The sequence below is a fragment of the Mucilaginibacter gossypii genome, assembly GCF_900100945.1.
Taxonomy (GTDB): Bacteria; Bacteroidota; Bacteroidia; order Sphingobacteriales; family Sphingobacteriaceae; genus Mucilaginibacter; species Mucilaginibacter gossypii.
Genome location: NZ_FNCG01000004.1, coordinates 115,343 through 346,028, shown reverse-complemented (window position 1 = coordinate 346,028; position 230,686 = coordinate 115,343). Strand labels below are relative to the sequence as shown.

The window sequence follows — 230,686 nt, the reverse complement described above, 5'->3', positions numbered from 1 at the left end:
ACGGTTTATACCTGGCCGGTATGCAAATCGATTACCAGGACGGATTAAATGCCCGTGGTTTTACTTTCAACAATCCTAATGCTGCCAGCACCTGCGGCTGTGGTTCTTCTTTCTCGGTTTAAAATTTTCTTTAAAATATTATAAAGCGGTATCACGATCATCCTGATGCCGCTTTTTTTGTAAGACGCATAATTGCGTCTCTACCGCGTGCAATTTACGCAATTGGGCATGCGGCTTGTCTTACGGGAGACACAATTATGCGCCCCCACATTGAAACAATTGCCTCATTTTAATCCCTCGTTAATCGTCTTTCTCATCCAATACGGGGAGTTTACTGCAAATCCTACAGTATGAAAGGTAACTTTTCCCTCCTTATTTAATATAACACTGGTTGGATAAAGGCCTATTTTATACCTGGCGGCTATATTCCGGCCATCATCGATAATATCATACTTAAACTCCGTTTGCTTCAGAAATTTCTTCAGATCGTAGCGATAATCCAGTGCTATTGCCAAAAAAATCACGTTTGAGTTACCCTTATAATCATCAACCAGCTTGTTTAACTCCGGAATCTCCTGCATACAGGCCGGGCAGCCTATAAACCAAAAATTCAAGACAACGACTTTGCCGCGTAAATCTTTTAGTTTGATTTTATTACCGTTAATATCATGTGTACTAAACGGTTCCATTATCTCACCGGTGTTAAAATAGGTCGATTCGTAGGGTTTGGGGAGAGAAGCCATGTACTGCTCTTTGGCTTCTTCGGGCGATAGCTGTTTCGGCATACTCTCTCGTGTTCCTGTCGTTTGCTCAGTTTCAGACTTTATGTACCGCACTTCTTTGGTGCCCTTCTTCTTAACAATAAAGGCAGTTTTAGGATCTTCTATATTCTCGGGCCATAAAACAAACTGCCTGGTACGCACCAGATCGCCCCATTCCTTGTAAGTAAGTTGCTTTCCGGTCGAATCTTTTACTACCGAATGTTCGTCAATATTAAAGGAATGCTTAACAACTTTATGCAACAGGCTGTCCTGAGGCCACGCACCAACACTCAATACAATAAATAAAAACAAGAGGAAAATTTGCTTCATGGCAAGTTTAGTTTATATTTCATAAATATACCTGAAGATATTTAATATATAGGGATTAAAATTGCAACAAACAGGCAATATCATTGACGCCAGGCTATACTATCCATCAAAAAGTTTATTGATCAGCAACTGTAACAAATAGGCGGAGTGCATAGTCATACCAGCAAGTTTTTTATATTTATACCATGCCGGTAAAAACCTCTTACAAAGAAAACATTTCCATTGCATTACAGTCTATAGCCGGCAACAGGCTGCGCACCTCATTAACCGCGCTCATCATAGCTATTGGTATCATGGCGTTGGTGGGTATTTTAACGGCCATTGAAGGCATCAGGCAGTTCACTAATGATGCTTTTGCCGATCTTGGCGCCAACACATTCACCCTGCAAAACCGTGGCGAGGGGTTGAACTTCGGCAACGGCGGGCATCGTAAAGTGTATCCGGCCATTACTTATGACCAAGCTGTACGCTTTAAAAATACTTTTAAATTGCCGGTAGCTATAGCCATTAATTTAGAGGTAAATGGTACCGCAGTAGCCAAATACGGCAATCAAAAAACCAATCCAAACATATCTATCTCCGGCTCAAACGAAAATTACCTGGTTACAGCGGGTAAAAAGCTGGCTTTCGGGCGTAATTTTTCAGCTTCTGAACTGGAACATGGATCGAACGTGGTCATTATTGGCGACGAGATTAAAAAGAAACTGTTTAAAACCGAAGACCCGATAAATAAATCGATATATCTTGGTACCGATAGGTTCAGGATAGTTGGTGTATTTGCATCAAAAGGCTCAAGTTCATTCGGAGGCGATAAATTTTGCGTGATCCCGGTATTGAAAGCCAAACAGATAGACAGTACCAAAAATGCTTCGTTCACAGTAACCATTAAAGTAGCCACTCCCGGTGCCCTTGATGCTACCATAGGTGAAGCCACTTCCTTATTCAGAAACGTAAGAGGGCTTAACGTAATTAACCAGGATAACTTTGAAATAAGCCGAAGCGATTCCATTCAAAAAGAGCTTTCAGGTCAACTTGCAGGTATTACAGCCGCCGGTTTTGCTGTAGGTATTATCACGCTAATCGGTGCCGCCATAGGGCTTATGAATATCATGCTGGTATCAGTAACAGAACGCACCCGCGAAATTGGTGTGCGAAAAGCTATAGGAGCAACCCCGGCAATCATTCGTAAACAATTTTTAATAGAGGCCATAGTGATCTGCCTTATAGGCGGTGCAGCAGGTATGATACTGGGCATGGCTGCCGGAAACCTAATTGCCGTACAAATAAGCGGCGCATTTGTAGTGCCATGGGGATGGCTGTTCTTTGCAGTGGTGTTGTGTACGTTTATTGGTTTGATATCGGGTTACTACCCGGCAAAAAAAGCAGCAAAACTGGATCCGGTTGAAGCTTTGAGGTACGAATAGCAACAATACCGAACTAAAAAACGCAACGATTACATTTACAAAAATTATTACCAGAACCCTACAGAAACAGCAAAGTGCAATTTAAAAGAAAGAGGTCACCCTTAAACTTTTAGATGACCTCCTTATAGAAAACGTATATAATTTAAACGACGGAATAATTTGCCACTCCACTATACCATTCCTGGGCGTGGCCATATGCGGTATAGGTTACGTTTATTGTACAATTCCCGTTTGCATCGATAGAGTAAGTACCACTTGCTGTACCGGCACCTACCGCGTTATCAGGGCTAGTCCCAAAATACTCAACCAAAAATGCGTTAATGTTACCGCTATTCGTTTGCCCGCGCCCGCTTAATGTAACACTATTATTGCCGTTGCTAAAATAAAAATCATATTGCACCAACCTGGCATTTAGCCTGGTAATGTGAACTGATTTTAACTTATAGGCATTTTTTGACTTAGCGGGTGAAAACCCGAATAATACTTGACTGCCAATTGCCAATAAAACAATTAACACCACTTTAAAGAGTTGTCTATTTTTCATAATAATATAGCTTTTGATATAAAGTTATATTTATTATATATAAAATACAAGCAAAAATACCAACTTATTATTTTACAAAAATAAAAAATGTTAATAAAAACAACACCCTACCTTTTCCCCCTAAAGGTTTTGAAATAACTCGTAAACAGGATATTTCCTTCATTCAGCGCGAAGTTACGCTATCGCCAAACTCCAACTATAAACTATATTAATATTTATAAATGAAGAAGGTACATCAAACTTACCTTCTTCGGGATGTTTTTTTTTAACAACATCACTATGTTTTCTATAAATACCTAATAGCATATTCAGAACAGCGAATCTTGTATGGCGTATACATCAGGGTCCTCTGCGAGAGACCCTGATGGGACGTTAGCATTTAAAACAAATAAAAAAATCGTTATTGCTTCGTACCACAACAACGATTTTTTAGGCTATATCATTTTTGCAATACTGCTTTTGCTAAAACAACATCTTATTCTTAAGCGGATAGTCGATAAGCAATTTTTCGATATAGGTTGTTCTTAGTGCATCGCCAAATGCTGCGGCGTGCCTTAAGTGGTGCATATCACTTGAAATAAAATCTATCAAACTATTATCAATCAGGTCTTCGGCCATCTTCTTTATCTCCTTGCCGTAATACCCGGTAAGAGATATGGTGTTAAGCTGAAAGTCGACACCCCAACTGTGCAAATTTTTCAATTTCTCTAAATCAAGGTATTGATAGCGCTCGGGGTGGGCCAAAATAGGTTTATACCCTTTATCATGAAGCTTTTGAATTACACTGTAAGTATTTGGCGGTTGATTTATAAATGAAAATTCAAATAATACGTGATTATCGCCCATGGTCATGATCGGGCCATCCTCTACACGAGCTTCAAACGTTTCATCAAAATAGTGTTCGGCAGCGGCTTCAACCGGTATATCAATTCCCTGCTTAACCAGTTCGGCTTTTAATATAGCAAGCGCGTTTCCTATGGTTTCGGGGGTGTTGCGATAAAAATCTATCATGATGTGTGGCGTAGCGATAACTTTTTTTATCCCCAATTCCATCATCTTTTTTATCAATTCTACCGAGTCTTCAGGCGTTTTAGCGCCATCGTCAATTCCCGGTAACACATGCGAGTGCATATCAACCATGATTCCCTCATAATTGAACTTTGATTCCCTTACTGCCTTCTTCCTCTTAAAAAGCCCGAACATTTTTATCTATCGTTATACTGACTGCTGTAATATTGCTGGTAATGTCCCGACGTTACATCATTAAGCCAATCTTCATTAGCCAGGTACCAATCAACTGTTTTTTCCAAACCTTCTTCAAAAGTTATGCCCGGCACCCAACCCAAATCATTTTTTAATTTGGTTGCATCGATAGCATATCTCAGGTCATGCCCGGCCCTGTCTGTCACAAAAGTGATCAACTTAGCCGATTCTCCCTCAGCTCTGCCTAATTTTTTATCCAATATACTGCAAAGCAATTTGATCAGGTCAATATTTTTCCATTCATTATGCCCGCCTATATTATAGGTTGAGCCCGATTTGGCATTATGAAATATTACATCAATTGCCCGCGCATGGTCTTCAACCCAAAGCCAATCGCGGATATTTTCGCCCTTACCATATACCGGTACAGGTTTACTTTGCTTGATATTATTAATTGCCAGCGGAATAAGTTTTTCCGGAAAATGGAATGATCCATAATTGTTTGAGCAATTTGATATTACGGTATCCATACCATAAGTATCCTGGTAGGCCCGCACAAAATGATCAGAACCCGCCTTTGAAGCCGAATATGGTGAATGTGGATCATAGGCAGTTTCTTCAGTAAACATCCCCTCATCGCCAAGGGTACCGTATACCTCATCGGTAGAAACATGATAAAAACGGGTTTTATCATATTTGCCTTTCCAGTGCTCACGGGCGCTATTCAATAAATTTACGGTGCCTACCACATTGGTCATCACAAAATCAAGGGGGTTAGTGATCGACCGGTCTACGTGCGACTCGGCAGCAAGATGGATCACCGCATCTGGATTTTCAGCCGCAAAAAGTTCATTAATAAAAGCAATATCAACAATATCTCCCTTTACGAACTTATAATTAGGTTCATTTTCAATATCCTTTAAATTGGCCAGGTTACCCGCATAAGTAAGCTTATCTAAATTAACAATGATGTAATCAGGATAATTTTTCACAAACCTGCGCACCACATGCGAACCAATAAAACCAGCGCCCCCTGTTATAATGATCTTTTTCATTCCTTGCTGTTGATATTAATTGAATGGATTTTGAGCAATATATTTTTCCCACTCCCAGGCTGATGACATCATTTCGCCAATACCAAGTTTAGCTGTCCAGCCAAGCTTGGTTGATGATTTGGTAACATCGCCCCAAACCTGCTCCACATCACCTTCACGGCGCGGGCCAATTTCATAGTTCAGTTTTTCGCCAGTAGTGCTTTCAAAAGCATGAATTACTTCCAATACTGATGTGCCATTGCCTGTGCCCAGGTTAAACACATCATAACCTTTAAATTCGTCTTTTTCGGCAAGCCTTAACGCGGCTACATGGGCTTTCGCCAAATCAACTACGTGAATATAATCGCGGATGCAGCTACCATCAGGCGTGTTATAATCATTACCAAAAACGGTTATTTTTTCGCGTTTGCCTATGGCAGTTTGTGTAATAAAAGGCACCAGGTTTTGTGGTACACCTATTGGCAACTCCCCGATCAAAGCAGACTCATGGGCACCTACGGGGTTAAAATAACGCAACGAAATCACTTTATAATCGCTGCCGGAATTTACCATATCAACCAAAATTTCTTCGGCTATTTGCTTGGTATTACCATATGGCGATTGCGCAGGTTGTACCGGAGCATTCTCAGTAACGGGTAATTTTTCGGGCTGTCCGTAAACTGTGCAGCTTGATGAAAATACAAAATTGATAGCCTTACCGTAATAAGCTTCGAGCAGATTGATAAGAGAATAAAAATTATTCCGGTAATATTTCATTGGTTTTTTTACCGATTCGCCCACCGCTTTAAAGGCTGCGAAGTGGATGATACCACCTATTTCGGGTTCGGCAAGTGCAAGTGATCTAACGGCGGCTTCATCGCAAAGATCAAGCTTATGAAATACCGGGGTAAAGCCTAAGATCTTTGTAAGCTGATCTAATATTTTGGGGTCCGAGTTCGACAGGTCGTCAACGATAATGGGGTCATACCCCGCGTTAACCAGCTCAACAACGGTGTGCGAACCAATAAAACCCAAACCGCCTGTTACTAATATTTTCATGGTTTAAATAGAGAGTATGTTTGAATGTTCGGCAAAGTAAGCAGATTGTGACAATTCATCCGCTTTTATATTATAAAAAAGGCCAAAAAAATTAATTTCCGGCCTGGTTACCTTTACTTATTGTAATAGGTAAAGTCTTTATGGTTTATTTCATGTTCGGGCAACGACTTGAAGTATTCTAAGGTGATCTTCAAACCTTCACTCCTGGATACTTTTGGCTCCCAGCCTAATATAGCTTTGGCCTTGGTAATATCCGGGCGGCGTTGCTTCGGATCGTCTGTTGGCAAAGGCAGGCTGATCAGCTCCTGGTTGGTACCCGTCAGCTTAATGATCTCCTCGCCAAATTGTTTTATCGTGATTTCATCAGGGTTGCCGATATTCACCGGCTGGGCGTAATCGCTGTGCAATAATCTGTAGATCCCTTCTATCAGGTCATCTACATAGCAAAACGACCGCGTTTGTGAGCCGTCGCCAAACATGGTCAGCGGTTCGCCCCGCAGTGCCTGCCCTATAAAAGCCGGTAACACCCTTCCATCATTCAGTCGCATCCTTGGGCCATAAGTATTGAAAATCCTAACGATCCTGGTTTCCAACCCGTGGAAGGTATGGTAAGCCATGGTAATAGCTTCCTGGAATCTTTTGGCTTCATCATACACCCCTCTCGGGCCTACCGGGTTTACATTACCCCAATATTCCTCTGGCTGAGGGTTGATGTTCGGGTCGCCGTATACTTCCGATGTGGAGGCGATCAGCATCCGTGCCTTCTTGTTCCGGGCCAGCCCCAGCAGGTTATGGGTTCCCAGTGAACCTACTTTCAATGTCTGGATCGGAATTTTCAGATAATCTATCGGGCTGGCCGGTGAGGCAAAATGCAGGATATAATGCAGTTCGCCCGGTACATAAACAAACTTGGATACGTCATGGTTATAAAACTCAAAGTTCTCCAGTTTGAACAAATGTTCGATATTCCTCAAATCGCCGGTGATCAGGTTATCCATCCCGATCACATGATAATCTTCCTTAATAAACCTGTCGCACAGGTGCGAGCCTAAAAAACCGGCCGCTCCTGTAATCAGGATCCTTTTTCTTTCTGTCATATTGCTACTGTTTTACGGCCTATACTGTTATAATAAAATCCATAATCTTTCATCCTGTCCAGGTCATACAGGTTACGCCCGTCAAAGATCACCGGCGACTTCAGCTTTTCCTTCATAAAGTCAAAGTCTGGCGTACGGAATACCGGCCATTCGGTCACAATCAGCAAAGCATCTGCATCTTCAAGGGCATTGTACCGATTGGTGGCATAGCTTATCTTATCGCCAAGTAGTTTTTTAACGTTTGGCATGCCTTCCGGGTCGTAGGCGGTTACTGTCGCCCCGGCTGCTAATAGCTCATCGATAATGTACAGTGCTGGTGCTTCGCGGATATCGTCGGTTTCCGGTTTAAAAGCCAGTCCCCACAGGGCAAAATGTTTTCCTTTCAGTCCGCCTTCGCCATAATATTCACGCATTTTAACTACCAGCCGTTTCTTCTGATTTTCGTTCACTTCCATCACCGAGTTGAGGATCTTGAAGTCGTATTTATTTTCTTCGGCTGCTTTTGACAGGGCCTGCACATCTTTAGGAAAACAGCTGCCCCCATACCCCACACCTGGGAACAGGAAGCGTTTGCCAATACGGCCATCTGCTCCTACCCCCTTGCGTACCATATCTACATCCGCCCCTACCAGCTCGCACATGTTTGCAATCTCGTTCATGAACGTGATCTTGGTGGCTAAAAATGAGTTGGCTGCATATTTGGTTAGCTCGGATGAGCGTTCGTCCATGTATAATATAGGGTTACCCTGGCGCACGTAAGGTGCATATAAATCGCCCATTACCTGGCGGGCTTTTTCGTCCGTTGTACCGATCACTACCCTATCCGGTTTCATGAAGTCTTCTACGGCTACGCCTTCGCGTAAAAACTCGGGGTTGGATACCACAGCGAAGGGAACATCGGTATTGGCTTTCATCACTGCGGTTACCTTATCTGCCGTACCTACAGGTACCGTTGATTTGGTTACGATCACTTTATATTCGGTGATCAGTTTGGCGATATCTTTTGCCGCGCCAAGCACATAACTCAAATCGGCTGCTCCATCGGCTCCCGGAGGCGTTGGTAACGCCAAAAAGATCACTTTGGCCGGGGCTATTGCTTCGGCAAGATTAGTGGTAAAGGTTAGTCTTTCCTGTTTAATGTTACGCAGAAATAAAATATCAAGACCCGGTTCATAGATCGGCATTTCGCCATTCCGCATCTTGTTTACTTTTTCTTCCACGATATCTACACAGGTTACTTCATTTCCCGTTTCGGCTAAACAAGTTCCCGTTACCAGGCCTACATAGCCCGTACCAATTACTGCAATTTTCATAGTGTTAAATGTGTTTTAAATTTAAGTAAGCAATATTTGTATGATCAATCATATAACCGACTTATTATAGCACCGGGCGGGCCATAAACTAATATTGTAATTATTGTTATTACTTTTATGCCCGGCTAAGATAATCATTCAGCGTTAAAATTGATGTTATTATATAATATAGGTATCAAATTATATTCCCTTTTTATCCGTTTTGCCGCATTGTTTAACAACAAGGCAAAACTTTGGGTTGCAGGGCGTAAAAATCCTGTCTTTGTACGTATAGAAAGCAGTATTTGGTTTCATTTTGCTTCACTTGGCGAATTTGAGCAAGGAAGGCCGATACTGGAAGCAATGAGAAATTTACACCCCAAAAAGAAAATAGTAGTCACTTTTTTTTCCCCTTCGGGATATGAGATCAGGAAAAACACCTCCCTTGCGGACTATGTTTACTACCTGCCTTTGGATACTGCCCGAAACGCCCGCAGGTTTATTGATGCCATTAACCCCGAGATTGTCATTTTTACTAAATACGAGTACTGGTTCCATTTTTTTAATGAAGCAAACAAGCGTAATATCCCCCTGTATATCGTATCAGGCATCTTCAGACCCACACAGGTGTTTTTTAAATGGTATGGCGGTTTTAATCGCAGAATCCTAAGTCTGGTATCGCACTTCTTTTTACAGGATGAGGCATCTACGCAGTTATTGAAAGGTATCGGTATTACTAACACATCAGTTAGCGGCGATACCCGGTTTGATCGCGTTTGGGCAAATGCACAAAACCCTAAAGTGCTGCCTTTGATACAACAATTTAAAAACGGTCACAAGTTATTTATAGCAGGCAGCACCTGGCCACAGGATGAGAATATATTAACCAAATTAGTAAGCCAGTATCCCGACTGGAAATTCATCTTCGCTCCGCATGAAATACCGGAAGAAAAGATTAATAACTTGATAGAGTTGCTTCCGCAGGGAAATGCGATCACTTTTTCTCAGCTAAGAACTGAGGCAGAAGGCTTAAAGTCAGGAGATTTTATTAACCAATCGCTTACATCTAACAATCTTCAATCGCTGGTGATAGATAATATCGGCATGCTTTCATCGCTTTATGCTTATGCCGACGTTGCTTACATAGGTGGCGGCTTTGGTGTGGGTATTCATAATACCCTGGAGGCAGCCGCGTTCGGTCTGCCGGTTATTTTTGGCCCCAATTATCAGAAATTTAACGAAGCCAAGGAACTTATAGCCATTAATGCCGGTTTTAGCATCAGCAATGAAACAGAATTAAAAGATATTGTTGACACACTGGTTAATGACGAGGCGTTTTATAATATTACCCGTAAAAAGGTATTTAATTATGTGAAGGAAAATGTAGGGGCTACGGAAATGATCATGAAGTATATCGATAAATAAAAAATGCCATTAATGATATGAGGAACGAGTGAGAAATTGTACACCCGGTAAGTAAACCATGTATGGTGGATTTGCAGGAAGCAGAAGATTTCTCTTCACACCCAGCTTCGCGCCCTTCGCCGTTCATCGAAATGACAATTTTATAAAAAGACTATTCCATCATTCAAAACAAAACATGGCCGTTTACTGTACAAAAGCCATAAATTCTTAATATTGCCTTAATGGGTTTTTTACATCTGCCCGGCTTGGGCAAAGCACATTTTCACGAGTATGGTACCGGTCAAAAACCGCTGCTGGCCTTTCATGGCTATGGCATGACTGGGAAACAGTTTCATGTACTTGATCAATCCATCCTACCCCAATATCACATCTATGGTTTCGATCACTTTTTTCACGGCGAAAGCAGGCTGGATGGCTGGACAGAACAACAGATCGTGGCCGGGATGCCCAAAACCATGGTAAGCGGCTACATGGAAGAATGGTTTAAGCTTTACGGCCGGCAACGTTTTTCGGTAATGGGCTATTCTATAGGCGCCAACCTGGCCCTGATATTGGTTGAAGAATATGCCGATATGATTGATGACATCATTTTAATGGCCCCTGATGGCCTTGCTGTATTTAAAGGCTTTCATTTTATATTGCATAATACGCTTGGACGCGCAATTTTCCGTACGGCCACAAAAAGCAAATGGCTGGCACCTTTTTTAGTTAAAAGCATGAAAACCGTTGGCGCTATTGACGAAAGCCTTTACCGCATAGCTTATAATGAAATTGATACCGAACAAAAACGGCTTGACACCTATTATACCCTAAATTTGATCAGGCAGTTAAAGCCTGATGTGCAGAAAGTAGCACAACTAATCAATCAGCATAAAATTAAATGTTTGCTGATATTTGGCAGGCATGATAAACTATTCCCTAAATCGGCGGCAATGCCATTTTTAGGAATGCTTCATAATGCCGAAGTGCATGAAATTGAACTTGGGCACTGGTTGGTTACAAAGGCACTTGACGAGTATTTAGTTAAATAAACATGGTACCTTCGCGTAAAAAGAAATTTTGGAGTAAATTATTCATCCGTTGTGTAAAATGGTGGATCGGCCGTAATTTTAAAGAGGTTAATGTACAGCCCTTTGAGCCACGCCCGGGCCATTCAATATTGCTTTTGACCAATCATTTTAGCTGGTGGGATGGTTTCATTGCTAACCGGACAGCTGTTTATGATCTCAAAAAGCAATTTTACATCATGATGCAGCAGGACCAGTTCGATCAGCATAGTTATTTTCGATACATTGGTGCCTACTCCATTCAAAAGGGGTCAAGGGCGATACTCGACTCGCTCAGTTACTCGGCCGGGATATTAAATGATCCTGATAATCTTATCGTGATATTTCCGCAGGGCGAGCTCTATTCAAACCATGAAACATTTATACGTGTTGAAACCGGTGTTTATAAACTGATGCGACAGATAAAAGGCCCCTGCCAGGTGGTTTATCATTGTACCCTGATCGATTACTTTGAAAGCCTGAAGCCCCGCGCCTATGTCCATTTGTTTGATTTAGGTGTTGCCGGCGAACTTAGTTTTGAGCAGTTGAAGGAGAACATTAATAACGCACATCAGCAAGCGTTAAAAAACCAGATCAATATGGAACACTAATTATATCAGCACAAATGTTTCGAATTATATCGAATTGGCACTAATTTCATTTGATAAGCCATCAGCAAATTTCGTGTAATTCGATAAAATTGTCGCCGACATGCAATACATTCGTGTAAAATATGATCCGCAATAAAGAAAACTTTTTCATGACCCGTATTGTCCATTACTATGTTAAATGGATAGTTGGCAAAACGTTTCATGAACTGTTGTTTAACGACATTGTAATTGATAAAAATAAATCGGTGCTGCTGATAGGCAACCACTTTAGTTTTTGGGATGGGTTGATATTATACTGCGTAAACGATAAATTGCTAAAGAAAAAGTTACATGTCATGATCCTGGAAGAGACTGCCCGTAGCGAGCGCTTCCTGAAATTTGCCGGTGCTTTTTCGGTAAAAAAAGATTCAAAAAGTATCATCCAGTCCCTTGACTATGCGGCCGGATTGCTTACCGATCCGGCAAATTTGGTTTTGATATTTCCACAGGGCAAACTGTATGCTAACTTTGTTACCGGCATAAACTTTGAAAAAGGGGTTATGAGGATCATTGAAAAAGCAAATGGGAATTTCCAGCTCGTTTTTGCTTCAACTTTTATTCAGTACTTTAAACATAAAAAGGCAACGGCAACCGTTTATTTAAAAAGCGAACCAGAAAATTACACCGGTAAAAGCATAAGTAAATTACAGGAAGCTTATCAAAGGCATTATGAAGCCTCCAAATTACTGCAAACCGAATTTGATATATAAAAAGTGACCATAGCTATATTAATAACCCTCTTTTTTATCATACTCAGGTTTGCGGTAACGCTATTCAATTATATCTCCAACCCCAAACTGCCCCATATAGGGCGGTATTATTCGGATAAAGTTTCTATCCTGGTCCCTGCACGTAACGAGGCCGAAAACATATTAACCCTGTTAAATTCCATCCATCGGCAGGACTATAACAACTACGAGGTTATTATTTATGACGATGATTCAAGCGATGATACTTACCAGGTTTGTACTGAATTTGCCGCCGGGCACCCTCATTTCAGGGTGTTAAAGGGAGGTAAATTACCAGATGGCTGGATGGGGAAAAATTACGCCTGCCACCAAATGGCTAAACAGGCCGATGGTAAATATCTGCTGTTTTTGGATGCCGACGAACAGGTTAGTAACCGCCTTATCAACAGTGCTGTGCACCGTATGCATTTGCACCAACTGGGTTTATTAAGCCTGTTCAGCAATCAAACCATGCTTACCCTCGGCGAGAACCTGGTAGTGCCTCTCATGCATTTCATATTGCTAAACCTGCTGCCTTTACGCCTGGTATATATATTAAAAAACGCCTCAGTAGCGGCCGCCAGCGGTCAGTTTATGTTGTTTGATGCTGCCATTTATCATAAACACCAATGGCACAAAGCGGTAAAAAACAAGGTGGTGGAAGACGTGGAGATCATGCGCCTCATAAAAGCGGAGCGTTATAATGGCGAGGCCCTGCTGGCCAACGGCATGATCAGCTGCCGTATGTACCGGGGATATGGCGAAGCTATAAATGGGTTCAGTAAAAATTTCCTGGCGGCTTTTAACTACAGCATCATTGGTTTTTTGGTGTACATTACCATCACTATTGCCGGTCCGCTGATTATCATGACAACCCTGAACATGCCGCTGATACTTTTTACCGCAGGCCTTATTTTTCTTACGCGGATCATGATCTCCCTTTCGGCCGGTCAAAAAGCGGAGTATAACATCCTTTTACATCCTGCTCAAATGTTTAGCCTGCTTGTCGTAGCTGTTTTATCCATCCAAAGGTATCTCACCAAAACCACGATGTGGAAAGGGCGAAAAATTTGAAACCCATAGCATCCGATAATGCTGTCCAGAAAAAAAACAGGATCTGTATCATAGTTATTTTCCTGTTTCACCTGGTAGGGTTGATAGGCTTTATTATCCCCTCATTAACCGTATTATTTATAACCCTGGTACCATGGCATTTACTATTGATGCTTGGGATTATCATTTATAGTTATGACAATTTCGACAGCAGGTTTCTGCTGTTTGCATTGACCGCCTTCGGCATCGGCTTCATGGCCGAATACATCGGTGTACATACCGGTTGGCTCTTCGGGCATTATCAATATGGCAGAACACTTGGCATTAAACTATTTGAAATTCCCTTGATGATCGGGGTAAATTGGTTCCTGCTGGTCTATGCCGCGGGCATTACCCTGCAGCGAAGCCGCCTAAAAAGTACATTGGTTAGAATACTTTCAGGAGCTATGATCCTTACCCTGCTCGATGTGCTGATTGAGCCTATTGCCATACATTTTGATTACTGGCATTGGCTGGATGCTGGCGTTCCGTTTAAAAACTATGTTTGCTGGTTTGTGCTGAGTGCATTGTTGCTTTTTATATTTGAGCAGTTTAAATTTAAACGGCAAAGCATTGTTGGCCCAACATTACTGATTGCGCAGTTTTTATTTTTTGCTGTTTTGAATTTGGTTTATTGAGCTAAGGGATCAACTATTTAATGATATAATAATCATCAAAATCAACGCAATCATTACAATCAACGGTTATTTTTGCCGTAAATTTACAGCACCATGGGAGATTATCAGTTAAAAGTTACTATTGACCAGGATTCGGGCTTTTGCTTTGGGGTGGTTTATGCCATTGATATGGCCGAGGAGATTTTAGAAGAAGACGGCTACCTGTACTGCCTTGGCGATATTGTGCATAATGACGAAGAGGTTGAACGCCTGAAAGCAAAAGGCCTTCGCATCATTGAACACGACCAGCTTAAAGATCTCCATAATGAAAAGGTGCTCATCCGTGCCCATGGCGAAGCTCCCGACACCTACCGTACGGCTTTAGAGAATAACATCACCCTTATTGATGCCTCATGCCCGGTAGTGCTTAAACTGCAAAACCGCATCAAAACCTCATACGACTCGAACGAGAAGATCCTGATTTTTGGCAAGCACGGTCATGCAGAAGTGATTGGCCTGCAGGGACAAACTAATGATGAAGCAATAGTTTTCCAGGATATTGCCGAGCTTGACAATGTAGAACTGCCGCACAACATTACGCTGTATAGCCAAACCACCAAGAGTATGGATAAATTCTACTCGGTTAAAGATGAGCTTATTTCACGCGGCTACGACCTTAAGGCTAATGATACTATTTGCCGTCAGGTAAGTAACCGGGATAAAGACCTGCCCAAATTTGCAACGCGCTTTGATAAGATTGTTTTTGTATCGGGCAAAAAATCATCAAACGGTAAGGTATTGTATGAAGTATGCCGCAAGCACAACCCCAATACTTACTTCATATCCTCAACCGACGAACTGGATAAAAACATGTTTGCGCCAAATGATACCATTGGTATTGCCGGTGCAACATCAACACCCATGTGGCTGATGCAGAAAGTAAAAGCCGCTATAGAAAGCTTTTAACAGCACGCTTTTTGCTGTAATAGGTAACATGCAAAAAAGTCCATCAAATATTGGTTTATTTGTGGCCGCGCTGGTAATTGGCTGCTGGGCAACAAGTATTACATTACTGATGCAATGGCATTTCAGCTTCAGCAATCCTCTTGTTTATGTACTGATGCTGGTGCAAATGCACCTTTATACCGGGCTGTTCATCACCGCTCACGATGCTATGCATGGTACAGTTTCGCCCGATAGGGGCTTAAATAACTTTGTGGGTTACCTCAGCACTTTCCTATATGCCTCGTTCTGGTACCCCCAATTGTACACAAAACACCACAAGCACCATAGCCACGTACATACCCATGAAGATCCGGATTATCACCAGGGCAGCTTTTTTGCATGGTATGTACAATTTATCCGCAATTACCTGTCCATATGGCAAATTGTGGTGATGGCTGTTGTATTCAATATCCTGAAGATCTGGATCCCACAGCCAAACCTGATTATGTTTTGGGTTGTACCATCATTGCTGAGCACATTACAGTTATTTTACTTCGGTACATATCAGCCCCATAAAGGCGAACACGATAACCGGCACTTTGCCCGGAGCCAGCGCCGTAATCATTTGGCTGCATTTTTTAGCTGCTATTTTTTTGGTTATCATTATGAGCACCATGAATCGCCGGGTGTACCATGGTGGAGATTGTGGAAAGTTGTTAAATCCAACCCGCGTTAGGGATCGGAGCGGATACCGGCCTGTGACTAACGCCCGTGCAGTATGAGCGTAGAGCCCGGCCGCAGGCAACGCCCTAATCATATAAAAATGCTGATACGCTAAATTCCTTATCAACATATCTCCTTAAAAACAAATAACACAATTCCTAAATTCAATTTCTACTTTCAAACATTCACTTATCTTACACCTCATTTATTTGTAAATTGTGACCACCGTCATAACTTACGGAGCATTTTTTGCTATTTTTGCGCCTACAGTTATGGCTAAAAAAGGAATTTTACTGGTTAACCTGGGCACCCCGGATAGCCCCAGCACAGCAGATGTAAAGCGTTATTTGAATGAGTTTTTGATGGATCCGCGGGTTATTGATATCGGGGCCATTTCACGCACTCTTTTAGTCAAAGGCCTTATTGTTCCGTTCAGGGCACCTAAATCGGCCAAATTGTACCAAGCCATTTGGGACCCTAAAACAGGCTCACCACTGTTACATTACAGTGTTTTACAACAGCAGGCTTTACAACAGCGCCTTGGCGATGACTATATGGTTGAGCTGGCTATGCGTTACCAAAATCCTTCTATCGAGTCGGCTTTGGAGAAGCTGAAAGCAGCCCTTGTTGAAAGTATCCAGGTAATCCCTTTGTTTCCGCAATATGCTTCGGCCAGTACCGGGTCTGTTTATGAAAAGGTGATGGACATTGTTGGCAAATGGCCAACATCGCCAAATATTACGTTCATCAACTCTTTCCACGATAATGAGCTGATGATTGAAACTTTTGCTGATAACGCTCAAAAATATAATCCCGAAACGTACGATCACGTTTTATTTAGCTTTCACGGACTGCCGCAAAGGCAGCTGATTAAAGCAGACCATACGCATAACCACTGCCTTAAATCGGCCGGCTGCTGCGAAACGCTTACTGATGCCAACAGGTTTTGCTATTCGGCACAATCACATCATACGGCGAGACTGATAGCTGAAAAAATGGGCATTCCGAAAGAGAAATATACCATCTGCTTTCAATCGCGCCTGGGCAATGACCCATGGGTGCAGCCTTACACCAGCGAAATTGTAGCCAAACTGGCCGGCGAAGGTAAAAAACGTCTCCTGGTATTTTGCCCCGCCTTTGTAGCTGACTGCCTTGAAACCGTATATGAAGTAACTACCGAATATGGTGACGAGTTTAAAGCTCTCGGCGGTGAGCATGTGCAACTGGTTGAGAGTTTGAATGATGCACCTAAATTTATTGATGCCTTAGTGCAGATGGTAAAGCCTTCTTAGGAAAACTCCCCTGTTGAATATAATTATTGCCTAACGGAGCTGTTTTATAGCATATGTTAGGCTTTTTTTATTGCATAAAAAAAGCATCTGCCCATTGCTGAACAGATGCTGTACGATTTTTATATAATTGATAGTTTAACCTACTTTTACATTTACCGCATTTAAGCCTTTTTTGCCTTGCTCTACATCGTAGGTAACGCTATCGTTTTCACGGATAGTGTCGATCAGGCCTGAGACGTGTACAAAAACTTCGGCACCACCATTAGTTGGTGTAATAAATCCGAAACCTTTGGTTTCATTAAAGAATTTTACTGTTCCTTGCATTATATTTTTATTTAATTACTACAAAGGTAACATTAATTATTAACAATCAATTAAAAATAAGGCCATTACACGTTTATAGTTTTCAGAAGTGTAATTTCCTGTTAAAAACTACCTCTTAAAACAGCATTTGTCAACTCCCGGAAGCCTTAACACTTAGTGTTTTAACCTGGTTATTGCTGTAAAGGAGCACTGCTGTAAACATGATATTCGCCGGGTTGCAGCGTCATGGAATATGGCAATGATGTTACACTTATACTGGTTTTGTTAATGTTATCATACCAGGTTCCGGTAGCCGGGAAGCTGATACTGCCGGTTTGCAGCACCACGTCAAAATTGCCTACCACCTCAACATTCGCGCCGGCATCTTTTAGTTGGATTGTTTTAATGGGACCGGCAAGATCATAAGTATAATTGGTTGAGGCAAATACAGCGTTCTTTTCCTTCATCTTAATCATCTTTGCATAAACACCATATAAATGCCTCCTGTTAGGGTCGGTATTATAGTTCCAGTAGATAGGTTTATTGCTGGTGCGGCCTCCCTGGTTAATACTTACATCATAACCAAGCTCCCCAAACTGCCACAGCATTTTAGGTCCCGGAACCGAAAACAGGAACGCGGCTGCCATTTCTTCGCGCGCCAAACCTGTGTTTTTATCTTTTACATTGTAGCTGCCAACCGCATTGCCATAGCTTTCATTTTTAAACTGCAGGCGTTCCTCATCATGGCTTTCAAAGTAGCCTACCAGGTTATACGGCTGCGTAAACGTATGCTGATCATAAAACAAACCCTGAAAATTGGAGTTGGTTAGCCAGCCCATAGTAGCTTCATTGGCATTATAGTTCAGGTTGTTCCAAAGCATCATGCCTTCGCCGGCCAGTTCTTTTTCTTCCTGGTTAGCCGCAAAATGTTCCAGTATTACGTAGAAGTTATTATTATCGATGCTTTTTATATAGTTGTTATAATCTTTCCAGATGGCTACACGACTGGCATCATATTGGCTCCATGCGTTCACGGCTGCATCAGACGTGCCATAGTTAACCTGGGTAAAACCTTTTGAAAGGTCGAAGCGAAAACCATCTATCTTATACTCCGTCATCCAGAATTTGAGCACGTTTTTTACAAAATATTTAGTGTCGGCGCTTTCATGGTTAAACTGGTAACCTACATTGTAAGGATGCGTTGGGTCCACATTATACCAGGGATTGTTGGCCGCAGGTTTGCCCGCTGTTGTATTAAAATACATTTGTACCATTGGCGATTGGCCAAAGGAGTGATTAAGCACTATATCCTGGATAACCGCTATACCCCGCGAGTGGCACTCATCAATAAAAGCTTTCAAGGCGTTTTTGGTACCGTAGTATTTATCAGGTGCAAAATAAAAAGACGGATTATAGCCCCATGAAAGATTGCCTTCAAACTCATTAAAAGGCATCAGTTCAATAGCATTAACTCCCAGGTTTGAGAGATACTTCAGCGTATCTGTAAGGGTTTGATAGTTATGGGCGTCAATAAAATCACGAACCAATAACTCATAAATAACCAGGTTCTTTTTATCGGGACGGGTAAAGCTGGTGTTTTTCCAGCTGTACGCAGGCTGACTGGCCTGAAAAACGCTTACATTACCGGTAGTTTTCCCGGCTGGATACTTTTTTAAGTTGGGATAGGTATCTGAAGAAATGTATGAATCGTTATCAGGGTCAAGCACCTTTTCGGTATATGGATCAGCTACCTTCAATGATTTATCAATATAAAACTGATAACCATATTCAGCAGCGGGATCGAGGTTATCAATTTGTACCCACCAGCGTTTGCCATCGGGTGTGTTATTCATCACGGCCTTGGTATCATTTACATCCCAACCGTTAAAATCACCTATTACTGATATGGATTTTTTGCCCGGCGCATACAGGTTAAAAATTACCGATTTACCCGAATTGATAAAAGTAACCCCATCTTTTGCACCAGCCGGCAACGCCTTTCCGGTGTTTACCACCGTATCACCGGGAACGTTCCCGGAATTGCCCGGCAAAACTTCTTTCTTTTTGCATGAAGTAAAACCGGCCAATAAAAGTCCGGCAAGTAATAAGTAAACATTTTTAATGATCATATTTTATTATAATTGGTTTTTTGCGGTAAAACAGCTGGTAGCCGGTTGGTTTACAGGCCAAACGTACGCAACGCAATATCAGTAAAATAATTGGTAAAGTTACCTTTCATTAAATTATGTACTTATCAATCGGAATAATTCTCCCTTTGGACTATCATGTAGGGAAAACTTCAAAGCCCTCCCCGGTGGAGAAGGCTTGAGTGGGACTAATTATTTCGCCGGCCTAACTCCTTCGCTGGTCATTACCACCCGCTTAATACTTCCATCTTTATTGTAATACAAATAATCGATGCAAACGGAACGGTGAAAACTGCCCGCATCAGGCACTAACGCTCCGTTATGATATATAAAATACCATTTGCCCTTAAACTCAATAATAGCCTGGTGATTGGTATTGGAGTTTCCAGCAATCTCATTGATAATCCCCTTATATTCCCATGGCCCGTTAATATTCCGGCTCATAGCATACGCTATTTTTTCGGGGAACTCATAGGCATATGAAAGATAATACCAGCCATTACGCTCATGGATCCACGGCGCTTCTGTATAATGCGGCAGGGTAATCGTTTTAATCTCCCCGTCAAGCTCGGTCATGTCGCTTTTAAGTTTAGCATAATAGCAAATGCCGTTTCCCCAAAACAGGTAGGCCTGCCCGCCTTTATCAATAATAACCGTCGGGTCAATATCATCCCATGAATGCTTTACGGCCTTGGTCATATCATTGGTAACCAAAGCACTGCCACGGGCGTCCTTAAACGGCCCTAACGGACTGTCAGATACCGCCACGCCAATAGCTTTGCCATGAATAGTGCCATGTTCAACAGCCACATACCAATAAAACTTGCCATTCCGTTCTATCACCTGCGAAGCCCATGCATCATCCTTAGCCCATTTAAACTCCCTAACATTCATAGGCGAAGGATGCTCTGTCCAGTTCACCATATCGGTTGTAGTGAAGCAGGTCCAGTCGTGCATGGTATAGCCGTTATGACCGGGCGCAGCTTCATCATGCCCGGTGTACAGGTATACCTTATCCTTATAAACCATAGCCGCCGGATCGGCAGTATACTTGTGCCTGATAATGGGGTTACCATCGGCATGGAATGTGGTATCGCGGGTTGTGGCATTGGCATATGTCAGGCTGCCAAGTGCCAGGCCTAATGCGATCAGGTATTGTGATGTTTTCATATTGTAATGTTAATGCAACAGATTTCAGGCGAGGAAGCTTAACCTGCGCTGGGTTCAACAATAACAGCCGCCGCCCGGCTCCAGCCGAATGGCTTTTATTCCCAGGCCTCTGGCCTGCTACTCCTGCGTCGGCGGCCAAAGGCCGCTTGATCGTTACCACCCGGCTGGAGCCGAGCGGTGGCGACTAAGTTATAAGCAATAACTATAAGTAGGTATTCATTTCCTTATCACCGGCCATCCATCAATCCAATCCAGCCTCTCTATCCTCAACTTCGAAATCCCTCTATCGGCTGCATCATAGCCGTGGAAAATAATGTAATCCGCGCCGTCAAAGGTACTTACACCGTTATGTCCAACACCGTACCAATCCTTATCGCCGGCCAGCAGGATACTACCGCCACCTTTGTTCATGGCTATGCCTTCTTTATCCAGGTATGGCCCTTTCAGTTTTTTCGAGCGACCGATAATCATTTTGTAAGTACTCTTCGGTCCTTTGCAGCAATAATCTATCGAGGCAAACAGGTAAAAGTATTGATCGTGTTTAAAAATAAACGGCGCTTCAATGGCATTGCCTCCTGCATCAACAGGATTACCGTCAACAGCTGGGAGGTTTTCCGTTGCTACTTTTCGGCGTGTGGCAATGGTTGGAATGTTATCAATATTTTCCGCAACGCTTAACCTGTCTTTATTCAGTTTTACCAGTTTTAATCCATCCCAAAACGAGCCGAAAACTAAATATGGCGTACCGTCTTTGTCGGTAATCAAATTAGGGTCGATGGCATTCCAGTTGGTTTTGCCTGGGATGGATTGAATTACCTTGCCATGATCAATCCATTTATATGCCGGATCATTGGTATGTAATGTAGTATTGGTTGCTAAACCTGTGGCCGAAGTGTTTTTGCCAAAGGCCGATACTGAATAAAACAAGTAATACAGCCCATTATAAAACGAAATATCCGGCGCCCAAATGTGCCCTTTAAAACCGGGAATAGCATCAACCGCCCATTGCGGGGGTGTTGCAAACACCGGTTTCTCGGCCTTCCAATGTACCCTATCACTTGACGACCACATAGCAATGCCGTTGCCCGTACAAAAGATGTAATACGTACTATCCTGTCGGGTCATTACCGGGTCGTGTACCGATATATCAGTCCTTAGTTCCTGGGCATTGCAGAAAATGCCCGGGAACAATAAGGATATGATCAATAGGATCTTTTTCAAGGCTATTTATTTTTAAGCCTTACTACTTTAAACGAGTAAGGTTCAACTGCCAGCTTCAGGGTATTGCCCGAAATATCAATCTTGCTTTCAACAGGGCTAACTGCCGTTGGTGCGGTCAATGAATTTTCAGCATCCTTGTCGTCGGCTTTTAGTGTAGTAACCGTGGCCTGTTTTTGATAACCTTTTGAGCCTGTAATTTTAAAGCTTACATTTTGAGCCGAAGTGCTGGTATTCACAAACTTGATCACCAGTTCATTGGTATTCTTATCTAAACTGGCAGTAGCATAGCTATCATTTTGGCCGGCTATGGCCTCGTTGTTTAAGGTAAGCGGCACTACATCTGTTCCTTTATTAATGGAAAACAGTTGCTGCACATAATAATTCGGCGTAGCATAACTTTTCAGGTTATCAAACCAGATCAGGTTTGGTGTCCATTGCCAGCCTTCTACATGAGCAAAAAGCGGGGCGTATGAAGCCATGTTCACTACATCTGCATTACGCTCCAAACCGGTCATGAAGGCCGCTTCAGATAATGCGCACTCCCAATTGTTTTTGTTATCGGGGTTTACGGTTGATTTGCTTTGCGCGGCATATTCACCGGCGAAGATCTTAGGGCCTTTACGGTCATAGTTATCATAACGGCGGGCATTATCCCTGAACCATTTTGCAGGCGCATAATAATGCTCATCCAAAATATCGGCACCTAAACCGCGGAAGGTTTTATTTAACAGGTCAAACTCTTTACCATCAGGCGATGGGCCTAAAGCAGACACAATCTTGATATCCGGGTATTTAGTTTTGATAGCTTTGGTAAAGATTTTCCAACGGTCGATATATTGCGGGCCCCATTGTTCATTACCCACACCGATCATTTTTAAATTAAACGGTGCCGGGTGACCGAGATCGGTACGCAGCTTACCCCATTTGGTGCTGGCATCGCCATTAGCAAACTCAATCAGGTCGAGCGCGTCCTGTACGTAAGGATCAAGTTTATCCAAAGGCACCAGTTCGCCGGTGTTGAATTCGCAGGCCATACCGCAATTCAGGATAGGCAGGGGCGAAGCGCCAATATCCTCGGCAGTCATAAAATACTCCATAAAGCCCAGACCGAAAGTTTGGTAATAATCAGGCGTTGGACGGTGTTTAAACTCCGTATTCCAGCGGTTAATGATATTCTCGCGTTTATCAACCGCGCCGATAGTTTTTTTCCACTGATAGCGGTTGCTCAACTCGCGGCCTTCAACAATACATCCACCGGGGAAACGTAAAAAGCCGGGCTTAAGATCAGCCAATCGCTGTACCAGGTCGGCACGCAGGCCACCCGGGCGGTTTTTCCAGGTGTGCTCGGGAAACAGGGAAATCATATCGAGGTCGATTACGCCCTTACCGCTCATCCAAACATACAGCTGTGCTTTCTGCGTTGTAGCACTCGATTTAAACTTCACGCTGTAACGGTTCCATTCTTTATCGGTTGGCGTAAGTTCGGCTTTACCTATAACAGCATCATTATCGCCGTGCAGTTCAATATTCAGCTTTACGTTGGTATCACCTTCCTGTTTGGCTATCACCGAAAAGCTGTATTCCTCGCCTTCCTTAACCCCCATCCCGCGGAAACCCTCGTTCGAGAAACCGTAAAAACCGGCATCAGTTGTGATATAGCTCTTTATAAAGTGCGCATTTTCCGGACGTTCAACAGCACGGTTGATCACTTCAGTGCGGCCGTCACCGCCGTCCTTTTTTTGCTCTTTCCATCCCATCAAAGGCATGTTAAACTCAAACGAACGGTTTTTTACCAACTCGGCATAAACACCGCCATCGGCAGCAAGGTTAATATCCTCAAAAAATATCCCATACATGGTAGGCTGAATGTGTGCCTTCACCTTATCAGCCGCTATAGTATATTGCGTTTGCGCATGCATCGCGGTAAAAGTACCGGCAGCACACAGCATTAAAAAAGCTCTCTTTAGCATTGCTTATTTATTTGGAGAATTTGTAAATGGTGACCGTATGGTAAGTTTGCCCTGGCTTTAACACGGTTGAAGCAAACGCCGGCTGGTTTGGCGCATCAGGAAAATGCTGGGTTTCCAAACAAAACGCCGAACGGTAAGGGTAAGCTTTGCCGTCTTTGCCATCTTTGGTTTCGCCGGTTAAAAAATTGCCTGAGTAAAATTGCAACCCGGGCTCTTCGGTGAATACCTCCATAGTAATGCCGGTAACTGTACTCTTAACAGTAGCAATTGGAGTACTAAGGTCATGCTTGTTCAATACAAAGTTATGATCATAACCTTTACCGTTTTTCAGTTGCTCATCGGCAATGCTAATATCTTTACCAATGGTTTTTGAAGTGGTAAAATCAAACGGGGTACCTTTAACCGGCTGCAGCTTGCCTGTGGGGATCAATGTGGTATCTACCGGCAAAAATGCATCAGCATTTATTTGCAACACATTGTCGGTAATAGTTGGGTTACCTGCACCATTCAGGTTAAAGTATGCGTGGTTAGTTAAATTAACTACGGTAGCTTTGTCGGTAGTTGCTTTATATTCAATCTTAAGCGCGTTGTCATCGCTCAGGGTATAAACCACAGTTGCAGTTAAATTGCCCGGATAACCACCTTCGCCATCTTTTGAAATATAGGTAAATTCCAGTTGTGATGCGCTCAGTTGCTTAGCCGCAAACACCTTTCCATAAAAGCCGTTGAAGCCGCCATGCAGGGTGTTTACACCATCGTTAATATCCAACTGGTAAGCTTTGCCATCAAGAGTAAATTTACCTTTGGCAATGCGGTTACCATAGCGGCCTATAATGGCGCCGAAATACGGCTCCTTTGGTTTTTGATAGCTTTTCAATGAATCGTAACCTAAAATAACATCGGTAGCCTTACCGTCTTTATCAGGTACCAGTAAGCTTACCAGCCTGCCACCATAATTGGTAACGGCCACTGTTGCACCGCTGTTATTTTTCAGGGTAAAGAGTTTCACTTTTTGCCCCTGTACATCGGCCTCAAAATTGGCCGAATCGGGTATTGACTGGGTAGTTACCGAGGTCGAATCTTTCACGGTTGAATCAGTTGCTTTTGGATTACCGTTACAAGCCGCAAAAAGCGCTGCCGAACAGCTTAACATCATTAATAAATTCTTGTTATTCTTCATAATTTGAGGTTGTTAGCTTGCTTTTTAAAAGCATTTGCCGTTTAACTATTATAATTTCCGGAACAAATAAATTGGTTTAACTAATGGTTTGGGAATCAGTGAGACCAATGTATAAAAATTAATTTATAATTGTTAAAAAAACACTTAAAATATTTAATTTAAAAAAGCCCGCCTCGCGCGGGACTTTCTTATTCAAAAATCAAATATTTCAACTAAACACCTGCAGCCTTGGCATGGTCGGCCAGGAACTGCGCAAGTCCGTTATCTGTAAGCGGATGTTTTAGCAAAGCGGTAATAGCACTCAGCGGACCGGTTATCACATCGGCCCCAAGCTTAGCGCAGTTAACAATATGCATAGCATGGCGTACCGAAGCTGCCAGGATCTGTGTTTCATAACCGTAGTTATCATAAATCAGCCTGATATCTTCAATCAGTTGTAAACCATCCGTCGAGATATCATCTAAACGGCCAATAAACGGTGATACGTAAGTAGCACCAGCCTTAGCCGCCAACAGGGCCTGACCCGCTGAAAACACCAGCGTGCAATTGGTTTTAATTCCTTTTTGCTTAAAATATTTTAAAGCTTTTACGCCATCTTTTATCATGGGCAACTTTACCACAATGCGCTCGTGAAGGGCAGCCAGCGCTTCGCCTTCGGCAACCATCTCGTCAAAAGTGGTTGATATAACTTCGGCACTTACATCGCCATCGGTAATTTCGCAAATGGCTTTGTAGTGGTTAATGATATTTTCATGGCCGGTAATACCTTCTTTAGCCATCAATGATGGGTTGGTGGTAACGCCGTCTAATACACCCAGGTCATGGGCTTCTTTAATTTGTGCCAGGTTGGCTGTGTCAATAAAAAACTTCATTTTATAAATTATTGTACTTACCAGAATTTTGCATAAAGCATGGTAAGCAGGATAAGTGTAACTACAATTAATGCCATGGTTGATTTCTCAACCTTGAACATACTACGCGGAATTTCAAATGCTTTAGGATTAACTTTCGGACCGGCCAGGCTAATGGCCACCATCACTATAATGGTAAACATGAACGACAGTCCCATACAAATCAGGAACGGAATTTCAAACCCGCCTTTACCATTAGGGAAAGCTGTATAAAGCAAGGTCTCGTTACCAAACAATTTTGGCGCATAGTTATTGAACAGCACCGACATGCCGAAGCCTGTCAAAATACCTGCAATAGCGGCTGCGCCTGTGGTACGTTTCCAAAAGAAACCTAAAATGAAAATGGCGAAGATTCCCGGGCTGATAAAGCCGGTGTATTTCTGGATAAAGGTAAAGCCGCCTTCGCCGCCTATGCCTAAAAGATCTTTCCAGGTAAGCATGATAGAGAACACTAATGCAGCCAAAATAGTAAGCCTGCCTACATTAACCATACTCTTTTCACTGGCTTCTTTGCTGATATGTTTTTTGTAAATATCAAGCGTAAAGATGGTACTGATACTATTAGCCTTACCTGCCAGCGAAGCCACGATAGCAGCAGTTAAAGCTGCAACCGAAAGACCTTTTAAGCCGGTTGGTAAAAAGCCCAATATAGCCGAGTAAGCATTATCTGAGTTGAAGTGCCCACCCGATGCCATTTCCTGTTGCAAGCCGCCGTTTTTATACAGTACGTAAGCAGCAATACCCGGTAAAACCACAATAACAGGCATAGCCAGTTTCATTAAACCAGCAAAAAGGATCCCTGTACGGGCAGTTTTCAGGTTAGCACCCAAAGCCCTTTGTGTGATGTATTGGTTACAACCCCAGTAGTTCAGGTTCACGATCCACTGACCGGCAAAATACATGGCAATACCAGGCAGCGCAAGGTATTTGTTGATCTCTGCCTGCGGAGCGCCCGGCTTAGGTTTAGCCATCATCATTTTAAAGTGATCAGGCGCATCGCTCATCATTTTATTTAAGCCCGCCATAGCATCTTTGCCCAAGCCAAAATGCTCACTCACCAAAGTAAGCGCTATGTAAGTAGTAGCTAAACCACCTACAACCAGTACCAATACCTGTATAACATCGGTGAAGCCGATAACTTTCATACCACCAAGGGTGATGAACAGCGCGAAAATGGATAATGCGATGATGATCTCATGCAGATATCCGCCGCCCATTAAGTTATTAATGGCCAATGCACCCAGGTAAAGTATAGAGGTTAGGTTAACCAGTACATACAGCAACAGCCAGAAAATGGCCATGATAAAACTTACCGTTTCATTATACCGAGTATGTAAAAACTGCGGCATGGTGAAAATCTTGTTTTTAAGGTATACCGGTATGAACCACACTGCCACAATGATCAGCGCTATGGCAGCAACCCATTCGTAAGCTGCAACGGCCAAACCCACGGCAAAACCCTGTCCGCTGGTGCCTATAAATTGCTCGGCAGATATGTTTGACGCGATTAGCGAAGCACCAATGGCCCACCAGGTAAGCGAACCCTCGGCCAGGAAAAAGTCGTGACTATCAGATACGCCTTTGATCTTTTTACGGCTGTATACCCAGTACCCGTAGCTCGTAACTACAATAAAATAGATTACGAAGATCACGTAATCGATAGTGGAAAATTTGTTCATTATTTGGTTTAAAATTTAGTTTAGCGCCCCTCCCAACCCTCCCCTAAAGGGTGAGGGCTTTTTAAAGCATTGGTTAAGTTTATACTCTTCTCATTTTTTTTGAACCGAAACCTGTGGAATAAAGAAATTAATATCATACTAAATAAATTCCTTAATTCTATGAATTCGAGTTCAGACAATTCCGAAATCCCACATCCGAAATCTCAAATTCACAATGGCGTTACCTGCGGCCGGGCTATCCGCTCATACTGCACAAGGCCTTATTCACTGGCCGGTATCCGCTGCTATCCCTAACGCGTTTTATTACTTATGTCATTGCGAGCGTAGCACGGCAATCTAATAGCCATGCTCTTAGCCCTGTAAGGCGGCTATACATTGCTACGAGATTTCCACGTCGCCCCGTTTGCACAATCCCTTACCGCTCCTCGCAATGACATTTTATTTTTTACGTCATCCTCATCTGCCGCCACTCGGCCGGGGCCGAGCGGCGGCTTTTTATATTTTTTAAAGTCTCCCTTTTCAGGGGGAGATTTAGAGGGGGCTATTTATAAGCCGCGTCATTCCACCTGATCTCGTTTCTGAACTGATCAAGCTTGGTGTCTTTACCAATGCGTAAAAACTCGATACCGGCCATATCAGCAAAATCGTTGATCAGCTCGGCCGAAAGGTTTTGGCTGTATGCGGTATGGTGTGCACCACCGGCATAGATCCATGCTGCGCAACCGGTTTTCATATCGGGCAGTGGTTTCCAAAGTACTCTCGCAACAGGCAGTTTTGGGAGGTCTTCTACCGGCTCAATGGCTTCAACCTCGTTAACAATTAAACGGAAACGGTTGCCCATATCCACAATTGAAGCATTAAGCGCAGCACCGCCGGCTACGTTAAATACCAAACGGGCAGGATCGGCCTTGCCACCAATACCTAAAGCATGTACTTCTAACGCTGCTTTGCCATTAGCTAAGCTGCTATCTACCTCAAGCATGTGTGAGCCTAAAACCAAAGCATTGTTTGGGTCGAAGTGATAGGTATAATCTTCCATAAAAGCGTTACCGCCCGGCAAACCAGCACCCATTACTTTAAATGCACGTACCAGGGCAGCAGTTTTCCAATCGCCTTCACCGGCAAAACCGTAACCATCGGCCATTAAGCGCTGTGAAGCAATGCCCGGTAACTGGATCATGCCGTGCAGGTCTTCAAACGTATCGCTGAAACCTTTGTAGCCGCCGTCCTGTAAAAACTTACGTAAGCCAAGTTCAATTTTGGCAGCGTCATATACCGATTGATACCTTGCACCGCCTTGCTTAAGGTCATCGGCCATAGTGTAAGTAGCTTCGTACTCATCGGTAAGGGCTTTAACTTCAGCATCGCTGATACTGTCAACTACCGCTACTAAATCACCAATACCATAAGTATTTACAGCGAAACCAAATTTCAATTCGGCCTCAACTTTATCGCCATCGGTAACAGCAACAAAACGCATGTTATCACCAAAGCGAACAAATTTGGCACCTTGCCAATCGTACCAGCCTGCTGCTGCACGGCTCCAGCTTTCAATGTCTTTCAACACTTCGCTATCCTGCCAGTGACCAACAACTACTTTACGGTTAATGCGCATGCGTGATACCATGAAGCCGAATTCCCTGTCGCCATGGGCGCTTTGGTTCAGGTTCATGAAGTCCATATCTATTGAGCTCCATGGAATATCGCGGTTATACTGGGTGTGCAGGTGCAGCATCGGTTTTTTAAGGATGCTTAAGCCCCTGATCCACATTTTGGCTGGCGAAAAAGTATGCATCCAGGCAATAACACCGATGCAGTTTTCGGCAACGTTAGCCTGCTGCAAAGTGTTATAAATTTCTTCGGTTGACTTAACAACTGGTTTATATACCACACGCACGGGGATATTGGCAGCGCCATCAATACCTTTAGCAATTTCCTGCGAGTGCTCGGCAACTTTTTTCAGTGTTTCTTCTCCGTATAAATTCTGGCTCCCGGTTATGAACCATATTTCAAATGTTTTCAGATCGATCATTATAATTAATTATTGATTTAGCGAATGAGTGATTTAGTGAATTGGTTTAGTTTTTGGCGACAGCCTGAATAATGCTGCACCGTGTTTATTTATTTTTTGCTGATAACCTGAGCTGTACTGGCCAACATCCTGTTTCTTCCACAGGTCACGTACAGTTACTTTGCCTTTCAGTCCCAGTTCCTTGAAATTGAGGGATACAGATTTGTCATCATCGCCAATATTGAAAAAGGCGGCATAAATATCCTTGCTGCCGGGGATCTGCGAATACCAGATCATGGCGCCATCTTTTTTGTATAACTGCTTAGGATTCGATCCTTTTTGATTTACTGCAATTACTTCATCGTTGGTAAAAAGTTTCAGCTCAAAATCGCGGTTTTCGGGCATGTTGCCACCTATCATCAGCGGCGAACGGAAGATGCTCCAGAAGGTCATGTGGGTATATTCCTCGTCCTCGGTAAAGCGGCTGAAGCGCTCCTGCCCTACCGGGCCGCGTTTACTTAGCTTACCGATCTGGATCATATCACAATCGGGCCAGTGACCGGGGCCACTTACGCCTTCCCAGCTTTTAGCATATTCAAACATATGAAGGATCTCTTTCCAGTTATCCCAAAAGTCATCGGCCATGCGCCACATATTGGCATATTTGGTAGCATGAGCCGCTTGCGCAACCGGGGTTTCACCGGGTGATAAGCTTAATACAACTGGCCTGCCGCATTGCTGAATGGCTTTTTGGTAACCTTCAACCTCGGCACTACTGTACGGGCGCGAAAGGTCATCTACCTTAATAAAGTCAACTCCCCATGAAGCATAAAGCTCCAGCAGCGAATTCAGGTATTCCTGTGCACCGGGCTTTTTCATGTCCAAGCCATACATGTGGTTCATCCATGGGCATTTTGAGTTGGTATCGGCTACCATATCGGCAGTAATGCCATTAGTACCTTTTACCGGCGATTTTGACCAAACCGCTTGCCTCGGGATTCCGCGCATAACGTGGATGCCAAATTTTAAACCTTTGCTGTGGATATAATCGCCCAGCGGTTTAAAACCATTACCGCCAAAAGCCGAAGGGAATTTAGTAGGCTGCGGCGTAAGGCGGCCCCATTTATCCATAGTTAACCATGGCACATATGAGCCATCCTGTAAACGTAACTGGAATGGGTTGCCGATATTACTACCCGGAGGATTATCGTAAGACCATAAAAAGTCGACTACCACATACTCCCAGCCATGTTGTTTCAGATGCTCGGCCATGTAATCGGCATTAGCTTTTACTTCATCTTCATGTACTGCCGAACCAAAACAGTTATAACTGTTCCAGCCCATTGGCGGTGTAGCTGCCACCTGTGCCGATAAACGAGTACAGGCAAAAAAACAAAGCAGCAGGAAAAAAGTAACAAAGCGGAGCCTGTGCGATTCCCCTCTCGAGAGGGGAGCCAAAAACGTTTTTATCTTTCCCATACTTATTGTCCGTAATATGAATCAGGTCCGTGTTTGCGTTCGTAATGCTTTTTGATCAGCGCATCTTTTAAACGGGGGGCGCTTCTGTCAATTTGCTCGGTAAGGTAGGCCATTTGAGCTACGGCTTCCAGCACAGCACTGTTGTAAACCGCCTTTTCGGCAGTTTTACCCCAGGTAAATGGTGCGTGGTTACCAACCAACACCATTTCAACCTCTTTATAATCCAAGCCTTTTTCCTCAAAACATTCCATGATTTGGAAACCGGTTTGGTATTCGTAGTTGCCTTTAATCATTTCATCATTCATAGGCGGTGCACAAGGGATATCAACCGTTAAATGATCGGCATGGGTAGTACCGAAGATCGGGATATCTCGTTGCGATTGTGCCCAGGCAGTGCCGTAGGTAGAGTGCGTATGCACAATACCGTTGATGCCTTCCCAGTGTTTATAAAGTACGGCGTGTGTTTTGGTGTCACTTGACGGGCGAAGGTCACCTTCAACGGTATTACCATCAAAGTCAACGATCACCATTTTCTCCGGCGACAAATCCTCGTAAGGTACACCGCTTGGTTTAATGGCGAATACACCTAATTCCCTGTCGGCGGCGCTTACGTTACCAAAAGTGAACAGCACGAGGCCCAGTTTGGGCAGCTGCATATTGGCATTATAGGCACTAAGCCTTATATGATCATATTTACTCATGTCTTTATTAAGCGTTTTGCAGTTCAGGATTATTTTTCAAAGCAACTTCGGCAGCTACAAACTTGCCCAATATGCTGTATTGGTTATAGCGTTGCTGATAAACTTCTTTTAGCGCGATGTTTGGCTCATAAACCACGTCAAAGCCGCGGCCCATGGCTGTCATAGCTTCTTCAATAGTTGGGTAGATACCGGCAACCACTGCGGCAAACATCGCAGCGCCCAAAGCACAGGTATGTTTAAACTGGTGAATGCGGATAGGCATTCCCAAAACATCGGCCATCATTTGCATCACGAAAGGTGATTTTTTTGCTACCCCGCCGATACCGATGATCCCTTTAACCGGGATACCCTCGCTGATAAAACGATCAACAATGCTCTTGGCACCAAAGCAGGTAGCCTCGGCCAGCGCACGGAATACCCGTGGTGCATCGCTGCCCAAACCTAAACCGGTTATAGCGCCCTTCAATTCCTGGTTAGCATCCGGTGTACGTCGTCCATTAAACCAATCAATAGCCAGCTCATTGCTTTCTTCGATGGGTAACAATGCTGCCTGCCTGCTCAATTCAGGGATGATCATTTCTGAAATCTCCTCTTTCAACGCTTCAGCAGTAGCCGCGTCAATTACCTGCGATTGCGAAAGCAGGTTATTCAATGGCCAGGCCAGGATATTTTTAAACCAGGCATAAGTATCGCCAAAAGCCGATTGGCCAGCCTCTAAACCTGCCATTCCCGGAATAACCGAGCCATTTACCTGTCCACAGATACCGCGTACCAGCTTGCCTTCCATCTCTGATGTTGGGGCAACCAGGATATCGCAGGTTGATGTGCCCATTACCTTGCTCAGGTGATAAGGCTCAATCTGGCCGCCAACAGCGCCCATGTGTGCGTCAAAAGCGCCGGTACCTACAATCACATCGGTTGAGAGTCCCAATATCTCCGCCCACTCCGCGCTGAGGTTTCCGGCTGCTTCATCGGCCGTGTATGTACCTTCATATAATTTATCCCTGAAACCAGCCAGTATCGGATCAAGGGAAACAAAAAATTCTTCAGGAGGCAGGCCATTAAATTCTTCGGCCCAAAGGGCTTTATGCCCCGCAGAACAACGGCCGCGTTTGATAGCCTTAACATCGGTACCACCGGTTAACAGAAACGGTACCCAGTCGCAATGCTCAACCCATGAGGCGGCAGCATCACGTACACTTTTATCAACTCTTAGCACATGCAGCAACTTAGCCCAAAACCATTCTGACGAGTAAATGCCGCCAACATATTTCAAGTAATTGGTATCAAATTTTGTAGCATGTTCATTGATCTGTGCAGCCTCTTTAACCGAAGTATGGTCTTTCCACAATACAAACATGGCATTTGGGTTAGTTTCAAAACCCGGGGTTAGGGCAAGCGGAGTACCTGTAGCATCAACCGCTACAGGGGTTGAGCCCGTGGTGTCAACAGAAATGCCTTTTATATTTTTTGCAATGGCTTCACCGCCGGCCTGTGCAATACAATCTTTAATGGTGGCTTTAAGTCCGTCGATATAATCCTGCGGATGCTGGCGGAACTGGTTTTCGGCAGGTACACAATACTTGCCATCGCGCCAGCGGGGATAATTAAATACTGATGATGCTATTTCTTCTCCGTTGGCCGCGTTTACTATCACGGAGCGCACGGAGTCAGACCCGTAATCAACCCCGATCACTAATTGGTTATTGCTCATATAAAGATTTATAATTATTGTCGAAATAACACTTAATTTTTGACAAAGAAAAATTTTATTTAAAATTTTATTCGGATAAAATGCATTATTTAATTAAAGGAACCTTTTGGCCTGTAAAAAAGTCATTACATAGTTCAAGCGCCTGTTAAAAAAATTGCCGTTACGTCTATTCAGACAAGCAATAATTAGTGTTATTTTAACAATATAAAATAAGGTTTGCACAACGGATTGGCTGTTTTGAGATGGTAAAACGTTTAATTTACTCATAAAGTATATAGCATTGCCGTTACTAAAAATGAATCCGGCGCACTGGGAAAATCAAATAACATCTTTGCCCTGTGACAACACTTTTCCGGCAAACCAATAAAAAAGCGGAACAGTCAATCATGACCAATTCCGCTTAAAACTGTAACAAAAACTATCTGATTATTTAACGCCATTTGCCGCGTCGATGATGACTTTGGCAACGGCCTCGGGCTGCGAAATGAAAATCACGTGGCTGCCTTTTACCTCTGTTACTTTTGCACCGGCACGTTTGTACATCGTGCGCTCAACGTCGGGCACAATGCTTTTATCTTCGGTGGCCACTATAGCATAGCTTGGTTTGGTTTTCCATGCAGCTTCGGCAACAGGCGTAACAAAACACTGAACAGAAGTTGGCCCCTGCGATGCAAACATAAAGTCAGCTTCGGCTTTACTTAAGTCGCCGGCAAAGCCGCCATGAAATTTGGCTTTATCATAGTAAACAAAACCTTTATCATCCGGCGGCAAAATACCGTTTTCGGGAGCCGGAGGAGCCGACTGTACCCATTTTATCGTATTTTCCCCTTTATCGGGCATAAAAGCGGCTATATAAACCAATGCTACCACTTTTGAATTATTCCCTGCTTCGGTAATTACCGTACCGCCATAAGAGTGGCCTACCAATACTGTCGGGCCATCCTGTTTATCCAGGATCCGGTTGGCGGCGTCAACGTCGTCCTTTAAAGAAGTAAGCGGATTTTGCACTACTGTAACATTATAACCTTTTTTAGTAAGGATATTGTACACGGCCTTAAAGCCCGAGCCATCGGCAAAAGCCCCGTGCACTAATACAATGTTTTTAACGGGCTGTGCCTGGGCAGCGGCCTTAAAAGTAAAGGCAAACAAGCTGCCTAATAAAATAGTCGCCGCTATTAAATGTGCTTTTAAGCGGCTTTTCATGAATTTTGTGTTCATTTTTTGCTGGAGTTTAAGTTTCATAAATAATACTGTTAACAGTACCATTTCAAAGCTTGCTCCAAAAACACAAAATACTATTAATCAATACATTAATCAAAATACAACTACCCAACATTTACGATATATCGGGTTTTACACGATGGCCTCCTCCATATATCATTACCCGCTATTAGCTATTCGCCATGGCAACAATATCTTTTCCATCTAATATCCAGCGACCAGCACCGCGGTTTACCGTATTGATCATGGCTTTGCCAACTTCCTCCAGCGTAATAAAACCCTTTGGGTAAATAAGGCGGCCTATGGGGTACATCCAACTGATGTATTTATAAAACGGCAATGTATTTTTTGCCCCATTAAAGCTTTTCATAAATCCCGGCCTGAAGTTGAATACCTGTTTGAAGGGCAGCTTCATCAAATCATTTTCGGTTTTGCCTTTTACCCGGGCCCACATACTGCGGCCTTTTTCTGTACTGTCAGTACCGGCACCAGATACATAACAAAAGGTCATATCCGGATTTATGCGGCTCAAAATTTCGGCCACGTGCATAGTGAGCAGGTAAGTTACTTTATAATAAGCTTCTTCGCTCATCCCTACCGATGAAACGCCTAAACAAAAAAAGCAGGCATTGTAACCTTCTAACTGATCCTGAATGGGTTTGAGGTTAAAAAAATCAGCATGTATAATTTCCTTTAGTTTAGGATGTGTTACACCGCAGGGTTTACGGTTAATAACTAATACTGCTTCAACCTTATCGCTCAATAAGCATTGGTGCAATACACCCTCGCCTACCATGCCGGTAGCACCTGTGACAATTACTTTTATTTTATTAGTTGTTTCCATGATACTGATGTAGCCGATTATACCTTTAAAATATTGTATCTTATTGCAGATTTATTTACCTATTCCTATACCGTGTGTTAATTATATGTTACAATACAAACAATTATATAACCATAACGCTTTAACAATAAATTAGTTGAAGATGCCGAAATGGTTAAAGATAACCTTAAAGATCGCCGGAGCGCTTGTTGGTTTAATTATAATTATGTTTATTGCCCTTACTGTTTATGTTAATAATAATAAACACAAGGTGATTGCTATGATCACCTCCGAGCTTAATAAAAACCTGAACGGCACGCTAACTATCGGCACTATTGATCCAACATTATTTAAAGGTTTTCCGGGGGTGTCTGTCGAGCTGAAAGATGTAGTACTGAAAGATAACCGCTGGGCGCAACATCATTATACATTGCTTACCGCCAAAGACCTTGAAGTATCCGTAAATGCCTCGGCCCTTCTAAAGGGCGAAGTGGTAATCAATAAAATCGATATCAGCAATGCCGATATTGACCTGTTTACCGATAGCACCGGTTATAGCAATACTTCGATATTTAAAGCAAAACCTAAGGTTGAAAAAGATCCGAAAAAGCAACAAACCAGTTCTTCCACACAAATTGGGAGGTTTTCGTTAAACAAGGTAAACTTTGTTGTTGACGACCGTCATGCTTACAAACTGTTTAAATTTGCAGTTAACGATATTCAGGGTAGAATGGAGTATCCTGCTAAAGGGTGGAACGCCGATATCGACTTAAATACCATGGCAAATAGCTTTTCCTTCAATACAAAAAAGGGAAGCTTTATGAAAAACAGGCTTTTAAAAGGCCATTTTGATATCAGTTATGATTATGCATCGCAGGTCATTAACCTAGCTCCCAATACATTAAACATTGGCGATAACCCATTTACTGTAGGTGCACAGTTTAATCTTAAATCGCCCGAAACCGATTTCACCATCAACCTCAAAGTGGATGAAATTTTGTGGAACGATGCTGCAAACCTACTGGCTGCCAACATTACCAAAAGCCTCAAAATGTTCGATCTTACAAAGCCAATTGATGTTACCTGCGACCTGAAGGGAAGCTTTGGCGGCGGCGGCGATCCATCCATTTATGTTACGGCTAAAGTAAAAGATAACATATTGAAAACCCGTGGAGGTACTATTGAAAATTGTAGTTTTAATGGCGTATTCAGTAATAACTATATCAATGGCAAAGGTTTAAATGACGATAACTCGGTTATAAAGCTTTATCATTTTAACGGCAGCTATAAGAATATTCCATTTACTATTGATACCGCATTTATCAACAACCTGAATACACCGGTGGCCACCGGGATTTTCAGATCGCGCTTTCCCGTTACCAAACTTAACCCGGTTATTGGCGATGAAAGCCTGAAATTTACCAAAGGCATTGTTGATTTAAAACTGGCCTATAAAGCCGATATTGTAAATTTCAAATTCACTAAACCCTTCGTTACCGGTAATGTAGATATAAAAAATGCAGATGTAAATTACCTCCCCCGTGGACTCGTATTCAAAAACAACTCCATTGCCTTAAAATTTACCGATAAAGATCTTTACATAAATAATATCCGCCTGCAAAATGGCAGTAGCGTAGTGTATATGCAGGGTAAGGTGAGCAATTTCCTCAACCTGTATTATACCGATCCACAAAAGATTTTGATTGTATGGCAGATCACCAGTCCGCAGATACATCTTGGCGAGTTTTTAGGCTTCCTGAACAACCGCGGATACGAAAGCAGTAAAAGCAGCGGCGGAACGGGCAAAAGGATGTCCAATGCCAAAATTACCAATCAACTTAATACCGCCTTTGATAAAGGGCAGGCCGAACTTCACCTGCGCTTAGCCAAAGTATATTATAAAAAGTTTTTGGCGACAGACGTTAACGCCGATATTTTACTGGCCGACAATACCATGAAAATGCGCAATGTAAGCCTTAAAAGTTCGGGAGGATCATTGAGTTTAAGCGGCCTGGTACTGCAGGGGCCAACCAATAATTTTGCAATTAGCACAACTATTAACCACGTAAATACTAATACTTTCTTTGCATCGTTTAACAATTTCGGTCTCAAGGATTTTACCAGCGATAACTTGCGGGGTTTTCTTTCGGCAAGGGTTGATATTAAAGGCGGGATCAAAAACACCGGCGACCTGGTACCGAAATCAATAAAAGGATTTGCACAGGTTAATTTAACCGATGGTGCATTGGTGAACTTTGCGCCCATAAAAAGCGTAGGCAAATTTGCCTTCCCTTTTCGCGATCTCGATAACATAACATTTGGCGATTTAAAAGCCCGGTTTGATCTTGATGGCGATAAAATTAAAATTGCGCCGATGCAAATTAACTCCAGCGTGCTCAATATGGACGTTGAGGGCACTTATTCGCTATCGCGGGGTACTAACATTGCACTTGATGTACCGCTACGAAACCCGAAGAATGATAGCAAAATAGCAGATGAAACCGAACGTAATAAAAAACGTATGAAAGGCATTGTTTTACACATCCTCGCCACCGATGGCGATGAAGGTAAAATAAAAATTAAGTGGAACAAAAACCATAAAAAAACAAAAACAGATGATGATGAGCAGAAGACAGATGACACCCAACAAGCGCCCGAACCTAAACAAGATTAGTTTAAGTTCAAAAATCTTCACATTAACCTTATTTTCATGGTGTTTAAATGACACTATAATAGCAAATAAATGCTTACCTTTGTGCTGTTCATTATAGGGTAATATGTTGATTAAACATTTAATTGGTTAGCACATTATTTAAAAAACTTTTAAACCGCTCGCTCCTTACAGCAATAATATCAGTAGCAAACCCTCGTTTTAAATAAATACTATCCCGGGTTCACAAATAAAGAAGGAAGCAAAGTTTAATGTAATCTGTTTTACCTCCGGTTGTTTAACCCGGCACATGTATCTTATTGAACCGTTTTTAGCTTAATAATCTGTATTAAAAAATGAGACAACTTAAAATATCCCAATCAATCACTAACCGCGAATCGGCATCGCTCGAAAAATACCTGCATGATATTGGCAAGGTAGATTTGATCACAGCTGAGGAGGAAGTGATCCTGGCGCAAAAGATCCGTGAGGGCGACCAGGTAGCGTTAGAACGTTTGACAAAAACAAACCTTCGCTTTGTGGTATCGGTTGCTAAGCAGTACCAAAACCAGGGCCTTACCCTGGGCGACTTAATAAACGAAGGAAACCTTGGTTTAATTAAAGCGGCAAAACGCTTTGACGAAACCAAAGGCTTTAAATTTATTTCATATGCCGTATGGTGGATCCGTCAGTCAATCCTGTCGGCCATTGCCGAGCAATCGCGTATTGTGCGTTTACCATTGAACCAGATTGGTTCATTGAGCAAGATACACAAAGCAGCTTCAAAACTGGAGCAAGAATATGAAAGGCAGCCAACTCCCGAAGAACTTGCAGATAACCTGGAAATTTCGGTTGATAAAATTGCCGATTCGATGAATAATGCTGGTCGCCAGATTTCAATGGACGCGCCTTTTATTCAGGGTGAAGAAAACACCTTGCTTGACGTATTGGCCAGCTCTGATGCTGCAACCGATACTGAAGTAATGGCTGATTCATTATCACAGGAAATTAAACGCTCGTTAGGTATCCTTGCCGAACGTGACCGTGAAGTACTGATGTTATTCTTTGGCCTTGGTGGTCATGCACCTCACTCATTAGAGGAAATAGGTGAAAAATTTGATTTAACCCGTGAGCGTGTTCGCCAGTTGAAAGACAAGGCTTTGATGCGTTTACGTCACAATTCAAAATCAAACCTGTTGCAATCATACTTAAACTAATCCAGGATATATCCGCCTGAGTTTTTATAATAAAAACGCGAATGATTTTCTCATTCGCGTTTTTTTGTGGGCTTGATTTTACATAAAAACGATGTCATTGCGAGGAGTCGCATGGGTAAAGCGCCGGGAGCGACGTGGCAATCGCATGCTATACAGAGCGGCTAAGCTTCCGTGCGATTGCCGCGCTACGCTCGCAATGACATCTTTTTTGAATACAATGCATCTCAATTACTTACCTCCCAACAAACTCCTTCCCCTTACGATATTGCGGCAGCTCATACCATGCCTTAGCCGGTCGGTTTGCCGGGAAACCATGTTTCGCCCGGTAAGCTTTTCGCTCTGCAGTAAAATTCCACCAGCTTTTTCCGGTGTCACCATGCTTAATATAGTGTGATAATAATCGGTATGAATCCTCCACACATGGATCGGCCCAGGCGCCTACGTGCCGCTCAAACGCATTAAACAGTTCAACAGGGTCTTTGCCTTTTAATTGTTCTAAAGAATAATAGCCTTGCTGTATCAGCTCAGTCGCAAAATTGATCCCTAATGATGGGATACTTTGAAATTCAATCAATGCATTTATCTCCCTGGCGCGTTCGGCATCTGCATTTAATATCATTGCAACTTCATCCGGGGCGAAGGTAAGGAGATCGGCAATCTTGGTTTTTTGAGCCCGGAGAATAGCTTTTTCTTCTGCTGTAAGGAGCAGATTAATGGATTTCTTCATAATTCAGGCGGATATAACAACTAATTTAGAAAGGAATTATGAAAAATAAAAAAGCCTTCCAAACTAAATTGAAAGGCTTTCGGGCATCTGCGCAGTTAAAATCTGTACAGGTACAATCAAAATTTATTTCATCAGCTTGATAAAGTCATCAAACAAATACCTTGAATCATGCGGGCCAGGTGACGATTCCGGGTGATATTGTACCGAGAAAGCTTTTTTGCCTTTTACACGAATACCTTCGATAGAATGATCGTTCAAGTTAACGTGGGTGATCTCTACCTTATCCGAAGCGCGTACAGCTTCCGGCACTACACCAAAACCGTGGTTTTGTGAAGTAACCTCGCAATGGTTAATGATGATATTCTTTACCGGGTGGTTTAAGCCACGGTGACCGTTAAACATTTTTTGAGTTGGGATATCGTTAGCCAAAGCCAATAACTGGTGACCTAAGCAAATCCCGAACATTGGCTTATCGGCAGCTAAAATTTCCTTTACAGTTTCAACTGCGTAAGGCATAGCAGCGGGGTCGCCGGGGCCATTTGAGATGAAGTAACCTGTTGGAGCAAAATCTTTTTCCATTTCGGCGTAGGTTGTTTTTGCCGGGAACACTTTGGCGTAAACATCGCGCGAATCAAAATTGCGAAGGATGTTTTTCTTTACACCAAGATCAAGTACCGCTACACGGTAAGGAGCATCCTCGCTGCCAAAAGTATAAGTTTCGGTAGTTGTTACCTGTGATGAAAGCTCAAGGCCATCCATTGAAGGTACCAGGTCAAGCTTTGCTTTCAACTCATCCAGATCCAATATTTCCGAAGAGATGATTGCGTTCATAGCGCCTTTATCACGAATGTGACGAACAAGCTGACGGGTATCGATATCAGAAATACCTACAATATTTTGCTCCTGGAAATAATCCTGTATCGATTCATCGGCCTGTTTACGGCTGTAGGCAATGTTATAATTTTTACAAACAAGACCTGCAATCTGGATCCTACCCGATTCCACCTCTTCATTAGCAATACCGTAGTTACCAATGTGCGCATTGGTGGTTACCATAATTTGCCCAAAGTATGAAGGGTCGGTAAAAATTTCCTGGTAGCCGGTCATGCCGGTATTAAAACAAATCTCGCCGGTGGTAGTACCCATTTTGCCCGCAGCTTTACCGTAAAAAACAGTGCCGTCGGCAAGCAGCAATATAGCCGGTAATTTGGTGAAATAATTCATCGCTTAAAAAAATTGAAAGGGTTAAATGATCGGATTGCCTGGTTCAAAGCCCCGTGAAAACTGATAGAAATAATGAAGTAAGGAACTTCCGGATTCACGGCGCAAAAGTAGAAAATAATTTCGGATTTCGAATGTGAGATTTCGGATTTATTTTGATTTCGGATTTCGAATGTGGGATTTCGGATTTATTAGTAATGAATACGCTCCCCGCCAATCAAAATAACAAATCAAAAAATAGAAAAATCCGAAATCGAAATTCCGAAATCCAAAATCAAAAAATCTCACATCCGAAATCGAAATTCCAAAATCCGAAATCATGCTTACCTTTGCATTGCGATAACACATTTATCAATGTCTGTAAATAAAGAAATAAAGCGTATCACCACCAACACCATCCAGGAGATGAAGGTTCGTGGCGAAAAGATCTCTATGCTTACTGCATATGACTATTCGATGGCTACCATAGTTGACGATGCCGGGACTGATATCATCCTTGTTGGTGATTCGGCCTCCAATGTGATGGCCGGTCACGAAACTACGCTGCCTATAACGCTCGACCAGATGATCTATCATGCATCATCTGTGGTACGTGCGGCCAAACGTGCATTGGTGGTTGTCGATCTGCCTTTTGGATCATACCAAGGCAACTCAAAGGAAGCGCTGAACTCAGCTATCCGCATTATGAAGGAAGCCGGGGCGCATGCCGTCAAAATTGAAGGAGGTGTTGAAATTGCCGAATCCGTTAGCAGGATCTTAACCGCCGGCATCCCGGTAATGGGGCACCTTGGCCTTACACCGCAATCCATATATAAATTCGGAACGTACACCGTACGCGCCAAACATGAAGCCGAGGCACAAAAACTGCGTGATGATGCCCTTAAACTCCAGGAACTTGGCTGCTTTGGTATTGTATTGGAAAAGATCCCGGCCAAACTGGCCCAGGAGGTATCCGATAGCCTGCAGATCCCAACAATAGGTATTGGCGCAGGTCAGCATTGCGACGGCCAGGTATTGGTAATTCATGATATGCTGGGGATTAATAAAGGCTTTAAACCTCGGTTTTTACGCCAGTACTCCAACCTGTATGATATCATGCACGACGCAATCAAAAATTACAACTCCGACGTAAAAAGCAACAGTTTCCCTAACGAGAAGGAACAGTATTAGAAAAGTCCATAGTCCATGGTCGAGAGTCCATAGCAAAAAAATTGCTAAACAGCCATGGACCATGGACTATCGACCATTAACCAAACACAATGGCCCGTCCTGAATTTAATTACAGCAGCAATGATATTACCGATAAAGATGTTCTTTATGAGGACAACCATCTTATTGCCATAAATAAACGCGCAGGAGACATTGTACAGGTTGATGAAACCGGCGATGAGCCCTTGGACGAAAAAGTAAAAAAATACATCGCCCAAAAATACAGCAAGCCCAACGGTGCGTTTTTAGGCGTAGTGCACCGGCTGGACAGACCGGTAAGCGGCGTGATCCTGTTTGCCAAAACCAGTAAAGCACTCGACCGGATCAACAAAATGTTTAAAGCCCGCGAAATGCATAAAACCTATTATGCAGTAGTGCGCAAAAAACCATTTCCCGAAGAAGGCACCCTGGTACATTGGCTGGTAAAAAACTCGCAAAAAAATGTAACCAAAGCCCATGACCGAGAAGTTCAGGGTAGCTTACGATCTGAACTGAGCTATAAATTAGTTGGCGAACTAAACGGGTATTATTTAATTGAAGTAGACCCGATAACCGGCCGCCCGCACCAGATCAGGGTACAGCTTTCAACTTTGGGTTGTCCTATTGTGGGCGATAATAAATATGGCTATCCCCGCGGCAGCCTGCGTAAAAGCATTTGCCTGCATGCACGCAAGTTAACTTTTGTACATCCGGTAAAAAACGAACCAGTTGCTATTATCGCTCCTGTACCACGGGATGGCTTTTGGGAAAAATTTGAAGGAATGATGGTAGGGTAATTTATCAGTAGTCAATCCATCGGTTCACATCGCCAATACCCTCTTCCAAATCTCCTCATCAACCGGAATACCTTCCAATAAATTTCGTTCTCTGGTTTTCAGCATATTTTCGCCAGGGTATGAAACCTGTTCACCATCAACAGGATTGCTGCTTTTGGTGTAGCCCAGGATTTCATTTATTAAACGCTCATTTTGCTCAGTGCCTGTTTTCAGGCAGATAAACACTTGCGATACGCCCCACTCCTTTTCGTGTTCGCTGATTTTTGAGGTAGATTTTCCGCGGCTTAATAAGGTCGCCAGCAGATCAAGCATCAGCGATAAACCCGACCCTTTCCAAAAGCCAATGGGCAGCATCCGCTTTGACTGCAAAATGGCATCGGCATCAGTACTTAAATTCCCTTCTTGATCATAGCCGCCGGGCAATGGCAAACGTTTATTTTGCGATTTGCTTTCCATTAGCTTACCTACCGAGTATTGTGAAATAGCCATGTCCAGCAGGATATGCCCACCCTTACGCGGCACCGCTATAACCAACGGATTATTACCAAGCCGCGGGTCGAGCCCACCCCAGGGCGGCAGATTGGCAATGGTGTTTGTAAAACAGATGCCTATAAATCCGGCATCAGCCGCCTGTAATCCATAAGTGCCACCACGCATCCAGTGGTTGGTATTTTTGATAGCTACACAGCCGATGCCGTACTCCCCGGCCAGTTCAATAGCCCGTCTCATGCACCTGTTTGCGTTTAACATGCCCAGACCAAAATTGCCGTTCCATTGCTCAATTGCGCCCAGATTGTTTACCATTACAGCTTCCGCATCCGGTTTAAACAAGCCTTCCTTTACAGTTTGTACAAAAGCAGGAAACCGGTTAAGGCCATGACTGTAAACACCATCCCTGCTGTTGGCGGCAAAAATGGCGGCGCATTGCCGGGCTTTTTCAAGCGGCAAATCAATACTTAATAGTACCCTTTCAAATTCGGCTTTAAGTTTTTGGTATGGAACGCGCATAGGTTTTGAAATAAATTTAATTTATAGCGTTTATTACAGTATGCTGATGCAAGGTAATCAACCATATTTTATAATTTTGCCTTTAATAAATGAAAAGAACTCCGCTGTTGTTTTTCCTGTTTTTAATAAGCATTGCACTGATTGTTAATTCATGCAAGAAAGATAACTTAAGCCATATACCCGGATTATTAGCAGGTAACTGGCAATTGGCCTCTATAACCGTTACTAATTATGTTGGTGATGCCCAGGTGTCTTTAGATACCTTAAACCAAACTTGCGAGGATACCCAGCTTTTTACCTTCAATGCCGACAATTCCTGCAGCTACACTAATTTTCAATGCAGATCAGATACTGCGAAGGGCCGCTGGTCGCTTACTGCAAATAAATTATTTTTAACTTCAGATTTGGTTTGTAAAGATACCACCAAAGCATCGGGCGGTACCTCAAAGCCATTTGAAAACACTAAAATAGTTACCCTGGGTAATTATTCGCTGGTATTAGAAACAGGAGATGTTGAACCAAACTATTCGGCAACAAAAAAACGACGCATTATGCGCTACGGGTTTATCAGGCAAAAAGTAACTGCCACCCAATAGTTTCAATATTTTTAATTGTAAAAATGGTTTTATTATAATAGTTTCAATGCCAAGTAAACAATCAGCCCGATGAAACTATTGTAGCTTCATCTTCGTTGAAAGAGATATTATCGATGAAAAAAAGAATTGCCATTTTCGCTTCAGGTTCCGGCTCGAACGCCCAAAAGTTAATGGAGCATTTTAAACGCAATGCCGATGCCGAAGTTGTGCTGATACTTACCAATAACCCGCAAGCTTACGTTTTGCAGCGTGCTGATAACTTTGAAGTACCCTCGCATATTTTTAGTCGCCATGAGTTTTATGAAACCGACGGTGTTATCCGTCTGCTAAAAAACTTACAGGTCGATCTGATTGTACTTGCCGGCTTTTTATGGCTTGTGCCACAATCATTATTAAAAGCATTCCCCAATAAGATCATTAACCTGCATCCTGCCCTGTTACCCAAATATGGAGGCAAAGGCATGTACGGCGATAACGTACACCGCAAAATATTGGAAGACAGAGAAGAGGAAAGCGGCATCACCATTCACTTCGTTAACGAAAACTTTGACGAAGGCGAGATCATCCACCAGTCGAAATTTAAAATTGAACCTGGCGATACGCTTGAAATCGTAAAATTTAAAGGCCAGCAACTCGAGCATAACCATTTCCCGAAAGTTGTTGAAGCGCTTTTAAAGAAAATGAAGAGTTGAGTTGCTTAGTGATTAGGGGGGTATCTAAGTTCTTTTATGGGTTATTAAAACAACAATGACCCGTGTATAATTTCGTAAACAGTCAATTCACCATCAACAATTTTAAAGGCTATAACCCAGTCATTGAAATGACTGCAAGAATATTTGAAAGCAGCTAAAACCTGATGGTTACAAATAGAATGCTGTACTCCGGGTACAGCTAATCTTTTGATAGCTGTCTTGAATTTCAAAGCAAATCTTGCACCGCTTCCCGGCGTATTTTTCGATTCTACAAAATCAACAATCGCATCAATAACCTTTAATGCCTTAGGCTTAATAGTAACGTTCAAAATACAGGATGGGCTTATTGGGTATATTTAGAAAAAGCTTTATCTAACGGGATAGCTTCTTCATCAAGATCTTTATTTAAATAATTAATCAGCTCTTCGTTTGTTGCTTTTCTTCCAATCCCCCTCGCGACGTCAATTGTATCCAAATCCTTAACTTCTTGTGTTTGCGCAGAAAGACCAAGCTCTTCAGCCAACTGCATCAACAAGCGGGTCTTTTTTTCCGAATTTGATTGAATGATCACCGTAGTCATATACTAAGTTACCAATTATTTATGAATACCTCAACAATTAGCCTATCGAACGCACGGTAATACACATTAAATATCGCTTGCTATAAAATTTTGATGTGGATAAATACCGATCCTATGCTAATAACTAATCTCTAATTAACCAACCTCCAATTAACTAAATATCACTACCTTTGCGGCTCAAAAAACAGTGTGTACATGAGCCAGTCAGTTCAAATAAAAAATGCTTTAATTTCTGTTTATTACAAAGATAACTTAGAGCCCATCATTCATGAGTTAAACCGCCTTGGTGTAAATATCTATTCAACCGGAGGTACCGAAACTTTTATCCGCAATTTAGGGGTAAATGTGATCCCGGTTGAGGACCTTACCTCTTACCCTTCAATCCTTGGTGGCCGTGTTAAAACCCTGCACCCTAAGGTTTTCGGTGGTATTTTGGCCCGCAGGAGTTTTGATGGAGATAAACAGCAATTAGAGCAATATGAAATTCCTGAAATTGATTTGGTAATTGTTGACCTGTACCCCTTTGAAGAAACTGTACAATCAGGCGCTGGTGCCGAAGATGTGATCGAAAAGATCGATATCGGTGGGATCTCTTTGATCCGCGCAGCTGCAAAAAACTTTAAAGATGTAGTGATCGTAGCTTCAAAAGATGACTACGCCGGCCTGGAAAATATCCTGAAAACGCAGGATGGTGCTACCACAATTGATCAGCGCCGTTCATTCGCTCAAAAAGCATTCAACATATCGTCAAACTACGATACACATATTTTCAACTACTTTAACGAGGCAGAACCACTCCCGGTATTTAAACAAAGCATCCAAACCAGCCAGGTTTTACGTTACGGCGAAAACCCTCACCAAAAAGGAACTTTTTATGGTAACCTTGATGCCATGTTCAACAAACTGAACGGCAAAGAGCTTTCATACAACAACCTGGTTGATGTTGATGCTGCCGTTGCTATTATTGATGAGTTTACCGAGCCTACTATCGCTATCCTTAAGCATACCAATGCCTGCGGTGTAGCTTCGCGTTCATTTATCAAAGAAGCATGGATCGATGCTTTGGCTTGCGACCCGGTATCTGCCTTTGGCGGTGTAATTATTGCCAATGCCGAAATCGACGCTGAAACAGCTACTGAGATCGACAAGATATTTTATGAAGTATTGATCGCGCCTGCTTTCACTGATGAAGCCGTAAAGATTCTATCAGGCAAAAAGAACCGCATCCTGTTGGTTCGCCAGCCGGTTGAACTGCCTGTTAAGCATTTCAAAACTTTATTGAATGGCGTAATTGAGCAGGATAAGGACGCGGTAATTGAAGGCCCGGCCCAAATGACAACCGTTACCGAAAAAGCACCTACCGAGGCCGAATTGAAAGACCTGTTCTTCGCTAATAAAATTGTGAAGCATACCAAATCAAACACCATTGTGTTTGCTAAAAATAACCAGCTAATGGCGAGTGGCGTTGGTCAAACATCAAGGGTTGATGCACTTAAGCAAGCCATTATTAAAGCTCAAAGCTTTGGTTTCGATCTGAACGGTGCGGTAATGGCGTCCGACGCTTTCTTCCCCTTCCCTGATTGTGCCGAACTGGCTGCCGAAGCCGGGATCACCGCCATATTACAACCGGGCGGATCGATTAATGACAAGCTTTCGGTTGCCATGTGCAATGAAAAAGGCCTGGCTATGGTTACTACCGGCGTACGTCACTTTAAACACTAACATTTAAGGTTGACCGGGTTGATTTGGTGAGTAGTTTATTAGGTTAAAAACGTTTGATTGAAGAGTAGAGATTGATTTGGTGAAAAGGAAAAATGTTTTTAACCTGTTTTAACTTAATTTACCTGTAAATCCGGTCAACCATCTAATAAATAAGCTCTATCAACCCAACCCCAACACAATAAATGTGATTTTTTAACGCTTAAGTTTGCAAAATGCTAAACTATTTAAGCGTATTTTTATAAACTTTGCATAACATACTGAAAGAAATACCAGATGGGTTTATTTAACTTTTTTACACAAGAAATTGCTATCGATTTAGGTACAGCAAATACCCTCATTATACATAACGACAAAGTTGTTGTTGACGAACCCTCGATCGTGGCGTTCGACAGAACAACCAATAAAGTGATTGCCATTGGCAGGCAGGCCATGCAAATGGAAGGTAAAACGCACGATAATATCCGTACCGTGCGCCCGCTTAAAGACGGTGTAATTGCCGACTTTAACGCCGCCGAGCACATGATCCGCGGGATGATCAAAATGATTAACCAGGGTAAGGGATGGTTCTTTCCATCACTGCGTATGGTGATCTGTATCCCATCGGGTATTACCGAGGTAGAGAAACGTGCCGTGCGCGACTCGGCCGAGATTGCCGGCGCAAAAGAGGTTTACCTCATCCACGAACCAATGGCTGCAGCTGTAGGTATTGGTATAGACGTTGAGGAGCCGATGGGCAACATGATCATTGATATTGGTGGTGGTACAACCGAAATTGCCGTTATCGCTTTATCAGGTATTGTTTGCGACCAGTCAATCCGTGTTGCAGGAGACAACTTTGATTCGGACATTGTGCAATATATCCGTCGCCAGCATAACATCATGATTGGCGACCGTACTGCCGAAAAAATTAAAATTGAGGTTGGCGCCGCGCTTCCTGAACTAAGCGAGCCGCCGGGCGACTTTGCAGTACAAGGCCGTGACCTTATGACCGGTGTACCAAAACAAATCATGGTATCATACACCGAAATTGCACATTGCCTTGATAAATCAATTTCAAAAATTGAAGAAGCGATATTGAAAGCGTTGGAAATTACCCCTCCCGAGCTTTCGGCCGATATTTATCAAACCGGCATCTACTTAACTGGTGGGGGTGCTTTATTGCGCGGTTTGGATAAGCGTGTGGCTGCCAAAACCAAACTACCCGTTCACGTTGCCGAAGACCCTCTTCGCGCCGTAGTACGCGGAACCGGCACCGCCCTTAAAAACATTGGCAATTTTAAATTTTTAATGCAGTAACTGAGTTAGTAATTAGAGGTTAGGGATTGGAGATTAGTTATTATTAAAATACTTATCTCCGATTCCTAATTTCTAATTTTGCTATAGACAACTAATCTCTGATCTCCAATTAACTAATCTCCAACAATGCGTAACCTTTGGATATTTATTACTAAGTATAACGCGTTTTTTTTATTCCTGATTTTTGAGATTAATTCGCTGCTTATATATATCAAATACAACTCGTTTCAAAAAGCGTCTTTTATTAACTCAACCAATAAAGTAACCGGTACCTTGTACAGCCAGGTTGATGCTTTTAAAGAATACCTGTCATTAAAAGAAACCAACGATAGCCTTGCCCGCGAAAATGCCAAACTTCGCGGCCAGCTCAAAGCTTCTATGTATGTTGATACTGTTGAAAAACACAAGGTTAATGATACCGTTTACAAACAACAATATACTTATATTGTAGCCAAGGTAATCAATAATTCATTCAATAAACGCAGCAACTACATTACTATTAACCGGGGCAGCAGGGATGGGATCCAAAAAGATATGGGTGTAATAACAGGTACAGGCGTTGTGGGGCAGGTTATTGCCGTAACCGAGCATTTAGCTATTATCCAATCGGTTTTGCATAAAAACACGCGGTTTAGCGCCATGCTTGCAGGTACTAAAGATATAGGCTCGTTTGTATGGGGTAACGATCTTGATCCGCACAGGGGGGTATTGATAGATATCCAGAATAATGCTCAGCCCAAAATTGGCGATACGGTGGTTACCTCGGGCTACTCGCTTTTCCCAACCGGTATACCGTTTGGCAAAGTTACCAACCTGCATGCCAAAGGCGGCGGTTTACTCATCAACGTTGAGGTAGCCTTAGCTGTTGATTTTACAAAGCTTCAATACGTTTACGTGGTAAATAACAAATTTGCCGGTGAACAAACGGTACTGGAGGCCGTACAAAACAAAAATGAGTAGGACTATCCTTGTTAACCTTGTTAGGTTTATAGTTTTGGTTTTTATGCAGGTTTTCCTGTTAAAAAACATCACGTTTTATAATCTTGCCACCCCTTATTTCTATATCCTTTTCATTTTGTTGCTTCCCTTTGAAGTACCTAATCTGCTGCTGTTTGTACTCTCGTTCCTGACAGGCCTCACTATTGATGCATTTTATGATACCCCGGGGCTTCATGCTGCGGCCTGCGTTGTGCTGGCATTGGTACGCGTACTTTTCATCAGCATCACGGTACAAAAGGATGGCTTTGATAACGAGCCCGAACCTACTTTGAGTATCATGGGTTTCAGGTGGTTTTTTACTTATGTATTGATACTTACTTTATTCCACCACTTTTTCCTGCTTAATTTAGAGGTTTTTAGTTTTTCTGAAATACAATACACACTAAGCCGTGTTGTTTTGAGTTCATTGTTTACCGTATTTTTAATACTAATTTCGGGCCTGCTATTTTTCAGAAGGAAAGAACGTAAATGAATAAGTTTTTTGAGCGCCGCTACGTTGTTACCGGTATTTTTATAGCTATCATATTAGCCCTGCTGGGAAGGCTTTACTATATCCAGATAGTTGATGACAAGTACGAGATCTATGCCAACAGTAACGTAAGACGCACAACCATACTTTACCCTGCCCGCGGGCCTATACTCGATCGTAACGGCAAAATCCTTGTACAAAACGAACCCATTTATGATGTTACCGTTAACCCCAAGGAAGTAAAACCTTTTGATACCATGTTATTTTGCAAAATGATAGGTATCGACAAAGAGGGTTTCGACAAACGCTTTACCAAGGCTAAAAAGCAATCGCCTAATACAGCATCCGTATTTGAAAAACAACTTTCTGTTCAGTTGTATGCTTCATTGCAGGAAAAGTTGTTTGAGTTTCCGGGCTTCGCTATAGTGCCACGCACCATACGCACCTACCCCGACTCGGTAGCGGCACAGTTTTTAGGTTTTATTGGCGAGGTTACCGACAGGGACATCAAACGCTCAAACGGTTATTACCGCCTTGGCGATTATATCGGCGTTACCGGCGTCGAGAAGGCCTACGAAAATGTATTGCGCGGTCAACGCGGTGTACAGGTACAAATGGTAGACTCGCATGGTGTGCCCAAAGGTTCATTTGCCAACGGCGCGCTTGATACCGTGCCCCGTTCGGGCGAACGTCTGACCTCGTCGTTAGACGTTGACCTGCAAAGGCTCGGTGAAAAACTGATGCAAAACAAGCTGGGCAGTATTGTAGCCATAGAGCCATCATCGGGCGAGATCTTATGTTATGTGAGCAGCCCTACCTATGACCCTAACCTCATGGTAGGCCGTCAGCGCGGTAATAACCTTGCCAAAATGTACAATAACCCGTATAAGCCATTTTTCATAAGGCCTATCCAGGCGCAATATCCTCCCGGCTCATCATTTAAACCATTAAGTGCCCTTATCGCGCTGCAGGAGGGCATCATTAACCCCAGCGAAACTTTTTATTGTACCGGTAATTACCGGGCAGGCAACCGCATTGTACACTGTAACCATGGCGAAGCACACGGCACGGTAAATATGGCCCGAGCCGTGGCCGAGTCATGTAACGGCTACTTCTCAATGGTTTTTCAACGTATTGTTGACCGGTACGGGGTAAAAAATACAGAAGCCAATTTCACCGCATGGCGAAATAATGTAATGAAATTTGGCCTTGGTGCAAGGCTGGACCTGGATATGCCTGCCGAAAGCCGTGGTAACGTGCCCACGCCTTTACATTATGACAATGTTTATCATAAAGGCGGCTGGCGTTCAAGCACCATCGTTCCGCTGGCCATAGGCCAGGGCGAGTTATTAGCAACCCCTTTGCAAATGGCTAACCTGGAGTGTACTATTGCCAATCGCGGGTTTTACTATAAGCCCCACCTTATCAAGGCAATCGGTACTAAAAACGTAATTAAAAAAGAATACGTTGAAAAAAACTATGTTGGGATAGATTCCGGATATTTTGAGCCTGTTATTAACGGAATGCAGGCAGTGGTTGAAAACGGTACAGCCCGCAGGTCAAAAATACCTGATATTATTATGTGCGGTAAAACCGGCACCGCGCAAAATCCGCATGGCGAGGATAACTCAGTATTTGTAGCTTTCGCCCCACGCGATAATCCTAAGATAGCGATTGCTGTTGTAGTTGAAAACTCGGGCGAGGGTGCGCATTGGGCCGCTCCTATTGCAAGCTTCATAGTTGAAAAATATCTAAAAGGTAAGATCAGTCCGCGCGAATCGGGAATTACAGTTGATTATTATGCAAATGCAAACCGCCTGCCCGATCTTAGCCTTTATGCTCAAGACCTACAAAAAGAACGCAGGCGTGACAGTATCAGGGCGGCAAAGGTTGATTCCATCAAAAAGTTCAAAGCCGATTCAATTAAAAAATTCAAGGCCGATTCGATAAAAAAAGAAAGGCGCGAATCAGCTTATAGCAATAAACCGGCGAACTGGATTAAATCATTAACGGGCGGGAGGGCAAGATCATGAGCACTCAGCAGCGGAGTTTCTTCTTCAATGTAGATTGGCTTACAGTTTTTTTGTACCTGGTACTTTGCACCATTGGTTGGTTCAATATTCATGCTGCAGTTTTTGACGTCAATCACCCCAGCATAGTTGATGCCTCAACAAACTACGGTAAGCAGTTCATCTTTATTTGCGTATCTGTAGTGATTGGTATTGTTATCCTGCTACTCGAAAGCCGGTTCATTGCTGCCCTGGCCCCCGCATTTTATGTGGTAATAGTTTTGCTGCTGATACTGGTGTTGGTAATAGGCCGAAACGTAGGCGGTAACCAGGCCTGGATCAACATGGGCGGCGGTTTCCGGCTGCAGCCTTCGGAGTTTGCCAAGTTTGCAACCTGTTTATTGCTTGCGCGATATTTAAGCGGCACCAACATCCGGGTTACCGAACCCAAATCATTTTTAACGGCCGCCGTGATTATCGGGTTCCCAATGTTGCTGATCATGCTGCAGCCCGATACCGGTTCCACACTGGTATTTTGCTCTTTGATATTTGTTTTATACCGCGAAGGGCTTTCTCCTTATTTCCTGGTGATAGCGGGGTTGTTCATCACCCTTTTCGTTACATCGCTATTATACAATCCGCTGTATATTATCCTGATCCTGGCTGTAATAACCGCTTTCATTATCTTTTTATTTAAGCGTAACAGGCAGCTCATCAAAACCGTGATCATCGGCCTTGCAATCTCGATAGCGTTTATATTCAGTGTAAAGTTTATTTATACCCACGTTTTAAAGAAACATCAAACAGAGCGTATTAACATACTACTGGGTATCACCACCGATTTAAAGGGAAAAGGCTATAATGTAAACCAGTCGAAAATAGCTATAGGCTCCGGAAAAATGTGGGGTAAAGGCTATTTACATGGTACACAAACCCAATACTCGTTTGTACCCGAGCAAAGTACCGACTTTATTTTCTGCACAGTCGGCGAAGAATGGGGCTTTGCAGGTTCATTAACGGTAATAAGCCTTTTCATGTTCCTGATATTACGGGTAATTCTCATTGCCGAACGGCAGCGATCGCCTTTTACGCGTATTTACGGTTACGGTGTAGCTTCCGTGCTGTTTTTTCACGTAGTGATCAATATCGGTATGACCATTGGCGTAGTGCCCGTTATTGGTATCCCTTTACCGTTCATCAGCTATGGAGGCTCGTCGCTGTTAAGCTTTACCATGCTCCTGTTCACGCTTATCAAACTCGATTCAAACCGGAAATCGAATGTTTGATAATTTTAGCCAGAAGTCCGTAAGTCAGAAAGTTGGGGTACCTCTAAAATCGTCTTCACCATGAACCATCAACTATGAACTAAACCGCTACGAAGCAGGATATCTCCGTCGTAACAAAGCGTAAAACTTATCGGCTGTTGATGCTTTACTTTCCCAGTTATTTTTAACTACGTAGTTTGTTTTCAGGAAGCGTTCGGCTTCTTCAAAAGTGTTAAAGCGGTTTACTATCTCAATAGCTTCACTATAGGCCAGGCTGTAACCATTAAACAGATCTTTTATATAAAGCAGCTTATCATTCAGGTTTATGGCCGATTTAAGATCGGTAACCGGCAGCTCGGCAGTGGTGCTTGCCGCGTTGTTAGCTTTCTCGGCTTTTTGGGCCATCATCCTTTGATTAAAGGTCAGTACCTGCTGGCTGCTACCTGTATCTGCCGAAGGAGCTGTAGCAACAACAGGCTCTGCTGCGGGTTTTACGGGCTCAATTACCGGCACGGGCTTTGGCTGTTCGGCTATGGGTATTACTTCCACCGGCTTTTCGGGAAGTTCACCAATCAGCTCTTCCTGCTCAAACCTGTCAGCTTCATCATCCCAGGTATCAGCCTCGTTTAAATTTAGTTCAAAGCTGCTTCCTTCAGGAATTTCCTGTTGAAATGAATAAGTATCCGTATCTTTTTCGGCAGCGATATTTATTTGCGGTTCGGGCGTTTCCTTTATTTCGGGCGCGGGGTTGATCACCTCTATTTTTACCGGGTTAAACGGCACCGGAGCTGGTGGTTCAGCATCGCTGGTAAGTTCTATGTTATCAACCGGCACAGGGATGTGCTGTTGTACTACCGGTTCAAAAAAGCGCTGCTCATGCAAGGCTTCCTCCTTTGCAGGCGGAGGCGTTACCGGCACCGGAGCGGGAGGTAACACCAGAGTTACCGGTGTATGTTCTTCAGCTGCCGGCTGGTTTTTTTCTGCAAGCAGTGAAGGAGCTGCCGTGCGCTCGTTGATGCGACGCAGTATTTCGGCATGGTCTTTTAAAAAATGGGCATTGGCTACAAAAAGTTCTAATTCAAGCTCGTTAAGTTCGCTGGGATCAGCTGCAAGGTAGTCGTATTGATCATTAAGCTCTTTTAAAATCCCACCTATCTTTTTAAATACATCCATTTGCTTCATGGCCTCAATGTTAGGAAAATGCTTACCAAAAATAGGATTAAATTCTGATATTTGCCGACTATAAAAGTCATAAATGGTATATCACGAAGAGGTTTTCAGGCGTAAAAGCGAAGTAGGCGGCAGTATTGAGGTTATCTGCGGATCAATGTTCTCGGGCAAAACCGAAGAGCTGATCAGGAGGCTTAACCGTGCCCGCATTGCCAAGCTTAAGGTTGAGATTTTTAGCCCCAAAGCCGATACCCGTTATGGCGAAGATGCCATTATTTCGCACAATGCCAGCAAAATAACCTCTACCCCGGTTGATAGCGCTTCGGCTATCTTACTGCTGGCCAGTGATGCCCATGTGATAGGTGTTGATGAAGCGCAATTTTTTGACGATGAACTCCCCGAGGTATGTACCGTATTGGCCAACCGCGGCGTACGTGTAATTGTAGCCGGTTTGGACATGGATTTTAAGGGCCGTCCATTTGGCTCTATGCCCAACATTATGGCCATTGCCGAATCGGTAACGAAACTGCAGGCCGTTTGCGTAAGGTGCGGCAACCCGGCCCAATACTCGTACCGCCTGGTACATGATAATTCAAAAATATTATTAGGCGAGAAGGAAAGCTATGAGCCCCGCTGCCGGGCATGCTACAATACCGTTGCTGGTTAACATTTAATTAAATAATATATTTTTTATTTAATACTATAACTAAAACAAATACCGGGTATTTGATTGTTATGTACTTAAACACAGCAGCTTCAAAAAGAAGGTGCTTTAATAAAGTATAAAGCAATCAAGCTTATGGCAAAAAAGGTTTTAGTTATAGAGGACGATAAAGATATTCGCGATACCGTGGTGTATGTATTGGAGGAAGAAGGTTACGAAGTAGTACAATCCGACAATGCCCGAATCCTGCGTACCCTGACTACTATTAACCCCGACCTTATTTTGCTTGATAACTGGCTTACCGATTGGAGCAGTGACGCCAACGGGCAACAGCTAAGTAAAAGTATAAAAGACAATCCGGCTACCAGCCACATCCCCGTGATCATTATTTCGGCCGTGAGCAATATCAAAGAAATTGCCAAAGCCGGTAACGCCGATGGGTACCTTGCCAAGCCATTTGATCTGACATCTCTTTCAGAGATCGTAAAAAAGCATATCAAGTAAGCAATCCTTATCAGTATAAATAAAACGGCCCTCCATTAATTTGAAGGGCCGTTTTGTTAGGCCTCACCTAAATCCGCTCCAAAAGAAGAGGACTTTTGAAGAAATGCCGTTGAACACTTTAAGCACTCCCCCTCTCTTGAGAGGTTTTGGAGCCCGGGCTATATTTTCACGCCAAACCCAATATTAAACGTACGCCCGTCGGCCGGTAAAATGCCCGGTCCGGGGTACATGTTAATACGGCGTGTAAAATATTTAGCGTTAAATAAGTTGTTCACACTGGCTGTGAGATGGTAGTTTTTTAGAAAACCATAATTGAAAGCCCAGTCGAACAAATGATACGCGGGCACTATGCCGGTAGCGCCTGTGGCATTAAAAGTAGTATTATTGGCATCACTAAAGCTTTTTCCTACATAGCTGTATTGCAGTGTGCTGCTTACATGGCCGCTTAAAAACGTTAAACCTGCACGGTCTATCCAATAGGGAGTGCCTTCCAGGTTGTTATCCTTCAAACTTACATTTTTACCATTTTGATTGATAGAACCACTGGTGTAACGACCATGCGTGTACGATAGCGAATTGAACACACGGAGATCACTCCCCGAAGATTTATCAAACGGGCGGATCAGCGAAACTTCGGTAAAGGCCTCAATACCTTTAGCCACGCCATTACCAATGTTGGTCATGTAAAGATGGGTTACGTTATTGGCATCAGTTTGGGTCAATGTACCTGCCCTGTTTCCGTAGTAAACGTAAAAAGCATTAACATCAAAACTAAATACTGTGCTGATATGGCCGCGGTAACCCAGGTCGGCATCATAACCTTTGCTGTCCTTGATGTTCGGATCGATAATGGTCAACTGATCTGCCGGGGTAACGGCAGCATAAATATAAGGGCGGTAAGCCTGTGCAATATTACCGTAAAGCTGGTTTCCGCCGGCAAACTGGTATTGCAAACCAGTACCAAACAGCGGAAAGTTGCGATTATCCTTATAGCTTACAGGCACCGTACGGTTTACAATAACACCCGAAGTAGTGGTATTGATCTGCTCAAAACGCATACCGGGGGTAACTGTAAATGCCTGAGTTAGCTGGAACATATTTTCGGCAAAGGCTGCATAGTTTAAAGTATGCAATCTCAGGTCGATGCCATAATCTTTAACCAGGCGCAGGTCAAAATCAGATGCTGCCGTGCCTGTGCCTTTTTGCTTACGTTTGGTAGTTTCTTCAAAATACCTTATACCTGCGGTAAACGAGCTGCTGAGATTACCGAGTTTGTACGTATGCAGCAAGCGGGCTTCGGTAGTGAAACCGGCATAATAATCACGGTCGACCTGGCGCGGATTAAACGTTTTCAAACTTGTATTAACTGTATCAGGTATATTGGCCGTGTTAATGAACTGCACACTATTACGCTGACCAAACAGTACATGCGAGGTAACTTCCAGCCTGGTATTTTTATCAAACCGGTAATTGAACAACAATGCCGGGACATTAATTTCAGGATTAAAAAAATTACGCGCACGGGTCGACTGACGATTGTTTGCTTCAAATTGTACGTCGGTTAAACCACCGGCTATTTGCTGCCTGTAATCTGATCGTGAAAACTGGAAAGCTATGCTGCCCTGATCATTAAACTGGTATTTGAGGCTGGCGTAGTAAGCGCGGGAGTTAAAAGTGGCATCAGGCCGCCAGCCGTCGCCGGTGCGGGCGCTGTAAAAAGCATAATAACTAACCTTGCCCGCTTTGCCGCCAATGGCGTTATACGAATTGAAAAACCTGTTTGAACCGGCCGATTGTTCGCTTTCAAAACCCAGCACCTTAGTGCTGTCGCCTTCTTTAAGTTTGAAGTTAACCATGCCGCCAAACTGGCTGCCAAATTGTAATGCCGCCGAACCTCGCACTATCTGAATTTCGCTTACCGCCTGGAATGGCACATTATAATGATTTTCGGGATAGCCAAACATATCCGAGTTGGTGTTATAGCCATTTTGCCTGACATTGGTTTCGATAGAGCGGTGGGTGTCCGTACCCCGGGTACCGATATTGAGCTGTAAACCGGCACCGTCCATCTCCCAGATGTTAACGCCGGGAATTTTTGCAAAGGTCATACGGGCATTATTATTAGCCAAGTTTGCTTTTCCGGCGTCAAGAAAAATATCAAAGGTTTTTTTCCCGGCAAAAATGTTGGTACCGGATACATTGGGCAAATGTTTTAGCCTGCTTTCTTTAATAATAACACTGTCAAGCTGCAGGGTATCTTTAACGCTTTTATGCTGTGCCCGGGCAAAGCCCGCGCAACACATAAATAGCACGGGTAATGAAATTTTATAAAGGGTATTCATTTATTCAAATAAAAAGATTTTGGGGGATGCTGCTCAGGCACAATAATGATTAACGGGCAATGCATACGCGCAGCGTATTACAGGCATATCAATGCGAGTTATCAAGATTGAGGGAACAAGTTAATTACCGGATATAATTTAGGCAAGCGCCATTTCCGGAGGCCGACCGCCGACAGATACAACAGCATCAGGTATACTTATATAAATAAATGTGCCGGGAGGCTGAACAGGCTCTGCCGGTTTTATAAAAGCGTATGAAATTTCAGGGTAATTATACTTAGCGTCGCTACCCAATTTTTTTTCTGATGATTCATGTGTGCGTTTGCTGATAGGTTTACTATATAGCTTTTTAGCGCAGATCACATTTTCATTCAGCAACCTGGTAGTTTCATAGTTGGGAATGCACTGCACATACAGCGTATCGCGGGTAACCCTTAGTTTTACATAGTTGTACGAAACACCATCCAACTGTAACTGCCCAGAAACATTCACATAACTGTCCCAATCATGTATAAAGGGCAGGTTTTGGCCAATCTTAATTTCAATGAGATCGCGCGTATCATATTTACCCCTGGCAATTTGCCGGGCAATTACTTTGTTTGATCTGTTAAAAAAATATTGATTAAGCGCCATGTACCCCAGCAAATTGAGCATATGGGTAACTAACATTACAATGGCAAAGGTCTTTTTCAATCAATAATCAGTCTAAACAACAGCAATGCTACACAAATTTCAGGGATATAATAGGTCATATATTAAAAAAAATAAACTCAAAGTATTTAATTCTGAATGCTTTTTGGAGTTTTCTTTATTTTTATTTGGATTTATTCTAAATAACGTATTTCTTTGTTGCTGTTAATACACTTGCGCAACACAGAAGCCGCCAGCCCATTAACAATTATTGATTATTAATGCTTAAAATATAAAGTCCTGTTCTGTAGTTTAATTGTTTATATCAAACATTTAATCAGCAGAGCAGGCACCAATTCATTTTTAATTACCGGAATTTATGTGCGATGCTAAAATACTCAGCCAAAAGGGAACATCGGTAGTAAGCCGTTGCTCCGAATGCCAATGCCTATTTATATGGCACCATAACCTGATCCTTAGCTTTACACCCGATCAATTTATCCAGTTTAAAAATTTCGCTATCGATCTTGATTTCGGTGATCATTCTTTCCCATTTCCCGACGGACAGGAACGCGTGGTGATGCGTACGCCGGTCAATGATATCCAGCTTACCTTTACTGTTGATGAGTGGGAAGACTTTCATGTTGCAATGGATGAAGCTATTTATATGCAGGAGATTTATGCACTGGTTGATGGCGGTAAATAAATCCCCGAATTATTGTAATTATATAGCTGAAAGCAGAATGCACAAAGCCAAAAGTTAATTTAGCTGAATAAATTAACAGATTCTATATAAAATAAATTCCTTGGCCTGGAGAAAATGTACCTCCCGGTTAAAGATCGCGTTACCATAATACAATAACTACCCTGCAAAATGAAAGATATCCCTGTACACCAGCTACATGAACGATCAAACATAGGCTTTGAAATCAGGCACTTTGAAAGCGGCGAAGATTCAAAAAAAGTGCCGATGGGCGCCCATCGCGACGATCATTACCTGTTTTTTTTGATTGAAAACGGATCAGCATCGCTGATGATAGATTTTAACGAAGTTCATTTTTGCGAAAACACATTTTATTATATTCTGCCAGGACAGGTACATCACCGGATAAATAATGCACTTGCCGCCGGCTGGTATGTAGCCATCGATTCACAGCATATTCCGGCCGACTTCCGCAATATTTTTGAAAACCAGCTTTTTTTGCAACAGCCTTATCAGCTCAACGATATTGAATTAAAGCAATACCAGCAGCTCCTTTGCCTGTTGCGCGAAAAAAATAGTGAAGATGATAACAGCGCTTTCTTTTTGCCGGTTTTGCAATCGCTCATACAATCATTTACCGGCATGGCAGCAGCCACTTTCAGTAATGTTTATACGCCCGAAAAGCAGCTTTCAAGGCCGGCACAAATTTCACATCAGTTTAAAAAGTTGTTGTTGAGGCATGTGCGCACAATTAAAGGCCCTTCGGCATACGCGGGTATGCTTAATGTTTCCGAATCATATCTTAACGAGGTTTTAAAGAAAACCACCGGTTTCCCGGTAAGTTACTGGATAACTCAGGAAGTAATGCTGGAAGCAAAAAGATTACTGTATTACAGCGGCCTCAACGTAAAGGAGATTGCGCATGCACTGGGCTATGATGACCATACCTATTTTTCCCGGCTGTTTAAAAAAGCTGCATGCATTACCCCACTTGAGTTCAGGGACAAACACCATAAATAATCCAATATTTACCCCGAATTTACTATTTCAGGAGGCTAAAATTCAATGTTTCTTTGTAGTATCAAAACACTACACCATGGAAACATCCACTCTTCATAAATTAAAAAGAAAGGCTGGCAGCTTGTTTGAAAACCAACTTTTACAAAGCGGCAGGGTGCTTGAAGTAAGGCACTGGGAGCCGTCGACCATGATTGAGATCGACTTGCACTTACCACAGGCCGATATGCAAAGCTGGCACGAAATACCCTACATAAAAATAAAAGTTGATAACCTCACCTATCGCGATTATACCCCAGCCGGCTGGGATGCCGAAACCAGCACCTGCACTCTGTATGTTGATGCTGCTCATAGCGGCCCCGGCAGTAAATGGGCTAAACAACTTCAAAAAAACGATACCGTACGCTATTTAAAAATCCGTTCTACCCGGCACGCACCGGCCGGTACCCCGGCTATAATAGGCCTTGGCGATGAAAGCAGCATGGGGCATATGCTGGCCTTACAGCAAATGGTATTACCCGCAACGCGTTTTTCGGGCGCTATAGTTATGGCGGATGAAAATCACAGGGGTTTGTTTGGAGAGTATTTCAAATCGCCCTTAAAGCCTATTGAACGTAATGATGTATACGGCCACCACAGCCTCATCCAGTGGGTAATGGAACAACAGTATAACCTTGAACATTCAGTATTTTACATTGCCGGCAACCATACCATGGTTGGCGAATTACGTAAATTATTAAAACTGCAGGGGTACCCGTCAAGCCAGATCAGGATACAGGGTTTTTGGTCGTAGAAGCTTGTTTAAAAGCGCTTCTCCCTTACCTGAAACTCGTTCACCGACATTTTATGCCGTTTCACCTAAAATAACTGTTAAACAATGAGCTAACGGCACATCTTTGCGGCAAATAACATTATCATGAAAACATTCTACAATCCACTTATAGCTGTTATGATCTCCCTGCAGGAGCATACGGTAACCGTTATCCAGGCGTTGGCTAACCTGATCAGTTAATATATTCATCTGCCTATGAAAAACAAAGCCGCTTTGCAAGATTGCAAAGCGGCTTTTTAATATTCAAAATTTATTTAAAACCTCAATTAGTCGACTATTTTAATTTTGACGTTTGTTCCATTGGGTAGATCTTTAATTTGCTCACCAATAATACCGATGAATTCGAAATGAATTTTAACATCGACAGGCTTAAGATTGTTAACTGTATATTCTCCTCCTAAAACCGGCATTTTCTTATAGCTGTAAACCTGGTGATCACCTAAATAAATACAGGCATCTTCAAGTTCCTTTAACAATTGAGGCATGAACCAGTTATCCACTTTTTCATCGTCATTTAAAAAGCTGTAAAACTCTTGTTTATCATCAGCAACTTTCGATAAATCACACATATCCGTTGCAAGCCAGTAAATACAATCATCATATCCTATAAAGAACAGATCGCCCAGCTTTGATATCATTAAAATTTCCTTGAAATCTTTTATCAACCATAACCAGGTATCCATTAAGCCGGCAGCATTTATACCGTTTAAATTTATTATAAGCTCATCTAAATAGTAATCCATATAAGTTAGATTGTTAACACCTACTCTCAAAGTTAATATCCCTTCTGAGGTTTTTGCTTTTTACTCCCCAAAGTTTTACCGACGATATCACTTTTTTACCGGTATTTCTCCGATGTTTTACTGCCGTTCACCGATAACCGCACTTGCTTCGCCTAATAAACCTAACGGCAGGGTGCCTTTTGTGTGCAATTTTGGATCACTAAACAACAACAAATAAATGCCATGAAAACTTTACTCGCAATTCAATTGATCCATTTAGTTATGAAAGCCGCGGAACATGCCGTTGTTATCGTTCATTCTATAGGTCATTTAATAAAATAATGTCCCGGCACCCCGAGGGATGGTTCTTTCACCTTTGATAAATCAATAACCCAAAACGCATGTTATCTTAAAAAGGTACAGCGTATGAAAAAAGGAGATGAAGTAACCTGGAAATGGGGAAAATCCCAAGCTGAAGGCCATATCGTTAAAAAGCATGATAAGCCGGTAAGCAAAACTATAAAAGGCGCAAAAGTTAAACGCAATGCCAGCAAACAGGAGCCGGCTTATGAAATTGAACAGAAAAACGGCAGCAAAGTGCTGAAATCTGAAAGTGAAATAAAGGCTCCCTGATTGGAGGAACTTTTGCAAAGGGTATTGCAAGCCTGGATGATAATCATTCGGGCTTTTTTGTGCGTTGAGTCGCTTAAATCCCTGGCCTCTGAATTCGAATGATATTAGGTGTGGAGGGCTTGTCATCCTGAGTGTTTAAATCCGGAGGCCTCTGAAGGTGAAATGACAAAAGAGGGCCTGTCAGTCTGAGCCTGTCGAAGACTCGCGCAGAGGCCTGCCCACCATGCTTCGACGGGCTACCCATGACACCCTTTTTTTATCTTCCAATCCGCTTTCACCGTAAAAATTGCGCACTTCGCCGAAAAACTCATGGTTATTTCATGAATGTGATGCATTTTTACCCTATGACAAAACAACCTATCATCACTGTAAACAACCTGGTAAAAAACTATGGCGATTTTGCAGCCGTTAAAGGCATTAGTTTTGAAGTTTACGAAGGCGAGATCTTCGGCCTGCTTGGCCCCAACGGTGCCGGTAAAACCACTACCCTCGAAATTATTGAAACCCTTCGCGATAAAACATCCGGCAGCATCATTGTTGATGGCTTCGACATTGAAACCGATGCCGACAGCATCAAAAAACGTATAGGCGTACAGTTACAAGCCGCCGGTTATTACCCCAACCTCAACCTGTCGGAGTTGATCGTATTGTTTTCGGGCCTGTACGGTATCGACAAAACACCGATGGAGATGCTGGAAAAAGTTGCCCTTACCGATAAAGCAAAGGCTAAATATAAAGACCTTTCCGGGGGGCAAAAACAGCGTTTTTCTATCGCCACTACATTAATCAATAACCCAAGGATCATATTTCTGGATGAGCCCACAACCGGCCTAGACCCGCAGGCCCGCCGTAACCTTTGGGATTTGATCCGCGAGATCCGCGACCAGGGAACCACTGTAGTGATCACTACCCACTATATGGATGAAGCCGAAGTACTATGCGACCGTGTTGCCTTTGTCGACGGCGGCTACATCATTGGCATTGATACCCCCGACCATTTTATCGACGAGCTTGTAGCCACAGGCTTTGAACGCAAAAAGCAGGTAAAACTGGCCAACCTGGAGGATGTATTCATTAATTTAACCGGCAAGGAATGGCGGGAAGGATAGCCCCCCAGCCCCCTGACGGGGGAGCCAGTATGCAGTTTTGAGTTTGCAGTTAGCACTCTAAAATGCTCCATGCCCCAATGACGCTGACAGGCAAAATGACTCAATGACCTAATGACGCCTAATGGCAAATGACATAAAAGGATGAACAATAAATACAGCAATACAAAAGCAACCCTGGCCATTGCCAAAGCCAGTTTCCGGTCGATATTACGCAGCCCTTCGGCGGTGGTGTTTACGCTGGCTTTCCCATTAATATTTATCATTGTTTTTGCTAATATTGGGGGTGGCGGTATGTCGATAGATGTGGGCGTAGCCAAAGGCAGCGATACATCCGCCAATAACCCGGTTTACACTGCGCTTAAAAAAAACAAGATCATGCACCTTATCCATGATCAAACGGCTGATGAAATGAGCAAAAACCTGGCAAAAGGTAACCTTGATGCAATACTTGATCTTAAACCCTTTGCTCCCCCTGCTTCGATGACCGTTCATGTACAGTACAGCCAGGCATCGGGCGATAAAGGAAGTGTATTAAAATCAGCCCTGAACAACATTTTTTATCGTATTCAGTCGGAAGAATTGAAACGCATTCAGTCGTACACCACAGTTAAAGTCCCCAACCTGATCGACCTTAAAGAAGAAACCATAAGCGGCCGCCCATATAAATACATCGATTTTATTTTACCCGGCCAACTGGGCTTTTCGTTGCTAAGCAGTGGTGTTTTTGGTACAGCTTTCGTATTTCTGAGCTTACGGTTAACATTGGTTATCAAACGCTTTTTTGCAACCCCGGTTAAACGTTACAGCATTGTTTTGGGCGAGGCTATTGCGAGGCTGGCCTTTTCCCTGTTAGGTTCGTTATTTATTATACTGGTTGGGCATTACATGTTTGGTTTTACGCTGATCCACGGCGTAACAACTGTACTAAATATGCTGGTACTTTCGGCCATCGGGTTGATCATTTTCATGGGATTCGGCTTTACTGTATCTGGCATCGCCAAAAACGAAAGTTCGGTGCCGCCGCTTTCCAATATTATCACATTGCCGCAGTTCCTGCTTTCGGGCACTTTTTTTTCCATCACCGCCTTCCCCAACTGGCTGCAATATATCAGCAAGGTATTACCGCTTACCCATTTAAACGATGCCATGCGCAAAGTGGCTTTTGAGGGCGCGGGTTTAGGTGACGTTACACACCAGTTACTGATTCTTTTTGCCTGGTTTATCGGAATCTATGCGGTGGCCGTAAAAACGTTTAAGTGGGAATAGCAGGAAAGATGCAGGATTTGAGATTTCCGAATAACCGCGCTTGACGCCTTTTTGCTTCGTACTACCCCAAATTTTAAAATCCAGACTTACGAAGTTTTAGAAACTTTGTAAGTCTCAACCATATTACCACCAGAATCTAAACCCAAATACTTAACATTATTTTAACATTAACGGTGTTAATATTAACATTAATATAACATTTAGGAAATATATTTGCAGAAATAATCTCTGCAATGACAATCAAGTCCGTCAATTCCATCGCTTTAGTGCTCTTTTTATTAACTATATGTTCAATTACTGTTAAGGCGCAAGATTCAAAAGTAGGCACCTGGGGCATAGTAACCGTAGTTTTGCCGGGCGATAGTTCCCACAAATGGGGTGGTTATACCGAGTTTCAAACCCGTACCAATAATGTATTCAGCCAGTTTCAATATTATGAGGTTAAGGCTGGTGTGAGTTATGATATAGACAGAAACTTTACCGCGCTTTTAGGTACCGGCCGCTACACTACTTTTGATTATATGGATATTGGTAAAGGCCCTACAACTACCGAAACCCGTTTTTGGGAACAGATTACCAGCAACCAGTTCCTGTACCGCATAAAATTGGAACACCGCTATCGGGTAGAGCAGCGCTGGGTTAACGGCGATTACCGTAACCGTTTCCGCTATAGACTTAACGTATTTGTGCCTTTAAACAGTACCAAAATTGAAGCCAAAACCTGGTTCATTTCTGTTTTCGACGAAGTATTCCTTAATAATAAGGTACCTAACTTTGAACGTAATCGGATATCGGCCGCAGTAGGTTATCAGTTTGATAAATCGTGGATCTTACAGACTGGCTGGATCAACCAATATAATTATTCGGCTGCCGCTAAAAGCGATAAGGACAATATTATGCTCATCCTGATGTACCGCATCCAGCGTAAAAATGCCGTGCAGCGTGAGCACGTCCCTACTACGAGCGATTAATCACCATTGAGTGGGATGATTACGTTGATTTTATTTCTGGGATTACACTGATTCTTTTTCTGATTACACCGATTTTTTTAAACTGAATTAAAAAACCTACCCCCGGTTGCCGTGTCTCCACGGCAACCAAATTTCAAACCTTCCCCGGTTGCCGTGGAAACACGGCAACCGGGGAAGCAAGGAAAGAAAAATCCTATAAATCATAAAAATCCACCCAAATCCCGGTTCAGACATCCGTTTTCATGAAAAAACCACTCATTCTATATTAATTTCATGTTAAATCGCATCATTAATTGCCTATAATCGTTACAAATACAAAATTTCAATTGCGTTTTCCTTATTTAGGCATTAACTTAGCCGCCGTTATTAATAGTATTCATTCAAACCACACTCTGACAATTCACTATGAGCATAATAATTGATGTGCATGCCCGCCAGATCTTAGATTCGCGCGGTAACCCTACTATTGAGGTAGAAGTTTTAACCGAGAACGGCGCATTTGGTCGCGCTGCTGTACCTTCAGGTGCATCAACCGGCGTTCACGAAGCTGTTGAGCTTCGCGATAACGACAAATCAAAATACATGGGCAAAGGCGTTTTAAAAGCCGTTGAAAATGTAAACGAAGTTTTGGCTCCTGAATTAAAAGGTATCGATGTGTTTGAACAAAATGCTATCGACGCTTTAATGATTGAAATTGACGGTACCGAAAACAAAGGTAAAATTGGTGCCAACGCTATATTAGGCGTTTCATTAGCTGTAGCTAAAGCTGCTGCCCAGGAAAGCCGCCAACCTTTATACCGCTACATTGGTGGTGTAAATGCTAACACGCTGCCAATCCCGATGATGAACATCGTTAACGGTGGTTCACACTCTGATGCCCCTATCGCTTTCCAGGAATTTATGATCATGCCGGTTGGCGCTCCTTCATTCTCTGAGGCTTTACGTTGGGGTACCGAAGTATTCCACAACCTGAAAAAAATTCTTCATGACCGCGGTTTATCAACTGCAGTAGGTGATGAAGGTGGTTTTGCTCCAACTTTTGAAGGTACTGAAGATGGTGTTGAAACCATTTTAAAAGCTATTGAAAAAGCAGGGTACAAAGCCGGCGAAGATATCTTCATCGCTTTTGACTGTGCTGCATCTGAATTTTACAAAGACGGTAAATACGACTATACTAAATTTGAAGGCGAAAAAGGTGCTATCCGCACCAGCGCTGAGCAGGCTGATTACCTTGCCGAATTAGTTGAGAAATACCCTGTTATTTCTATCGAAGACGGTATGGCAGAAGACGATTGGGAAGGCTGGAAAATCTTAACCGACAAAATCGGTAAAAAAGTACAGTTAGTAGGTGACGATTTATTTGTAACCAACACTAAACGTTTACAAAGAGGTGTTAGCGAAGGTATTGCTAACTCAATCCTGGTAAAAGTAAACCAAATCGGTTCACTAACCGAAACTATCAACGCGGTTACTTTAGCTCAAACTAACGGTTTCACCTCAGTAATGAGCCACCGCTCTGGCGAAACTGAAGATTCAACCATTGCTGACCTTGCTGTTGCATTAAACTGCGGCCAGATCAAAACCGGTTCGGCTTCACGTTCAGACAGGATCGCTAAATACAACCAGTTATTACGTATCGAAGAAGAATTAGGCTCTAACGCTAAATTCATCGGTAAAGATTTCAAATACTTTAAAAAGTAATTTTTGACGATATGAAAGGCCATCTGTGTAAAGCAGGTGGCCTTTTTTGTTTTAGCTAAAAAAAGAGGGCCGTCACCCTGAGCCCGTCGAAGGGTCGCGCGCAGAGGCCTACCCACATGCTTCGAGTACCTACCCATGACAAGATAAAAAATGTGGTTTTTCGCAGCAGATCAGCTTCGGGTGAAAACGAGCAGAACGATGCTGGCGGTGCCATGGCAAGTTTTTGCAGAAGCGGAGGCATTGCGTGCGAATCGGGGCAAAATAATTGCAGCCCGTGGTTCTATTCGTTTTGCAGGGTGAAGGCCGCGCCGATGGCTATGGGGCCAGATTGTGCGCAAAGAAGCCTCTCTGCTGCAAGCCTTTTTGGTTACTTTTGTGGCGACAAAAGTAATTGGCCCCGCGCGGCCAGGAGCGCGACGATGTAAGTCAAATACTAATGAAGCCCGTTACCAGCCTGTCGGGGGTTGCTTCATTCCTTACAGCAATGACGTGACGCAGATGTCATTTTACCTTCAGAGGCCACCGGATTTAAACACTCAGCATGACACCTTGATAGATGTGCATTGTTATAGTTATCTATCTCAATCACCTATTTTTTCATACCTTTGCCTCCTGCAACTAAAGCCATATAATTAAACTAAGGCAACCACGTTATAATAACTTGTTAAAATAAACTAATGAACAAAAAAGGGATTTTGAGGATATTGGGTATAGTGCTGGTATTAGTTTTAAGCATCGGGCTTGACAGGGTTACTAAAATTTACGTTAGGGAGCATATTCACATCACCGATAACATTTTTGTTATCAAAAACTTTTTCACCATTCTGCATGCCGAAAACACGGGAGCTTTTTTAAGTCTTGGCGATTCGCTGCAAAACCCATGGAAATTCATACTGCTATCGTTGCTGCCTTTACTGGCCCTTGCCTTTGGCGTTTTTTATGTCATGCTAAAACCGTCGATAGGTAAATTAACCACCACAGGTATCGTTTTGGTTATTGCCGGTGGTGCAGGTAATTTATACGACAGGGTGCTATACGGCAGTGTAACAGACTTTATGCACATGAACTTCGGGATCTTTCAAACCGGCGTATTCAACGTGGCCGATGTATCTATTATGATAGGTATGGGCTTAATCCTGTTGGAATCATGGCAAAAAGATCGTAAGGCCAAAAAGGAACAAGGAACCCCTGATACCGAAACGCTGGCAGCCTAATCCGGTGCAGTTCTTGCTCTTAAAAATTTCTTAACAATAAAAAGCGTATCTTTGCAGCTAATTACCCGTTCGCTTACGGTTTTGAGCCCAGCAAACTCTTCAGATCCGCTTATGCTTTCGCGTTAGCACATTATATATTACAAACAATCAGAATGTCATTCGAAAATTTAAATTTAATTGAGCCCATCCTCAAGGCTTTAAAAACAGAGGGATATACCACACCTACTCCAATACAGGCACAAGCCATTCCTATCATATTACAACACCGGGACTTATTGGGCTGTGCCCAAACCGGTACAGGCAAAACAGCGGCCTTTGCTATCCCCACCCTGCAATTATTACACCAGGACAGGATAGCCCACAAAGAGCAAAAAACCATTAAAGCATTGGTTTTAACCCCAACCCGCGAGCTTGCCCTTCAAATTGGCGAAAGTTTTACCAATTATGGCAAACATACCGGCCTTAAAAACCTGGTTATATTTGGTGGTGTATCACAAAACCCGCAGGTTGATGCTTTGCGCCGCGGTGTTGATATTTTAGTGGCAACACCGGGCCGTTTGCTGGATTTAATGAACCAGCGTTATGTTCACCTGGAGCATGTTAAATTCCTGATACTGGATGAAGCCGACCGTATGTTAGATATGGGCTTTGTTAACGATGTTAAAAAGATCATAGCTAAAGTACCGGCAAAAAGGCAAACATTGTTCTTTTCGGCCACCATGCCAAAAGAGATCCAAAGCCTGGCAGATAGTATCCTGAATAACCCCGAAAAAGTTGAAGTTACCCCGGTTTCATCAACTGCGGATACCATTCAGCAAGCAGTTTATTATGTGGATAAGGGAGATAAGAAATCGTTGCTGATCCATATCCTGAAAGATAAGGACATTAAAACCGTTTTGGTATTTACCCGTACCAAACACGGTGCAGATAAAGTGGTTAAAGACCTGAACCGTGTAGGTATCACTGCCGAAGCCATCCACGGTAATAAATCACAAAATGCAAGGCAGCGTGCTTTAACTAACTTTAAAAACCGCACAACCCGAGTATTAATAGCTACAGATATCGCGGCCCGTGGTATTGATATTGATGACCTTACCCATGTTATCAACTACGAGTTGCCAAACGTACCCGAAACTTATGTACACCGTATTGGCCGTACGGGCCGGGCTGGTGCCAATGGCATAGCATTTTCATTTTGCGATGCTGAAGAGCTGGAATTTTTGAAAGATATCCACAAGCTAATAGCCAAACAGATTCCGATTGAGGAAGGTCATCCATACCCGCTTAGTCCGGCAGCTATGGCAGCTAAAATAAACGAAGCGCCTAAAAAAGGTGGCTCGGGCGGCGGCCAGCGTGGCGGCCGGGGCGGCAACCGCAGGTCAGGAGGTGGCGGCAATAACCGTCCGGGCGGTAACGGCCGCTCAGGCGGCAATAAAAGATCAGGCGGCAGCCGTTCAGAGGCTGGTCGCGGCGGAGCCAGCGGTATGAGTGGAGCTAAAAGAGGATAAATATTAAGTTGATTAAGTGAATGATTGATTAAGTGAGTAGTTATAATCTCCGAAAACCAACCACTCACCTAATCAACTCAATCAACCATTCACCGCAAAAAACTTTCCTGTTAATAAGTTAATAAGCATATTTGTAACGGTCGAAAAAATTAAATAGCTTTAAATGAAAATTATCCAGCCGGTATCAATGAAACGCCTTATAGATCTTTTCAAGAACAAGTTTTTCCTGGTTACCATTGCTTTTGTGGTGTGGATGATATTTTTTGACAGGAACGATCTTTTTTCGCAATACCAATACCACCAGCAGGTTAAAAAACTAAGGCTCGAGCGCGATTTCTACAAAGCCCAAACCGACCAGGTGACCAAAGAGCTTAAAGAATTAACCACCAACCCACAGCAAATGGAAAAATTTGCCCGTGAAAAGTACCTCATGAAAAAAGCCAATGAGGATGTTTACGTGGTAATCCCGGAGACGAGGGAGAAGTAAAGTGTAGTAAAGCTGGGGCCCGTGCGATTCCCTCCACTGGAACCTACTGTGTACATATCTTTTTAACGTTATCATTAATAGAAAAGAATGTCATTTCGACGAATCAAGGGTGGGATTTGCGCCCCGGAGGCGAGGAGAAATCTTCTACGCCTTGCTTTTACAGGTACAGTGTAGAGCTTGATGTAGAAGATTTCTCTTTCGCTACACCGCTCAAGCCCCCCAGCTCTATCGAAATGACATTGAGAAGAAATAAACAGTGGCTTGAAATCGCACATGCCCCGCTTTTTTTTCTTTCTTCCCCTGCCTCTTACTTCTTGCGGTCTTGACTCTACTACCTTACACTTCCCCTTCCCGCTTCCTCAAAAACCACTCGGTTGATAATAGCAGCAGGATCAACCCAAACAGCCATTTCAGATCTATCAAATCGCTGTAATGCTTATCTTCATAAACCACCGTTTTGATGTTCTCATTTTTGCGGATCAGGTCGGCAAGCTGGCTTAGCTGCGATGGTTTGATCATTTGCCCGCCGCTTTGTTTGGCCAGGGTATTAAGCAATGTATGATTAGCAGCGCTTTGGCGGGTTTCGAGGTTAAGCGGTTTTATGGTTAATTGTCCGGTAGCTTTAAACTCCTGTTTGCCGTTTTGGGTTGATGCATTGTAGGTGTATTCGCCTATGGGGAGGGTACCCGCATCAAGTTGATAGCTTTGCCCGGTACGTGTAAACAGGAAGCTATAGTTTTTTCCGGCCGTGCTTTTCAGCTCTATCTTCACATCAGGGATGTTAATCAACTCAAGGGCTTCATTATATAACTCGGCATTAAGGATCACGTTTTCCCCTTCATCAAATACATTACGGGCCGGATAAACACGAAAACGCTGACGGTTTGCGTTGGCAGTTAAATACTGTACCGTTTGGCTCAGCAATTCGTCAATAGCGTTGCGGTTACCATAGTTTTGATATTCGGCCAGTTGCCAGCGCCACAGCCCTTCGCCGGTTAATACGGCTATACGCCGGCCAGCCTCATCGCCAAAGGCCAGTAAAGGATAGGTAGTAGCTACAGTCCCGATCTTTTGTTTCAATAAAACTGAAGCACCTGCAGCGGTTCCATAACCGCCGAACGGCGCTATTAATGGCGGAAAGGCGGTAATCTTTTTTCGCGCTGAATCTGAGAGGGTGAAAGCCGTAAAATCATTAGTTGGCAGGGGCATCACTTCCTGGGTTTCAGCACGGCCTGCGCTTATGCGCACCGTGTTTTGCTCACTGTTAACGGCCTGCAGGTTACTTTGTGAACCAACGATATACCAAACCGGTGTTTTGCTCTTAGCAATAAAGCTTTTTACCGGCGGGTATTCGCCTGCCGAAAGCTGGTACAGGATCACCAGGCTATAATCTGCCGGTTTAATGCTTGCAGCATCAGCAAGTGAACTTGCCTTTACCTCAAAGTTTTTATTGGTTTCGATAGCCTGCTTAATCACCGTTAAATCGGGATGCGGACCGTTGTATAACAGCAGCACCTTTTGCCGGGCATCAAGCACTTCCACATAAATAGTTTCGGTATTGTTTTGGATGGATAGCTCGTTCTTAACAGGAGCAATGCTGATAGTATATTTTCTGATGCCTTTTTTAGCTGCGTTCAGCTTTATGGGGACGATTTTTTTAAAATCGTTTGCGGTTACCGCAATGCTTTGGGCGTACACCTGTTTACCATCTTCGGTAACCGACAGGTTCATACTTTCGCCCTTGCTTTGGTAGGCCGTGGCAAGCACTTCTATCACAAAATCATTTCCTAAAAAGGCCGTTTTGTTATAGTTTACATTTCCGATGAGCAGATCGCGCTTAGCCGTAGTATCGCCAAGGGCTATGGTGTAAATACTGGTTTTGATATTCCTGGCCTCATATTGCGGATCATTACCCTGGTTGTATAAACCGTCAGTTGCCAATATCAGCGCACCGATGTTTTGATTAGTGAACCTGTCGTTAAGCTGGTGCAACGCGCCTGCTATATCGGTTTGCTTACCATTAAATTTTTTTGAAAGACTGGGATGCAGGGCTTTGTCAAAATTAAACTCCTGCACATCATACTTGTCGCCAAGTTCCTGTTTTAGTTTAGCCAGATCATCGACAAAGACAGATGAGTTAAAGCCTGCAGGTTTAAAAGTATTGATGGACGATGAATTATCCTGCGCAATAAGCACTAAAGGCTTTTGCGGCTCATATTTAACCGATTTTACCAGGGGAGAGATGAGCAGCACCGTTATGAAAAACACGGTAACCGCGCGGATAGCGGTAAGGACATAGCGTAAGTTTTTACCAAGATCAACCGGCTTGCGATACATGAGCCAGGCATATGCCAAGCCAAGCAATAAACCGGCAGGCAACCACCATCCCGAAACAGAACCCCATGTAAGTGAAAACATTTGTAGCTATAGTATCATCAGGGCGCAGATCATCCGGCCCAATAAACATTACCTGCAAAATGCGAAATTATTGTGAAAGGAGGGGAATAAGTTTTAAACCTCACCCAACCCTCTCCAAAGGAGAGGGCTTAAAAGCTTTTTCAAGTCTCCCCTTTTGGGGGAGATTTAGAGGGGGTGCATTCTTACAACATACCACCATCAACAGGGATAACCTGTCCGGTGATGTAAGCGGCCATATCAGATGCAAGGAATACACAGGCATTGGCTACGTCCTCAGTTTCACCCGCGCGTTTAAGCGGAATACCTGCTGCCCAGCCTTCAACAACTTTAGGGTCGAGCACTTCGGTCATTTCGGTGCGGATAAAGCCCGGGGCAACTACGTTGGTACGGATGTTACGTGAGCCCAGTTCTTTAGCTACTGATTTAGAGAAACCAATGATACCTGCTTTTGAGGCAGCATAGTTGGCCTGGCCGGCATTGCCCTGCACACCAACAACCGAGCTCATGTTAATGAATACACCTTTACGGTTTTTCATCATGATTTTTGAGGCAGCCTTGGTAACATTAAATATCGATTTCAGGTTTACGTCGAGCACTTCGTCCCAGTTTTCTTCGGTCATGCGCATCAGCAAACCGTCTTTAGTGATACCGGCATTGTTGACAACAATATCAAGCGTACCGAAATCAGCAACAATATCGGTAATCAGTTTATCAGCCTCGTCAAATTTGGAAGCATCAGAACGGTAACCTTTTACTTTAGTGCCAAAACTTTGCAGCTCCTGCTCAAGGGCCTGGCCTTTTTCAACAGACGACAAATAAGTGAAAGCTACATTAGCGCCATGCTCGGCAAATTTTTCGGCAATCTTGCGGCCTATTCCTTTTGACGCGCCGGTAACCAACGCGGTTTTTCCTTCTAATAATTTCATAATTAAAGTATATGATTTCAGGGCGGTGAAGTTAGGTATTTAGTTGGAAAGTTGAAAAAGTCCATGGTCGATGGGCCATAGTCCATGGCACTTAATTTTGGCTATGGTCTATCGACTATGGTCCATCGACTTAAAAACTATTTCAAATACTCCGCTGGTATCGGGTTATCCTTGCGCTCACCGTCATAAAACCATGCCAGAATCCAGAAACGGGTGCCATCGTTAAAGAGTTCAATGCTGTTGATGCCGCGCTCGGTTACAGGGCCGTCGGCTGTGTTGCGCGATTCATAGGTACTCCATACATGGTAAATACTGCCAAATTTTTCAACGCGGCGGGCTATCTCCCGCTCATCAAAACCATTTTTTGACAATGATGGGTCGGCCAGTTTGTGGTATTCCTTCAACGTCATATAGCTAAACTGCTGTTTGCCTTGTTTATCGGTATAGCCTGCACCAACATGAGCATTGGCAATATGCAGCAGGCTGTCGCGCTCATAGCTTACCTTTTCGCCTTTCTTAACCGAGACCACATCGTAATAAGCTTTCATGATGCCATCAAGCGTGCTTACGTTATCTCCGTATTTGGTAATAACCTGCGAATGCGCGGGAAAAGTGATAGCAATGGTAATTATAGCGATGAGCAGCGGCAGGATATTCTTTTTCATACGGATGATGATTTTGTATAAATCAGATTTTAAATGAATTAACAAAAAATATCCGGGATATTATAGGCCAGAATAACTGAAAGTTTTAAAATAAAAATGTCATTTCGACGGAGCGGTAGAGATCAGTGCGTCGGGGCGAAAGAGAAACCTTACACGCCTAAACCAGCTTTAAGCATAGCGTAGAAGATTTCTCCTCGCAGCCACCGCTTATGGCCTTTATGCTCGTCGAAATGACATTCTTCTATAAGAAGTTTAACTTAAAAAGTAGTATTCAGCGACACTCCATAGGTCCGCGGGTTGCCTAAGTGTGTCGCGCCGAAATCATAGGCATAATCAATGTATTTTTTGTCGGCGATATTGCTTTCCCAAAAGAACAACCCAAACCTTTTGGTGCTTACACCTACCCTCGCGTTGAACTTGTTGTAGCCTTTTTGTTTTATCTGGTTTGCCAGGTCGAAATACTGATCGCCAAGATAGCGCCACTCGCCGCGGGCAATCAATTTAGTTTTCAGCAGCCCGCCCAGATCATAGCCATATTGCAGGGCCAGCATGCTGGTGATGTTAGGCGTATAAATTTGCTTGTTGCCTTTTAAATTCACTTCTTCACCATTGCTGCCAACTACTAAAGTAGTATAACGGGCGTGGGTGTAACCAAAATTGTAATCAAACTCCAGGCCTTTAATTGGGGTGGCGTTAATTTCGGCCTCGATACCTTTGCTGCTTAACTTGCCTGCGTTTTTGGTAATGGTAATAGCATCAGGCAATACCAGTGTTGGTACCTGGGCATCGGTAACGCGGGTGTAAAACGCGGTTACGTTTACACGGATCCGATTATCTAAAAAGTCGTTTTTTGATCCTACTTCAAAATTATTGCTGTACTCGGGCTTGAAAGAATAAAGCGGCGGAGAAGAAGGATCAGAACCTAATTCGGTAATGCCCCCCGCACGAAAACCGCGGCTGTAAGTAGCAAACAGGTTATTATGTGCTGATACATGATAAGCCAGGCTAACCTTAGGCGTAAATGCTTTATAGTGCGCCGTTGATGAAGTATCCGAGCGGGTAACAACCGACTCGCCGCCCTTTGGCAGGAACTCGCCCATTACGTTTTCCTTTTTATGCTCGTAGTCATAACGCAAACCAGCTGTGATATCAAACTGCTCATTCACGGCATAAGTAGCCTGTCCGTAAACAGCTATGCCATAGTTTCGGTCGGTATTGGTATTGATACTGGTAAAATCAGTCATCGGTGAGCCAACAGCGCCGGCATCGTCACCAAAGTAAGTACCCTGCCTGTTTGGCGCATAGTGATAAAAGCCATAAGTACCGGCTGCCCATTTCAATTTTGAGGTTGATGATGCCGGCGAAGTAAAGCGGAACTCCTGAATGGTGGTTTTTACCTTGTTCCATTTGCCGCCATAATTATTTATGATAGATACGGCGTCGATAGGAGAAAAATCGCCATCGATAGGTGTGGTATAATAGCGGTTGTTTACCTGGTAGGATGTTTGCGAAGTGAAATTAAAATCATTGCCGCTGTAGTTGGCCGTTAATGATGACTGAAAAGTATTATCAACCATTTTAGTCGTAGCGTTCTGGTTAACCTCAAAAGGATGGCTTAAAGCATCATCAGGCGAACCTGCTAAGGTGAACGCGCCGTTGTTGCGGTTGTTGTAGTTTTTTACATTCAGCGTAAAGGCCAGTTTGGGGGTAGCCAAAAACTTCAGGTAGTAGTTACCCAAAAAGTAGTGCTGTTTATCAAAATGGGTATTGTTAAATGTATTGGTATAAAAACCATTAAAGCCAGAATATATTCCTGCTACGCCTAAATAGAATTTATCTTTTACCAGCGGCGCTTTAATACCTAACGTATAGCGTTGCTGATTGTAGTTACCCACATCAACACCGGCAAAACCGCTCAGGGTGTTTGATGGCTGCTTGGTGATCACATTGATAACACCGCCGGTAGCATTACGGCCATAAAGCGTTCCCTGCGGGCCGCGAAGCACTTCTATCCTATCCACATCCAGCAATTGGGGGATATAGGTATCCAGTCCGTATTGGTTTACACCATCAACATAGGTTGCAACGGCGGGGTCATATGATGTGGTAACAATACCGCGGATGCCGGTAACGGTACGGCCATCGCCGGGGGCGCCCGAGTTTAAGTTAGGTACAATGGCAGTAAGATCCTTTAAATCCCAAAGCCTGTAATCCTGGATTTGTTTGGCCGAGAGCGTTGAAATACTGAATGGTACACGTTGGGCCTGTTCTTCTGTTTTTTGCGCCGATACTGTAACCTCATCCAACTGGTTGCTGGCATCATTCAACTGAATTGTTATTGGGCGACTGGTACCGATTATAATTACCGGGATATTTTTAGCCGCATAGCCAATAGCGCTGATATGCAAGGTATATTTCCCGGCAGTTATGCTTTTTAAAATAAATTTTCCGCTTCTGTCGGCGCTGGTTTGGTAGTTGGTATTGAGCAAATACACCGTAGCGCCCGCGATAGGCTGGTTCTTGCTATCGGTAACGGTGCCCGAAAAGTCGCCCCTGGTTTGGCTCCGGGCCGAAAATGCAATAACAACAAATAATAAAGTAAATAATTTACGCATAAAACAGGTATAAATGTGCACAGATCACACATTGTAATCGATTGTCAATATTAGCAAATGACAAACAATTAACAGTTACGGACACATAAATATTACTTAATTATGTAAAAAATATATTGTGTAATTATAGTTACGTTGTCAGGGCCTGCGCGCGGTTATTCAAGTGTAAAATCACGTCTCAACCGCGACTTCTAAAACGGTTGATCATATTATGCCCGGGATAGTTCATCGGGCTTAACTCATGAAAAACATCAAATCATATAAATCAAAAAAGGCCGTATCCAAAAACAAGTGATGCGGCCTCTCATATTTTCAAAGCAAAAACCTTTCAGCTTTCGCCTTTATGCTTTAACCTTAAAAAGATTAATAACGGTAATATTCCGGTTTAAACGGACCTTCAACCGTTACGCCGATGTACTCAGCCTGGTCCTGGTCAAGTACTTCCAGCTCAACACCGATTTTTGCAAGGTGCAGGCGGGCTACTTTTTCGTCCAGGTGTTTTGGCAGGGTGTAAACTTTGTTTTCATAAGCGGCACCATTTGTCCAAAGCTCTAACTGAGCTAAAGTTTGGTTGGTGAACGAGTTACTCATTACAAAGCTTGGGTGACCGGTAGCGCAACCTAAGTTAACCAAACGGCCTTCGGCTAACACAATAACGTCTTTACCTTCAATGGTATATTTATCAACCTGTGGTTTAATTTCCACTTTGGTATTGCCATAAACACCGTTTAACCAGGCCATGTCAATCTCGTTATCAAAGTGACCGATGTTACAAACGATTGCTTTATCTTTCAACGCGCGGAAGTGCTGCTCGCGAACAATGTTCTTGTTGCCTGTAGCAGTAACCACGATATCAGCTTCAGTGATAGCAGTGCTTAGTTTTTTAACTTCAAAACCTTCCATTGCAGCCTGTAAAGCACAGATCGGGTCGATCTCGGTAACAATAACACGTACGCCGGAATTGCGTAAAGAATCGGCCGAACCTTTACCAACATCGCCATAACCGCAAACAACGGCCACTTTACCGGCCATCATCACGTCGGTAGCGCGACGGATAGCGTCAACCAATGATTCGCGGCAACCGTATTTGTTATCAAATTTTGATTTGGTAACCGAATCGTTAACGTTAATAGCTGGCATTGGCAGGGTTCCTGCTTTCATGCGCTCATATAAACGGTGTACGCCGGTGGTAGTTTCTTCTGATAAGCCTTTGATAGCAGCAACCAGCTCAGGGTATTTATCCAATACCATGTTGGTTAAATCACCGCCATCATCAAGGATCATGTTAAGCGGCTGGCGGTCTTCGCCAAAAAATAAAGTTTGTTCAATGCACCAGTCAAATTCTTCGGCATTCATGCCTTTCCAGGCGTAAACAGAAATGCCGGCGGCAGCAATAGCAGCAGCAGCATGATCCTGCGTTGAGAATATATTACATGACGACCAGGTAACTTCGGCACCAAGGGCAATCAGGGTTTCAATTAAAACAGCGGTTTGGATGGTCATGTGCAAACAACCGGCAATCCTTGCGCCTTTAAGCGGCTGGCTTGGGCCGTACTCTTTACGTAAAGCCATTAAGCCGGGCATCTCAGCCTCAGCCAGTTCAATTTCCTTCCGGCCCCACTCTGCCAGCGACAGATCTTTTACTTTGTATTTAACGAATGCAGTTTCTACTGATGACATATCGATTTTATTTTGAGAGTGCAAAGTTAACTGATATCCTTGTGAAAATGAAATGTTTGGTTTTCATTGACAAGAACGGGCAATTGTGCTATTTAGCAGCAAGAACTTAAAAAAGCTATCTATGCCTGTAACTGCTTTTGCACCTCTCCCTGCTGCATGGTCAGGTTACCATTATAAACCCCGCCATTTTCAACGGCCAGGTTCTGTGTTTTGATGTCGCCGGTTATGCGGCCTGTAGCTTTTATTTCAAGCGAGGAGGTATTAATATCGCCCCTTACCGTGCCATAAACAAAGATCTCTTTGGTACTTATATTTCCCTTAACCTCTCCCTTTTCGCCAAGGATCAGGCCCTCATCAACCATTACATCGCCGTTAACAAGTCCGTCGATCCGTGCAAAAGCCGGGGCTTTCAGGTTACCTTCTAATACACTGCCTTCGCTAATGAGGGTCGAGATTGCCTGTAAATCAAGCGCAACTTTATCTTTTTTAGAAAAAATAGCCATGTTTTTAAAGTCTTAACTTCTAAGTCCGAAGTCGATAGTTCTAAATCTGCATCATAATAATCCATGGTCAACTTCCGACTCAGGACTTAAGACTTCCGACTTAACAAACTTCCTGCTTAGAACTTATTTATTCAGGGTTAAAAAATTTACCGGGTTAACCGGCTTCCCGTTTTTACGTACTTCATAATGCAGATGTGCCCCCGTTGAGTGCCCGGTTGAACCTACCTTGCCTATGTTATCACCAACGGTAACCTGCTGCCCTACCTTCACTTCAATTTTTGAAAGATGGCCGTACAAGGTCTCCAGGTTGTTAATATGCTGAATCCTGACACATTTACCATATCCACCGGCCCATCCAGCAAAAACAACTTTGCCGCTGGCCGTACATTTTACTGCATCGCCCCGGTTACCTTTAAAATCAATACCAGGGTGAAACTCGGCATGTTCCGAATCAAAAGGATCGCTCCTGTAACCAAAAAATGAAGTAAACGAGCTGATCCTCGGATAGCCCATCGGGGTAAACGCAATAGTGCTTGTTAAACGCTTGAGGTAATCGTCATACAGACTGTAAGCTTCAGTATCGGGTAGTTTTACTCCTTCCCTGTTGCCATCGCCCCCGGTTCCTTTTACTGTGAAACCTTTAAGGCCGCGCCTTTTTAAATACTCATTTATAGTTTTAAGTTTACCCTCGATAGATTGAATGTACGACTGGGCAGTACCCTGCGTATTTACCTCTGCATTAACAACCGGCATGCTGCCTTTAAGTTTAGCTATCTGCGCCTGTAACTGCTGGTTTTCGGCCTCCTGTACAGTGCTTTTATGATGCAGGTAAAACACCAAACCACCAAGTACGGCTACAATAGCAGCTATGCTCCACGCGTAGTGTTTAAGCCTGTTAAGATGCTTGGTTTTTATTTGTAATGATTTTGTATGCTGTTGATTTTTGTTGATGATAACAACAGTGCTAATATCAGGTGTTTTAAGTTTCATCAAATTCAAAATAATTAGGGATATGCAAGTTAAAAATTACTGTTAATAAAACAATATTAAATGTATGTAAACAGGCTATCAATGAAATAGCCTCCTACGTTAATCGTCAACCAATTGTTATTATTGAGTTTTTATAAACGTAAACCAAGTATCATTTCTTATTTTTGTAACACTGATTTTATTGTAAAGCAAAAAAAAATGATGTATCCGGAATATTTAGTAGCCCCGATGCGGGAAGATCTGACCAGGGTTGGTTTTGAAGAATTAAAAGATGCCGATGCTGTAAAAAACGCTATTGAAAGCGAAGGTACAGTATTTGTAATGGTTAACTCGGTATGTGGCTGTGCTGCGGCAAACGCACGCCCAGCTGCAAAAATTGCCGCCGCAAACGGCAAACATCCAGATAGACTGGTAACCGTTTTTGCAGGCATGGAAAAAGAAGCTGTTGATACCGCGCGTAACTATATGCTGCCTTACCCGCCATCGTCACCTGCCATGGCGCTGTTTAAAGATGGCAAGCTGGTGCATATAATTGAGCGCTACCAGATAGAAGGCCGCCCGGCACAAATGATTGCCGATAACCTGATTGACGCGTTTGAACAATACTGCTAATTGAGCTGAAGGCCGAAGGCTTAAAGCAGAAAGCTAAAAAACATAAAAGAGCTGAGGGAAAATCCTTCAGCTCTTTTGTTTTGTTATTCAAAATCCGAAATCAAAAATTAGATATCCGAAATCAAATCGATGTCGTTCTGCTTTTATTTATCGTCGTCGTTTTTGTCCTCATCCTCTTCATCATCGTCAAAATCATCGAAGCTGCCCATGTCTTCGTCATCCTCATTAAATTCGCCAAAAAAGCGGTCTTCATCAAACATCAGTTCTTCCATCTTTTCCTGTTCGGGCGTACTGGTGTCAAAGCGGATGGCCCAATTGTCGGGGATATCATAGCTTTTATCAAATCCCCTGATCCATTCTACAAAAACCAGGCGAAACTCCTCTACCTTTTCCCTCATCAACTGTACATAGTCCTCTTCATTAATTTTCACCATTGATGCAAAAGATACGGCATTAAACATATCCTGCACCGCAAGTTTAATGAGCACAGCATTTTGCATCCGCAGCGAATACAGGCTACCACCTTCGGCGCCGGCAATTTTTGCCTGGATCAGAGCGGCATTACTGCACATCTGTATGGCCAGATGTTCTTTCATGCTGTCTTCCTTTAATGATTCGGCAATTACATCCGCCAGGTCAAATAATTCCTGCGATTTTTGGTATACCGGGAGCTTTTCAAACTTTTCGAGTCTACGGGCCATGGGGTAAATTTACTACTTATAACACAAGTAGCCTCATATATAGTATTAAAGGCTTATTAAAAAAACTATCTTTGCCGCATGAACATTCTGATCCTTGGTTCGGGCGGAAGGGAAAGTGCCTTCGCCTGGAAAGTAGCCCAAAGCGCTCATTGCGACAAACTTTTTATTGCTCCCGGCAATGCCGGCACCACCCAATACGGTACAAACGTAAATATTAAAGTTACCGACTTTGAAGGCATTAAAGCACTTGTTTTAAAAGAGGATATCAACCTGGTATTGGTTGGCCCCGAAGAGCCCCTGGTAAAAGGCGTTCATGATTTTTTCCTGGCCGATGAGCAATTGAAAAACATCCCGGTTGTTGGCCCGCGGCAAGAAGGCGCACAGCTGGAAGGCAGTAAAGATTTTTCCAAGCAGTTTATGGAGAGACATAACATCCCTACCGCTGCTTATAGAACTTTCACCAAAGATACCCTGCAAGATGGCCTAACCTATTTAGCTACCGCCGGACTACCGGTGGTATTGAAAGCCGACGGCCTTGCAGCCGGCAAAGGCGTACTGATCTGCCTTACTTTAGAGGAAGCACAAACCGAACTTACTGCGATGCTGGCCGATGCCAAATTTGGCGAAGCAAGCTCACGCGTGGTTGTTGAACAATTTTTAACAGGCATTGAACTATCGGTTTTTGTGATGACCGATGGCAACAGCTATAAAATTTTACCCGAGGCTAAAGATTATAAACGTATTGGCGAAGGTGACACCGGCTTAAATACCGGTGGTATGGGCTCTATCTCTCCCGTTCCGTTTGCCGACGCTGCTTACATGAAAAAGGTAGAGGAGCGCGTGATCATCCCTACTATTGAAGGTTTGAAGAAAGATGGCATCCCTTATAAAGGTTTTATTTTTATTGGCCTGATGAACAGCAATGGTGAACCCTGGGTTATTGAATACAACTGCCGTATGGGCGACCCAGAAACCGAGAGCGTAATGCGCCGTATCGATTCGGACTTTGTTGATTTGCTGTTAGGCGTTGCCGAAGGGAACCTGAACGAAAAAGAGATCATCATCAGCCCTAAAACAGCGGCCACCGTAGTCATGGTTGCGGGAGGTTACCCCGGCGAATACCTGAAAAACAAGGTGATTACCGGTACCGAAAACGTGCGCGACTCGATCGTGTTCCACGCAGGCACTTCAATGGATGGCAATGATGTAATAACCACAGGCGGCCGTGTATTAGCTATTACTACCGTACAGGATGATATGTTCAGCGCCCTGCAACAGGCTACTGCCGATGCAAGCCGGATTTATTATGATGGCATGTACTTTAGGAAAGATATTGGCTTTGACCTTCTTTAAGAGGTCATTGGGGCATTAGTCATTGAGTCATTTTTGCCTTGCTTCTCGTTCCCTCAGGGTCCTCTGCGAGAGACCCTGAGGGGGCAAAAGTTTCTGAACCGTGATTTTTAGGATTTATGGATTTCCCGGATAAATGGTGGGTAATCTAAAAGAATGTCCCCTGAAATCCCTCTGGGAGAGATTTCAGGGGACGTTAAAAATCCTTGAATCCGACAAATCGGTTTAATCCCGGTTCAGACAATTATTCCTGCACCGCATCTATCCAGTTACCATCACCTTTGATGATATTGATTAGCTCATCAAGCGCATTGGCCGAACTGATGTTTTTCTTCACAGCTTCTTTACCCCGGTAAAGGGTAATTTTATCAGTACCAGAACCTACGTAACCGTAATCGGCATCAGCCATTTCACCGGGACCATTTACAATACAGCCCATGATGCCAATCTTTAACCCTTTAAGGTGACTGGTACGACTGCGGATCATTTGGGTAGTAACCATCAGATCGAACAGGGTACGCCCACAGCTTGGGCAGGAGATATATTCCGTTTTAGAAATCCTTGACCGGGTAGCCTGTAAAATACCAAAAGCAGTAGAAGTAATTACACTGGTAGGTAATTCAGGTGCATCTATCCAGATACCATCGCCAAAACCGTCAACTAATAAAGCGCCAAGATCAGTAGAGGCGTAGAGTTGGAGAAGAGTTTGTCCATGGTCCATGGTCCATGGACTATGGGCTTCCGCACTTTCGGACTCAAACAAATAGCTTCTCTTTACAATCACCGGTACATCCAAACCCAGTTCTTCCATTTTGAAGAAGAAAGAACGCTGTTCGGCCATGCCATGTAGCGCATCTGTTTCCAATACCAATACCAGCGATTTATCCAGTTGAATTGAGCCGAAATCTTCCGAATCAATATCAGCGGGTTTTAAATGTACCAGGTTCAGTTTTGATGAGCGGTCAACATCCCCGATGTATTCCTGCAATGTGAATACGGGGTGACAGTTGGTTTTATCAGCCAGTTTAAGCCATGTGTTATAATTATATAACTGCTTTAAATTGCCCGGTAAAGTAAATGAAGGTAATTCATTAGCCAGGTAAACAAAATCAACCGATTGCTCGGCCATGTTGTATTTATCCAGCAGCGGCGAATACAGGTATCCCGCTTCATTCAGCACAGCCGGATCTTTCAGGTTCTTTTTAGATAAATCAACAACAACCCTCGGCACTAAATGCCCACCGATAAATGCGTTAGCCTCGTAGGTTTCGCGTTTTTTGTATTCGTAGGGGCTATGTTTTGAAGGTGAAAGGTCAAAGGTTAAAGGCGAAAGGTTTTTTTCTTCCGCAGCTACCTTTTGCCTTTCGCCTTTCGCCTTTTCCCTCATAGTGTAACGGCGAACCAGTTCAATAGCGACAGGTGCTTCAGCTTCGGGCTCTTCGGTAAGGGATACGCGTACGGTATCACCAAGGCCGTCTTCCAACAAGGTACCAATGCCCACGGCAGATTTTATGCGACCGTCTTCGCCATCGCCGGCCTCGGTTACACCTAAGTGCAACGGATAGTTCATACCCTCGGCAACCATGGTTTCAACCAGCAAACGGTAGGCCTGTACCATTACCTGTGGATTGCTCGATTTCATGGAGATTACGAGGTTATAAAAATTGAGCTGCTCGCACATCCGCATAAATTCCATGGCCGATTCAACCATGCCCTGCGGGGTATCGCCATAACGACTCATAATCCTGTCGCTCAGTGAACCATGGTTGGTACCTATGCGCATAGCGGTTCCATATTCTTTACAAACTTTTACAAGCGGCGTAAATTTCTGAAAGATGCGTTCAAGTTCGCCCTGGTATTCCAGGTCGGTGTAATCAATCTGATCGAATTTCTTTTTATCGGCGTAGTTGCCGGGGTTTACGCGCACTTTTTCAACAATACGTGCAGCTACCTCGGCAGCATTTGGGGTAAAATGGATATCAGCAACCAAAGGCACGGTATAGCCCCGTGCACGAAGCTGCTTTTTAATTTCGGCCAGGTTTTGGGCCTCTTTGATACTGGGTGCGGTGATGCGCACATACTCGCAACCCGCATCAACCATGCGGATTGATTGCTCAACCGTACCAATGGTATCCATGGTATCGGTAGTGGTCATGCTTTGGATCCGGATTGGATTATTCCCGCCCATAGGCACGTCGCCAATATTAACCTCGCGGGTAATAAAGCGTGAATATTCGGTTAACGAGTTACAATAACGGCCGGGCAGCACTTTAACAGCATCAGTATTCATCAATGATGGAAATTAGATTACAAAAATACGAAAGTTGTTTGATGGGAGGAAGTTGTAATGTTTAAAGGCGGGAAAGATTAGGTAAATGACCTTTCGCTATAATCATCTTTTACTTTATCAACTTTTTGTTTTTTTACTGACTTTTTAATATCGAATGAAATGTTAAAAGCTTTGAACAGCTTTTTTAAAGCATCTAATTGCTCTTTATTTTCCGGATGTGCAATTAATGATTTCATAATCAACTAACGTTTTTCATAGCTCGATATCCAGCAATCTTGCTCCGTGTACAATTCTAAGCACATTAATATTTTTATCATCAACTATTTGGTAGATGATTCTATACTTGTTTAATTATAATTCCCTGATTGATCTATCTGCTATCTCTGGTACAAACTTTCCTGATGTAGGATATTTATAAAGCTGATCGATCTTGTCAAATATTTTATTGATAAAATTTCTGGCAATTAACTCAGAATCTTGCGATATATATGTTTCTATATCTAATAAATCGTCATAAGCAGATTCAGTGATAACAATGTTTACTTGCTCCACTTATCTGCGAATTTCCTTTTTACATCCTTATAGTCCATTACCTTGCCTTCTTTAACGTCCTGCAAACCCTTCTCAACTTTTTCAACAAATAAAAGGCGCTCAATCAGTTTTTCAGTATCAAACTCATCTTCAAATGAATCAAGGGTTTCAAGCACCGTCGTCTTTTTCATCTGATTTAAATTATATAGCTAATATACAGAATTCTGTAAACAAAACACTCACACCAACCTATCCTTAATTACCAGTGTCCCCGCTATCATATCATGTAAACATTGCTGCTGTTTATTAAAAAAAGCCATAAGGTAGCCGATAAAAAAGGTTAATACCGAAAATATTTTGGCCAGGTTGCGGCCAATGGCTTTACCAACACTAATCCTATTACCATCCATATCAACCACTTTTATTTTGAGCATTTGCTTGCCGTAAGTAGCCTGCTTAACCGAACTTTCCATCAACACATGATAAATTAATTTACCAATGGGGGTAAAAGCAACGATGCCAATAGAGGTGTATATCCGCGCCTGCTTATCTGTAATAAACAGGAACACCGCCATTGCTGCCAGTAAAACAAATATGCCAAACACGATAAACCAATCCAGTGCCGAGGCCAGCCAGCGCTGGTCAAAACTGCCGTAGTATTGCATCAGTAATTTAGGCCGGGCGAAGCCAAATAGCTCCCGTAGCTCGGCTATTTCCTGGGCTTCCTTGTAATCCACCATATCCTCGGTTTTAACAAAATCACCGGGTTTAATGCCTCGGCTTTTTAGCTCGGGAATAGTAAAAGGGCCTTCCGGCTTACCGTTGATGACTAATATGTAGGGTTGGGACATAGAATGGTCGATTACATAACCATGTCATTGCGAGGAGGCACGACGAAGCAATCGCATACTATACAGGGCGGGACCTGCCTCCGTGCGATTGCCACGCTAAGCTCGCAATGACATGTTTTTTATTGCTTTTTATTGTTTTTTATCCCTCTAAGATAAATATTCCTTCCACCAATCAGAATTACAGGCACCTTTTACTTCGGTTGGCTCACCGGGTTTGGGTACAAATAAATCGATGTGTTTTTGGTTTGCCATAGCGGTTAGCCATTCAATAGGCTCGTACCAGGCATGCGGGGCCAGGTTAAACGTACCGTAATGGATGGGCATCATCAGTTTGCCTTTCAGATCGAGATGGGCATTTGAAGCATTATCAGGCCCCATATGAATGTCCGGCCAGAATTTTCCGTAAGCACCTATCTCCAGCATAGTCAAATCAAACGGACCAAAAGCCTCTCCTATCGCCTTAAATTCGGGCGAGTAACCCGAATCGGCACCAAAATAAATATTATGCTGCGGACCTTTAATTACGAACGACGACCACAGTGTTTCGTTCCGCCCAACAATGCCCCTGCCCGAAAAATGGCGTGAGGGCGTTGCAGTAAGTACAATTCCGTTACCGATCATGGCGCTATCGCCCCAATCCATTTCTGTGATAAAGTTGGCAGCCATTCCCCAGCGGGTTAAATATTGCGCTACTCCTATCGAACAGAAAAAAGGGATGTTCTTATCCGCAAAAAACTTAATGGTAGCCTTATCCAGATGGTCGTAATGATCGTGCGATTGGATCACGGCATCCAGCGGAGGCAGATTTTCCAAAGCTATCGGCGGCTGAAAAAACCGCTTCGGCCCAAACGATTGCGAAAACGAAACCCGCTCGCTCCAAACCGGGTCGGTAAGGATGCGTTTGCCATCAATCTCAATCAGGATACTGGAATGACCAACCCAGGTAATGCGCAAACCCGATGCGGGCGGAGTACTGTAAACCGATAGATCTGTTTTAAAAGGGCCTAAAGTTTTCTTAGGCGTATTTTCGGCCTTGTTGTTCATGTACTCCCTTAAAATGGGAATCATTTTACCAAAGCCGGCCTCATCAGTAGGTATGGTATTGAGATATTTTCGTCCTCTTTTTCGCGATGCGGGTAAACTCATAACAGCAATTATAGTACTTATATCAGGTATGATATAACTAACGCAAAAAAGTTACGAATGGTTGAAGCGGCTCAGCCTTTATTTACTTAAGAATGATATTGCCGTATCACAAAACTCAACAAGCGGAGCCGGCAAAGCATCTCCGGTAAAAGGATGTTCGCCACCAAAAGTATGATCTGCGCCTTTTTGCACTATGTATTGAGCAGCAGGATTAGCTTCATACAATTGCTGTGAGTGGCTTGCAGGTACGGTAGGGTCGGCATCACCATGAACAATGAGCCAAGGTTGCGTTACAAAGCTTGCCTGCCTGATGATATCCAGCCTGAGCGGATGACTATCCAGATCATCAAGCAGGGTTGATTTAACAGGCATTTGCTGCTCGGTACGTTTATTTTCAAAGTAAAAAACGCTTTGCAAACGCCATTGCTGTTCTATTTGTTTTGGCCACAGGTTCCGAAAACCGGATATGGAGGCCATAGTTACCAGCTTTTTAATCCGGCTATCTTCGGCAGTTTTGATAATACTTACGCCGCCGCCCATGCTGTGCCCAATGAGGTATACACCATTTGCAACAGGGATGCTTGCACCGCTGCAGGCAAAATCAATGATGGTATCCAAATCTTCCAATTCAATAGAGACTGTATTATCAGCAAAGGCCGTCAGATCGGCAAAATCCAAGGGATTGGCGGGCGTTGTGCCATTATGCGAAAAGTTAAATTTCAGGAAACGAAAACCCTTTTCGGCAAAATACCGGGCTAACAGATCATGCGTGCCCCAATCTTTAAATCCTTTAAAACCATGGGCAAAAATTACCAGCGGCGTATTTTTAAAAACATCGTCGTAGGTAACATCCATAAGCATTGGCCGCCCTTTAGCGCCGGGAAGGGTGAAACTATCTTTCCTGATCATGGAGGCTAATTTAGTATTAAAGGCCGAAAATATTATTGAAATAAGTAAGTGCAATTGGACTGAAGCCTTCTCTTCCCGTCCCTTTCAGGCCTTTCGTAGATTTTATTTAACCTTGAAAAGCAAAATCATCGAAACAGTTATATTAATTTTGAATATATTAGCTTGCAGTCGACATGCGCTATACCGAATATCGTCCTAATGGCATACTAAAAGATTTCATACAATGTTATTTTGTGTGCGAGACAGATATTCCTGTTATGACGGATGACAAGGTGTTTGCTACAGGCGCTATCGAGATCTTATTCAACCTGGGAGCGGATGGCCCGCAGCAGATAAAAAATGGCGAAATGGTAACCTGTCCCGATATACAATTGTGGGGGCAAACTATACAGCCATTTACTTTTACCTCTTACGGTAAGCACTGTATGTTTGGGATCCGTTTTTTCACCCATACCGCCGCCTGTTTTTTTAATGAACGGATAGAAGAATTTAATGACCGGGTCATTGATTTCAAAGAGCTGGGTGGAAAGGAAGCTGCTTTGTTACATTTGAGATTAATGGAGGCCAAAACGCCGGACCGGAGAATAGATTTAGTGGAAGAGTTTCTGATGAAAAGACTGTTAGCATCAGGGCCTAAATTCAGTAGGCTAAAGCTGATTAACAACATCATGCTTGACTTAAGCCGAGAAGATTTTCTGGAGAATATCAATACAGTGGCAGCTAAATACGGTCTTTCCTCCCGTTACCTTCAGAAAATATTTTTAAACTACTCCGGGCTGAGCCCGAACTTGTACACTAAGATAGCACGGTTTCAGAAAAGCCTTTACCGGGTTGCCGAAAACAAACTATCGCTCACCTCCATCGCTTATGAATGCGGGTACTTTGATCAGTCGCATTTTATAAAGGATTTTAAATTCTTTACCGGGTCGCTCCCTTCCCGGTTCTCGCCCGAAAGTTCAACCGATTTTTCTGCCGCGCTCAATAATTAAGCTGTTCCGATTTTTACAATTTCGGCCCATTTTATGGATATAATTTCGCTTTAATTATTCATTCAATATTTAAAGGATCATGAAACAAAAAACCTTAACTACAGCAATTATATGCCTGTGTCTTTTTTTAACGTATAAAAGCGGCATCGCCCAGGCAAATAATCCCGGCTTACAGCAGATCAAAAGCTCAATTCAAAAAATAAATACACTTTATTATGAGCTATTTGCAAAAAGTGATGCTTCAATCATAAACCTGTATACTGATGATGCTATTTTATTGGCGCCGAATATGCTGCCTATAAATGGCAAAAAGGCACTGAAAAAGGATTTCGAGGATACCTTTGTTGCAGGAAAAGTGAAAGGTGTTAAATTCCAAACGGACAATATTTATGGCGATGGTAAAGCTTACATTACCGAAGAAGGCACCTGGCAGGTTTTTGACCCAAATGGTAAAGTTCTTGATGATGGGAAGTATTTAAAATTGTGGAAACTCACCAAAGCCGGCTGGAAAATATTCAGGGATTCATTCAACAGCAACCACAAAATTTAAAAACGTTCCAGTCCCATCAGGGTCTCCCGCAGTTTAAGTTTACCCATAAAATCAATAGTCAAATTGGGTAATCTTGATAAGTTGAACCCCTCCCGTCCCCTCAGGGTCTCTCGCAGAGGACCCTGAGGTTGCCCATCATTTTAAGATCCATAATAACATGGAATAGCGTAGAACATCAGGGTCCTCTGTGAGAGACCCTGATAGAACAGCACATATAAAAAATACTACCTACACCCTCTTCCCATTAAAAGTAATGTTATACAAATCCGTGCGCCTGTCTTTGATATTTTGCACGCTGCCATACTCATGCAGCTCATCCAGCAATGAGAGGTCAACATCGGCAATAACAATCATTTCGGTATTTGGCGTAGCCTCAGATTGGATTCCGTTTGTAGGGAAGCCAAAATCAGAAGGTGTAAACACCGCCGACTGTGCATAGCTGATGCCCATATTATTTACATTAGGCAGGTTACCAACGCAGCCGGCAATAGCCACATAGCATTCGTTTTCAACTGCACGGGCCTGGGCGCAAAACTTAACCCGGTTGTAACCATTTTGCGTATCGGTAAGGAAGGGAACAAACAAGATCTGCATATCCTGACCGGCCAAAATGCGTGATAGTTCAGGAAATTCAACATCATAGCAGATCAGGATGCCAACCTTGCCGCAATCCGTATCAAATACTTTAACCTCATCGCCGCCGCGCATGCCCCATGAGCTGATCTCGGCCGGGGTTGGGTGAATTTTGTATACCTCTTCCATACTGCCATTCCGCCTGAACAGGTAGGAAACATTATACAACGACTCCTCAAAAATATAAGGCATGCTGCCCGCGATGATATTCACATTATACGATACCGCCAGCTTTGAAAACTCCTCGATAATGGGCTGGGTATATTTAGCCAGCTCACGCATGGCCTTGGCCGAATCCATATGGTTATAATCGGCCATAAGCGGTGTATTGAACAGCTCGGGGAACAGGATAAAATCGGCCTGGTAATCGCTCACGGCGTCAACAAAATATTCGGCGTGTTTCATCAGCTCACTGATATTACTGTACGAACGCATCTGCCATTGAACCAGGCCAATGCGTACCACCGTTTTATGGTTAATAACATCGCTTACCTCTTCGTAATAAACATTATTCCACTCAATAAGTGTAGCAAAGCCTTTTGAGCGACTATCCTCGGGCAGATAATTCCTCAATACCTTGCGCACATGGAAATCGTTAGATAGCTGGAACGATAAAGTAGGGTCGTAGATCTCCTTATATTTTACTTTATCAATATACTGACGGGGTGTAAGCTCGTTCTGAAATTTTTGATAATTGGGGATCCGGCCGCCTGCTATAATGCTTTTCAGGTTCAGCTTTTCGCAAAGGGCCTTGCGGGCATCATACAAGCGACGTGCAAGGCGCAATCCACGATATTTAGGATGGATAAACACATCAATACCGTAAAGTACATCCCCTTTGTCATTATGGGTTTTAAAGGTACTATCGCCGGTAATTTGCTTATAGGTGTGGTTATCGCCAAATTTTTGGTAATCGACTATAATAGCCAATGCACAGCCAACAACCGTATCGTTAACGGTGATGCAGATCTGCCCTTCGGGGAATATTTTGATGAGCCGGCGAATAGAATTGGCATCCCAATAGTCCTCGTCCATATCCATATAGGCCGATTTCATTGACTTTTTTAGCTCCTGGTAGTCCTGTACTTCCAGGTTGCGCATTTCAATACTTTGCAGATCCATATTTTTATTTTGCTTCGATAGCAACAGCCAAACGCTGTTTTGGTTTAAGCTTTTTTAGCATCGGTTGTATGCCACCAGGCCCAATAGATCAGTACAAACTGCAGTGCTAAGCGCAGCCATGCCAAAAAAGGTGTAACTGTTATGGAATTTAACTTCATTGGCGCTTTAAATGCCATGCTCACGTGGATCTGCAAAAAGGCAATCAACATTAAAACAATTCCCCAGGCGGCCCAATACCTTGTTTTGGATGGTATAAGTAACAACCCTAATGAAATTTCGGCAATCCCGGCAAGTAGGTTAACAGTCTCAGGGTAAAGCAGGTTATTGGGCATTACGGCATAATAGAAGTCCGGGTCACGGAAGTGATTAAGGCCTGCAAGCACGTAAAACGCCACGAGTATTACCAGGCTTATTTTTTTATACTTATCCATGTTTTAATTTACAAATATTTTGTGATACGTATTGCAAAACAGTTTAAATACTGCAAAACAAGCCATTTTTGCAATTTATAACCATTCCAAATAAGCCTGTTTGACAAAGTGTTGACATTGGATGTGCCGAATAGTGATACTTTTGTTCGGTCAAATTTTAAAACTGCTTTGAAGTATCTAAAGGTAATAGCTTTTACGCACAAACAGATTGAACTGAAGGAATTGGGTAGATTGGTGGTTTGCCAAGAAAATCTGACAGATAAACTTGCACAAGTTAAAAAGCAGTTCAACATCCCGGAGATCTTCTACCTGGCTACCTGTAACCGTGTGGAATTTGTAATGACAACCCCACAATCAGTTGACAAAGATTTTGCCAAAAAATTCATAGAGGCCTTCAACACAGAGCTTTGCCATGATTCACTAAGCACCTTTATGGATAGCGCGTCTATTTATGAAGATCAGGAAGCTATGGTGCACCTGTTGCGTACTTCATGTTCGCTGGAGAGTTTGATCGTGGGCGAAAAGGAGATCCTGGCCCAATTACGCAAAGCATATGAACATTGCAAAGAGGCTGGCCTAACCGGCGATGCCATGCGCATGATCATGAACTGCGTGGTAAAAACAGCCAAGGAAGTTTATACACATACCAACATCTCCAAAAACCCAATCTCGGTAGTATCGCTGGCTTACCGCAAGCTAAAAGACCTTAATCTTTGTTCAAATGCCCGTGTTTTGATCATCGGCGCAGGCGAAACTAACCGTAACATTTCCAAATATCTTCAAAAACATAAATTTTCAAACTTCGCGGTATTTAACCGTACCGTGGCCAATGCCGAAAAATTAGCTGCCGATTTGGGCGGAGAAGCGTTTGACCTCGAAGCTTTGAAAAGCTATAAAAAAGGTTTTGATGCCATTATCACCTGCACATCGGCAGTTGAGCCAATCATCACCACCGAAATTTACCAATCGCTGCTCAACGGCGAAACCGGCAGGAAAACCATTGTGGATCTTGCCATCCCAAATGATACCGCTCCCGAAGTATTAGAGCAATTCCCGGTTAACTTTATCGAAGTACACTCCCTTAACGAGGTTGCCAAAAAGAACCTGCAGGAACGCTACCACGAACTGGTACATGCCGAAGCTATTATTGAACAAAACATAGCCGAATTTATACAGCAGCTTAAACAGCGCCGTATTGAGGTAGCTATGCGCCAGGTACCCGAAAAAATCAAGGAGATCCGCAATACCGCCATCAACTCTGTTTTTGCCGATGAGGTACAAGGCCTGGACGAGCAATCGCGCGAAATCCTGGAAAAGGTGATCAACTACATGGAGAAAAAATATATCAGCGTACCCATGGTTATGGCGAAAGATATATTGATCAATGAAAACTAAAACTTTCTGAATCAGAATTTACGGGATTTGAGGATTGACAGAATGCTTGCTTTTGTCTGAAACCGAATTACTTGAATTTAAGAATTGATCAGAATATTGGTTGTGATTTTATCTAATACTGGTCGAAGTTTAGCGAAGCGTAACTTCGTCCTGAAATGAGTTAAGCTTTCAGCTTAACCGAACACCATATCATCACCATGCAAAATATCAAATGTATGCTGCAAACTGTTTACTCATAACTGCCAACTGAATATGGGCGTTACCTCCGGTCCGGGCTGTACACTCATACGCCTGCAGGCTTTACGCTCGCTGGCCGGTAGCCGCTCCCATCCCTAACGCAGGTATTTTTCGTTAAACCTATTTGGCTATTATTGGGGCTTATTTCCCTTGTAAAACAAACATTCAATCACTCCGTCCTCAAACTCTTTATCGGGTTAACTGTCGCGGCTTTTACAGATTCATAACTAACCGTAATCCAGGCTATTCCCAATGCAGCTACAGAGGCAATAAAGAACACCAGCCAGCCAGCATTGATATGATAAGCAAAACCCGACAGCCAGCTGTTAACCGCATACCATGAAAGTGGGATAGCGATAACTATAGCAATCAAAATAAGCCTGGTGATACCTGATGACAGTAAGTAAACCAGGTTTACCACAGATGCCCCTAACACTTTGCGTACGCCAATTTCCTTGGTACGCTGCTCGGCCATAAATGCTGATAAACCAAATAAACCCAGGCACGAAATAAAGATCCCCAAACCGGCAAAAAGATTAAAAATATTGCCCATTTGTTGTTCGCCTTTGTAAAGTTTGGATAACTCCTGGTCAATAAAATCAAATTTGAAGGGATAAGCTGGATTGAGCGCCTGGCTCATAGCCGCCAGTGCCTTTATTGTAGCATTAGTTTTTCCGGGCAAGGTCCTGATCACCACATAACCGCCTATTTTATTGAAAGGTATAACCAACGGCTCAATGCTTTGCTGAACGGGCTTAAAATTAAAGTCTTTTATAACCCCTACAATAGTACCCTTGTTACCCCAAACCGCTAATGGTTTGCCTACTGCAGTACTGGCGGTAAGGCCCATTACGCTGGCCATTTTTTCGTTGATCATGTAATTATTCGAGTCGGTTTTAAAACCTGCCGAAAAGCTTCGGCCGGCGGCTAACTTCATTCTGAACGTGTGCGTAAAATCTTCATCGGCGGCCATTACAGGGATAGACAATTGCGAACGTGGGTCCTTACCGCTCCACTGCACATTAAGTGTCCAGCCGCCAAGTTCAGTTGGCAAATCTGTAATCGTTGTAAAATCGCTCGTAAGCGACGTTTGCCTTAACATGTTTTTCAAAGCCTCCTGCTTATGCCAGATCTCGCCCGTCATTGGCACGTATAAAAGATTGGCTTTCTCGAAACCGGGATTCCTGTCCCTGATAAATTTAAGCTGATTATAGATCACCACCGTACCCACTAACAATACAATGGAAACCATAAACTGAACTACAACTAAAGCATTACGGAACAGCAAATTGCCTCCCATTGATTTCACGTTACCCTTAAGCACTTTAACCGGGTTAAAACCAGAGAGAAATAAGGCAGGATAACTTCCCGAGATAAGACCAGTTATTAAAGCAATACCGGTAAGACTTAACCAAAGCCTGGCATCCGACAGATCAATAACAAGTTTCCTGTTAGCCAGATCATTAAACACTGGTAAAAACATCCGAACAATAACAAGCGCGAGTAAAAGGGAAAGAAAGGAGATAAATACCGACTCGCTTAAAAACTGAAGGACCAATTGCCCGCGAACAGCACCCGCTACCTTACGTAAGCCTATTTCTTTGGCCCTGCGTGCCGAACGTGCGGTAGCCAGGTTCATGAAATTGATGCAGGCCACAATCAATATCAATATGGCGATCGCAAAAAAGATGCTTACATACTGCGCATTCCCATGCCCCGGCGAATCTCCTAATCTTTCGGGATCAAGGTGTATTTTGGTTAAAGGCTGTAATTTGAACGTTGCCTTGGTATCCGGGCTATGTTTGTGAAAAATCTGCCCGATTTGCGTTTCCAATTTGGCAACGTTAGCAGCGGAAGGGTCAAAACTTTTATCGAACTGTACGTAACCAAAAAAATTAAAATTATCCCAGATATTATTCTTCAGATCGTTATTGGTTTGTGCTATTAAAGCCATCGGAAGCAGGATATCAAATTGCAGATCGGAGTTAGCCGGAATATTGGCCATAACCCCTGTTACTACCAGGTTTTCTTTGTTATCTTTTCGTATTACCTTGCCAATCGGGTTTTCTTTTCCGAAGTATTTTGTGGCGATATCTTCTGTTATTAAAACACCATTTGCCTGATTTAAAGCAGTAGCGCGGTCGCCTTTTATTAATGGATATGAAAACATGTCCATAAAATTGGGATCGGCATAAAACACATGTTCTTCCTGAAATTTCCGGTTACTTATTTCGAATAAAACAGATGGAAAACCGGGATATAAACGGGCTACATTTTTAACCGCAGGGATCTCCGATTTTAATCCAAAAGGCATCCCGGCCGAACTTGCCGCGGTTTTAGAATCACCAAAATCGCTGTCGATTCGATAGATCTGCCCGGCATTTTTATGGAACTTATCATAGCTCAATTCATTTTGCACCCAAAGCAAAATCAGGATACTTGAACCAAGGCCTATCGCTAAACCTGATATATTGATTATGGAATAGGCTTTATCTTTTATTATATTTCGGTAAGCCAGTTTAAAATATGTTTTGAACATAGGTATGCTGATTGTAGACGTTGTTAAACTTAAATAAACTATTTGATACGCTGGTAGTGCCTAAAACCCATGCCACATATTTAAGACACTGACAAACAGTACATTAATGTTATTTTATTTATAATGCCGTTCGGAAACGTTACAACGGGTGTGCGTTTCTGCCTGGCATTACTACCCTGCGATAGAGCCCATCAAATAAAAGGCTGCCTTGCTTATAGAGGAGCAGCTTTTTAATTTGATTAAGCCTTACCGAATCATTCTGTCCTCAAGTTTTACGTTCCATCAGGGTCTCTTGTAGAGGACCCTGATGTCTTCGCCAAGCAGGTACGCCTTTTCTCGTAAGATGATCAAGGCTGATAGTGGAAACATCAGGGTCCTCTACAAGAGACCCTGATGAGAAGGTAGTCTCACAATAATCTTCCTGATTATTCTGTCCTCAAACTTTTTACAGGGTTCGCCAGCGCGGCTTTTAACGCTTTGTAACCTACCGTGAACCAGCCTATCAATAACGAAGTTGTAATGGCTGCCACAAAAACCCATAAGCCCGGCGAAATACGATAGGTGAAAGTTTGCAGCCATCCGTTCATCAGGTACCAGGCAAGGGGCGCGCCAATCATAAATGCCACCACGATAAGAGCTAAAAATTCCTTCGAAAACAGGTACACAATGCTGCTTACTGATGCGCCTAAAATCTTTCGGATCCCTACCTCTCTTGTGCGCTGTACCGCCATAAACGATACCAGGCCGTACAAACCAAGGCAGGAGATAAAAATAGCGATGAGCGCGAATACTTTATAGATCAGTTCAAGCTGGTTTTCCTGTTCGTAAAATTTGGCAATGCTATCGTCAACAAAAAAGCCGGTGTAGGCATATTCTGGATATTTCTTTTCCCAGGCACTTTGCACCAATGCTACCGTTTTTGCAAGTCTCCGGCTTTCAATTTTTACCGCTATTTGCTGTTCCGATTGTTTTGAGGGGAACATCACCAGCGGTTTAACTTCCTCGCGCATGGAGTTTGTTTTAAAGTCGGCAACAACACCTGCTATGGGCAGGTTTCCGTAACTATCAAAGGTAAGGGTTTTGCCTAAAGCATCATTTGCACGTTTAATACCCAATTTGTGTATAAAAGTTTCATTAACCACCAGTTCTCGTGCGGTATCGCTGGGTTCATAGCTTTTGCCTGCTATAAACCTGAGGCCAAAAGTTTTAAAGTAATCCGCGTCGGCCACTTTCATGAAAATATCAAAGCCAGGATCTTTATCTGAATGATTGAAGTAGAAATTGCTTGAATTATTATGCGATGACGATGGCGCGTCAGCCGAAAAACTGGCTGCCTTTACACCCTGCAAGGTAAGCACCTGCTGTTTAAAGCTGTTCATTCGTGATAAACCGATGCTATCGGCAGGGCATGGTATGGCCAATACGGCTTCTTTATTAAACCCGAGGTCGGCATTGTTTACAAAATCCATTTGTTTAACGGCGATAGCTGTTCCGATAATCAGCAACTGTGAAATGGTAAACTGGGTAACTACCAGCACACGGCGGAGCGATATACCACCGACAGCCGCCGAATTAATCTTATTTTTCAGCGCCTCAACAGGTTTAAATCCCGATACGATAATTGCCGGATATACTCCTGAAAGCAGTATCACTGCAACTATTACACAGGCCAGGCAAAGTAATATGCCGGGATTGAACAAACCAATGGTATCCGGAACGCTGGCGATATGTTTGAGTAATGGTAAAGCAATTTCGGCTATGCAAATTGCAAGGCCGGCCGAAATTAGTACGATAATGGCCGTTTCGCACATTACCAGGCCTACCAATTGCCCGCGGCTGCTGCCCAGCACTTTGCGGATGCCTACCTCTTTGGAGCGGCCAACGGATTGCGCGGTTGAAAGGTTAATGAAATTGATGGATGCCATAACGATGATCAGCACCGCGATAAGCGACAAGGTACGCAGCGTGGACTTGCCGGTTACATGATCGCCCAGCGTGCCGCCAAAACTGGTGTCAAAATGGATTGCCGATAAGGGTTGCGCTACAGCATATCTTTTCCTGGCAGCGCGTTTACTATCACTATTAAATTGTTTTTCGGAAAAACTGAGCATTTGACTTTCGATGCTGCTTTGCAATACATTTGCAGGAAATTTTATATACACCTGGCAGTCGCTGCTGGTTTCATCCCAGGTATATGCGTAATGGTAGCTTTTGGGGTTCTTCTTCCAGGTGATGTACGAAATCAACACTTTGAGCGGCAGGTCGGTATTTGGGGGAACATCCTTTATCACACCCGCTACTTTTAGCGTCAGCAGGTTATCCATCCTAAGTGTTTTTCCTGCTGCCGTTTGCCAGTTACCAAAATATTTTACGGCGCTGCTTTTATCAATCACCACCATGTTAGGATCTTTTAAAGCCAACGCGCTGCCGGCAAGCCAGGTTGCTGAAAAAATATCGAAAAGCTGAGGTTCGGCAAACATGATGCCGGTGTTCTCAACAAACTTTTTATCGCCGGCGGCGTTCCCGTTAGCCGCCGGGGCTACGATCTGGCTGCCATAAATGGCGTTGATACCTGCAATGGTAGCCTGTGGGAAATAAAGACGAAAAGCATCTACAGCGGGTGTTGAGATCCCGGCACTATACCTGATATTGCCTTCCCTGTCTTTTTTGGTAACGATGCGATAAGTGCTTTTATAACCGGGTTGATAGGTATCAAAGCTCAACTCATATTGAACAACTACAAATATCAGCAGGCAGGCCGCAATGCCCACCGCCAGCCCGGCTACATTAATGGCCGAGTAACTTTTGTGACGGGTGATATTACGCCACGCGATCTTAAAATAATTTTTGAACATATAGCTGCGGTTTAATTTCCGGGAAGGCCACATAATTGTGGTTTCATGCTTCGAAATTACCCCTGCAAACTGGGTGTGTCGTCTTAAGTTATAACTTGGGAACTCTTTTTGGGGCTCACTTTTATATTCCGCCGGACTTTTGCCGGTCATCTGTTTAAAAATGCGGTTAAAAGAAGATTTTGAATTAAACCCCGACTCCAGTGCTATACCAAGCAGGGTTATATGGGCAAAAGTAGGATCCCGCATTTTCCGGATTACTTCCGCAACGCGATATTCATTGATAAAATCGTTAAAGTTTTTCTTGAGTGCCACATTGATGATCCGGGATAGCTCATGAACGGTGAGGCCCAATTTTTCGGCAAGCGAGGTCAAATTCAGTTCGGCATCGTGGTAATACCGGTTGGCCTCCATAGCCTTCCTTAGCCAGGTTCCTTTTTGCCTGAGCTCCGCTGAAACCGGTGCCTTCAAAACCGGGGAGGCTTGCACAATAACTGAAGTTCCTGGTTTTGAATGAACCGTCGCCGCTATCCAAATCATCATTCCCGCTAACAGCAAATACAAGGGATAGTACGCTTGGATTCCTAACCGTTGGTGGAAATAAAAAAAATCTGCAACGGCATATGGCAGCCATAATAACCATAAAAAACCAAAGGCTTTGATTAACCGGACCAGCCAGCGCATTTGGTTGCGGTAGCGGTCATTTACGTGATTGAATTTCAACTGTTGGTAATAGCTTTCAATCAACCCAAATGAAATATACAAATAGGCAAGTACCGAAATGAATGTCGCCATATTCAGTACCAGGCCCGTTTGCCGAAAGACCGATGTGTGATAAGTTGCCGTGATGTTGCCGACGCTTTGCCCAATCTTCAATATAAAAATGCCCTGTTGCAATAACAAGGGGATAAAGTGCAGCAAATCTGTACTATGTAATTTATATCCCGGCCGGGTTATCTTAAGCACATAAAAATAAATGAACGGGCCCAGTGCCAGCGAAAATTGAAGCGGCAGCCGGTTCCAATGTGGAAAATAAGCGCTCAATTCAACGCTTTTTCCCGACACCCAGGCCATCCATAAAACAATGGTTAGCATAGCAAGGGCCAGAAAACGATTTGCAGAGAGGTTAATGCTTTTGGTAAACCATAGCAACAGGCTAAACGTGAGGCCGATAAATATCGCAGCCAAAAACGCCAGGTCATATAGGGTGATATGGAAACTATACGCGGTCAAGTTATATTATTGTTTCAAAGGTTATTCCAACTTCATAACTCATTGATATACAATTCAAATAATATTTTACACACAAAGCTACCGTAATAAAAACGGACGGTTGTGTCCGGTTTTATTGGAAGGATTTCCAACGCCGGTATTCTGCCAACCCACGAATAATCCAATAACTGCAATTGATTGTGCATTGCGGTTTATAAATCAATTATATTTTTTTGCCTTTATATCTTCAGCTAAAATTACTGAAAACACAATCAAAAATCATCACTATGAAAACAGTATTAATCACCGGGGCAAATAAGGGGATCGGCTTTGAAACCGCCAGGCAACTGTCACAACTAAATTATTATGTTTATTTAGGCAGCAGGGATCAAGAAAAGGGGCTTGAAGCATTCAGGCAATTGAAAGAGCTGGGTTTAAACAATATAGAAACCATAGTAATAGATGTGGCCGATATCAAAAGCGTACGTGAGGCGAGAGCGGAATTGGAGGTTAAAATTGGTTCGTTAGATATTTTAATAAATAATGCAGGAATAGCCGGCGACCAGCCTCAAAACCTCGCTGCAGTTTCTATCGAAAACCTACGCAGGATATTCGACACCAATTTTTTTGGTGCAGTCCAAACCACACAGGAGTTTCTGCCGCTACTGAAAAAATCGGGCCAGGGGGCTATCATCAATGTTTCCAGTGAAACCGGCTCCCTCGTTGTGCACACCGCTGCGGATAGAAATTCTAACCGGGCTAAGTACCATGCTTACGGTTCGTCAAAAACAGCCTTAAACGCTTTTACGGTAATGCTGGCAAATGAGCTTTATGATACCGGCATTAGTGTTAATAGTGTTACACCGGGATATACAGCTACCGATCTTAATCAATTTCAGGGGGCAAAAACTGCCGAACAAGGCGCCCTACCTATAGTGAAGCTGGCAACACAATCCCAACCACGCGTCACCGCAAAATTTTTTAAAGATGTTGGAGAAGCAGGTTGGTAATCTGTTTAGTGACTTGTTTTAATTTGGTAAAAAAACAGCCAGATGTTAACAAAAATGGCGTTTTGCTTTTCAATATACTTATCCCATACGCCATATTGCTGAGGTTATTATTCACTTCTCAAACTATCCGCAGGATTTGCCCTGGCAGCTTTCAATGTGTGATAGCTTACCGATGCAAGCGCTGTAATAACTGATATTACTGCCCCGGTAACAAACAGCAGCCAATCGGGCTTAATGCGATATGCGAAATTTTGCAGCCAGCTGTTAGACAGGTACCAGGCCAACGGGGTTGCTATTACAAATGCGGCGGCGGCAAGGTACATGGTACTGCGGTTAAGCTGCAAAAACAGACTGCTTACCGACGCGCCCAGCACTTTACGGATGCCTATCTCTTTGGTACGGTTAATAGTAGTAAGTCCCGACAAGCCGAATAAACCAAGGCAGGCCAATAATATGGCTATGATGCATGATGTGGTGATTGTGGTCATCCATTGTAAATAAGCGTTGTAGCTTCTGGCAATCTGTTCATCCATAAAACTGTAATTTAAAGGCAGGTTGTTGGTTAGTATATTCCATTCGGCTTTCAGTTTTTCCATAGCCGGCGGAATGCTCTGGTGGGCTTTGATCCTGAACCAGAAATAACCGATATGGTCACGATTTACGGTGTGATAGCCTGGTTGTATTGCCTGAGTAAGGTCTCGGTTATGGTAGTCTTTACAAACACCGATAATTATCCCGCCAATAGTTGGGTTATACACGTTAAGGGCCGGTTTACCGAGCAATTTGTACAGGGTTTGATTAACGATGGTATTATGTCTTAATTTAGTACCCTGAGGTTTTTTCTGATCATCCGTTAACTGGAACGAGGCGCTGTCTGTCGCAATATCCCGCGAAAAGTCGCGGCCAAGTAAAATCGGTATCTTGTTAAATTTAAAATATTCAAAATCAGCATCCAGGTAATCAATTGGTACTTTTTCACCATTAATGGTATGTGTATTTCTACTAACCCCGCCAAATGAAAATGACGTACTTGTAATACCCGCTATAAAGGGCTGCGTATCTGCCCAATGATAAAGTTCGCGTTGTAATGCGGCAGAAATTTGTTTATCACCTCCCCAATAGGGATTTTCTACCACTACCACCTGGTCCTTATCAAAACCCATTTCGGTTTGGCTAACAAAATGCATTTGCTTATTGATAATGAGCGATGATATTACCAGCAACACACAAACACCAAACTGTACCACAATAAGGCTTTTTGATAGTACGGGGCTTATCCGATAAGCCGAAAACCCGCGCATAATATTTAGTGGCTTTAACCCAGACATGGCGTAAGCCGGGTAAATACCCGCCAGGAAACCGAGTACCAAAGTCAAAACCGTTATCAACACCAACATATCAATAACCCTAAAACTACTGAATGACATAGTAGCCCCTGTTAAATGGTTAAAGAATGGCATTATGATAATGGCCAACAAAAAGCCAACTGCTACAGATATAAATGCAAGCACCTGTGTTTGTGTATAATACTGAAATATAATTTGCAAACGGCCTGCGCCTATCGTTTTGCGTACACCCACATCCTGCGAGCGGGAAACTGCGTTGGTTAGCGTTAACAGCACATAATTAAAGCAGGCTATTACCAAAATGAGCACAGCGAGGCTGCTTAACTGGTAAATATTTTTCAAGTTAGTGTAATGATCCCAAGCCCCGCTAATATTGTAATGCGCATCGGCCAAGGGCCTTAAACGGATATAGGTATCAGAAACTTTATTAGCCGGGGCTTTTGATGCTTCGGTTTGGGGATTAAAGTATTTTTTCGAAAACTCATCCAGCTTATGTTGAAAGCGGCCTGCATCAGTTCCTTTTTTTAATTTGATAACCAATATTTCGTTATATGAGTTAAGGCCTGCACCCATTTTGTCTTTATAGCCTGCCATTGATGTGATAGGCATCACCATATCAAACTGCATGCTTGAGTTAGCCGGAAAATTTTTCATTAAGCCCACAATGCTTACCGGCACCGGGTTCGATTCGCCGGGGACCATTACTGTTTTGCCAACAGGATCGGCATTACCGAAATATTTTTTTGCCAAACGTTCGCTGATCACAGCCTCGTTATGGCCCGATAGCACAGTTTCCGGATTGCCTTGCAACAAGGGAAAATTAAAAACCTTGAAAAAATCGGCATCTACAAAAGTAAGTGTATTCCCGTCCTCTTGAAAATTCTGATTGCCTACTTTAATAACTGGTTTGTAATAACCATCAAACCTCACGGCGCTTTCCACTTCGGGAAAATTTCGTTTCAGATCGGGCCCTAAAATTGGAGGGGTAACTATGGTATTTTCCTCGTCTTCTTTCTTTGTTAACATCGAAAAAAAACCTTTGCTTTTCTTATCTTCTGCTACCGGCTGATTTAAACCAGTTTCTTCAACCCGGTACAACTGATCCGCATCGTTATGAAATTTATCAAATGATTGTTCGTTTTTTAAATGCAGATAAACCAGGATGCAAAAAGCGCTTGCTGTACCGAGCCCAATAATATTAATAGCTGTGTAAAGCTTGTTGCGAAAAATATTCCTTAAAGCGAGTACGAGGTTGATCTTTAGCATAAGTGTTTAAGTTTAGTGTTAATGATAATCAGAACCGGTTTTTAGCATAGGTAAAAGTCATCCTTACCGATACTCCGGCTATTTTACCAAAATTATACCATCAACATAATTAACTGTATATCAAATAGTAATATTATTTAAAAACGTAAACATTGTCCGTTTACGGACAGTAATTGTGCGGAAGCAGACGGATCGCGTTTAAATTTTATTTGCAATTCCTTTCCTGATCAAGATGAATCGGCTGACGAAGCTACGCTTCGTGATATTCAGATAGGAAGGTATAAAGCTAAGCATCCCTGCCTAACAAATGGTGGCAGGGCTTTGTCACCATCCAATTCAAACATTCGCACCGGTTTAAAAAACTCCCAAAAAAACGATAAAAATCAATTCAAAAATCAGCTCCTATATTCAGCAGCCATGAAACACCAAACAAACACGCCTTAAAATTTTAAACACTGATTATCAGCAAGTTATCAATGTTCTATATAAAAACCTAAACTACTGACTATCAATCAATAATGCCATTAACCCGTTTCATCGTTTCACTCTTAAAAAATGGAACATGGCTATTTTTAAAGAAAATAGACGGCGGACTTTTTTCATTTTTTTTTGGGGAATCAAAAAATTGGGACACCCGCTTTGTTACAAAGTTACATCCGCGGCCGCAAGGCTGTGCCTTGTGGTAAATATGCTAAGTATGAGATATGCAAGGCAAATTTGTTCAGCCATCAAAACCCACACATTACAGTCATTTTGTTGCAATTAACAATAATTCATTAAGTTGTTGTACCTTATCATCGGCATAAAAAATTAAATTTGCAGCCGCAAACATTCATTCTTTTGGACAGAAAACTGATTATAGGAACCCGTGGCAGTGAATTGGCTTTATGGCAGGCCAATTTCGTTAAAGACAGCCTTGCTGCCATTAATATCACCGCCGAGTTAAAGATCATTAAAACCCAGGGCGACCGCATCCTGAACCTCAGCTTTGACAAGTTGGAGGGTAAAGGCTTTTTTACCAAAGAATTAGAAGAAGAGTTAATAGCCGGCACTATTGATATCGCGGTCCACTCACATAAGGACCTGCCTACTGAAAATCCTCCGGGACTCATCATCGCTGCAGTTTCAGAACGGGAAGACCCGGCTGAACTGTTGTTGATCCTGAAAGATTGTGTCGATGTGCATCAAAAATTGTCTGTTAAATACGGTGCTATTGTGGGCACTTCGTCAAACCGCCGCAAAGCGCAATTGCTGGCCCACCGCCCCGATCTTGAAATTGAAGAACTTCGCGGTAACGTGCCCACCCGTATTGGTAAGCTGCGCGATGAAAAATATGATGCCATTATGCTGGCTAAAGCCGGCGTTACCCGTTTAGGCCTCGACCTGAGCGAGTTTCATGTAGAAGAGATCACCCCGGTTGAACTGATCCCGGCTCCTGCTCAAGGCGCTTTGGCTATCCAGATCCGTGAAACCGATCATGAGCTGTTTAATGCACTACAGGCATTACACCATACTGATGTAGCCGAAGAGCTGGCTGTTGAACGTACCGTATTGAAATTATTTGGCGGTGGTTGCCACTTGCCTTTAGGCTGTTACTGCCGCAAAGAAGATGGTCTTTTCCAGGTGTTTACTTCTAAAGCCAACGAAGGCGATGAATTTCCGGACAGGTTGTTTTTAGAAGCGCCAACTACCGAAGGTTTGGCTGAGAAGGTAGTAGCCAAATTTGCAAAAGAACGTAAGCATCCATCAAGTGTATTCATTTCGCGCGAGCTTGGCGAACAAAGCTATTTCCGCAAAGCGCTTGAAAAACATGGCATTGCAATAGAAGACCGTTCGCTCATCCGTACGGTGCCGGTAATCACCCGCTTTGACTCATACATATTAAAAAATATTGACTGGGTATTCTTCTCCAGCAAAAACGCTGTTGAATACTTTTTCCAGTTAAACCCACAATTCCCTAAAAAGGTAAAATTTGGGGTAATGGGCAGCGGCAGCGAAGAAATGCTGCGCCGCAAAGGTCACTTTACCGACTATGTTGGCGAAGGTACCGATACTGCCGAAGTAGCTGAAGAATTTGCCAAGCTGGCTAACGGTAAGATTGTGCTATTCCCCGGAGCCGAAAGCCCGATGAGGAGTATTCAGCAAGGCTTATCTGCCGATACCAAGATCATCGACCTGCCCGTATATGAAACCGTACTGGAAGAAGATGTGGAAGCCAGCGGTGCAGATGTGATGGTGTTTACCAGTCCATCGAACGTGGAAGCCTACTTTGCCGATAATTTGCTCGACCCTTACCAAAAGGTAGTGGCCATAGGCAAATCAACCGGCAAAAAATTTGACGAAATGGGTGTAAAATACACGCTCCCCTACTCGCCCGACGAAGTTGGGCTGGCAGAGGCAGTGTTTGGACTTTAATTGAAGTCCATGGTCGATGGTCGATAGTCCATAGACTTTAAAAGCATATTATTTTGACCATGGACTATCGACCATGGTCTATGGACCAAAGTTATGTTACAACGACCAAGAAGGAACCGCAAAAATGAAGTGATCCGCCAGATGGTGCAGGAAACGCATGTTAGCGCTGCTAACCTGATTTTCCCGCTGTTTATTATTGATGGCGTAAACCAGAAAAGCGAAGTGGCATCAATGCCGGGCATTTTCCGCTATTCTATCGATAACCTGCTGCGCGAAATTGAAAGCTGCCTTAAACTGGGCTTAAACTCTTTCGACCTGTTCCCTAATATTGCCGAGGAGTTGAAGGACAAATTTGCTACGGAAAGCTACCGCGACAAGAGTTTGTATCTGCGTGCTATCCGCGAGGTAAAGAAAAACTTCCCTGAAGCCTGTGTAATTACCGACGTTGCTATGGATCCATACAGTAGCGACGGCCACGACGGCATTGTGGAAAACGGCGAGATCCTGAACGACGAAACGCTTGACATTTTAGGCAAAATGGCTTTGGCTCATGCACAGTCAGGCGCCGATATCATTGCCCCTTCGGATATGATGGACGGTCGCGTGGGTTACATCCGCAATGTATTGGACGATAATGGTTTTACCAATGTGTCTATCATGTCGTACTCGGCTAAATACGCCAGCGCTTTTTATGGCCCGTTCAGAGATGCCTTGAATTCGGCACCAAAGTTTGGTGATAAAAAAACCTACCAGATGAACCCGGCCAATCAACGCGAAGCTTTGATAGAGGCTGAACTGGATGAACTGGAAGGTGCTGACTTTTTAATGGTAAAACCGGCCCTACCCTACCTTGACGTTATTAAACTGATAAAAGATAATACCGAATTGCCTGTTGCAGCCTACAACGTAAGCGGCGAATATGCCATGATCAAAGCTGCTATACAACGCGGCTGGCTAAACGAGCAGCGTGCCATTACCGAGGTACTTACCAGTATCCGCCGTGCCGGTGCAACTGCTATTTTAACCTACCATGCCAAAGAGGTTTTGGAGAATAAGTGGTTGTAGGTAGAGGCGAAAGGAAAAAGGTTAAAGGCGAAAGGTTAGAAGCCAAGCAGTATCACCGCCGTCATGCCGAATTTATTTCGATTTGCTTAGCATGATTGCTTAGCGGATGTGGTGCTGAAACAAGTTCAGCATGACATCAATTATAATTACGACTTGGGTAGATGCCAAGTAAAAGGCTCAGGCCTTCAATAATTTGATAAAACAGCTTTAAGCCTTTGGCTTTCAGCTTTAAGCTCATAACAATGTTCGATTCAATAAAAAAGATGTTTTCTGCAGAGGATGAACCGGTAAATACTACGGGCAAGCCCGATATCAGTCGTGAAAAATCGGCCGAGTTGTATGCTAAGGCGCAAACGTATTTCCCGGGTGGGGTTAACTCACCGGTAAGGGCTTTCAAATCTGTTTATGGCACGCCGCTGTTTATTCAAAAAGGTGATGGGAGTCATATCTGGGATGCCGACGGTAACGAATTTATCGATTACTGCTGCTCATGGGGGCCACTGATCCTTGGCCACAACAATGCAAAAGTAAGGGAAAAAGTTATCGAGGTAATGCAAAACGGCATGAGCTTCGGCGCCCCTACCGCATTAGAGAATGAGCTAGCCGAGCTGATCCTGAAAAACAATAAGTTTATTGAAAAGATCCGTTTTGTAAGCTCTGGTACTGAGGCTGTAATGTCGGCAATCAGGTTGGCCAGGGGATATACCAAACGCGATAAGATCCTGAAATTTGAAGGCTGCTATCATGGCCATGCCGATGCTTTACTGGTGAAAGCCGGTTCGGGCCTGGTTACCTTCGGCGAAACTTCATCAGCCGGTGTACCTAAATCTGTTGCCGACGAAACTATCGTTGTAGCACTTAATGATAAAGAAGCATTAGCTAAAGCTTTTGAAGAATTTAAAGGCCAGATTGCCGCTGTAATCATTGAGCCGGTGCCGGCAAATAACGGTTTGCTGTTGCAGGAAAAAGAATACCTGCAATACCTGCGCGACATCTGTACGCAAAACGGCACCATGCTGATATTTGATGAGGTGATCTCCGGTTTCCGCGTTGGCTTTGAAGGCGCTGCCGGTTATTACCAAATCAAACCAGATATCATCACTTACGGTAAAATTATCGGTGGCGGTATGCCGGTTGGCGCTTATGGTTCGTCGGCAGCTATTATGAGCAATATCTCGCCAGAGGGTTCGGTTTACCAGGCGGGTACCTTATCAGGCAACCCGGTTGCCATGGGTGCCGGTATTGCCCAATTAAGTGAACTGCTGCGCACAGGCTTTTACCGCGACCTTAACAATAAAACAGAAGAGTTCGTAGAAGCCATTCAGCGTTTTGCTACCGCCCGCAATTACAAGTTTAAGGTGTTTGGCATTGGCTCCATATTTTGGTTTGCTTTTACAGATAAAGAGTATATTCGTAAAGCCGAAGATATTGATGTATCAAGCATGGAAAAATTCAAAAAGTTCCACCGCGAATTGTTGAACAGGGGCATTTATTTAGGCCCGTCGGGGTATGAGGTTGGCTTTATATCATCAGCCCATACCAAAACAGACCTGGAGAAAACAAAACGTGCTATATTTGATAGTTTGGATTTAGTATTTAACGGTAAATAACCCCACCCAACCCTCCCCAAAGGGGAGGACTAAAAAAAATAAAGTCTTGAAGTCTCCTCCTTTGGAGGAGATTTAGAGGAGGTTGATATGAAAAAGTCATTTGTTATTTTTTACGCGCTCATCACCTACGCCGTTGCCGAACTGGTATGGTGGGGCTATATGCTGGTTACGCTGCAACCGCGCCGTACCGGTATGATCCTGGGCGAAGGGGCCATGTTTGTGGCCGTATTTTTAATTGGCGCCATTAACCTGCACCGTTCTTTCAATAAAGAACGGAGGTTACAGGAGCAGAAAAAGAACTTCCTGCTTTCGGTTACGCATGAGCTGAAGTCACCGCTGGCATCTATTAAAATCCTGCTGCAAACTATCCAGAAACGCCATCTAACCAAAGAACAACTGCTTGATTTTATTGAAAAATCATTGAACGATGTTGAGCGTTTGGATGACATGGTTGAGAATATGCTGCTTGCATCTAAGATCGAAAACCGCTCATACAGTTTCCCTAAGGCCAGCTTTAACCTTTCGGTTTTGGTTGATAGCATTGTTAACCGCCTGCAGATCTCCAAATGCGATTGCAACCAGCAGATCATAGAGGCCGAGATTGAGCCTAAGGTGGAGATTGTGGGCGATAAATTTGCCCTTACATCAGTAGTAACCAATTTGATAGAAAACGCTGTAAAATATTCGAGCCCCTGCTCATCCGTTGGGGTAAAGCTGTTTTCGAAAGATGATAAAGTTTACTTGCAGGTATCTGATCATGGTATCGGCATAGCCGACGAGGAGAAAACCCGCATTTTTGACCGTTTTTACCGCGTAGGCAGTGAAGAAACCCGTAACACCAAAGGCACCGGACTGGGTCTTTATATTGTTAAGGAGGTGTTGGATAAACACCAGGCCAGCATCAGGGTTAAAGATAACCGCCCTGCTGGTAGTATTTTTGAAGTTACATTTGGACTAACCTAAATTTAAGACATGAATATGCCAAACAAAAAAAGAATTTTATTGGCCGAAGACGAAGAGCATTTGTTAGAAGCAATTAAGCTTAACCTTGAGCTGGAAGGTTACAAGGTTTCTCCGGCCAAAAACGGCAAAAAAGCTTTACAGCTATTTAAAGAGGAACGCTTTAACCTGGTGATATTGGACGTAATGATGCCCGAAATTGACGGCTTTGTTGTTGCCGAAACCATCAGGCTTGAAAATACAGAAGTACCTATCATGTTCCTTACGGCTAAAAACACCAATGAGGACAAGATCTCGGGCTTAAAAAAAGGCGCTGATGATTATCTTACCAAACCGTTTAACCTCGAGGAGCTTATTTTAAGGGTGAACAACCTGGTGAAACGCAGCCTGAAAGGTGAAGACCTGAAAGAGTTTAACAGCTATAAAATAGGTGATAAAACCATCCATTTTAACTCATTTGAGCTGGTTAACGAAGATGGCTCCATTACCGCCCTTACCAAAAAGGAAACCATGCTGCTTAAATTGTTGATTGAGCGTCGTAATGACGCCGTATCGCGCGAGCAGATCCTGGAAACCGTTTGGAATTATGACGTTTATCCGTCAACCCGTACTATCGACAATTTTATCCTAACCTTCCGTAAGTACTTTGAACCAGATCCTAAAAACCCGGTTTATTTCCATTCCATTCGTGGCGTTGGGTATAAATTTACCGATAACCAGCATTAATGTTCAGTAACAGGACACGTATATTTATTGCGTTTATATTTCTGCTGTCGTTAGGTATATTGGTATATTTTCATATTTATGAGCTTGCGGCAGTTGCAGCTATGATGATTATCCTACTTATCTGGGATTATTTCAGACAGGGTACGTTGGTTGTAGCATCCAAACATTTTCATGTAAAGGATTATGATAAAACCGCGGCTTCATTAAACGAGATCATGAAACCCGAATGGCTCAGCAAAAACCGCAGGGGGTATTATGAGTTTATATACGGCGGTTTATGCCTGCAAAGGCAGGATTTTGAAGGGGCAGAAATGCACTATGAAATAGCGGCACAATACCCTTTGCGTTCGGTTAATGACCACGTAGCCGCTTTGGTTAGTGTAGCCAATATCAGCATCAGGCGTGGTAATTTTGAAAAAGCGAAAGCTTACCTGCAGTTAACCGAGCAGTATAAAGAAAAAGTAACAGCCAAAATGAGGGAAGTGATAAGCCGCCTTCAGCAGGAGCTTCAGAAAGAATCAAGACAGTAAGGAACAAGAATCAAGACTATAAGAGTCGAGATACAAGAAATAAGATAAAGAGACGGGAGGAAAGAGGAAAGAGTAAGGAGGCAAAACGAAAAGAGCTATCAGGCGAGAAGATAAGAAAAAAAGAGAACGGTTCTCTTCTTGATTCTTTTTTTCTTGCATCTTGACTCTTGGTTTCTTGCATCTTGACTCTTGATTTCTTGCTTCTAACATAAAATATGAGAGATTCGTTATTAATAAAAGCGGCATTTTCGGAGCAAACAGAACGCCCACCAGTTTGGATGATGAGGCAGGCAGGCCGCTTTATGAAAGAGTATTGGGACATTAAAAACAAATACTCGTTCCTTGAAATGTGCAAAACACCGGAGATAGCCGCCGATGTTACCATGCTACCGGTTGATCTGTTAGGAATTGACGGTGCGATTTTGTTTTCAGATATCCTGGTAACGGGTGAAGCCATGGGCGGCGACCTAAGTTTCAACGCAGGTGTTGGTCCGCTGTTTGCCAACCCTGTACGTACACAAGCCGATATCGATAACCTGCAAACTGATGTTATTGATAAGCTGCAATATGTTGCAGATGCTATTAAGGTGATTCAACAGCGCCTTGGCGGCCGTATTCCGCTTATCGGTTTTGCCGGTGCGCCATTTACCGTAATGAGCTACCTTGTTGAAGGCGGATCTTCAAAAGATTTTAAACGCACCAAACTGATGCTGCACAATGAGCCCGAAATGGCCCATCAACTGTTATCAAAAATTGCCACTGTCACAGCAGATTATCTGAACATGCAGATTGCTGCGGGCGTAAATGCTGTACAGATCTTTGACAGTTGGGCGCAAGCTTTGGCATGGGATGATTATAAAGAATTTAGTCACCGTTATATTGCGGAGATCATCAGCAAACTAAACCGTAAAGATATCCCGGTGATTTCTTTCTGTAAAGGCAGCTCGGTTTTTGCACCGCTAATGGCAGAGGCTAAGCCAGATGTAATTTCTATCGATTGGAATGTCGATCTGTTAGATATCAAAAAACGTTTACCGGCAGGTATTGCGGTACAGGGTAACCTTGATCCGCATATCCTTTATGCCGATAAAAAAGTAATTAAAGAACGCATCTACCGCCTGTTCGACCGAATGAAAGGCGAAAACGGCTTCATTTTTAACCTGGGTCACGGCATTATGCCTGATATCCCGTTTGACAACGTGAAGTACGCGGTAGAAGTGATAAAAGAATACAGAAATTAAGAATAAAGCCAACATGTCATTGCGAGCGATAACGTGGCAATCCCGAACTATGCAAGTCGCTCTGTAAAGTTCGCGATTGCTTCGTTCCTCGCAATGACATGTATTAATTGACATGTACGATTACATAAAAGCTATACATATCATTTTTGTGGTCTGCTGGATGGCGGGGTTATTTTATAGCGTACGTTTATTTATTTATCATACCGAAGCCCAGGATAAGCCCGAGCCGGATCGTACTATATTGTCTAAACAATTCGAAATCATTGAACGCAAGTTATGGAATATCATAACTATCCCCTCAATGTACCTTACTATAGCAGCTGGCACAACGATGCTTATCCTCAAGCCAATTTGGCTTCAATTTGGATGGATGCATATCAAACTGACCTTTGTTGTGGCTTTAGTGATCTATCATTTCATCTGCCAAAATAAAATAAAACAGATGCGTAACGGCGTATTCAAATGGACATCCATTCAGCTCCGCTTGTGGAATGAAGTTGCTACCATTTTTCTGTTCGCCATTGTTTTCCTTGTGGTGCTTAAGAGCGCTTTGAATTGGATCTTTGGTGTTGTTGGCCTGGTATCGTTGGCTGTAATACTGATGATAGCGGTTAAGATTTATAAAAGATATAGGGAGAAGAAGTAACTCTTAAGTGAAGTTCATTACTTTTAAAGATGAATGTGCTGCGATGAAATAAAAATCCCTATCGTCATTTAAAAGGATTACTTTATTTTTTATAGCGTAAACAGCAATGAGACAATCGTTTGGTTTACGTACAGTAATGCCTCTTTTTCTTAAATCACGGTATAAGCTTGCGGCTTCAGTAGCGGCTACATAAGGATCTCCTTTTAGTTTAGTCATACTATCAAAATAAGATTTAATCTTCTTTACTTCGGCTTCTGAGACTACACCTTGTAAAATCTCTTGCATTATTGTAGGACAAGTTGCCACTACCATATTTGCCAAATTATTCCTTAAAAATTTACTTGAATCTGTTTCAATTCCTTTGAAAAAATTGACCCATACGGATGTATCTACCAAAATAATATCCATTATTCAAAAGCCTTATCATCGAGTTCAACCTTCCCCCATAATTCAGCAAGCTTCTTTTGATTTTCAATTGTAACATATAACTTCAAAGCTTCTTCAATTACTGCTTTCTTTGTTTTTATATTACCCAATTTCTGAGCTTTAGCGATTAGCTCATCATTAATATCTACATTCGTTCTCATACACATAAATTTTAATAAATATACACAAAAACCATCAAATAAAATATCTATTCTTACATTCTCTTTATACCTCATTCTTGCGTTAAAACTAATTACCAAAATATTTCCATCACCATGCAACCATTTGCATCACTCTTCCATCTTACTTATAAATGATGTTTTTGGAACCTAAATATACCATTCACCAACTGATAGACCGCTGCCGGGCCGGCGAGCGGAAGGCGCAGGAACTGCTTTACAAACAGTTTGCCTCAAAAATGCTGGGGGTGTGTATGCGCTATGCCACCGACCGCATGGAGGCCGAAGATATGTTGCAGAATGGCTTTATAAGGGTTTTCCACAAAATGGATGATTACCGGGGCGATGGTTCATTTGAGGGCTGGGTTAGGCGCATCATGGTTCACAGTTCAATTGAATACTATCGCAAACATCATAAAATGATGCAGATAATTGATATTGACGAGGCAGGGCATGAGCCATCGGTTAATCCAATAGCAGCGGCCAACCTGGATGCAAAGGTGCTGATGGGCATGATACAGCAGCTGGCACCAGGATACCGGATAGTATTTAACCTTTACGCGCTGGAAGGCTATTCGCACAAAGAGATAGCGGAGATTGTAGGCATTACCGAGGGTGCCTCTAAATCACAGCTGTCAAGGGCTCGTACAATATTGAAAGAACAAATTGCTAAAATAGAGGGCAAAAGTTATGGATATGCAGGATAAGGAACTGGACAGGCTGTTTCAACAAAAGCTTGATGACCTGGAAATACAACCGTCGGCCCATGTATGGCAGGGCATCAACGCCGAATTAAACGCCGGCAGGCGTAAAGGAATATTATTGCCTTTGCTAAGCGCAGCAGCAGGTGTTATATTAGTGATCACCGCAGGTATCCTGTTTATCCCTAAACAAAGAGTTAAACATAATGACCATCCAACAGAAATAGTTAAAACCCATCAACCGGTAAAACAATCCGTTGCAGTTACAGTTGAGCCTGTGGTACCTCCAACCCCGGCGCAAAACAAAGTACCCGCAAATCCGGTTATAGCACCTGTTAATACTATAGCGCAACTTAATAAAACCAAAATAAAAAGCAATTTGACACCATCTGTATCACAGCCGGTAAATCCTATCCCCTCACCTGTAACCGCCCATACAGATGAACCATTATTAGCAAATGCCCCTGCCGCAGATTATCCTGTTGTTAACGCCGCAGCCCCGGATACAGCAGCCAGGATCAGCCCGAAATCAACCATCATTGCCAGCGACAACACACAGCCGATATTGATAGCCCAGGTACCGCCGCATGCCGTTCCTGCTACAGCAAAATCTGTAAAAAGGCACCGCATCCGCAGCCTTGGCGATGTTTTTAACGTTGTGATAGCCGCTGTTGATAAACGTAAAGACAAAGTAATTGAATTCAGTAATACCGATGAAGACGATGCCACTATTACAGGCCTGAACCTGGGCTTTATTAAAGTAAAAAAAGAGAAAGACAAATAATATCTTAGCGAACTATAGACATACCACAACATATGAAACGCCTTATTTTTACCATCACAATATGCCTTGCCGCAAGCTTTGGTTTTGCTCAAAGCACACCTGCCGATTCTGCACAAAACACCACCGATACCACTACACATAAAAAGCATGTTAAAGTAAAACTTGGCTTTGGCGATGACGTAACCCAGGTTAACATTAATAATGATGAGCCTGATACCACCTATCACGCACACAAAGCGCCGGGCTTTTCATTCGGGGTAACCTTTTCGAGGATCGACCTTGGTTTTGCTACGCTGATTGACAACGGGAGCTTTACTTTATCCGACAAAAACAAATTTTTAAGCTACCGCCAGTGGAAAACAAGCAACTTTGGCTTTGACGTACTGCAATTTGGTTATCGCTTTAACAGTGCTTTCAAAATCTATGTATCCGGCGGTTTCGACTGGACCCATATCCGCTTACGTAATGATATCACCATACAGCGTAACGCGCCGGTGCTCACCTACGTTCAGGACAGTATCCACTTCAGCAAAAACCGTTTTTCATCAACCTACCTTCGCATACCGCTATCGTTCTATTACCGCAGCCATGAAGATGACCGGGGGAATTATTTCAGGTTAGTTGCCGGTCCGGAGATTGGCATCTTGCTTAACGGCCGCGTAAAACAAATCAGTGAGGAAAATGGCAAGCAAAAATTTAACGACGACTATCATTTTGCCAAACTGCGCAAAGGCGTGTTTGTACGCATGGGATACGGCATCATGGGTCTTTATGCCAAGTATTACTTCAACGATATGTTTGAAAACAGCCCGGATCAAAAAGGCTTGAGAAACTTCTCGTTTGGATTGACTTTTGGCTTCTGACCGCTGATTTAAGGTGATTGCGTTGATTTCGCTGATTATTTTTGGTTGTGAATGATTAAAATGATTTGATAATCTTCAGCAAGCTCCCATCTCGAAAACGATCGGTGTAATCAATAAAATAGGTGTAATCATAAAAGCAATCAATGTAATCCCAGAAAAGAAATCAACGTAATCAACGTAATCATAACCATCAACGGTTTATCTTTGCCCCTGATGTCAGAGATTCCTTTTTTGCAGGCAGTTGCCATAAGTAAAATATACCCGGGAAAACAGCAGGCCGGTGTAAAAAAAACCGGGCTCATTATTGAGCCGGGCAAAATCACCGCCATTATTGGCGAAAGTGGCAGCGGTAAAAGCACTTTACTACGCTTGTTATATGGATTGCTCTCACCCGATGAAGGCACCGTTTACTTTAAAGGTGAACGCATTTGGGGCCCTGAAGAAAAGCTGATCCCCGGTCATGATGCCATGAAAATGGTAACCCAGCATACCGATGATCTTAACCTGTTTGCCAAAGTTTGGGATAACGTGGCTGCTATGCTGCCGGCAACAGATCTCAAAGCCAAACAGGAGAAAACTGAAAGGGTGCTTAAACAGCTCAACATGTTTGCCATGGCCGATAAGCGGGTGGCCGACCTGAGCGGCGGCGAAAAGCAACGCGTAGCCATTGCAAGGGCCATCATTACCCATCCTCAGGTACTACTGCTCGATGAGCCTTTTAACCAGGTTGACACTTCATTCAGAGAAGGTTTACAGCATGATATCAGGCAGATAGTTAAAGAAATTGGATTAACTGTGATCATGGTATCCCATGACCCGGCCGAAGTACTATCGATGGCAGATGAGCTCATTGTTATAAACAAAGGAGAAATTGTTGAGCATGGCAATCCCAAGGCTCTATACAAACATCCCAAATCTCTTTATACGGCCCAATTGCTCACCAATTGCAACGTACTAACCGCTCATGAAGCCCGTTTTTGCGGCATTGACATAACCAAAGAATATGCGGTTGTTTATCCTGAGCAAATCAAAATTAAATTGATAGCGGCAACCAAAAGCTGGGTTGTTAAGCAGGTGTTGTTTAAAGGTTTTTATGAGGATCTGATCATTAGGCATGAAGATATTACCCTACGGGTTTTGAGCGAGGAAACCGGAAAGTATGCCGAGGGAGATTTGGTAGCGGTAAGGGTAGAGAAGTATTTGGAGTATTAATCCTACGATTAGGCTTACAAGGCAAGCAAGATATTTAGTTGTAGTTAACTGATATCGGCCCGCTCATTCGCCGCGGGTTGGCTTTGTTCTTTTTCTTGATAAAAAGAACCAAAAATCAAGTCAGCAGATAGGCTTCTTTGCGCTCAAGGCCTTTGCCCTGCAAACCGGGCATAACCACGGGCTGCAATTATTTTGCCCTGCTTCGCTCGCTCGTTGTCCCCGTTTCTGCAAAAACTTGCTATGCCCCTACAGCAGCACAGGCCGGCATTGTTCTGCCCGGTTTCGCCCGAAGCTTACCTGCTGACGGGGAACTGAAGACACAAGACGGTTAGATTTAAGAAAAAAGGATTCAAAAAATAAACCGGAGCCATACCTCGCGCTGGCTACCGGTTTTTTAAACGTATATTTAAAAAAGGTCTTAATGCCTTAAATCAAGGCTCAGCATTACCAGGTTTTTACTTTCAACATAGGCGGTGCGCTCGTTCAACCTGTCAAGGACCTGGTCAAGCGCCAGGCGGGTCTTTTTCTTTTTAATGTTGAGCTTACTATAAACTGTTTCTTCGTATATCAGCTTATTGTTATCGTTATAAAACTTAATGGTTTGCACGCGGGGCAAATTAATATTGTGTTCAACTACCCAAAAACCGCGTACGTTTGTTATTTTATTTTGAGCCTGCACCGCAGCTGCTGCAAATGCCAGGATACAAACTGTGATAATTAACTTTTTCATGGTGTTATTTTTAATATAAACTAAAATTAAGGACCCATAAAATGGCATGAAAATAGCGTAGGCACACAACCCGCCAGTTACGATTAACCGCATTTTAATACGACAAATAAAGATCCGACCTGAAAAATGCACCGAAGCAGCCTTACTCCAGGTAGTTCGTCATCAAATGATTGCAGTTTGTCGCACTTTTATCCTAAAAGCCGCCCAATTAAACTGTTTTACAGTAAATTAGCTATATGAATACCGGTTTCGATCTCCTGCTCAATAATATAAAGCTGCCGCGCTTTTGGCAGCACGTGATATTTTGGGTATTTGTATCGTTTTTTATCACGACGCTTTATTCGTTCCAGACCAATTTTTGGGTATCCTTACGCAATAACCTTTTGTACATGCCCATACAAATTGCGTATTACTATGCCATTGCCTACTGGCTGGTGCCCAAATACGTTTTTGAAAAGCGATATGTGATGTTTTTCATGATGCTGGTACCGCTTGTTTTTGCATGTATGTTTATCAGCCGTACCATCGGAATCCTTTTTGTTGCGCCCTACCTGATCAGGGTGATGCACGTAACAGATGCCGGTTATATTGCCTCCACCCAAAGTCCGTTTTTTGAGCAGTTAACAGATGGGCAAAGCCTGGTAAATTCATTTAAAGGGACTAACCTGTTTACTGGGTTTGTACTTGCTATTAAACTTTTTAAAATGTGGTATGAGCGCAAGCAGGCAGCATTAGAAGCCGAACTCAACGCGTTGAAAGCCCAGGTACATCCGCATTTTTTATTTAATACCCTTAATAACCTTTATTCATTAAGCCTCAACAACTCGCCAAAATCGCCGCAGGCTATTATTGGCCTGTCGGACCTGCTGCGCTATATGCTTTATGAATGCTCAGATAACGAAGTGCTTTTGGAGAAGGAAGTATTTATGATGCAGCAATATGTAAAGCTCGAAAAACTTCGCTATGAAGACCGCATCGACATTAACTTTACCATTACCGGTAATTTGAAAGATAAAACTATAGCCCCGCTGCTCATTTTACCTTTTATCGAAAATGCCTTTAAACATGGCACCAGCGAGCAGGTGGGCGCTACCTGGATCAATATTGATATTAGTGTTACACTAAACCACTTCAAGTTAAAAGTAGCCAACGGCAAACCCGAACGCTCTGTTGAAGAAGCCCATACGCCGGGACATATCGGGCTAAAGAACGTGACCAAAAGGCTCAACCTGCTGTATCCTCATACCTCACGGCTGAAGATCGTGAACGAAGAAGATACTTTTTTTGTGGCGCTTGACCTCGACCTGAAAATCATAAAACACGCTGCTGTACAACAAATGGTCACCGCATGAAAATCCGCACACTTATAGTAGACGATGAGCCGCATGCCATTGAGGTATTGAAAAACTATCTTGCGCGCTTCAGCGAGATGGAGGTCACCACTACCTGCAATGATGGTATTGAAGCATTTCGCCTCTTGCAACAAAAACCTATCGATTTGATGTTCCTGGATATTCAGATGCCGGGAATAAAAGGTACCGACCTGCTGAAAAGCCTCAAGAACCCGCCTAAAGTAATTTTCACCACCGCCTACAGCGAATACGCCCTTGATGGTTTTGAGCTCAATGCGGTTGACTACCTGTTAAAGCCAATTTCTTTTGAGCGCTTTTTGCGGGCTGTTGATAAGATCTATCAGCTTAACGAGCACAAAGGCAAACCTATGATTGCCCATGAAGAACCTGTAAGTGATACGCATACCTTCATCTATTTAAAAGTAGACCGTAAAACCATCAAGGTTAACATCAATGATATTTTATGGATAGAAAGCCTGCGCGACTATGTTAAGGTAGTAGCTGTAAATAACCATGTGCACATTACCCGGCAAAAGATCAGCCTGCTTGAAGAAATGCTGCCCGAGAGCAGGTTTGTACGGATCCACCGGTCGTTTATAGTTTCGTTGAACAAAATAGATTCTTTCTATGCCTACAGCATGGATGTAGCCGGGCATGAGTTACCTATCGGCCGTAATTATAAACAGGATGTGCAGAAGAAGTTGAAGAATGAGCGGTTGCAGATGGGGGGATAAAAACCTTAGAAGGTTACAAATGTTCGCTTTTTTCAGCTCGCGCTCGTTTGTAACGAGTGCGTAACCTGGGTTTGCGTTTATAACGCAAAGGCGATGCAATCGCCAAGCCACATTAAGCGTTCGTTGCAAACGAGCGCAAGATTAAATCGCACCAATCCCATGCTTTTTCTTATTCCTTTTTAACAGCTATTCCTACGCAACCCACCAATCATTTACCAAATTCAATTCATCTTTTGCGCGGGTAACGGCGGTGTACCACCATTTGCAAAGTTCGTAGTATGGCGAACCATACATGCTCTTATCCAAAAACAGGTAAACATTGTTCCACTCGCCTCCTTGGGCTTTATGACAGGTTACAGCATAACCGTACGAAACTTTAAGACAGTTGAGATAAGGGTCTTCGCGCATCGCCTCCCTATACTGTTCACTTTTTTGATGGAAGCCTTTTGCCTTCATCTGGTCATTAAAATCGATAATGAGCGCTTTGGATTGATCGTTAGTGAGATTTCCCTTTAAACTTTCAAGCGTATCTAAAGAAATCAGCATCTTAAACTCCTTCCCCGAAGCCAGCGCGGTAACCAACACTTTTTGAAATTTCAGCCCGAGCTTTTGTTCGGTTTCTTCAAGTTCATTCACAATTACAAAATCGCCGTTGGTGAGCGGTACCGAATAATTATTTTGTGTTACCAGCAGCACATCGCCCACCTGCAGGGGCACGTATCCCGAACCAAAAAGTTCGCGGCGCATGTCCCGGTTTATCATTTGAACTTTTTTATTACTGCGTGCTATGGCCAAACAACTATTGGGGCCTGCGGCCTTATAATTAGCTGCATAAAGGTTAAACATTATATCATCTGTAGCGTGAAGCTTTACGTTATTAAGGTTTGATGCCGGAATCTTCGGAAATTTGATGCGCTCCCGGCTTTCGCTCATGGTGCGGATAGCCGCCGCCAAAACCAAAATATCATTATCATCTTTATTGCGCTCTATTTTTGAGAGCTTAACCGATACCGGGAAACGTTGCTGTTTGGCCAGCCAGTCGGTATCAAGCGCCGGACTAAAGCTTTGCCCTACGGGTGGCAACTGGCAGGGATCGCCCACAAAAATAATCTTGCTTTTATTAGCCACCTGAAAAAAATCATAAAGCAGGATCCCCGAACCAAAAACGGCAAAGCCATTGCCCTCGGTAAGCGTGCCCGAAAGCATCGAAGCTTCATCAACAATATAAATGGTGGTTTCGGCGTCTGCAGAACGGGTTGTAAACTGCATGGTCATTTGTCCGGCCATGCCCGATGCTGAGCTTTCGGCCAATGTTTCCTCGTCAAGACCGTCTATCTTATCAAAATTATATAACTCGCCATGAACTGTTGAAGCGGAGAACCCCGTTTTGCCTCTTAAAACAGTAGCCGCCCTTCCCGTAGCTGCCAGCATACAAAACTTCCTTTCCTTTTCTTTAAGCCATTGAGCAATGTGCTGCATCAAAAAGGTTTTACCGGTACCTGCGTAACCCTTCAGTACAAAAACATCTGCTGCAGGATGGTCAAGAAACTTCTGAATTGCCTTGAAAGCAGCTTTTTGATCTGTATTTAAAGTAACCGGCACAGAGACTATTCTTTAATTAACAGGCACAAAACCGGCAAACAAATCACCGGCTTCCTTCAACGTATTTAGTGGAACGTAATCACAAACTTCAGCATATTCTCCCCACATTTGCTGCACTGCTTTATTATGATGGGCATTTGCAATAGCCTCCGCACTCAGCCATTCAAAAACTTCAATGATGGTGCCATCGGCAGCTTCCATGATGATTGATTCACGGTCGGTTACCAGCCCCTCCTGTTTGAGGCGGGGTACATGTGTTTTCAAGAGTTGCTTCAATGCCTCCTGTTTGCCCGGTTTGGGTTTATAGGCAACAATTACAATCTGTCCCATAGGCTTCCGTTTATTGTGGATGCAATTTACGAAAACGAAGAAGATTTTTAAATAGTGATGTCATTTCGACTACAGGGAGAAATCTTATACGCCGGTTTAGCGAACTTGCATGTCCGCCATAACAGGTGTACAGGATTTCTCCTCGTACCTCGTCGAAATGACATTTCCTTTGACTGCGATTACTCCCCCTCCGGAAAATCGGCGCCTACGGTAGTCGCCTCCCAGGTATCAAAATCCTTTTGTAACTCCTGCAGCTTATTGCGCGCCCCTTTCAATGCTGCTTTACCTAATAATAAACGCAAGGGCGGGTTTTCTGCTTCTACAGCGTCAACAATAGCTTTGGCAGCACGTTCCGGATCTCCCGGCTGCTTGCCGCTGTAGCCGCGGATATTATTTTTGTTTGTACCTGCTGTTTCTTTATAGTCGTCAATAACGATCTTACTGTTATTAGCCGAACGGCCGGCCCAGTCGGTACGGAAACCACTCGGTGCAATCACCGTAACTTTAATACCAAGATGTTTGGTTTCTTTAGATAGCGCTTCGGAATAACCGTCGACAGCAAATTTGGTTGCATTATAGAAACCTACTGCGGGAAAAGCCACTAATCCGCCTATAGAGGCGATATTAACCACATGGCCGCTTTTCTGCGCACGCATAATTGGCAAAACAGCTTTGGTCATGTTGGCAAGACCGAAGAAGTTAATCTCGAACATACGCCTTACTTCCTCCTCTTCACTCTCCTCGATAGCGCCAAAATAGCCGATGCCTGCATTGTTAACCAATACGTCAACAGTGCCGAATTTTTGTGTTATAGTATCAACACCCGCTTTGATATCATCCGCTTTTGTGACATCAAGCTTCAGAGCTATTGCTGTTTCAGGATAACCGTCAACGATATCTTTTATGTCATCTGTATTGCGCGCTGCAACACCGGCTCTATAACCTAATTGCAAAACAAGCTTTGCCAATTCCCTGCCAAAACCGGTTGAGCAACCAGTTATCAACCATACTTTATTTTTCATGATAGTTTGTGTTTGATATTGTAAAATAACGGTGTAGTATTCAATTGTTTGTCAGTTGAACTTCATTGTTGCATAAGCTGGCAATTATTAGTTATTTTTGTGTCAAATTAATAAAAATGCTACACCTGAACCCTAAATTAATTCTCTCAATTGCTTTTCTATTTAGTACATGTATTTTGGCTTCGTGTTCTAAAAGCGGCGGAGATCCCACCCCCCCTAAAACAGATCCCCCTGCGTTAACAGTAAGTTCCATCAATGTAAATGAAGGCCCGTTTAATACCCTTGTCGAAATTACGGGTACCGGCTTCAGCACAACCTTAACTGATGACAAGGTGTTTTTTAACGATAAAGAGGGTATTGTAAAAACGGCGACAGCAACTAAACTTACCGCAACTGTACCTGTAGGAGCAGGAAGCGGAATTATAAAAGTTACTGTAAATGGCAAAACCATCGTAGGCCCCTCTTTTACCTATTTGTTAACACCGGTAACAACTACAATTGCAGGCAGCGGTACAGCGGGAGCAAATGATGCAGATGGTGCCTTGGCAAGTTTTAATGGACCAATTGGCATAGTGATTGACAATGATGGCAATTTATATGTTGCCGATTCAAAAAACAATAAGATCAGGAAAATAAGCACCACCGGAACGGTAAGCACTTTTGCAGGAAGCGGTACTGCGGGGCTGGTAAACGGCATTGGTGCAATAGCTTGCTTTAATCACCCGGATGCATTAACCATAGATAATGCCGGGAACATTTATGTTGCCGATGAATTAAACCACGTAATACGAAAAATTACTCCTACAGCCTCGGTAAGTACTTTTGCCGGCAGCGGTGCTTATGGCCTTACAAATGGCTCGCTTACATTGGCTGCTTTTAAAAACCCCACAGGGATCAGTATAGACGGCTTGGGCAATTTTTATGTTGCCGACCCGCAAAATAATGTGATCAGGAAAATTGATAATACCGGTATGGTAAGCACTTTTGCCGGAAACTCGATATCAGCACTAACAGATGGTACTGGAACAGCGGCAAGTTTCAATTTGCCGGTAAGTGTGGCTACAGATAAAAACGGGAATGTTTTTGTTGCCGACCTGTTAAATCAACGCATCCGGAAAATAACTCCCGCTGCTGTAGTTACAACGGTTGCAATAACCGGTGTACGTAACACCACTTTTGACGGTATTGACGCGATAAGTTTAGACGCCGCGGGTAATTTATACGTTAGCGCAAACTCCTCGTTGATAAAAGTTAACAAGGATAACGTTACTAACTTAGTGGCCGGCGGCTTGGCTGATGCCGAAGGCCATGTAGTTGATAAAAGCGGCAATATTTTTATAGCCGATACAAGGAATAATAAAATCCTGAAGATATCATTGCAATAAACAAGTTTTGTATTGCAGCCTTTAAGCTTCTATAAGGTTTCGTAAAGTCTGGAATTAAAGATAATCAAACGAAAACCGGCGATGAACTAACGCTCATCGCCGGTTTTTTTGTTTCCCCTTTTAGGGGGGAGATCCAGAGAGGCTATTTTTTCCAAACGTTATTTTCAGGATTGTAATCCGGTAATACTTTATCAGGATCGTAAGTAACCGATTCAATTTCTTCGGTTGATGGATATTTAAATGTCCATGACGCATAACGCTCCCAAATTTCAACCGGCAGTTTTACGCGGTCAACTTTACCACCTTTGGTTTTAACTTCCAGGATAACCGGCATTGCCATTTTACCCAGGTTATCTAAAGTGATCAGCGAGCCTTTGGTTGGATCGTTATCAACATATTTTACATCGCTTACAGCAACATCCAAACGCCAGTCGTTCAGGAACCAGCCTCTCCAAAACCATTGCAGGTTTTCGCCGCTTGCATTTTCCATCGTGCGGAAAAAGTCGTCGGGAGTTGGGTGTTTAAATGCCCAGCGGTTAATGTAGGTTTTAAAGGCGAAATCAAAACGCTCCGGGCCTAAGATCTGCTCGCGCAGCAATACTAAACCGGCGCTTGGCTTTGAGTAAAGCAGGGTACCAGTGTTTCTCTCTTTTAAGTTAGCCGGCTGGCTCATAACAGGCTCAAGATCGGGCCTGGTAAAGAAAGCACCGATAGTATGCATATCCGGCACCCTTGTGTTTTTGTACTCGCCATTGTTAAAGTTAGCGGTAGAAAGCGTATTGATGAACGTATTAAAACCCTCGTCCATCCAGCCGTACATGCGCTCGTTTGAGCCTACGATCATCGGGAACCAGGTATGACCAAATTCATGATCGTTTACACCCCAAAGACTTGCCTTTTTAGCTTTCGCTCCGCAGAAAACAATGCCTGGATATTCCATACCACCCACTATACCTGCAACCGCAGTAGCAGCAGGATAAGGGAACTCGAACCATTTTGATGAGTTATACTCAATAGATTTTTTAACGTACTCTGTTGAACGGCCCCAGGCATCGTTGCCGTCGCTTTCAACCGGGTAGGCAGATATAGCAGTTGATTTTTTACCGCTTGGCAGGTCCATTTTGGCAGCATCGATAATAAATGCTGCAGATGAAGCCCATGAAGCATCACGGGCATTCTTGATTTTAAAGTGCCAGGTTAACTGGGTTTTACCGGCAGGGCGCGATTTTGGATCGGTAACTTCAGCAGCCGAGCGGATGATGACAGTGCTTTCGCTTTTTTCGGCAGCTGCCCAGCGTTTCAATTGCTCAGGGGTATATACTTCCTGCGGGTTTAATAATTCGCCGGATGCTACAACAATATGGTTGGCAGGTGCAGTGATGTTCAGGTCAAAATCACCGTATTCCAGGTAAAACTCACCCGGGCCGCTATACGGCAGGGTGTTCCAGCCCATTACGTCGTCATACACACATACGCGCGGGTACCATTGTGCAATAGTATAAACTTTACCATTTTTGGTTTGCAGGTAGCCCATACGGTCCGACCCATAATTTGGCGACACAAATGAGTATTCAATTTTCAGTTTAGCCTGTCCGCCGTTCGCGGCAATTTCTTTTGGAAGGAAAACCTGCATCCTGGTATCGGTGATCAGGAATTTAACGTCGACATATTCGCCTTTCAAACCAGCAACTTTTACCGATTTAATTTTATAACCGGCATCAAACGCCTCGCCGCGGCCCCAGTTACGGCTACCTGCCGGGGGAACGATGGCTGTACCTCTTGAATCGAGCTTAAACAGATTCTGATCCAACTGCATCCACATAAAGCCCAATGTTTGCGGACTGTTATTGGTATACGTTAAAACTTCCGAGCCGGTAATTTCGTTGGTTTGATCATTCAGTTTGGCAGCCAGCTGGTAGTCTGCACGGTTTTGCCAGTATTTATATCCTGGCTCGCCACTCGCTGCGCGGAACTCGGTACCATTTTTAGTATAAAAACCGGGACCAAAAGTTTCGTGATAATCGTAAACAGAACCGGCGGGGGGTGTTGTGGTGGTAGGCGCTGGCTGCTGGGCGTAACTCACGCTTGCGGCCAACATAAAGGCAAGGCTGCAACCTGCCATCAGTTTTAGTTTCATGTTCAGTCAAATAAATTGCGTAAAGGAACAAGTATACTACAAATTAGGGAGATGCAAAAGATTGGTAAAACGATTGTTACCGATTTAATTAAGGAATTGATTTCGTGCTTAAAGGCTGCTTATCAGGTGAATTGGTTATTGTTGGTGACAACACCAACAATTGCTAAAAAATTAGGGACGCGTTAGATACCACGCCGTTGTTGGTGTTGTCACCAACAACTATTCACCCTGCATGATGTGTAATTAAACCGAACTCGTCTATCCCCGTTTCATAAAACCTGGCAGATGAATATTTATAATCTTCCGGATATTGAACCAATTTCCATTTTTCCTGCAATGGATTATTGTGGATATAGTCCAACTTTTGCATAAAAACGTCCGGGGTCCACAAATCAATACTTAAGGAATTTCGCTCCCAAAATTGATATTTCCGATCCTTGGCATTAACCATAAGTAGGGATAATCTATCATCATTACTATCCAATAAGCTGAATTTCATCTGCTGCGCCGTAAATTTCAAGAAACGCATTTGAACCAAATCCCGTGTATGTCCGTCTTGTATCTGCCATATCAAATGAATGTGATTAGGCATTATCACGAACCCATAAACAACTATACTTCCTTCGTTTTTTAGAAACAACAGACTTTTTATAATTATATCTTTATAAATATCTTCTGTTAGCAATGGCTTCCATTCTAAAATTGTTGCTGTGAAAAATTGTGGATGATAGTCAAAGTTAATTTCAGCCATATATGCTAAAATAAATAAAATCGGCTCACTTTATTTATTGATGCTATTGCCAATAATATTTAATCATTAGGAACTAAAAAATCATTTTATGCGTAACGATCACAGCATAAGATAATACGCGGCGTAGAGTTGTTGGTGACAACACCAACAACGGCGGGCAATGACATAATTATTTCCGCGCCGTTGTTTATCTAACAACGGCACGAAATACGGTTCACCAAATCCTTACTTCCCCAAAAAATGATCTGCATAAACCTTCTCATCAAAACCGAAGAAAAGGAAACCATTATCCTCAATTACCGGGCGTTTGATCATACTGGTTTTTTGCTGTAATAATTGCAGCGCGTCGGCGTTGGTTTTGATGCTTTCCTTAACAGCAGGCTCAAGTTGTTTCCATGTGAGGCCTTGTTTGTTCAAAAACTTTTCGTAACCTGCTTTGGTATCCCATTCCTGCAATTTTTCGGCGCTTACACCCAACTTTTTGAAATCCTGGAAATCGTAAGCTACCTTATTTTCTTTAAGCCAGTCGAGGGCTTTTTTTACTGTATTGCAATTGGTTATTCCGTAAACTTTCATGGGGGTAAATTTACGGATTTCGATATATCATGAGCAGGGACTATTTCAACTCGCCTGTTGTTTTATGATATGGCGATAAAAAACAAAAAGAGGCGCCATTACGCGCCTCTCCTAACAAATATCTATTAGCAATTAACCATTGCCGCCGCCATTGCTTTTGCCCCCGCCTTTGGTATCATCGTTATTAATGCCACGCTGGTTCTTTTTGATATCGCCATTCAGTTTACCAAACTTAAAGTTTAACCTCACAGCAAAATTCCTGTAGCGGTTATGGTACAATGATTCCTGGTCGAAATCAACTGTATGTGTGGTCGATCTGAATGTACGGTATTTACTGTACGGGTTGTTGGCTACTGCCGATATGGTCAGCTTTTTGTTCAGGAACTCTTTAGATAGTACGTAGGAGTTAAAAATAAAATTGCTTGACTTGCCTTGTAAGGTAACATCCCCGCTAAAGAAACCGGCATCGAGGCCAATGCGATAGCCGCCATCAAATTTGTAGCCAATATTGGCAAAAGCGTTGCCGGTGTAACCGTCATTTTTATAAAACTGGCCGTTATAAGTTCCCTTTAACCACACGTGCGAAATTTGCCCGTTGATATTAACCGTAAACTTTTTAGTGATTGAGTAATTGGTATTCAAGTTTAAGCCAAGTGATCGGTTGCTGCCTAAATTTTGGTACGTAGTAAACGTAACGGTATCAATATGATCGCCCATGTTGTTTTGAATCAGGCTGGTTACGTTTTGGATAGCATTGTTGGAGAACGCATAGCTCAAACCAACATTGATTGATCCTTTTGAGAAATTACTATAGTTCAACTCAAAAGTATTGTTCAACTCCGGCTTCAGATCGGGATTACCGGTGCTGATGAATTTAGGGTTCGATTTATCAATAAATGGATTTAACTGGTAAATACCCGGCCTTTGAATGCGCTGGGTAAAGCCCAAACTGATGCTGCTGCTTTTCATAGAGCGCTGAACAGATACCGATGGAATAAAGTTATTATAGCTTTTATCAAGCGGCGTACCTGTAAACACGGCATTTACCTGGGTATGCTCCAAACGTAAACCAGCCTTACCTGTCCATTTATCAAACTTTAACTGGTATGAGTTATAAGCACTATAAACATCCTGATGGTAATCAAATTCACCGGTTTGCCCTGTGTTTACATTATATACCGAACTGGTTGAGTCTTTGTCCTCGCGCCTGTAATCACTAAAGTTATTACGCAGGATCACTTTACCACCAGCCTCAATGCTGATTTTTTTTAACGGATAAGCATAATCTAACTGGAAGGTATGCTCGCGGTTACCTGCGTTATTATACTGTCTAAAATCTGGCTGTAAGGAATTATAATAGTTAACCCTGTCCGAAAATTGGTTATCAGTAAAGTTTTTGCTTGGACCATAGCTGTATTTGTACGATAAGGTAAGCAGTTCATCTTTGTGCCCTTTAAAACCTAACTGGTAGTTGATAGATGCATCAAGTCCCTGGTCATGATTATAACCATTGCTCGATAGATTGTAACCTTGTGTAAGTGCACCGGCCTCATTGGTTTGTGCCGAACGCTGCGTACCATCCTGATCAAACTCGCCATGGAAAACTTCAAATGAGCCAGTGAGCAGGTTCAGGGTATCTATCTCGTAGCTCATTTCGGCGTTGGCATAGCGATACTTACCGCCAAATGAGTTGGTACCATCCTGTAATATGTTTGACCTTACTATTTTTGAGTTTGGCTCAAACTGCGTTTGGGTAGTAGTAAAAGTATTGGTATTACGCTTCTGGTTACCAAAACCTGCATAACCCGAAACTCCGAACTTACCTTGCTTGGCTGTCATGTTCAGGTTATACCCCGGCCCCCAAACACTGTTATAGCGCATGTTGACACTGCCATTATAGCCCTGATCCGCGTTCTTTTTAGTGATGATGTTAATTATACCTGCCAAACCCTCGGCATCGTATTTTGCAGGCGGCGTAGTGATCACCTCAATCTTTTCGATGTTGGTGGCCGGCATCGCCTTTAACACGTCAGATGGGTTTTTGGCCATCAGCGCCGATTCTTTTCCGTTGATCAGGATCTTATATTTACCGCTGCCTTTTAACTTGATGTTATCATCGCCGTCCACAGCTAAAAGCGGCACTTTACGCATCATGTCCAATGCAGATACCGCTTTGCTTTCGGGATCGGCAGTAACATCATAACTGAGGCGGTCAACCTCCTGTTTCATTACCGGCTTTACAGCGGTAATGGTTACCTCGTTCAGCTGTTTACTTGATGCTGCTACCAGGATCCGCCCCGCATCAAACGTTTTATCGGTTATTTTCACCGGGAGTACTTTGGTTGCATATCCAACAGAAGCTACTACTAACTGATAGGTTTTACCTTCGGGGGCTTTCAGTTCAAAGCTCCCGTCATCTTTGGCAAGCGTACTTTTTACCGGGGTTTTGGTAGCGGCATCCTGCAGTGCCACCGTACCATACCCCAATGGTTTGTTGGTTGCCGAATCGATGACAGTACCTTTAACGGTTATATTTTGAACAGAGACCGGTGCGGCAGCCTGGGCCATAGCCATGCCCGTGACAAAACAGCATAGCACTGTTAGTAGAAATTGTTTCATAATTGCGATTTTGGTCATAAGACGTTTAAGATACCCGGGCGTGACACCAAAAAATATGCGTTTAACACTTTTTAACGTTTGCCACTGCCAGGTAACGGGTTAGTTACTAAAGTTGTTAATTGCGGCTTCCGCTGCTGGTGTCATCATTGTTAATACCACGTTGATTTTTCTTTATGCTGCTGTTAAGCCTGCCGAATTTGTAGCTCAGGCTCACGTTAATGGTGCGGTAAAAGTTGTTGTTAGCGGTGTAAGTATCAAAGTCGGGCGTTTTGGTGTAGAAGTCGAGTTTGTTGAATTTTTTGAAAGGATTATTAATGTTTACTGATAGCGTGGCCTTTTCTTTAAACATGGTTTTAGTACCGCTGATAGAGCTGAAGAAATAATAATTATCCTTCCCCTGCAGCAATACGTAACGGCTGTCATACCCAATGTTTAAGCCGGCGCGATAGCCGCCGTCAAATTTGTAGCTGGTATAAGTAAAAATGTGTCCCTGGTTACCGCTGTTTTTATAAAGCGAACCGTTATAGTAGCCCTTAAGCCAAACAAATAAAAGTTCGGCATTGACATTTACATTTAGTTTTGGGGTGATAGGATAGTTGATATTGGCATCAAAGCCCCAGTTTTTGTTAGAGCCCACATTGTCATAAGTATTGGTAGTTACCCCGGCCGAATCAACCCGCGCCAGGTTTTGTACTGTATTATTGGCAAACGAGTAATTGGTGCTCAGGTTGATAGATCCTTTGGCAAAATTACTATACCCCAGCTCGAAGTTATTGGTAACCGCGGCCTTCAAATTAGGGTTACCCATGTTAACATATTGCGGGTTGGTACGATCAGTAAATGGGTTTAACTGGTAGATACCCGGGCGTTGGATGCGCTGGGTGAACCCTAAAGTAAGGCTGCTGCTTTTTAAACTTTTTTGGATAGATACCGATGGTATAAGATTGTTATAATCCTGGTGAACGGTGCTGTTAGTGGTTGAAAAATCGGCATTAACAGTTGTATGTTCTAAACGCAGGCCTCCCTTAAAGGCCCATTTGGCAAGCTTTACCGAATAGGAGTTATACAAGCTGTAAACGTTCTGCTTGTAAGTAAAATCGTTAGTTTGACTGTCATTAGTTTGATAAACACCTGGCTGCGTTAGTGTATCCGTATGGAAATTACTGTAATTGTTTCTCAGAATACCTTTACCGCCTGCTTCAAGTGTCAGTATTTTTGCCGGCTGAATATAATCTAACTGAAAAGCGTGCTGCTTTGAACCGGAATTATTGTACTGCTTATAATCTGCCGGAGGCGGAACGCCAATTTTATCGGCACCCGATGTTGCATTGTTATTTTGATCATTGTTGTTATTGTTGTATTTATATGATACCGTTAGCAACTGATCTTTATGATTTTTAAATCCCAACTGATAGTTCAGGCCTGCGTCTGCACCATGAAATGTACTATTACCCGAATTAAATAAGCGATAAAACTGGGTAACAGCATCAACACTATCGCTAATACTGGTTACCTGGTTATTTTGCTGCTTACCTTTACCGTTATAAAAATCATACATACCTGTAATGAGGTTCAGGGTATCTACCTCATAGCTCAGCTCACCGCTGGCGTACACATTGTTAGCCCCATTGCCCCTTGTCCCGGTTTGGTTAAGGGACGATTTAGGATGATAAAAATTGGTAATATTTTCAAACGATGAAGTTTGCACGGGCCTGTGGTTGTAGCCTGCGTAACCCGCGAAACCGAATTTACCTTGTTTAACAGTTACGTTTACGTTTGCACGTTCGCCAAAAACATTGTTATAGCCCGTATTGATACTTACGTTATAGCCCTGGTCCGCATTTTTTTTGGTGATGATATTGATGATCCCCGCAAGGCCTTCGGCATCATATTTTGCGGGCGGCGTAGTGATTACTTCTATCTTTTCAATATTGGCAGCGGGCATAGATTTCAACACGTCCGATGGGTTCTTGGCCATCATGGCCGATTCTTTTCCATTTATCAGGATCTTGTAATTATCATTACCCCGTAGCTTGATAGCGTCGTTGCCATCAACAGATAACAAAGGTACTTTACGGATCATATCCAGCGCGGTGATAGACTTACTTTCCGGGTCGGCAGTTACATCATAACTCAGGCGGTCCACCTCCTGTTTCATTACCGGCCTAACGGCGGTAACGGTAACTTCTTTCAATTGTTTGCTCGATGCCGAAAGCAGGATCCGGCCTGCATTAAATGTATTATTTGTAAGTTTTACCGGGATAGTTTTGGTGGCGTAACCAATAAAAACAGCAACTAACTGGTAAGTTTTACCTTCTGGCGCTTTTAGTTCAAAACTGCCATCGTCTTTAGCAAGCGTACTTTTTACCGGGGCTTTGGTTGCGGCATCCTGGAGCGCAACGGTAACATACCCCATGGGTTTATTTACAGCCGAATCAATGATGATGCCTTTTACAATAATATTAGGAACTGCCGGAGCAACGGAAGTTTTTGTTTGAGCGAATAAGAGTATAGATAAGCAACAGCAAAGTACCGTTAGCAGGATTTGTTTCATAAGGTTATTTAGGTTTACAAGACGTAAGTACACACCCGCGCGTTACAACGCGAATTACGATTTGAACGGAATTTTAACTAAAATATTAGTTTGTAACGACGTTGTTACTTATTATAACGAGTCATGGTAAGTTCGGTTCCAATAGTTGCAAAACTCTTCACCATTTCTATCGAACGATCGATCAATGCAGGCAGTTCGGGCTGTTCGTCTTTATCAAACGGGCTCAGCACAAAATCAACCTGCCGGCCTTTGGGGTAATTATCACCAATGCCAAAACGCAGGCGTGCGTAGTTATTGTTGCCAAGCACCTCTTCAATATTTTTAAGGCCGTTATGCCCGGCGGCGCTGCCTTTGGGTTTTAAGCGTAAGGTACCCAGCGGCAAGGCAAGGTCATCCACGATAACTAAAACATTCCCCACCGGAATTTTCAGGTCTTTCATCCAGTAGCTCAGGGCTTTTCCGCTCAGGTTCATATAGGTAGTAGGTTTAATGAGGCAAAGCGTACGGCTTTTGAACGATACCTCGGTATAATAAGCAAGCCGCGAGTTTTGAAACCTCGCTCCCTCTTGCCTGGCCAGTTCATCCAACACCATAAAACCGATATTATGCCGGGTATCTACATACTCCGGACCAATATTCCCTAAACCTACAATTAAATATTTCATGCCCCCTGGCCCCCTAAAGGGGGAATTTTTGATTAGCTTAAATTTTAATGCGAAGATATTATTTATTGCTCAAACAAAAACAGCGATAGAAATTACTCTATCGCTGTTTTTAAATTCAAGTCCTGCTCCCCCTTCAGGGGGTTAGGGGGCTTATTTTTTACCTTGAGCTGCTTCCTGCTCTGCCTGACGTAATGCACGTGAGGTAGTTACAGAAACAATGGTATCTTCTTTAGCGTTGGTGATCACTAAGTTATCTAATTTAATATCAGATACTTTTACTGATTTACCAACTTCAAGAGATTCGATGCTTACTTCAATAGCATCAAGATGATCTTTAGGAAGCGCTTTGATACGCAGTTTCCTTAATTTTTGAACCAGTTTACCACCTACTTTAACACCTGGAGAAGTACCGGTTAATTTAACTGGGATCTCGATGGTGATAGGTTTTTTCTCATCTAACAATAAAAAGTCAATGTGAGTGATTTTTTCAGTTAGTGGGTGGAACTGGATGTCTTTGATGATAGCTTGTGATTTAACACCGGCGATTTCCAGATCGATGAAATGAACAACCGGAGTGTAAACTACGGCTCTCAAATCAGCTGCGGACACAGAAAAGTGGGTCTGGGTAGCACCACCATAAAGAACTGCAGGCACCTGGCCATTGTAACGCAGCTCTTTTGCGTCTCTTTTCCCTACGTTCTCTCTTAGAGAACCGCTAATAGCAATTGATTTCATTTTTATTTATTTGTTTATTTATTTGTAGCCCATGGTCGATAGTCAATAGACCATGGATTTATTTTTATTCTAACCAATCAACCACAGCCATGGACTATCGACCACTGACTATGGACTTAAAACTAATCCACCTTAAACAAGGTACTTATCGAACCGTGTTCGTTTACGTTGCTTATCGCTTTTGCAAACAGCTCGGCGGTTGAAAGCACCCTTATTTTAGGGCTGCTTTGTTTAAGCGGGATTGTATCTGTAACTATCAGTTCGGTTAATGCCGAGTTTTCGATAGTTTCATAAGCCTTACCTGATAATACCGGATGTGTACAAACCGCGCGTACGCTGCGTGCACCACGCTCCATGATCAATCCGGCTGCTTTCGCTAACGTACCTGCGGTATCGCAAATGTCATCAATCAGTACTATGTCCTGATCGGTAACATCACCTATCAGCGTCATGGCTTCAATTTCGTTAGCGCGTTTACGTCGTTTATCGCAAATTACCACTTCGGCATTAAAGAACTTGGCAAAGCTCCGAGCCCTGTATGAACCGCCCATATCAGGCGATGCAATAGTAAGGTGACCTAAACCAAGGCTTTTAATATAAGGTACAAAAATGATAGAAGCATCCAGGTGATCAACCGGCACGTCAAAAAATCCCTGGATCTGCGCTGCGTGCAAATCCATGGTCATGATGCGGTTAATACCGGCTGCAACCAACAGGTTAGCTACCAGCTTTGCACCAATGGCAACACGGGGCTTATCTTTCCTGTCCTGACGGGCCAAACCAAAGTAAGGTATAACGGCGTTTACATAGTGGGCTGATGCACGGCGGGCGGCATCAATCATCATGAGTAACTCCATTAAATTATCGGTTGGCTGGTGAGTTGACTGGATCAGGAAAACATCACATCCCCTTACAGATTCGTTAAAATGCGGCTGGTATTCGCCATCGCTAAAACGCGATATCACAACTTCACCTAACTCACGACCATAAGCATCAGCTATAAGATGCGCAAGCTCCTGCGAACCTGATCCTGAAAATAATTTAACCGGGTTAAATTGTAAGGGCATTTTGATTTTGGATTTGGGATGTTCGATTTCGGATTTACCTGTCTTCCACCGTTGATCTTTTACAAATACAACCGTCATAAAACACAATTCGGATTTCAAGTTTTCCAATCAGAATAAATCCGAAATTGAAAATCCGAAATCCGAATTTTATTGTTGCCCGACCAGGATTCGAACCTAGACAAACGGTACCAAAAACCGTCGTACTACCATTATACTATCAGGCAATCTCCTTTGGTTTGTTTTACTCCCCGAAAAGGAATGCAAATATAGCGCGAATATTTGATTCTCAAAATAGAATTTTAAAAAAGTTTATTATCAACTCAAACACAGTAAAATAAAATACAAATGCGCCTCAAAACGCCTCTTTTAATGGCAACATCCCAATAGTTTTATTATTTTCGGCTGCTTTAAACCTGTTTTTTAGATAGCATCCGAACATGAATTACAAAAAACTCAACAATATATTTGGCTGGGTGGCCTTTATCATTGCCACGGTAACTTACATTTTAACCCTTGAGCCATCATCAAGCTTTTGGGATTGCGGCGAATTTATAGCCTGTATCTATCGCTTACAGGTAGCCCACCAGCCCGGCGCGCCCCTGTTTACCATCATTGGCAAGGTATTTACCCTGCTATCCATGGGCGATAATACCAAAGTTGCTTATTGGGCCAATATGGCATCGGCCCTGGCCAGCGGCGCTACCATCATGTTCCTGTTTTGGACCATTACCGCCCTTGCCAAAAAACTGTTGGTTAAAACACAGGAACAGCTTAATGTTACCAATCTCATCCTGATCATAGGTTCGGGCCTTGTAGGCGCATTAGCCTATGCATGGTCGGATACCTTTTGGTTTTCGGCGGTTGAATCGGAAGTTTACGCACAATCATCACTTTGTACCGCTGTAGTATTTTGGGCGATATTAAAGTGGGACGCTCACGCCGATGAGCCTCATGCCGACAGATGGATAGTTTTTATCGCCTATGTAATGGGCCTTTCCATCGGTATTCACTTATTAAACTTACTGGTGATCCCGGCTATCGGTTTGGTGATCTATTTCCGCAGGGTAAAAAATGTTACTACAAAGGGAACATTGCTTACCTTTTTGGCAAGCGTGGTGGCCCTGGCCTTTGTACTTTGGGGAGTGATACAATACACCGTAAAAGGCGCGGCTTTTTCCGACCTGCTTTTTGTAAACACCCTGGGCATGGGTTTTGGCAGCGGGGCAGTAGTGTTTTTTGTACTGCTCATTATTACCATTGTTGCAGGCATTTACTATACTATAAATCCTGTTAAACCTGCCATTATTTTAGCGGCCGTATGCTTTGTATTGATATTAGGCATAAGCGGTGGCATTATTGGCCTGATAGTAAGCGGAGCAGTTTTAGCCTTGTTAGAGTATGTAGTAAAGATCCGCGAAAAACGCTTCGCGCTCAACAGCTTTTTGATCTGCCTGCTGTTTATCCTGTTTGGCTACAGCTCATTTGTAATGATTGTGGTACGTGCAAAGGCTAACCCTAACCTGAATAATAGCGACCCTGAAAATGCCTTTGCCTTAAACAGCTACCTTAACCGCGATCAGTACGGCGATACCCCGTTATTATACGGGCAGTTTTTTGATTCGGAAGCTACGGCTCAAACCGAAGGCGCTAATATTTACCGCCGCGGAGCAACCAAATACGAAGTTGCCGGTAAAAAATTGAATACCGTTTATGACCGTAATACCATATTTCCGCGGATGTTTAGCGATAAGCCCGGCCATCCGGAGTTTTACCGTGAGTGGACTGGTCTCGGTGAAAGCGAACACCCAACCTTTGGCTCAAACATCAGTTTTTTTGCCAAATGGCAGATCAACCAAATGTATACCCGCTATTTCCTGTGGAACTTTGCAGGCCGCGCCAATGACCTCGATGGTCAAAGCTTAAATTCAGGCGCCGACGGCGAATGGATTAGCGGATGGAATTTTAATAAGCCCCTGCCCTATTCGGTTACCCAAAGCAAAAGCTATAACCGCCTGTTCTTTTTACCACTTATCATAGGTCTATTTGGTGCGGTGTTTCACTTTGCACGCAATCAGCGCGAAGCCGGTGTTGTTGCCATCCTGTTTGTTTGCACCGGTTTGGCCATCGTGCTTTACCTTAACCAGGATCCGCTGCAGCCCCGCGAACGTGACTATGCATATGCCGGTTCTTTCTATGCTTTTGCAATATGGATAGGCCTTGGCGTAATTGGTATTGCCGATGTGCTGAGCAAAAAGCTTAATGCAAGAGTGAGTGCAATCATTTCTACAGTAGTTTGCCTTGCTGCTGCACCTTTACTAATGGCCAACCAGGAATGGGACGATCATGACCGCTCAACCAAGCTCACCCCGCATGATATGGCTTATAACTACCTGAACTCATGTGCGCCAAATGCTATTTTGTTTACCTATGGCGATAATGATACTTACCCGCTTTGGTATATACAGGAGGTGGAAAATGTACGCCCCGATGTGCGTATCGTGAACCTGAGCTTGCTGGGTACCGACTGGTACATCCGCGGTATGAAAAACAAAATGAATGAGTCGGAGCCACTGCCGATCAGCATGACAAACGATAAATTTAAACCAGGCGTACGTGATGTGATCTATTTTAGCGATCAGAAAATTCCGGGCGCTACCGAATTAAAAGATGTTTTTGACTTTATGACTTCCGATAAAAAGGAAGCCATGGTTGAGTATAATAACGGCGATGTTGCCAATTATCTGCCAACCAATAAATTCAAACTAACGGTTAACGCTGATGAGGTTATTAAAACAGGCTCCGTACCAGCAGCCGATAAGGATAAAATAGCGCCTGAAATGGACTGGACATTTAACGGTCGTTACGTTACCAAGGACGTACTGGCAATGATGGATATCCTGAGCCATAACAACTGGAAGCGACCGATTTATTTTTCGGTTACCGTACCTAACAGTAATATGATCGGCCTGGATAAATATATGTATAACGAAGGCTTCGCTTACCGTTTACTGCCATTAAAACCGGATACAGCCGTTGGGCCGCTTGAGGCCAGCAACACCGGTAAGATGTATGAAAACATGATGACCAAATACAAATGGGGCAACATGAAAAACGCCAGCTATCTTGATCACGAATCAATGACCATGTTTTACCCGCTCATCACCCGGCTTTACTCAACCCTGGCCGATGATTTGGCCAAAGCAGGCAAGCCTGATTCGGCTCGCAAAGTGCTTAAGAAGTATGACGAGGTAATGCCAACCACTATTAACTCATTAGAGATAGCGGTACGTAAGTATTATATGATAGAAAACGCTTACCGCTTAAACGATATTCAGTTAGGCAACAAACTGGCTAACCTGGTTGATGACTATGTAAGCAATCAGCTTGATTACAGCTACGCACTATTCCAAAAAGGTGAAACCAACCTCGAAAACCGCGACCTGCAATATTCAATGCAGATTTTAGGAGGCCTGGTTGAGTTTAGCAAGCAATACAAGCAGCCGCAACTATTCAATAAATTCAGCACACAGCTGAGTGGCTTTGAAAAGAAATTTGGGGTGACGGGGAAGAAATAAGTTGGCCCTTGATATTTGTAAATGCCCGCTGTTGAGCGGGCATTTTTTGTTTTGGTAAATAGCTGGTCGAAGTTGCGCTGTCTCTAAACTTCGACCAGTTTTAGTGATCATAATAATTTTTGACTTTGTTTAAATAATCCAATAACCACGGCCTTTGTTTTTCATCCGCTAATACAACCTTTAACAATTTATAATGTGAATTAATGAAAAGATAGTCGTTATCAGTAAGGTAGTATGACAGTATTTGGGCTTTGTTTAGCTTAGATTGCTGATATTGCCCGCGCAGCGTTTTCGAGCTTTCGTCCCATCTATATTCAATACTGGTTGAATCATTCAAAAATATTGGCCCATAATTAAAATAAACATCGTTATTGTCATTATAAAACTGTTGGTGATAAACCATTTTTATAGTCAGCGGATTGGTTTGCTGAATTTTGGATTCGAGCCACAAAATCCGAAATTCCCAAAATGCCTGGGCATTACAACTTTCAGGTTCGTTTAATACCGGAATTAGTTTATCATCATCATACTTATAAAAAAAGTAATTGTTCCACCAAATACCGGAACCATTATCAAATTCAGATAATTGATAAACGATAGCTTCGCCGTCTGTATTTTTAAAATATTCTAAATCTTCATCATCTCGGCCATAACCATCTTGTTTGGCAATAATTTTATCTCCTTTAAAAAAATACAACTCAGAGCCGGAACAATGTCTTACATCGCCAATTCTAATTGCAAACTCGTCAAACTTATTTTTATCCCGGTCAAACGGATAGTATTGCAAATAAACATTCCCTTTTTTAACAGAATCAAGCAAGCCCTTGGCTGTGCAGGTACTATCAGTTTTTAATTCGCCAAATATTTTTCTTGCAGCATGTACTTCTATCATTTCCATGCGTGTAGCGCGCTTTAATAACGCAAAATCTGCTGGCTGCAATTTCCAATTTGCAGGTTTTATTAGATTTCTATAAACAGAATCGGCAACAAAAGCAGCTTTATAGGCAAGTGGCTGCACAGGTAGCTTACCCACACTGTCAAAAAAAGCAACAAGTTGTGGTTCTGTATATTTGATCTCTACATATTCTTTTGCTTTTGGCTTAACCGCTTTTTTAAGACGCTTTTTATTTATTGGCTTGCTTTCATGATGGCAGCCCAATACGCCTAAAATAAGTATAAGGCAAGCTGCGTTGCAGATGATTTTGGAAGGATTAGGCATAACCGGGCTTACAATTAATATCGCTTTAATTTAACGATATTTCTGTGGAGTTTAACTAAAATCATCGTGGTTATTTATCAGGGCTGCCGCTAAACTTCGACCAGTGACAAAAAAATTAACTACCTGCCAACAGTGTCCTGATAAACTTTCACGTTCCGGAGATAACTCAATATTAACGACCTGTTTTCTTTGTTATTTAAAGCAACCTTCAGTGGTCTGTTAAAAACATTAATAAACAATAGATCATTATCCTCCAGATAATATGATAAAATCTGTGCTTTACTAATTTTAGATTTTTGGTATTGCCCGATAAGTGTTTTTGATTTTTCATCCCACCTATAGCTAACCATGGTTGAATCGTTGATAACGTTAGGTCCAAATTCTATTTTATCTTTATTAACAAATTGATTATAATAGACCATTTTTATCGTTAACGGATTTGTTCGCTTCACTGTAGCATTTAACCATATAACACGCCCTATCCAACTCCCCTGGGCATTTCCATTGGCAAGTTCATTTAACACCGGGATTAATTTATCACCATCGTATTTATAGAAAAAATAATTAAACCATCCAACGCCTGATCCTTCGGCAAACTGATATTGCCTGTAAACAATATTTTCACCATCTACATTGGTAAAATATTCCGGTTCGCTTTCAAATCGCGAATAACCATCTTGTTTCGCTATGATCTTATTTCCTCTAAAATAATAAATCATAGCCCCCTCGCAGTGCCCCCGATCCGCCACGCCAACTGCAAACTCATCAAACTTATTTTTATTACGAATAAAATGATAGGCTTGTAGATAAACGTAACCTCGCTTAACCGAATCAAATAAGCCGTTTGAATTGCAATTACTATCCACTGTAAATTCCCCGAATATTCTTTTCGCTGCATTTACCCTTATTCTCTTGGCTGTTATGGCTTGCTTCAACGATTTAAAATCAGCCGTAGAAAGCTGCCGGTTCATAGGTTTTGTAAACGTTTTGAAAATAGAATCGGCATAAAAGGCTACCTTATCAGCAAACGGCTGTGCCGGCAACTTACCAACACTATCAAAAAAAGCAATAAGTTGCCCTTCGGTATATTGAATTTCTTTATGGCTTTTTTCTTTTGCTTTGATGGCCTTTTTTAAAGGACGCTTGTTTACCGGTTTAGTTGTATTATGACATCCTAACAAGCCAAAAACAAGCGCAAAACAGATTATTTTACTAATGATGTTGAAAGGTATAGGCATAACCGGGCTTACAATTAATATCGCTTTAATTTAATGATATTCCTGTGGAGTTTAACTAAAACATCATGGTTATTTATTGTTTATACTAAGCGTAATATATATTTGCCACAATGAAGATCCTGCTCATAGAAGATGAACCCAAACTGGTATCCATTATCCAGCGCGACCTTACCGCCGAAGGCCACGAAATAAGCGTTGCCCTTGATGGTACAACCGGGTTGGATATGGCTATGAAAATGGATTTTCAATTGATCATTCTTGACATCATGCTACCCGGTATTAATGGCATTGAGGTTTGTCGCCGCTTACGGCAGGCCAACCAGAATGCCGCCATATTAATGCTTACCGCACTCGGTACTACCGAAAACGTAGTTGTAGGTCTCGACAGCGGTGCTGATGATTACATGGTTAAACCCTTTAGCCTTGCCGAACTCAATGCCCGCATCCGCACCCTGGCCCGCCGCAATACCAATCTTGTACAGCCACCAAACCTAATCCAAATTGCCGACCTCGTAATTAACGGCGACGAAAAATCAGTTAAACGCGGTGATAAAACCATCGACCTGACAGCTACAGAATATCGCCTGCTGGAGTTTCTGGCTAAAAATAAAAACCACATGCTCAGTCGCATTGAGATATTAGAGCACGTTTGGAACATTGATTTTAATATGGGCACCAACGTGGTTGATGTATACATTAACTACCTGCGCAAAAAGGTGGATAAAGATTTTAACAACAAATTGATCCATACAGTTATTGGCATGGGTTATATTTTAAAAAATAACGCGGCTTAAATGAGCATCCAGAAAAAAGTAGCGCTACTGTTCCTGGTGCTAACAGTGTCGGTAATATTGATATTCAGTAGCGCTATTTTCTATTTTGTACACCAGTTTACCTTCGATGATTTTTATAAACGGCTTGAGACCCGTGTAAACATCTCCTCCCAAATCCATCACCTGAATGATCGCGACAGCCTTGGCGTGTACCGGGAAATACGCCAGCGCTATCTGGAACGCCTCATAGCCGAAAAGCAATACATCATTAAACCTGATATTTACACAAAAGGCAAAACGGTGAAAGGCGTTCCGCGCCAACTAATAAATAACATCATCGCCAACGGAAAATCAAGATTTAAAGCCGATAATGTATTTTACGCCGGCAATATCTTCCACTTTCCCGAGGGGGATGCTATCATTGTGGTTTCGGCAACCAATCCATCGGGCCTTAGTGAACTTAATGATCTTGAGCAGGTGCTGATAGTCAGTTTCCTGATCTCGATATTGATTGTGTATATTATTGGTCGCCGGTTTTCATACCATACCTTTAAGCCGGTACGCAGCATCATAAAAAAGGTAAATACCATTACCGCCAGCAACCTGCATTTGCGTTTGGAGGATTACAACGGGAAAGACGAAATAGCCGAGCTTACCCAAACTTTCAACAACATGCTCGACAGGCTGGAAACAGCCTTTGAAACCCAGAACAATTTTATCAGCAACGCGTCGCACGAGTTACGCACCCCCCTGGCCATCATTAAAGGCGAAGCCGAACTTTCCCTCAAAAATCTGGATCAACCGGGGGCCGATCTGCATAAAAACCTCAAAGAGATCCTAACCGGCACACAAAGCCTGCAGGATATTATTACCAGTTTATTGGGACTGGCACAAAGCGGGTTCGACGGTAAAAAACAAAACTGGGAACAAATTAGAGCCGATGAGCTGGCGTTTATGGTTAAAGAAGCTGTTGATCATATTATCCCGACAAATAACCTCAGCATTGATTTTTCATCACTACCCGATGATGTGGATAGCCTGGTTACACAGGGCAACATCAACCTGCTCCAACTGGCCATAAGTAATATTGGCCTTAACGCCTGTAAATATTCCGAAAACAAGCCGGTAATTCTTAAAGTATATGCCGAAAATCACAGCGTCATTTTTAGTGTAAAGGACCAGGGGATAGGTATTCCGGAAAGTGATGTCCAACATATATTTGAGCCATTCTTCCGCGCTTCAAATACCGGCAAATATGAGGGGCACGGCGTAGGCCTCCCTCTTGCACTAAACATTGTAAGGCTGCATAAGGGCAATATCGGTATCGTTTCTAAAGAGGGCGAAGGTACCGAGATCAGGGTAATGCTGCCGGTTTATAATACCCAATAATACGTTTTGCCACGAACGAACCCGTGAGGATATTGTGTGTTTTATATGCTTTGCAAAGCGAATTAAGCATGGTGTAGGAGATTTCTTTTTCCCGCCAGCTCTCAACCGTTTGTTTATCATTTATTTCAACATTGTATTTTATTAGCATTAATCCATCACTGGCACAGCTATTGTTTTAATCAACCTTTATCAAAACTAAACACCATGAAAGCTTTTAAAATAAAACTGGCCATCATGTTACTGGGATTAACATTGGGCGCTACAGCGCCTTTGCCGGCACAATCATCCAAAGATACTTCATCATCAACTACCAAGGCCAATGGGGCGGGCGCCGGGAACGGGTCGAGCCAGGGTGCACCGGGCGCGGCTACAGTATCCGGTACCGGAACAGGTACTTTGCAGGACAGTGATAAAGCCAGCGTGCCCAGCGGCGATGCCGGTGTAAAACAAAGCACCGATCAGAAAGCGGTAAACCCATCGCAGATAAGCGGGTATTGGATCCTTGGGGTATTCAGCTTTATCGGTCTTATAGCGCTCATCCTTCTACGGAGAACCAAGAAGACCAATCATAATTAATTAACCTCAATGATCTTAACCGCCCATGGCTCCAGTTTTAAATTGCTGTTTTTACTGACATTATCGCCTGATAACAACTCTTTGCCATTATTATACGGATAAGTCAGATTGGTTTCTTTTGCCGAATAATTAAAATAATAATGAACCGTTTTGCCGCCCTGGTTTACACCTTGTTTGGTGATAACAGGCCAGGCTATCTGCTGATCGGCACCCCAGAGGCCAACTTTTTTTACGGCATCGGCCAATAATTTGTCGGTAACGGCGCTGGTGGTTAAGCTGCCTATATATGTTGCCAGGCCCTTGCCGTAAGTGTTTTCGGTAATGGCGGCGTACTTGCCCCAAACCGGGTGATCATAGTAAGCTAATACTTTAGCGGTTGTAGGGGTAATGAGCTCCATCCAGGTATTCAGCTTTTTATCTTCGGGTTTCAGGTTCCAGTCATCGGCTTTTAATGATACATTGCTGGGTTCGGTAAACTGGCTGTAGTAAATTCCGCAGGCTTCTTCAATAATTCCCGGCTGATGGGTGGTGCGTACTTTCACATTTTCGTCGGCGAAACCGCTTTTGAAGGTATAAATGATGTGCCCGCCGTTTTTAACATAAGTGTTTAAGCGCTTTAACAAACTATCCGGCGCCGCGTATAGCAGGGGAACTATCAGCAGTTTATAATCTTCAATATTTTTACTTGTCGGGTCAACAAAATCACAGCCTACGTTCATATGGTACAGTCCATCGTAAAACTGGCGCAATACATCATTATAGCCAGTACGCACGCCCCAGCCAAAGCCAAAAGCTTTAAAGCCGGTAAGGGCTTCGTTGCTGAACAGGATGGCTACGTCGTTTTTCTTTTTCAGGTTAATGAGCTTGCTGCTTAGCCTGTCGAAATCTTTGCCGATGGTTTTAGCCTCGTCATAAACCGGGTTGGGTTCAAAATCATGACTCAGCAAACCTTTCCAATAAGTTTCGGCCGAGTTATGGATAGAGTGCCATGGCCAGTAGCTCACCATATTTGCCCCCGACGCTAAATGACTAAAGGCCTGCAGCCTCAGCTGCCCCGGATACGGTACCCATTGCGGAAAGCCCTGCGCCTCTGTTTCGATGGTAAGGTAGTTTTTGCCGCCTTTCATGGAACGGGCTACATCGCCCCCAAAGGAGATCTCCACACCTGTAAGCCTGTCCTGGCTGGGGTGATAAATGTCGATACCTGCAATGTCTAAAGCTTTGGCTGCTGCAAAGTGATCAACATCGGGTTGGATACCGAATGAATAGCCGTGCCATTCCAGGTCGAAGTTTTGGGTGATGAACTGATCGGGACGTTTGTATTCGCGCACTATAGCTGCCTGCCATGCTAAATAATCAGTAACCAGCTGCCGCTGAAATTTGGCAAACTCTGATGAAAGGCTACCATTAATGGTATTAACCATCGACGGAAAGTCGTCCCAGTTGTTGATCCGGTTGCTCCAGTAATCGAGCCCGAAAATGTGGTTGATGTTATCAAGTGTTTTATATTTAGCCTTCATGTAGTTAACAAAAAGGGCCTGCACGTTTGGCCCCGCCGTACCGTACGATTTGGTTTCGTTATCTACCTGGTAACCGATTACGGCCTTGTTATCTTTCACATGCTCCATTATTTTACGGATCACACGCTCGGCATAAAAACGGTAATCTTTATTAGTGATATCCATGTTTTGCCGTGGCCCGTACTGGTTTTGGCCCGATGGGGTAATAGCCAATATCTCGGGATGTTTTTTTACCATCCAGGTAGGCACAGCATAGGTGGGCGTGCCTATAATAACATGGATCCCCGCTTTTTGCATAGCGTTCAATACCCTGTCAATATGAGTAAAATCGAAAACTCCATCCTGTGGTTCTTCCGTGCTCCAGGTCGATTCGGCAATGCGCACCACGTTAATGCCGCAGGCTTTCATCATTTGCACGTCCTTATCCAGCCTTTCATAAGGCATGTACTCGTCATAATAAGCTACGCCGTAAAGCAGCTTATCCATTTTAGGATATTGCGCGAAAGCAGATGCAATAAAAAGTAATTGCATCACGAAGAGCAGCAGGAATTTCTTGTTCATAAAAGCGATATTTAGGACAACTGGCTTGTGCTGATGAAAGTACGAATTAATTGTGTTTTTAACACACAATAACAAAATATTTTATGATGTGAAACAGATGTAGTAGTACACAAAACTTTTATTGCCATTTAAAAACTGATATTAGCCCCACCTTGTAATACCATTATAACCTGTTAGTATTTCCTTATGAAAACAGTTACCCGTTATCTGCTCATCCTGATATGTTGCTGCGCAATGAGCGCCCATGCGCAACAAAGACGCCTTACCTACTGTAACCCGCTTAACCTCGATTATGGTTACACCCCCTTCGAAACATTTGCGAGCTGGGGTAAACACCGCGCCACAGCCGACCCGACCATGACGTTGTTTAAAGGTAAGTATTATTTGTTCTCCACCAACCAATTCGGATACTGGTGGAGCGATGACATGCTGAACTGGAATTTTGTTTACCGCAAATTTGTTCGCCCATATAACGAAGTAAAGGGAGACGAACTTTGTGCTCCTGCCACGCTGGTTTTGGGCGATACCCTGCTGGTGATCGGATCGACCTATAATAAGGATTTTACCCTGTGGATGAGCACCAACCCAACGCATGATGATTGGAAAGCCGCTAAAGACTATTTTAAAGTTGGCGCCTGGGACCCGGGTATGTTTGCTGACGATGACGGCCGGGTTTATATTTACCATGGTTCCAGCAATACACTGCCGCTTTACGGGCAGGAGATTGAGAGGCATACCTTTGAACCCATCGGACCTAAAAAAGAAATGGTTAAGCTTAATCCCGAAGAGCATGGCTGGGAACGTTTTGGCGAGCATAACGATAATGTGTTTCTGCTGCCATTTATAGAAGGCTCGTGGATGAACAAGTATAAAGGCAAATACTATTTGCAGTTTGGCGCACCAGGTACCGAGCAAAGTGGCTATGGCGACGGTGTTTTTGTGGGCGATCATCCGCTGGGGCCTTTCACCTATCAAAAGCATAACCCTTTTTCATACAAGCCCGGAGGCTTTGCCAAAGGTGCAGGGCATGGCGCTACCTGGGCCGATAAATATGGCAATTACTGGCATATCAGCACGATGGGCATCTCGGTGAAAAACAACTTTGAACGCCGCATTGGCTTCTGGCCTGCCGGGTTTGATAAGGATGGCGTACTGTACAGCAATACCGCTTATGGCGATTATCCGCACTATTTATCCAGCGGCCCCGAAGACCATCTGAAAAGTAATTTTACCGGCTGGATGATCCTTAATTATAATAAACCTGTAGAGGTTTCATCAACCCTGGGCGCTTATACTGCCAATAATGCTGTTGATGAAGACATTAAAACTTATTGGAGCGCCAAAACAGCCAATAAAGGCGAATGGCTTAAAACTGATCTCGGCGGGATCAGCACTGTAAATGCCATCCAAATTAACTATGCCGATCAGGATGCCATGTTTACGGGCAAATCATTAGGTGTGTATCACCAATATATCGTTTATTCGTCAGTTAACGGCAAAACATGGCAGCCCCTTATCGACAAAAGCAAAAACCGTAAAGATGTGCCGCACGATTATATCGAGCTTAAAAACCCTGTCAAAGCGCGTTACATAAAAATGGTTAATCTGCACATGCCTACAGGCAAATTTGCAATATCTGGATTAAGGGTGTTTGGTAAAGGTGCAGGTGCAAAACCCGATACCGTTCAAAACCTGATTATACTGCGTGGCGACAGCGAACGCCGCAATGCCTGGCTTAAATGGAAGCCAAACGATAATGCCACCGGCTACACCATTTACTTCGGCATAGCACCCGATAAATTGTACAACAACATGATTGTTTACGGCCGTAACGAATACTATTTTAATGGGATGGATAAAAGCCTGCCATACTATTTTCAAATAGAAGCGTTTAATGAAAACGGAATTTCGGCGCGGACAAAAGTTGTAAAGGTAGAGTAGTGTTAATATTCCTTTTAATGTAGGTACGCATAATTGCGTCTCCCGTACACTCATTCAATGCGTTTTATCTTACTGGAGACTTAATTATGTGCCTCTACATAAAATATTTTTAAATTTGATAAATACAGTTTGCAGGTAGACAGTTCATTGCCGTTGGTTTTAACCAACGGGGTAATAGTAATAGGTAGCAGAAAAGGGGCTTCAGCCCAAATCCGCTTACATAGTTTGGCTAAAGCCAGGAACTTTTAGCTCTTTTACCGTTGGTTAAAACCAACGGCAATGAATATTTTATTTAAACATAAGATACTGAATCCCCCTTATGCTAAAAACCATCCTCACCCTCCTTATAACCTTAATGTTCAGCATTGCTGCCAAAGCCCAGCAAGCCGATAGTACGCTGAAAAAATCGCCCATAAAAACCCTGAGCAACAAAAAGTTTACCCAACTGATTACCGGTGAGTATTTGTTTGACGATATTGAACAGGTTGCCCGGCTTAATCATTATCCCATGCCCGATGCAGCGCTGAAGTTTAAAAAAGAACTAAGCCTGAGCCCTGTTCAGCTGACCAAAATTACGGCCATTGCTGCCGAACTGCACCGCAAACGGGTAGAAATGGGCAATTTTATAGTTACCAACGAAACCACACTTGATAAACTGATGAGAAAAGGGACGGATAATGGCAGCGTTATCTTTTACGCCAACCGCTCGGGTTTGTATTACGGAGAGCTCAGGAATGCCATTTTGCAGGCCTGTTTAAGCACCGGCAATGCATTGGCCCCTCAGCAAATCACGAAGTTGGAAACACTCACTGCTCATAATTGAAAATATCCCGTTTGATTTGCTTAATTTAGCGCCTCCAAATAAAGTGTATGAAGATTACGTTTGATTTTGAAAAACCACTGGCTGAGTTACAGCAGCAAATAGAGAAGGTAAAGCAGGTTGAGGAAAAAAACAAACTCGACATGTCGGCAACTGTTGCCGAGCTGGAAGGAAAGCTGGAAGAAGCCAAAAAAGATATATACAGCAACCTCACAGGCTGGCAAAAAGTACAAATTTCGCGTCATCCCGAAAGGCCTTACACCTTGCAGTACATTGAGCTGATGTGTGATGATTTTATTGAACTGCATGGCGACCGTACCGTAGGTGATGATAAAGCAATAATTGGTGGTTTTGGTACGCTGAATGGCCAAACAGTAATGTTTATCGGCCATCAAAAGGGCCGTAACACTAAAGAGCGCCAGTACCGTAACTTCGGTATGGCTAATCCGGAAGGTTATCGTAAAGCCTTAAGGCTAATGAAAATGGCCGAAAAATTCAACAAGCCCGTTGTTACTTTAATTGATACTCCGGGAGCTTATCCGGGTTTAGAGGCCGAAGAGCGCGGACAAGGTGAAGCCATTGCCCGTAACCTGCTCGAAATGGCAGTGCTGAAAGTGCCGGTGATCTGTGTTATTATTGGCGAAGGTGCATCGGGCGGCGCATTGGGTATTGGTATTGGCGATAGGGTACTGATGCTGGACAACTCATGGTATTCAGTGATCTCTCCCGAAAACTGCTCAACCATTCTCTGGAAAACCTGGGAAAATAAAGAGCGTGCTGCCGAAGTACTTAAACTAACCTCGACAGAAATGTTTAAGAACAAGCTGATTGACGGGGTGATCAAAGAACCCCTTGGCGGTGCCCATCAAGACCCGGTTGCTATGGCCGGTATTCTGAAAAAACAATTATTAAAAGACTTGAAAACCCTTAAAGAGCGCAATATTGATGAGCTTGTGGCCGAGCGTATTGATAAATTCTGCTCAATGGGTGTGGTTAATGAATAGAAAGTATCGCGATGCAATCGCTAAACCATATTAAGCGCTCGTTATAAACGAGCGCAAGAAACAAGAAATAAAAGAGCTACCGTAGAGGTGGCTCTTTTTGTTTTGTTACTACACCATCTTGTGCTACTTCTTGCGCTCGTTTGCAACGAGCGCTTAATATGGGCTTACGTTTATAACGTAAGCAAACTAAAATTTTATAGACATAAAGCCTCTCTCCAACAATGTTACTTCTAACAAACCCTGCTCTCCTGCATAGTTCACTGCCGAACTATATATGTAATGTTCAGGATAGCTTACTATTTCTGCCCGTACAGGATTGTCGTGAATATAATCCAACTTCTGAAAAAGTATGTCTTCCCGGTCGCACTCAATTGAATGATAGCCATCCTGCCAAACTTTATAATTTTGTATTCGATCATCAAACCTTGCATTATATTGAAAGCGATATAACATCCAATCCCTCCGGCTTTCATTCTCTTCTTTTATTAGTTTAATGATTTGTTTGTTGGTATGTTTTTTAAAATCCCGAATAATATCGGGTAATCTTACAGGATGCTTTGCCGACACCAATAGATGGAGGTGGTTTGTCATCAGGCAGAAAGCGTATATCTCTAAACTTTTATTTTTTTGACAGTAAATAAGAGAATCGATAATAAATTGCTTGTAGGATGGCCTGATAAAAACATCAATCCAGTCCACAATAGTAAAAGTAACGAAATGTATTTCTTCTGGGTTTCTTACTCTGTATTGATCTGACATTGTGAATAATGGTTTAGACTAAATTAGTGATCGTGCGATACAATCGCAAAACCATATTAAGCGCTCGTTACAAACGAGCGCAAGGAGTGCGGCTATGCTTCCCTGCGATTGCCGCGCTGCGCTCGCAATGACATGTTTTCTCTGTTTTATAAAGTTGCAAACGAGCGCAAGGAATAAGCTCAAGAATCCCACCCCCTCAATAGTCGCAAATGCCCCGCACGCAAAAGGTAGTTTGATGTTAAATTTGATCATCAATTAAAGCATTCATTATGAAGACTGAAGAATCAAATAGTCCTTTTGGTAAACTGGGTAATCCTGCACGGCGAGCGCTGGCTAATGCCGGTATCACGTCATTGCTTGAATTATCAAAACTTACCGAGAAAGAGTTTTTGCATTTTCACGGTGTAGGCAAAAGTTCGGTGCCGATAGTGAAGGAGAAGATGAAAGAAAAAGGTTTAGGCTTTAGGGAATAAAATAAGTGAACCCCTGTGCCTTCCCGCACAGGGGTATAAAGCTTACAGTATATAATATACGTTTGCTTTAGCGGCGGCAGTTTGCACCGGCGCCTTTTCACTCTCATGTTTATCGTTAAGCATCTGCTTTAAGTCGCGTTCAATAGTTTGCGATATGGCAGTTGTTGGGGTGTCTGTTGGTTTGTTCTCAAATGGGTCCTGCAGGTGGATGGCCATTTTCTCTACCAGTAAAAATGCTGCTGCTATAGCTATGATCAGCGGTACTTCAAACATGCCGAAGAATTCGATGAGGCCAAATGGCAGCAATATGATAAACAGGTACAGGCAAAAATGGATGTATAAGCTGTATGTAACCGGGAATACCGTGTTCTTGATCCGCTCGCATTTGCCCATAGCATCGCACAGGCGGTTAAGCGTGCCATCTATCTGCACTTGCTGGTAATCATTAAGCCACCCATTTTTATAAGCCAGTTTTAGGTCAAGCCCGTGCAGTTTTAACAAGCTGTTGGGCATGTTTGTAAAACGATGAGTGAATTTCACCTCTTCGTCAACCAGCAGGTGGGCGTTTTTAGCATAGGGATCTTGCTTACGTAATGATTGGCTTAAGCCATGGCACCATGCTATCTGCCTGTAAACAAATCGTTTTTTGAAACCTTCTATTTCTTCACATACGGCGTTATCGCCATCTAAAAACGTGATCAACTCGCGAACCAGCGATCTTGAATCGTTCACTATAGCTCCCCAAATGCTCCGGGCTTCCCACCATCGATCGTAGGCCTGGTTTGAGCGAAATGCCAGCAACAAGGATATGATTGTAGCCAATATGGCTGGCACAGCAATTGGGATTGAAATGCGGTACTCAGGCAAAAAGCGATGGAATAAAGCTATAGCTACAGCATACACGGCAACCAGTAACAATTCATGCTTTATTTTGCCCACCACATATTTTACCGGGATATTTTCTTTTAGTAACATAGATAGTTGTTTTAAATGATTTTAGTAAATATTAAACCTCCAGCAGCTCATGCTCTGCTTCGGCATTGACGATGGTTAAAGGCTGTTTAACTTTAGCTTTAAGGGTAATTATTTTATACCCGCTCCGTTGCATCAGTATGGTAGGGTCAAAACTGTTTGGTGTTAACCTTGCATAGTTGTGACTTTCGGGCATGGCAATCAGGCCTGCCTCTTTTTCTTCCAGATAGTTTTTAAATACAGCCACTGTGTTGCCATAAAAAAAGTCGGGGATGATGTTTTCTATCTGGTCTGCATAGTCATTCTTCAGCATAGTGCAACCGGCGTAAAATTCATCGCTGATGAGCTGGTATTCCCTGCTCCTGCGGGATAATAATAACAGATCGGATATAGAGTCGGACAATTGCAGGAAATGAACGAACGATATGTTGAGCTTTTGATCCGGATAGCGCTCTGCTAAAACAGGTATAATGTTTAATGATGATAAGGTGAAATCAGACGGGATGATAATGTTTAATGTTTTCATGATGATACCTTTTTTTGTGTTTACTACTGTTTGTTGATACAATAGTCGGTACCAGGCATTAAAACGGTTTAAGAAAGAAATTAGAATGTGATTAGAATTTTCAGGATGTCATCGATGGAGCACGGGATGTTTGTACGTTGGGGCGATAGAGAGGCTATACAAGGCGGATAACTTTTCTTACCCCTTCATCGCCCGTTTCCGCCTTTCGAAGTGTTTCGGATTTGACATCTTTATTTCAGGCAATAAAAAAGCCCTGGCCTTGCGTTCCAAAACCAGGGTTGGGATTTCTAAAAGTACCCCCTTAAGGGGTGGAGAGGGTTTAAACCACCATATTCACAATCCTGCCTTTTACTACAATCAGTTTTTTAGGGGTTTTACCATCCAGGTATTTTTGTACATCGGCATTAGCCAAAACAAAGGCTTCTATTTCTTTAACATCAAGGCTTAACGAGATGCTTAGGTTCATTTTCATTTTACCGTTGATTGAGATTGGGTAAGCAAACTCATCTTCAACCAAATACTCGGCATTAAATTTAGGGAATGGTGCATATGATAAAGTACCATCAGCATTACCCAATAACGACCAAAGCTCCTCGCAAATGTGCGGCGCATAAGGCGACAGGATGATCACCATATCCTGCAATATCGCACGGTTGTTGCATTTCAAATCGGTTAATTCATTAACAGCGATCATGAAGCTGGATACCGAAGTATTGAACGAGAAACGCTCGATATCTTCTTCAACCTTTTTTATGATCTTATGCAATGATTTCAACTCAGCTTTTGACGGAGCGGCATTGTTTACGCCAAACTCCCAGGCATCATTATGGAATAACCTCCAGAATTTACGCAGGAATTTGAAAACACCCTCAATACCATTGGTATTCCACGGTTTGCTCTGCTCCAGCGGGCCTAAGAACATCTCATACATCCGTAAGGTATCGGCACCGAAACGGCTGATGATATCATCCGGGTTCACCACATTGAACTTGGATTTCGACATCTTTTCAACTTCAACACCGCAGATGTATTTGCCGCCTTCCAATACAAATTCTGCGTCAGTAAACTCTGGTCGCCATTGTTTGAATTTCTCGATGTTCAGGATCTCGTTCTCAACAATGTTTACATCCACATGTAATGGCGAGGTTTTGTATTGTTTAATTAAACCGTGCGATACCAAAGTATTTGTTCCGCGGCCTTCCTCGTCAATCAGCCTGTAAACAAAATTACTGCGGCCCTGGATCATGCCCTGGTTGATCAATTTTTTGAAGGGTTCTTCCTCAACAACAAGGTCAAGGTCTTTCAAAAACTTGTTCCAGAAACGGCTGTACAACAGGTGACCGGTTGCATGTTCACTGCCGCCGATGTACAAATCAACGTCTTTCCAGTATTCAATAGCTTCGCGCGATGCGAACTCCTTATCGTTTTTGGCATCCATATAACGGTACCAGTACCAGCTTGAGCCAGCCCAACCCGGCATGGTGCTTAGCTCGTAAGGCAAACCACCTTCATATTTCCAATCCTCTGCACGTCCTAACGGCGGTTCGCCGGTTTCGGTAGGGAGATATTTATCAATTTCGGGCAATAGTAATGGCAAGTGGCTTTCATTAATTAAATGAGGTAAACCCTCTTTAAAGTAAACCGGCACCGGCTCGCCCCAGTAACGTTGGCGGCCGAAAATAGCATCGCGCATCCTGAAGTTAACTTTGGCTTTACCGGCATTGATCTCTTCCAGTTTGGCAACCACCGCGGCAGTTGCTTCTTTGTAAGCCAGGCCATTAATAAAATCAGAGTTAATATAAGTCCCTTCCTTGGTTGGATCGGCTTCTGTTTCAATGTTTTGAATATCGAGAATCTGCACTACAGGCAAATTAAAATGCTTTGCGAAAAGGTAATCGCGCTGATCGCCTGATGGTACGGCCATAACCGCGCCTGTTCCGTATCCGGCCAAAACATAATCAGCAATCCAGATTGGAATTTGCTGCCCGTTCAGCGGGTTAAGCACATAGCTACCGGTAAATGCGCCTGATACAGTCTTGGCATCAGCCATCCTGTCAAGCTCCGATTTCTTTTTGGTTTGAGTAATGTAAGCTTCAATTTCTGCCTTTTGCTCAGGTGTAGTTAATGCAGAAACTAATTCATGCTCAGGAGCAATTACCAAGAAGGTGACACCGAAAATAGTATCAACCCTTGTGGTAAACACTTCGATAAAATCGGTACCCAGAGCAGCGTTATGACCTGATTTATCTATCGGGAATTTAACTGAAGCACCAGTACTTTTACCAATCCAGTTCCTTTGCATTTCTTTCAAAGGCTCTGGCCAGTCGATAGTATCAAGGCCTTGCAATAACCTTTCGGCGTATGCGGTAATGCGCATGCTCCATTGGGTCATTTTCTTTTGTTCAACGGGGTAGCCGCCACGCTCGCTAAAGCCGTCTTTTACCTCATCATTGGCCAATACAGTACCAAGGGCAGGGCACCAGTTTACGGTACTTTCGCGCAGGTAGGTAAGGCGGTATTTTAACAGTTCGTCCTGCTGTTGCTGGTTGCTGAACGCTTTCCACTCATCGGCAGTAAAACTTAAAATTTCATCATCACAAACGGCATTAATACCGGCAGAACCTTTTGTTTCAAAATGTGCAACCAGCTGATCAATTGACTGGGCTTTGTCGGCATCTTTATTATACCAGCTGTTAAACAACTGCATGAAGATCCATTGGGTCCATTTATAATAATCGGGAGAGCTGGTACGCACCTCGCGGCTCCAGTCGAACGAAAAGCCGATCTGGTCCAACTGGCGGCGATATGTAGCAATATTATCTTCGGTAGTTATAGCAGGGTGCTGCCCGGTTTGTATGGCGTATTGCTCGGCCGGCAGACCAAAGCTATCATAGCCCATAGGGTGCAATACGTTAAAGCCTTTTAAGCGTTTGTAGCGTGCAAAAATATCAGAAGCGATATAGCCCAGCGGGTGCCCAACGTGCAGGCCGGCCCCAGACGGATAAGGGAACATATCCAGCACATAATATTTGGGCTTACTGCTTTTGTCTTCGGCTTTGAAGGTTTGGTTTTGTGCCCAAAACTGCTGCCACTTTTGCTCTATCTCTTTAAATTGGTAGTCCATTTTATGTTTTACGCTTATGAGGTTGCGAAATTAAGCATTTCCCTATTAGTTTAGTAGTTATTAATGGATTAGTTGAGGGTTAATGGCGTCTTTTTAAACAATTTGCTTTGGTGTTCGTCCCATCAGGAGCTTTTGCATATTTAGGTTAAGGCACAAATTAATCAATCTAAAATTTCAACAGGATGAATCTCCGGAGTTAAAACCGCTCTTTATGTCTCGTCCTAAAAAAGTTTACAGATTTTAGTGTAGTGCTCTTAGGTATTTACGGGGCTATAAATACGTAGCGCAGCTGGGCCTTACGTTGCTTTACATTATGATCAGTTATGGCCCCGCAGGTCCCTCCTACTCTGCAACCAGGCAATATCTCCCCACAAAAAAAGCCCGGTCTGGAATTAACCAAACCGGACTTAATTATTATCGAAACAAAATTAATTATTTCACTTCTTCAAAATCAACATCTGTAACGGTGTCAGAGTTGTCTTGCGCGCCTGCACCGTTATCACCGGCACCTGGCTGACCTTGAGCACCTTCGGCAGAAGCTTTGTACATATCTTCAGATGCAGCAGTCCAGGCAGTGTTAAGCTCGGTTTGTGCAGCTTCGATAGCGTCAAAGTTTTTAGCTGAATAAGCTTCTTTCAATTTAGCTAAGCCAGCTTCGATAGGAGCTTTTTTATCAGCAGGGATCTTATCGCCGTACTCTTTCAGTTGTTTTTCAGTCGAGAAGATCAGGGCATCGGCAGCATTCAGTTTTTCAACTTCTTCTTTTGCCTTTTTGTCAGCATCAGCATTAGCCTCAGCTTCGTCCTTCATCTTTTTGATCTCGGCATCAGTTAAACCTGAAGAAGCTTCGATACGGATTTTTTGCTCTTTACCTGTAGCTTTATCTTTTGCAGATACGTGCAGGATACCATTAGCATCAATATCGAAAGTAACTTCGATTTGTGGTACGCCACGAGGTGCTGGCGGAATGCCATCCAGGTGGAAACGACCTATAGTACGGTTACCCGCAGCCATTGGGCGCTCACCTTGTAATATGTGGATCTCAACTGAAGGCTGGCTGTCGCTGGCGGTTGAGAACGTTTCAGATTTTTTAGTAGGGATAGTAGTGTTTGACTCAATTAATTTAGTCATTACACCACCCATTGTTTCGATACCTAATGAAAGCGGGGTAACGTCAAGCAATAACACATCCTTAACCTCACCGGTTAATACACCACCCTGGATAGCAGCACCGATAGCAACAACTTCATCAGGGTTAACACCTTTTGAAGGAGCTTTGCCAAAGAATTTTTGTACAGCTTCCTGGATAGCAGGGATACGGGTTGAACCACCTACCAAAATCACTTCGTCGATATCAGAAGTGCTTAAACCGGCATTTTTCAAAGCTGATTTACAAGGCTCAATAGTACGTTTGATCAGGCTATCAGCTAATTGCTCAAATTTAGCACGAGTTAATGTTTTAACTAAGTGCTTAGGCATACCGTCAACTGCAGTAATGTATGGCAGGTTAACTTCAGTTTGAGCAGAGCTTGATAACTCAATTTTAGCTTTCTCAGCCGATTCTTTTAAACGTTGTAAAGCCATTGGGTCTTTACGCAGGTCTAAACCTTCGTCGTTTTTAAACTCGTCGGCTAACCAGTCAATAATTACCTGATCAAAGTCGTCACCACCTAAGTGAGTATCACCATCGGTAGCTTTCACTTCAAATACACCGTCGCCCAATTCCAATACAGATACGTCATGAGTACCGCCACCGCAGTCAAACACAACAATCTTCATATCTTTATGAGCTTTATCAAAACCGTAAGCTAATGCAGCAGCAGTAGGTTCGTTAATGATACGGCGTACTTTTAAACCAGCAATTTCACCGGCTTCTTTAGTTGCCTGGCGCTGAGCGTCGTTAAAGTAAGCAGGAACGGTAATAACCGCTTCGGTTACTTCGGTACCTAAGAAATCTTCGGCAGTTTTCTTCATTTTCTGAAGGATCATTGCAGAAATTTCTTGCGGGGTATATTTACGGTCGCCAATTTCAACACGAGGAGTGTTATTGTCGCCTTTAACTACTTTATAAGGTACACGTGCCGCTTCACTTGTAACTTCGTTAAACTGGTTACCCATAAAGCGTTTAATTGACGAAATGGTTTTTGTAGGGTTTGTAATAGCCTGACGTTTTGCAGGATCACCAACTTTACGTTCGCCATTATCAATAAAAGCTACTACAGACGGCGTAGTACGTTTACCCTCGCTGTTAGCTATAACAACAGGCTCGTTACCTTCCATTACAGCAACGCAGGAGTTTGTTGTTCCTAAGTCGATTCCAATTATTTTAGACATATATGATTGTTTTTTCTTTTTGATTTATTGTTTACTTACCATTGCTGTTTATCAATGCCTGTGCCAATATGCCAATGGCAGTAAAAATTGCCTGTAATTGTCAGTTCATGAACAAGGCGGCAGAATAGCTTACTTTGTGATGACAGGTTGGCAGGACCGTTTTAGGTTAAAGGCGAAAGTTAAAAGACAAAAGGTTATTGCGTGGTTTGCTAATTGGCAGTATATCGACTAACTTGAAACTTTAATTCACAGGTATCAATCATGAAATACATCAGGGAGGGTAATAATAAATTCGGTACCGTACTATACACCATCGATGGCAGCTATGTGCGAAAAGGTCAGGGCCGGTTTGGCGACATATTATATACCATAGATGGCAAAATAGTAAAAAAGGGTCAGGGAATGTTTGGCGATGTGGTTTGTAACCTTGACGATAACCTGATCAGGAAAGGCCGTAGTCTCTTTGGCGATGTACTCTACAATATCGATGGCAACTTTGTACGCGAAGGGCGCAGCCGCTTTAATGATATCAAGTTTTATATTGATGAGTGAGGATAGCGTTTACATAGCAAAGTTTTATTTTATCAATTAACTTTTTATTCAACAATCACTTTCAAAATTTGTATTTAATAAAGTGTAAATTTGTATATGGAGACATTGATTGTACTGCCGAAGGATAAAGAGCAGTTAGCTGCATTAAAAGCAATTATGAAAGCTCTTAAAGTTGATTACAAAACCGAAAAAGGCGAAAAAGCCTATAATAAGGATTTTGTAAATAAAATGAAGCAAAGTGAAGATGATTTAAAGGCCGGTAGAACTACACAAATAACACCTGCCGATATATGGAACTTGTAATAACCGACACTGCTAAAGAAGATATTAGATTTTTCTTAAAAAAGAATCACCATTTATTGGTATTGGCAAACCGGAGCCATTAAAACATGAATATTCGGGTAAATGGTCAAGGCGAATTGATAACCAGCATCGCATCATCTACGAAGTGATAGACAATAGTATTATTATTTATTCCTTAAAAGGGCATTACGCCTAATCATTTAATTACGCTGCTATAATGTGTGATCATCAACTGCAAACTGCCTACTCAAAACTGCCAACTGATATGGGCGTTGCCTGCGGCCGGGCTATCCGCTCATACGCCTGCAGGCCTTACGCTTATGGCCGGTATCCGCTACTATCCCTAACGCACTTTTCGGTTTTATAAAATGCCGTGGATTTTCAACTAAATCCCTTACATTTACCCTAATCAAACAAACGCCTCTGTTACCTAACAAACCAAACAGGCTTATCCTAATGCCTGGAATTGCTTAACAAACAGCCATAGCATACCGGCTGTACCTTCACTTTAAAAAAGCGAACTGGTTTTTTATTGTTATTTAATTCCAACATTAAATGTATTTTATCCAATCACAACGGTTAAAGATGATACCGTTAACACACGCGCAATTATTATTGCTTAAACAAAACCGTAAGCTGCTGGAGCTATCATTAGGCTTAACACCTTCAGCTATGCTGATCGATCCGTTATATATCAAAGAAATTGATGATGCCTTCGATAGTTTCTGGCTACCTAATACGCTCGCCTTTCCTGATAAATACCAATGGTATACCGGCTGGGAGATTGTTCTTAAAAGCACCAATACCGTCATTGGCGGCATTGGCTTTGCCGGTTATCCTAATGATGCCGGCGAAGCGGAGATTGGTTATATGATCGACGCCAACCAGCATAACAAAGGTTATGCTACAGAAGCTTTACAATTACTTTCGCAATGGGCATTTACACATGAATTTGTAAAAGCTATCATAGTGCGCACCTATGCAGATAACCTGCCATCACGAAGGATATTGGAAAAGTGCGGTTTCACTTTAATGAATGAAGTTGAATGCTTATTGACTTATAGCCTGAACCGCGAGTAAACAGATCAGGGAATCACCATGATTTTACCTAAAACGGCAGTCAATTACATAAAAAAACGGCACCGATCATAGATCAGTGCCGTTTTAGTATCTGTTAAACCGAATAATTAATTATTCGCCTTTTTCAGCGTTCTCTTCGTTTTCAGAAGGTGCAGGTGCCTCAGCAGCCGGCTCTTCTTTAACGTCTTCAACTACTACAGCTTCTTCTGCAGCTACAGGAGCAGCAGTTTTAGCTTTTGCACCAGAACCACCACGACGACGGGTTGATTTCTTAGCAGGAACAGCAGCGTCAGCACCGTAAACAGTGTTGTAATCAACAAGCTCGATGATTGCCATTTCAGCGTTATCGCCTAAACGGTTTTCTAACTTGATGATACGGGTGTAACCACCCGGACGGTTAGCAATTTTTTCAGCGATTTCGCGAAAAACGATTGATGTAGCGTCTTTATCCTGCAGGTAGCTGAATACTGTACGACGTGAGTGCGTAGTATCGTTTTTTGATTTTGTTAAAAGTGGCTCAACATAACCGCGTAAAACTTTTGCTTTTGCTAATGTTGTAGTGATACGCTTGTGTAAAATAAGCGAAGATGCCATGTTAGCCAGCATCGCTTTGCGGTGGCTGGTAGTACGGCCTAAGTGATTGTTTTTGTTTCCGTGTCTCATTGTTTTATATATTTCACGTGCATACCGTTGGGCGATAGGCTCAAGCCCTCGGAATTATGCTTTCGCTTAATGTTTGCAACAAGAATCAAGAGCCAAGAAATCAAGAGTCAAGATATAAAATTCCTGATTCTTGCTTCTCACCGTCTTGCTTCTTTCTTATTCTTCGTCTAACTTAAATTTAGACAGGTTCATGCCAAAAGATAAACCTTTTGATTTAACCAGGTCCTGGATTTCAGTTAACGATTTCTTACCAAAGTTCCTGAATTTTAACATGTCAGCAACATCGTACGATACCAGGTCAGCAAGGCTGCGGATATCAGCAGCTTTAAGGCAGTTAAGGGCACGTACAGAAAGGTCAAGATCAACCAGTTCGGTTTTAAGGATCTTGCGCATATGCAGTATCTCTTCATCCACTTCTTTGGTTTCTTCTTTAGCTTGTGCTTCAAGCATCATGTTTTCATCGCTGAACAGCATAAAATGCTGGATCAGGATTTTCGCTGCTTCTTTCAAAGCATCTTCAGGGTGGATCGAACCATCGGTAGCAATATCCAATACTAATTTCTCATAGTCGGTTTTTTGCTCAACACGATAGTTTTCGATGGTATATTTTACGTTTTTGATCGGCGTATAGATCGAGTCGATAGCGATCACACCTACGTTAGCGTCAGGATTTTTATTTTCCTCGCTTGGTACGTAACCACGGCCCTTGCCTACAGTAAGCTCAACTTCAAGCGTTACAGCCGGATCCATATTGCAAAGTACCAAATCAGGATTTAATACAGTAAAGTTGTTAGAGAATTTGGTGATATCTCCTGCTTTAAATGCATCCTGGCCATTTACAATAACAAATATTTTCTCGCTGTCGCCAGATTCACCTGTTTTCTTAAAACGAACTTGTTTAAGGTTCAGGATGATCTCGGTTACGTCTTCAACAACACCTTTGATGGTTGAAAATTCATGAGTTACTCCCGAAAAACGAACAGAAGTAATTGCATAACCTTCAAGTGATGAAAGTAAGATACGACGCAGAGCATTACCAATGGTTACACCAAAACCTGGTTCTAACGGACGAAATTCAAACGTACCATCAAAATCATTTGCTTTTTGCATGATAACCTTGTCTGGTTTTTGAAATGCTAAAATTGCCATTTATATCCTTTATTTATTGTTTACTTGATAATTGATTTGAGATATGGGATTTGAGATGTGAGATTTACTCTGCTGTTCAAACGCTTATTCAAATCTTTTGTTTGTGATTTGCATATATACGAAAACCAGAAATGAGATTTGAAAAAACTCTCAAATCTCACATCTGATATCTCATATCTTATTTAGAGTACAACTCGACGATCAGGTTTTCCTTGATGTTTTCAGGGATCTCATCGCGGTTAGGATAGTTAAGGAATTTACCTGTAAGGTTGTTCGCATCCCACTCTAACCAGCTGTATTTGTTGATTCTTCTACCGGCCACTGAAGTAGTGATAGCCTCTAATGATTTAGATTTTTCACGCACTGCAACCACATCACCAGCTTTCAATGCATATGAAGCGATGTTCACAACAGCACCGTTAACAGTGATGTGTTTGTGGTTAACCAATTGACGTGCTGCCGAACGTGTAGGAGCAATACCTAAACGGAAAACAGCGTTATCTAAACGAGCTTCCAGGAATTTCAACAGGTTTTCGCCTGTGATACCTTCTTTAGCAGAAGCACGGTGAAATAAGTTTTCGAACTGACGCTCTAATACACCATAAGTGTATTTAACTTTTTGTTTCTCTTGCAACTGAGTAGAGTACTCTGATTGCTTTCCACGACGTTTTGAAGCACCGTGCATGCCCGGAGGATAGTTTTTACGTTCTAACGCTTTGTCCGGACCGAAGATCGGCTCACGGAAACGACGGGCAATTTTGGATTTTGGTCCTGTATATCTGGCCATTTTTGTGTGTTCTTAAAGTATCATGCAGCCTGCAGCTGCCGAATCTTAGCTTTAAAAAATATATTAATTAAACTCTTCTTCTTTTTGAAGGACGGCAACCGTTGTGTGGAAGCGGTGTAATATCTTTAATCGTAGTTACTTCGATACCTGCAGTTTGCAAAGTACGGATAGCTGACTCACGACCGGCACCTGGGCCTTTTACAAATACTTCAACTTTACGTAAACCTAAGTCATAAGCAACTTTACCGCAATCGGCAGCAGCTTGTGAGGCAGCGTAAGGAGTATTCTTTTTTGAACCTTTGAAACCCATTTTACCAGCTGATGACCATGAAACTGCCTGGCCGGTTTTGTTGGTAAGGGTGATGATGATGTTGTTGAAAGTAGCATTGATGTGTGCTTCGCCAACCGGCTCAACAATCACAATGCGTTTCTTGGTTACTTTTTTAGCTTTAGCCATTTTTTTAATTTTTGAATTAATGAATTACTGAATTAACGAATAATCCGGACCCATTAATTATACTGTCAAAATGAGGTATTCCTGATGATTTAAAGGTTATCAAGCGGCAATTAACCAATCTCTAACCTCTAAGCACCAATCACTATTTAGTAGCTTTTTTCTTGTTAGCAACTGTTTTACGTTTACCTTTACGGGTACGTGAGTTGTTTTTAGTGCGCTGACCACGTAATGGTAAACCTTTACGGTGACGTGTACCGCGGTAACAACCAATATCCATCAAACGCTTAATGTTAAGCTGCACTTCTGAACGTAATGCACCTTCAACCTTAATTTGGTCGTTAATAATTCCGCGTATAGAAGATAATTGCTCATCGGTCCAGTCTTGTACTTTGATATTAAAATCAATACCAGCCTCAGTCAAAATTCTTTGAGCTGTTGAGCGGCCAATACCGAAAATGTAAGTAAGTCCGATTTCTCCTCTTTTATTCTTTGGTAAATCAATACCTGATATCCTTGCCATATTTCTTGTAATTTATTGAGTTATCGAATTATTGAATTATCGAATCGCTATCATCAGTAATTCAATCATTCTCCAATTCAGTAATTGTTCTTAGCCCTGGCGTTGTTTAAACTTCGGGTTCTTCTTGTTAATAACGTAAAGTTTCCCGTTACGGCGGATGATCTTGCAATCAGCGCTGCGCTTTTTGATGGATGCTCTAACTTTCATCTTTTTATTTATATCTATAGGTTATTCTACCCTTTGTTAAATCGTATGGACTCATTTCAAGCTTCACCCTGTCGCCAGGAAGAATTTTAATGTAGTGCATACGCATTTTGCCCGATATGTGCGCTATAATCTCATGACCATTTTCAAGTTCAACTCTGAACATTGCATTTGACAATGCCTCTCTAATTGTACCGTCTTGCTCAATCGAAGATTGTTTAGCCATATTTTGTTGATTATTACTTAATTATCCGCCCTAAAACCGGGATGCAAAATTAATAAAAAATTATTTAATTATTATTTTTTTCTTTTAAAACATTTTCTACGTAATCAAACGTCGATAAAATGTCCGGAGTACCTTTTCGTACCGCTACTGTATGCTCATAATGTGCCGAAGGTTTCTTGTCAGATGTTGAAACTGTCCAGCCATCATCCCAAAACTTAACACCGGCACGGCCGGCATTGATCATGGGCTCAATGGCTATCACCATGCCTTCTTCCAGTTTGATACCAGCACCGCGTTTGCCATAGTTAGGTACTTCGGGCTTTTCGTGCAGCTTTAATCCTACACCATGGCCAACAAGTTCCTTTACTACACCAAAGCCGTTCTTTTCGGCATGCTCCTGTACCGCGTATCCGATATCACCTACCCGCATCCCTACAACCGCTTTTTCAACACCCAGCTTTAAGCATTCCTGCGTTACACGCATCAGCTTTTTAACCTGATCGCTAACCTCGCCAATGGCAAAGGTATAAGCGGAGTCGCCGTAGTATTTATTTAAAACAACGCCGCAATCAACTGATACCAGGTCGCCCTCAGTTAAAACATGCGATCCGGGGAAGCCGTGTACAACCTGGTCATTCAGGGAGATACACAGTGAATAAGGAAATCCGTGATAGTTTAAAAAGGCAGGAACACCGCCGTTGTCCCGTATAAAGGTTTCGGCAAGCTTATCCAGTTCAATTGTTTTAACACCCGGAGCGATAACCTTAGCTATCTCTCCGAGTGTTTTTGAAACAAGTAAAGAACTTTCTCTTATGAGTTCTATCTCTTCGACAGACTTATAATTGATTTTTGACATTGCTAATTAAATCGCTGTCGGACTGGTACCGGCAGCGGCAGGCATAGCTGTACGTCCCTTAATCCGTCCGGTTTTCATTAAACCATCATAATGGCGCATCAACAAGTGACTTTCTATTTGCTGTAATGTATCCAAAACAACACCCACCAGGATGATCAGCGATGTACCGCCGAAGAACCTTGCGAATACCGGAGATACACCAACCAAACTGGCCAATGCCGGGATGATTGCTATAATAGCCAGGAATACTGATCCTGGTAAAGTGATCTTTGAAATTACGCCATCAATAAACTCAGCAGTAGTACGGCCTGGTTTAATGCCCGGGATAAAGCCACCATTCTTCTTCATATCATCGGCCATTTGGTTAGGGTTAACCGTAATAGCAGTATAGAAGTAAGTGAACAGGATGATCAGTATCCCAAACAACAGGTTATGCTCCCATGAGTTATAGTTAGCTAAAGCTATCAATATACCGTTTGATGATACGTTAGGGAAAAACTGCGATACAGTTTGTGGGATAAACATCAATGCCTGAGCAAATATGATTGGCATTACACCTGCAGCATTTACCTTTAAAGGTATGTACTGGCGTACACCGCCATATTGTTTGTTACCCACAATACGTTTAGCGTATTGTACCGAAATTTTACGCGTTCCCTGTACTATCAGTATAGTAAACATTACCACACCAATAAGACCTACGATCTCCACAATGAAAGCAATTAAACCACCGGCACCGCCATTACGCGAAACGAACTCGGTAGTAAACGCCATTGGTAACTGAGCAATGATACCCACCATGATAATAAGTGAAATACCGTTACCGATACCTTTATCGGTGATCTTTTCGCCTAACCACATTACAAATAATGTACCTGCCGTTAACACAAAAGTGTTAATGAAGATAAAGGTAAAAGGATCGGCAATAGTCCTTGCATCAGCAGCAACCTGCGATTTAAGGTAACCTATAGCCTGTAAAAAGGTAATACCTATTGTCAGGTAGCGGGTCCATTGGTTAAGCTTGTTGCGACCGCTTTCACCTTCTTTTTGCAATTTGGTAAAATACGGAACGGCAATACCCAGCAGTTGCACCACAATTGAAGCCGAAATGTAAGGCATAACACCTAACGCAAAAATAGAGGAACGTGAAAACGATCCTCCTGCAAACATATTCAGCAATCCTACTAATCCTTCTGCTTTTTGGGTTGATGCTACCGCGGCGTTAACGCCCGGCAAAACCACGAATGAGCCTACACGATATATTAAAAGAAATAAGAGTGTGTTAGTAATACGCACTCTCAGATCTTCGATTTTCCAGATATTGGATAATGTGGTGAAAAATTTCTTCATCGAAATTATAACTTAACTATGGTACCACCTGCAGCTTCAATAGCTTTTTGAGCTGTAGCAGTAAATGCATGTGCTTTAACTTCTAATTTGGCAGTAAGCTCACCACGGCCCAGGATCTTAACCAGGTCGTTACGTGATACCAAACCGTGCTCTTTCAAAGTATCAAAATCAACAGCAGTAAGCGAAAACTTTGTTACTAATTCCTGAAGTACGTCAAGGTTTACACCTGTGTACTGAACACGGTTAGGGTTTTTAAAGCCCACTTTAGGCACACGGCGCTGTAAAGGCATCTGACCGCCTTCAAAGCCTACCTTGGTGCTGGTACCTGAACGTGAACCGGCGCCTTTGTGGCCACGGGTTGACGTACCGCCACGGCCAGAACCTGTACCACGGCCAATTCTTTTTCTATTTTTGGTTGAACCTTCTGCAGGTTTTAAATTACTTAAATTCATGATATTAAATATTTTCAACCGCTACCAGGTGGTTCACTTTCCTAACCATCCCAACTATAGCAGGTGTAGCCTCAACTTCCACACTGTGGTTAATTTTACGCAAGCCTAAAGCCTCGATTGTTTTTTTCTGGCGTTCCGTTCTGTCGATCACGCTCTTAATCTGTGTTATTTTGATCTTAGCCATGACTGATTATCCGTTAAATACTTTACCTAAACTAATTCCGCGCTGTTGTGCTACTGTATTTGCATCACGTAACTGGGCTAATGCCGATACGGTTGCTTTTACCACGTTGTGCGGGTTTGATGAACCTTTTGATTTTGCCAATACGTTGTGTACACCTGCCGACTCTAATACGGCACGCATAGCACCACCTGCAATTACACCGGTACCGTTAGCTGCTGGTTTAATGAAAACAAAACCACCGCTAAATTTACCAATTTGCTCATGAGGTACAGTTCCGTTAATGATTGGAACTTTTACCAGGTTCTTTTTAGCATCATCAATGCCTTTAGCAATAGCTTCAGTTACCTCTTTAGCTTTACCTAAACCGTAACCTACAACACCGTTTTCATCACCTACTACTACGATAGCAGAGAAGCTGAAAGTACGGCCGCCTTTGGTTACTTTGGCAACACGCTGTATGCTTACCAAGCGGTCTTTTAATTCGATCTCGCTTGTTTTTACTCTTTTTATGTTGATTGTTGACATTTCTCTTTTCGATTAAAAGTTTAAACCACCTTCACGTGCACCTTCGGCCAATGACTTAACACGGCCATGGTACAGGTAACCGTTCCTGTCGAAAACCACATCTTTAATACCTGCAGCGATAGCTTTTGAAGCTACCAGTTTGCCTACAGCTACTGATTGATCTGATTTTGTACCTTCAGCGGCAAAATCTTTTGATAAAGATGATGCTGAAACTAAAGTTTTACCGGTTACATCGTCAATGATCTGCGCATAAATACCTTTATTACTTCTAAATACTGACAGGCGGGGACGTTCTGTTGACCCTGAAAGGCGTTTCCTGATGCCTTTTTTAATCCTGTCTCTTCTTGATAGTTTAGCTCCCATGACGATTATTTTTTAGATGCTGATTTACCTGCTTTTCTTCTCAAAATCTCGCCCTGGAACTTGATACCTTTACCTTTGTAAGGCTCTGGTGCACGTAATGAACGGATTTTAGCTGCTACCTGGCCAATTAACTGTTTGTCAATTGATTCAAGGATGATGGTTGGGTTTTTACCCTTATCAGCAGTGGTTGTAACTTTAATTTCTTGAGGTAATTCAAATACATAGTGGTGAGAGAAACCCAACACTAAATCTAATGTATTACCGGTATTGGTGGCACGGTAACCTACACCCACTAATTCCTGGGTTACTTTGTAACCTTCGGTTACACCAATTACCATGTTATTTAAAAGCGCGCGGTATAAACCATGTAACGCTTTGTGACGTTTTTGATCAGACGGGCGTTGAACCAGTAACTGACCGTCTTCCTGTGCAATAGTGATATCGCTATCTATTGCCTGTTGCAACTGGCCTTTAGGGCCTTTTACGGTAACAACATTATCTGCTGAAACTGTAATGGTTACTCCCTGTGGCAGTGCTATCGGTGCTTTTCCTACTCTTGACATTGCTTAAATTTCTTCTGTTAATAAACGTAGCATAAAACCTCACCACCAACATTTTGCTGACGAGCTTCTTTATCAGACATAACGCCTTTAGAAGTTGACAGGATGGCGATACCTAAACCATTTAGTACACGTGGCATGTTTTCCATACCTGCGTATTTCCTCAAACCTGGTTTGCTGATGCGCGAAATGCTGCGGATAGCAGAAATTTTAGTTATCGGGTGGTATTTCAAAGCAACTTTGATAGTGCCCTGAGGACCATTATCCTCAAACTTATAATTTGCAATGTAACCTTTGTCGAAAAGCACCTTAGTGATTTCCTTCTTCAGATTTGATGCAGGAATTTCAACAACCCGGTGGTTGGCTTTAATAGCATTCCTTACTCTTGTAAGATAATCTGCGATTGGATCTGTATTCATTTTATTGTGTTATGACGGTGGTTTCCTTCCGGTAACATCCCGGGCGACCTTCCATCGGTTAATTCATTTTGTATTTGAGATTTCGGATGTTCGAATTTGCCACAATCTCAAAAAAAATTAAAAATATCGAAATTTCGAAATCGAAATTCCGAAATCCGATATTTTTATATCTTCTTACCAGCTTGCTTTTTTTACTCCCGGGATCTTGCCTTCAAGAGCCATTTCACGGAATGTAACACGTGAGATGCCAAACTGACGCATATAACCACGAGGGCGGCCGGTTAATTTGCAACGGTTGTGCAGTTTTACCGGTGATGATGCTTTTGGTAATTTATCTAAAGCAGCGTAATCGCCAGCTTCTTTTAAAGCAGCTCTTTTTTCAGCGTATTTAGCTACTAATTTTGCGCGCTTTACTTCACGTGCTTTTACACCTTCTTTAGCCATTGCTATTTTGATTTTTAAATGGTAAACCAAATTGTTTCAACAACTCCAATGCTTCAACATCGTTTGTTGCGGAGGTTACAAAGGTAATATCCATACCTTGGATTTTATTGATTTTGTCAATATTTATCTCAGGGAAGATAATTTGCTCAGTAATACCTAATGTATAGTTGCCGCGGCCATCAAAACCTTTATCGTTGATGCCTTTGAAGTCACGGATACGTGGCAGGGCTACAGCGATTAAACGATCCAAAAACTCGTACATTGTGTTGTCACGCAGGGTAACACGTACGCCAACCGGCATATTTTTACGCAATTTAAAGTTTGAGATATCTTTTTTAGATTTTGAAGATACTGCCTGCTGACCAGTGATGGTAGTTAACTCAGTGATGGTGTTTTCGATCAATTTCTTGTCGGTAGTTGCACCACCTACACCCTGGTTAATGGCAATTTTCTCCAATTTAGGAACCTGCATTACGCTTTTGTACTGAAATTTATCTTTCAGTGCGGTGCGGATTTCGTCCTTGTATTTTGATTTTAATCTTGGTACGTAAGTCATTACTTAATTTCCTCCCCTGATTTTTTTGCTACCCTTACTAATTTGCCGGCGTCATTTTTTTGACGGCCAACACGGGTTGTATTACCTGTTTTAGGATCAACCAGCATTAGGTTTGAAATATGTATAGCAGCTTCTTGTTTAACAATTCCGCCGTTAGGGTTAGCAGCATTAGGTTTTGTATGTTTTGATACCATATTGGCACCTTCAACAATAGCCCTGTTCTTATCTACCAAAACCTCAACGATTTTGCCTTGTGATCCTTTTGAATCGCCGGCGATAACTTTAACCAGGTCGCCTTTACGGATCTTTAATTTTACTTTCTTTTCCATGTTACAATACCTCCGGTGCTAATGATACAATTTTCATAAATTGTTTCTCGCGCAGTTCCCTTGCAACAGGGCCAAAGATACGTGTACCTCTTGGCTCGTCCTGGTTGTTTAACAACACAGCTGCGTTATCGTCGAAACGGATATATGAACCGTCTTTTCTGCGGATCTCTTTTTTAGTACGCACAACTACGGCTTTTGATACGGTACCTTTTTTAACGTTACCTGATGGTAAAGCGCTTTTTACGGTAACCACAATTTTATCGCCGATTGATGCATACCTTTTACCGGTACCACCCAATACACGGATCACTAAAACTTCTTTAGCGCCGCTATTGTCGGCTACTGTTAATCTTGATTCCTGTTGTACCATCTTATTTAGCCCTTTCTAAAATTTCAACTAATCGCCAGTTTTTGGTTTTGCTCAGCGGGCGGGTTTCCATGATCAATACTGTATCGCCTACGCCACAAGTATTGGTTTCATCATGAGCCATAAATTTGGTAGTCTTTTTTACGAACTTACCGTAAATAGGGTGTTTCACCTTACGTTCAACGGCCACAACGATAGATTTCTCCATTTTGTTGCTAACTACGAGGCCGGTACGTGTTTTTCTTAAATTTCTTTCCAATTCCATTGTCTGAATGTTTAAAAAATTAATTCTTTTCAGAAGCGGCCGCCGCTTTACGTTTTGTTAATTCAGTATTTAACTGAGCAATTCCTTTGCGTACTTTAGTTATACGGGACGGGTTCTCAATAGCTGAAACTGCATGAGCGAATTTCAATTTGGTTAGGGTAGCCCTTTCCTCGCTGATCTTAGCAACAATCTCTTCAGTTGATAGGCCCAAAATTTCTGAGTTCTTCATTTTTCTTTGTTATTTGTTGTCTGTTGGTAAGTTTAAACGTTGTATTGTTTTTATTTGAATGGTGAAATTCGGCATCTAACTTCACAACATTAAAACTTTACAACTCTTCAACTAACTCCTCAATTTATGCTTCTACGTAATCCCTACGTACAATAAATTTAGTTTGCACCGGTAATTTCTGTGCTGCAAGGCGTAAAGCCTCTTTAGCAACTTCCAAAGGCACGCCTTCGGCTTCAAAAATGATCCTTCCGGGGCGTACTACCGCAACCCAGTATTCAGGAGCACCTTTACCTTTACCCATACGTACCTCTGCAGGTTTCTTGGTTACAGGTTTGTCAGGAAATATCCTGATCCAAACCTGTCCTTCACGTTTCATAAAACGTGTTACAGCGATACGTGCAGCCTCGATCTGACGGCTGGTGATCCATGCCGCTTCGAGTGATTTAACACCAAAAGATCCGAATGAAAGTTCAGCACCACGGGTGGCTAAACCTTTCATCCTGCCTTTTTGCATCTTTCTGAACTTCGTTCTTTTTGGCTGTAGCATTTTCTTAAGCTTTTATATCGTTATTCGATATTTGTCTTGTACTTTAATTATTATCTCTTACCTGGGCCACCCGGACGGTTTCCACCTTGTCCACCCGGACGGTTTCCACCTTGTCCGCCCGGACGGTTACCACCGCCACGACGATCGCCACCTGGTTTCCTGTCGCCACGACGCTCACCGCCGCGCTCGCCGCCTCTTTCGTTACCACGGCCACCAAAGCCTGGTGCACCGCCCTCTGGCCTGCCACCTTTACCGCTTGCGCTGCTGGTACCGCCAATGTTTGGAGAAAGATCGCGTTTGCCATAAACCTCGCCTTTGCAGATCCAAACTTTAACACCTATTTTACCATAGGTAGTTAATGCTTCTGCTAATGCGTAGTCAATGTCAGCACGGAAAGTGTGCAAAGGAATCCTGCCTTCTTTATATTGCTCGCTACGTGCCATCTCAGCGCCGCCTAAACGGCCTGAAGTCATTACCTTGATACCTTCGGCACCCATACGCATGGTTGCAGCGATTGTGGTTTTCATGGCACGACGGAAAGAGATACGTGCTTCTAATTGTTTTGCAATGCCTTCTGCTACTAATTGTGCATCAAGCTCAGGACGTTTGATCTCGAAAATGTTGATCTGAACTTCTTTCTTGGTAAGTTTTTTCAACTCTTCTTTGATCTTGTCAACTTCCTGACCGCCTTTACCGATCACAATACCCGGACGGGCAGTGTGGATAGTTACGGTAATGCGTTTTAAAGTACGCTCGATAACTACTTTAGATACACCACCTTTAGCAATACGAGCTGAAAGGTATTTGCGGATTTTTTCGTCTTCAACTAATTTATCGGAGTAGTTGTTGCCACCGAACCAGTTAGAATCCCAACCTCTGATGATTCCTAACCTGTTACCTATTGGATGTGCTTTCTGTCCCATTTCAAATTAATTGTTTTCGTTTTTACTATCCACAACAAGTGTTACGTGGTTTGAGCGTTTGCGGATACGGTATCCCCTTCCTTGCGGAGCAGGGCGTAACCTTTTTAACTGACGGCCACCGCCTACAGATACTTCCTTAACAAAAAGGTTGCTGTCTTCAACACGTTTGCCTTCGTTTTTTGCTTCCCAGTTTTTGATAGCTGATAACAAAAGTTTCTCTACACGAATAGCAGCTTCTTTGTTAGTAAATTTCAATATGTATAACGCTTTCTCAACGTTTTCACCGCGGATCAAGTCAACCACCAAACGCATTTTGCGTGGTGAAGTTGGGCAGTCCTGTAACTTAGCAACAGAAGCGCCGCCTACAAGAGCTTTCGCAGCTTCTTTTTGTTGCCTGATTAGTACAGACTTTTTAATTTTTGTTGTTGCTTCCATTGCCTGTTATTTTTTCTTTTCTGCGTGTCCGCGGAATGTACGGGTTGGGGCAAACTCTCCCAGCTTGTGTCCAACCATGTTTTCTGTTACGTACACAGGGATAAACTTGTTACCGTTGTGTACTGCGAATGTATGACCAACGAAATCAGGAGAGATCATGGAACGACGTGACCATGTTTTTACAACTGATTTTTTATTTGCATCATTCAGTACCATAACTTTCTTATCTAAGTTATGATCGATGTAAGGTCCTTTTTTTATTGAACGAGCCATTATTTCTTCCTTCTTTCAATGATGTAACGATCCGATGTTTTCTTCTTGTCACGGGTTTTGTAGCCTTTAGCCAATAAACCTTTACGTGAACGTGGGTGACCACCTGAGGCACGGCCTTCACCACCACCCATAGGGTGATCTACCGGGTTCATAGCTACACCACGTACCCTTGGCCTGCGGCCTAACCAGCGTTTGCGGCCGGCTTTACCTAACACAGCGTTTGCTCTTTCGCCATTTGAAACGGTACCGATAGTTGCCAAACAAGTTGACAGGATCATGCGGGTTTCGCCTGAAGGCAATTTGATGATAGCATATTTGCCATCACGTGCTGATAATTGAGCGTAAGTACCGGCGCTGCGGGCAATTACACCACCCTGACCAGGGTTTAACTCAATGTTGTGAATGATCGAACCAAGAGGGATATTCTTTAATGGTAAGGTATTACCTACTTCGGGAGCTGCTGTTTCGCCTGCTGTTACAATTGTACCAACTGTTAAGCCTTCCGGAGCAATCATGTACCTTTTCTCGCCATCAGCAAAGTGTAGCAGGGCTATACGTGCCGAACGGTTAGGATCGTACTCGATAGTTGCAACTTTTGCCGGGATATCAAACTTATTACGTTTAAAATCAATTAACCTGTATGCTTGTTTATGACCACCACCTAAGTAGCGCATAGTCATTTTACCGCTGTTGTTACGACCGCCCGATCTTTTGTTTGATGCTACAACCAACGATTTTTCAGGAACGTTTGTTGTGATATCTGAATTAGATACATCAACTCTGAAGCGGGTACCCGGGGTAACCGGTTTAAATCTCTTTACTGCCATTTCTATAATTATATATTGCTGTAAAAATCAATTACTTCTCCGTCCTTCAACGTAATGATCGCTTTTTTGTAAGTAGCTGAACGGCCCTGAACGGCGCCTGCCTTAGTATTGCGAGTTTTAAGTTTGCCGACGTATTTCATGGTGTTTACCGCCGTAACGTTTACACCGTACATTGCCTCGATGGCACTCTTGATCTGAATTTTGTTAGCCCTGTGATCAACTTTGAAAGCATAACGGTTAAGCTTGTCAGTTAACTGAGTAACTTTTTCAGTAAGTAGGGGTTGTTTTAAAATTTCCATAATTACTTAGCTAATGCTTCCTCCAAAGTTTTAACAGCACCTGTAGTTAACAACAGCTTGCCTGCGTTTAACACATCATAAGTGTTAAGCTGCTCAACTGAAATTACTTTGCTTTTCTTCAGGTTCCTGCTTGATAAATACACATTGTTATTTTCGGCAGATGCTACTACTAATAATGTTTTTTCATTAGTAACATTCAGATCGGCCTCCAGCTTAATGTAGTTTTTAGTTTTGATGCTATCAAAGCTAAAATCCTCTAACACTAAAATATTGTTATCTTTTGCTTTGTATGATAAAGCTGATTTACGGGCCAGTGATTTAAGCTTTTTGTTTAATTTGAAGCTATAATCGCGTGGTTGCGGACCGAATACACGGCCACCACCGTTAAATAATGGTGATTTAATACCACCGGCACGGGCACCGCCTGTACCTTTTTGTTTGTATAATTTGCGGGTTGAACCTGCAATTTCATTACGCTGTTTTGATTTGTGTGTACCCTGACGCTGGTTAGCAAGAAATTGCTTAACATCAAGATAGATAGCGTGATCATTTGGCTCAATACCGAAAACCGACTCAGGAAGCTGCACCTTGGCACCTGTTTCTTTACCTGATACGTTTAATACGTTAACTTCCATCTTATTTATCCACTATTACGAATGAACCCTTAGCTCCGGGGATGGAACCTTTAACTACTAACAGATTCTGCTCCGCGAAAACCTTAACTACTTCAAGGTTTTGTATTTTAACACGGGCGTTTCCGGTTTGACCTGCCATGCGCATACCTTTAAATACACGTGATGGCCATGATGACGCACCCAAAGAACCTGGCGCACGTAAACGGTTGTGCTGACCGTGAGTTTGCATACCCACGCCGCCAAAACCATGACGTTTTACCACACCCTGAAAACCCTTACCTTTTGAGGTACCTACCACGTCAACAAAATCTCCCGCAGCAAAAATGTCGACAGTAACGGTGTCGCCTAATGCTTTTTGATCTTCGAAAGTTTTGAATTCAACCAGTTTACGCTTTGGAGCGCTACCGGCTTTCTGGAAGTGTCCTTTTAGAGGGGCAGAAGTGTTTTTTTCCTTTTTGTCGCCATACGCTAACTGAACAGCAGCGTATCCGTCTGTATCCACAGACTTAACTTGTGTTACCACGCAAGGGCCAGCTTCGATTACTGTGCAGGGAATGTTTTTCCCTGTTTCGTCGAAAATGCTGGTCATTCCTACTTTTTTACCAATAATTCCTGACATTTTTTTAATTGTTTTTGTGCCCATCGAAGCAGTAGGGCTTCGTTCAAGGCATATTTCTCCCCCGAAAGGGACGGCAAAGATAGAAACTTTGTATTAATTATCAAATAGTTAGTAAGTTATTTTTTTATAATTTTTGCATCCGCGTTTTAACATATGTTTGAAAGGTATTTGGCTAAGCATTAGCCGGTTTGATTTTTTGACTTTTCACAGCCATTTTGGAAGGTATGCTACCGCATCACCCGGCTGACGGCGTAAAACTGAAGATGGGCCGGGGAAATTTTTAAAGATTGGGGGGGATTGAGGGGCTATTTGCTGACAGCATGCCGACCATGAACCCTTAAGCAAAGAATTAGCATGTCAGCCTAAAAATCACAGATCCTTTATGCGGCTTGTTAACTCACTATCACTTATGCTATCCAGATCAGATTTATCATAGATAGATAATAAGTAAACCGTTCCATTAACAACCTGAACATAGGTAATTATTCTTGCACCGGCCGATTTCCCTTATTTTTTGAAGTAATAGCCATCCGAATTTTATAACAGTTATTTCCTAAAGGAGTTCCCGATTTCGGATTTTCAACTAATTCGGCAATTAAAACTGTTAAATCCTTCTTTAAAGAAATGTACTTTTTAGAAAGTTTCTTAAGTTCACGGACAAACGCCGGGGTTGGCAGAATCTTAAAGCTCATTAAGTAATTCTTGTATCGTTTTTGCTTCAACCTTACCCTGCTGATGCAACCTGACAAACTTTACTGACTCTTCCAGATCGTCTAATACCTGTTTTTTCTTCTTCTCGCCTTTTGTCTCTTTGTCTTTCTTTATAGAAATAACCTTCCCTCCTAACTGCTCGACCAGATCGGCCAGCGTTTTCCCTGCCTTTTCGGGTATTTCGATTGTTAACGTTGTCATATAACAAATTTAAACATTTATAATAACAATTGAACAGCAATGACATAACGCCCCCGATGCAGGCCTGGCCATGGAAAGCCCCCATCCGGCGCGGGCATGCAACGCCGGCAAAAGCGTGGTATACTCGCGATTTACAGTAATTCAGTTCTATTTTATGGCGCCGATTTTTTTTGAACAAGTGCATTACCTTGCGCAAACAAGCTAAAGCGTACACCGCCCCGGGTTTCAAAACTGTCTTTTTTTATTAATTGCCTGCTTTTCAATAGTTCAGAAAGTTCCTGGGGTTGATCTTCAACGGAATATGTAAGTACCCACAAACGCTTAACGGCATAGGGACAATGCGTATTTAAAAGGCTATCCTTATAGATTACATCAAGCCGCCTATCTATAACACCTAAATCTTTATAGTATTTTACCGGTAAGCCTGTTAAGTTGCCCGTATAAAGGGCATCGCCTTTTTCAAATTTTTTATTGATGGTTTCAATCCCCCTTTTAATATCATCATGCTGCGTGTAAGGCGGTTGGTGTATAAATACAACCCTGGCCATTAATGCCGGAAACAGTAAAAAGATAAAACCGACGGCTTTTCCAAATCTCAGATGAGATAGCCCGGTGACTAAAAACTCATAGCTGAATACGCACGTAATGACCAGGCCAGGGGTTAAGTATAAATATAATCGGGTTTCAAATGGATATAATTTAAGCCCGGATAAAACAAGATGGACGCAAACCGGCAGTAATGTTAATATCATGAGATCGTATCTTCTGTACCTAACCAACAGTATGACACCCAGGCCGAATAATACCAAAATACAGGTCCCGATAAGCTGCCCGAAGTAAAAAAGAAAATAAAAAATGCCGTGAAAACGACCTGCTATCCACCCCCAAAACGACGAATCAAAGGGCATAAAAGCACCCGCGTTTGACCAGTACCCAACCATTTTATGTTGCGTTGGATGGCTGTAGATAAACACAAAATAATATAAAGCAAAGAAAACACCCCAACACAAATTGGTGATTATAAAATGCCTGCCCAGGGGCCTATTTTCCGATCTTGATTTATAAAACAGGTATATATCAACCGTAAGCAGGATAATTGGTGTGATGTTGGAGAGATATATGCAGATTGAGCCCAGTACCAAAAGCTTATAGTAAAATCCCTTTAATGCTTTCTCTTCAATCAACAGATAATAGAATATGGCAATTACCAGAAGATCGACAATATACTGTTTGGCCTCGCTTGAGTAATAAATTATGGTTTGATTAAAAATGACCAGGCTCAATCCTAAAATAATGCTGTAAATGCTTTTGAAAAGCCTGCTTAGTATCCGGCCAAAAAGGGGCAGGAACGCCAAATAGCAGATAAGGGGGAATACCTTAAGCGCATAATCTGATTTGGGCACCAGCGATATAAATGCTTTTTGAATAAGCAGGAACAACACAGGCGCAACCCCATTATAATCAAGAGGCCGGAACAGACCAACAGCATTACGGTGTATTAAATTAAGGGTTAATACAGCTTCATCAAGCCATACGCCCCGGTCGCTTAAAAATTGAATCCCCGCTAATACTATTGCAATTATAAAAAGGGCGTATAAAACAAATCTTTGGGTTAGGTATCTGTTCACTTACATTCCGGGTTAAGGCTTTTAGATTTGAGCCTAAACTACAAAAGTATTTAGATTTTTCCCCGAAAGCTAACCAACAAAAACCGGCACCGCACCTGTCGCCCGGAACATTGCCCTAATTCATAACCACCGAACTTGCGGGCACTTCATCAGCATGCGAAAACGAGCGCGTGAAGCCCGCCTTGTAATAAGGCAGCTTTTCGGTACGGTTTTGCGCCTTTAAACTTTGGTACATGCCCAGCATCGACCAGCCGTTACCCGGGTTACGTTCCAGGTCTTCGCGGAAAACTTTTTCGGCCTGCGGGTTATAATCGGTTTTGAGCAGGTAAGCCCCCAGGAACTGTCTTGCCGGGATAGGCCACTCGGCAGGCTCCGAGTAAATCATGTTATCTTCTGTTTGCACTGCTTTTTTTAATGCCGCCATACCATCATCAAACTTATTGCGGCCAAGTAAAATAGCACCATCCAATATATTTTCGGCAACGGTGGCGCCATCCAGTGCGATATTAAAAGGAATATGCCGCTGTTTTAAAGAGGCATCATTAAGCCTGCCACGCAATAAAGCAAGCTGGGCCACGGCCGAATCCTGCCCGCCCGTATACAGAAATGCCATTCCGCGGGCAAAATGGTATAACACCCGCGCATAGGCCCAGTCGCCATTGGGGCCAACGCTGTCTTTCAGCAGTTCGTGCCATTTGCCAAGGCGCATCATGGTAAATACAGGCATCATGTACAGGTATTGCGAATAAGTATCGCCTGCCGAAGGTTTTACAGCATTGCGGCAGCGTTGGGCCGCTTCCATTCCCCGCTCGTACATAGCCCCGTTAAAGGCACAAAGTGTTTCGACAGCGTAAAAGTGAGAGTTTATTTTTGTGAGCTTTAAATTGGGCGCCAGGGCGGCATAAGTAACAATACATTTTGCTGCTTTTTCATTAACGTCAACGCCCTGAAAATATAAACCATTGCGCTGATAAACATGACTGGCCATATGCACCATATGCCCGATACCGGGGAACAACCTTTTTAAAGCCCCTGCATTGGGCAGCGCGGCGCCGGGGTTACGCGAAGCCTCGGTTAAGTGGATATAATAATGCAGCGCCGCCGGGTGCTCCGGATTGGTATTTAAAACGCCTTTGCACAAGGTAACCAGTTCGGCTGTCCAGGGTTTATCGGTACCGTCGGGCGCCCAAAAATCCCAGGGGTGAATGAGCATTACCGCGTCGATATACAGCATCTTAAGGTCGGCATCGGTTGGGTAAGCCTGCATCAGTTTCTTCAGATCCTGTGCATAAGCTTCATTATCGCTTGCGTTGGTGCCACCATGCGGGTAACGAAGGTTCATCGCCGCTATCAAGGCTTTTTCCTTTTCGGGAGCGCTGCCGGCAACGGCGTTCATTTGTTTCAAAACAGCAGGCAAACCGGCGGGCGCAACATACGGCCCGCCTGCGTTATAGTAAGGGCCCAGGCTTAAAGCCTGCCCCCAGTAAGTCATAGCGGCCGAGGGGTCAAAGCGCGACGCTTCTTTGAACGAGGCAAATGCCTCCTTCATGTGGTAGCTGTAATACATAGTTAAGCCCTGGTTAAAGTAAAACCGGGCGCTATCGTTACCGGTAGCTATAACATAGCTGTGATGTCCCCAACCGGGTAAGCGCTGTATAAATTTGCCATTCCCCGCCGTATCTGCATCCTGCACTATACCCGATCCGCACATTACCGGGATTACCGGTTTTGTTTTGCCCGATACTTTTAATTTTTTTCCCTGGAACGCAAACAAATAGGTAGCGAACAACACCACAGGGAACACAAATAACAGCGATACCTTTTTCATGTTCGACTTTTTTAAATGAGGACTATAATTGGCAGGTATGAAAACCTATACTAATATAAGGTATTGTGAGGAGGAATGGATGAGGGAATTGAATTGGGTTGGATAGTATATTTTGTTGAGCCGAAGGCAGATAAATGTAAATTAAGAAGTAGCGGTGAAATTTATATTATTCTTAAATCTTAACCCGTGAAGGGTATTAAAAATGACGGCATCCATCATAAAAACAAAGGACCGGCTTCACCGGTCCTCTGAATAGCATACCAAAGCAAAATTTACTTAAGCGTAAATTACATCCAGTGAAATAGGCACATTCAAGGCTTTGGAGATGATACAATTTGCTTTTGCACCTTCAGCAATTTCTTTAAACTGCTGCTCACTAAGACCCTCAATAACAGTGGCTTTCAGGTTTAAAGCTATAGCTGTTATACTTAATGCCTGCATATCCAGGTCAAGAATGGCGTCGGTAGTCAGATCCCCAGGGATATAACCCGCCTGTGTTAATGCTGCGCCAACCGCCATGGTAAAACAACCGGCATGGGCCGCTGCAATCAGTTCTTCAGGATTGGTACCTACGCCTTCGGCAAAACGGGTTTTGAAAGAATATTGTGTTTTATTTAATACGGTGCTTTGAGTAGTGATCTCGCCCTTACCATCCTGTAAGGTACCGTTCCAATGTGCATTTGCTGTACGTTTCATGATTTTGTTTTTTGTTGTTGTGTCTTCCGACAGAACAAAAGTACTGTTGTCAATCGCATGAAATTTTAACCTGGGTTAAAATTGGAATGGAGGATTATCAGGGGATTGTCAAGTGTTTTGAAGTGGCTTGTTGTTCAATTTATCTCACTAAATCACAGTGCTGGTAATCAAACCATTACCTCCGTCGAAATTCAGCTCTATAAACTCAACGCCTGTTTATCAGGTCTTTCTCCCATTTTTCAAACATCCTCTTCTCAAAATTATCCAAACCTTTAATCCTGAATAACCCGAGCAGGAGTAAAAACAGCGTTGCTCCGATGGTAAATGATCCGCCAATCCATGCAAGCTTATTACCATTCCGTTTTTCAAACGACTCGTAAACAGGCGAAAGCATTGTTTGCTCTCCTTCAGCAACATCATCGCGCGAGTTTATGGCCGCCTCGTAGTTGGATACCTCACCATCATTAGGTAAGCGGGCCAGGTATATAAATTTGTTTAACGGCTTGTATTTAAAAGCTGTGTCGCAATCTTTTGCAAACTGACTGAAATAGGAATTCTTTTCACTCGTGGATAAACTATTGCTGATAGTTTTGTGGTATTTAAAAACAAACCACGCGGCAGGCTCTATTTTCGGGATTATAGGCTTTATCTTAAATTTATAACTCCGGGTTACAACCGCTAACGCGCCGTATTTACCGGCATCCCCATATTTAGGCATTACCATAGTAGGATTGACATAACGCATCATCATTATCGAGTCGGCAGGTAATTTTTTTAAAAACAACATATTGCGCAGCGTATCATTAATGATCACCAGTGTTTTAGGGTTTACCCTTTTTCGCATAGCAGCTATCTTGCTGGTATCGGGGAAAATACGGTCAAAAACCGGAACCGCGGCATAAGCATCCATATTAAAATCTGCATTATTTTTACCACTAACAGAAAATATAACCTTAAAGTGGGCCATATGCTTGTTAGGATACTTCTGTTTAACGGTATAGTACTTAGTCTGCGGCACATAATGTACCTCGCTTATGCTATCCAGACGTGTTAGCTTACCGGTAGCTGATTCAAGATAATTTTGTGCGATACAGATAGGTACAGCAAATGTAAAACCGCCTACCATTAACAAAATAGTTATTGGATCACGACTGGTTGCTTTATATGCCTTTAATTGCCTCAACTTAGGAAAAAGCAAAAGCTGTGGCAAAACAAGACCTACAATACCGGGGATAAGAAAATCGGCATCTTTATCTTTCAGCGTAAAAACATTAAACCTGATAAGCAGCAGCCAATGCAAAAAGGTATAAATAATTATGATGCAAATGCCTATAAAAACAAGGGGTAAAAAAATGTACTTAAACTTGGCTTTGAACTGGCGCATGTAAAGTTCAGGTTGTGATCAATAAGTTTTAAATATACTGAACGAAAAATTACAGGCAAAAAATTGTTCTGATTTATGAAACGCTCGCGGTAGCGTCGCCGTGACACACGCCTATCCCCTTAAAATAAGGCAATAAAAAATTTTCAGAAAAAATTGCGTAACCCAGAAGTTACTTATACATTTACGTAACTTTAAAGTTACCCATTTTAACAAGGCCTGTTAAATAATGAATTATTCAACTTAAAGATCAAAAAAATGACAACTACAGATTTCACAACAACCTTATTGGTAAACCAAAGCCCTGAAGAAGTTTTTGATGCGTTAAAAAATGTCCGGGGATGGTGGTCAGGCTTGCATTCGGAAATATTTGAAGGCAAGTCGGAAAAACTTGGCGACGAGTTTTCATTCTTTGCCGGCGACGGAGCGCACTACACCAAACAAAAACTTGTTGAATTGGTCCCCAACAAGAAAATAGCCTGGCTGATTACCGATAGCAAACTAACTTTTACACAAAACCAAACCGAGTGGACCGGCACCAAACTTTGCTTTGAAATTTTTGCGGAGGGCGATGCCACAAAAATTGTATTCACCCATGTTGGACTGGTACCAGAATTTGAATGTTATCACGCCTGCGCACCGGCATGGACACAATATATCCAGGAGCGGTTGTTAAACTGGATAAATACAGCTGCAGCAAGCAAAACAGTGTCAGCGGCGCAGTAATGCGTAATCTGGTATATCTGTTTTCATATCATTGGCTCGCACATGTGGCAAGCCAATGATATGTTTTTTTATACAGTGAGTAAATTTATACATCCACTGGTCGAAGTTTAGCGACAGCGTAACTTCGTCCTAAAATGAGTTAAGCTTTCAGCTTAACTGGCCTTACCGATCAGTGCATGTAAGGGCCATCATTAGTACCAACAGCCGATCTCGATGGAAAAAAACTTCCTCCGTTTATCTATCTTTGAGAAACAAATAACCTTATGACAATAAAGTTAAGCGACTTCTTCCCTAAGAAATCAGTAGATGAGCCGGCATTGGAACTTGACGACCCAAGATGGTCAACCTTAGAAGGCGGTTACAGAGGAACATTATATGATGCTTCAATAGCCTTGAAGAAACTTGAACTTGCAGACAATAAACAAACTGTTAACCAAATCTATCAAGAACTATGGAACGAGCTACACCATCAGGGGGATGTTGGCTTGGCATCATATTATTCGGTTCCTCTTTTGGTTCGGATATCGCTACAAAAACAAATTGTAGACTATAATATACTTGGACTGATTTCGGTTATCGAAATACAAAGGCATAAGAACAATCCTCAAATACCAAACTCGCTAAAACCAAACTACAATAAAGCGATTGAAGATTTAGCAGATCTTGCGAAGCTTGCTATGAATCAATATTGGGATTTGGATTTAGCAGCAACGGCATTAACAGCTATTGCATTAGCTAAGGGGCAAGTAAAGTTGGCAAATGCTATTCTGAATATGGATAGTGAAGATACCATAGATGAGTTTCTCGAATCCTATAGTTAGCCATTGGCGATATATTCCTTGATACAATGAAGAAAAAACTTTGTGGCTTAGAATTTAATATAGAGAATATAGAGCAGATCATTAACATGGGCGGCCCATGGATTTGCTCTATATACCTCGAAAACCATTTAATTTCAGACCATTGTGTTATCGACAATATTTTAGAAGATCCTTCCTTTAAAAGAGTTTATTTCGTTAAATATCACTGTACCTCAAAATGGAAATCAGATAACTTCTTTACTTTGAATTACTTTTCGGTTAATGATAATGAGATCTATCAATCAAAACGAAGATTTGAAATGCTCTATCTTAAAAAACTTTTGAATCAGGAAAGCATCGAGATATTCTATGCATTCCATGACAAAAACCAAGATAGAAGAGATGTCTTCGCAGTCTCTGAACAATTTGATATAATATCAGAATATTTGAAATGACCTTAGCTTTTCTGAAAGCTTACAACCAATGTCAGTGTTCAATTTTTCAAAAACAGGGTGTTCAACATTTTACGAGCCAAAATTACAACCCACTGACTATCAATACCAATCTGTTCAAAACAGCGAATAGATGATTTTACAGACTTTATAAACAACTGATTATCAACAACAATAAAATCCCAAAAAACAACAAGTGTTCACACCTTAAAAAATTGAACACCTGCTAATCAAGCTTAAATCCGAAATCGAACATCCGAATTCCCAAATCAAAAAATTACTCCATCATCAACCTCCGGATCAGCTCCGCGCTCTGGGCTTTGCCCTCTTCAAGCCGGTGACTAAAGAATGCCTGCGTATCGTTAAAGTGTTTCTTATATCCCTCCATATCCCCATATCCAATAATAGCCGACCATTCCCTCACCGCCGAGTGAAACTCCAGGTCGTCGCCGCGGATGGTTTTATCGTACAGCGCTGTTTCCAATGATTCTTCCAGCAGCTCTTCGTTCTTGAAAAGGTATTCGGCAATGCCCAAACGCAGGCGGAAGGGCGGGGTTTGGCAAATAAGGTTATCATACGGGTTAACGCCGAGGTGGTACCAGGCATCAACCATGCTCAGGATACTGAGGTGCGAGTTTGGCTTTTGATGATCGGCATGCTGTGACAGCGAAAACTCCTTCATCACGGTATCATTAAGCATAATAGGCTTGCGGCTTTCGTGAAAAACAAAGTCGCGTGCGCGATAAAGGCGTTGCTTAAATGCATCGGCCTCTTCCTTGATCATCAACTTAAACAACTCCGACTCCGATTCGGCATAACGTTTCACCTGCTGGCGGGCATACGGGTTGAGGATGGCCAACCCGGCGTAAACGTGGGCCTTATAGCTGAAGATGCGGAGGGTGGTCAGGATCTTCACATTATCTATCCCCCCAATATATGAAGCGTTTTCCCAGGGGAAAAATCCGGCCGATTTCCAGGCCGTGCCCATGCTCTCAAAACCAACGTGGGTAACGGCCTGGGTATCGGCTACGATGCGGTCGTGCTCGTGGTAGTCGGCAATTTCAACTATATTGCTGCCAATGGCTGTAAACAGGTCATACATGCGCTGGTAGGCATCGGGCGTTGAGCGGTGCGGGATCAGGATGAGGGTTTGCCCGGCGGGTTCAAACCCCGGGCCGTGCATCCCATGAAAGGTAACTATCTGGGCATCGGCAGGCAGGTGCTTTTCAAAGGTGGCAATCTCCGGGGACTTAACCGAAGTTTGTCCGGCCACAATGGCACCGTATTTGGTTGAAGGGCCATACTCAGCAACCACGCGCTCCATGCTATCGGCCTCAACCGAATAGATGATGAGGTCGTTGATACGGGCAACATCGCTGCCGTGATCCATAACGGTGATGCCGTGGGGCGTAAGCTCTTCTTCAAGCTTTTCACGGTTGGCCGGCAGGTCGCAGCCCGAAACGGTGTAACCAGCCTTTGCAAAAGCCTTTGCGTAAAGGCGGCCCATATCGCCTAACCCAATAATACCTATATTCATGCCGCTAATATAACTATGAGTAGGTTAATTACGTACGAAAGCTTATTTTAGCCTCAAAAACGCAGGGTGTATATAATAAAAACCGTAAACATCCTGTTTTGTTAATAGCATATACCTAATTTTACATTTGATGAACAAGCATTTACTACTTACGATAACGGTTTTAATAGCGATGATAACGGGCAGTGTTGCGGCAACTTTTGCACAGGACAGCACCAGGAAAAAAACCGCTACCTTAAAGCCCAATGCTATTCCGCCAATTGTAAGATCGAGCCCGGCAGCGCTTAAAAATCCGGCTGCAACGCCGCAACAACCGGCTAAATCTGCTTATACCCTGCCCAAAATCAGTGCTGCTGCCGATTCGGCCCTGCAAAAAGATAAAAGCCTTAATGGCCAGTACAAATACCTGCTCAGCAAACTATACCACTATCAGCAGCCGCTGGTTGCCGCCCTGTGGAAAAACATGAAGGATACCCTCAACACCGAGCGCCGCCAGCTTAAAGAGGCCCGGGCCAAACTTGCCGAACAGGGTAAAAATATTGAAAGCCTTAAATCTGACGCAAGCAGTAAGGAGCAAGCCCTTAATGAATCAAATGCCAAACGCGATGAGATAAGCCTATTAGGCATTCCGTTTACTAAAGCAACATACAACCTGGTAATGTGGGGCTTGGTTATTGTTTTTGGAGTGGTTGCCGTTATCGTGATAGCCCGCTCGGGTGCACACAGCCGCGAAGCCAAATACCGCATCAAGCTTTACGAAGAGCTTGACGAAGAATACAAAGCCTATAAAGCTAAAGCCAACGAAAAAGAAAAGAAACTTGCCCGCGAACTTCAAACCGAACGCAATAAGCTTGATGAACTGTTAGGCAGAGGGTAATTTTTTTGATTTCGGAATTGAGATTTTCGATTTCGAATTTTTTATCGGCAACTTAACATTTATTGATTTTATTTGTCATCTTGAGTGATAGCGAAAGATCTTCTTGACTTTGCATAACTGCTATACAGGACGAAGAAGATGATTCACTATGTTCAGCATAACAAAATATTAACGCCTACTATGCCCAACACCAACCTGCTTTCCCTTATAACCCAACTACGTTCCATTGCCGATACAGGTCTGCTATACGCCAAAAACGAATACGATATTGAACGTTACCAGGAACTGCAACACCTGAGCACTAAAATGTTTGATGAGGTAAGCGGCTATGGTGCAGAAACCATCAACCTGCTATTTCCACAGGCAACGGATTACCCTACTGCCAAAGTTGATTTACGCGGCATCCTGCTATCGCCGGATAATAAAATCTTGCTGGCCAGGGAGAGCGGAGATGGAAAATGGTCGTTACCTGGTGGATGGGGCGATATAGGCTATACACCTAAGGAAACCATAGTAAAAGAGTTTTGGGAGGAAACCGGCTTGCAGGTTACTGCCGACAGGCTGCTGGCCGTATTTGATAAAAAAATGCACCCACACCCGCCACAGCCTTTTTATGTATATAAAATGGTTTTCTACTGTAAAGCCATAACCACAGAAATTAATAAAGGCTTTGATGTGCTGGATGTGCAGTATTTTGACATCAGCAATCTGCCCCCACTATCGGAAGACCGGATCCTGAAAAGCCAGATAGAACTACTCTACCAAAAGATCATTACTAACGATATCAGCGTTTGGGCAGATTGATTAATGCTAACTGCGCCAACTCATATCTAACCCAAACTGTTACTGCAACTGTCGCTGCTACTAAAAAACTACTCCTTCAAATCAGGCAGCGTACGTTTATCAGCCGGTAGTGCCAGATACTTCTTGTACGAATCATTGATATAAACCGCCATGGAAGGGCCGTTGTTATTTTTGACAAACTCGTATGAAGGCCTGTAAATAGTCATGAAGTTCTCCAGCTCCTGTCCGCGCAGCGGGATAATGCTTTGTACGTAATTCATGGTAAACACTTCGTCAACATGGCGTTCTTCTTCCTCGTGTTTAAAGTACTTTTTAAGGCGGCGGGCATCTTTTGCCTCCTTGCTAAACCACGATGTAGGTGATAGCGGATAAACTTTAGCGCGGGTATACACTTCCGGATACTCTTTGTGAGCGTCAAATGTTTCGCGTTTGGCGCTGATATTAACCTGCCTCAGGGCTATGGTTTGGGCAACCATCTCTATTTTCTTATTGGTAAAATCGGTTACATATAAGGTATCTGATACATAACCCGGAGAGCTAAAAATCAGGGTGTGCCCTGTTTCTGTACGGATAGTGAAATTACCTTTACTATCGGTAAGTGTCATTTGCCTGTTTTGGTTGTCTCGCACAAAAACATCGCTCATTTTATTGTTTTTGCCCAACTCAACAACAGTCCCTTTTACAGTGGTTTGAGCATTTACGGTATAAGCCCAAAATAGCAAGGCAGATAATATAAGGTATGGGTATTTCATAGCAGATTATTTGAGCTGTAAATTAAACTTATTTTTTGTTCCAAAGGTTTTCATTTTAACACTTTTTCACCGCTGCGCTAACTTAAATGACAAAACACTGAATCAGCTCATAATATAGTGCAAAAAAAACGCCCCATCAAATTGATGGAGCGGATGGCAAGTCATTATTGTTGTATTATGTCCCGGTATCGTTTTACTCAGGATTTAGGTTAATATCGGTTAACTTTAAAATCAGAGATCCCACCACTCATATGGATCAGGATCCTGTTTTTTGCGGCATCAAAGCCATCGGTTTCGTAGTCGTTATCACTCTTTTTACTAAAGCCCTCAAACTCGTTTGATGAGAGGCCGGTATTGGAGGTGATACGGCATGCAGCACCTTTTGGTACCCTTATAGTAACCTCAGATGCACCGGTTGAAACCTCTATATTAGTATTGGCAAGAGGGGCTCCAAGCTTCACATCAAACGATGCTGCACCGCCCTTTAAAGATAAGCTTTTTATTTTAAATTTTGAAAGATCAAAATTTAAATCTGTTGCACCTGTAGTTACGTCAATATCCCAAACCGGATTGGTGTTTAATTTGATGTCGGCCTTGTTGTTTTTGCGGTCGTCGGAGTCAAAATGAAAACCTTTATTATTTTTCAAATTAAGGTTAAGCACATATACCGAATCATCCTTACTATGGTTAAAGGTATACTTACCGTAAAGTTCCTGCGTTTGGGCATTGAACAAATCGGCAGTGCTATCGCTTAAATTATAAATGGTACCGCCGCCGCTGATGTTAAGGCGGGCATGTTTAATATCCGCAGTATACTCCTGTTTAAAAGTTTTATCGCCGCCTATTTTAACCACACCCTGATCGGTGTTGGTGGTATCGCTGTCGTCGTCATTGTTATAATCATCGCTGTGGAAGGTCCATGCATTTGGCCAAAAATGGTAGCGTTTGCCAAAGTTGCCAAATACCAGCAAGGCAAAGCAGCCTACTACAACCGCCAGCTTCAGGATAGTAGCTAATGGCGACCGGTTGCCTGCAAATACCAGGCTGATACCCCCCATTATTAAAAATATAGGCCATAGGTACAGGAGGTTCATCCAGTCGAAATTTATTACGTGGAAGTTATCCAGCAGGAATACCACTCCCAACAATACCAGGATCGCGCCCGGAACAAGTTTATCGCTTCTCATAATATTATATAGTTGGAGGTGTATCTTTTGTTTCTGTTTCTTCTTTTGCAGGTTCGGCTTCCGGAGCGTCCGTTACCTCGTTAGCATGCCAGTTTTGTTTTTCCCATGGCTGTTTTTTTATTCCTGAAATTATCAGGGCAATACCGGCGCCTACCAGCATTACGGGCCAAAGGCTTTCAAAATCCCAGTCGGGCATCAGGTCAAGCTCGTTAAGCAGAAATATCGACCCTAAAAATATCATCGCCACGCCAAATATTAACCCAACTGTTGAAGCCTGCTTTTTAGGAGGATTTACAAATGGCGGAGAATTGAAAGGCCGGCCGGCAAATTTCGGGTCGTAAAAGGGCCCTGATTGTGGGGCACCTGTAAACGGGTTGTCCTGCGGAGGTACCCTGTAATCAACGCCGGGGGTAAAGTCAAAACCTTTCTTGGGCAGTACTATCCACAATACTATATATATAGGTAAGCTAAAGCCCTTTAAAATAAGGGCAACTAAAAATGCAGCCCTGACAACTGCCACGTCCGTGCCGAAATGCTCAGCAAGGCCCGCGCAAACACCGCCTATTACCTTTCGGTGTTCATCGCGATGAAGTTTCTTTTCCATAATTTATGTTCGTTTATGTTTTAAGTTGATTTATCATAACTGGCCCGGCGCAGGTTTGATGATGATTTCGTCGACATTGGCGCCGGGGCTCATCCTATAAATATTGATGATTGCCGATGCTATGTCTTCGGGCAGCACCATGGTGTTTGGGTCAACCACCGCGTCTTTCCATGAATCCGTTAACGTTGATCCGGGAATTACGGCGGTAACTTTTACACCATGCTCCTGCATCTCGAGCCTCATTACTCTTGTTAGACCTAACAACGCATACTTTGTTACACTGTAACTCCCCGCTTGTGGTACAGGGTTTATTGCGGCTACCGAACATATATTAAAAAAGTGTCCGTTACGCGCCTTTGCCATAGTTTTACCAAAATAACGGTACAACTCATAGGTCGGCATCAGGTTGGTATTCATCTGAATTGGAAGGGTATCCTCATTATCATCCAATATACTTGCGGGGATGAACGTGCCCAGGTTATTTACTACAACATCAATAAAACCAAGTTCGTTCTCGGCAGCTGAAGCAAACTTCAACAGTTCGGCTTTTTTGCTGCCATCGGCCTTCATAGCAAAAACCTTTACCCCTGCATCAACCTGTTCAAGTTCATCTTTAAAATTTAATAATTCTTGCTCATTCCGCGAACAAATTGCCACGTTTAATCCTTCATTAGCAAAAGCAATTGCAATTGAGCGGCCCATGCCTTTAGTTGAACCGGTGATGAGTACGTTTTTCATGTTGTTAAATTAATTTTTATAGTTAGTGAAGCTTTATGCCCGCAATTTACGTAAGCAGAGTAATTGAAACGCTTATAAAATTGAATTTAAATGACTGGTTTTAACACCTGACCATTTAGGCTTAAAGGTAAAAAGCGTATTTTTAACCGATTTTTTATGCATCTACATGTTTCATAGCTTAGGAAAATATATACTCTTACTGCGTTTAAGTTTCAGGAAACCCGAAAAATTCAGTGTATACTGGGCCGAGATCATGCGTGAGATGGTTTCGGTGGGTATTGGCTCTTTGGGCATTGTTGCTATTATTTCGCTTTTTATTGGCGCGGTAGCTACCATCCAAACGGCTTTCCAGCTTATCAGCGATTTTATCCCCAAAACAGTGGTAGGCGGTATTACCCGCGATTCAACTATCCTGGAGTTTAGCCCTACCATATCGGCACTGGTTTTGGCCGGCCGCGTAGGCTCTGCCATGGCATCGCAAATTGGCACAATGCGCGTTACGGAACAGATAGACGCCCTGGAGATTATGGGTGTAAATGCCCCTGGTTATTTGATATCGCCCAAAATCATTTCCGGTGTTACCATGATCCCCTTACTGGTTATTGTTTCTGTAGGTTTAGGATTAACCGGCGGCTATATTGCCTGTTGGGCATCAAATGATGTATCAACCAACGATTATTTGAGAGGCCTGACCGACGGATTTAACCCGGTTATTGTCACCGTTTGCGCCGTTAAAGCGATATCATTCGGCTTCGTAATTACCTCCATATGTTCATACCAGGGCTTTTATGTTAACGGCGGATCACTTGAGGTTGGCCAATCTGCAACACGCGGAGTGGTGTGGAGCTGTATCATGATCCTGTTTTGTGACCTTATCATTTCACGCCTGTTACTATGATCGAAATACAAGACGTATATAAAAGCTTCGGCGAAAACGAAGTACTGAAGGGCATCACTGCAATTTTCCATCCCGGAAAAAACAACCTGATCATCGGTGGGTCTGGTTCTGGTAAAACCACCTTGCTTAAATGCATTGTTGGGCTGCATGAACCTACTAAGGGCGATGTGATTTTTGATGGCGAGAATTTTACCAATATGAATTTTGAGCAACGCGTGCCTATCCGTACTCAAATAGGGATGCTTTTTCAGAACTCGGCCCTTTTTGACTCCATGACAGTTGAGCAAAATATCATGTTTCCGCTTAACCTGTTCACCGATCAATCAAAAAGCGAAAAACTTGACCGCGCCAACTTTTGTCTCGAAAGGGTTAACCTTGCCGGCAAAAACAAATTATATCCGTCCGAACTATCAGGAGGTATGAAAAAACGTGTGGGTATTGCCCGCGCCATTTCCATGCAACCTAAATATTTGTTTGTTGACGAACCTAACTCGGGCCTTGACCCGGTAACATCTATCCTGATAGATGAACTGATTGCCGAACTTACAGCAGAGTACAGCATTACTACCGTAGTGGTAACCCACGATATGAACTCGGTAATGGGGATTGGCGATCACATCATTTTCCTTCACCAGGGTAAAAAATGGTGGGAAGGATCGAATAAGGAGATAGCCAAAACCGACAACAAAGAGCTCAACGAATTTGTATTTGCCAGTCCGTTTATGCGGGCAGCGAAGGCAACTTTGTAGTTGACGGTTTTCAGTGGCAGTAAGCAGTGTGTGCAGAGTTATCTGCATGTATTTTTATAATAACTATATTTGCAACCAATTTATTGACTGGGGCATGCAAACTGCCAACAGCATACTGCAAACTGAATAAGAATGATCCAATTACTTACCCCAACGCACTGGAAAGATTACGAACTGATTGATTGCGGCGACTTTGAAAAGCTGGAACGTTTTGGGAATATCATACTCATCCGCCCCGAACCGCAGGCCGTTTGGAACAAAACCCTGCCCGCTTCAGAGTGGCAGCGCTTGCACCATATCAAGTTTAAAGGCCGTTCGGCAACATCAGGCGAGTGGTTAAAAAAAGATCCTAAAACTCCCGACCGCTGGCATATCGAATATAAAAACAAGGAAGGCGCCATTAAATTCAGGCTGGGCCTTACCTCGTTTAAACATGTTGGTATCTTCCCGGAACAGGCTGTAAACTGGGATTACATTAGCCAAAACGTTAAACGCTTCAAAACGCCAGATCCTAAAGTACTTAACCTGTTTGCCTATACCGGCGGTGCTTCATTAATTGCGCGCGCCGCAGGTGCCGATACCACTCACGTTGACTCCATTAAACAAGTAGTTACCTGGGCCAATGAAAATCAGGAAATTTCAGGACTTAAAGATATACGCTGGGTTGTTGAGGATGCCCTGAAGTTTGTTAAACGCGAATTGAAACGCGGTAAAAAATACAATGGCATCATTCTCGATCCGCCAGCTTACGGCAATGGGCCAAACGGCGAAAAATGGAAACTGGAAGATAATATCACCGAAATGATGCGTGATGTAACCCAACTGCTCGACCCTGAAGAGCATTTCCTGATCCTGAACACTTACTCTCTTGGATTTTCATCTGTAATAGTTGAAAACCTCATTAAAAGCTCGTTCCCGCAGGTGCAAAACCTCGAAATTGGCGAGCTTTACCTGCAGGCAACAGCCGGGCCAAAACTACCTCTAGGGGTTTTTGGAAAGTTTCATAAAATTAAAAGTAATTAATTTCCAATATCTATCTTTGGCGGCGACCAAACCAACACAATTGCTGCTTTATAAGTAGCTGGAAATTAAATTAATTAAACACGCCTTACATACACCTGCATTATATTGAACGTTAAAACAATGAAATTAAAAACGCTTGTACTATCCGCTACATTTGTGGCATCGGCAGCTTTGCTTTTAAACAGCTGCTCTCAAAACGGCAGCAATGCCAAAACCGACGGTAAAAAAACCGCCGCTGCAGTTAAAGGTGATTCGGCCCAGGCTGAAACAGCAGATACCTTAAGCGTTAAAAAATCTACCTACCCTCCTGTCGATAAAAAGTTGTACGATTCGTTGATGAAATTCAACGCGCACGGTGATACTACAGGCAGATGGCCAGTAAAAAATACACCTTATCCAATTGGTGGAGCTATTTTACCATTCAAACGTGTAGTTGCTTATTACGGTAACCTATACTCAAAAAGAATGGGCATTTTGGGCGAATTGCCGCCAAACGAAATGCTTGCCAAATTAAAAGGCGAAGTAAAACATTGGGAAAAGGCAGATCCTAAAACTCCTGTTCAACCTGCGTTGCATTACATTGCCGTTGTAGCCCAGGGCGATGGCGGTAAAGACGGCAAATTCCGTTACCGTATGCCATTTAAACAGATCGACAGCGTATTGGTACTGGCTAAAAAAGCCCATGCTATTGTATTTTTAGATGTACAGGTAGCTTTAAGCAACATCCGCGCAGAATTACCACTACTTGAAAAATACCTGGAATTGCCACAAGTACATTTTGGTATGGACCCTGAATTTTCGATGAAAGACGGAACTCATCCGGGTAAAAAGATAGGTACTTATGATGCCGATGATATCAACTACGTATCAGACTATCTTGCCAAAATTGTTAAGAAAAATGGCCTGCCGCCAAAGATCCTGGTAGTGCACCGCTTTACTAAAAAAATGGTAACCAACTACAAGAGTATCAAATTGCACCCGGAAATTCAACTGGTAATGAACATGGATGGCTGGGGCGAACCTGACCTAAAAACCGGCACTTACCGCTACTTCATTAACCAGGAGCCGGTACAGTTTACAGGCTTTAAATTGTTTTACAAAAACGACATCAAAAAACCACCTCACCACATGTTAACCCCTGAGGAGGTTTTATCAAGATACAAACCATACCCGATTTATATCCAGTATCAATAAGTCGGAAGTCTTAAGTAGGAAGTTAAAAGTCCTGAGTAGGTAATAATATATTATTTACTCAGGGCTTTTGCATTTAAAGCCATATACTTGAAAAATCAATTTTTGACTTAGAACTCCGAACTTAAGACTTAGAACTATGTTTAAATGGGGCATTATTGGTTGTGGGCGAATTTCGCACAGGTTTATGCAGGGATTTGCAGCTGTTGACGGTGTTGAACTCGTAGCTTCTTATTCCCGCCGGCCTGAAACTGTTGATGCCTTTGTTGCACAATATGGAGGTATAGCATGTAGAAGCATCGATGAATTACTCGCCAGTGATATCGATGCCATTTATATAGCTACGCTGCCTGACAGCCATGCCGCTTACAGCATTGCCGCACTTAAAGCTGGCAAGCATGTGCTTTGTGAAAAACCGGTTACTGTTAATCTTGCCGAACTGGACGAGCTGCTTGCTGTTGCTAAACAAACCGGCTTACTTTTTATGGAAGGAATGAAACCGCCCTTCTACCCTTTATACGGCAAATTAAAAGAATATATTGCTAATGACCCTATCGGCCCGGTGGGTTATGTAAGAGCAGGTTCTGCCGTGGCCGATTGTCCGCCGGGTCATCCAAATTATAATCTTGAACTTGTTGGCGGTAGTCTGATGGGCATTGCCATTTACGAAGCTTTTTTAGCACTCGACTGGCTCGGTCCCATGCAAGATATTCAAACCATGGGCAAGTTTGGTGAAACCGGAATCGATATGTTTGCCATTTTTCAAACACTGCATCAAAACGGTTACGCACAACTATATTGTGGCTTTGATATGCATGGAAAAGGCGACGCGCTAATAGTGGGCACGCTGGGACATATTACCATCCACAAAAACTGGTGGAACCCTGCAAAGGCAACTATCAGCTACCTTGATGGCCGCACAGTAGAACTGAATGAACCATTCATCGCCGGAGGGCTAAATTATGAGATCATCCATTTCTGTGAACTCATAAAGCAGCGCAAAACCGAAAGCCCGATACTGCCACACGAACTGTCGAGACAAATGATAGCTATGATAGATCAGGCGAGGGCACAAATAGGTTTAAAATATCCGGTGGAAAAGTAAAATATATAGTAAACAAAAAATGTCATTGAGCGAAGTGCGGCAATGACATGGGCTTTTAATTTATCTTATCGTTTTACCCCAAAATTAAAATTCCGAAATCCGGTATGCTAATTACAGTTTAGCCGAATTAAGCACGGGGTTTTGACTGGCGTTTACCTGGTAGGTGCAGATAGCATTTTGCTCATCAACTTCAACTATGCGGTAGCCTTTGTATTCAGTACCCCAGTCGCCGCCTATATGCGAATCAAAAAAATGCGGGAGCTTATCGGTGTAGCGTACGCCATCTAACAAATGATCATGCCCGTGAAAAACAGCTTTAACGTTAGGATAAGCATGCAGCAATTGAATAGTTTCAGGACAATCAACAAATACATCATTCTTAACCCATTTGGTAGGTGGGATATGCAGTATCACAAAAACAATTTTTTTGTCGGCAAATTTATCTAACGACACCTTGAGGAAAGCATTATTAGGGCAGGTATAAACACCTTTGGTATCGGCAGTGTGGGCCAGTACGAAGCCTATATCGCCAAACTCTACCGTGTATTTATCTTCATAACCAAAAGCATTCTTCCAAACTGTGGCATCCGCAAAATCATGATTGCCGGGGATGGTATGGTAGGGGACATTTAATTTATCAAGGTATTTTGTTTTGATCTCCGGGAGCAGGTCCGGGCGATTGTGTACCAGGTCGCCGTTCACGATAACAAAATCAAGGTGATTTTTGCTATGATCCTCGTTTAGCCATTTAATCATATTGCCGGTATGTAAAGGAAAATCGGTATCCGGTTGACCGTAGTGGATATCAGAGGCCAAAGCAAACCGCAATTTAAGGTTAGCACCGGTACTACGATTATACTGGTCATTTTCGGCAGCAAAACTGTTAACAGTGGGTAAAAGACTTAAGGCGGCAACACCTGTTAAGGCAGTGCCAAAAAATTCGCGGCGCGAGGTCATAGGCTATTATTTTACGGCAAAGGTAGGCTTGAGGTGTTAAATGAAAGTTAAGAAAACACCTAATTTGACGTGCCCTGTTATAGACCGTATGAAGTTTATTCCAGTTTTAACGGCGGACCTACAAGTTGCATATCATGGTCGTTAAAAATTTTGGCGAGTTCCTGTTTTGTTGGTTCATGATCTAACGCTTGCATTGTTACAAAAAAATCTTCAAGCTTGCCAGCAGGTTGAAATATAACCGTCATTTTTCCTTTTTCAGATACTTGCGTCCATGCATGTGGTACATTTCGGGGTAAAAAAACACTATCGCCTGTACTTAAATGGAACTTATCTTCACCAACCTGGAAGTAGTAGGCGCCATCTAAAACATAAAATATCTCGTCTTGCAAGGGATGCACATGCAATGGAGTACCCCGGCCTTGCGATAAACTTGTTTGTTCAAAAATAGCCAAGTCGCCGTCGGTATCACTGCCAGATACTTTCACATCCATTATATTTGAATTGACCCCTTTTAATTTAATATGCCCATGTATACGGCCTTCTCCCGCACTTATTTTAAATCCTTTGTTTACCCGCATAAATCTCTTTACACCTGTAGAAAAGGATGTTAAAGGCATTGCAGCAAAAGCTAACATGGCAGTAATGAAATTATTTCTTTTCATGGCGAAGCGCTTTTATATCGGTTTATAAAAAGAAACTTGTTAATATCTTACCTTATTGATATAAAAGTAGTTATAATTATTCAGTTACGCTAATCCCTAAATATTCTTACGTAATTGGGGTGCCGTTTTAGTTGATATATACTTGAGGGCTTTAATATTGCCCGCAAACATTCACTGGTTAGATGGGCATATACCGAAAAGCTCGGGGGCCGAGGTCATAGGATATTACTTTATTTATAAACGTTGTCTTGTGATGTTAAATAAAAGTTAAGAAACTATTTGAATCAGAATTTCAGAATGCTTGAATTTTCAGAATTAAACATATCACATTCCGGACATTCTGAAAATTCTGATTCAGACAATTTACCTCAACCCCTTTTCTTTTAAAAACTTCACCAGTGCCGCAGGATGATCAGTTTGCAAACCTTTCAGGCCCACTGCAAGAGCTTTGCTCCAATCCGCAGGGCCTTCACCTGCACTTTGGATATCAGGCCAAACCGGGATGTGATATTCTCCGGCCAAGGCTACCATATCAGCAGTGTATTGGTTATAAGATCCGTCAAGAATATCGGGGTGATACTGATCAATGAAGCTTTTCATGCCGGCAGTATTTTTAACACTATCGGGCAGGCTCAGCATCAGCGGCATTTTCGGTGCAGATTTACGCCAGCCTGTAAACTGAGCCGCGCTGTTGATATAAACCAATACCTGTTTTTCCATACCATACTCTTTGATCATCTGATAAGCCTGTTCGGGGTCTGCAGCCTTAAAATCAAGGTAGATGCCTATCCGGTTTTTACACAATTGCAGAATCTGCTTAAAGGTTGGGATCCGGAATGCCTGTTTACTTGCTGTATCTTTGCTTTTAACCTTTAACTGCAGCAACTCGGCAAGAGTAAAATCCTTCAGTTGCCCTTTACCATCAGTCATGCGGTTGATACTGCCGTCATGCATACTTACCAGTTCACCATCTTTGGTGGTACGCAAATCTATCTCTACATAATCGGCCTCATTTTTTATAGCCTCTCTATATCCTTCAAGTGTATTTTCAGGATAAATGACGTGATCGCCGCGGTGGGCAGCGACTATAAACTTATGCCTTGAAACGGGAGCCGGGTTGGCCTGCCACCCATCACCGGGCAGCAGCCATAGTAACCCTAAAATTGTTAATAGTTGAAAACGCATCGTATTTTATTTTTTACCTGTAACACTATTTATCGCCTCCCCCACTTCATGACTGGCTTTAAAATCAAAGCCCAATAAATTGGCTATGGTTTGAGCCAGTTGCTTATGATAAGTTGTTTCACCTTGTTTCATTTCTCCTGATGCCGGGGTATCCGGGCCAATAACGGCAAACCAGGTTTGCTCTGAATGCAACACGTCCGACCCATGGTCATGCCATTTTTTCATTGGCTCATCACCCCTGCCATGGTCGCAGGTGATGATCAGGGTAGTTTTGTTTTTATAAGCAGGCTCTGACTGGATATAATCCCAAAGTTGTTTTATAAAGCCATCTTCCTGTTTAATACGGTCAAGGTAAAACTTATAATTGCCTGCATGGGCCATATCATCCGGTTCATCAAATGAAACATACAATGCACGCGGCTTATATTGCATCATATAGTTTTTGGCAAACTCAAATGTCAGGAAATCGATCCGCGTTGAATCGCTGATATAACGGGGTGCTTCCAATTGCAGTTCATTCAGGTGTTTCAGGCGGTCATTCATCCCCGCAATTTCTAAAGGCATAAAACCCGCGTTAACTAAAATACCGGCACGCTGAGGGCTCAGGATCTGTGAAAAGCGCTCCCATGATGCAAATGCAGCCACCTTGTTTTCAAAACCTTTTTGTTTGTTCAAAAACTCAAGCACATTCATGTTTGGGTTATAGATACCATCGTTGGTGTTCATCAGCTTATCGGGGAAACCGGTAAATATTTCATTGTATCCCGGGTATGAAAAATGATACGGGTTGGCTACTTCATCCTTGCTGCCCAGATCACGGTTTCCATACAGTTGTCCTTTTTCAACTACCGTGCTCCAAAAGAAAGGCATCAGCAGTTTTCGACGATCGGCTGCGGCCTCCGTCCAGAATTTTTTACGCACATCATTCTTATCATGCGTATCATTTGAGTTGATAATGGCCGAATCGGCACCACGGAAAACTTCCTGCCAGCGTAAACCATCGATAGTGACGATAACTACGTTTTGGGTTTTATGCTGGGCGCTTAAGGCCGAAAACGACAAAGTGAATAATGCAAATAAGATAACTTTTTTCATGGCTTTTGTATTTAATGATAAAGGCCCCTGATTAGCGGGGCCTTTATGCAGATTAATTAAAACGTATAAGCTGAGGTTATTTAAGTATATACATAACACCGTTAATATCATCGTTACCGCCATACTGACTGGCTAACGCTTTGTTATAATTATCGGCATTTGAAGTACGCTCTGATTGCGGATATTGGAAACGGGTTGCTATACGACCACCGTTACCAGTACCTGGCCCTGTTGTAAAGGTTGGTATACCGGTACGACGGTATGTAAAATATGATTCCAAACCCGAGTGACGGAATAACGCCAGGTATTTTTGCTGCAATATTTTAGTTAAACCAGTTGTACCGGTAGTATATTTAACACTGCTTTGCGAATAGTAGGTAGCCCAATCAACGTTGATGGTGTAAGTATCGTAGTTAGATAAAGCAGCTACGTTGGTTGAACCAGGGCGGTAAAAATAAGCGGTGAAAGTACCTGTACCAGTTGGGATACTGTAGAAAGCAAACGAAGCCTGTATTCCTTTGATATAATAGTCTTCCGCATTTCCTGTAGCCCAACCTCTGTTAATACCTTCGGCTATGTTAAACATCAGCTCGGGGTAGCCTATTTGTATAGAAGGCTCGCCGGTATAAGTTGAGTAATAACGTTTCCTGTTAAGGAAAGAATATTTCTGCAAGCCTGCATTGTTATACATTACACCTAAATCCAGGCCCGGATCTGCACCAATAAATGATGAAAATGCAGTGGGACTTTCTTTCAGGTTATCAACATTGTACCGCGCAGGCTCAGCCGTTACAAACACGCGCGGATCTTTTAAGCTTGTTAATAAACCGATGTAAGTAGCCGAGGTGTTTTTACGTGAACCACTCTGACCAAAGTTATCAGGTGTTTGCGGATAATAGTTAGTTGGCGAAACAAAGGTGTATTGCAGGTTGTCGGTCGCGCTGGTCATTAAAGGGTATTTTGTTGGATTACCCAAAATCGTAGCGAATTGATTTACAACATCAATATCAGCAGTTTTTTTGCTTAACTGTACAAGCAACCTAATCCTGAATGTGTTTACCACTTTTTGCCACGCAGTTAAGCTATTGCTAAGGTAGATATCACCGGCAAGCGTATTGTCGCCTGCGGCAATTAATGTGGTAAGATCAGCATTGGCGCTCTCCAACCAGCTTAATGACTGGGTCATTACTGTTTTTTGAGTATCATAAGTAGGAGTTAGATTAGTTAATCCCTGTAAAGCTTGTGTCATTGGGATATCGCCTTCTTCCATACTCATTTTGCTAAAAAAATAAGCTCTGAAAAATTTGCCTAAGGCGCTATATGGGTTAACTGCTTTGGCTCCGCCTTTAACAGCCTGGTTTTCCATAGCCGCAACATTTTTCAAGGCGTTGTAATAATTGTCGCCGCTGCCAAAATCATAACGGTTATTTCCGTAGTAATCGTAATTATTGATATAGTATTGCGAATAAGTTTCGTCGGAGCCATCAGGCATATCGACCATGCTGTTTAAAATGCCATTGAAAAGCAACGACGCTGGCACAGCATTAGGTACGTTAGGGTTAACGGTTAACTCCTGGAAGCTTTTTTTGCAACCCGTTACCGTTAGTATCATAAATACCGGCAATAAGTAAATTAAAAATATCTTTTTCATATCCATCTGTTAATTAGAATGATAAATTCAGGTTAAATCCGTAGCTACGAATTGTTGGTGATTGCAATACGGTTTGCGCCTGGGCACCGTTGTATTGGTCAAGATCCACGTCTTTAAAGCGTTTGTCACCGTAGAAGTACAATAAGTTACGGCCATAAAGTGATGCAGATATTTTCTGTATAAAGCTTTTCTGCAACCAGGCTTTAGGAAAATCAAAGCCAAAGCTAACTTCACGCAATTTGCTAAAGGTTTTGCTCATCAGGTTTGATTCGTCAACACCGTAATATTTACTAACATAATCCTGTACAAAGGCAGTTTGCTTGTTAGGAGCATATTGCAGAGCGTTGTAATTTAACACTGCACCTGTTTTTGAATCGTAGTTGATAGCGGTACCGTTAGATACTACCACACCCTGGCCAACGTAAGTACCATTGTAACCAGTTACGCCAAAGTTTTTCCAATCCTGGTAACGTGCATCGCCAAGGGCGCCGGTAGCTGTTTCGATGTTTGCACCGCCACGCATGGTTTTGTTGTGCATGTAATCAATAATTACACCGCCAACCGAACCATCAAACTGGAAACCCATGGTAAAGTTTTTGTACCGTAATTTGTTAGATACAGCCCAGGTGTATTTAGCATTCTCGTTACCCAGGTATTGAGCAACCGGTTTAACTAAAGGCTTACCGGCAGCATCGTTGATGACCTGGCCATCAGGAGTCCTTACAAATGCCGATCCGTATAATTTATCTGTACGGTCGCCAACTTTAAAGAAGGTATTGTAAGTATTCTGACCAGCAGGCAACTCTTTGTAAATCTCCTTATTTGTAGCTACGTTTACTAACACGTTCCAGGTAAACCCACCCAGGTTTTTGATAGGAGTACCCTCGATAGTTCCTTCATAACCTGACCTTTTAGTTTTTAGGGCGTTTAGATAAAGGATACTGTAACCTGAAGCGGTAGAAATTGGGTTAGCTAAAATTCGCGGACCATCGATGTATTGGAAAGCTGTAGCGCTTAAACCTAAACGGTTTTGCAGGAATTTAATGTCAAAGCCTTCCTCATAGTTAACACGGGTTGAAGTTTTGATATTATTAATGTATAAGTAATTGGTTGCATAACCAGCAGTTGTATTATTGTATGGTTTGCTGGTTGAATAGGATGTATTTAAAGAATAATCCGGTCCGTTATATGGCGAAGTATAAGTTGAACCATACCCCAGCGGATTGTTAAATAACGAAGCACCTGTGCTACCACCAAACGCGGTGATTGAGCTAAATGGAGCAGGGCCTATAGTTGAGCTTGAAGCATCTGCTTTTACGTTAGCATATGAACCACGCGCTTTCAAAAATGAAATGAACTCCGGCATTTTAACATAATCAGAAATTACTGTAGCCAAAGAAGCACTTGGGTAAGTGTAAGTTGTAGCGTTTTGGAAAGCGCTTGACCTGTCACGACGGTAAGTACCAGATAAGGTAGCATATTTACCAAATGACATATCCAATGAAGCATAAATACTAAATACTCTCTCTGATGCGTTGAAGCTGGTTGCCTGAATAGGGTTTTTTGAGTTGCTGAACGCATAAACCTCAGGTACGTTCAAATAATCTGTTGATGTCCAGCTTGAGTTATATGACATCTCACGTAAGTTAGAACCAACTAAACCCGACAGATTTAAGAATTTCTTGATGGTGTAGTTATAGTTCAAGATCAACTCCGTGTTGTTATCAAATAAGTTCCTGCGGTCTTCGCGGTAGTCGCCCTGGTTACCTTCACGTCCGTAAGGGTGGGCACTAAAAGGAAGTTTTTCTGTACGTAACAGATCATAGGTATCAATTTGTGAACGTAACCTCAAATTCAAGTTATCATTGAATTTATAAGTAGCACCTAAATAGCCATAAACGTCGTTTTTGTAATGACCACGGGTCCACTCCTTTGTTAACAGGTATGGGTTATGGTAACGTTGATATTCGGCAAATACCGATTGAACTCCGACTTTACCTGGCTGCCAGATCGCTTTAATATCAGGCGCTTCGATATTCCAGTCAGCCCCAGTCCAAACAGCAATATTATAGATGATACTGTTAGGGCCATACTGAACATCAGGGAAATTATCAGTTGACTGCCTGTTGAAATCTATATTACCTTCAAAAGTTAATTTAGGAATTGGAGTAAACGAAGCGTAAAGATTAGCGTTAGCTATATTCAAATATTGTGAAGGAATATAGCTTGTTTGATGTTGCTGCGACACCGAGAAACGGGTTACATAATTATCGCCAACCGCGCCAATAGAAACGTTATTATTTGTTTGGCTACCAACTTGCAAAAAGCGCTTCAGGTTGTCTTTACCTCGGGCAACCCACGGTGTTCCCTGGCGAACGCCGTTAACAACAGGGCTGTCATACTGGGGAATAAGCTGTCCGTTAAAGTAAGGACCCCAAACGTCGTAGTCACCGTCTACACCACCAGGTGCACCGCCTTTACCATCAACAAACTGGTAAAAAGTATTTTCGCCCGGACCAAATGAACTTTGTATACGAGGAAATGCAAGGAAACCTGTGTTTAATACCGTGCTGCTGTTTATATCAATGGTTAAGCCTTTCTTGTTTTTAGCACCATTTTTGGTGGTGATCAATATAGCACCAAACTGTGCGCGGCTGCCATACAGGGCTGCGGCGGCCGGGCCTTTCAATACTGTATATGTTTCAATATCATCAGGACTGATGTTATAAGTATCTGTATTAATAGGGAAACCATCAACAACATATAAAGATACCTGGTTACCCCTGATCAATACGTTAGGGTTACCCAATAATTCGGCTGATGGGCCTACCGATACACCTGCAACTTTACCTATTAAACCTGTAACAGGATTAGGATCGCGAGCAGTGGTCAACGCGTCGCCTTGCACTGTTTGAATTGCATAGCCAACTCGCCTGGTTTCTTTTTTGATACCAAGAGCTGTTACAACAACTTCATTAAGTGATTTATTATCGCCTGTAAGGCTTACGTTTATAATTGGTTTATCACCTACAACAACGGATTGCGAGGTATAACCAATAAAAGAAAAAACAAGGGTTTGACCTGCGCTGGCGTTTATTATATAACGGCCATCAATATCGGTAACAGTGCCTTTATTTTGCTCTTTAATTCTTACACTTACGCCCGGCAGGGGCAAGTGCTTGTCATCGGTAACAGTACCGCTTATTTTGGTTTGTCCGAATAAAATAGATGGAGCTACGCAAAATAACAAAACCGTTATTACGGTTTTTAATCTCTGGTAAATCTTGTTCATCTGCTAAAGTTTAAGGGTGAAACAGTCAAATTTTTCATGCAGCAATACTAAACTTTGTTTATTATTAGTAAACTAATTTAGTATTAAGCTATACTTAACTTGATGTTCACCCTGTGTTAAGCAGGTGATTTTTGTAACAGGCAGATTATATATTAATCACAAAAACTTAATATTATATTATTCATTTACCACTTGCAGATGCGCCAGGGCAATAGCTTTTAAATGATCAAGGTTATTTACGGGTACATGCATTTCCTTGGCCATGTCATCCCAGTACCGCAGTCTGATGATAAGTTCAGCATCCTGGTTTAATTCAAATTCTGCAGCCTCGGCCTCAGTCATCACGCCTCCCTGAAATTCGAGGGTAGCTTTACTGGCATCCGATAAACGGTTATAATATTCGGGGTATTTATAGGTAAGATATCTTTTGGCAATTACATGGCCCTGCACCAGATTGGCAACCCTTTCAGAAAACCCACGCTCCAACAGGTAATCGGCACCCAGGCGCTCATGGTCAACATTGCCCATGCCATCCATACTTCCTGCTTCTTCAGCATCAGCACAAAGATGCCCTATATCATGAAAAAACGCAGCAAGTACAACCTCATCGTCATAGCCCTCAGCCTCAGCAAGCGAAGCTGCCTGCGACATATGCTCCAGTTGAGAAACAGGCTCCCCTATATAATCGGCATCGCCAAATTTTTCGTATAAAGAAAACACTTCAGCAACTACAGCTTTCGGATTATAATGAGATGGTACCATGTTATTAAAATTTTTAGTTACAAATAAACAGCATACAGGTTAGGTAATTATTAAATATTCATGAAATATATTATCGGAACCCATATTTAACATTAATTTCTTACAGAACGCTTAGACAGACAATTTCAAAGCTCACTTACTGTTTATTGAAACTTAACTAATACAACAATATTACATAGATATCCGTTAACATTTACACTATGCTGTTCAAAGCGTAACAAAAAAATCATTTTGGATAAATAGCCTGATTAATTACTTTGCGCACCAAATAACCAGCTTTAAATGGAAGAAGACATACTGATACAGATCAGTAACCGCATAAAAGAACGCCGCCGGGAAAAAAATATAACCGTACAGGAGCTTGCCATGAGGGCTAACGTAAGCAAAGGCCTGATATCTCAAATTGAAAATAGCCGCACTATCCCATCGCTTATCGTACTGATAGATATTATTAAAGCACTGGAGATAGACCTGAACGAGTTTTTTAAAGATATGCGTTCAAAAAGCGATCATCTCCCAGTTTTAGTAAAGCGCAAACACGAATACGATCATTTTGAAAAAGAATATGCCGATGGTTTTCATTACCAGCGCATCTTTACGCAATCGATAAGTCAAAGTACTGTTGATATTGTAATATTGGAGCTTGAGCCCGATGCCTCCCGTCCGCTTGTTGAAACCGAAGCGTTTGAATATAAGTATATCCTCTCCGGGCAGGTTGCTTACCAGTTTAATGACGATACCGTAATTCTTAACCAGGGCGATAGCATGCTCTTTGACGGGCGCATCCCCCATACCCCAAAAAACATGGGCGATACCACGGCCAGTATGCTGGTGGTATACTTTTTTGAAGAGAAGAAGTAGGTTGATTGGGTTGATTAAATGAATGGTTAATTGAGTGGAGGGTGCCACTTTTGTTTCAGAGGCTATAACAAAATCCAACCCTTATCAACAAAAAAACTCCGGTTAGTGCGCCCACTCTGTAGGTGCTTTGCCAAATTCTTTTTTAAACGAATGGGAAAAATGAGCCAGGCTTTCAAACCCTAAATCGAGGTAAATTTCAGATGGTTTACGGTTTTTGTTTTCGATGAGATGGCGCGCCTCTGCAAGCCGCCTGGTTTGCAGCCAATGCCGGGGCGAAGTATCAAAAGTTTTTTGAAAATCGCGTTTAAACCCCGCAAGGCTTCGGCCGGTAAGTTGCGCGAATTTCTCGACAGATACGTTGAAATGAAAATTGCTCAGCATAAATTTTTCCAGGTCGATTTTATGCGGCTCAGAAAAATCGAACAGGAAATCTTTAAGCTCGGGCATAGTATGCAGCAGCAAGTGTACGGCTTCCCTTACTTTCAACATGCCCAGTTGTTTGGTTATTTTTTCGTTGGGATGGTGCACATAAGGAATCACCGATTGAAAAAAGCCCCGAAGAAATTCATTTTCGGGGATCCTGATATTGGGTTGACCAATGTATTTCCGTCCCGGTTCTATCTGTTCTTCCAGGGCAAGCTGCCGCAGCATATCTTCTTTCAGGCAAATGATGATGGTTTGATAGTCACCGCCATCAACGGGCATTTTGACGAGTTCGCCCAATTGATTTTTGCGGATCAACATCATTTCGCCGCCTTTCATCGAAATTTTTTGATTAGCGGTTTCGATGCTGAATTGTCCTGAAACCTGTAATACCAGGGTGCTATGCTCAAAAAAACCTACCTTTTCCTTTCTCATCCTCGAGAAAAAAGAATAAAAGATTACGCCTGGAATTATTTCGGTTGGATTGGTCACTATGTAAATATATAAAATAAGAGGGGCTTATGCAGCCCCGTCCATTTATCGTTGCAGGTATGTACCACCTAATATTGCCCCCTGGGTAAAAGCAGTTTTAAGTGTATTCATTTCATCGGCACTAAATTCAATTTGCATCGCCTGTATATTTTCAGGCAGGCGCGATCTGCGGCTCATGCTCACCAGTGGCATAATGTTATCGCCCTGGGCGTTTACCCATGCAATAGCAAGTTGGGTAGGCGTATAGCCTTTGTCGCTGGCCATTTGCTTTAACACTTCAACTTTTTCAAGGTTCTTTACCAGGTTGTCTCCCTGAAAACGTGAAAAGTGATTATGATAACTATCCGCCGGAAGCGGCGCTTTCATATCGCCCGTAAGTAAACCTTCGGCGGTATTGGCAAATGCGACTACGCCAATGCCCAGTTCTTTAGCAGTAGGCAGCAGATCGTTTTCAATTTGCCTGTCGGCTAATGAGTAGCCAATTTCCAACGCGGTTACCGGGTGTATGCTGTTGGCTTTACGCAATTGCTCCGCAGTAATTTCAGAAACACCAAGGTGGCGTACTTTTCCTTCCTTAATCAGGTCGGCAACGGTACCTATTACATCTTCTACAGGTACGCTATTATCCAGGCGGCAAGGCTGATACAGGTCGATAGTGTCGATACCTAATCGCACTAACGAATAATTGATGAAGTTTTTAATGGCAATAGGGCGAAGGTCTAAGCCAAGCCATTGACCATTATAAAAAATAGCGCCAAATTTAACGCTGATAAACGCGTCGTCCCGACGGCCTTTAATGGCCTTGCCTACCAATAACTCATTATGACCGGCACCATAAAAATCGCCGGTGTTTAAAAAATTGATGCCACTATCTAAAGCTGCTTGTATGGTAGCGATACTTTCGTTTTCATCATTGGCTTTGCTGCCCCAAACTGATGACATGCGCATACAGCCCAGGCCCAGTTTTGAAACCAGCGGACCGTTTTTGCCCAAATTTATTTTCGTTATGTTCTCCATAGTTGATATTTAATTTAAAACAAATATCAGATATCTTGTTCATGACGGAATTTCTTGCATGGCTCAATTTACTTGTCTGTATGGCTCAAGTTTTTACGATAATTTTTTTTTAGAAACCCCGTACATACGTTTCCCGTTTGAAAATTAAGGGAACAAAACCAACCACAAACCTCCCCTTAACCAAACTTTAACACTAATTTAGTTTAATTTTAATAAAAAAAGTTTAGTATTGCTAAACAATTATATTTGTTATTATGAGCATAAAATTAGTGGTATTTGATATAGCCGGCACTACGGTTAAAGATGATCATGAAGTTAGCAAGGCTTTCAGGGCTGCCATGCAAAAGTCTGGTTACGAGGTTGAACTGGAGAAAATAGACCCTTTGATGGGCTATGAAAAAACCCTGGCCATTCGTAAAATGCTTGTTGAACATGAAGCCGATCAATCATTGATTACCGACGAACTGGTAACAACCATACATAAAGAGTTTGTACAGCAAATGATTAATTTTTACCAGTTTGAGCCTGGCATTGACCCCCTGCCAAACGTAGAGGAAACATTTGCTAAACTGCATGAGCAAGGCGTTAAAGTTGGTATCAATACCGGTTTCTCGCGCGATATTGCCGATACTATTGTAAACCGCCTGCAATGGCACGAGAAGGGGCTGATCGATTACGTTGTTGGATCGGACGAAGTTGAACTTGGTCGCCCGCATCCTTTCATGATCCAAAAAATGATGCTTGAGGCCGGCATAACAGATGCTTTGGAAGTTGCTAAAGTAGGCGATACTGAGGTTGATGTACGCGAGGGCCAAAACACCGGCTGCAAATATTCAATAGGCGTAACCACCGGCATTTTTACCCGGGCCGAGCTGGAAACCTATAATCCTACCCATATTATTGACGATATTGCACAAGTAGTTGACATCATAAATCAATAAAACATGAGGCTGATTGAAAGTTTACGTGCAAAAGTAGCCCAATGGCCTTATGCACTGATTTCAGTTTTGGCAGCGGTTTCGGCTTTTGGAACGTATACATCCATGTATGCTTTCCGTAAGGCATTTGCAGCGGCAACTTTCACTGGTCACGAGTACTTTCATGTTGATTATAAGGTTTGGCTGGTTATAGCGCAGGTTATCGGCTATATGAGCAGCAAGTTTTACGGCATAAAATTTATAGCCGAAGTAAACGGCAAAACCCGTGCACGATATATTTTAACCCTTATCGGCATTGCCTGGGCGGCGCTGCTGGCCTTTGCTTTTGTACCGGCCCCGTGGAATATTGCGTTCCTTTTCATCAACGGTCTCCCGCTGGGCCTTATCTGGGGCCTGGTTTTTGGTTACCTGGAAGGCCGCCGCTCAACTGAGTTCATGGCTTCGGTATTATCCATCAGTCTCATCTTTGCATCGGGCTTTGTAAAAACAATAGGGCGTACACTTATAAGCAGTCTTCATGTAAATGAATATTACATGCCTTTTTTAACAGGTGCTGTATTCGCATTGCCGCTGTTATTTTTTGTAGGTTGTATGGAGCTTATCCCAGCACCTACCGCCGAAGACATAAGTTTACGCTCCGAACGTACCCCCATGAACGCCACAGAGCGCAAACAATTCGTTATCCGTTTTTTACCGGGTATTATCCTCACCCTGATTGTTTATGTGCTACTTACTATTATGCGCGACGTACGCGATAATTTCGAGGTAGAGATTTGGGCAAGCCTGGGCATTAAGGATAACAGCATTTTTACCACTACGGATATAAAAATTTCGCTGGTGGTATTAGTAGCCATGAGCTTGCTTATCCTTGTCAGGAAAAATATCCGTGCCTTTAGTATTATTCATTTAATGATCATTGCCGGTTGTGTACTGGTGGGTATATCAACCATCATGTTTACCTTTAAAATGATAAGCCCAACCTTATGGATGACCCTGGTAGGCCTTGGCTTATACATGGGCTACGTTCCTTACAATGCTATATTTTTTGAACGGATGATAGCATCGTTCCACTATAAAAGCAATGTGGGCTTTATCATGTACATTGCCGATTCGATGGGCTACCTTGGCAGTGTTAGTGTTTTGCTGGTAAAAGAACTTGGTCGCCCCTCAATAAGCTGGGGTGCCTTTTTTCGGGAAGGCGCAATGACGGTAGCCATTGTTGGCGGAATTTGCGGTATTTTATCGCTCATTTACTTTTTGCAAAGCGCTGCCCGTGATAAAAAAAAGATAATTGCAGATGAAACTGATGAGCAACAAACTCTAACTTTCAATCCAGCCAATCAAATCAATTGAGGTTTGAACAATTCAAACCGATGAACCAATGAACTATTGAACCAATGAACAATAACAAAAGTGCAATAATCATAGGCGCAGGCATTGCAGGTTTGGCTACAGCCCGCGCTTTGGCCGTTCGCGGCTATCAGGTAACCGTATTTGAACGTAACGAACGCGCGGTGGGTGCTTCCATCCGGAACTTTGGTATGGTATGGCCTATAGGACAGGCTACCGGACCAATGTTTGAGCGCGCCATGCTATCAAAAAGCATTTGGAAAACAGTTTGTACCGAGGCTAAGATCTGGCATAATGAGGTTGGCTCGCTACACCTTGCTTATCATGATGATGAACTGCAGGTAATTGAAGAGTATGTAGATGTAAACAAGCAATACCGTGATTGCGCTGTGCTAACTCCGGGCGAAGCTGTTTCAAAATCGCCGGCAATTAATACCGATGGCTTGAAAGGCGCCCTGTGGAGCGGCGAGGAAATGATTGTTGAATCGCGGGTAGCCATCGGGCAGGTGGCAGCTTATCTTGCCGAAAAATTTGGTGTCGAATTTCACTGGAACACTGCTATCAGCCGTATCCAACATCCCAAAGTTAGTTCGGGCAACCAAAGCTGGGAAGCCGACGAGATCTATGTATGCAGCGGCGCCGATTTTGAAACTTTATATCCGGAACTATTCGCACAAACACAGATCACCAAATGCAAACTGCAAATGATGCGTTTAGTTACCCAGCCCGATGAATGGCGCATAGGTCCGTCGTTATGTGGTGGCTTGTCTATGATTCATTACCCGGGGTTCCAGGCCGCAGCTTCATTGCCAGCCTTGCGCAAACGCTATGAAGAACAATATGCCACACACCTTAAATGGGGCATCCACGTAATGGTATCCCAAAATGGCAGCGGCGAGCTTACCATCGGCGATTCGCACGAATATGGTTTGGTTCATGATCCCTTCGATAAAGAATTTATTAATAATTTGATAATTGAATACTTACATACATTCGCCAATTTTAAAGACTGGAAAATGCTGCAGTCATGGCACGGCATCTACCCTAAAATGACCAACGGCGCGTACGAACTTATCATCGACATTGAGCCTGGGGTAACCCTTATCAATGGCCTCGGCGGTAACGGCATGACCCTGTCATTTGGCCTATGCGAGCAGGAGATTGCCCGGCGGAAGGACGGTTAGTTTTTTAGACCATAGTCCATGGTCGATAGTCCATGGATTGAAAAAACTGCATATCTTGGTTTTTCAATAAGCCAACCATAGCTTATTGGCTATAACTATTGACAAAAACAATAACCAGGTCTATGAACTTTCGACCATAGACTAAAAACAAAAAACCATGGTCTATGGACTATCGACCATGGACTAAAAATAAAACTATGTCTGATTCAAGGAGAGATTTTCTTAAAAAAGCAGCCCTGCTAACCGGGGCGGCCGGCCTCGCAAGCGTTTTACCCCAATCTATTCAAAAAGCAATGGCCATTAACCCCGCACCGGGCAGTACTTACCTGGATGCTGAGCACATTGTGATCCTGATGCAGGAAAACCGCTCGTTTGATCATACCTACGGAATGCTGAAAGGGGTACGTGGTTATAATGACCCACGGGCTATTGATTTGCCGAATAAAAACAAGGTTTGGCTGCAATCGAACAAAAAAGGCGAAACTTATGCCCCTTTCCACCTTGATATCAAGAATACCAAAGCAACCTGGATGAGCTCGCTGCCGCATTCCTGGAGCAACCAGGTTAATGCCCGTAACGATGGCAAGTTTGACCAATGGCTTAACGTTAAACGTAATGGTATTAAGGAATATTCCAACATGCCATTAACTATGGGTTTCCACAATCGCGAGGATATCCCATTTTACTATGCCCTGGCCGATGCCTTTACCGTTTGCGATCAGAACTTTTGCTCATCCCTGACAGGTACAAATCCAAACAGGCTGTATTTCTGGAGCGGTACTATCCGTGCCGAGCAGCATGAAAATTCACTTGCACACGTTTGGAATGACGATATGGATTATGGCACCCTCAACTGGGCTACCTTCCCTGAGCGTTTGGAGGATCATATTATATCATGGAAACATTACCAAAACGAAATTGCTATTGATACTGGTTTAGAGGGCGAAGAAGATCCATGGTTATCAAATTTCCAGGATAATCCACTTGAGTTTTTTGGCCAGTACAACATCAAACTTTACGATAAACACATAGCCCATCTGCAAAAAAAATCAACTGTTTTACCTGATGAAATAGCAGCCGTTGAAAAACAGATTGCTGCATCGCCTGCAGGCGATGCCCACATTGATCACCTGCAAAAACAGCTTAAACAAAAACAGCGCGACCTGGAGAATACGAAAAAGGACATGGCAAGCCTCGATCCTAACAAGTTTGCAAGCCTGCCGCAGCGCGAAAAAAACCTTCACCAGAAAGGTTTTGTAACCAATACCAATGATCCGCACTATCGTACTCTAAGTCCGCTGAAATATAATGATGATGGCACCGAACGCGAAGTTTTAGTACCTAAAGGAGATGTATTACACCAGTTCCGTGCCGATGTAAAAGGAGGTCAATTACCTACCGTAAGCTGGCTATCGGCGCCCGAGCATTTTTCTGACCATCCAAGCTCGGCCTGGTACGGTGCATGGTACGTATCTGAAGTGCTGGACATCCTTACCCAGAATCCCGAAGTTTGGAAAAAGACTGTTTTCATTTTAGCTTATGATGAAAATGATGGCTACTTTGACCACGTCCCTCCTTTCACCGCGCCTAATCCGCATAAACCGGGCACCGGCAAGGTATCAGCAGGTATCGACCCAAGCGTTGAATTCGTTACTTTAGAACAGGAAAAAGCGCGCAATAACTTCCCGGAAGTATTTGATCGTGAAAGCCCGATCGGTTTAGGCTTCCGTGTGCCGTTGGTAATTGCTTCACCATGGAGCCGCGGCGGCTGGGTAAATTCAGAAGTGTTTGACCATACTTCAACCCTGCAATTTTTAGAGAACTTTTTAAGCCACAAAACCGGCAAAAAAGTAACCGAACCTAATATCAGCCAATGGCGCCGTACAGTTTGCGGTGATCTTTCAAGCGTTTTCCGTCCATATAATGGCGAGAAGATCGAGAATCCGGAATTTGTTGCAAGGGAAGCATTTTTGGAGAGTATTCATAAAGCTCAATTCAAAAAACTCCCTTCGGACTATAAGCTGCTGACTGCCGATGAAATTGCGCAGATCAATAAAGATCCGCACTTATCACCGTACATGCCGCAACAGGAAAAAGGGATCAAACCATCATCCGCATTGCCTTACCAGCTTTATGCAGATGGCAAACTGAGTGCAGATAAAAAATCATTCGAAATTAAATTTACTGCGAGTAACAAAGTCTTTGGTGCAAAAGCGTTGGGCTCGCCATTTAACGTATATGCTCCCGGCAAATATGCTACGATGAATGATCCGCAGAAAATGGAAGACCTGCGTGCCTGGGCCTATACCGTTAAAGCCGGTGATACCCTCTCGGATGTTTGGCCTTTACATGAGTTTGAAAACAGCGAATACCATTTGCGCACCTATGGCCCTAACGGCTTCTTCCGCGAGTACCTGGGTAACGCCGCCGATCCGTTAATTGACGTTATTTGTGAATATGAACAGCTTGCAGGGAAATTAACAGGTAACATCGCCCTGAAAATAACAAATCATACAAGTAAGGCCCAAACTATTACGGTAACAGATCATGGATATAAAACCGGCGATCACAAAGTTGCTGTAAAAGCAGGTGCCAGCACAACAATCGCTTTAAATTTAAGTAAAACCCATAGCTGGTATGATTTCAGCACAAAGGTTGACGGGTTTGGCAGCTTTACAAAACGCTTTGCAGGCCGTGTGGAAACAGGAAAACCGGGCTTCAGCGATCCATTAATGGGTAAAGCATTAGCATAATATTTAAACTTACTAAAATGCAAAAAATGTAGAGGCGCATAATTGCGTCTCCCGGAGGACAAGTCGATTTAAAAGTGCTCCAATCGCCGTAAATTGCAAGCGGGAGACGCAATTATGCGCCTCTACATTCGAAAAAAATTTAAACAATCTTTCAGAAACGGTTCAGATAAAACTTCTTTTAATCGCCAGTAGCTCCGGTTTTATGAATTGCCGATGACATTGATTTTGTAACCCACTATTGCACTTTTTAAAACAACATTATACATTTGTGTAATCAGTTACATAATTAGTTACTTATCAATATGGAGTTTTTTAATAAAGTGGGAAAAATGGCTATAGGCAGCAGGTTAAGGATGCTTACCGAAACCATGGTGGAAGATGCTGTGCGGATCTACAAATTATATGATATCGATTTTCAGCCTAAATGGTTCCCGGTTTTTTATGTATTGCAGGATGGCGGCGAATTTACAATTACCTCAATAGCCAGGGAGATTGGTCACTCCCACCCTTCTGTAAGTAAGATTATTGCCGAAATGGTGAAGAACGGTTTTGTTATTGAGAAAAAGGATAAGGCTGATGGCAGGCGCAATATGGTAAGCCTGTCGGCTAAAGGGATTGAGGTTGGAAAAAAAATCCAAGACCAGTATGCAGATGTGACTAACGCCGTTGAAGAACTTTTAGCCCAGGCGAATCATGACCTATGGAAGGCTATTGAAGAATGGGAATACCTGCTGGAACAAAAATCATTGTTGCGCCGGGTACAGGCACATCAAAAAATAAGGGAGAGCAATAAAGTACACATCGTGCCTTATGAACCTAAATATGCCCGGGCTTTTAAAGCATTGAATGAAGAATGGATCTCCAAATACTTCGTAATGGAAGATGCCGATTATAAGGCCCTTGATAACGCCGACAGTTACATTATCAACAACGGCCATATCCTGGTCGCGCTTTATAATAACGAACCCGTTGGTGTATGTGCCCTACTGAAAATGGACGATCCTGATTATGACTATGAGCTTGCTAAAATGGCCGTTTCGCCAAAGGCGCAGGGAAAAAATATAGGCTTTTTGCTCGGACAGGCTATTATCGAAAAGGCCAAAGCCCTTGGCAGCCATAAACTTTACCTGGAGAGTAACACCATTTTAAAACCGGCCATCAGCCTGTATCATAAATTGGGCTTTGTTAAGGTAGCAGGCAGGCCTTCACCATACGAACGTGCTAATATCCAAATGGAGCTTGAGTTGAAATAAATAGCCAGTTAACGGGTTTATTGCTTCCATCAATAGATCTATTAACTATTGCATAACAATTGTGAATAAATTCAACAAACAGTTTATAGTATTTTTTGTTTCTTGCAATTGAAACTTAAACACTATATCTATATGAAACATAAAAAACTCCTGCTCCCTACACTAATATACCTATTGTCTTTGAAAAACTTCAAAAAACATCTTATCATTTGCCTGGGTATCTGCCTATTTTGCAGCACTGCTGTACAAGCCCAGTTTGGCGGTTTTGGGAAAGCCATATTGGATAAAGGAGCCGATATGGTATCGGGCGGCAGCCTTAATAAATTGCTGAAACAACCGCAGGCCATTACCACCAGTTTTAATGACGTTAACAAGGCAGGCTCCAAGCCACCATCGTTTATGGAAGGGCAGGTAGCCGAGCCTTTATACCTTTTGCCAAAAGCACCCGGGGGCGGTTTTAAGCTTTGCGCCGGTTTTTATGAAATGACCAGCAAAAGCTATTGTCTGCATGCTGGTACTCGTGGCCCCAGTACAGGCGATGGGTATATGCTTGCCCCGGTGCTTGGGCCAAAGCGCGATGTGGTGATACTGATATTAAAACATGCTGAAACTCATCCCGAGGTTGACCAGCATAGCATCCAGATATTATTATGGTCGATTATTGCACGCACCAGGTTTGTTGATATGGGGTCCGATATTAAGCTTACTGCGACCAGGCTGCTATCAGCTAATGAACTGTTAATGCTGGAAGGCGGTGCGTTGGGTGTATTGCCCGCCAGTGTAATGGATAAAGCTAAAAGCCAATTGCCGCCTGCAGTTCAAAGTGTTTTTGAGGCTGAAAACAATATCCGCCGATTAGCTGCCTCTGGTAATTCATCTTACGAAGAGATGGAAAAGTATGCCATGTTAGCCGGTTTGGCTCCGGCGCCTGATCCGGCGGTACCATCAGGCATATGGTCATTACACCCTGATGGATATTACATCCGGTTTTATCCGCATAGCTATTCAAAAACCACTGTACAGATCTACGTGCCGAAAGAACTCCTCAGCACAAAACCCGGTTTGGTTTACGACGGGCCTAATGGCATTGCCTGTCCGGCCAATGTAGGTTCGCAGCGCCTGGCTCAAACCAATGAACCGCTAAATCCTGATTATAATCAAAAATTAAAAACGATCTGTAATCAATAGATAGGGGAAAGGTTAAAGGGAAAAGGCGAAAGGTTTTGTTACTTTTCGCCTTTTTTTTTGCTGATGACCAATGCTTTATTCTTAAACAACCGGCGGATGAAAAGACTTCCCTGATGGTTACCCGCAATAACGTGGTGTAGAGACAACAGAACAGTCAAATACAACATTTACACTTAACTCTAATCCTTATGCTGAAACTCGGGTTTCAACAAGCTATTCATGGCTTTACGCAGTTTCAATACTTTAGGTACTGAAACATGGCTGATATATGGGTTATCCATATGCTGCCTGTAATATCCCTGGTGATAATTTTCGGCCGGATATAATACTTTAAACGGAACAACCTGTGTAACGATAGGGCTGCTGTAATGATGTGTAGCGTTAACTTTAGCTATTACACTTTCTAAAGTTTTCTTTTCTTCCGGTGTACGGTAAAAAGCTACTGAGCGGTAGTCGTCGCCTACATCAGGGCCCTGCCTGTTTACAGTGGTAGGATCGTGCGCATAAAAGAAAGCTTCGGCTAAAGCAGCGTAACTTATTTCAGCAGGGTTGTAGTAAACCTGTACCGATTCGGCATGGCCGGTATTTTTACCGCAAACATCTTCGTATGATGGATTTTTAGTTGTGCCGCCGGCATATCCGGCTACTACTTTATTAACACCCTTCAATTCATACAAACCTTCCGAAAGGCTCCAGAAACAACCACCCGCAAAAGTAGCAACCTTTTCGCCCGCCTTTGGGGCAGGCAGGCTTGCAAAACCGCTTCCGCCGGTTTGCGCATCGGCACAGCCAAACAATATCAGCAGGCCAAGCAGGCATACATTCAATTTTTTTGTTAACATGATCTTTTTAATTTAATGGTTTATTATTTAGCCGGAACAAACTTGAAAGCGTATGAATCCATACAATAACGTTTACCGGTAGGTGCCGGACCATCATTAAAAACGTGGCCAAGATGTAAACCTGTGCTGGCTTCAACAACCTCTTCACGTACCATTCCGTACGATGTATCTTTAACAATTTTAATCGCTTTTGGATCGATAGGTTTAAAAAAACTTGGCCAGCCTGTGCCCGATTCAAATTTAGAATCCGAACTAAATAATGGCTTACCGGTAGCTGCACTTACATATGTCCCTTTTTCGTGGTTATTCCAATAAGGGTTATGATAGGGTTGTTCCGTGCCCTTATTTACCAGTATCTCGTAAGCTTCGGGCGTCAATACCTGTTTCCAGTAGCTCGCCAGCTTAGCTTGCGGATATGTTTTGGTATCAACGGTTTTATCGGCATGCGGAGTACTTTGACTGCAGGCATTAAAGGCCAATAATATCAATGGTATAATAAACAGATTTATCTTTTTCATACCCCTTTGTCGTAGATATACGAAGAACCTTACAGTCGATAGCCGATTATTCTGTCATTTATTTGTCTGCATTTAGTTTGAACCGGAATATTAGATATTAACGACTCTTCCAGACATCCCATTTCATTAAGCCCTGGTTTCAGAAAAAATAAAAAAATCTTGTAAGGATTCCTTCTCCTACCCGACGAATGCACAAATCAAAACATTAATACAATATGGGCTATAAACTTTTACACAAACCATTACCACCACGTTGATTTATGCAAAGCCAAAACAGCACCGAACCCCGTGCCTGGGTAACGCGCCATGCCGACTATCTTTACAAGTATGCCCTTACCCGCATTAACGACGAAGAATTAGCCCGCGATCTTGTACAGGAAACTTTTTTGGCCGCTCTCGAGCGCTTGCAAAAATTTGAGGGCAAAAGCACCGAACGTACATGGCTTACCGCCATACTAAAAAACAAGATTATTGATATTTACCGCAAAAAAGCATCCGCTTTTGTTAAGGAACCTGCGGTAACATTTGCCGAATATGAAACAGACGATTTTTTTGAACTTGATGCCCATAACTGGAAAACCGATCACAGGCCAGCGGAGTTTGGCATTGAACAACCCGATCACCTCGAAAGCAAAGAATTTGAGTTTATACTGCAAAGATGCATGAGAAAATTGCCCTCATTATGGCTCTCGGCGTTTACTATGAAACACCTTGATGATGAAACCACCGACACCATTTGCGGCGATTTGAGAATATCATCATCCAACTTTTGGGTAATTATTCACCGCGCCAAGCTAAGCCTAAGAGAGTGCCTTCAAAAAAACTGGCTTTAAACTAATGGATTATGGACGAATTAACTAAAATAGCCTACAACTGCAAAAAGGCTACTTACCTGATTGAAAAGCAGGAAATAGGAAAGATCTCCCTGCGAGAAAAACTGGAATTAAAGATCCACCTGGCGGGATGCCACGTTTGCAGGGTATTTCAGCAACAAAGTACCGCTATTAACCGCATGATCAAAAATATGTTTCATCAGCCTGTTGCCGAAAACATCAAGCTTGATGACAAATTTAAAAATGAATTACAACACCTGATTGATAAACAACTGGAAAAGTAAGCGCTATAGATAAAATTATACTTAATAATCCGCTTTATAACAATGCCATAAAAGCAGGTATCAACAATAAGGGCTCGCTTTTCACCTGCTATGCCTCGGGCAATATCAATCGCTTTTTGATCACCCTCCTCAGGTGCCCGCTGTGAGTATCCCCCCACCGGCCAAGCTCATTGATGATGGGCATTATTGATTTCCCTAAATCCGTTAAGTAATATTCTACTTTAGGCGGTTGTTGGTTGTATACCGTTTTGGCTACGAGTTCATCATCCTCCAGTTGATTTAGCTGGATATTCAAAACCCTGCGGGATGCTTCCGGGATATTTTTTTGCAGTTGCCCGGGCCTGCTGATCCCTTGCGATATATAATACAACAAATGGATTTTCCACTTGCCAAATACAACCTCACGGATAAGGTCAAGCCCGCACTCTTCCTGTATAGGTAATTTTCTTTCGTACATAATAATTCCGGTTTCGGTATTATTCAAGCTGCAAATTTCGGTAACCACAGGGATAAATTTATCCGTATTGAATCATTTTTCCGTACTTGATCCGCCACGTTCACTTCACCAATTTTGCATTATCATACAACACAAATCCACATAAAATGATTGCAAAAGCAAATTTCAATATCGACCCAAATGAATTTAACGGCAACAAGATCCTGGTTACAGCCGGAACAAAAGGCGCAGGCAAAGCTATTTTTGAGCGCCTGTTTAAAGGTGGGGCCAGCATTGTAACCACAGCCCGTACCCAGCCAACAGATATTGACCCTAAACAGTTTATCCAGGCCGATCTCAGCACCAAAGCAGGTACTGATAAAGTAATTAAAGAAACCCTTGAACGCTTGGGAGGCATAGACATCCTGATCAACAACCTTGGAGGTTCTGAATCGCCGGCAGGCGGAGTTATGGTGCTAAGCGATGAAGACTGGGAAGCAGCCTTGCAAACCAATTTATTGGCAGCCGTTAGGTTAGACAGAGGATTACTGCCAACCATGCTTAATCAAAAACAAGGGGTGATAGTCCACATTTCGTCCATACAGCGTAAAATGCCACTTTTCGAGGCAACACTACCATACGCAGCAGCAAAAGCAGCCCTGAGTAATTATAGCAAAGGCATTTCAAAGGAGCTTGCACCCAGAGGCGTACGGGTTAATTCGGTAGCGCCGGGTTTTATCAATACCGGCGGGGCACAGGGCATGATTGACAACCTGGCCTCGCAAAACGGCGGAGACAAAGAAGCAGCACTAAAAATCATTATGGATTCGTTAGGGGGCATCCCCATGGGCCGCCCGGCAGAACCCCAAGAAGTTGCCGAACTGGTAGCCTTCCTGGTATCAGACCGTGCTGCTTATTTAAACGGAAGCGAATTTACTATAGATGGAGGCACTATCCCTATTGTATAATCCATTAACTTATTTACAATATCGGATAAAAATTATCCGATATTTTTTTACAATTGAAACCCCTATCCCTTGCATACTAAAACCTAAGCTCAAACGTATTTATGCTAATCACACCGGGGTTAAAATTTTTAATCCAAAGTAGCGTAATGCCTGCTGGTTACGTAAAGTTAAAATATCAGTTTACTACCAATATTTTATTTTATGAAAACAGTTCAGCAAAAATTAACAAGGCGGGCAGGCATTATCGGGATGGTGTGTTTGCTGGCAGCAACACTCAGCTCGTGTTTAAAAGATCACAACAATTACGTTCAGCCGCCGGTGGCACTTGTTTCAGTCATCAATGCCTCGCCCGATTCTGATCCGGTTGATTTTTATCTTGAGCCCAACAGGGCGAACAATTTTCCAATTCGTTACGGTCACGGTATAGATTACATTAATGCTTATCCCGGTAAAAGAACAGCAACCTTTTATGTTTCGGGCACCAAGCAAAAAGTTGCAGACGATACCATCACCCTCGTAGCTAAAAAACTTTACTCGGTATACCTTGCCAACACCGCAGGCAAACGCGATGTAATTTTTGTTGCCGATTCTATCGTTCAGCCGGCCGCCGGGATGGCCAGTATCCGTTTGGCAAACCTCAGCGCCGATGCCGGTACGGTTGACCTGGTTACTTCAAAAGATTCGGTTCTGGCATCAAACAAAGCTTACAAACAAGTATCTGATTTTGTGACTATTAAAGGCGGTGTTACTTACACGCTTAACATTCGCCAAAAAGGCACTCCTACCGTATTAGCCAGCCTTACTAACGTTAACCTTCGGGCGGGTTCTGTATATACCGTGTGGCTGCAGGGTATTAAAGCAGCAACCGACGATAAAAAACTAAGTGCAGATATTCAAACCAACGTTTACTACTATTAAATAACCTATACCTGTGTTGTAAGGCCCGGCCATTGTGCCGGGCTTTATTTTTTGCATATCAACCCACCGGTTAACAATTTCATAATATAAACTTCGCCATATTTAAACCTTACCATTCTACATTTAACCCGGTTAATGTTTTTTTGATAAACCTCAAATTTCCGGAAAAGATGGATGAGCATGTAGTGATTATTGTGCCGGCCCGCATGGCATCAAGTCGTTTATATGGCAAAGTAATGCTGCCTATATTGGGTAAAAGTTTGTTAGCGCGCATGGTGGAGCGGGTAGGTATGATCCAGCACCAGGCCAATATTGTTATTGCCACTTCCGAAGGCGCTGAAGATGATGTTATTGCACAGGAGGCCGAAAATCTTAACGTTCAATGTTATCGCGGCAGCCTTGGCAACCTGCTTGACAGGCATTACCAGGCAGCAAAACTATTCAATACCGATGTGGTTGTCAAAATTCCGGCCGACTGCCCGCTAATCGATCCGCGGATCATTGATAACGTGCTTGAATATTTTTTCAGCAACAGGCAAAAGTTTGATTATGTAAGCAACCTGTACCCGGCCACCTATCCCGATGGCAACGACGTAGAAGTGATGACCATGGCCTGTCTCAAACAAGCCTGGGAAAACGCCGGTCGCCCTCATGATTTGGAGCATACCTCGCCCTACATCTATGAAAATCCGCTTATTTTTAACATCGGCAACGTAACCTGGGAAACTGGCCTGGATTATTCCATGTCGCACCGTTTTGCACTCGACCACCCCGAAGATTTTTATTTTATCGAGCGCGTATTTAAAGAGTTATACCCGGTTTGCAACCGTTTTTCATGCCAGGATATCCTTAACCTGCTGAAACTAAAACCCGAAATCTACGAAATAAACGCCCGCTATAACAGTACCAACTGGTATAACAAACACCTGAGCGAAGTAAAGCCCGAGTTTGCGATGGCTTGAGGGTAGAGATTAGAGGTTGGTGATTGGAGATTAGTCCGGGCTACCCGCTGCTACTCCAAATCAAGTGTATAAAGGTACCTCATCAGCGAAATCAACGTAATCATTTTAAAAATCAACGGTTATCTTTGCCGTATGCTGATATCGCCATCCACTCTACGCACATTTACCGAAAATATATTCAAAGTTATTGGCTGCAGCCATGAACATGCGGTTTTAGCAGCCGACGTGCTGCTTAAATCCGATCTCCGTGGTATCGACTCGCATGGCGTAGCCCGGTTGAGCGGTTATGTACGCCTTTGGGAGAAGAAACGCATTAATCCCACGCCCAACATCCGGATAGTGCATGAAACGCCAACAACTGCCACTGTAGATGGCGATGCAGGCCTTGGTTTAGTGGTAGCTCCGTTTGCCATGGAGGTAGCCATTAAAAAAGCTGAGCTATACGGCTCGGGTTGGGTATCAGTACGCAACTCCAACCATTTTGGTATTGCCGGTTATCACACGTTGATGGCTGTGGAGAAAGATATGATCGGTTTTGCCATGACCAATGCCAGTCCGCTGGTTGCGCCTACGTTTTCCAGTGAACGGCTTTTGGGTACCAACCCTATGTGTTACGCTTTTCCGGCTGGTAAATATCCGCCGGTGATAGTTGATATTGCCACTTCAGCCGCTGCTAACGGAAAACTGGAAATAGCCCAGCGCTTAGGCAGGCAGGTTCCCGAAGGCTGGATCCAGGATAAAGAAGGCAATTATACTACCGATCCTCATGCATTAAAAACCGGCGGCTCTCTCCTCCCCCTCGGCAGCGACCGCGACCATGGCAGTCATAAAGGTTTTGGTTTGAGTGCTACCGTTGATATTTTATCAGCAGTATTATCAGGCGCCAATTACGGACCCTGGGTACCGCCCTTTGTGGCTTTTCTTGATCCGCCGAATGATCCCGTTGGCGCGGGTATAGGGCATTTCTTAGGCGCAATGCGCGTGGATGGGTTCCGGCCGGTAAATGAGTTTAAAAATCATTTAGATAATTGGATAGAGCGTTTTAAATCATCGGCTACAGTTGATCCTGATCAAAAAGTAATTATTCCAGGGGAGCCAGAACTGGAAGCAGAAGCTGACAGGATAGCCAACGGCATACCATTAGTTGATGCCGTTGTTGAAGATTTGAATAAATTGGCGGAAAGGTTTAAAATTAGCCCGCTACCGCAGGTTTAGCGCAGCGTAACCCGTGGCAGGCATAATGTAAGCTTCCATCTTACGGAAATTCAGCTCAAACCTGAAACTATGGTAAACCACGGACTGAAAGCCCGCGGCCGTGATTTTATTAAAGTGAAAAGCCTGTTTTGCTAAGCAAAACAGGCTTTTCACTTTAGTTCCCCTTCAGGGGTTTAGGGGGCTAATGGATCAGATTAAACAGTCTGCTCCAGCGGATCTTGTGGATGAACGATGCATTGTCGTCAACACTCATCCAAATGAACAGTGCTTTACCCACAATATGATCTTCAGGAACAAAGCCCCAAAAACGTGAATCTTCTGAGTTATGACGGTTATCGCCCATCATAAAATAGTAGTTGAGTTTAAAGGTGTAACTATCGGCTTTTTTGCCATTGATCAGGATGTCTTTACCGCTCACTTCAACCTTGTTACCTTCATATACGGCAATTGCACGACCGTAGATCGGGAAGGTTAAACTATCCAGTTTTACTGTCCAGCCCTTTTTAGGTACAATGACAGGCCCGAAATTGTCTACATTCCATTTATAATCGGGAATGTTAGCTCCTATTTTATAGTTGGAGAAAATGGCAGGGTAAACCGGGTTCATCGGATCAGACGCGCCTGGCGAAGTTAACCGTGGTGTAACTGACTTGATGTTTGAATATCCCCTCAGTGCCTTTGCCGATTCCTCGGTGGTATTGGTAATAAACTCAGTATTATTTACCGATGAAATATCCGACAAATGCAAATCTGTAGCTATCTGCGGGTTAAGCTCGTTCCCATCTGTTTTAACATCATAAGTAATCTCGCCTTTTGGTGGTGTAACAGCAGCTTTCCCATTTATAAACACCTGGGCCTTAACTACACTCAGCGTATCGCCCGGGGTACCCTGGCAGCGTTTGATATAGTTTTCGCGTTTATCAACCGGCCTGAAATAAGGCGAATCGGCATCCATAGGATAATTGAACACTACCACATCACCTTTTTTAATATCACTTAAACCCGGCAGACGATAGTACGGCAGTTCGATACCATCCCAATAGGCCTTGGTATTAATAAGCGGCATGGTATGGTGTGCGAAAGGAAATGCAACTGGCGTCATGGGTAAACGTGCTCCATAGTTCACTTTGCTTACAAACAGGTAATCGCCAATAAGCAACGAGCTTTCCATCGATGCACTTGGAATTACATAAGCTTCAATAAATAATGTACGGATCAGCGTTGCAGCGATTACCGCAAAAATGATGGCATCAGCCCACTCACGTGCCTGGGTTTTCTTTAGGGCAATCTTATACTTAGTCCTGAACTCGGGGCTCGCCGACTGGCCTAAATATTTGGTATCCTTATCACCGCCCCATTTAGGGAAATATATAAACGGAAGGATTACACCCTGCACATGTTCAACAAAAGTGAACTTTCCGTACGATTTTAAAAAATCAACAATCAAGCCCAGCGCTATCAAAAAGTTTAAGCCTGGTATTAGCAGCATAATAAACCACCACGCCGGCCTACCGGTTAACTTAATGATGATGAAAAAGTTGTAGAGTGGCACAATGCCTTCCCAGCCTGGCCGCCCTGCCTTTTCAAACAGTTTCCATAAACCTGCAAATGGCAGTACTATAAAAAGAACAAATACTATTATTAATCCTATTCCGTTCACTTTGGTGTTTTTATATTTTCAATTAATGTATGCCTCTGAACAACCGGTTCCACCTTATTTTATTAAAGAAGCTGGCTGTACTGTCAATACTCATCCAGGTAAATAAAGCTTTCCCTACTACGTGATCTTCCGGAACAAACCCCCAAAAGCGCGAATCTTCCGAATTGTGACGATTATCCCCCATCATAAAATAGTAGTTAAGCTTAAAGGTATAAGTATCGGCTTTTTTTCCGTTAATCATGACATCCTTACCCACAACATTTACTTTATTATTTTCATAAATCTCAATAGCGCGGCCATAAACCGGGAAAGTCAGGCTATCCAATTTAACTGTCCAGCCTTTTTTAGGGATAATGATGGGGCCATAATTATCTACATTCCATTTAAAGTCAGGAAAATTAGGTGTGATCTTATAACGCGGGTACTTGGCAGGGTAAACCGGGTTCAGCGGGTCACTGGTACCCTTAAGCGTTAAAGCCGGCACAATTGATTTTACATTTGAATAAGTTTTCAAAGTAGCTGCCGATTCCTTAGACATCATCATTTCATAACGGTTGCCGGTATTGCCCCTAATATCTATCTTAAGCTCGTTCAAAATAGCCGGGTTAAATTCCTGCCCATTGGTTTCAACAAAATAACCTTCCTTTCCCCTTTCCGGATTTGGAGCGGCCTTGCCGTTAATATAAACCTGCGCGTTAACTACGCTTAAGGTATCCCCGGGAGTACCCTGGCAGCGTTTGATAATGTTTTCGCGCTTATCCACCGGCCTGAAATAAGGAGAATCGGCCTCTATCGGCGCGTTAAAAACCACGATATCCTGCTTTTTTATATCACTTAAACCCGGCAAGCGATAATAAGGCAATTTTACTCCGCCCCAGTAAGCTTGAGTCCCCCAGGGAGTAGTATGGTGCATAAACGGAAACGAAACAGGCGTTATAGGCATCCTTGCGCCATAGTTAACCTTGCTTACAAACAGGTAGTCGCCAATTAAAAGTGAGTTTTCCATTGAGCCGCTGGGGATAACGTAGGCTTCGATAAACAGCGTACGAATAAGGGTGGCGGCTATTACTGCAAATATGATAGCGTCGCCCCATTCACGAAGCGCACTTTTTTTCTTTTTTACTTTAGTTGAATCTTTCTTTTTCCAGAATTTCCAGTTCATATGATGTATCGAATGTGCAAATTTCAGATGTGCAAATGTGCAGATTTTTTAATGTTTATATTTTATGTATAAGATATATGTTACACGTTATATGTTACGCTCCCCCATATTAATTATAGATTCTATTATTAGGGCACAAATTGATAATTATTTAATCTCTCATCTGCACATCCGGAATTTGCACATCTGCATATCTCTCTAATTAATTCTTCTAAATACCCTGTCCCATCTTATTTTACAAAATGAAGGCGAATTGGCATCCCAGCTCATCCAAACCAATATGGCTTTACCTACAATATGGTCTTCGGGCACAAAGCCCCAAAAACGCGAATCTTCAGAGTTATGGCGGTTATCGCCCATCATCCAATAGTAATCCATTTTAAAGGTATAACTATCGGCCTTGCTCCCATTAATAAAAACTGCGTTCCCTTTAACCTGCACTTTATTATTTTCATACACCTCAATGGCCCGGCGATAAAAAGGCATGGTCATGCTATCCAGCTTTACAGTCCAGCCTCTTTGCGGAATAATAATTGGCCCCAGGTTATCCTCGTTCCACCTAAAGCGCGGATCATGCGGAAAAACCTCATGATCATACACCCCTCTTAACTTAACATCGGGCTTCACCGCCTTGATATAGGGATATGTTTTTAGCTTTTCGGCCGATTGTGCAGTCATATTCGCTGTAAAATAAACCCAGGTAAACTGTTGAATATCAGACAAATGAAGGTTATATCGCGTATGGGGACCAAAACCTCTTCCCGAACCATTTGTACGTACCCGGTATTCCATTTCCGCGTTGGGTGGGGCGGCTATCAAACGGTTATTTACGTATACCTGGCCGTACTCCAGCCTTATGGTATCGCCGGGTGTGCCCTGGCACCGTTTGATATAATTTTCCTGCTTATCTACAGGGCGGTAAAACGGCGAATCAGCATCCATTGGATAGTTAAATACTACTGCATCACCCTTTTTCACTTCGCTGAAACCCGGCAGCCGATAGTAGGGCAGCTTAATACCATCCCAATAGGCTTTAGTACCGGTGAGCGGCATAGTGTGGTGTGCAAATGGAAATGCTATGGGGGTCATAGGCAGGCGTGCACCGTAATTGATCTTGCTCACAAATAAAAAATCGCCTACCATTAGTGAGCTCTCCATAGATGACGAAGGGATGGTGAAAGCCTCGAGGAAAAGCCCGCGAATAACCGTTGCCGCTATTATAGCGAAAAGAATAGCTTCCGTCCATTCCCTTAGTGGGGATTTATCAAGGTCACGGTATTTTTCCCTGAAATCGTCACTTGCCGACGGGCCAACATAACGGGTGTTTTTATCAAAACCCCATTTGGGGATAAAAATAAATGGCAACAACACCGACATGGTGATTTGCCCTATGCCCACCTTGCCAAACGATTTAATAAAATCAATGAGGATGCCGATGCTTATAATAAAGTTTACGCCCGGTATTAAAAGCAACAAAAGGAGCCACAACGGCCGTTGGCTCAACTTAAGCATAATGTAAAGATGGTAAACCGGGATCAGTGCTTCCCACCCCCGGCGACCGGCTTTTTCAAAAAGTTTCCAGTATCCAGCCAGTATTAAAATCAATAGCGGGCCCGTAATGATATAAAACCCTATATAGCCCGCTATTGCCATTTATATTAAAAAGCTATTAGCTGTTAAAATCAAACATGGCTTCAACAGAGTAAAAACCCTTTTTATCGTGCAGCCACTCGGCAGCCAGTACAGCGCCTAAAGCAAACCCATTACGGTTATGGGCAGTATGCTTAAATTCGATGCTATCCACTTCCGAATCATAAATAACGGTATGAGTACCCGGCACACTGTCTATCCTTAATGATTCTATAAGTAATTGGTTAGGAGCAACATTCGCATCGTCATCACTGTCGTCGGTAGTTAATACATTAATCCACTCATTTTTGGTATCGGTGTTGTTAATGATGCCTTCGGCGATGGTTATGGCAGTACCGCTTGGCGAGTCCATTTTTTGGGTATGGTGGATCTCTTCAACCTGTACTTCGTAATAAGGGTACTTGTTCATGACTTTAGCCAACAGCTTATTCACGTAAAAAAACACGTTAACGCCAACGCTGAAGTTTGAAGCCCACAATAATGATTTATTCCCCTCAATACATTGCTGTTTTACTTCCGGTAATTTCTCGTACCAGCCTGTAGTACCAATAACAACAGGTACATTAGCATTAAAGCAATGCTCGATATTTGATAATACGGATGCCGGGGTAGTAAATTCAATTACCACATCTGCTTTTTGCAGATTTTCGGTTGTAAGGTCATGAAGGGTTTCATGATCAATGGTAAGTACAATTTCATGCTTGCGGCTAAGGGCTATCTTTTCGATGATTTTGCCCATTTTTCCGTAGCCAAGTAACGCTATCTTCATTTCAGGTATTGTGGTTTTCCTTATTAAAACGTAAAGGTAACTTTTATACCCGGAATATAAGCATTATTAGCGCCCTGCGCATAAACCGGCTGATTAATTATACCCGGAGCTACTTTGAACGACAAATTATTATCTACCGTATATGAGTGGATGAACTTGGCATCGATATAAGCATCAATAGCCTGGATACCCCATACAGCTAAAAAGCCCAGTATGCTCAAATCGCGGT

Annotated in this window: 222 protein-coding genes, 1 tRNA gene and 1 pseudogene (2 of these 224 cut by a window edge); 94 read left to right on the top strand and 130 right to left on the bottom strand. The window is 42.9% G+C overall.

Features of this window, described 5'->3' with window-relative positions:
* On the top strand, positions 1-122 hold the 3' portion of the coding sequence (locus BLS28_RS10490) for a HesB/IscA family protein (protein WP_091165800.1). The gene continues 226 nt to the left of window position 1, outside the view; the window shows 122 of its 348 coding nt (coding positions 227-348); its start codon lies beyond the left edge, outside the window; it ends in the stop codon at positions 120-122.
* Between the two features lie 162 nt (positions 123-284).
* Here BLS28_RS10490 and BLS28_RS10485 read toward each other — a convergent pair whose 3' ends face one another.
* Positions 285-1,091, bottom strand: a complete 807-nt coding sequence (locus BLS28_RS10485) for a redoxin domain-containing protein (RefSeq protein WP_091165795.1) — start codon at positions 1,089-1,091, stop codon at positions 285-287.
* Positions 1,092-1,276: 185 nt separating this feature from the next.
* Here BLS28_RS10485 and BLS28_RS10480 point away from each other — a divergent pair, with 185 nt between their 5' ends.
* A complete protein-coding gene (locus BLS28_RS10480) occupies positions 1,277-2,515 on the top strand; it encodes an ABC transporter permease (protein WP_091165792.1) in 1,239 nt (412 codons plus the stop codon).
* 142 nt (positions 2,516-2,657) lie between these two features.
* Here BLS28_RS10480 and BLS28_RS10475 read toward each other — a convergent pair whose 3' ends face one another.
* From BLS28_RS10475 to BLS28_RS10450, 6 genes are all read right to left on the bottom strand, one after another.
* Complete coding sequence (locus tag BLS28_RS10475) at positions 2,658-3,059, bottom strand: hypothetical protein (protein ID WP_091165788.1); 402 nt, start codon at positions 3,057-3,059, stop codon at positions 2,658-2,660.
* A 462-nt stretch (positions 3,060-3,521) separates the two neighbouring features.
* Complete coding sequence (locus tag BLS28_RS10470; protein WP_091165782.1) at positions 3,522-4,262, bottom strand: tyrosine-protein phosphatase; 741 nt, start codon at positions 4,260-4,262, stop codon at positions 3,522-3,524.
* 2 nt (positions 4,263-4,264) lie between these two features.
* On the bottom strand, positions 4,265-5,317 hold the full coding sequence (gene rfbB, locus BLS28_RS10465; protein ID WP_091165779.1) for a dTDP-glucose 4,6-dehydratase: 1,053 nt from the start codon (positions 5,315-5,317) through the stop codon (positions 4,265-4,267).
* Between the two features lie 15 nt (positions 5,318-5,332).
* Positions 5,333-6,355, bottom strand: a complete 1,023-nt coding sequence (gene galE / locus BLS28_RS10460) for a UDP-glucose 4-epimerase GalE (RefSeq protein WP_091165775.1) — start codon at positions 6,353-6,355, stop codon at positions 5,333-5,335.
* 113 nt (positions 6,356-6,468) lie between these two features.
* Complete coding sequence (locus BLS28_RS10455; RefSeq protein ID WP_091165770.1) at positions 6,469-7,452, bottom strand: UDP-glucuronic acid decarboxylase family protein; 984 nt, start codon at positions 7,450-7,452, stop codon at positions 6,469-6,471.
* Positions 7,449-8,765 (bottom strand): UDP-glucose dehydrogenase family protein, encoded by a 1,317-nt coding sequence (locus BLS28_RS10450; RefSeq protein WP_091165765.1) that lies wholly within the window; start codon positions 8,763-8,765, stop codon positions 7,449-7,451. The genes BLS28_RS10455 and BLS28_RS10450 overlap by 4 nt, the downstream gene beginning before the upstream one ends.
* Positions 8,766-8,918: 153 nt before the next feature.
* Between BLS28_RS10450 and BLS28_RS10445 the strand changes: the two genes are divergently transcribed.
* The 9 genes from BLS28_RS10445 (at position 8,919) to hemH (ending at position 17,262) form a co-directional block, all read left to right on the top strand.
* The gene (locus BLS28_RS10445) at positions 8,919-10,169 is read left to right on the top strand and encodes a 3-deoxy-D-manno-octulosonic acid transferase (RefSeq protein WP_369596623.1); all 1,251 of its coding nucleotides are present in this window, start codon (positions 8,919-8,921) and stop codon (positions 10,167-10,169) included.
* A 221-nt stretch (positions 10,170-10,390) separates the two neighbouring features.
* A complete protein-coding gene (locus BLS28_RS10440; RefSeq protein ID WP_091165758.1) occupies positions 10,391-11,200 on the top strand; it encodes an alpha/beta fold hydrolase in 810 nt (269 codons plus the stop codon).
* Positions 11,201-11,202: 2 nt separating this feature from the next.
* Positions 11,203-11,826: a lysophospholipid acyltransferase family protein gene (locus BLS28_RS10435; RefSeq protein WP_091165755.1), complete on the top strand. Its 624-nt coding sequence runs from the start codon at positions 11,203-11,205 to the stop codon at positions 11,824-11,826.
* Positions 11,827-11,948: 122 nt separating this feature from the next.
* The gene (locus BLS28_RS10430; RefSeq protein WP_091165753.1) at positions 11,949-12,575 is read left to right on the top strand and encodes a 1-acyl-sn-glycerol-3-phosphate acyltransferase; all 627 of its coding nucleotides are present in this window, start codon (positions 11,949-11,951) and stop codon (positions 12,573-12,575) included.
* Positions 12,576-12,578: 3 nt separating this feature from the next.
* The gene (locus BLS28_RS10425) at positions 12,579-13,667 is read left to right on the top strand and encodes a glycosyltransferase family 2 protein (protein ID WP_091165750.1); all 1,089 of its coding nucleotides are present in this window, start codon (positions 12,579-12,581) and stop codon (positions 13,665-13,667) included.
* The gene (locus BLS28_RS10420; RefSeq protein WP_091165747.1) at positions 13,646-14,323 is read left to right on the top strand and encodes a carotenoid biosynthesis protein; all 678 of its coding nucleotides are present in this window, start codon (positions 13,646-13,648) and stop codon (positions 14,321-14,323) included. The genes BLS28_RS10425 and BLS28_RS10420 overlap by 22 nt, the downstream gene beginning before the upstream one ends.
* Positions 14,324-14,416: 93 nt before the next feature.
* Positions 14,417-15,268 carry a 4-hydroxy-3-methylbut-2-enyl diphosphate reductase gene (locus BLS28_RS10415; RefSeq protein ID WP_091165745.1) on the top strand — a complete coding sequence of 284 codons (852 nt, stop codon included), beginning with the start codon at positions 14,417-14,419 and terminating at the stop codon, positions 15,266-15,268.
* 28 nt (positions 15,269-15,296) lie between these two features.
* Positions 15,297-15,983: a fatty acid desaturase gene (locus BLS28_RS10410; protein WP_091165742.1), complete on the top strand. Its 687-nt coding sequence runs from the start codon at positions 15,297-15,299 to the stop codon at positions 15,981-15,983.
* 259 nt (positions 15,984-16,242) lie between these two features.
* Entirely contained in the window at positions 16,243-17,262 is a 1,020-nt protein-coding gene (hemH, locus tag BLS28_RS10405) for a ferrochelatase (RefSeq protein ID WP_091166956.1), read from the top strand.
* Between the two features lie 135 nt (positions 17,263-17,397).
* On the opposite strand, the gene BLS28_RS10400 is transcribed toward hemH, so the two are convergent.
* The 14 genes from BLS28_RS10400 to BLS28_RS10335 all read right to left on the bottom strand — a co-directional run bounded on the left by BLS28_RS10400 (position 17,398) and on the right by BLS28_RS10335 (position 35,813).
* Positions 17,398-17,589: a cold-shock protein gene (locus BLS28_RS10400; RefSeq protein ID WP_090528875.1), complete on the bottom strand. Its 192-nt coding sequence runs from the start codon at positions 17,587-17,589 to the stop codon at positions 17,398-17,400.
* 167 nt (positions 17,590-17,756) lie between these two features.
* On the bottom strand, positions 17,757-19,694 hold the full coding sequence (locus tag BLS28_RS10395) for an alpha-amylase family glycosyl hydrolase (protein WP_091165739.1): 1,938 nt from the start codon (positions 19,692-19,694) through the stop codon (positions 17,757-17,759).
* Positions 19,695-19,904: 210 nt separating this feature from the next.
* Positions 19,905-20,882 carry a glycoside hydrolase family 43 protein gene (locus tag BLS28_RS10390; RefSeq protein WP_091165736.1) on the bottom strand — a complete coding sequence of 326 codons (978 nt, stop codon included), beginning with the start codon at positions 20,880-20,882 and terminating at the stop codon, positions 19,905-19,907.
* Between the two features lie 216 nt (positions 20,883-21,098).
* Positions 21,099-22,103 (bottom strand): arabinan endo-1,5-alpha-L-arabinosidase, encoded by a 1,005-nt coding sequence (locus BLS28_RS10385; protein WP_256337391.1) that lies wholly within the window; start codon positions 22,101-22,103, stop codon positions 21,099-21,101.
* 2 nt (positions 22,104-22,105) lie between these two features.
* Entirely contained in the window at positions 22,106-24,073 is a 1,968-nt protein-coding gene (locus BLS28_RS10380) for an alpha-L-arabinofuranosidase family protein (RefSeq protein ID WP_256337390.1), read from the bottom strand.
* A 7-nt stretch (positions 24,074-24,080) separates the two neighbouring features.
* Positions 24,081-25,253, bottom strand: a complete 1,173-nt coding sequence (locus BLS28_RS10375; protein ID WP_256337389.1) for an aldose epimerase family protein — start codon at positions 25,251-25,253, stop codon at positions 24,081-24,083.
* A gap of 212 nt (positions 25,254-25,465) precedes the next feature.
* Positions 25,466-26,125 carry a fructose-6-phosphate aldolase gene (fsa, locus tag BLS28_RS10370; RefSeq protein ID WP_090528887.1) on the bottom strand — a complete coding sequence of 220 codons (660 nt, stop codon included), beginning with the start codon at positions 26,123-26,125 and terminating at the stop codon, positions 25,466-25,468.
* A 17-nt stretch (positions 26,126-26,142) separates the two neighbouring features.
* Positions 26,143-27,843 carry a sodium:solute symporter family transporter gene (locus tag BLS28_RS10365; protein ID WP_091165733.1) on the bottom strand — a complete coding sequence of 567 codons (1,701 nt, stop codon included), beginning with the start codon at positions 27,841-27,843 and terminating at the stop codon, positions 26,143-26,145.
* A 541-nt stretch (positions 27,844-28,384) separates the two neighbouring features.
* Entirely contained in the window at positions 28,385-29,875 is a 1,491-nt protein-coding gene (gene araA, locus BLS28_RS10360) for an L-arabinose isomerase (RefSeq protein WP_091165728.1), read from the bottom strand.
* A 33-nt stretch (positions 29,876-29,908) separates the two neighbouring features.
* Complete coding sequence (locus BLS28_RS10355; protein WP_091165725.1) at positions 29,909-31,333, bottom strand: glycoside hydrolase family 27 protein; 1,425 nt, start codon at positions 31,331-31,333, stop codon at positions 29,909-29,911.
* 2 nt (positions 31,334-31,335) lie between these two features.
* Positions 31,336-32,034: an L-ribulose-5-phosphate 4-epimerase gene (locus tag BLS28_RS10350; protein ID WP_091165722.1), complete on the bottom strand. Its 699-nt coding sequence runs from the start codon at positions 32,032-32,034 to the stop codon at positions 31,336-31,338.
* Positions 32,035-32,041: 7 nt separating this feature from the next.
* Complete coding sequence (locus BLS28_RS10345) at positions 32,042-33,748, bottom strand: ribulokinase (RefSeq protein WP_091165719.1); 1,707 nt, start codon at positions 33,746-33,748, stop codon at positions 32,042-32,044.
* 426 nt (positions 33,749-34,174) lie between these two features.
* Entirely contained in the window at positions 34,175-34,990 is an 816-nt protein-coding gene (locus BLS28_RS10340) for an alpha/beta hydrolase (protein ID WP_256337388.1), read from the bottom strand.
* Between the two features lie 148 nt (positions 34,991-35,138).
* The gene (locus BLS28_RS10335) at positions 35,139-35,813 is read right to left on the bottom strand and encodes an NAD-dependent epimerase/dehydratase family protein (RefSeq protein ID WP_091165716.1); all 675 of its coding nucleotides are present in this window, start codon (positions 35,811-35,813) and stop codon (positions 35,139-35,141) included.
* A 142-nt stretch (positions 35,814-35,955) separates the two neighbouring features.
* Here BLS28_RS10335 and BLS28_RS10330 point away from each other — a divergent pair, with 142 nt between their 5' ends.
* A complete protein-coding gene (locus BLS28_RS10330) occupies positions 35,956-38,466 on the top strand; it encodes an AsmA family protein (RefSeq protein ID WP_091165714.1) in 2,511 nt (836 codons plus the stop codon).
* Between the two features lie 332 nt (positions 38,467-38,798).
* A complete protein-coding gene (locus BLS28_RS10325) occupies positions 38,799-39,659 on the top strand; it encodes a sigma-70 family RNA polymerase sigma factor (protein ID WP_091165711.1) in 861 nt (286 codons plus the stop codon).
* Positions 39,660-39,891: 232 nt separating this feature from the next.
* Here the strand turns inward: BLS28_RS10325 and BLS28_RS10320 are convergent, their stop codons facing one another.
* On the bottom strand, positions 39,892-40,386 hold the full coding sequence (locus BLS28_RS10320; protein WP_091165709.1) for a helix-hairpin-helix domain-containing protein: 495 nt from the start codon (positions 40,384-40,386) through the stop codon (positions 39,892-39,894).
* Positions 40,387-40,509: 123 nt separating this feature from the next.
* Positions 40,510-41,610: a glutamine-hydrolyzing carbamoyl-phosphate synthase small subunit gene (gene carA / locus BLS28_RS10315; protein ID WP_091165706.1), complete on the bottom strand. Its 1,101-nt coding sequence runs from the start codon at positions 41,608-41,610 to the stop codon at positions 40,510-40,512.
* A gap of 351 nt (positions 41,611-41,961) precedes the next feature.
* Between carA and panB the strand changes: the two genes are divergently transcribed.
* Positions 41,962-42,777 carry a 3-methyl-2-oxobutanoate hydroxymethyltransferase gene (panB, locus tag BLS28_RS10310; RefSeq protein WP_091165702.1) on the top strand — a complete coding sequence of 272 codons (816 nt, stop codon included), beginning with the start codon at positions 41,962-41,964 and terminating at the stop codon, positions 42,775-42,777.
* Between the two features lie 89 nt (positions 42,778-42,866).
* The gene (locus BLS28_RS10305) at positions 42,867-43,592 is read left to right on the top strand and encodes an RluA family pseudouridine synthase (RefSeq protein WP_091165699.1); all 726 of its coding nucleotides are present in this window, start codon (positions 42,867-42,869) and stop codon (positions 43,590-43,592) included.
* Between the two features lie 24 nt (positions 43,593-43,616).
* Here the strand turns inward: BLS28_RS10305 and yiaK are convergent, their stop codons facing one another.
* On the bottom strand, positions 43,617-44,600 hold the full coding sequence (gene yiaK / locus BLS28_RS10300) for a 3-dehydro-L-gulonate 2-dehydrogenase (RefSeq protein WP_091165694.1): 984 nt from the start codon (positions 44,598-44,600) through the stop codon (positions 43,617-43,619).
* Positions 44,601-44,689: 89 nt separating this feature from the next.
* Between yiaK and BLS28_RS10295 the strand changes: the two genes are divergently transcribed.
* Both BLS28_RS10295 and purN read left to right on the top strand, forming a co-directional pair.
* Entirely contained in the window at positions 44,690-45,196 is a 507-nt protein-coding gene (locus BLS28_RS10295; RefSeq protein ID WP_091165691.1) for a lipocalin family protein, read from the top strand.
* Between the two features lie 113 nt (positions 45,197-45,309).
* Positions 45,310-45,888: a phosphoribosylglycinamide formyltransferase gene (gene purN, locus BLS28_RS10290; protein WP_091165687.1), complete on the top strand. Its 579-nt coding sequence runs from the start codon at positions 45,310-45,312 to the stop codon at positions 45,886-45,888.
* Positions 45,889-45,932: 44 nt separating this feature from the next.
* On the opposite strand, the gene BLS28_RS10285 is transcribed toward purN, so the two are convergent.
* Positions 45,933-46,217 carry a type II toxin-antitoxin system RelE/ParE family toxin gene (locus BLS28_RS10285; RefSeq protein ID WP_176844431.1) on the bottom strand — a complete coding sequence of 95 codons (285 nt, stop codon included), beginning with the start codon at positions 46,215-46,217 and terminating at the stop codon, positions 45,933-45,935.
* A 14-nt stretch (positions 46,218-46,231) separates the two neighbouring features.
* On the bottom strand, positions 46,232-46,468 hold the full coding sequence (locus BLS28_RS10280) for a hypothetical protein (RefSeq protein ID WP_091165682.1): 237 nt from the start codon (positions 46,466-46,468) through the stop codon (positions 46,232-46,234).
* A 195-nt stretch (positions 46,469-46,663) separates the two neighbouring features.
* On the opposite strand from BLS28_RS10280, the gene purH reads away from it, so the two are divergent.
* From purH to rodA, 6 genes are all read left to right on the top strand, one after another.
* Positions 46,664-48,190: a bifunctional phosphoribosylaminoimidazolecarboxamide formyltransferase/IMP cyclohydrolase gene (purH, locus tag BLS28_RS10275; protein WP_091165679.1), complete on the top strand. Its 1,527-nt coding sequence runs from the start codon at positions 46,664-46,666 to the stop codon at positions 48,188-48,190.
* Positions 48,191-48,463: 273 nt separating this feature from the next.
* Positions 48,464-49,486 (top strand): rod shape-determining protein, encoded by a 1,023-nt coding sequence (locus BLS28_RS10270; RefSeq protein WP_090528947.1) that lies wholly within the window; start codon positions 48,464-48,466, stop codon positions 49,484-49,486.
* Positions 49,487-49,612: 126 nt separating this feature from the next.
* Positions 49,613-50,446, top strand: a complete 834-nt coding sequence (gene mreC / locus BLS28_RS10265; protein ID WP_091165676.1) for a rod shape-determining protein MreC — start codon at positions 49,613-49,615, stop codon at positions 50,444-50,446.
* Positions 50,439-50,957: a rod shape-determining protein MreD gene (locus BLS28_RS10260; RefSeq protein ID WP_091165673.1), complete on the top strand. Its 519-nt coding sequence runs from the start codon at positions 50,439-50,441 to the stop codon at positions 50,955-50,957. Before mreC ends, BLS28_RS10260 begins: the two co-directional genes overlap by 8 nt.
* Positions 50,954-52,987: a penicillin-binding protein 2 gene (gene mrdA / locus BLS28_RS10255; protein ID WP_091165671.1), complete on the top strand. Its 2,034-nt coding sequence runs from the start codon at positions 50,954-50,956 to the stop codon at positions 52,985-52,987. The genes BLS28_RS10260 and mrdA overlap by 4 nt, the downstream gene beginning before the upstream one ends.
* Positions 52,984-54,249, top strand: coding sequence for a rod shape-determining protein RodA (gene rodA, locus BLS28_RS10250; RefSeq protein ID WP_112652734.1), 1,266 nt, complete (start codon positions 52,984-52,986; stop codon positions 54,247-54,249). Before mrdA ends, rodA begins: the two co-directional genes overlap by 4 nt.
* A gap of 87 nt (positions 54,250-54,336) precedes the next feature.
* Here the strand turns inward: rodA and BLS28_RS10245 are convergent, their stop codons facing one another.
* Positions 54,337-55,410 carry a DUF8457 domain-containing protein gene (locus BLS28_RS10245; RefSeq protein ID WP_091165666.1) on the bottom strand — a complete coding sequence of 358 codons (1,074 nt, stop codon included), beginning with the start codon at positions 55,408-55,410 and terminating at the stop codon, positions 54,337-54,339.
* 73 nt (positions 55,411-55,483) lie between these two features.
* On the opposite strand from BLS28_RS10245, the gene BLS28_RS10240 reads away from it, so the two are divergent.
* Both BLS28_RS10240 and BLS28_RS10235 read left to right on the top strand, forming a co-directional pair.
* Positions 55,484-56,065: a thymidine kinase gene (locus BLS28_RS10240; protein ID WP_090528965.1), complete on the top strand. Its 582-nt coding sequence runs from the start codon at positions 55,484-55,486 to the stop codon at positions 56,063-56,065.
* Between the two features lie 132 nt (positions 56,066-56,197).
* Positions 56,198-56,566, top strand: coding sequence for a response regulator (locus tag BLS28_RS10235; protein ID WP_090528968.1), 369 nt, complete (start codon positions 56,198-56,200; stop codon positions 56,564-56,566).
* A gap of 158 nt (positions 56,567-56,724) precedes the next feature.
* Here the strand turns inward: BLS28_RS10235 and BLS28_RS10230 are convergent, their stop codons facing one another.
* Both BLS28_RS10230 and BLS28_RS10225 read right to left on the bottom strand, forming a co-directional pair.
* Complete coding sequence (locus tag BLS28_RS10230) at positions 56,725-58,908, bottom strand: TonB-dependent receptor family protein (RefSeq protein ID WP_091165659.1); 2,184 nt, start codon at positions 58,906-58,908, stop codon at positions 56,725-56,727.
* 138 nt (positions 58,909-59,046) lie between these two features.
* Positions 59,047-59,601, bottom strand: coding sequence for a hypothetical protein (locus BLS28_RS10225; RefSeq protein WP_143020729.1), 555 nt, complete (start codon positions 59,599-59,601; stop codon positions 59,047-59,049).
* Positions 59,602-59,917: 316 nt separating this feature from the next.
* Here BLS28_RS10225 and BLS28_RS10220 point away from each other — a divergent pair, with 316 nt between their 5' ends.
* The 3 genes from BLS28_RS10220 to BLS28_RS10210 all read left to right on the top strand — a co-directional run bounded on the left by BLS28_RS10220 (position 59,918) and on the right by BLS28_RS10210 (position 62,051).
* Positions 59,918-60,244, top strand: a complete 327-nt coding sequence (locus BLS28_RS10220; protein WP_090528970.1) for a DUF6686 family protein — start codon at positions 59,918-59,920, stop codon at positions 60,242-60,244.
* Between the two features lie 168 nt (positions 60,245-60,412).
* Entirely contained in the window at positions 60,413-61,261 is an 849-nt protein-coding gene (locus BLS28_RS10215; RefSeq protein WP_091165652.1) for an AraC family transcriptional regulator, read from the top strand.
* A gap of 76 nt (positions 61,262-61,337) precedes the next feature.
* Positions 61,338-62,051 (top strand): SIP domain-containing protein, encoded by a 714-nt coding sequence (locus BLS28_RS10210; protein WP_091165649.1) that lies wholly within the window; start codon positions 61,338-61,340, stop codon positions 62,049-62,051.
* A gap of 305 nt (positions 62,052-62,356) precedes the next feature.
* Here the strand turns inward: BLS28_RS10210 and BLS28_RS10205 are convergent, their stop codons facing one another.
* Positions 62,357-62,833 carry a T6SS immunity protein Tdi1 domain-containing protein gene (locus BLS28_RS10205; protein ID WP_091165646.1) on the bottom strand — a complete coding sequence of 159 codons (477 nt, stop codon included), beginning with the start codon at positions 62,831-62,833 and terminating at the stop codon, positions 62,357-62,359.
* Between the two features lie 405 nt (positions 62,834-63,238).
* Here BLS28_RS10205 and BLS28_RS10200 point away from each other — a divergent pair, with 405 nt between their 5' ends.
* The 9 genes from BLS28_RS10200 (at position 63,239) to BLS28_RS10165 (ending at position 71,701) form a co-directional block, all read left to right on the top strand.
* The gene (locus tag BLS28_RS10200; RefSeq protein WP_091165643.1) at positions 63,239-63,445 is read left to right on the top strand and encodes a hypervirulence associated TUDOR domain-containing protein; all 207 of its coding nucleotides are present in this window, start codon (positions 63,239-63,241) and stop codon (positions 63,443-63,445) included.
* A gap of 344 nt (positions 63,446-63,789) precedes the next feature.
* A complete protein-coding gene (locus tag BLS28_RS10195; protein WP_091165640.1) occupies positions 63,790-64,554 on the top strand; it encodes an ABC transporter ATP-binding protein in 765 nt (254 codons plus the stop codon).
* Positions 64,555-64,695: 141 nt separating this feature from the next.
* Positions 64,696-65,820 (top strand): ABC transporter permease, encoded by a 1,125-nt coding sequence (locus BLS28_RS10190; protein ID WP_090528984.1) that lies wholly within the window; start codon positions 64,696-64,698, stop codon positions 65,818-65,820.
* A 233-nt stretch (positions 65,821-66,053) separates the two neighbouring features.
* Positions 66,054-66,791, top strand: a complete 738-nt coding sequence (locus BLS28_RS10185; RefSeq protein ID WP_091165636.1) for a DUF2490 domain-containing protein — start codon at positions 66,054-66,056, stop codon at positions 66,789-66,791.
* Between the two features lie 405 nt (positions 66,792-67,196).
* A complete protein-coding gene (gene eno, locus BLS28_RS10180) occupies positions 67,197-68,492 on the top strand; it encodes a phosphopyruvate hydratase (protein ID WP_091165632.1) in 1,296 nt (431 codons plus the stop codon).
* A gap of 116 nt (positions 68,493-68,608) precedes the next feature.
* Positions 68,609-68,917 carry a hypothetical protein gene (locus BLS28_RS30770; RefSeq protein ID WP_176844430.1) on the top strand — a complete coding sequence of 103 codons (309 nt, stop codon included), beginning with the start codon at positions 68,609-68,611 and terminating at the stop codon, positions 68,915-68,917.
* Between the two features lie 252 nt (positions 68,918-69,169).
* Positions 69,170-69,706, top strand: a complete 537-nt coding sequence (gene lspA, locus BLS28_RS10175; RefSeq protein ID WP_091165628.1) for a signal peptidase II — start codon at positions 69,170-69,172, stop codon at positions 69,704-69,706.
* Between the two features lie 152 nt (positions 69,707-69,858).
* Positions 69,859-71,214, top strand: a complete 1,356-nt coding sequence (locus BLS28_RS10170) for a DEAD/DEAH box helicase (RefSeq protein ID WP_091165625.1) — start codon at positions 69,859-69,861, stop codon at positions 71,212-71,214.
* A 163-nt stretch (positions 71,215-71,377) separates the two neighbouring features.
* The gene (locus tag BLS28_RS10165) at positions 71,378-71,701 is read left to right on the top strand and encodes an FtsB family cell division protein (protein ID WP_223266154.1); all 324 of its coding nucleotides are present in this window, start codon (positions 71,378-71,380) and stop codon (positions 71,699-71,701) included.
* Positions 71,702-72,037: 336 nt separating this feature from the next.
* Here the strand turns inward: BLS28_RS10165 and BLS28_RS10160 are convergent, their stop codons facing one another.
* From BLS28_RS10160 to BLS28_RS10130, 7 genes are all read right to left on the bottom strand, one after another.
* Positions 72,038-74,119, bottom strand: coding sequence for a vWA domain-containing protein (locus tag BLS28_RS10160; RefSeq protein WP_143020727.1), 2,082 nt, complete (start codon positions 74,117-74,119; stop codon positions 72,038-72,040).
* Positions 74,120-74,301: 182 nt separating this feature from the next.
* Positions 74,302-75,045, bottom strand: a complete 744-nt coding sequence (gene fabG / locus BLS28_RS10155; RefSeq protein ID WP_090529006.1) for a 3-oxoacyl-[acyl-carrier-protein] reductase — start codon at positions 75,043-75,045, stop codon at positions 74,302-74,304.
* A 137-nt stretch (positions 75,046-75,182) separates the two neighbouring features.
* Positions 75,183-75,710, bottom strand: a complete 528-nt coding sequence (locus BLS28_RS10150) for a hypothetical protein (protein ID WP_091165618.1) — start codon at positions 75,708-75,710, stop codon at positions 75,183-75,185.
* A 257-nt stretch (positions 75,711-75,967) separates the two neighbouring features.
* Positions 75,968-78,325 carry a TonB-dependent receptor gene (locus tag BLS28_RS10145; RefSeq protein ID WP_091165614.1) on the bottom strand — a complete coding sequence of 786 codons (2,358 nt, stop codon included), beginning with the start codon at positions 78,323-78,325 and terminating at the stop codon, positions 75,968-75,970.
* Positions 78,326-78,688: 363 nt separating this feature from the next.
* Positions 78,689-80,005: an adenosylhomocysteinase gene (ahcY, locus tag BLS28_RS10140; protein ID WP_091165610.1), complete on the bottom strand. Its 1,317-nt coding sequence runs from the start codon at positions 80,003-80,005 to the stop codon at positions 78,689-78,691.
* A gap of 119 nt (positions 80,006-80,124) precedes the next feature.
* Positions 80,125-80,508 carry a bactofilin family protein gene (locus BLS28_RS10135; protein WP_091165603.1) on the bottom strand — a complete coding sequence of 128 codons (384 nt, stop codon included), beginning with the start codon at positions 80,506-80,508 and terminating at the stop codon, positions 80,125-80,127.
* A 123-nt stretch (positions 80,509-80,631) separates the two neighbouring features.
* A complete protein-coding gene (locus BLS28_RS10130) occupies positions 80,632-81,498 on the bottom strand; it encodes a M23 family metallopeptidase (RefSeq protein ID WP_091165599.1) in 867 nt (288 codons plus the stop codon).
* A 201-nt stretch (positions 81,499-81,699) separates the two neighbouring features.
* Between BLS28_RS10130 and BLS28_RS10125 the strand changes: the two genes are divergently transcribed.
* The gene (locus BLS28_RS10125) at positions 81,700-82,110 is read left to right on the top strand and encodes a BrxA/BrxB family bacilliredoxin (RefSeq protein WP_091166947.1); all 411 of its coding nucleotides are present in this window, start codon (positions 81,700-81,702) and stop codon (positions 82,108-82,110) included.
* 143 nt (positions 82,111-82,253) lie between these two features.
* Here BLS28_RS10125 and BLS28_RS10120 read toward each other — a convergent pair whose 3' ends face one another.
* The gene (locus tag BLS28_RS10120) at positions 82,254-82,811 is read right to left on the bottom strand and encodes a hypothetical protein (RefSeq protein ID WP_091165595.1); all 558 of its coding nucleotides are present in this window, start codon (positions 82,809-82,811) and stop codon (positions 82,254-82,256) included.
* A gap of 78 nt (positions 82,812-82,889) precedes the next feature.
* Between BLS28_RS10120 and purD the strand changes: the two genes are divergently transcribed.
* Positions 82,890-84,164 carry a phosphoribosylamine--glycine ligase gene (gene purD / locus BLS28_RS10115; RefSeq protein ID WP_091165591.1) on the top strand — a complete coding sequence of 425 codons (1,275 nt, stop codon included), beginning with the start codon at positions 82,890-82,892 and terminating at the stop codon, positions 84,162-84,164.
* A 241-nt stretch (positions 84,165-84,405) separates the two neighbouring features.
* Here the strand turns inward: purD and ispG are convergent, their stop codons facing one another.
* The 7 genes and pseudogenes from ispG to BLS28_RS10085 form a co-directional block, all read right to left on the bottom strand.
* On the bottom strand, positions 84,406-86,451 hold the full coding sequence (gene ispG, locus BLS28_RS10110) for a (E)-4-hydroxy-3-methylbut-2-enyl-diphosphate synthase (protein ID WP_091165589.1): 2,046 nt from the start codon (positions 86,449-86,451) through the stop codon (positions 84,406-84,408).
* A 77-nt stretch (positions 86,452-86,528) separates the two neighbouring features.
* A complete protein-coding gene (locus tag BLS28_RS30765; protein ID WP_176844429.1) occupies positions 86,529-86,687 on the bottom strand; it encodes a DUF2683 family protein in 159 nt (52 codons plus the stop codon).
* A gap of 16 nt (positions 86,688-86,703) precedes the next feature.
* Positions 86,704-87,003 (bottom strand): annotated as a pseudogene (locus BLS28_RS31545) (type II toxin-antitoxin system RelE/ParE family toxin).
* Positions 86,991-87,173, bottom strand: coding sequence for a hypothetical protein (locus tag BLS28_RS10100; protein WP_091165582.1), 183 nt, complete (start codon positions 87,171-87,173; stop codon positions 86,991-86,993). Before BLS28_RS10100 ends, BLS28_RS31545 begins: the two are co-directional and overlap by 13 nt.
* A gap of 48 nt (positions 87,174-87,221) precedes the next feature.
* A complete protein-coding gene (locus tag BLS28_RS10095; RefSeq protein WP_091165580.1) occupies positions 87,222-87,833 on the bottom strand; it encodes an RDD family protein in 612 nt (203 codons plus the stop codon).
* Between the two features lie 147 nt (positions 87,834-87,980).
* A complete protein-coding gene (locus tag BLS28_RS10090; protein WP_091165577.1) occupies positions 87,981-88,979 on the bottom strand; it encodes an MBL fold metallo-hydrolase in 999 nt (332 codons plus the stop codon).
* A gap of 78 nt (positions 88,980-89,057) precedes the next feature.
* Entirely contained in the window at positions 89,058-89,888 is an 831-nt protein-coding gene (locus BLS28_RS10085; protein ID WP_091165574.1) for an alpha/beta hydrolase family protein, read from the bottom strand.
* 173 nt (positions 89,889-90,061) lie between these two features.
* Here BLS28_RS10085 and BLS28_RS10080 point away from each other — a divergent pair, with 173 nt between their 5' ends.
* The gene (locus BLS28_RS10080; RefSeq protein WP_091165571.1) at positions 90,062-90,877 is read left to right on the top strand and encodes a helix-turn-helix transcriptional regulator; all 816 of its coding nucleotides are present in this window, start codon (positions 90,062-90,064) and stop codon (positions 90,875-90,877) included.
* Between the two features lie 79 nt (positions 90,878-90,956).
* Positions 90,957-91,427 (top strand): YybH family protein, encoded by a 471-nt coding sequence (locus BLS28_RS10075; RefSeq protein WP_091165567.1) that lies wholly within the window; start codon positions 90,957-90,959, stop codon positions 91,425-91,427.
* A 228-nt stretch (positions 91,428-91,655) separates the two neighbouring features.
* Here BLS28_RS10075 and BLS28_RS10070 read toward each other — a convergent pair whose 3' ends face one another.
* Together BLS28_RS10070 and BLS28_RS10065 are read right to left on the bottom strand one after the other, a co-directional pair.
* Positions 91,656-93,182, bottom strand: coding sequence for a carbon-nitrogen hydrolase family protein (locus tag BLS28_RS10070; protein ID WP_091165564.1), 1,527 nt, complete (start codon positions 93,180-93,182; stop codon positions 91,656-91,658).
* A 44-nt stretch (positions 93,183-93,226) separates the two neighbouring features.
* Positions 93,227-93,613, bottom strand: a complete 387-nt coding sequence (locus tag BLS28_RS10065) for a DoxX family protein (RefSeq protein WP_091165562.1) — start codon at positions 93,611-93,613, stop codon at positions 93,227-93,229.
* Between the two features lie 168 nt (positions 93,614-93,781).
* On the opposite strand from BLS28_RS10065, the gene hemA reads away from it, so the two are divergent.
* The gene (gene hemA, locus BLS28_RS10060; protein ID WP_091166945.1) at positions 93,782-95,008 is read left to right on the top strand and encodes a glutamyl-tRNA reductase; all 1,227 of its coding nucleotides are present in this window, start codon (positions 93,782-93,784) and stop codon (positions 95,006-95,008) included.
* Positions 95,009-95,414: 406 nt separating this feature from the next.
* On the opposite strand, the gene BLS28_RS10055 is transcribed toward hemA, so the two are convergent.
* Entirely contained in the window at positions 95,415-97,784 is a 2,370-nt protein-coding gene (locus BLS28_RS10055) for an ABC transporter permease (protein WP_091165558.1), read from the bottom strand.
* A gap of 425 nt (positions 97,785-98,209) precedes the next feature.
* Positions 98,210-101,869: an ABC transporter permease gene (locus tag BLS28_RS10050; RefSeq protein ID WP_091165554.1), complete on the bottom strand. Its 3,660-nt coding sequence runs from the start codon at positions 101,867-101,869 to the stop codon at positions 98,210-98,212.
* Between the two features lie 266 nt (positions 101,870-102,135).
* On the opposite strand from BLS28_RS10050, the gene BLS28_RS10045 reads away from it, so the two are divergent.
* The gene (locus BLS28_RS10045) at positions 102,136-102,858 is read left to right on the top strand and encodes an SDR family NAD(P)-dependent oxidoreductase (protein WP_091166942.1); all 723 of its coding nucleotides are present in this window, start codon (positions 102,136-102,138) and stop codon (positions 102,856-102,858) included.
* Positions 102,859-102,965: 107 nt separating this feature from the next.
* Here the strand turns inward: BLS28_RS10045 and BLS28_RS10040 are convergent, their stop codons facing one another.
* Positions 102,966-105,470, bottom strand: coding sequence for an ABC transporter permease (locus tag BLS28_RS10040; protein ID WP_091165551.1), 2,505 nt, complete (start codon positions 105,468-105,470; stop codon positions 102,966-102,968).
* A gap of 840 nt (positions 105,471-106,310) precedes the next feature.
* Between BLS28_RS10040 and hemC the strand changes: the two genes are divergently transcribed.
* From hemC to hemJ, 8 genes are all read left to right on the top strand, one after another.
* Positions 106,311-107,885: a hydroxymethylbilane synthase gene (gene hemC, locus BLS28_RS10035; RefSeq protein WP_091165548.1), complete on the top strand. Its 1,575-nt coding sequence runs from the start codon at positions 106,311-106,313 to the stop codon at positions 107,883-107,885.
* Between the two features lie 93 nt (positions 107,886-107,978).
* Positions 107,979-108,950, top strand: a complete 972-nt coding sequence (hemB, locus tag BLS28_RS10030; RefSeq protein WP_091165545.1) for a porphobilinogen synthase — start codon at positions 107,979-107,981, stop codon at positions 108,948-108,950.
* Positions 108,951-109,192: 242 nt separating this feature from the next.
* Complete coding sequence (gene hemL, locus BLS28_RS10025) at positions 109,193-110,560, top strand: glutamate-1-semialdehyde 2,1-aminomutase (RefSeq protein ID WP_091165543.1); 1,368 nt, start codon at positions 109,193-109,195, stop codon at positions 110,558-110,560.
* An 87-nt stretch (positions 110,561-110,647) separates the two neighbouring features.
* A complete protein-coding gene (locus tag BLS28_RS10020) occupies positions 110,648-111,523 on the top strand; it encodes a sensor histidine kinase (RefSeq protein ID WP_090529091.1) in 876 nt (291 codons plus the stop codon).
* A 15-nt stretch (positions 111,524-111,538) separates the two neighbouring features.
* Complete coding sequence (locus BLS28_RS10015; protein WP_091166941.1) at positions 111,539-112,246, top strand: response regulator transcription factor; 708 nt, start codon at positions 111,539-111,541, stop codon at positions 112,244-112,246.
* Positions 112,246-112,776: a hypothetical protein gene (locus BLS28_RS10010; RefSeq protein WP_091165537.1), complete on the top strand. Its 531-nt coding sequence runs from the start codon at positions 112,246-112,248 to the stop codon at positions 112,774-112,776. Before BLS28_RS10015 ends, BLS28_RS10010 begins: the two co-directional genes overlap by 1 nt.
* Before the next feature lie 215 nt (positions 112,777-112,991).
* Positions 112,992-114,017, top strand: coding sequence for a uroporphyrinogen decarboxylase (gene hemE / locus BLS28_RS10005; protein ID WP_091165534.1), 1,026 nt, complete (start codon positions 112,992-112,994; stop codon positions 114,015-114,017).
* A gap of 112 nt (positions 114,018-114,129) precedes the next feature.
* Entirely contained in the window at positions 114,130-114,663 is a 534-nt protein-coding gene (gene hemJ / locus BLS28_RS10000) for a protoporphyrinogen oxidase HemJ (RefSeq protein ID WP_091165531.1), read from the top strand.
* A 3-nt stretch (positions 114,664-114,666) separates the two neighbouring features.
* On the opposite strand, the gene vapC is transcribed toward hemJ, so the two are convergent.
* Entirely contained in the window at positions 114,667-115,071 is a 405-nt protein-coding gene (vapC, locus tag BLS28_RS09995; protein ID WP_091165528.1) for a type II toxin-antitoxin system VapC family toxin, read from the bottom strand.
* A complete protein-coding gene (locus tag BLS28_RS09990) occupies positions 115,071-115,250 on the bottom strand; it encodes a type II toxin-antitoxin system VapB family antitoxin (RefSeq protein WP_091166939.1) in 180 nt (59 codons plus the stop codon). Before BLS28_RS09990 ends, vapC begins: the two co-directional genes overlap by 1 nt.
* 155 nt (positions 115,251-115,405) lie before the next feature.
* Between BLS28_RS09990 and BLS28_RS09985 the strand changes: the two genes are divergently transcribed.
* The 4 genes from BLS28_RS09985 to BLS28_RS09970 all read left to right on the top strand — a co-directional run bounded on the left by BLS28_RS09985 (position 115,406) and on the right by BLS28_RS09970 (position 118,828).
* Positions 115,406-115,975 carry an RNA polymerase sigma factor gene (locus BLS28_RS09985; protein ID WP_091166936.1) on the top strand — a complete coding sequence of 190 codons (570 nt, stop codon included), beginning with the start codon at positions 115,406-115,408 and terminating at the stop codon, positions 115,973-115,975.
* Positions 115,959-116,753 carry a hypothetical protein gene (locus BLS28_RS09980; protein WP_091165525.1) on the top strand — a complete coding sequence of 265 codons (795 nt, stop codon included), beginning with the start codon at positions 115,959-115,961 and terminating at the stop codon, positions 116,751-116,753. Before BLS28_RS09985 ends, BLS28_RS09980 begins: the two co-directional genes overlap by 17 nt.
* A gap of 32 nt (positions 116,754-116,785) precedes the next feature.
* On the top strand, positions 116,786-117,616 hold the full coding sequence (locus BLS28_RS09975) for an outer membrane beta-barrel protein (protein WP_091165522.1): 831 nt from the start codon (positions 116,786-116,788) through the stop codon (positions 117,614-117,616).
* A 213-nt stretch (positions 117,617-117,829) separates the two neighbouring features.
* Positions 117,830-118,828 (top strand): ABC transporter ATP-binding protein, encoded by a 999-nt coding sequence (locus BLS28_RS09970; protein WP_091165520.1) that lies wholly within the window; start codon positions 117,830-117,832, stop codon positions 118,826-118,828.
* Between the two features lie 418 nt (positions 118,829-119,246).
* Here the strand turns inward: BLS28_RS09970 and BLS28_RS09960 are convergent, their stop codons facing one another.
* Complete coding sequence (locus BLS28_RS09960; protein ID WP_139159988.1) at positions 119,247-119,558, bottom strand: hypothetical protein; 312 nt, start codon at positions 119,556-119,558, stop codon at positions 119,247-119,249.
* A gap of 236 nt (positions 119,559-119,794) precedes the next feature.
* Here BLS28_RS09960 and BLS28_RS09955 point away from each other — a divergent pair, with 236 nt between their 5' ends.
* Positions 119,795-120,910, top strand: coding sequence for a sensor histidine kinase (locus BLS28_RS09955; RefSeq protein ID WP_091165512.1), 1,116 nt, complete (start codon positions 119,795-119,797; stop codon positions 120,908-120,910).
* Positions 120,907-121,644 carry a LytR/AlgR family response regulator transcription factor gene (locus BLS28_RS09950; RefSeq protein ID WP_091165509.1) on the top strand — a complete coding sequence of 246 codons (738 nt, stop codon included), beginning with the start codon at positions 120,907-120,909 and terminating at the stop codon, positions 121,642-121,644. Before BLS28_RS09955 ends, BLS28_RS09950 begins: the two co-directional genes overlap by 4 nt.
* Before the next feature lie 192 nt (positions 121,645-121,836).
* On the opposite strand, the gene BLS28_RS09945 is transcribed toward BLS28_RS09950, so the two are convergent.
* The 3 genes from BLS28_RS09945 to BLS28_RS09935 all read right to left on the bottom strand — a co-directional run bounded on the left by BLS28_RS09945 (position 121,837) and on the right by BLS28_RS09935 (position 124,598).
* Positions 121,837-123,246: an ATP-dependent DNA helicase gene (locus BLS28_RS09945; protein WP_091165506.1), complete on the bottom strand. Its 1,410-nt coding sequence runs from the start codon at positions 123,244-123,246 to the stop codon at positions 121,837-121,839.
* Between the two features lie 12 nt (positions 123,247-123,258).
* Complete coding sequence (locus tag BLS28_RS09940; protein WP_091165504.1) at positions 123,259-123,576, bottom strand: NIPSNAP family protein; 318 nt, start codon at positions 123,574-123,576, stop codon at positions 123,259-123,261.
* A gap of 179 nt (positions 123,577-123,755) precedes the next feature.
* The gene (locus BLS28_RS09935; RefSeq protein WP_091165501.1) at positions 123,756-124,598 is read right to left on the bottom strand and encodes an oxidoreductase; all 843 of its coding nucleotides are present in this window, start codon (positions 124,596-124,598) and stop codon (positions 123,756-123,758) included.
* A gap of 176 nt (positions 124,599-124,774) precedes the next feature.
* Between BLS28_RS09935 and BLS28_RS09930 the strand changes: the two genes are divergently transcribed.
* A complete protein-coding gene (locus tag BLS28_RS09930) occupies positions 124,775-125,983 on the top strand; it encodes an IPT/TIG domain-containing protein (protein WP_176844428.1) in 1,209 nt (402 codons plus the stop codon).
* Between the two features lie 142 nt (positions 125,984-126,125).
* Here the strand turns inward: BLS28_RS09930 and BLS28_RS09925 are convergent, their stop codons facing one another.
* The 9 genes from BLS28_RS09925 to BLS28_RS09885 form a co-directional block, all read right to left on the bottom strand.
* Positions 126,126-128,120 (bottom strand): M1 family metallopeptidase, encoded by a 1,995-nt coding sequence (locus tag BLS28_RS09925; RefSeq protein ID WP_091165495.1) that lies wholly within the window; start codon positions 128,118-128,120, stop codon positions 126,126-126,128.
* Positions 128,121-128,343: 223 nt separating this feature from the next.
* The gene (locus tag BLS28_RS09920) at positions 128,344-128,871 is read right to left on the bottom strand and encodes a transposase (protein WP_091165493.1); all 528 of its coding nucleotides are present in this window, start codon (positions 128,869-128,871) and stop codon (positions 128,344-128,346) included.
* A 225-nt stretch (positions 128,872-129,096) separates the two neighbouring features.
* Positions 129,097-129,447 carry a Spx/MgsR family RNA polymerase-binding regulatory protein gene (locus BLS28_RS09915; RefSeq protein WP_091165489.1) on the bottom strand — a complete coding sequence of 117 codons (351 nt, stop codon included), beginning with the start codon at positions 129,445-129,447 and terminating at the stop codon, positions 129,097-129,099.
* A gap of 132 nt (positions 129,448-129,579) precedes the next feature.
* The gene (locus tag BLS28_RS09910; protein WP_176844427.1) at positions 129,580-132,066 is read right to left on the bottom strand and encodes a TonB-dependent receptor; all 2,487 of its coding nucleotides are present in this window, start codon (positions 132,064-132,066) and stop codon (positions 129,580-129,582) included.
* 115 nt (positions 132,067-132,181) lie between these two features.
* Positions 132,182-134,620 (bottom strand): TonB-dependent receptor domain-containing protein, encoded by a 2,439-nt coding sequence (locus BLS28_RS09905; protein ID WP_091165485.1) that lies wholly within the window; start codon positions 134,618-134,620, stop codon positions 132,182-132,184.
* A 104-nt stretch (positions 134,621-134,724) separates the two neighbouring features.
* A complete protein-coding gene (gene pth, locus BLS28_RS09900; protein ID WP_091165482.1) occupies positions 134,725-135,285 on the bottom strand; it encodes an aminoacyl-tRNA hydrolase in 561 nt (186 codons plus the stop codon).
* Between the two features lie 150 nt (positions 135,286-135,435).
* The gene (locus BLS28_RS09895; protein ID WP_091165479.1) at positions 135,436-136,020 is read right to left on the bottom strand and encodes a 50S ribosomal protein L25/general stress protein Ctc; all 585 of its coding nucleotides are present in this window, start codon (positions 136,018-136,020) and stop codon (positions 135,436-135,438) included.
* Between the two features lie 122 nt (positions 136,021-136,142).
* On the bottom strand, positions 136,143-137,087 hold the full coding sequence (locus tag BLS28_RS09890; protein WP_091166935.1) for a ribose-phosphate pyrophosphokinase: 945 nt from the start codon (positions 137,085-137,087) through the stop codon (positions 136,143-136,145).
* A 153-nt stretch (positions 137,088-137,240) separates the two neighbouring features.
* Positions 137,241-137,311, bottom strand: a tRNA-Gln gene (locus tag BLS28_RS09885).
* Between the two features lie 213 nt (positions 137,312-137,524).
* Here BLS28_RS09885 and BLS28_RS09880 point away from each other — a divergent pair.
* Complete coding sequence (locus BLS28_RS09880; RefSeq protein ID WP_091165476.1) at positions 137,525-140,662, top strand: glycosyltransferase family 117 protein; 3,138 nt, start codon at positions 137,525-137,527, stop codon at positions 140,660-140,662.
* 100 nt (positions 140,663-140,762) lie between these two features.
* Here BLS28_RS09880 and BLS28_RS09875 read toward each other — a convergent pair whose 3' ends face one another.
* Together BLS28_RS09875 and BLS28_RS09870 are read right to left on the bottom strand one after the other, a co-directional pair.
* On the bottom strand, positions 140,763-141,881 hold the full coding sequence (locus tag BLS28_RS09875; protein WP_091165473.1) for a hypothetical protein: 1,119 nt from the start codon (positions 141,879-141,881) through the stop codon (positions 140,763-140,765).
* Between the two features lie 119 nt (positions 141,882-142,000).
* Complete coding sequence (locus tag BLS28_RS09870) at positions 142,001-143,119, bottom strand: hypothetical protein (protein WP_091165470.1); 1,119 nt, start codon at positions 143,117-143,119, stop codon at positions 142,001-142,003.
* Between the two features lie 110 nt (positions 143,120-143,229).
* On the opposite strand from BLS28_RS09870, the gene BLS28_RS09865 reads away from it, so the two are divergent.
* From BLS28_RS09865 to BLS28_RS09850, 3 genes are all read left to right on the top strand, one after another.
* Positions 143,230-143,913, top strand: a complete 684-nt coding sequence (locus BLS28_RS09865; protein ID WP_091165466.1) for a response regulator transcription factor — start codon at positions 143,230-143,232, stop codon at positions 143,911-143,913.
* Positions 143,914-145,281, top strand: coding sequence for a HAMP domain-containing sensor histidine kinase (locus BLS28_RS09860; RefSeq protein WP_091165462.1), 1,368 nt, complete (start codon positions 143,914-143,916; stop codon positions 145,279-145,281).
* Between the two features lie 204 nt (positions 145,282-145,485).
* Entirely contained in the window at positions 145,486-145,857 is a 372-nt protein-coding gene (locus BLS28_RS09850) for a hypothetical protein (protein WP_091165454.1), read from the top strand.
* Here the strand turns inward: BLS28_RS09850 and BLS28_RS09845 are convergent.
* The gene (locus BLS28_RS09845) at positions 145,854-147,938 is read right to left on the bottom strand and encodes a beta-galactosidase (RefSeq protein ID WP_218134396.1); all 2,085 of its coding nucleotides are present in this window, start codon (positions 147,936-147,938) and stop codon (positions 145,854-145,856) included. The genes BLS28_RS09850 and BLS28_RS09845 overlap by 4 nt on opposite strands.
* A 186-nt stretch (positions 147,939-148,124) precedes the next feature.
* On the opposite strand from BLS28_RS09845, the gene BLS28_RS09840 reads away from it, so the two are divergent.
* The 3 genes from BLS28_RS09840 (at position 148,125) to BLS28_RS09830 (ending at position 151,703) form a co-directional block, all read left to right on the top strand.
* Entirely contained in the window at positions 148,125-149,879 is a 1,755-nt protein-coding gene (locus tag BLS28_RS09840; protein ID WP_091165451.1) for a family 43 glycosylhydrolase, read from the top strand.
* 355 nt (positions 149,880-150,234) lie between these two features.
* Positions 150,235-150,702 carry a hypothetical protein gene (locus BLS28_RS09835; RefSeq protein ID WP_143020726.1) on the top strand — a complete coding sequence of 156 codons (468 nt, stop codon included), beginning with the start codon at positions 150,235-150,237 and terminating at the stop codon, positions 150,700-150,702.
* 47 nt (positions 150,703-150,749) lie between these two features.
* Complete coding sequence (locus BLS28_RS09830; protein WP_090529188.1) at positions 150,750-151,703, top strand: acetyl-CoA carboxylase carboxyltransferase subunit alpha; 954 nt, start codon at positions 150,750-150,752, stop codon at positions 151,701-151,703.
* Between the two features lie 186 nt (positions 151,704-151,889).
* On the opposite strand, the gene BLS28_RS09825 is transcribed toward BLS28_RS09830, so the two are convergent.
* Entirely contained in the window at positions 151,890-152,462 is a 573-nt protein-coding gene (locus tag BLS28_RS09825) for an REP-associated tyrosine transposase (RefSeq protein WP_091165443.1), read from the bottom strand.
* A 269-nt stretch (positions 152,463-152,731) separates the two neighbouring features.
* Between BLS28_RS09825 and BLS28_RS09815 the strand changes: the two genes are divergently transcribed.
* Complete coding sequence (locus BLS28_RS09815) at positions 152,732-152,935, top strand: DNA-directed RNA polymerase subunit alpha C-terminal domain-containing protein (protein ID WP_091165437.1); 204 nt, start codon at positions 152,732-152,734, stop codon at positions 152,933-152,935.
* Between the two features lie 42 nt (positions 152,936-152,977).
* Here the strand turns inward: BLS28_RS09815 and BLS28_RS09810 are convergent, their stop codons facing one another.
* The 4 genes from BLS28_RS09810 to dnaK all read right to left on the bottom strand — a co-directional run bounded on the left by BLS28_RS09810 (position 152,978) and on the right by dnaK (position 159,891).
* Positions 152,978-153,910 carry a bestrophin family protein gene (locus BLS28_RS09810; protein WP_091165434.1) on the bottom strand — a complete coding sequence of 311 codons (933 nt, stop codon included), beginning with the start codon at positions 153,908-153,910 and terminating at the stop codon, positions 152,978-152,980.
* 31 nt (positions 153,911-153,941) lie between these two features.
* Positions 153,942-154,433, bottom strand: coding sequence for a hypothetical protein (locus tag BLS28_RS09805; protein ID WP_143020725.1), 492 nt, complete (start codon positions 154,431-154,433; stop codon positions 153,942-153,944).
* 319 nt (positions 154,434-154,752) lie between these two features.
* Complete coding sequence (leuS, locus tag BLS28_RS09800) at positions 154,753-157,557, bottom strand: leucine--tRNA ligase (protein WP_091165427.1); 2,805 nt, start codon at positions 157,555-157,557, stop codon at positions 154,753-154,755.
* A gap of 432 nt (positions 157,558-157,989) precedes the next feature.
* Positions 157,990-159,891, bottom strand: a complete 1,902-nt coding sequence (gene dnaK, locus BLS28_RS09795; protein WP_091165423.1) for a molecular chaperone DnaK — start codon at positions 159,889-159,891, stop codon at positions 157,990-157,992.
* A 261-nt stretch (positions 159,892-160,152) separates the two neighbouring features.
* Between dnaK and BLS28_RS09790 the strand changes: the two genes are divergently transcribed.
* The 5 genes from BLS28_RS09790 (at position 160,153) to BLS28_RS09775 (ending at position 161,826) form a co-directional block, all read left to right on the top strand.
* On the top strand, positions 160,153-160,443 hold the full coding sequence (locus tag BLS28_RS09790) for a 6-fold beta flower protein (protein ID WP_091165420.1): 291 nt from the start codon (positions 160,153-160,155) through the stop codon (positions 160,441-160,443).
* A gap of 96 nt (positions 160,444-160,539) precedes the next feature.
* Positions 160,540-160,746: a DUF2683 family protein gene (locus BLS28_RS09785; RefSeq protein WP_091165417.1), complete on the top strand. Its 207-nt coding sequence runs from the start codon at positions 160,540-160,542 to the stop codon at positions 160,744-160,746.
* Between the two features lie 28 nt (positions 160,747-160,774).
* Positions 160,775-160,942, top strand: a complete 168-nt coding sequence (locus BLS28_RS09780) for a Txe/YoeB family addiction module toxin (protein WP_091166931.1) — start codon at positions 160,775-160,777, stop codon at positions 160,940-160,942.
* A 21-nt stretch (positions 160,943-160,963) separates the two neighbouring features.
* Positions 160,964-161,113: a hypothetical protein gene (locus BLS28_RS30760; protein ID WP_176844426.1), complete on the top strand. Its 150-nt coding sequence runs from the start codon at positions 160,964-160,966 to the stop codon at positions 161,111-161,113.
* A 218-nt stretch (positions 161,114-161,331) separates the two neighbouring features.
* Positions 161,332-161,826 (top strand): GNAT family N-acetyltransferase, encoded by a 495-nt coding sequence (locus BLS28_RS09775; RefSeq protein WP_176844425.1) that lies wholly within the window; start codon positions 161,332-161,334, stop codon positions 161,824-161,826.
* Positions 161,827-161,937: 111 nt separating this feature from the next.
* Here BLS28_RS09775 and rplQ read toward each other — a convergent pair whose 3' ends face one another.
* The 35 genes from rplQ to BLS28_RS09600 all read right to left on the bottom strand — a co-directional run bounded on the left by rplQ (position 161,938) and on the right by BLS28_RS09600 (position 183,737).
* Positions 161,938-162,489, bottom strand: a complete 552-nt coding sequence (gene rplQ / locus BLS28_RS09770; protein WP_091165413.1) for a 50S ribosomal protein L17 — start codon at positions 162,487-162,489, stop codon at positions 161,938-161,940.
* Positions 162,490-162,645: 156 nt separating this feature from the next.
* Positions 162,646-163,638, bottom strand: coding sequence for a DNA-directed RNA polymerase subunit alpha (locus tag BLS28_RS09765; RefSeq protein ID WP_090529218.1), 993 nt, complete (start codon positions 163,636-163,638; stop codon positions 162,646-162,648).
* 178 nt (positions 163,639-163,816) lie between these two features.
* Positions 163,817-164,425: a 30S ribosomal protein S4 gene (gene rpsD, locus BLS28_RS09760; protein WP_090529221.1), complete on the bottom strand. Its 609-nt coding sequence runs from the start codon at positions 164,423-164,425 to the stop codon at positions 163,817-163,819.
* 67 nt (positions 164,426-164,492) lie between these two features.
* Positions 164,493-164,882 carry a 30S ribosomal protein S11 gene (gene rpsK / locus BLS28_RS09755; protein WP_090529224.1) on the bottom strand — a complete coding sequence of 130 codons (390 nt, stop codon included), beginning with the start codon at positions 164,880-164,882 and terminating at the stop codon, positions 164,493-164,495.
* Between the two features lie 142 nt (positions 164,883-165,024).
* A complete protein-coding gene (gene rpsM / locus BLS28_RS09750) occupies positions 165,025-165,402 on the bottom strand; it encodes a 30S ribosomal protein S13 (protein ID WP_090529226.1) in 378 nt (125 codons plus the stop codon).
* Between the two features lie 90 nt (positions 165,403-165,492).
* Positions 165,493-165,609 carry a type B 50S ribosomal protein L36 gene (gene ykgO, locus BLS28_RS09745; RefSeq protein WP_022833269.1) on the bottom strand — a complete coding sequence of 39 codons (117 nt, stop codon included), beginning with the start codon at positions 165,607-165,609 and terminating at the stop codon, positions 165,493-165,495.
* A 4-nt stretch (positions 165,610-165,613) separates the two neighbouring features.
* Positions 165,614-165,832 (bottom strand): translation initiation factor IF-1, encoded by a 219-nt coding sequence (gene infA, locus BLS28_RS09740; RefSeq protein ID WP_022833270.1) that lies wholly within the window; start codon positions 165,830-165,832, stop codon positions 165,614-165,616.
* A gap of 64 nt (positions 165,833-165,896) precedes the next feature.
* The gene (gene map, locus BLS28_RS09735) at positions 165,897-166,688 is read right to left on the bottom strand and encodes a type I methionyl aminopeptidase (RefSeq protein ID WP_091165403.1); all 792 of its coding nucleotides are present in this window, start codon (positions 166,686-166,688) and stop codon (positions 165,897-165,899) included.
* Between the two features lie 6 nt (positions 166,689-166,694).
* Positions 166,695-168,038: a preprotein translocase subunit SecY gene (secY, locus tag BLS28_RS09730; protein WP_090529231.1), complete on the bottom strand. Its 1,344-nt coding sequence runs from the start codon at positions 168,036-168,038 to the stop codon at positions 166,695-166,697.
* 5 nt (positions 168,039-168,043) lie between these two features.
* Positions 168,044-168,490 carry a 50S ribosomal protein L15 gene (rplO, locus tag BLS28_RS09725; protein ID WP_091165398.1) on the bottom strand — a complete coding sequence of 149 codons (447 nt, stop codon included), beginning with the start codon at positions 168,488-168,490 and terminating at the stop codon, positions 168,044-168,046.
* A gap of 4 nt (positions 168,491-168,494) precedes the next feature.
* A complete protein-coding gene (rpmD, locus tag BLS28_RS09720; RefSeq protein WP_022833274.1) occupies positions 168,495-168,674 on the bottom strand; it encodes a 50S ribosomal protein L30 in 180 nt (59 codons plus the stop codon).
* Positions 168,675-168,680: 6 nt separating this feature from the next.
* Complete coding sequence (gene rpsE / locus BLS28_RS09715; protein WP_090529238.1) at positions 168,681-169,199, bottom strand: 30S ribosomal protein S5; 519 nt, start codon at positions 169,197-169,199, stop codon at positions 168,681-168,683.
* Between the two features lie 12 nt (positions 169,200-169,211).
* A complete protein-coding gene (gene rplR, locus BLS28_RS09710) occupies positions 169,212-169,562 on the bottom strand; it encodes a 50S ribosomal protein L18 (RefSeq protein ID WP_090529241.1) in 351 nt (116 codons plus the stop codon).
* A 5-nt stretch (positions 169,563-169,567) separates the two neighbouring features.
* Positions 169,568-170,125: a 50S ribosomal protein L6 gene (gene rplF / locus BLS28_RS09705; protein ID WP_090529244.1), complete on the bottom strand. Its 558-nt coding sequence runs from the start codon at positions 170,123-170,125 to the stop codon at positions 169,568-169,570.
* A gap of 17 nt (positions 170,126-170,142) precedes the next feature.
* Positions 170,143-170,541 (bottom strand): 30S ribosomal protein S8, encoded by a 399-nt coding sequence (gene rpsH / locus BLS28_RS09700; protein ID WP_090529247.1) that lies wholly within the window; start codon positions 170,539-170,541, stop codon positions 170,143-170,145.
* Between the two features lie 174 nt (positions 170,542-170,715).
* Positions 170,716-170,985 carry a 30S ribosomal protein S14 gene (gene rpsN, locus BLS28_RS09695; RefSeq protein WP_090529250.1) on the bottom strand — a complete coding sequence of 90 codons (270 nt, stop codon included), beginning with the start codon at positions 170,983-170,985 and terminating at the stop codon, positions 170,716-170,718.
* On the bottom strand, positions 170,978-171,541 hold the full coding sequence (gene rplE / locus BLS28_RS09690) for a 50S ribosomal protein L5 (protein WP_090529254.1): 564 nt from the start codon (positions 171,539-171,541) through the stop codon (positions 170,978-170,980). Before rplE ends, rpsN begins: the two co-directional genes overlap by 8 nt.
* Positions 171,541-171,870, bottom strand: coding sequence for a 50S ribosomal protein L24 (gene rplX / locus BLS28_RS09685; protein ID WP_090529257.1), 330 nt, complete (start codon positions 171,868-171,870; stop codon positions 171,541-171,543). The genes rplE and rplX overlap by 1 nt, the downstream gene beginning before the upstream one ends.
* A 1-nt stretch (position 171,871) precedes the next feature.
* Positions 171,872-172,240 (bottom strand): 50S ribosomal protein L14, encoded by a 369-nt coding sequence (rplN, locus tag BLS28_RS09680; RefSeq protein ID WP_090529260.1) that lies wholly within the window; start codon positions 172,238-172,240, stop codon positions 171,872-171,874.
* A gap of 1 nt (position 172,241) precedes the next feature.
* On the bottom strand, positions 172,242-172,496 hold the full coding sequence (rpsQ, locus tag BLS28_RS09675) for a 30S ribosomal protein S17 (RefSeq protein ID WP_091166929.1): 255 nt from the start codon (positions 172,494-172,496) through the stop codon (positions 172,242-172,244).
* 25 nt (positions 172,497-172,521) lie between these two features.
* On the bottom strand, positions 172,522-172,731 hold the full coding sequence (gene rpmC / locus BLS28_RS09670) for a 50S ribosomal protein L29 (protein WP_090529266.1): 210 nt from the start codon (positions 172,729-172,731) through the stop codon (positions 172,522-172,524).
* A gap of 124 nt (positions 172,732-172,855) precedes the next feature.
* Positions 172,856-173,278, bottom strand: a complete 423-nt coding sequence (rplP, locus tag BLS28_RS09665) for a 50S ribosomal protein L16 (protein WP_090529269.1) — start codon at positions 173,276-173,278, stop codon at positions 172,856-172,858.
* A 50-nt stretch (positions 173,279-173,328) separates the two neighbouring features.
* Entirely contained in the window at positions 173,329-174,201 is an 873-nt protein-coding gene (gene rpsC, locus BLS28_RS09660) for a 30S ribosomal protein S3 (RefSeq protein ID WP_090529273.1), read from the bottom strand.
* A gap of 6 nt (positions 174,202-174,207) precedes the next feature.
* Complete coding sequence (rplV, locus tag BLS28_RS09655) at positions 174,208-174,636, bottom strand: 50S ribosomal protein L22 (RefSeq protein WP_091165379.1); 429 nt, start codon at positions 174,634-174,636, stop codon at positions 174,208-174,210.
* 6 nt (positions 174,637-174,642) lie between these two features.
* Positions 174,643-174,909: a 30S ribosomal protein S19 gene (gene rpsS / locus BLS28_RS09650; RefSeq protein ID WP_022832979.1), complete on the bottom strand. Its 267-nt coding sequence runs from the start codon at positions 174,907-174,909 to the stop codon at positions 174,643-174,645.
* Positions 174,909-175,736 carry a 50S ribosomal protein L2 gene (rplB, locus tag BLS28_RS09645; RefSeq protein ID WP_090529279.1) on the bottom strand — a complete coding sequence of 276 codons (828 nt, stop codon included), beginning with the start codon at positions 175,734-175,736 and terminating at the stop codon, positions 174,909-174,911. The genes rpsS and rplB overlap by 1 nt, the downstream gene beginning before the upstream one ends.
* A gap of 8 nt (positions 175,737-175,744) precedes the next feature.
* Positions 175,745-176,035 carry a 50S ribosomal protein L23 gene (gene rplW / locus BLS28_RS09640; RefSeq protein WP_090529282.1) on the bottom strand — a complete coding sequence of 97 codons (291 nt, stop codon included), beginning with the start codon at positions 176,033-176,035 and terminating at the stop codon, positions 175,745-175,747.
* Positions 176,036-176,037: 2 nt separating this feature from the next.
* Complete coding sequence (rplD, locus tag BLS28_RS09635) at positions 176,038-176,670, bottom strand: 50S ribosomal protein L4 (RefSeq protein WP_090529285.1); 633 nt, start codon at positions 176,668-176,670, stop codon at positions 176,038-176,040.
* 1 nt (position 176,671) lies between these two features.
* Positions 176,672-177,289, bottom strand: coding sequence for a 50S ribosomal protein L3 (gene rplC / locus BLS28_RS09630; protein WP_090529696.1), 618 nt, complete (start codon positions 177,287-177,289; stop codon positions 176,672-176,674).
* Between the two features lie 482 nt (positions 177,290-177,771).
* Entirely contained in the window at positions 177,772-177,981 is a 210-nt protein-coding gene (locus BLS28_RS09625) for a type II toxin-antitoxin system RelE family toxin (protein WP_256337385.1), read from the bottom strand.
* On the bottom strand, positions 177,971-178,201 hold the full coding sequence (locus BLS28_RS09620) for a hypothetical protein (RefSeq protein ID WP_091165371.1): 231 nt from the start codon (positions 178,199-178,201) through the stop codon (positions 177,971-177,973). The genes BLS28_RS09625 and BLS28_RS09620 overlap by 11 nt, the downstream gene beginning before the upstream one ends.
* 152 nt (positions 178,202-178,353) lie before the next feature.
* On the bottom strand, positions 178,354-179,829 hold the full coding sequence (locus tag BLS28_RS09615) for a hypothetical protein (RefSeq protein WP_091165368.1): 1,476 nt from the start codon (positions 179,827-179,829) through the stop codon (positions 178,354-178,356).
* A 115-nt stretch (positions 179,830-179,944) separates the two neighbouring features.
* Positions 179,945-181,657: a hypothetical protein gene (locus BLS28_RS09610; RefSeq protein WP_091165365.1), complete on the bottom strand. Its 1,713-nt coding sequence runs from the start codon at positions 181,655-181,657 to the stop codon at positions 179,945-179,947.
* Positions 181,658-181,933: 276 nt separating this feature from the next.
* Entirely contained in the window at positions 181,934-182,353 is a 420-nt protein-coding gene (locus BLS28_RS09605; RefSeq protein WP_091165363.1) for an OsmC family protein, read from the bottom strand.
* A gap of 205 nt (positions 182,354-182,558) precedes the next feature.
* Positions 182,559-183,737: a hypothetical protein gene (locus BLS28_RS09600; protein ID WP_091165360.1), complete on the bottom strand. Its 1,179-nt coding sequence runs from the start codon at positions 183,735-183,737 to the stop codon at positions 182,559-182,561.
* A gap of 255 nt (positions 183,738-183,992) precedes the next feature.
* Here BLS28_RS09600 and BLS28_RS09595 point away from each other — a divergent pair, with 255 nt between their 5' ends.
* The 3 genes from BLS28_RS09595 to BLS28_RS09585 all read left to right on the top strand — a co-directional run bounded on the left by BLS28_RS09595 (position 183,993) and on the right by BLS28_RS09585 (position 185,715).
* Positions 183,993-184,460, top strand: a complete 468-nt coding sequence (locus BLS28_RS09595; protein ID WP_091165357.1) for an SRPBCC family protein — start codon at positions 183,993-183,995, stop codon at positions 184,458-184,460.
* A 263-nt stretch (positions 184,461-184,723) separates the two neighbouring features.
* On the top strand, positions 184,724-185,281 hold the full coding sequence (locus BLS28_RS09590) for a hypothetical protein (RefSeq protein WP_091165354.1): 558 nt from the start codon (positions 184,724-184,726) through the stop codon (positions 185,279-185,281).
* A 26-nt stretch (positions 185,282-185,307) separates the two neighbouring features.
* Positions 185,308-185,715, top strand: coding sequence for a hypothetical protein (locus BLS28_RS09585; RefSeq protein ID WP_091165351.1), 408 nt, complete (start codon positions 185,308-185,310; stop codon positions 185,713-185,715).
* Positions 185,716-185,989: 274 nt separating this feature from the next.
* Here the strand turns inward: BLS28_RS09585 and BLS28_RS09580 are convergent, their stop codons facing one another.
* The gene (locus BLS28_RS09580; protein ID WP_091165348.1) at positions 185,990-187,249 is read right to left on the bottom strand and encodes a prephenate dehydrogenase; all 1,260 of its coding nucleotides are present in this window, start codon (positions 187,247-187,249) and stop codon (positions 185,990-185,992) included.
* A gap of 130 nt (positions 187,250-187,379) precedes the next feature.
* Between BLS28_RS09580 and BLS28_RS09575 the strand changes: the two genes are divergently transcribed.
* Together BLS28_RS09575 and BLS28_RS09570 are read left to right on the top strand one after the other, a co-directional pair.
* Complete coding sequence (locus BLS28_RS09575) at positions 187,380-188,126, top strand: hypothetical protein (RefSeq protein WP_143020724.1); 747 nt, start codon at positions 187,380-187,382, stop codon at positions 188,124-188,126.
* Between the two features lie 138 nt (positions 188,127-188,264).
* The gene (locus tag BLS28_RS09570; RefSeq protein WP_218134395.1) at positions 188,265-188,930 is read left to right on the top strand and encodes an NUDIX hydrolase; all 666 of its coding nucleotides are present in this window, start codon (positions 188,265-188,267) and stop codon (positions 188,928-188,930) included.
* Positions 188,931-188,998: 68 nt separating this feature from the next.
* Here BLS28_RS09570 and BLS28_RS09565 read toward each other — a convergent pair whose 3' ends face one another.
* The 4 genes from BLS28_RS09565 to BLS28_RS09550 all read right to left on the bottom strand — a co-directional run bounded on the left by BLS28_RS09565 (position 188,999) and on the right by BLS28_RS09550 (position 192,211).
* A complete protein-coding gene (locus BLS28_RS09565; protein ID WP_091165341.1) occupies positions 188,999-189,682 on the bottom strand; it encodes a carboxypeptidase-like regulatory domain-containing protein in 684 nt (227 codons plus the stop codon).
* A 209-nt stretch (positions 189,683-189,891) separates the two neighbouring features.
* Entirely contained in the window at positions 189,892-190,869 is a 978-nt protein-coding gene (locus tag BLS28_RS09560) for a toast rack family protein (protein ID WP_091165337.1), read from the bottom strand.
* 4 nt (positions 190,870-190,873) lie between these two features.
* Entirely contained in the window at positions 190,874-191,473 is a 600-nt protein-coding gene (locus BLS28_RS09555) for a PspC domain-containing protein (RefSeq protein WP_091165334.1), read from the bottom strand.
* Between the two features lie 33 nt (positions 191,474-191,506).
* Positions 191,507-192,211: an SDR family oxidoreductase gene (locus BLS28_RS09550; protein ID WP_091165331.1), complete on the bottom strand. Its 705-nt coding sequence runs from the start codon at positions 192,209-192,211 to the stop codon at positions 191,507-191,509.
* A 166-nt stretch (positions 192,212-192,377) separates the two neighbouring features.
* On the opposite strand from BLS28_RS09550, the gene BLS28_RS09545 reads away from it, so the two are divergent.
* The 5 genes from BLS28_RS09545 (at position 192,378) to BLS28_RS09525 (ending at position 197,177) form a co-directional block, all read left to right on the top strand.
* Positions 192,378-193,109 (top strand): MlaE family ABC transporter permease, encoded by a 732-nt coding sequence (locus tag BLS28_RS09545; protein ID WP_090529338.1) that lies wholly within the window; start codon positions 192,378-192,380, stop codon positions 193,107-193,109.
* On the top strand, positions 193,106-193,858 hold the full coding sequence (locus BLS28_RS09540) for an ABC transporter ATP-binding protein (protein WP_090529341.1): 753 nt from the start codon (positions 193,106-193,108) through the stop codon (positions 193,856-193,858). Before BLS28_RS09545 ends, BLS28_RS09540 begins: the two co-directional genes overlap by 4 nt.
* A gap of 132 nt (positions 193,859-193,990) precedes the next feature.
* Complete coding sequence (locus BLS28_RS09535) at positions 193,991-194,881, top strand: class I SAM-dependent methyltransferase (RefSeq protein WP_091165327.1); 891 nt, start codon at positions 193,991-193,993, stop codon at positions 194,879-194,881.
* A gap of 120 nt (positions 194,882-195,001) precedes the next feature.
* Positions 195,002-196,075: a DUF4148 domain-containing protein gene (locus BLS28_RS09530; protein ID WP_091165325.1), complete on the top strand. Its 1,074-nt coding sequence runs from the start codon at positions 195,002-195,004 to the stop codon at positions 196,073-196,075.
* A 136-nt stretch (positions 196,076-196,211) separates the two neighbouring features.
* Positions 196,212-197,177, top strand: a complete 966-nt coding sequence (locus BLS28_RS09525) for a Gfo/Idh/MocA family protein (RefSeq protein ID WP_091165322.1) — start codon at positions 196,212-196,214, stop codon at positions 197,175-197,177.
* A gap of 111 nt (positions 197,178-197,288) precedes the next feature.
* On the opposite strand, the gene BLS28_RS09520 is transcribed toward BLS28_RS09525, so the two are convergent.
* From BLS28_RS09520 to BLS28_RS09490, 7 genes are all read right to left on the bottom strand, one after another.
* Positions 197,289-198,134: a metallophosphoesterase family protein gene (locus tag BLS28_RS09520; protein ID WP_091165319.1), complete on the bottom strand. Its 846-nt coding sequence runs from the start codon at positions 198,132-198,134 to the stop codon at positions 197,289-197,291.
* A 95-nt stretch (positions 198,135-198,229) separates the two neighbouring features.
* Positions 198,230-198,796, bottom strand: coding sequence for a cupin domain-containing protein (locus tag BLS28_RS09515; protein ID WP_091165316.1), 567 nt, complete (start codon positions 198,794-198,796; stop codon positions 198,230-198,232).
* Between the two features lie 363 nt (positions 198,797-199,159).
* Positions 199,160-199,981, bottom strand: coding sequence for a glycerophosphodiester phosphodiesterase family protein (locus BLS28_RS09510; protein ID WP_091165313.1), 822 nt, complete (start codon positions 199,979-199,981; stop codon positions 199,160-199,162).
* A 6-nt stretch (positions 199,982-199,987) separates the two neighbouring features.
* Complete coding sequence (locus tag BLS28_RS09505; protein ID WP_176844423.1) at positions 199,988-201,076, bottom strand: alkaline phosphatase family protein; 1,089 nt, start codon at positions 201,074-201,076, stop codon at positions 199,988-199,990.
* 76 nt (positions 201,077-201,152) lie between these two features.
* A complete protein-coding gene (locus BLS28_RS09500) occupies positions 201,153-202,727 on the bottom strand; it encodes a SusD/RagB family nutrient-binding outer membrane lipoprotein (protein WP_091166924.1) in 1,575 nt (524 codons plus the stop codon).
* Between the two features lie 13 nt (positions 202,728-202,740).
* Positions 202,741-206,019: a SusC/RagA family TonB-linked outer membrane protein gene (locus BLS28_RS09495; RefSeq protein ID WP_091165308.1), complete on the bottom strand. Its 3,279-nt coding sequence runs from the start codon at positions 206,017-206,019 to the stop codon at positions 202,741-202,743.
* 177 nt (positions 206,020-206,196) lie between these two features.
* Positions 206,197-206,781: a phosphonate degradation HD-domain oxygenase gene (locus tag BLS28_RS09490; RefSeq protein ID WP_091165304.1), complete on the bottom strand. Its 585-nt coding sequence runs from the start codon at positions 206,779-206,781 to the stop codon at positions 206,197-206,199.
* A gap of 282 nt (positions 206,782-207,063) precedes the next feature.
* Here BLS28_RS09490 and BLS28_RS09485 point away from each other — a divergent pair, with 282 nt between their 5' ends.
* Positions 207,064-207,642 carry a helix-turn-helix domain-containing protein gene (locus BLS28_RS09485; protein WP_091165300.1) on the top strand — a complete coding sequence of 193 codons (579 nt, stop codon included), beginning with the start codon at positions 207,064-207,066 and terminating at the stop codon, positions 207,640-207,642.
* A gap of 102 nt (positions 207,643-207,744) precedes the next feature.
* On the opposite strand, the gene BLS28_RS09480 is transcribed toward BLS28_RS09485, so the two are convergent.
* Both BLS28_RS09480 and BLS28_RS09475 read right to left on the bottom strand, forming a co-directional pair.
* Entirely contained in the window at positions 207,745-208,500 is a 756-nt protein-coding gene (locus BLS28_RS09480) for a helix-turn-helix domain-containing protein (RefSeq protein WP_256337384.1), read from the bottom strand.
* 102 nt (positions 208,501-208,602) lie between these two features.
* The gene (locus BLS28_RS09475) at positions 208,603-209,574 is read right to left on the bottom strand and encodes an aldo/keto reductase (RefSeq protein WP_091165294.1); all 972 of its coding nucleotides are present in this window, start codon (positions 209,572-209,574) and stop codon (positions 208,603-208,605) included.
* A gap of 254 nt (positions 209,575-209,828) precedes the next feature.
* Between BLS28_RS09475 and BLS28_RS09470 the strand changes: the two genes are divergently transcribed.
* From BLS28_RS09470 to BLS28_RS09445, 6 genes are all read left to right on the top strand, one after another.
* A complete protein-coding gene (locus BLS28_RS09470; protein WP_091165290.1) occupies positions 209,829-210,515 on the top strand; it encodes an HAD hydrolase-like protein in 687 nt (228 codons plus the stop codon).
* 3 nt (positions 210,516-210,518) lie between these two features.
* A complete protein-coding gene (locus tag BLS28_RS09465; RefSeq protein ID WP_176844422.1) occupies positions 210,519-211,865 on the top strand; it encodes a DUF5690 family protein in 1,347 nt (448 codons plus the stop codon).
* 44 nt (positions 211,866-211,909) lie between these two features.
* Positions 211,910-213,046 carry a TIGR03364 family FAD-dependent oxidoreductase gene (locus tag BLS28_RS09460; RefSeq protein ID WP_091165287.1) on the top strand — a complete coding sequence of 379 codons (1,137 nt, stop codon included), beginning with the start codon at positions 211,910-211,912 and terminating at the stop codon, positions 213,044-213,046.
* A 197-nt stretch (positions 213,047-213,243) separates the two neighbouring features.
* Positions 213,244-215,799: a phosphocholine-specific phospholipase C gene (locus BLS28_RS09455; RefSeq protein WP_091165284.1), complete on the top strand. Its 2,556-nt coding sequence runs from the start codon at positions 213,244-213,246 to the stop codon at positions 215,797-215,799.
* Positions 215,800-216,101: 302 nt separating this feature from the next.
* Positions 216,102-217,052, top strand: coding sequence for a bifunctional helix-turn-helix transcriptional regulator/GNAT family N-acetyltransferase (locus BLS28_RS09450; protein WP_091165281.1), 951 nt, complete (start codon positions 216,102-216,104; stop codon positions 217,050-217,052).
* 180 nt (positions 217,053-217,232) lie between these two features.
* Positions 217,233-218,240 (top strand): hypothetical protein, encoded by a 1,008-nt coding sequence (locus BLS28_RS09445; protein WP_143020723.1) that lies wholly within the window; start codon positions 217,233-217,235, stop codon positions 218,238-218,240.
* A 179-nt stretch (positions 218,241-218,419) separates the two neighbouring features.
* On the opposite strand, the gene msrA is transcribed toward BLS28_RS09445, so the two are convergent.
* Together msrA and msrB are read right to left on the bottom strand one after the other, a co-directional pair.
* A complete protein-coding gene (gene msrA / locus BLS28_RS09440; RefSeq protein ID WP_091165274.1) occupies positions 218,420-219,082 on the bottom strand; it encodes a peptide-methionine (S)-S-oxide reductase MsrA in 663 nt (220 codons plus the stop codon).
* 23 nt (positions 219,083-219,105) lie between these two features.
* Positions 219,106-219,600 (bottom strand): peptide-methionine (R)-S-oxide reductase MsrB, encoded by a 495-nt coding sequence (gene msrB / locus BLS28_RS09435; protein ID WP_091165270.1) that lies wholly within the window; start codon positions 219,598-219,600, stop codon positions 219,106-219,108.
* Between the two features lie 260 nt (positions 219,601-219,860).
* Here msrB and BLS28_RS09430 point away from each other — a divergent pair, with 260 nt between their 5' ends.
* Both BLS28_RS09430 and BLS28_RS09425 read left to right on the top strand, forming a co-directional pair.
* The gene (locus BLS28_RS09430) at positions 219,861-220,433 is read left to right on the top strand and encodes a sigma-70 family RNA polymerase sigma factor (protein ID WP_091165267.1); all 573 of its coding nucleotides are present in this window, start codon (positions 219,861-219,863) and stop codon (positions 220,431-220,433) included.
* 11 nt (positions 220,434-220,444) lie between these two features.
* The gene (locus BLS28_RS09425) at positions 220,445-220,717 is read left to right on the top strand and encodes a hypothetical protein (RefSeq protein WP_091165263.1); all 273 of its coding nucleotides are present in this window, start codon (positions 220,445-220,447) and stop codon (positions 220,715-220,717) included.
* A gap of 88 nt (positions 220,718-220,805) precedes the next feature.
* On the opposite strand, the gene BLS28_RS09420 is transcribed toward BLS28_RS09425, so the two are convergent.
* A complete protein-coding gene (locus BLS28_RS09420) occupies positions 220,806-221,174 on the bottom strand; it encodes a winged helix-turn-helix transcriptional regulator (RefSeq protein ID WP_091166922.1) in 369 nt (122 codons plus the stop codon).
* A gap of 146 nt (positions 221,175-221,320) precedes the next feature.
* Here BLS28_RS09420 and BLS28_RS09415 point away from each other — a divergent pair, with 146 nt between their 5' ends.
* The 4 genes from BLS28_RS09415 to BLS28_RS09400 all read left to right on the top strand — a co-directional run bounded on the left by BLS28_RS09415 (position 221,321) and on the right by BLS28_RS09400 (position 225,216).
* Entirely contained in the window at positions 221,321-222,121 is an 801-nt protein-coding gene (locus tag BLS28_RS09415) for an SDR family oxidoreductase (RefSeq protein WP_091165260.1), read from the top strand.
* A gap of 201 nt (positions 222,122-222,322) precedes the next feature.
* Entirely contained in the window at positions 222,323-223,039 is a 717-nt protein-coding gene (locus tag BLS28_RS09410; RefSeq protein WP_091165258.1) for a DUF4397 domain-containing protein, read from the top strand.
* Between the two features lie 143 nt (positions 223,040-223,182).
* Complete coding sequence (locus BLS28_RS09405; protein WP_256337383.1) at positions 223,183-224,001, top strand: cytidylyltransferase domain-containing protein; 819 nt, start codon at positions 223,183-223,185, stop codon at positions 223,999-224,001.
* Positions 224,002-224,133: 132 nt separating this feature from the next.
* On the top strand, positions 224,134-225,216 hold the full coding sequence (locus tag BLS28_RS09400; RefSeq protein WP_091165253.1) for an Ldh family oxidoreductase: 1,083 nt from the start codon (positions 224,134-224,136) through the stop codon (positions 225,214-225,216).
* Positions 225,217-225,397: 181 nt separating this feature from the next.
* Here BLS28_RS09400 and lepB (BLS28_RS09395) read toward each other — a convergent pair whose 3' ends face one another.
* The 5 genes from lepB (BLS28_RS09395) to BLS28_RS09375 all read right to left on the bottom strand — a co-directional run.
* The gene (lepB, locus tag BLS28_RS09395; RefSeq protein ID WP_176844421.1) at positions 225,398-226,876 is read right to left on the bottom strand and encodes a signal peptidase I; all 1,479 of its coding nucleotides are present in this window, start codon (positions 226,874-226,876) and stop codon (positions 225,398-225,400) included.
* Between the two features lie 22 nt (positions 226,877-226,898).
* Positions 226,899-228,038: a signal peptidase I gene (lepB, locus tag BLS28_RS09390; RefSeq protein ID WP_091165250.1), complete on the bottom strand. Its 1,140-nt coding sequence runs from the start codon at positions 228,036-228,038 to the stop codon at positions 226,899-226,901.
* 198 nt (positions 228,039-228,236) lie between these two features.
* Positions 228,237-229,691 (bottom strand): signal peptidase I, encoded by a 1,455-nt coding sequence (gene lepB / locus BLS28_RS09385; protein ID WP_091165248.1) that lies wholly within the window; start codon positions 229,689-229,691, stop codon positions 228,237-228,239.
* A gap of 16 nt (positions 229,692-229,707) precedes the next feature.
* Complete coding sequence (gene dapB / locus BLS28_RS09380) at positions 229,708-230,457, bottom strand: 4-hydroxy-tetrahydrodipicolinate reductase (protein WP_091165245.1); 750 nt, start codon at positions 230,455-230,457, stop codon at positions 229,708-229,710.
* Positions 230,458-230,480: 23 nt separating this feature from the next.
* Positions 230,481-230,686: the 3' end of a DUF5683 domain-containing protein gene (locus tag BLS28_RS09375; RefSeq protein WP_091165243.1), read on the bottom strand. The gene runs 472 nt beyond the window's last position; only the last 206 of its 678 coding nucleotides appear in the window; its start codon lies off the right edge, out of view; its stop codon occupies positions 230,481-230,483.

Excerpts from the sequence above, each read along its gene's own strand:
- BLS28_RS10485 (WP_091165795.1), bottom strand. The coding sequence starts at position 1,091 with ATGAAGCAAATTTTCCTCTTGTTTTTATTTATTGTATTGAGTGTTGGT.
- BLS28_RS10480 (WP_091165792.1), top strand. The coding sequence starts at position 1,277 with ATGCCGGTAAAAACCTCTTACAAAGAAAACATTTCCATTGCATTACAG.
- BLS28_RS10475 (WP_091165788.1), bottom strand. The coding sequence starts at position 3,059 with ATGAAAAATAGACAACTCTTTAAAGTGGTGTTAATTGTTTTATTGGCA.
- BLS28_RS10470 (WP_091165782.1), bottom strand. The coding sequence starts at position 4,262 with ATGTTCGGGCTTTTTAAGAGGAAGAAGGCAGTAAGGGAATCAAAGTTC.
- rfbB (WP_091165779.1), bottom strand. The coding sequence starts at position 5,317 with ATGAAAAAGATCATTATAACAGGGGGCGCTGGTTTTATTGGTTCGCAT.
- galE (WP_091165775.1), bottom strand. The coding sequence starts at position 6,355 with ATGAAAATATTAGTAACAGGCGGTTTGGGTTTTATTGGTTCGCACACC.
- BLS28_RS10455 (WP_091165770.1), bottom strand. The coding sequence starts at position 7,452 with ATGACAGAAAGAAAAAGGATCCTGATTACAGGAGCGGCCGGTTTTTTA.
- BLS28_RS10450 (WP_091165765.1), bottom strand. The coding sequence starts at position 8,765 with ATGAAAATTGCAGTAATTGGTACGGGCTATGTAGGCCTGGTAACGGGA.
- BLS28_RS10445 (WP_369596623.1), top strand. The coding sequence starts at position 8,919 with ATGTTATTATATAATATAGGTATCAAATTATATTCCCTTTTTATCCGT.
- BLS28_RS10440 (WP_091165758.1), top strand. The coding sequence starts at position 10,391 with ATGGGTTTTTTACATCTGCCCGGCTTGGGCAAAGCACATTTTCACGAG.
- BLS28_RS10435 (WP_091165755.1), top strand. The coding sequence starts at position 11,203 with ATGGTACCTTCGCGTAAAAAGAAATTTTGGAGTAAATTATTCATCCGT.
- BLS28_RS10430 (WP_091165753.1), top strand. The coding sequence starts at position 11,949 with ATGATCCGCAATAAAGAAAACTTTTTCATGACCCGTATTGTCCATTAC.
- BLS28_RS10415 (WP_091165745.1), top strand. The coding sequence starts at position 14,417 with ATGGGAGATTATCAGTTAAAAGTTACTATTGACCAGGATTCGGGCTTT.
- BLS28_RS10410 (WP_091165742.1), top strand. The coding sequence starts at position 15,297 with ATGCAAAAAAGTCCATCAAATATTGGTTTATTTGTGGCCGCGCTGGTA.
- hemH (WP_091166956.1), top strand. The coding sequence starts at position 16,243 with ATGGCTAAAAAAGGAATTTTACTGGTTAACCTGGGCACCCCGGATAGC.
- BLS28_RS10395 (WP_091165739.1), bottom strand. The coding sequence starts at position 19,694 with ATGATCATTAAAAATGTTTACTTATTACTTGCCGGACTTTTATTGGCC.
- BLS28_RS10390 (WP_091165736.1), bottom strand. The coding sequence starts at position 20,882 with ATGAAAACATCACAATACCTGATCGCATTAGGCCTGGCACTTGGCAGC.
- BLS28_RS10380 (WP_256337390.1), bottom strand. The coding sequence starts at position 24,073 with ATGCTAAAGAGAGCTTTTTTAATGCTGTGTGCTGCCGGTACTTTTACC.
- BLS28_RS10375 (WP_256337389.1), bottom strand. The coding sequence starts at position 25,253 with ATGAAGAATAACAAGAATTTATTAATGATGTTAAGCTGTTCGGCAGCG.
- fsa (WP_090528887.1), bottom strand. The coding sequence starts at position 26,125 with ATGAAGTTTTTTATTGACACAGCCAACCTGGCACAAATTAAAGAAGCC.
- BLS28_RS10365 (WP_091165733.1), bottom strand. The coding sequence starts at position 27,843 with ATGAACAAATTTTCCACTATCGATTACGTGATCTTCGTAATCTATTTT.
- araA (WP_091165728.1), bottom strand. The coding sequence starts at position 29,875 with ATGATCGATCTGAAAACATTTGAAATATGGTTCATAACCGGGAGCCAG.
- BLS28_RS10355 (WP_091165725.1), bottom strand. The coding sequence starts at position 31,333 with ATGGGAAAGATAAAAACGTTTTTGGCTCCCCTCTCGAGAGGGGAATCG.
- BLS28_RS10350 (WP_091165722.1), bottom strand. The coding sequence starts at position 32,034 with ATGAGTAAATATGATCATATAAGGCTTAGTGCCTATAATGCCAATATG.
- BLS28_RS10345 (WP_091165719.1), bottom strand. The coding sequence starts at position 33,748 with ATGAGCAATAACCAATTAGTGATCGGGGTTGATTACGGGTCTGACTCC.
- BLS28_RS10340 (WP_256337388.1), bottom strand. The coding sequence starts at position 34,990 with ATGAAACTTAAACTCCAGCAAAAAATGAACACAAAATTCATGAAAAGC.
- BLS28_RS10335 (WP_091165716.1), bottom strand. The coding sequence starts at position 35,813 with ATGGAAACAACTAATAAAATAAAAGTAATTGTCACAGGTGCTACCGGC.
- BLS28_RS10330 (WP_091165714.1), top strand. The coding sequence starts at position 35,956 with ATGCCGAAATGGTTAAAGATAACCTTAAAGATCGCCGGAGCGCTTGTT.
- BLS28_RS10325 (WP_091165711.1), top strand. The coding sequence starts at position 38,799 with ATGAGACAACTTAAAATATCCCAATCAATCACTAACCGCGAATCGGCA.
- BLS28_RS10320 (WP_091165709.1), bottom strand. The coding sequence starts at position 40,386 with ATGAAGAAATCCATTAATCTGCTCCTTACAGCAGAAGAAAAAGCTATT.
- carA (WP_091165706.1), bottom strand. The coding sequence starts at position 41,610 with ATGAATTATTTCACCAAATTACCGGCTATATTGCTGCTTGCCGACGGC.
- panB (WP_091165702.1), top strand. The coding sequence starts at position 41,962 with ATGTCTGTAAATAAAGAAATAAAGCGTATCACCACCAACACCATCCAG.
- BLS28_RS10305 (WP_091165699.1), top strand. The coding sequence starts at position 42,867 with ATGGCCCGTCCTGAATTTAATTACAGCAGCAATGATATTACCGATAAA.
- yiaK (WP_091165694.1), bottom strand. The coding sequence starts at position 44,600 with ATGCGCGTTCCATACCAAAAACTTAAAGCCGAATTTGAAAGGGTACTA.
- BLS28_RS10295 (WP_091165691.1), top strand. The coding sequence starts at position 44,690 with ATGAAAAGAACTCCGCTGTTGTTTTTCCTGTTTTTAATAAGCATTGCA.
- purN (WP_091165687.1), top strand. The coding sequence starts at position 45,310 with ATGAAAAAAAGAATTGCCATTTTCGCTTCAGGTTCCGGCTCGAACGCC.
- BLS28_RS10280 (WP_091165682.1), bottom strand. The coding sequence starts at position 46,468 with ATGACTACGGTGATCATTCAATCAAATTCGGAAAAAAAGACCCGCTTG.
- purH (WP_091165679.1), top strand. The coding sequence starts at position 46,664 with ATGAGCCAGTCAGTTCAAATAAAAAATGCTTTAATTTCTGTTTATTAC.
- BLS28_RS10270 (WP_090528947.1), top strand. The coding sequence starts at position 48,464 with ATGGGTTTATTTAACTTTTTTACACAAGAAATTGCTATCGATTTAGGT.
- mreC (WP_091165676.1), top strand. The coding sequence starts at position 49,613 with ATGCGTAACCTTTGGATATTTATTACTAAGTATAACGCGTTTTTTTTA.
- BLS28_RS10260 (WP_091165673.1), top strand. The coding sequence starts at position 50,439 with ATGAGTAGGACTATCCTTGTTAACCTTGTTAGGTTTATAGTTTTGGTT.
- mrdA (WP_091165671.1), top strand. The coding sequence starts at position 50,954 with ATGAATAAGTTTTTTGAGCGCCGCTACGTTGTTACCGGTATTTTTATA.
- rodA (WP_112652734.1), top strand. The coding sequence starts at position 52,984 with ATGAGCACTCAGCAGCGGAGTTTCTTCTTCAATGTAGATTGGCTTACA.
- BLS28_RS10245 (WP_091165666.1), bottom strand. The coding sequence starts at position 55,410 with ATGAAGCAAATGGATGTATTTAAAAAGATAGGTGGGATTTTAAAAGAG.
- BLS28_RS10240 (WP_090528965.1), top strand. The coding sequence starts at position 55,484 with ATGGTATATCACGAAGAGGTTTTCAGGCGTAAAAGCGAAGTAGGCGGC.
- BLS28_RS10235 (WP_090528968.1), top strand. The coding sequence starts at position 56,198 with ATGGCAAAAAAGGTTTTAGTTATAGAGGACGATAAAGATATTCGCGAT.
- BLS28_RS10230 (WP_091165659.1), bottom strand. The coding sequence starts at position 58,908 with ATGAATACCCTTTATAAAATTTCATTACCCGTGCTATTTATGTGTTGC.
- BLS28_RS10220 (WP_090528970.1), top strand. The coding sequence starts at position 59,918 with ATGTGCGATGCTAAAATACTCAGCCAAAAGGGAACATCGGTAGTAAGC.
- BLS28_RS10215 (WP_091165652.1), top strand. The coding sequence starts at position 60,413 with ATGAAAGATATCCCTGTACACCAGCTACATGAACGATCAAACATAGGC.
- BLS28_RS10210 (WP_091165649.1), top strand. The coding sequence starts at position 61,338 with ATGGAAACATCCACTCTTCATAAATTAAAAAGAAAGGCTGGCAGCTTG.
- BLS28_RS10205 (WP_091165646.1), bottom strand. The coding sequence starts at position 62,833 with ATGGATTACTATTTAGATGAGCTTATAATAAATTTAAACGGTATAAAT.
- BLS28_RS10200 (WP_091165643.1), top strand. The coding sequence starts at position 63,239 with ATGAAAAAAGGAGATGAAGTAACCTGGAAATGGGGAAAATCCCAAGCT.
- BLS28_RS10195 (WP_091165640.1), top strand. The coding sequence starts at position 63,790 with ATGACAAAACAACCTATCATCACTGTAAACAACCTGGTAAAAAACTAT.
- BLS28_RS10190 (WP_090528984.1), top strand. The coding sequence starts at position 64,696 with ATGAACAATAAATACAGCAATACAAAAGCAACCCTGGCCATTGCCAAA.
- BLS28_RS10185 (WP_091165636.1), top strand. The coding sequence starts at position 66,054 with ATGACAATCAAGTCCGTCAATTCCATCGCTTTAGTGCTCTTTTTATTA.
- eno (WP_091165632.1), top strand. The coding sequence starts at position 67,197 with ATGAGCATAATAATTGATGTGCATGCCCGCCAGATCTTAGATTCGCGC.
- BLS28_RS30770 (WP_176844430.1), top strand. The coding sequence starts at position 68,609 with ATGCTTCGAGTACCTACCCATGACAAGATAAAAAATGTGGTTTTTCGC.
- lspA (WP_091165628.1), top strand. The coding sequence starts at position 69,170 with ATGAACAAAAAAGGGATTTTGAGGATATTGGGTATAGTGCTGGTATTA.
- BLS28_RS10170 (WP_091165625.1), top strand. The coding sequence starts at position 69,859 with ATGTCATTCGAAAATTTAAATTTAATTGAGCCCATCCTCAAGGCTTTA.
- BLS28_RS10165 (WP_223266154.1), top strand. The coding sequence starts at position 71,378 with ATGAAAATTATCCAGCCGGTATCAATGAAACGCCTTATAGATCTTTTC.
- BLS28_RS10160 (WP_143020727.1), bottom strand. The coding sequence starts at position 74,119 with ATGTTTTCACTTACATGGGGTTCTGTTTCGGGATGGTGGTTGCCTGCC.
- fabG (WP_090529006.1), bottom strand. The coding sequence starts at position 75,045 with ATGAAATTATTAGAAGGAAAAACCGCGTTGGTTACCGGCGCGTCAAAA.
- BLS28_RS10150 (WP_091165618.1), bottom strand. The coding sequence starts at position 75,710 with ATGAAAAAGAATATCCTGCCGCTGCTCATCGCTATAATTACCATTGCT.
- BLS28_RS10145 (WP_091165614.1), bottom strand. The coding sequence starts at position 78,325 with ATGCGTAAATTATTTACTTTATTATTTGTTGTTATTGCATTTTCGGCC.
- ahcY (WP_091165610.1), bottom strand. The coding sequence starts at position 80,005 with ATGTCATCAGTAGAAACTGCATTCGTTAAATACAAAGTAAAAGATCTG.
- BLS28_RS10135 (WP_091165603.1), bottom strand. The coding sequence starts at position 80,508 with ATGGCTATTTTTTCTAAAAAAGATAAAGTTGCGCTTGATTTACAGGCA.
- BLS28_RS10130 (WP_091165599.1), bottom strand. The coding sequence starts at position 81,498 with ATGAAACTTAAAACACCTGATATTAGCACTGTTGTTATCATCAACAAA.
- BLS28_RS10125 (WP_091166947.1), top strand. The coding sequence starts at position 81,700 with ATGTATCCGGAATATTTAGTAGCCCCGATGCGGGAAGATCTGACCAGG.
- BLS28_RS10120 (WP_091165595.1), bottom strand. The coding sequence starts at position 82,811 with ATGGCCCGTAGACTCGAAAAGTTTGAAAAGCTCCCGGTATACCAAAAA.
- purD (WP_091165591.1), top strand. The coding sequence starts at position 82,890 with ATGAACATTCTGATCCTTGGTTCGGGCGGAAGGGAAAGTGCCTTCGCC.
- ispG (WP_091165589.1), bottom strand. The coding sequence starts at position 86,451 with ATGAATACTGATGCTGTTAAAGTGCTGCCCGGCCGTTATTGTAACTCG.
- BLS28_RS30765 (WP_176844429.1), bottom strand. The coding sequence starts at position 86,687 with ATGAAATCATTAATTGCACATCCGGAAAATAAAGAGCAATTAGATGCT.
- BLS28_RS10100 (WP_091165582.1), bottom strand. The coding sequence starts at position 87,173 with ATGAAAAAGACGACGGTGCTTGAAACCCTTGATTCATTTGAAGATGAG.
- BLS28_RS10095 (WP_091165580.1), bottom strand. The coding sequence starts at position 87,833 with ATGTCCCAACCCTACATATTAGTCATCAACGGTAAGCCGGAAGGCCCT.
- BLS28_RS10090 (WP_091165577.1), bottom strand. The coding sequence starts at position 88,979 with ATGAGTTTACCCGCATCGCGAAAAAGAGGACGAAAATATCTCAATACC.
- BLS28_RS10085 (WP_091165574.1), bottom strand. The coding sequence starts at position 89,888 with ATGATCAGGAAAGATAGTTTCACCCTTCCCGGCGCTAAAGGGCGGCCA.
- BLS28_RS10080 (WP_091165571.1), top strand. The coding sequence starts at position 90,062 with ATGCGCTATACCGAATATCGTCCTAATGGCATACTAAAAGATTTCATA.
- BLS28_RS10075 (WP_091165567.1), top strand. The coding sequence starts at position 90,957 with ATGAAACAAAAAACCTTAACTACAGCAATTATATGCCTGTGTCTTTTT.
- BLS28_RS10070 (WP_091165564.1), bottom strand. The coding sequence starts at position 93,182 with ATGGATCTGCAAAGTATTGAAATGCGCAACCTGGAAGTACAGGACTAC.
- BLS28_RS10065 (WP_091165562.1), bottom strand. The coding sequence starts at position 93,613 with ATGGATAAGTATAAAAAAATAAGCCTGGTAATACTCGTGGCGTTTTAC.
- BLS28_RS10055 (WP_091165558.1), bottom strand. The coding sequence starts at position 97,784 with ATGTTCAAAACATATTTTAAACTGGCTTACCGAAATATAATAAAAGAT.
- BLS28_RS10045 (WP_091166942.1), top strand. The coding sequence starts at position 102,136 with ATGAAAACAGTATTAATCACCGGGGCAAATAAGGGGATCGGCTTTGAA.
- BLS28_RS10040 (WP_091165551.1), bottom strand. The coding sequence starts at position 105,470 with ATGCTAAAGATCAACCTCGTACTCGCTTTAAGGAATATTTTTCGCAAC.
- hemB (WP_091165545.1), top strand. The coding sequence starts at position 107,979 with ATGTTACAACGACCAAGAAGGAACCGCAAAAATGAAGTGATCCGCCAG.
- hemL (WP_091165543.1), top strand. The coding sequence starts at position 109,193 with ATGTTCGATTCAATAAAAAAGATGTTTTCTGCAGAGGATGAACCGGTA.
- BLS28_RS10020 (WP_090529091.1), top strand. The coding sequence starts at position 110,648 with ATGAAAAAGTCATTTGTTATTTTTTACGCGCTCATCACCTACGCCGTT.
- BLS28_RS10015 (WP_091166941.1), top strand. The coding sequence starts at position 111,539 with ATGCCAAACAAAAAAAGAATTTTATTGGCCGAAGACGAAGAGCATTTG.
- BLS28_RS10010 (WP_091165537.1), top strand. The coding sequence starts at position 112,246 with ATGTTCAGTAACAGGACACGTATATTTATTGCGTTTATATTTCTGCTG.
- hemE (WP_091165534.1), top strand. The coding sequence starts at position 112,992 with ATGAGAGATTCGTTATTAATAAAAGCGGCATTTTCGGAGCAAACAGAA.
- hemJ (WP_091165531.1), top strand. The coding sequence starts at position 114,130 with ATGTACGATTACATAAAAGCTATACATATCATTTTTGTGGTCTGCTGG.
- vapC (WP_091165528.1), bottom strand. The coding sequence starts at position 115,071 with ATGGATATTATTTTGGTAGATACATCCGTATGGGTCAATTTTTTCAAA.
- BLS28_RS09990 (WP_091166939.1), bottom strand. The coding sequence starts at position 115,250 with ATGAGAACGAATGTAGATATTAATGATGAGCTAATCGCTAAAGCTCAG.
- BLS28_RS09985 (WP_091166936.1), top strand. The coding sequence starts at position 115,406 with ATGTTTTTGGAACCTAAATATACCATTCACCAACTGATAGACCGCTGC.
- BLS28_RS09980 (WP_091165525.1), top strand. The coding sequence starts at position 115,959 with ATGGATATGCAGGATAAGGAACTGGACAGGCTGTTTCAACAAAAGCTT.
- BLS28_RS09975 (WP_091165522.1), top strand. The coding sequence starts at position 116,786 with ATGAAACGCCTTATTTTTACCATCACAATATGCCTTGCCGCAAGCTTT.
- BLS28_RS09970 (WP_091165520.1), top strand. The coding sequence starts at position 117,830 with ATGTCAGAGATTCCTTTTTTGCAGGCAGTTGCCATAAGTAAAATATAC.
- BLS28_RS09960 (WP_139159988.1), bottom strand. The coding sequence starts at position 119,558 with ATGAAAAAGTTAATTATCACAGTTTGTATCCTGGCATTTGCAGCAGCT.
- BLS28_RS09955 (WP_091165512.1), top strand. The coding sequence starts at position 119,795 with ATGAATACCGGTTTCGATCTCCTGCTCAATAATATAAAGCTGCCGCGC.
- BLS28_RS09950 (WP_091165509.1), top strand. The coding sequence starts at position 120,907 with ATGAAAATCCGCACACTTATAGTAGACGATGAGCCGCATGCCATTGAG.
- BLS28_RS09940 (WP_091165504.1), bottom strand. The coding sequence starts at position 123,576 with ATGGGACAGATTGTAATTGTTGCCTATAAACCCAAACCGGGCAAACAG.
- BLS28_RS09935 (WP_091165501.1), bottom strand. The coding sequence starts at position 124,598 with ATGAAAAATAAAGTATGGTTGATAACTGGTTGCTCAACCGGTTTTGGC.
- BLS28_RS09925 (WP_091165495.1), bottom strand. The coding sequence starts at position 128,120 with ATGAAACTAAAACTGATGGCAGGTTGCAGCCTTGCCTTTATGTTGGCC.
- BLS28_RS09920 (WP_091165493.1), bottom strand. The coding sequence starts at position 128,871 with ATGGCTGAAATTAACTTTGACTATCATCCACAATTTTTCACAGCAACA.
- BLS28_RS09915 (WP_091165489.1), bottom strand. The coding sequence starts at position 129,447 with ATGAAAGTTTACGGAATAACCAATTGCAATACAGTAAAAAAAGCCCTC.
- BLS28_RS09910 (WP_176844427.1), bottom strand. The coding sequence starts at position 132,066 with ATGAAACAATTTCTACTAACAGTGCTATGCTGTTTTGTCACGGGCATG.
- BLS28_RS09905 (WP_091165485.1), bottom strand. The coding sequence starts at position 134,620 with ATGAAACAAATCCTGCTAACGGTACTTTGCTGTTGCTTATCTATACTC.
- pth (WP_091165482.1), bottom strand. The coding sequence starts at position 135,285 with ATGAAATATTTAATTGTAGGTTTAGGGAATATTGGTCCGGAGTATGTA.
- BLS28_RS09895 (WP_091165479.1), bottom strand. The coding sequence starts at position 136,020 with ATGAAATCAATTGCTATTAGCGGTTCTCTAAGAGAGAACGTAGGGAAA.
- BLS28_RS09890 (WP_091166935.1), bottom strand. The coding sequence starts at position 137,087 with ATGCCCTTACAATTTAACCCGGTTAAATTATTTTCAGGATCAGGTTCG.
- BLS28_RS09880 (WP_091165476.1), top strand. The coding sequence starts at position 137,525 with ATGAATTACAAAAAACTCAACAATATATTTGGCTGGGTGGCCTTTATC.
- BLS28_RS09875 (WP_091165473.1), bottom strand. The coding sequence starts at position 141,881 with ATGCCTAATCCTTCCAAAATCATCTGCAACGCAGCTTGCCTTATACTT.
- BLS28_RS09870 (WP_091165470.1), bottom strand. The coding sequence starts at position 143,119 with ATGCCTATACCTTTCAACATCATTAGTAAAATAATCTGTTTTGCGCTT.
- BLS28_RS09865 (WP_091165466.1), top strand. The coding sequence starts at position 143,230 with ATGAAGATCCTGCTCATAGAAGATGAACCCAAACTGGTATCCATTATC.
- BLS28_RS09860 (WP_091165462.1), top strand. The coding sequence starts at position 143,914 with ATGAGCATCCAGAAAAAAGTAGCGCTACTGTTCCTGGTGCTAACAGTG.
- BLS28_RS09850 (WP_091165454.1), top strand. The coding sequence starts at position 145,486 with ATGAAAGCTTTTAAAATAAAACTGGCCATCATGTTACTGGGATTAACA.
- BLS28_RS09845 (WP_218134396.1), bottom strand. The coding sequence starts at position 147,938 with ATGAACAAGAAATTCCTGCTGCTCTTCGTGATGCAATTACTTTTTATT.
- BLS28_RS09840 (WP_091165451.1), top strand. The coding sequence starts at position 148,125 with ATGAAAACAGTTACCCGTTATCTGCTCATCCTGATATGTTGCTGCGCA.
- BLS28_RS09835 (WP_143020726.1), top strand. The coding sequence starts at position 150,235 with ATGTTCAGCATTGCTGCCAAAGCCCAGCAAGCCGATAGTACGCTGAAA.
- BLS28_RS09830 (WP_090529188.1), top strand. The coding sequence starts at position 150,750 with ATGAAGATTACGTTTGATTTTGAAAAACCACTGGCTGAGTTACAGCAG.
- BLS28_RS09825 (WP_091165443.1), bottom strand. The coding sequence starts at position 152,462 with ATGTCAGATCAATACAGAGTAAGAAACCCAGAAGAAATACATTTCGTT.
- BLS28_RS09815 (WP_091165437.1), top strand. The coding sequence starts at position 152,732 with ATGAAGACTGAAGAATCAAATAGTCCTTTTGGTAAACTGGGTAATCCT.
- BLS28_RS09810 (WP_091165434.1), bottom strand. The coding sequence starts at position 153,910 with ATGTTACTAAAAGAAAATATCCCGGTAAAATATGTGGTGGGCAAAATA.
- BLS28_RS09805 (WP_143020725.1), bottom strand. The coding sequence starts at position 154,433 with ATGAAAACATTAAACATTATCATCCCGTCTGATTTCACCTTATCATCA.
- leuS (WP_091165427.1), bottom strand. The coding sequence starts at position 157,557 with ATGGACTACCAATTTAAAGAGATAGAGCAAAAGTGGCAGCAGTTTTGG.
- dnaK (WP_091165423.1), bottom strand. The coding sequence starts at position 159,891 with ATGTCTAAAATAATTGGAATCGACTTAGGAACAACAAACTCCTGCGTT.
- BLS28_RS09790 (WP_091165420.1), top strand. The coding sequence starts at position 160,153 with ATGAAATACATCAGGGAGGGTAATAATAAATTCGGTACCGTACTATAC.
- BLS28_RS09785 (WP_091165417.1), top strand. The coding sequence starts at position 160,540 with ATGGAGACATTGATTGTACTGCCGAAGGATAAAGAGCAGTTAGCTGCA.
- BLS28_RS30760 (WP_176844426.1), top strand. The coding sequence starts at position 160,964 with ATGTGTGATCATCAACTGCAAACTGCCTACTCAAAACTGCCAACTGAT.
- BLS28_RS09775 (WP_176844425.1), top strand. The coding sequence starts at position 161,332 with ATGATACCGTTAACACACGCGCAATTATTATTGCTTAAACAAAACCGT.
- rplQ (WP_091165413.1), bottom strand. The coding sequence starts at position 162,489 with ATGAGACACGGAAACAAAAACAATCACTTAGGCCGTACTACCAGCCAC.
- BLS28_RS09765 (WP_090529218.1), bottom strand. The coding sequence starts at position 163,638 with ATGGCAATTTTAGCATTTCAAAAACCAGACAAGGTTATCATGCAAAAA.
- rpsD (WP_090529221.1), bottom strand. The coding sequence starts at position 164,425 with ATGGCCAGATATACAGGACCAAAATCCAAAATTGCCCGTCGTTTCCGT.
- rpsK (WP_090529224.1), bottom strand. The coding sequence starts at position 164,882 with ATGGCTAAAGCTAAAAAAGTAACCAAGAAACGCATTGTGATTGTTGAG.
- rpsM (WP_090529226.1), bottom strand. The coding sequence starts at position 165,402 with ATGGCAAGGATATCAGGTATTGATTTACCAAAGAATAAAAGAGGAGAA.
- ykgO (WP_022833269.1), bottom strand. The coding sequence starts at position 165,609 with ATGAAAGTTAGAGCATCCATCAAAAAGCGCAGCGCTGATTGCAAGATC.
- infA (WP_022833270.1), bottom strand. The coding sequence starts at position 165,832 with ATGGCTAAACAATCTTCGATTGAGCAAGACGGTACAATTAGAGAGGCA.
- map (WP_091165403.1), bottom strand. The coding sequence starts at position 166,688 with ATGTCAAAAATCAATTATAAGTCTGTCGAAGAGATAGAACTCATAAGA.
- secY (WP_090529231.1), bottom strand. The coding sequence starts at position 168,038 with ATGAAGAAATTTTTCACCACATTATCCAATATCTGGAAAATCGAAGAT.
- rplO (WP_091165398.1), bottom strand. The coding sequence starts at position 168,490 with ATGAATTTAAGTAATTTAAAACCTGCAGAAGGTTCAACCAAAAATAGA.
- rpmD (WP_022833274.1), bottom strand. The coding sequence starts at position 168,674 with ATGGCTAAGATCAAAATAACACAGATTAAGAGCGTGATCGACAGAACG.
- rpsE (WP_090529238.1), bottom strand. The coding sequence starts at position 169,199 with ATGTCAACAATCAACATAAAAAGAGTAAAAACAAGCGAGATCGAATTA.
- rplR (WP_090529241.1), bottom strand. The coding sequence starts at position 169,562 with ATGGGAGCTAAACTATCAAGAAGAGACAGGATTAAAAAAGGCATCAGG.
- rplF (WP_090529244.1), bottom strand. The coding sequence starts at position 170,125 with ATGTCAAGAGTAGGAAAAGCACCGATAGCACTGCCACAGGGAGTAACC.
- rpsH (WP_090529247.1), bottom strand. The coding sequence starts at position 170,541 with ATGAATACAGATCCAATCGCAGATTATCTTACAAGAGTAAGGAATGCT.
- rpsN (WP_090529250.1), bottom strand. The coding sequence starts at position 170,985 with ATGGCTAAAGAAGGTGTAAAAGCACGTGAAGTAAAGCGCGCAAAATTA.
- rplE (WP_090529254.1), bottom strand. The coding sequence starts at position 171,541 with ATGACTTACGTACCAAGATTAAAATCAAAATACAAGGACGAAATCCGC.
- rplX (WP_090529257.1), bottom strand. The coding sequence starts at position 171,870 with ATGGAAAAGAAAGTAAAATTAAAGATCCGTAAAGGCGACCTGGTTAAA.
- rplN (WP_090529260.1), bottom strand. The coding sequence starts at position 172,240 with ATGGTACAACAGGAATCAAGATTAACAGTAGCCGACAATAGCGGCGCT.
- rpmC (WP_090529266.1), bottom strand. The coding sequence starts at position 172,731 with ATGAAGAACTCAGAAATTTTGGGCCTATCAACTGAAGAGATTGTTGCT.
- rplP (WP_090529269.1), bottom strand. The coding sequence starts at position 173,278 with ATGCTACAGCCAAAAAGAACGAAGTTCAGAAAGATGCAAAAAGGCAGG.
- rpsC (WP_090529273.1), bottom strand. The coding sequence starts at position 174,201 with ATGGGACAGAAAGCACATCCAATAGGTAACAGGTTAGGAATCATCAGA.
- rplV (WP_091165379.1), bottom strand. The coding sequence starts at position 174,636 with ATGGAAGCAACAACAAAAATTAAAAAGTCTGTACTAATCAGGCAACAA.
- rpsS (WP_022832979.1), bottom strand. The coding sequence starts at position 174,909 with ATGGCTCGTTCAATAAAAAAAGGACCTTACATCGATCATAACTTAGAT.
- rplB (WP_090529279.1), bottom strand. The coding sequence starts at position 175,736 with ATGGCAGTAAAGAGATTTAAACCGGTTACCCCGGGTACCCGCTTCAGA.
- rplW (WP_090529282.1), bottom strand. The coding sequence starts at position 176,035 with ATGGAAATTTTAAAACAACCCCTACTTACTGAAAAAGTTACTCAGTTA.
- rplD (WP_090529285.1), bottom strand. The coding sequence starts at position 176,670 with ATGGAAGTTAACGTATTAAACGTATCAGGTAAAGAAACAGGTGCCAAG.
- rplC (WP_090529696.1), bottom strand. The coding sequence starts at position 177,289 with ATGTCAGGAATTATTGGTAAAAAAGTAGGAATGACCAGCATTTTCGAC.
- BLS28_RS09625 (WP_256337385.1), bottom strand. The coding sequence starts at position 177,981 with ATGAGCTTTAAGATTCTGCCAACCCCGGCGTTTGTCCGTGAACTTAAG.
- BLS28_RS09620 (WP_091165371.1), bottom strand. The coding sequence starts at position 178,201 with ATGACAACGTTAACAATCGAAATACCCGAAAAGGCAGGGAAAACGCTG.
- BLS28_RS09610 (WP_091165365.1), bottom strand. The coding sequence starts at position 181,657 with ATGAAAAAGGTATCGCTGTTATTTGTGTTCCCTGTGGTGTTGTTCGCT.
- BLS28_RS09605 (WP_091165363.1), bottom strand. The coding sequence starts at position 182,353 with ATGAAACGTACAGCAAATGCACATTGGAACGGTACCTTACAGGATGGT.
- BLS28_RS09600 (WP_091165360.1), bottom strand. The coding sequence starts at position 183,737 with ATGCGCCAGTTCAAAGCCAAGTTTAAGTACATTTTTTTACCCCTTGTT.
- BLS28_RS09595 (WP_091165357.1), top strand. The coding sequence starts at position 183,993 with ATGACAACTACAGATTTCACAACAACCTTATTGGTAAACCAAAGCCCT.
- BLS28_RS09590 (WP_091165354.1), top strand. The coding sequence starts at position 184,724 with ATGACAATAAAGTTAAGCGACTTCTTCCCTAAGAAATCAGTAGATGAG.
- BLS28_RS09585 (WP_091165351.1), top strand. The coding sequence starts at position 185,308 with ATGAAGAAAAAACTTTGTGGCTTAGAATTTAATATAGAGAATATAGAG.
- BLS28_RS09580 (WP_091165348.1), bottom strand. The coding sequence starts at position 187,249 with ATGAATATAGGTATTATTGGGTTAGGCGATATGGGCCGCCTTTACGCA.
- BLS28_RS09575 (WP_143020724.1), top strand. The coding sequence starts at position 187,380 with ATGAACAAGCATTTACTACTTACGATAACGGTTTTAATAGCGATGATA.
- BLS28_RS09570 (WP_218134395.1), top strand. The coding sequence starts at position 188,265 with ATGATTCACTATGTTCAGCATAACAAAATATTAACGCCTACTATGCCC.
- BLS28_RS09565 (WP_091165341.1), bottom strand. The coding sequence starts at position 189,682 with ATGAAATACCCATACCTTATATTATCTGCCTTGCTATTTTGGGCTTAT.
- BLS28_RS09560 (WP_091165337.1), bottom strand. The coding sequence starts at position 190,869 with ATGAGAAGCGATAAACTTGTTCCGGGCGCGATCCTGGTATTGTTGGGA.
- BLS28_RS09555 (WP_091165334.1), bottom strand. The coding sequence starts at position 191,473 with ATGGAAAAGAAACTTCATCGCGATGAACACCGAAAGGTAATAGGCGGT.
- BLS28_RS09550 (WP_091165331.1), bottom strand. The coding sequence starts at position 192,211 with ATGAAAAACGTACTCATCACCGGTTCAACTAAAGGCATGGGCCGCTCA.
- BLS28_RS09545 (WP_090529338.1), top strand. The coding sequence starts at position 192,378 with ATGTTTCATAGCTTAGGAAAATATATACTCTTACTGCGTTTAAGTTTC.
- BLS28_RS09540 (WP_090529341.1), top strand. The coding sequence starts at position 193,106 with ATGATCGAAATACAAGACGTATATAAAAGCTTCGGCGAAAACGAAGTA.
- BLS28_RS09535 (WP_091165327.1), top strand. The coding sequence starts at position 193,991 with ATGATCCAATTACTTACCCCAACGCACTGGAAAGATTACGAACTGATT.
- BLS28_RS09530 (WP_091165325.1), top strand. The coding sequence starts at position 195,002 with ATGAAATTAAAAACGCTTGTACTATCCGCTACATTTGTGGCATCGGCA.
- BLS28_RS09525 (WP_091165322.1), top strand. The coding sequence starts at position 196,212 with ATGTTTAAATGGGGCATTATTGGTTGTGGGCGAATTTCGCACAGGTTT.
- BLS28_RS09520 (WP_091165319.1), bottom strand. The coding sequence starts at position 198,134 with ATGACCTCGCGCCGCGAATTTTTTGGCACTGCCTTAACAGGTGTTGCC.
- BLS28_RS09515 (WP_091165316.1), bottom strand. The coding sequence starts at position 198,796 with ATGAAAAGAAATAATTTCATTACTGCCATGTTAGCTTTTGCTGCAATG.
- BLS28_RS09510 (WP_091165313.1), bottom strand. The coding sequence starts at position 199,981 with ATGCGTTTTCAACTATTAACAATTTTAGGGTTACTATGGCTGCTGCCC.
- BLS28_RS09505 (WP_176844423.1), bottom strand. The coding sequence starts at position 201,076 with ATGAAAAAAGTTATCTTATTTGCATTATTCACTTTGTCGTTTTCGGCC.
- BLS28_RS09500 (WP_091166924.1), bottom strand. The coding sequence starts at position 202,727 with ATGAAAAAGATATTTTTAATTTACTTATTGCCGGTATTTATGATACTA.
- BLS28_RS09495 (WP_091165308.1), bottom strand. The coding sequence starts at position 206,019 with ATGAACAAGATTTACCAGAGATTAAAAACCGTAATAACGGTTTTGTTA.
- BLS28_RS09490 (WP_091165304.1), bottom strand. The coding sequence starts at position 206,781 with ATGGTACCATCTCATTATAATCCGAAAGCTGTAGTTGCTGAAGTGTTT.
- BLS28_RS09485 (WP_091165300.1), top strand. The coding sequence starts at position 207,064 with ATGGAAGAAGACATACTGATACAGATCAGTAACCGCATAAAAGAACGC.
- BLS28_RS09480 (WP_256337384.1), bottom strand. The coding sequence starts at position 208,500 with ATGAGAAAGGAAAAGGTAGGTTTTTTTGAGCATAGCACCCTGGTATTA.
- BLS28_RS09475 (WP_091165294.1), bottom strand. The coding sequence starts at position 209,574 with ATGGAGAACATAACGAAAATAAATTTGGGCAAAAACGGTCCGCTGGTT.
- BLS28_RS09470 (WP_091165290.1), top strand. The coding sequence starts at position 209,829 with ATGAGCATAAAATTAGTGGTATTTGATATAGCCGGCACTACGGTTAAA.
- BLS28_RS09465 (WP_176844422.1), top strand. The coding sequence starts at position 210,519 with ATGAGGCTGATTGAAAGTTTACGTGCAAAAGTAGCCCAATGGCCTTAT.
- BLS28_RS09460 (WP_091165287.1), top strand. The coding sequence starts at position 211,910 with ATGAACAATAACAAAAGTGCAATAATCATAGGCGCAGGCATTGCAGGT.
- BLS28_RS09455 (WP_091165284.1), top strand. The coding sequence starts at position 213,244 with ATGTCTGATTCAAGGAGAGATTTTCTTAAAAAAGCAGCCCTGCTAACC.
- BLS28_RS09450 (WP_091165281.1), top strand. The coding sequence starts at position 216,102 with ATGGAGTTTTTTAATAAAGTGGGAAAAATGGCTATAGGCAGCAGGTTA.
- msrA (WP_091165274.1), bottom strand. The coding sequence starts at position 219,082 with ATGTTAACAAAAAAATTGAATGTATGCCTGCTTGGCCTGCTGATATTG.
- msrB (WP_091165270.1), bottom strand. The coding sequence starts at position 219,600 with ATGAAAAAGATAAATCTGTTTATTATACCATTGATATTATTGGCCTTT.
- BLS28_RS09430 (WP_091165267.1), top strand. The coding sequence starts at position 219,861 with ATGCAAAGCCAAAACAGCACCGAACCCCGTGCCTGGGTAACGCGCCAT.
- BLS28_RS09425 (WP_091165263.1), top strand. The coding sequence starts at position 220,445 with ATGGACGAATTAACTAAAATAGCCTACAACTGCAAAAAGGCTACTTAC.
- BLS28_RS09420 (WP_091166922.1), bottom strand. The coding sequence starts at position 221,174 with ATGTACGAAAGAAAATTACCTATACAGGAAGAGTGCGGGCTTGACCTT.
- BLS28_RS09415 (WP_091165260.1), top strand. The coding sequence starts at position 221,321 with ATGATTGCAAAAGCAAATTTCAATATCGACCCAAATGAATTTAACGGC.
- BLS28_RS09410 (WP_091165258.1), top strand. The coding sequence starts at position 222,323 with ATGAAAACAGTTCAGCAAAAATTAACAAGGCGGGCAGGCATTATCGGG.
- BLS28_RS09400 (WP_091165253.1), top strand. The coding sequence starts at position 224,134 with ATGCTGATATCGCCATCCACTCTACGCACATTTACCGAAAATATATTC.
- lepB (WP_091165250.1), bottom strand. The coding sequence starts at position 228,038 with ATGAACTGGAAATTCTGGAAAAAGAAAGATTCAACTAAAGTAAAAAAG.
- lepB (WP_091165248.1), bottom strand. The coding sequence starts at position 229,691 with ATGGCAATAGCGGGCTATATAGGGTTTTATATCATTACGGGCCCGCTA.
- dapB (WP_091165245.1), bottom strand. The coding sequence starts at position 230,457 with ATGAAGATAGCGTTACTTGGCTACGGAAAAATGGGCAAAATCATCGAA.